This is a genomic window from Halanaerobium sehlinense (genome assembly GCF_055379485.1).
In genome coordinates, this window is the sequence record NZ_AP042442.1 from 2133843 (window position 1) to 2364528 (window position 230686).

234 protein-coding genes, 4 pseudogenes, 4 riboswitches and 1 other annotated feature (2 of these 243 only partly in view) are annotated in these 230686 nt (G+C 33.6%); of the genes and pseudogenes, 14 read left to right on the plus strand and 224 right to left on the minus strand.

Going from position 1 to position 230686, the window contains the following annotated elements; translation table 11 throughout:
- The 50 genes and pseudogenes from ACZ446_RS10400 to ACZ446_RS10645 form a co-directional block, all read right to left on the minus strand.
- Positions 1-885: the 5' portion of an ABC transporter permease gene (locus tag ACZ446_RS10400; RefSeq protein ID WP_464392491.1), read on the minus strand. Its footprint begins 39 nt before the window's first position; only the first 885 of its 924 coding nucleotides appear in the window; it begins with the start codon at positions 883-885; the stop codon falls past the left edge of the window.
- Between the two features lie 9 nt (positions 886-894).
- Complete coding sequence (locus tag ACZ446_RS10405) at positions 895-1854, minus strand: ABC transporter permease (protein WP_464392492.1); 960 nt, start codon at positions 1852-1854, stop codon at positions 895-897.
- Between the two features lie 135 nt (positions 1855-1989).
- Positions 1990-3621: an ABC transporter substrate-binding protein gene (locus tag ACZ446_RS10410; RefSeq protein ID WP_464392493.1), complete on the minus strand. Its 1632-nt coding sequence runs from the start codon at positions 3619-3621 to the stop codon at positions 1990-1992.
- Between the two features lie 110 nt (positions 3622-3731).
- Positions 3732-4439, minus strand: a complete 708-nt coding sequence (locus tag ACZ446_RS10415) for a FadR/GntR family transcriptional regulator (protein ID WP_464392494.1) — start codon at positions 4437-4439, stop codon at positions 3732-3734.
- Positions 4440-4627: 188 nt separating this feature from the next.
- Positions 4628-7729 carry an efflux RND transporter permease subunit gene (locus tag ACZ446_RS10420; RefSeq protein ID WP_464392495.1) on the minus strand — a complete coding sequence of 1034 codons (3102 nt, stop codon included), beginning with the start codon at positions 7727-7729 and terminating at the stop codon, positions 4628-4630.
- A gap of 2 nt (positions 7730-7731) precedes the next feature.
- Positions 7732-9015: an efflux RND transporter periplasmic adaptor subunit gene (locus tag ACZ446_RS10425; RefSeq protein WP_464392496.1), complete on the minus strand. Its 1284-nt coding sequence runs from the start codon at positions 9013-9015 to the stop codon at positions 7732-7734.
- Positions 9008-10399, minus strand: coding sequence for a TolC family protein (locus tag ACZ446_RS10430; protein WP_464392497.1), 1392 nt, complete (start codon positions 10397-10399; stop codon positions 9008-9010). The genes ACZ446_RS10425 and ACZ446_RS10430 overlap by 8 nt, the downstream gene beginning before the upstream one ends.
- Positions 10386-11462: a TolC family protein gene (locus ACZ446_RS10435; RefSeq protein WP_464392498.1), complete on the minus strand. Its 1077-nt coding sequence runs from the start codon at positions 11460-11462 to the stop codon at positions 10386-10388. Before ACZ446_RS10435 ends, ACZ446_RS10430 begins: the two co-directional genes overlap by 14 nt.
- 110 nt (positions 11463-11572) lie before the next feature.
- Entirely contained in the window at positions 11573-11890 is a 318-nt protein-coding gene (locus ACZ446_RS10440) for a cupin domain-containing protein (RefSeq protein ID WP_464392499.1), read from the minus strand.
- A gap of 132 nt (positions 11891-12022) precedes the next feature.
- On the minus strand, positions 12023-12601 hold the full coding sequence (locus ACZ446_RS10445; protein ID WP_464394395.1) for a TetR/AcrR family transcriptional regulator: 579 nt from the start codon (positions 12599-12601) through the stop codon (positions 12023-12025).
- Between the two features lie 170 nt (positions 12602-12771).
- On the minus strand, positions 12772-14421 hold the full coding sequence (gene hcp, locus ACZ446_RS10450; RefSeq protein ID WP_464394396.1) for a hydroxylamine reductase: 1650 nt from the start codon (positions 14419-14421) through the stop codon (positions 12772-12774).
- Positions 14422-14568: 147 nt separating this feature from the next.
- Positions 14569-15855: pseudogene (locus tag ACZ446_RS10455) on the minus strand (FAD-dependent oxidoreductase); the annotation flags it as partial.
- Positions 15856-16011: 156 nt separating this feature from the next.
- Positions 16012-16293 carry a putative Se/S carrier protein gene (locus ACZ446_RS10460; RefSeq protein ID WP_464392500.1) on the minus strand — a complete coding sequence of 94 codons (282 nt, stop codon included), beginning with the start codon at positions 16291-16293 and terminating at the stop codon, positions 16012-16014.
- Positions 16284-17324, minus strand: a complete 1041-nt coding sequence (gene selD / locus ACZ446_RS10465) for a selenide, water dikinase SelD (protein WP_464392501.1) — start codon at positions 17322-17324, stop codon at positions 16284-16286. Before selD ends, ACZ446_RS10460 begins: the two co-directional genes overlap by 10 nt.
- Positions 17325-17414: 90 nt before the next feature.
- The gene (locus ACZ446_RS10470) at positions 17415-17567 is read right to left on the minus strand and encodes a DsrE family protein (protein ID WP_464392502.1); all 153 of its coding nucleotides are present in this window, start codon (positions 17565-17567) and stop codon (positions 17415-17417) included.
- A gap of 20 nt (positions 17568-17587) precedes the next feature.
- Positions 17588-18010, minus strand: a complete 423-nt coding sequence (yedF, locus tag ACZ446_RS10475; protein ID WP_464392503.1) for a sulfurtransferase-like selenium metabolism protein YedF — start codon at positions 18008-18010, stop codon at positions 17588-17590.
- Positions 18011-18041: 31 nt separating this feature from the next.
- The gene (locus tag ACZ446_RS10480) at positions 18042-19193 is read right to left on the minus strand and encodes an aminotransferase class V-fold PLP-dependent enzyme (protein WP_464392504.1); all 1152 of its coding nucleotides are present in this window, start codon (positions 19191-19193) and stop codon (positions 18042-18044) included.
- A 184-nt stretch (positions 19194-19377) separates the two neighbouring features.
- Entirely contained in the window at positions 19378-20550 is a 1173-nt protein-coding gene (locus ACZ446_RS10485; protein ID WP_464392505.1) for an FprA family A-type flavoprotein, read from the minus strand.
- Positions 20551-20776: 226 nt separating this feature from the next.
- Entirely contained in the window at positions 20777-21604 is an 828-nt protein-coding gene (locus ACZ446_RS10490) for a DUF6544 family protein (RefSeq protein ID WP_464392506.1), read from the minus strand.
- A 22-nt stretch (positions 21605-21626) separates the two neighbouring features.
- Entirely contained in the window at positions 21627-22247 is a 621-nt protein-coding gene (locus tag ACZ446_RS10495) for a hypothetical protein (RefSeq protein WP_464392507.1), read from the minus strand.
- A 30-nt stretch (positions 22248-22277) separates the two neighbouring features.
- A complete protein-coding gene (locus ACZ446_RS10500; protein WP_464392508.1) occupies positions 22278-23564 on the minus strand; it encodes an HD-GYP domain-containing protein in 1287 nt (428 codons plus the stop codon).
- Positions 23565-23971: 407 nt separating this feature from the next.
- Positions 23972-25366, minus strand: coding sequence for a class II fumarate hydratase (gene fumC / locus ACZ446_RS10505; RefSeq protein ID WP_464392509.1), 1395 nt, complete (start codon positions 25364-25366; stop codon positions 23972-23974).
- A 284-nt stretch (positions 25367-25650) separates the two neighbouring features.
- Positions 25651-26616 (minus strand): annotated as a pseudogene (locus ACZ446_RS10510) (acyl-CoA dehydratase activase); the annotation flags it as partial.
- Positions 26617-27699 carry an acyl-CoA dehydratase activase-related protein gene (locus ACZ446_RS10515; RefSeq protein ID WP_464392510.1) on the minus strand — a complete coding sequence of 361 codons (1083 nt, stop codon included), beginning with the start codon at positions 27697-27699 and terminating at the stop codon, positions 26617-26619.
- A 1-nt stretch (position 27700) separates the two neighbouring features.
- Positions 27701-28747, minus strand: a complete 1047-nt coding sequence (locus ACZ446_RS10520) for an acyl-CoA dehydratase activase-related protein (RefSeq protein ID WP_464392511.1) — start codon at positions 28745-28747, stop codon at positions 27701-27703.
- A gap of 80 nt (positions 28748-28827) precedes the next feature.
- On the minus strand, positions 28828-29604 hold the full coding sequence (locus tag ACZ446_RS10525; RefSeq protein ID WP_464392512.1) for an IclR family transcriptional regulator: 777 nt from the start codon (positions 29602-29604) through the stop codon (positions 28828-28830).
- Between the two features lie 28 nt (positions 29605-29632).
- Entirely contained in the window at positions 29633-30271 is a 639-nt protein-coding gene (locus tag ACZ446_RS10530; protein WP_464392513.1) for a DUF2238 domain-containing protein, read from the minus strand.
- An 83-nt stretch (positions 30272-30354) separates the two neighbouring features.
- Positions 30355-31332 (minus strand): type I phosphomannose isomerase catalytic subunit, encoded by a 978-nt coding sequence (locus tag ACZ446_RS10535; RefSeq protein WP_464392514.1) that lies wholly within the window; start codon positions 31330-31332, stop codon positions 30355-30357.
- A gap of 24 nt (positions 31333-31356) precedes the next feature.
- Positions 31357-33543 carry a cell division protein FtsA gene (locus ACZ446_RS10540; protein WP_464392515.1) on the minus strand — a complete coding sequence of 729 codons (2187 nt, stop codon included), beginning with the start codon at positions 33541-33543 and terminating at the stop codon, positions 31357-31359.
- A gap of 234 nt (positions 33544-33777) precedes the next feature.
- Positions 33778-34833 carry an HD-GYP domain-containing protein gene (locus tag ACZ446_RS10545; RefSeq protein ID WP_464392516.1) on the minus strand — a complete coding sequence of 352 codons (1056 nt, stop codon included), beginning with the start codon at positions 34831-34833 and terminating at the stop codon, positions 33778-33780.
- A gap of 36 nt (positions 34834-34869) precedes the next feature.
- The gene (locus tag ACZ446_RS10550) at positions 34870-35712 is read right to left on the minus strand and encodes a PfkB family carbohydrate kinase (RefSeq protein WP_464392517.1); all 843 of its coding nucleotides are present in this window, start codon (positions 35710-35712) and stop codon (positions 34870-34872) included.
- A 66-nt stretch (positions 35713-35778) separates the two neighbouring features.
- Positions 35779-36324: an ECF transporter S component gene (locus ACZ446_RS10555; protein ID WP_464392518.1), complete on the minus strand. Its 546-nt coding sequence runs from the start codon at positions 36322-36324 to the stop codon at positions 35779-35781.
- Positions 36325-36355: 31 nt separating this feature from the next.
- Entirely contained in the window at positions 36356-37624 is a 1269-nt protein-coding gene (locus ACZ446_RS10560; protein WP_464392519.1) for a M48 family metallopeptidase, read from the minus strand.
- A gap of 149 nt (positions 37625-37773) precedes the next feature.
- Entirely contained in the window at positions 37774-39180 is a 1407-nt protein-coding gene (argH, locus tag ACZ446_RS10565) for an argininosuccinate lyase (protein ID WP_464392520.1), read from the minus strand.
- Between the two features lie 3 nt (positions 39181-39183).
- Positions 39184-40395, minus strand: a complete 1212-nt coding sequence (locus ACZ446_RS10570) for an argininosuccinate synthase (protein ID WP_464392521.1) — start codon at positions 40393-40395, stop codon at positions 39184-39186.
- 121 nt (positions 40396-40516) lie between these two features.
- Positions 40517-40727, minus strand: a binding site (T-box leader).
- A gap of 71 nt (positions 40728-40798) precedes the next feature.
- Positions 40799-42154: an HD domain-containing phosphohydrolase gene (locus ACZ446_RS10575; RefSeq protein WP_464392522.1), complete on the minus strand. Its 1356-nt coding sequence runs from the start codon at positions 42152-42154 to the stop codon at positions 40799-40801.
- A 17-nt stretch (positions 42155-42171) separates the two neighbouring features.
- On the minus strand, positions 42172-43113 hold the full coding sequence (locus ACZ446_RS10580) for a carbohydrate kinase family protein (RefSeq protein ID WP_464392523.1): 942 nt from the start codon (positions 43111-43113) through the stop codon (positions 42172-42174).
- 92 nt (positions 43114-43205) lie between these two features.
- Positions 43206-44684 (minus strand): glycoside hydrolase family 32 protein, encoded by a 1479-nt coding sequence (locus ACZ446_RS10585; RefSeq protein ID WP_464392524.1) that lies wholly within the window; start codon positions 44682-44684, stop codon positions 43206-43208.
- Positions 44685-44727: 43 nt separating this feature from the next.
- Positions 44728-45561: a carbohydrate ABC transporter permease gene (locus ACZ446_RS10590; protein WP_464392525.1), complete on the minus strand. Its 834-nt coding sequence runs from the start codon at positions 45559-45561 to the stop codon at positions 44728-44730.
- A gap of 5 nt (positions 45562-45566) precedes the next feature.
- Complete coding sequence (locus ACZ446_RS10595; protein ID WP_464392526.1) at positions 45567-46451, minus strand: carbohydrate ABC transporter permease; 885 nt, start codon at positions 46449-46451, stop codon at positions 45567-45569.
- Positions 46452-46552: 101 nt separating this feature from the next.
- The gene (locus ACZ446_RS10600) at positions 46553-47803 is read right to left on the minus strand and encodes an ABC transporter substrate-binding protein (RefSeq protein ID WP_464392527.1); all 1251 of its coding nucleotides are present in this window, start codon (positions 47801-47803) and stop codon (positions 46553-46555) included.
- Between the two features lie 199 nt (positions 47804-48002).
- Complete coding sequence (locus tag ACZ446_RS10605) at positions 48003-49013, minus strand: LacI family DNA-binding transcriptional regulator (protein WP_464392528.1); 1011 nt, start codon at positions 49011-49013, stop codon at positions 48003-48005.
- A gap of 223 nt (positions 49014-49236) precedes the next feature.
- Positions 49237-49989: an MBL fold metallo-hydrolase gene (locus tag ACZ446_RS10610; protein WP_464392529.1), complete on the minus strand. Its 753-nt coding sequence runs from the start codon at positions 49987-49989 to the stop codon at positions 49237-49239.
- Between the two features lie 120 nt (positions 49990-50109).
- A complete protein-coding gene (locus tag ACZ446_RS10615) occupies positions 50110-50781 on the minus strand; it encodes a HesA/MoeB/ThiF family protein (RefSeq protein WP_464392530.1) in 672 nt (223 codons plus the stop codon).
- 2 nt (positions 50782-50783) lie between these two features.
- Complete coding sequence (locus ACZ446_RS10620) at positions 50784-51068, minus strand: MoaD family protein (RefSeq protein ID WP_464392531.1); 285 nt, start codon at positions 51066-51068, stop codon at positions 50784-50786.
- A 107-nt stretch (positions 51069-51175) separates the two neighbouring features.
- Entirely contained in the window at positions 51176-52981 is a 1806-nt protein-coding gene (locus ACZ446_RS10625) for an aldehyde ferredoxin oxidoreductase family protein (RefSeq protein ID WP_464392532.1), read from the minus strand.
- A gap of 12 nt (positions 52982-52993) precedes the next feature.
- Positions 52994-53112: riboswitch (molybdenum cofactor riboswitch) on the minus strand.
- Between the two features lie 73 nt (positions 53113-53185).
- Positions 53186-54487 carry a radical SAM protein gene (locus ACZ446_RS10630; protein WP_464392533.1) on the minus strand — a complete coding sequence of 434 codons (1302 nt, stop codon included), beginning with the start codon at positions 54485-54487 and terminating at the stop codon, positions 53186-53188.
- A gap of 248 nt (positions 54488-54735) precedes the next feature.
- Entirely contained in the window at positions 54736-55239 is a 504-nt protein-coding gene (locus ACZ446_RS10635) for a nitroreductase family protein (protein WP_464392534.1), read from the minus strand.
- Between the two features lie 49 nt (positions 55240-55288).
- Positions 55289-56191 carry an aldo/keto reductase gene (locus tag ACZ446_RS10640; RefSeq protein WP_464392535.1) on the minus strand — a complete coding sequence of 301 codons (903 nt, stop codon included), beginning with the start codon at positions 56189-56191 and terminating at the stop codon, positions 55289-55291.
- Between the two features lie 46 nt (positions 56192-56237).
- A complete protein-coding gene (locus ACZ446_RS10645) occupies positions 56238-57335 on the minus strand; it encodes an NADH:flavin oxidoreductase (RefSeq protein ID WP_464392536.1) in 1098 nt (365 codons plus the stop codon).
- Between the two features lie 209 nt (positions 57336-57544).
- Here ACZ446_RS10645 and ACZ446_RS10650 point away from each other — a divergent pair, with 209 nt between their 5' ends.
- Entirely contained in the window at positions 57545-57832 is a 288-nt protein-coding gene (locus ACZ446_RS10650) for a putative quinol monooxygenase (RefSeq protein WP_464392537.1), read from the plus strand.
- Positions 57833-57887: 55 nt separating this feature from the next.
- Here ACZ446_RS10650 and ACZ446_RS10655 read toward each other — a convergent pair whose 3' ends face one another.
- The 9 genes from ACZ446_RS10655 to ACZ446_RS10695 form a co-directional block, all read right to left on the minus strand.
- Positions 57888-58520, minus strand: a complete 633-nt coding sequence (locus ACZ446_RS10655) for a flavodoxin family protein (RefSeq protein ID WP_464392538.1) — start codon at positions 58518-58520, stop codon at positions 57888-57890.
- Between the two features lie 97 nt (positions 58521-58617).
- Entirely contained in the window at positions 58618-59370 is a 753-nt protein-coding gene (locus tag ACZ446_RS10660; protein ID WP_464392539.1) for an IclR family transcriptional regulator, read from the minus strand.
- Positions 59371-59507: 137 nt separating this feature from the next.
- A complete protein-coding gene (thiM, locus tag ACZ446_RS10665; protein WP_464392540.1) occupies positions 59508-60314 on the minus strand; it encodes a hydroxyethylthiazole kinase in 807 nt (268 codons plus the stop codon).
- Positions 60298-60963 (minus strand): thiamine phosphate synthase, encoded by a 666-nt coding sequence (gene thiE, locus ACZ446_RS10670; protein WP_464392541.1) that lies wholly within the window; start codon positions 60961-60963, stop codon positions 60298-60300. Before thiE ends, thiM begins: the two co-directional genes overlap by 17 nt.
- Positions 60964-60989: 26 nt before the next feature.
- Complete coding sequence (gene thiD, locus ACZ446_RS10675; protein WP_464392542.1) at positions 60990-61832, minus strand: bifunctional hydroxymethylpyrimidine kinase/phosphomethylpyrimidine kinase; 843 nt, start codon at positions 61830-61832, stop codon at positions 60990-60992.
- Between the two features lie 108 nt (positions 61833-61940).
- A complete protein-coding gene (thiW, locus tag ACZ446_RS10680; protein ID WP_464392543.1) occupies positions 61941-62438 on the minus strand; it encodes an energy coupling factor transporter S component ThiW in 498 nt (165 codons plus the stop codon).
- Between the two features lie 79 nt (positions 62439-62517).
- Entirely contained in the window at positions 62518-63804 is a 1287-nt protein-coding gene (thiC, locus tag ACZ446_RS10685) for a phosphomethylpyrimidine synthase ThiC (RefSeq protein WP_464392544.1), read from the minus strand.
- A 120-nt stretch (positions 63805-63924) separates the two neighbouring features.
- A riboswitch (TPP riboswitch) is annotated at positions 63925-64026 on the minus strand.
- Between the two features lie 78 nt (positions 64027-64104).
- Positions 64105-64635, minus strand: a complete 531-nt coding sequence (gene thiT / locus ACZ446_RS10690; RefSeq protein ID WP_464392545.1) for an energy-coupled thiamine transporter ThiT — start codon at positions 64633-64635, stop codon at positions 64105-64107.
- Positions 64636-64858: 223 nt separating this feature from the next.
- Entirely contained in the window at positions 64859-66799 is a 1941-nt protein-coding gene (locus ACZ446_RS10695; RefSeq protein WP_464392546.1) for an SLC13 family permease, read from the minus strand.
- 245 nt (positions 66800-67044) lie between these two features.
- Between ACZ446_RS10695 and ACZ446_RS10700 the strand changes: the two genes are divergently transcribed.
- Positions 67045-68742: a SulP family inorganic anion transporter gene (locus tag ACZ446_RS10700; protein ID WP_464392547.1), complete on the plus strand. Its 1698-nt coding sequence runs from the start codon at positions 67045-67047 to the stop codon at positions 68740-68742.
- A gap of 76 nt (positions 68743-68818) precedes the next feature.
- Here ACZ446_RS10700 and hydE read toward each other — a convergent pair whose 3' ends face one another.
- The 4 genes from hydE to ACZ446_RS10720 form a co-directional block, all read right to left on the minus strand.
- Complete coding sequence (gene hydE / locus ACZ446_RS10705; protein ID WP_464392548.1) at positions 68819-69859, minus strand: [FeFe] hydrogenase H-cluster radical SAM maturase HydE; 1041 nt, start codon at positions 69857-69859, stop codon at positions 68819-68821.
- Positions 69860-71131 (minus strand): [FeFe] hydrogenase H-cluster maturation GTPase HydF, encoded by a 1272-nt coding sequence (gene hydF / locus ACZ446_RS10710; protein ID WP_464392549.1) that lies wholly within the window; start codon positions 71129-71131, stop codon positions 69860-69862.
- Positions 71132-71188: 57 nt separating this feature from the next.
- Entirely contained in the window at positions 71189-72637 is a 1449-nt protein-coding gene (gene hydG, locus ACZ446_RS10715; protein WP_464392550.1) for a [FeFe] hydrogenase H-cluster radical SAM maturase HydG, read from the minus strand.
- A 98-nt stretch (positions 72638-72735) separates the two neighbouring features.
- Complete coding sequence (locus tag ACZ446_RS10720; RefSeq protein WP_464392551.1) at positions 72736-72993, minus strand: TM1266 family iron-only hydrogenase system putative regulator; 258 nt, start codon at positions 72991-72993, stop codon at positions 72736-72738.
- 445 nt (positions 72994-73438) lie between these two features.
- On the opposite strand from ACZ446_RS10720, the gene ACZ446_RS10725 reads away from it, so the two are divergent.
- From ACZ446_RS10725 to ACZ446_RS10735, 3 genes are all read left to right on the plus strand, one after another.
- A complete protein-coding gene (locus ACZ446_RS10725) occupies positions 73439-74398 on the plus strand; it encodes a TAXI family TRAP transporter solute-binding subunit (RefSeq protein ID WP_464392552.1) in 960 nt (319 codons plus the stop codon).
- Positions 74399-74587: 189 nt separating this feature from the next.
- The gene (locus ACZ446_RS10730) at positions 74588-75091 is read left to right on the plus strand and encodes a DUF1850 domain-containing protein (RefSeq protein WP_464392553.1); all 504 of its coding nucleotides are present in this window, start codon (positions 74588-74590) and stop codon (positions 75089-75091) included.
- 1 nt (position 75092) lies between these two features.
- Positions 75093-77027: a TRAP transporter permease gene (locus ACZ446_RS10735; RefSeq protein WP_464392554.1), complete on the plus strand. Its 1935-nt coding sequence runs from the start codon at positions 75093-75095 to the stop codon at positions 77025-77027.
- Positions 77028-77095: 68 nt separating this feature from the next.
- Here ACZ446_RS10735 and ACZ446_RS10740 read toward each other — a convergent pair whose 3' ends face one another.
- The 24 genes from ACZ446_RS10740 to ACZ446_RS10855 form a co-directional block, all read right to left on the minus strand.
- Positions 77096-77563 carry a hypothetical protein gene (locus ACZ446_RS10740; RefSeq protein ID WP_464392555.1) on the minus strand — a complete coding sequence of 156 codons (468 nt, stop codon included), beginning with the start codon at positions 77561-77563 and terminating at the stop codon, positions 77096-77098.
- A 74-nt stretch (positions 77564-77637) separates the two neighbouring features.
- Complete coding sequence (locus ACZ446_RS10745; protein ID WP_464392556.1) at positions 77638-78411, minus strand: thermonuclease family protein; 774 nt, start codon at positions 78409-78411, stop codon at positions 77638-77640.
- A gap of 49 nt (positions 78412-78460) precedes the next feature.
- Positions 78461-79675 (minus strand): pyridoxal phosphate-dependent aminotransferase, encoded by a 1215-nt coding sequence (locus ACZ446_RS10750; RefSeq protein WP_464392557.1) that lies wholly within the window; start codon positions 79673-79675, stop codon positions 78461-78463.
- Between the two features lie 85 nt (positions 79676-79760).
- Positions 79761-80957 (minus strand): M20 metallopeptidase family protein, encoded by a 1197-nt coding sequence (locus ACZ446_RS10755; RefSeq protein WP_464392558.1) that lies wholly within the window; start codon positions 80955-80957, stop codon positions 79761-79763.
- Positions 80958-81069: 112 nt separating this feature from the next.
- Positions 81070-81966, minus strand: a complete 897-nt coding sequence (locus ACZ446_RS10760; RefSeq protein ID WP_464392559.1) for a diguanylate cyclase — start codon at positions 81964-81966, stop codon at positions 81070-81072.
- Positions 81967-82054: 88 nt separating this feature from the next.
- On the minus strand, positions 82055-83737 hold the full coding sequence (locus ACZ446_RS10765; RefSeq protein ID WP_464392560.1) for a methyl-accepting chemotaxis protein: 1683 nt from the start codon (positions 83735-83737) through the stop codon (positions 82055-82057).
- A 42-nt stretch (positions 83738-83779) separates the two neighbouring features.
- A complete protein-coding gene (locus ACZ446_RS10770; protein WP_464392561.1) occupies positions 83780-84214 on the minus strand; it encodes an ATP-binding protein in 435 nt (144 codons plus the stop codon).
- A 33-nt stretch (positions 84215-84247) separates the two neighbouring features.
- Positions 84248-84595, minus strand: a complete 348-nt coding sequence (locus tag ACZ446_RS10775; RefSeq protein ID WP_464392562.1) for an STAS domain-containing protein — start codon at positions 84593-84595, stop codon at positions 84248-84250.
- Positions 84596-84642: 47 nt separating this feature from the next.
- Positions 84643-85992: a PP2C family protein-serine/threonine phosphatase gene (locus ACZ446_RS10780; RefSeq protein ID WP_464392563.1), complete on the minus strand. Its 1350-nt coding sequence runs from the start codon at positions 85990-85992 to the stop codon at positions 84643-84645.
- A 46-nt stretch (positions 85993-86038) separates the two neighbouring features.
- Complete coding sequence (locus ACZ446_RS10785) at positions 86039-86356, minus strand: STAS domain-containing protein (protein WP_464392564.1); 318 nt, start codon at positions 86354-86356, stop codon at positions 86039-86041.
- A gap of 24 nt (positions 86357-86380) precedes the next feature.
- Positions 86381-87613: an HD-GYP domain-containing protein gene (locus ACZ446_RS10790; protein WP_464392565.1), complete on the minus strand. Its 1233-nt coding sequence runs from the start codon at positions 87611-87613 to the stop codon at positions 86381-86383.
- Between the two features lie 127 nt (positions 87614-87740).
- Positions 87741-87941 carry a ferritin family protein gene (locus tag ACZ446_RS10795; RefSeq protein WP_464392566.1) on the minus strand — a complete coding sequence of 67 codons (201 nt, stop codon included), beginning with the start codon at positions 87939-87941 and terminating at the stop codon, positions 87741-87743.
- 20 nt (positions 87942-87961) lie between these two features.
- A complete protein-coding gene (locus tag ACZ446_RS10800; RefSeq protein ID WP_464392567.1) occupies positions 87962-89503 on the minus strand; it encodes a complex I subunit 5 family protein in 1542 nt (513 codons plus the stop codon).
- 3 nt (positions 89504-89506) lie between these two features.
- Positions 89507-91039, minus strand: a complete 1533-nt coding sequence (locus tag ACZ446_RS10805; protein ID WP_464392568.1) for a complex I subunit 5 family protein — start codon at positions 91037-91039, stop codon at positions 89507-89509.
- Between the two features lie 3 nt (positions 91040-91042).
- Positions 91043-92569: a complex I subunit 5 family protein gene (locus tag ACZ446_RS10810; RefSeq protein WP_464392569.1), complete on the minus strand. Its 1527-nt coding sequence runs from the start codon at positions 92567-92569 to the stop codon at positions 91043-91045.
- An 8-nt stretch (positions 92570-92577) separates the two neighbouring features.
- Positions 92578-92913, minus strand: a complete 336-nt coding sequence (locus ACZ446_RS10815; RefSeq protein ID WP_464392570.1) for a sodium:proton antiporter — start codon at positions 92911-92913, stop codon at positions 92578-92580.
- Positions 92913-93632 (minus strand): hydrogen gas-evolving membrane-bound hydrogenase subunit E, encoded by a 720-nt coding sequence (gene mbhE, locus ACZ446_RS10820; protein WP_464392571.1) that lies wholly within the window; start codon positions 93630-93632, stop codon positions 92913-92915. Before mbhE ends, ACZ446_RS10815 begins: the two co-directional genes overlap by 1 nt.
- Positions 93633-93655: 23 nt before the next feature.
- On the minus strand, positions 93656-93898 hold the full coding sequence (locus ACZ446_RS10825; RefSeq protein WP_464392572.1) for a Na(+)/H(+) antiporter subunit B: 243 nt from the start codon (positions 93896-93898) through the stop codon (positions 93656-93658).
- Positions 93885-94238 (minus strand): monovalent cation/H(+) antiporter subunit G, encoded by a 354-nt coding sequence (gene mnhG / locus ACZ446_RS10830; RefSeq protein ID WP_464392573.1) that lies wholly within the window; start codon positions 94236-94238, stop codon positions 93885-93887. Before mnhG ends, ACZ446_RS10825 begins: the two co-directional genes overlap by 14 nt.
- Positions 94238-94495 carry an MrpF/PhaF family protein gene (locus ACZ446_RS10835; protein WP_464392574.1) on the minus strand — a complete coding sequence of 86 codons (258 nt, stop codon included), beginning with the start codon at positions 94493-94495 and terminating at the stop codon, positions 94238-94240. The genes mnhG and ACZ446_RS10835 overlap by 1 nt, the downstream gene beginning before the upstream one ends.
- Entirely contained in the window at positions 94492-94998 is a 507-nt protein-coding gene (locus ACZ446_RS10840; protein WP_464392575.1) for a Na+/H+ antiporter subunit E, read from the minus strand. The genes ACZ446_RS10835 and ACZ446_RS10840 overlap by 4 nt, the downstream gene beginning before the upstream one ends.
- Positions 94999-95014: 16 nt before the next feature.
- Positions 95015-96181: an iron-containing alcohol dehydrogenase gene (locus ACZ446_RS10845; RefSeq protein WP_464392576.1), complete on the minus strand. Its 1167-nt coding sequence runs from the start codon at positions 96179-96181 to the stop codon at positions 95015-95017.
- A gap of 157 nt (positions 96182-96338) precedes the next feature.
- Entirely contained in the window at positions 96339-97397 is a 1059-nt protein-coding gene (locus tag ACZ446_RS10850) for a glycerophosphodiester phosphodiesterase family protein (protein ID WP_464392577.1), read from the minus strand.
- Positions 97394-99295, minus strand: coding sequence for an LTA synthase family protein (locus ACZ446_RS10855; RefSeq protein ID WP_464392578.1), 1902 nt, complete (start codon positions 99293-99295; stop codon positions 97394-97396). Before ACZ446_RS10855 ends, ACZ446_RS10850 begins: the two co-directional genes overlap by 4 nt.
- Positions 99296-99492: 197 nt before the next feature.
- Here ACZ446_RS10855 and ACZ446_RS10860 point away from each other — a divergent pair, with 197 nt between their 5' ends.
- Entirely contained in the window at positions 99493-100602 is a 1110-nt protein-coding gene (locus ACZ446_RS10860; RefSeq protein WP_464392579.1) for an MBL fold metallo-hydrolase, read from the plus strand.
- A gap of 88 nt (positions 100603-100690) precedes the next feature.
- Positions 100691-100909 carry a DUF3006 domain-containing protein gene (locus tag ACZ446_RS10865; RefSeq protein ID WP_464392580.1) on the plus strand — a complete coding sequence of 73 codons (219 nt, stop codon included), beginning with the start codon at positions 100691-100693 and terminating at the stop codon, positions 100907-100909.
- Positions 100910-100935: 26 nt separating this feature from the next.
- On the opposite strand, the gene ACZ446_RS10870 is transcribed toward ACZ446_RS10865, so the two are convergent.
- From ACZ446_RS10870 to ACZ446_RS11325, 92 genes and pseudogenes are all read right to left on the minus strand, one after another.
- Positions 100936-101454, minus strand: coding sequence for a hypothetical protein (locus ACZ446_RS10870; RefSeq protein ID WP_464392581.1), 519 nt, complete (start codon positions 101452-101454; stop codon positions 100936-100938).
- Positions 101455-101465: 11 nt separating this feature from the next.
- Positions 101466-101541, minus strand: a riboswitch (cyclic di-GMP riboswitch).
- Between the two features lie 140 nt (positions 101542-101681).
- Positions 101682-102062, minus strand: coding sequence for a hypothetical protein (locus ACZ446_RS10875; protein WP_464392582.1), 381 nt, complete (start codon positions 102060-102062; stop codon positions 101682-101684).
- A 231-nt stretch (positions 102063-102293) separates the two neighbouring features.
- Entirely contained in the window at positions 102294-103652 is a 1359-nt protein-coding gene (locus ACZ446_RS10880) for an alkaline phosphatase (RefSeq protein ID WP_464392583.1), read from the minus strand.
- Between the two features lie 176 nt (positions 103653-103828).
- On the minus strand, positions 103829-104665 hold the full coding sequence (locus tag ACZ446_RS10885; protein ID WP_464392584.1) for an aldo/keto reductase: 837 nt from the start codon (positions 104663-104665) through the stop codon (positions 103829-103831).
- 137 nt (positions 104666-104802) lie between these two features.
- The gene (locus ACZ446_RS10890; RefSeq protein WP_464392585.1) at positions 104803-105036 is read right to left on the minus strand and encodes a DUF2905 domain-containing protein; all 234 of its coding nucleotides are present in this window, start codon (positions 105034-105036) and stop codon (positions 104803-104805) included.
- Between the two features lie 83 nt (positions 105037-105119).
- Positions 105120-106034: a ribonucleoside hydrolase RihC gene (gene rihC / locus ACZ446_RS10895; RefSeq protein ID WP_464392586.1), complete on the minus strand. Its 915-nt coding sequence runs from the start codon at positions 106032-106034 to the stop codon at positions 105120-105122.
- 13 nt (positions 106035-106047) lie between these two features.
- Entirely contained in the window at positions 106048-106818 is a 771-nt protein-coding gene (locus ACZ446_RS10900; protein WP_464392587.1) for a nitroreductase family protein, read from the minus strand.
- Positions 106819-106875: 57 nt separating this feature from the next.
- Positions 106876-110115, minus strand: coding sequence for an SNF2-related protein (locus tag ACZ446_RS10905; RefSeq protein WP_464392588.1), 3240 nt, complete (start codon positions 110113-110115; stop codon positions 106876-106878).
- 218 nt (positions 110116-110333) lie between these two features.
- A complete protein-coding gene (locus ACZ446_RS10910) occupies positions 110334-110720 on the minus strand; it encodes a rod-binding protein (protein ID WP_464392589.1) in 387 nt (128 codons plus the stop codon).
- Between the two features lie 26 nt (positions 110721-110746).
- Positions 110747-111859: a flagellar basal body P-ring protein FlgI gene (locus ACZ446_RS10915; RefSeq protein ID WP_464392590.1), complete on the minus strand. Its 1113-nt coding sequence runs from the start codon at positions 111857-111859 to the stop codon at positions 110747-110749.
- A 92-nt stretch (positions 111860-111951) separates the two neighbouring features.
- Positions 111952-112530, minus strand: coding sequence for a flagellar basal body L-ring protein FlgH (locus tag ACZ446_RS10920; protein WP_464392591.1), 579 nt, complete (start codon positions 112528-112530; stop codon positions 111952-111954).
- 36 nt (positions 112531-112566) lie between these two features.
- The gene (gene flgA, locus ACZ446_RS10925) at positions 112567-113526 is read right to left on the minus strand and encodes a flagellar basal body P-ring formation chaperone FlgA (RefSeq protein ID WP_464392592.1); all 960 of its coding nucleotides are present in this window, start codon (positions 113524-113526) and stop codon (positions 112567-112569) included.
- 50 nt (positions 113527-113576) lie between these two features.
- Positions 113577-114365, minus strand: a complete 789-nt coding sequence (flgG, locus tag ACZ446_RS10930) for a flagellar basal-body rod protein FlgG (RefSeq protein WP_464392593.1) — start codon at positions 114363-114365, stop codon at positions 113577-113579.
- 148 nt (positions 114366-114513) lie between these two features.
- A complete protein-coding gene (gene flgF / locus ACZ446_RS10935; RefSeq protein WP_464392594.1) occupies positions 114514-115269 on the minus strand; it encodes a flagellar basal-body rod protein FlgF in 756 nt (251 codons plus the stop codon).
- Between the two features lie 12 nt (positions 115270-115281).
- Complete coding sequence (locus ACZ446_RS10940) at positions 115282-116691, minus strand: DUF342 domain-containing protein (protein ID WP_464392595.1); 1410 nt, start codon at positions 116689-116691, stop codon at positions 115282-115284.
- A gap of 69 nt (positions 116692-116760) precedes the next feature.
- On the minus strand, positions 116761-117504 hold the full coding sequence (locus ACZ446_RS10945; RefSeq protein WP_464392596.1) for a sigma-70 family RNA polymerase sigma factor: 744 nt from the start codon (positions 117502-117504) through the stop codon (positions 116761-116763).
- A gap of 39 nt (positions 117505-117543) precedes the next feature.
- The gene (locus ACZ446_RS10950) at positions 117544-117903 is read right to left on the minus strand and encodes a hypothetical protein (protein WP_464392597.1); all 360 of its coding nucleotides are present in this window, start codon (positions 117901-117903) and stop codon (positions 117544-117546) included.
- A complete protein-coding gene (locus tag ACZ446_RS10955) occupies positions 117900-118538 on the minus strand; it encodes a flagellar brake protein (RefSeq protein WP_464392598.1) in 639 nt (212 codons plus the stop codon). Before ACZ446_RS10955 ends, ACZ446_RS10950 begins: the two co-directional genes overlap by 4 nt.
- Before the next feature lie 21 nt (positions 118539-118559).
- Positions 118560-119462: a MinD/ParA family protein gene (locus ACZ446_RS10960; protein WP_464394397.1), complete on the minus strand. Its 903-nt coding sequence runs from the start codon at positions 119460-119462 to the stop codon at positions 118560-118562.
- Positions 119455-120684 (minus strand): flagellar biosynthesis protein FlhF, encoded by a 1230-nt coding sequence (gene flhF, locus ACZ446_RS10965; protein ID WP_464392599.1) that lies wholly within the window; start codon positions 120682-120684, stop codon positions 119455-119457. Before flhF ends, ACZ446_RS10960 begins: the two co-directional genes overlap by 8 nt.
- Positions 120685-122757, minus strand: coding sequence for a flagellar biosynthesis protein FlhA (gene flhA, locus ACZ446_RS10970; RefSeq protein ID WP_464392600.1), 2073 nt, complete (start codon positions 122755-122757; stop codon positions 120685-120687).
- Positions 122758-122835: 78 nt separating this feature from the next.
- The gene (gene flhB / locus ACZ446_RS10975; RefSeq protein WP_464392601.1) at positions 122836-123900 is read right to left on the minus strand and encodes a flagellar biosynthesis protein FlhB; all 1065 of its coding nucleotides are present in this window, start codon (positions 123898-123900) and stop codon (positions 122836-122838) included.
- Positions 123901-123918: 18 nt separating this feature from the next.
- Positions 123919-124704: a flagellar biosynthetic protein FliR gene (gene fliR, locus ACZ446_RS10980; protein WP_089720248.1), complete on the minus strand. Its 786-nt coding sequence runs from the start codon at positions 124702-124704 to the stop codon at positions 123919-123921.
- A gap of 6 nt (positions 124705-124710) precedes the next feature.
- Positions 124711-124983, minus strand: coding sequence for a flagellar biosynthesis protein FliQ (gene fliQ / locus ACZ446_RS10985; protein WP_089720250.1), 273 nt, complete (start codon positions 124981-124983; stop codon positions 124711-124713).
- A gap of 24 nt (positions 124984-125007) precedes the next feature.
- Positions 125008-125781, minus strand: coding sequence for a flagellar type III secretion system pore protein FliP (fliP, locus tag ACZ446_RS10990; protein WP_089720252.1), 774 nt, complete (start codon positions 125779-125781; stop codon positions 125008-125010).
- On the minus strand, positions 125774-126166 hold the full coding sequence (locus ACZ446_RS10995; RefSeq protein ID WP_089720255.1) for a FliO/MopB family protein: 393 nt from the start codon (positions 126164-126166) through the stop codon (positions 125774-125776). The genes fliP and ACZ446_RS10995 overlap by 8 nt, the downstream gene beginning before the upstream one ends.
- Before the next feature lie 15 nt (positions 126167-126181).
- Complete coding sequence (gene fliY, locus ACZ446_RS11000) at positions 126182-127399, minus strand: flagellar motor switch phosphatase FliY (RefSeq protein WP_464392602.1); 1218 nt, start codon at positions 127397-127399, stop codon at positions 126182-126184.
- Positions 127389-128396, minus strand: a complete 1008-nt coding sequence (fliM, locus tag ACZ446_RS11005) for a flagellar motor switch protein FliM (RefSeq protein ID WP_089720259.1) — start codon at positions 128394-128396, stop codon at positions 127389-127391. The genes fliY and fliM overlap by 11 nt, the downstream gene beginning before the upstream one ends.
- Before the next feature lie 12 nt (positions 128397-128408).
- Positions 128409-128822: a flagellar basal body-associated FliL family protein gene (locus ACZ446_RS11010; RefSeq protein ID WP_464392603.1), complete on the minus strand. Its 414-nt coding sequence runs from the start codon at positions 128820-128822 to the stop codon at positions 128409-128411.
- A 31-nt stretch (positions 128823-128853) separates the two neighbouring features.
- Positions 128854-129687 carry an OmpA/MotB family protein gene (locus tag ACZ446_RS11015; RefSeq protein ID WP_464392604.1) on the minus strand — a complete coding sequence of 278 codons (834 nt, stop codon included), beginning with the start codon at positions 129685-129687 and terminating at the stop codon, positions 128854-128856.
- Positions 129677-130486: a motility protein A gene (locus tag ACZ446_RS11020; RefSeq protein ID WP_089720266.1), complete on the minus strand. Its 810-nt coding sequence runs from the start codon at positions 130484-130486 to the stop codon at positions 129677-129679. The genes ACZ446_RS11015 and ACZ446_RS11020 overlap by 11 nt, the downstream gene beginning before the upstream one ends.
- Positions 130487-130696, minus strand: coding sequence for a flagellar FlbD family protein (locus ACZ446_RS11025; protein WP_089720269.1), 210 nt, complete (start codon positions 130694-130696; stop codon positions 130487-130489).
- 72 nt (positions 130697-130768) lie between these two features.
- Positions 130769-132424 carry a flagellar hook protein FlgE gene (locus ACZ446_RS11030; RefSeq protein WP_464392605.1) on the minus strand — a complete coding sequence of 552 codons (1656 nt, stop codon included), beginning with the start codon at positions 132422-132424 and terminating at the stop codon, positions 130769-130771.
- Between the two features lie 129 nt (positions 132425-132553).
- A complete protein-coding gene (locus ACZ446_RS11035; protein WP_464392606.1) occupies positions 132554-132949 on the minus strand; it encodes a TIGR02530 family flagellar biosynthesis protein in 396 nt (131 codons plus the stop codon).
- A gap of 15 nt (positions 132950-132964) precedes the next feature.
- The gene (locus ACZ446_RS11040; protein WP_464392607.1) at positions 132965-133405 is read right to left on the minus strand and encodes a flagellar hook capping FlgD N-terminal domain-containing protein; all 441 of its coding nucleotides are present in this window, start codon (positions 133403-133405) and stop codon (positions 132965-132967) included.
- Positions 133406-133418: 13 nt separating this feature from the next.
- Positions 133419-134996 (minus strand): flagellar hook-length control protein FliK, encoded by a 1578-nt coding sequence (locus tag ACZ446_RS11045; protein WP_464392608.1) that lies wholly within the window; start codon positions 134994-134996, stop codon positions 133419-133421.
- Positions 134997-135104: 108 nt separating this feature from the next.
- Positions 135105-135638, minus strand: coding sequence for a MotE family protein (locus ACZ446_RS11050; protein WP_464392609.1), 534 nt, complete (start codon positions 135636-135638; stop codon positions 135105-135107).
- 5 nt (positions 135639-135643) lie between these two features.
- Positions 135644-136078, minus strand: coding sequence for a flagellar export protein FliJ (fliJ, locus tag ACZ446_RS11055; RefSeq protein ID WP_464392610.1), 435 nt, complete (start codon positions 136076-136078; stop codon positions 135644-135646).
- A gap of 10 nt (positions 136079-136088) precedes the next feature.
- Complete coding sequence (gene fliI, locus ACZ446_RS11060; protein ID WP_464392611.1) at positions 136089-137396, minus strand: flagellar protein export ATPase FliI; 1308 nt, start codon at positions 137394-137396, stop codon at positions 136089-136091.
- Positions 137389-138171 carry a FliH/SctL family protein gene (locus ACZ446_RS11065; RefSeq protein ID WP_464392612.1) on the minus strand — a complete coding sequence of 261 codons (783 nt, stop codon included), beginning with the start codon at positions 138169-138171 and terminating at the stop codon, positions 137389-137391. Before ACZ446_RS11065 ends, fliI begins: the two co-directional genes overlap by 8 nt.
- Positions 138164-139168 (minus strand): flagellar motor switch protein FliG, encoded by a 1005-nt coding sequence (gene fliG / locus ACZ446_RS11070; RefSeq protein ID WP_464392613.1) that lies wholly within the window; start codon positions 139166-139168, stop codon positions 138164-138166. The genes ACZ446_RS11065 and fliG overlap by 8 nt, the downstream gene beginning before the upstream one ends.
- A gap of 29 nt (positions 139169-139197) precedes the next feature.
- Positions 139198-140742, minus strand: coding sequence for a flagellar basal-body MS-ring/collar protein FliF (gene fliF / locus ACZ446_RS11075; RefSeq protein WP_464392614.1), 1545 nt, complete (start codon positions 140740-140742; stop codon positions 139198-139200).
- Between the two features lie 72 nt (positions 140743-140814).
- On the minus strand, positions 140815-141114 hold the full coding sequence (fliE, locus tag ACZ446_RS11080) for a flagellar hook-basal body complex protein FliE (RefSeq protein WP_464392615.1): 300 nt from the start codon (positions 141112-141114) through the stop codon (positions 140815-140817).
- Between the two features lie 21 nt (positions 141115-141135).
- The gene (gene flgC, locus ACZ446_RS11085) at positions 141136-141576 is read right to left on the minus strand and encodes a flagellar basal body rod protein FlgC (protein ID WP_464394398.1); all 441 of its coding nucleotides are present in this window, start codon (positions 141574-141576) and stop codon (positions 141136-141138) included.
- Complete coding sequence (gene flgB, locus ACZ446_RS11090) at positions 141573-141980, minus strand: flagellar basal body rod protein FlgB (protein ID WP_464392616.1); 408 nt, start codon at positions 141978-141980, stop codon at positions 141573-141575. The genes flgC and flgB overlap by 4 nt, the downstream gene beginning before the upstream one ends.
- A 135-nt stretch (positions 141981-142115) precedes the next feature.
- A riboswitch (cyclic di-GMP riboswitch) is annotated at positions 142116-142205 on the minus strand.
- A gap of 13 nt (positions 142206-142218) precedes the next feature.
- Complete coding sequence (locus tag ACZ446_RS11095; protein ID WP_464392617.1) at positions 142219-142572, minus strand: response regulator; 354 nt, start codon at positions 142570-142572, stop codon at positions 142219-142221.
- A gap of 92 nt (positions 142573-142664) precedes the next feature.
- Positions 142665-143165, minus strand: coding sequence for a chemotaxis protein CheD (locus tag ACZ446_RS11100; protein ID WP_464392618.1), 501 nt, complete (start codon positions 143163-143165; stop codon positions 142665-142667).
- Positions 143158-143760: a chemotaxis protein CheC gene (locus ACZ446_RS11105; protein ID WP_464392619.1), complete on the minus strand. Its 603-nt coding sequence runs from the start codon at positions 143758-143760 to the stop codon at positions 143158-143160. The genes ACZ446_RS11100 and ACZ446_RS11105 overlap by 8 nt, the downstream gene beginning before the upstream one ends.
- 11 nt (positions 143761-143771) lie before the next feature.
- Positions 143772-144281, minus strand: a complete 510-nt coding sequence (locus ACZ446_RS11110) for a chemotaxis protein CheW (RefSeq protein WP_464392620.1) — start codon at positions 144279-144281, stop codon at positions 143772-143774.
- Between the two features lie 31 nt (positions 144282-144312).
- Positions 144313-144804, minus strand: coding sequence for a chemotaxis protein CheW (locus tag ACZ446_RS11115; protein ID WP_464392621.1), 492 nt, complete (start codon positions 144802-144804; stop codon positions 144313-144315).
- Between the two features lie 12 nt (positions 144805-144816).
- On the minus strand, positions 144817-146808 hold the full coding sequence (locus ACZ446_RS11120; RefSeq protein ID WP_464392622.1) for a methyl-accepting chemotaxis protein: 1992 nt from the start codon (positions 146806-146808) through the stop codon (positions 144817-144819).
- Positions 146809-146833: 25 nt separating this feature from the next.
- Positions 146834-148813, minus strand: coding sequence for a chemotaxis protein CheW (locus ACZ446_RS11125; RefSeq protein ID WP_464392623.1), 1980 nt, complete (start codon positions 148811-148813; stop codon positions 146834-146836).
- 63 nt (positions 148814-148876) lie between these two features.
- Positions 148877-149251, minus strand: coding sequence for a hypothetical protein (locus ACZ446_RS11130; protein WP_464392624.1), 375 nt, complete (start codon positions 149249-149251; stop codon positions 148877-148879).
- A 1-nt stretch (position 149252) separates the two neighbouring features.
- The gene (gene fliS / locus ACZ446_RS11135) at positions 149253-149663 is read right to left on the minus strand and encodes a flagellar export chaperone FliS (protein WP_464392625.1); all 411 of its coding nucleotides are present in this window, start codon (positions 149661-149663) and stop codon (positions 149253-149255) included.
- A gap of 14 nt (positions 149664-149677) precedes the next feature.
- Entirely contained in the window at positions 149678-149917 is a 240-nt protein-coding gene (gene csrA / locus ACZ446_RS11140) for a carbon storage regulator CsrA (RefSeq protein WP_464392626.1), read from the minus strand.
- Positions 149917-150369 (minus strand): flagellar assembly protein FliW, encoded by a 453-nt coding sequence (fliW, locus tag ACZ446_RS11145; RefSeq protein WP_464394399.1) that lies wholly within the window; start codon positions 150367-150369, stop codon positions 149917-149919. Before fliW ends, csrA begins: the two co-directional genes overlap by 1 nt.
- 29 nt (positions 150370-150398) lie before the next feature.
- A complete protein-coding gene (locus tag ACZ446_RS11150) occupies positions 150399-150668 on the minus strand; it encodes a DUF6470 family protein (RefSeq protein WP_464392627.1) in 270 nt (89 codons plus the stop codon).
- Positions 150669-150680: 12 nt separating this feature from the next.
- On the minus strand, positions 150681-151997 hold the full coding sequence (locus ACZ446_RS11155; RefSeq protein ID WP_464392628.1) for a tetratricopeptide repeat protein: 1317 nt from the start codon (positions 151995-151997) through the stop codon (positions 150681-150683).
- A gap of 73 nt (positions 151998-152070) precedes the next feature.
- Positions 152071-152265, minus strand: coding sequence for a hypothetical protein (locus ACZ446_RS11160; protein WP_464392629.1), 195 nt, complete (start codon positions 152263-152265; stop codon positions 152071-152073).
- A gap of 331 nt (positions 152266-152596) precedes the next feature.
- Positions 152597-153328: a nucleoside phosphorylase gene (locus tag ACZ446_RS11165; protein ID WP_464392630.1), complete on the minus strand. Its 732-nt coding sequence runs from the start codon at positions 153326-153328 to the stop codon at positions 152597-152599.
- Between the two features lie 21 nt (positions 153329-153349).
- Positions 153350-154780 (minus strand): FAD-dependent oxidoreductase, encoded by a 1431-nt coding sequence (locus tag ACZ446_RS11170; RefSeq protein WP_464392631.1) that lies wholly within the window; start codon positions 154778-154780, stop codon positions 153350-153352.
- A 67-nt stretch (positions 154781-154847) separates the two neighbouring features.
- Complete coding sequence (locus tag ACZ446_RS11175) at positions 154848-155783, minus strand: ABC transporter permease (protein ID WP_464392632.1); 936 nt, start codon at positions 155781-155783, stop codon at positions 154848-154850.
- Positions 155784-156839: an ABC transporter permease gene (locus ACZ446_RS11180; RefSeq protein WP_464392633.1), complete on the minus strand. Its 1056-nt coding sequence runs from the start codon at positions 156837-156839 to the stop codon at positions 155784-155786.
- Positions 156836-158368: an ABC transporter ATP-binding protein gene (locus tag ACZ446_RS11185; protein WP_464392634.1), complete on the minus strand. Its 1533-nt coding sequence runs from the start codon at positions 158366-158368 to the stop codon at positions 156836-156838. Before ACZ446_RS11185 ends, ACZ446_RS11180 begins: the two co-directional genes overlap by 4 nt.
- Before the next feature lie 124 nt (positions 158369-158492).
- Positions 158493-159506: a BMP family lipoprotein gene (locus ACZ446_RS11190; RefSeq protein ID WP_464392635.1), complete on the minus strand. Its 1014-nt coding sequence runs from the start codon at positions 159504-159506 to the stop codon at positions 158493-158495.
- A 45-nt stretch (positions 159507-159551) separates the two neighbouring features.
- Entirely contained in the window at positions 159552-160238 is a 687-nt protein-coding gene (locus ACZ446_RS11195) for a Crp/Fnr family transcriptional regulator (RefSeq protein WP_464392636.1), read from the minus strand.
- A 130-nt stretch (positions 160239-160368) separates the two neighbouring features.
- On the minus strand, positions 160369-160926 hold the full coding sequence (locus ACZ446_RS11200; protein WP_464394400.1) for a methyl-accepting chemotaxis protein: 558 nt from the start codon (positions 160924-160926) through the stop codon (positions 160369-160371).
- Positions 160905-161909: a methyl-accepting chemotaxis protein gene (locus ACZ446_RS11205; RefSeq protein ID WP_464394401.1), complete on the minus strand. Its 1005-nt coding sequence runs from the start codon at positions 161907-161909 to the stop codon at positions 160905-160907. Before ACZ446_RS11205 ends, ACZ446_RS11200 begins: the two co-directional genes overlap by 22 nt.
- A complete protein-coding gene (locus ACZ446_RS11210) occupies positions 161900-162352 on the minus strand; it encodes a PDC sensor domain-containing protein (protein WP_464392637.1) in 453 nt (150 codons plus the stop codon). The genes ACZ446_RS11205 and ACZ446_RS11210 overlap by 10 nt, the downstream gene beginning before the upstream one ends.
- 211 nt (positions 162353-162563) lie before the next feature.
- Entirely contained in the window at positions 162564-162800 is a 237-nt protein-coding gene (locus tag ACZ446_RS11215) for a hypothetical protein (protein ID WP_464392638.1), read from the minus strand.
- 120 nt (positions 162801-162920) lie between these two features.
- Positions 162921-164936 carry a methyl-accepting chemotaxis protein gene (locus ACZ446_RS11220; RefSeq protein WP_464392639.1) on the minus strand — a complete coding sequence of 672 codons (2016 nt, stop codon included), beginning with the start codon at positions 164934-164936 and terminating at the stop codon, positions 162921-162923.
- 287 nt (positions 164937-165223) lie between these two features.
- The gene (locus ACZ446_RS11225) at positions 165224-166240 is read right to left on the minus strand and encodes an Rpn family recombination-promoting nuclease/putative transposase (RefSeq protein ID WP_464392640.1); all 1017 of its coding nucleotides are present in this window, start codon (positions 166238-166240) and stop codon (positions 165224-165226) included.
- A 175-nt stretch (positions 166241-166415) separates the two neighbouring features.
- A pseudogene (locus tag ACZ446_RS11230) lies at positions 166416-167241 on the minus strand (flagellin N-terminal helical domain-containing protein).
- Positions 167242-167529: 288 nt separating this feature from the next.
- Positions 167530-167922 carry a hypothetical protein gene (locus ACZ446_RS11235; RefSeq protein WP_464392641.1) on the minus strand — a complete coding sequence of 131 codons (393 nt, stop codon included), beginning with the start codon at positions 167920-167922 and terminating at the stop codon, positions 167530-167532.
- A 114-nt stretch (positions 167923-168036) separates the two neighbouring features.
- Positions 168037-168462: a hypothetical protein gene (locus ACZ446_RS11240; RefSeq protein ID WP_464392642.1), complete on the minus strand. Its 426-nt coding sequence runs from the start codon at positions 168460-168462 to the stop codon at positions 168037-168039.
- 15 nt (positions 168463-168477) lie between these two features.
- Positions 168478-169056 carry a hypothetical protein gene (locus ACZ446_RS11245; RefSeq protein ID WP_464392643.1) on the minus strand — a complete coding sequence of 193 codons (579 nt, stop codon included), beginning with the start codon at positions 169054-169056 and terminating at the stop codon, positions 168478-168480.
- A gap of 12 nt (positions 169057-169068) precedes the next feature.
- Positions 169069-169332: a hypothetical protein gene (locus ACZ446_RS11250; RefSeq protein WP_464392644.1), complete on the minus strand. Its 264-nt coding sequence runs from the start codon at positions 169330-169332 to the stop codon at positions 169069-169071.
- An 86-nt stretch (positions 169333-169418) separates the two neighbouring features.
- Positions 169419-170816, minus strand: coding sequence for a flagellar filament capping protein FliD (gene fliD / locus ACZ446_RS11255; RefSeq protein ID WP_464392645.1), 1398 nt, complete (start codon positions 170814-170816; stop codon positions 169419-169421).
- Between the two features lie 16 nt (positions 170817-170832).
- A complete protein-coding gene (locus ACZ446_RS11260; protein ID WP_464392646.1) occupies positions 170833-171204 on the minus strand; it encodes a flagellar protein FlaG in 372 nt (123 codons plus the stop codon).
- Between the two features lie 91 nt (positions 171205-171295).
- Complete coding sequence (locus tag ACZ446_RS11265) at positions 171296-172960, minus strand: flagellin N-terminal helical domain-containing protein (RefSeq protein ID WP_464392647.1); 1665 nt, start codon at positions 172958-172960, stop codon at positions 171296-171298.
- A 3-nt stretch (positions 172961-172963) separates the two neighbouring features.
- Positions 172964-173131: a hypothetical protein gene (locus ACZ446_RS11270; protein WP_464392648.1), complete on the minus strand. Its 168-nt coding sequence runs from the start codon at positions 173129-173131 to the stop codon at positions 172964-172966.
- Positions 173132-173429: 298 nt separating this feature from the next.
- Positions 173430-174440 carry an Rpn family recombination-promoting nuclease/putative transposase gene (locus ACZ446_RS11275; protein WP_464392649.1) on the minus strand — a complete coding sequence of 337 codons (1011 nt, stop codon included), beginning with the start codon at positions 174438-174440 and terminating at the stop codon, positions 173430-173432.
- 128 nt (positions 174441-174568) lie between these two features.
- Entirely contained in the window at positions 174569-175375 is an 807-nt protein-coding gene (locus ACZ446_RS11280; protein ID WP_464392650.1) for a hypothetical protein, read from the minus strand.
- A 59-nt stretch (positions 175376-175434) separates the two neighbouring features.
- Positions 175435-176295: a tyrosine-type recombinase/integrase gene (locus tag ACZ446_RS11285; protein WP_464392651.1), complete on the minus strand. Its 861-nt coding sequence runs from the start codon at positions 176293-176295 to the stop codon at positions 175435-175437.
- 283 nt (positions 176296-176578) lie between these two features.
- Positions 176579-177289: a hypothetical protein gene (locus tag ACZ446_RS11290; protein ID WP_464392652.1), complete on the minus strand. Its 711-nt coding sequence runs from the start codon at positions 177287-177289 to the stop codon at positions 176579-176581.
- A 108-nt stretch (positions 177290-177397) separates the two neighbouring features.
- A complete protein-coding gene (locus ACZ446_RS11295; RefSeq protein ID WP_464392653.1) occupies positions 177398-177811 on the minus strand; it encodes a hypothetical protein in 414 nt (137 codons plus the stop codon).
- Positions 177780-178163, minus strand: a complete 384-nt coding sequence (locus tag ACZ446_RS11300) for a hypothetical protein (protein WP_464392654.1) — start codon at positions 178161-178163, stop codon at positions 177780-177782. The genes ACZ446_RS11295 and ACZ446_RS11300 overlap by 32 nt, the downstream gene beginning before the upstream one ends.
- A 17-nt stretch (positions 178164-178180) precedes the next feature.
- Complete coding sequence (locus ACZ446_RS11305; RefSeq protein ID WP_464392655.1) at positions 178181-179944, minus strand: DNA polymerase; 1764 nt, start codon at positions 179942-179944, stop codon at positions 178181-178183.
- Positions 179945-180050: 106 nt separating this feature from the next.
- The gene (locus ACZ446_RS11310; protein WP_464392656.1) at positions 180051-182726 is read right to left on the minus strand and encodes a toprim domain-containing protein; all 2676 of its coding nucleotides are present in this window, start codon (positions 182724-182726) and stop codon (positions 180051-180053) included.
- Between the two features lie 155 nt (positions 182727-182881).
- On the minus strand, positions 182882-183385 hold the full coding sequence (locus ACZ446_RS11315; protein WP_464392657.1) for a hypothetical protein: 504 nt from the start codon (positions 183383-183385) through the stop codon (positions 182882-182884).
- Between the two features lie 467 nt (positions 183386-183852).
- On the minus strand, positions 183853-184548 hold the full coding sequence (locus tag ACZ446_RS11320; protein WP_464392658.1) for a hypothetical protein: 696 nt from the start codon (positions 184546-184548) through the stop codon (positions 183853-183855).
- A gap of 142 nt (positions 184549-184690) precedes the next feature.
- The gene (locus tag ACZ446_RS11325) at positions 184691-185053 is read right to left on the minus strand and encodes a hypothetical protein (protein ID WP_464392659.1); all 363 of its coding nucleotides are present in this window, start codon (positions 185051-185053) and stop codon (positions 184691-184693) included.
- 308 nt (positions 185054-185361) lie between these two features.
- Between ACZ446_RS11325 and ACZ446_RS11330 the strand changes: the two genes are divergently transcribed.
- A complete protein-coding gene (locus ACZ446_RS11330; RefSeq protein ID WP_464392660.1) occupies positions 185362-185784 on the plus strand; it encodes a hypothetical protein in 423 nt (140 codons plus the stop codon).
- Positions 185785-185978: 194 nt separating this feature from the next.
- Here ACZ446_RS11330 and ACZ446_RS11335 read toward each other — a convergent pair whose 3' ends face one another.
- From ACZ446_RS11335 to ACZ446_RS11375, 9 genes are all read right to left on the minus strand, one after another.
- The gene (locus tag ACZ446_RS11335; protein WP_464392661.1) at positions 185979-186290 is read right to left on the minus strand and encodes a hypothetical protein; all 312 of its coding nucleotides are present in this window, start codon (positions 186288-186290) and stop codon (positions 185979-185981) included.
- An 8-nt stretch (positions 186291-186298) separates the two neighbouring features.
- Complete coding sequence (locus ACZ446_RS11340; RefSeq protein WP_464392662.1) at positions 186299-186604, minus strand: DUF2958 domain-containing protein; 306 nt, start codon at positions 186602-186604, stop codon at positions 186299-186301.
- A gap of 26 nt (positions 186605-186630) precedes the next feature.
- Positions 186631-187086, minus strand: a complete 456-nt coding sequence (locus tag ACZ446_RS11345; protein WP_464392663.1) for a JAB domain-containing protein — start codon at positions 187084-187086, stop codon at positions 186631-186633.
- Positions 187064-187351: a hypothetical protein gene (locus ACZ446_RS11350; RefSeq protein WP_464392664.1), complete on the minus strand. Its 288-nt coding sequence runs from the start codon at positions 187349-187351 to the stop codon at positions 187064-187066. The genes ACZ446_RS11345 and ACZ446_RS11350 overlap by 23 nt, the downstream gene beginning before the upstream one ends.
- Before the next feature lies 1 nt (position 187352).
- Entirely contained in the window at positions 187353-187631 is a 279-nt protein-coding gene (locus tag ACZ446_RS11355) for a hypothetical protein (protein ID WP_464392665.1), read from the minus strand.
- 96 nt (positions 187632-187727) lie between these two features.
- Positions 187728-188195 carry a hypothetical protein gene (locus ACZ446_RS11360; RefSeq protein WP_464392666.1) on the minus strand — a complete coding sequence of 156 codons (468 nt, stop codon included), beginning with the start codon at positions 188193-188195 and terminating at the stop codon, positions 187728-187730.
- Positions 188196-188210: 15 nt separating this feature from the next.
- A complete protein-coding gene (locus tag ACZ446_RS11365) occupies positions 188211-188633 on the minus strand; it encodes a JAB domain-containing protein (protein WP_464392667.1) in 423 nt (140 codons plus the stop codon).
- 126 nt (positions 188634-188759) lie between these two features.
- Positions 188760-189206 carry a hypothetical protein gene (locus ACZ446_RS11370; RefSeq protein WP_464392668.1) on the minus strand — a complete coding sequence of 149 codons (447 nt, stop codon included), beginning with the start codon at positions 189204-189206 and terminating at the stop codon, positions 188760-188762.
- Positions 189207-189282: 76 nt separating this feature from the next.
- On the minus strand, positions 189283-190158 hold the full coding sequence (locus tag ACZ446_RS11375; RefSeq protein ID WP_464392669.1) for a tyrosine-type recombinase/integrase: 876 nt from the start codon (positions 190156-190158) through the stop codon (positions 189283-189285).
- 570 nt (positions 190159-190728) lie between these two features.
- Here ACZ446_RS11375 and ACZ446_RS11380 point away from each other — a divergent pair.
- Genes ACZ446_RS11380 through ACZ446_RS11390 form a run of 3 tightly spaced genes read left to right on the plus strand, consistent with a single transcriptional unit; the run spans position 190729 to position 193528 of the window.
- Positions 190729-191385: a hypothetical protein gene (locus tag ACZ446_RS11380; RefSeq protein ID WP_464392670.1), complete on the plus strand. Its 657-nt coding sequence runs from the start codon at positions 190729-190731 to the stop codon at positions 191383-191385.
- A 9-nt stretch (positions 191386-191394) separates the two neighbouring features.
- A complete protein-coding gene (locus ACZ446_RS11385) occupies positions 191395-192582 on the plus strand; it encodes a hypothetical protein (RefSeq protein ID WP_464392671.1) in 1188 nt (395 codons plus the stop codon).
- Between the two features lie 4 nt (positions 192583-192586).
- Positions 192587-193528 (plus strand): hypothetical protein, encoded by a 942-nt coding sequence (locus tag ACZ446_RS11390; RefSeq protein WP_464392672.1) that lies wholly within the window; start codon positions 192587-192589, stop codon positions 193526-193528.
- Here ACZ446_RS11390 and ACZ446_RS11395 read toward each other — a convergent pair.
- From ACZ446_RS11395 to ACZ446_RS11520, 26 genes are all read right to left on the minus strand, one after another.
- Entirely contained in the window at positions 193497-194294 is a 798-nt protein-coding gene (locus tag ACZ446_RS11395) for a DNA-methyltransferase (protein ID WP_464392673.1), read from the minus strand. The genes ACZ446_RS11390 and ACZ446_RS11395 overlap by 32 nt on opposite strands.
- Positions 194295-194308: 14 nt before the next feature.
- A complete protein-coding gene (locus ACZ446_RS11400; RefSeq protein WP_464392674.1) occupies positions 194309-195424 on the minus strand; it encodes a DNA methyltransferase in 1116 nt (371 codons plus the stop codon).
- Positions 195425-195759: 335 nt separating this feature from the next.
- A complete protein-coding gene (locus ACZ446_RS11405; protein WP_464392675.1) occupies positions 195760-195960 on the minus strand; it encodes a hypothetical protein in 201 nt (66 codons plus the stop codon).
- 111 nt (positions 195961-196071) lie between these two features.
- Positions 196072-197838, minus strand: coding sequence for a GmrSD restriction endonuclease domain-containing protein (locus tag ACZ446_RS11410; protein ID WP_464392676.1), 1767 nt, complete (start codon positions 197836-197838; stop codon positions 196072-196074).
- Positions 197838-198149: a hypothetical protein gene (locus ACZ446_RS11415; RefSeq protein ID WP_464392677.1), complete on the minus strand. Its 312-nt coding sequence runs from the start codon at positions 198147-198149 to the stop codon at positions 197838-197840. The genes ACZ446_RS11410 and ACZ446_RS11415 overlap by 1 nt, the downstream gene beginning before the upstream one ends.
- A 449-nt stretch (positions 198150-198598) precedes the next feature.
- Positions 198599-198859, minus strand: a complete 261-nt coding sequence (locus ACZ446_RS11420) for a hypothetical protein (protein ID WP_464392678.1) — start codon at positions 198857-198859, stop codon at positions 198599-198601.
- A 30-nt stretch (positions 198860-198889) separates the two neighbouring features.
- Positions 198890-199675 (minus strand): ParA family protein, encoded by a 786-nt coding sequence (locus ACZ446_RS11425; protein ID WP_464392679.1) that lies wholly within the window; start codon positions 199673-199675, stop codon positions 198890-198892.
- Between the two features lie 345 nt (positions 199676-200020).
- Positions 200021-200296, minus strand: coding sequence for a hypothetical protein (locus ACZ446_RS11430; RefSeq protein ID WP_464392680.1), 276 nt, complete (start codon positions 200294-200296; stop codon positions 200021-200023).
- 98 nt (positions 200297-200394) lie between these two features.
- On the minus strand, positions 200395-200634 hold the full coding sequence (locus ACZ446_RS11435) for a hypothetical protein (protein ID WP_464392681.1): 240 nt from the start codon (positions 200632-200634) through the stop codon (positions 200395-200397).
- 78 nt (positions 200635-200712) lie between these two features.
- Positions 200713-201138 (minus strand): hypothetical protein, encoded by a 426-nt coding sequence (locus tag ACZ446_RS11440; RefSeq protein ID WP_464392682.1) that lies wholly within the window; start codon positions 201136-201138, stop codon positions 200713-200715.
- 42 nt (positions 201139-201180) lie between these two features.
- Positions 201181-202191: a UDP-2,4-diacetamido-2,4,6-trideoxy-beta-L-altropyranose hydrolase gene (gene pseG / locus ACZ446_RS11445; RefSeq protein WP_464392683.1), complete on the minus strand. Its 1011-nt coding sequence runs from the start codon at positions 202189-202191 to the stop codon at positions 201181-201183.
- On the minus strand, positions 202188-202706 hold the full coding sequence (gene pseH / locus ACZ446_RS11450; protein ID WP_464392684.1) for a UDP-4-amino-4,6-dideoxy-N-acetyl-beta-L-altrosamine N-acetyltransferase: 519 nt from the start codon (positions 202704-202706) through the stop codon (positions 202188-202190). Before pseH ends, pseG begins: the two co-directional genes overlap by 4 nt.
- A gap of 14 nt (positions 202707-202720) precedes the next feature.
- Positions 202721-203770, minus strand: a complete 1050-nt coding sequence (pseI, locus tag ACZ446_RS11455) for a pseudaminic acid synthase (protein WP_464392685.1) — start codon at positions 203768-203770, stop codon at positions 202721-202723.
- A gap of 14 nt (positions 203771-203784) precedes the next feature.
- Complete coding sequence (locus tag ACZ446_RS11460; RefSeq protein ID WP_464392686.1) at positions 203785-204528, minus strand: cytidylyltransferase domain-containing protein; 744 nt, start codon at positions 204526-204528, stop codon at positions 203785-203787.
- A 12-nt stretch (positions 204529-204540) separates the two neighbouring features.
- On the minus strand, positions 204541-205701 hold the full coding sequence (gene pseC, locus ACZ446_RS11465) for a UDP-4-amino-4,6-dideoxy-N-acetyl-beta-L-altrosamine transaminase (protein WP_464392687.1): 1161 nt from the start codon (positions 205699-205701) through the stop codon (positions 204541-204543).
- Positions 205701-206678, minus strand: coding sequence for a UDP-N-acetylglucosamine 4,6-dehydratase (inverting) (pseB, locus tag ACZ446_RS11470; protein WP_464392688.1), 978 nt, complete (start codon positions 206676-206678; stop codon positions 205701-205703). Before pseB ends, pseC begins: the two co-directional genes overlap by 1 nt.
- Positions 206679-206704: 26 nt before the next feature.
- Entirely contained in the window at positions 206705-207133 is a 429-nt protein-coding gene (locus tag ACZ446_RS11475) for a DUF8042 domain-containing protein (RefSeq protein ID WP_464392689.1), read from the minus strand.
- A complete protein-coding gene (locus ACZ446_RS11480) occupies positions 207117-209027 on the minus strand; it encodes a motility associated factor glycosyltransferase family protein (RefSeq protein WP_464392690.1) in 1911 nt (636 codons plus the stop codon). Before ACZ446_RS11480 ends, ACZ446_RS11475 begins: the two co-directional genes overlap by 17 nt.
- 107 nt (positions 209028-209134) lie before the next feature.
- Entirely contained in the window at positions 209135-210571 is a 1437-nt protein-coding gene (gene fliD / locus ACZ446_RS11485; protein WP_464392691.1) for a flagellar filament capping protein FliD, read from the minus strand.
- Between the two features lie 16 nt (positions 210572-210587).
- Complete coding sequence (locus ACZ446_RS11490) at positions 210588-210959, minus strand: flagellar protein FlaG (protein ID WP_464392692.1); 372 nt, start codon at positions 210957-210959, stop codon at positions 210588-210590.
- A 91-nt stretch (positions 210960-211050) separates the two neighbouring features.
- Positions 211051-212145, minus strand: coding sequence for a flagellin N-terminal helical domain-containing protein (locus ACZ446_RS11495; RefSeq protein ID WP_464392693.1), 1095 nt, complete (start codon positions 212143-212145; stop codon positions 211051-211053).
- A 183-nt stretch (positions 212146-212328) separates the two neighbouring features.
- Positions 212329-213240, minus strand: coding sequence for a flagellar hook-associated protein FlgL (gene flgL, locus ACZ446_RS11500; RefSeq protein ID WP_464392694.1), 912 nt, complete (start codon positions 213238-213240; stop codon positions 212329-212331).
- A gap of 19 nt (positions 213241-213259) precedes the next feature.
- Complete coding sequence (gene flgK / locus ACZ446_RS11505; protein ID WP_464392695.1) at positions 213260-214981, minus strand: flagellar hook-associated protein FlgK; 1722 nt, start codon at positions 214979-214981, stop codon at positions 213260-213262.
- Between the two features lie 15 nt (positions 214982-214996).
- Entirely contained in the window at positions 214997-215497 is a 501-nt protein-coding gene (locus ACZ446_RS11510; protein WP_464392696.1) for a flagellar protein FlgN, read from the minus strand.
- Positions 215498-215506: 9 nt separating this feature from the next.
- Entirely contained in the window at positions 215507-215776 is a 270-nt protein-coding gene (gene flgM, locus ACZ446_RS11515) for a flagellar biosynthesis anti-sigma factor FlgM (protein ID WP_464392697.1), read from the minus strand.
- Positions 215777-215988: 212 nt separating this feature from the next.
- Positions 215989-216393: a flagellar protein gene (locus ACZ446_RS11520; RefSeq protein WP_464392698.1), complete on the minus strand. Its 405-nt coding sequence runs from the start codon at positions 216391-216393 to the stop codon at positions 215989-215991.
- Between the two features lie 239 nt (positions 216394-216632).
- On the opposite strand from ACZ446_RS11520, the gene ACZ446_RS11525 reads away from it, so the two are divergent.
- Together ACZ446_RS11525 and ACZ446_RS11530 are read left to right on the plus strand one after the other, a co-directional pair.
- Complete coding sequence (locus tag ACZ446_RS11525) at positions 216633-217637, plus strand: protein-glutamate methylesterase/protein-glutamine glutaminase (RefSeq protein ID WP_464392699.1); 1005 nt, start codon at positions 216633-216635, stop codon at positions 217635-217637.
- Positions 217638-217642: 5 nt separating this feature from the next.
- Positions 217643-218434 (plus strand): CheR family methyltransferase, encoded by a 792-nt coding sequence (locus tag ACZ446_RS11530; RefSeq protein ID WP_464392700.1) that lies wholly within the window; start codon positions 217643-217645, stop codon positions 218432-218434.
- Between the two features lie 92 nt (positions 218435-218526).
- On the opposite strand, the gene ACZ446_RS11535 is transcribed toward ACZ446_RS11530, so the two are convergent.
- From ACZ446_RS11535 to arsM, 8 genes and pseudogenes are all read right to left on the minus strand, one after another.
- The gene (locus tag ACZ446_RS11535; RefSeq protein ID WP_464392701.1) at positions 218527-219186 is read right to left on the minus strand and encodes a tetratricopeptide repeat protein; all 660 of its coding nucleotides are present in this window, start codon (positions 219184-219186) and stop codon (positions 218527-218529) included.
- 215 nt (positions 219187-219401) lie between these two features.
- The gene (locus tag ACZ446_RS11540) at positions 219402-220502 is read right to left on the minus strand and encodes an ABC transporter ATP-binding protein (protein WP_464392702.1); all 1101 of its coding nucleotides are present in this window, start codon (positions 220500-220502) and stop codon (positions 219402-219404) included.
- Between the two features lie 2 nt (positions 220503-220504).
- The gene (locus ACZ446_RS11545) at positions 220505-222301 is read right to left on the minus strand and encodes an ABC transporter permease (RefSeq protein ID WP_464392703.1); all 1797 of its coding nucleotides are present in this window, start codon (positions 222299-222301) and stop codon (positions 220505-220507) included.
- 99 nt (positions 222302-222400) lie between these two features.
- On the minus strand, positions 222401-223516 hold the full coding sequence (locus ACZ446_RS11550) for an ABC transporter substrate-binding protein (protein ID WP_464392704.1): 1116 nt from the start codon (positions 223514-223516) through the stop codon (positions 222401-222403).
- 306 nt (positions 223517-223822) lie between these two features.
- Positions 223823-225238 (minus strand): annotated as a pseudogene (ltrA, locus tag ACZ446_RS11555) (group II intron reverse transcriptase/maturase).
- Positions 225239-225707: 469 nt separating this feature from the next.
- Positions 225708-225902: a YwbE family protein gene (locus tag ACZ446_RS11560; RefSeq protein ID WP_464392705.1), complete on the minus strand. Its 195-nt coding sequence runs from the start codon at positions 225900-225902 to the stop codon at positions 225708-225710.
- A gap of 63 nt (positions 225903-225965) precedes the next feature.
- Complete coding sequence (locus ACZ446_RS11565) at positions 225966-226286, minus strand: ArsR/SmtB family transcription factor (protein WP_464392706.1); 321 nt, start codon at positions 226284-226286, stop codon at positions 225966-225968.
- Between the two features lie 102 nt (positions 226287-226388).
- Positions 226389-227186: an arsenite methyltransferase gene (gene arsM / locus ACZ446_RS11570; RefSeq protein WP_464392707.1), complete on the minus strand. Its 798-nt coding sequence runs from the start codon at positions 227184-227186 to the stop codon at positions 226389-226391.
- A 142-nt stretch (positions 227187-227328) separates the two neighbouring features.
- Between arsM and ACZ446_RS11575 the strand changes: the two genes are divergently transcribed.
- Positions 227329-227583, plus strand: coding sequence for a CPF_0552 family protein (locus ACZ446_RS11575; RefSeq protein WP_464392708.1), 255 nt, complete (start codon positions 227329-227331; stop codon positions 227581-227583).
- Positions 227584-227658: 75 nt separating this feature from the next.
- Here ACZ446_RS11575 and ACZ446_RS11580 read toward each other — a convergent pair whose 3' ends face one another.
- Complete coding sequence (locus ACZ446_RS11580) at positions 227659-230388, minus strand: cation-translocating P-type ATPase (protein WP_464392709.1); 2730 nt, start codon at positions 230386-230388, stop codon at positions 227659-227661.
- A protein-coding gene (locus tag ACZ446_RS11585; protein WP_464392710.1) for a dicarboxylate/amino acid:cation symporter crosses the window boundary here: on the minus strand, positions 230357-230686 show its 3' portion. The gene runs 942 nt beyond the window's last position; only the last 330 of its 1272 coding nucleotides appear in the window; the start codon falls outside the window, past its right edge; the stop codon is at positions 230357-230359. Before ACZ446_RS11585 ends, ACZ446_RS11580 begins: the two co-directional genes overlap by 32 nt.

Genomic DNA, 230686 nt, shown 5'->3' on the forward strand with positions numbered 1-230686 from the left:
ATCTCCAATAAAGTTTATACTCAATACAAAAATAGAAATCACTAAACCAACCGGCAGCCAGATCCACCAGTTTTCTTTTAAGATGCTTAAATCCTGGGCCACATTTAATATATTACCCCAGGTTGCAATATTTAGTGGTACACCTAAACCAAGGAAACTTAAAGATGTTTCCTGTAAAATAAACATAGCTGTACTTAAAGTAATATTAACTAAAATAGGAGCAATGGCATTCGGCAGCATATGTTTATATGAAATTATAAAATCATTAAGACCAAAAGCTCTCAAAGCCTGGACATACTCTTCTTCTCGAATAGAAAGCATCTGTGATCTAACCATTCTGTAAACAGATCCCCAGCCTGTAAGAATAAAGATCACAATCAAATTCCACAAACTCTGGCCTAATATTGAGACCAGCATCAGGACTAAAATCATTCGAGGGAAAGCCATAAAAATTTCTGAGATTCTCATAAATATCTTATCAATCCAGCCACCTTTATAACCGGCATAACAACCAACCAGAACTCCAATAAACGCTGCACCCAGAGCACTTCCTAAACCAACTAAAATTGAGATTCGGCCACCATATAAAATTCTGGTGAAAACATCCCTTCCCAGCTGATCTGTACCAAAAATATGTGATAAAGTAGGTGCTTCTAATCTATTTAAAACATCAATACTTCCCGGCTGATAGGGAGAAATAATTGGAGCAAAAATACTTGCCAGCATAATTATCGTAAATAAAACTGCACCTAAAACAGCAAGTTTGTTATTTGTAAATTTATTTAGAGCACGATTTTTATCCTTATTTTTTAATAAACCTGCTTCTTCTTTTCTTTTTATCTCATCCATTTTTCTATCTAATTTGCTTTTTCTAATACTTGCCATATTATCACCTTAATCCAATTTTATTCTTGGGTCTAGAAGAGCAGTAAAAATATCGACTAAAAAACTTGCGATAAGTACTGCTAAAACAGTAAAGAGCGCAATCATCATAATTAACGGCAGGTTTTGACCTTTAACGGCAGACACAAATTCTTTACCCACACCAGGCCACTGAAATACCTGTTCGATAACAACTGAACCACCAATTAACATCGGTAATCTAAAGCCTATTAACACTATAACCGGAGTCAAGGCAACACGAAATCCATGCAGCAAATTAACCCGCCATTCTGGTATCCCTTTACTTCTGGCAGTTTTAATATATTCTTTATTTAAAGCATCAAGCATACTTGAACGCGCATACCTCATAACTCCTGCAGTCATTGTACTTCCTAAAACAATTGCTGGTAAAATCAAATGCGGCAGTCTATCCCAAAAAGAATCATAACCTGGGAATATTCTTCCACCAGCAGGCAGCCAATCAAGAGTAAGAGAAAATATTAAGATAGAGACAAGTGCAAAAAAGAACCTTGGTATAGAAACTCCAACCATTCCAATTACTGTTACAATATGATCAAAAATCGAGCCTCGTTTTAAAGCACTTAAAGCTCCTAAAATACTGCCAAAAAATGTGGAAAATAACAAAGCAGCTATTGATAATTCCAGAGTGGCTCCCAGGCGGTCAAAAACTATTTTAGAAATTGGAACCCCACTGGTCAAACTATAGCCAAAATCACCAGTAAAAACACCTTTTAGCCAATTAAAATAACGGACAATAAAAGGATCATTTAAACCAAGCGACTCCCTCAACTCGTTTAATCTCTCAGCAGAAATATTTGCTAAAACATCAGGGCTGACCATATATGATACTGCGTCACCAGGAGTTAGTTCCAAGCCTCCATAAATTAAAAAAGTAATCACTAAAAGCATTGGAATTAAAATCAACATTCTTCTAATAATAAAAGAAAACAAAATATCACATCCTTAATAAAACTAATATGAGTTCAGATATCAGACAAGTCCTAAAAAAATAAAAAAATTTGAAAAATAGAGCCTGCTTTTTTAGACAAACTACAGGCTCTATTACATTTTAATTTTTAATGTTAATTAATTTTCAGCATGTGGAAACTTGTTAACATAGAATAAACGAGTATATCTAATATCAACAGGATGTACTTCCATAAAGTCCATCTTTTCTACTGACTTAGCATCTGTAACACTTTTACTATATGCATAATCTACGCGACCTGATTCAGCATTTAAAACTATACTTGGATCACTTTCTCCACTTGGATAAAGCTGAATCTTTTCAATATTACCAGTTCCTTCATCCCAATAATCTGCAAAAGGAACAAATGTTGCATAGTCATTCATACTAACTTCTTCAATTCTAAATGGACCAGAACCAACAGGTGCCTGCCAGTATTCAGCTCTCTGAGCTTGAATTGGATCACTATCTTCTAATAAATGTTTAGGTAATGGAGGCCACTGAGAGAAAGTTAATAATGCATTTGGGTCCAACTCTGCAAATTCGAAGTTAATTGTATTTCCATCAATTTTGATTCCAGAAATATGGTCTGCTTCTCCATCAATATATTCCTGATATCCTTTTAATGAACTGTATGTTTTAGAAGCTACAGCATTTAACTGAGGTACCTTTGCAGAATATTCTACAGTAAATCTTACATCTTCTGCAGTAATTGGTTCTCCATCATGCCACTTAATTCCATCTCTTAAAACAAATTCAATTTCCATTCCATCTTCACTTACAGTATATTCAGAAGCTAGCTGACCCTTTTTAGGTGTTAAGTTTTTATCTGCTACAATTAAACGGTCAAATAAGAATTTCTGAGGCATATAAGCACCGGGGTTAACAAAAGTAGTTTCAAAGAATTCAACCGGACCTGAATTAGAATAGAGAACTCTTTCACCTTCATCATTTGCTTCAACATCCCAGTCAATAATTCTCCAATCATAAGTAAACTGCTCATTACCATAAGGAATACCTTTGCGGTCTACACGATCACTCTCATAAACAAATACCTGCTGGTAATAGAGTGGAATAGCAAATAAGTTTTCATTAAAGTACTCCTGCAGATCATAAAAGGCTTCTTTTTGAAGGTCAATATCTGCAGTTGCATTTGTATCAGCAATTAATTCTGCTAATTTTTCATCTGTTGGAGTATGTGAGTTACTGGAAGCACCAGGTGCAAATCGGTTGTAGTACTCGTGCATTGTTAAAGCTGCTATACCAGCATAAGCCATATCCCATTCAACTTCAGATGGACCCATCTTTGGATCTTCTGGAGTCACCCATAACTGAGCAGACAAATCTCCTTCTAATTTTCTGAAATTCATTTTAATTCCAACCTGGCTTAAATAGGCCTGTACTGCTGTCATTAAGTCAACTGTTAATTGATCTCCATAATAATAAACAACATCTAACTCATAATCAGAATCCCAACCAGCTTCAGCAAGTAATTCTTTAGCTTTTTCCGGGTTATAGTCATAGTTGTTTAAGCCATCAACTTTCCAGTCACCATTAGGTGTTAAACTGTTTGCCTTAACTGCCTTTCCTTCCAATAAACCTTCAACTAATGTTTCCATATCTACTGCATAAGCAATAGCCTGTCTAACTCTTTTATCCTGTAGAGGATTTTCATGTTCAGCCGCTGCTGTACTTCCTATAATTGTAAACATTAAAACAGTTAGTAATAAAAAAACAAATAATTTTTTCATTATTTACTCCCTCTCTTTTTTTGATTTTAATGAAATAATCTTAAGTCAAAATTAATTATTCCCTCTAAAATCACCACCTCTTTAATTTAATATTTATTTGATTTTGTTAATTAAACACCTACTTTTAATTGATTAGCAGCTATATTCTTTTTTGAAACTTCATAATGCTTCTCCAGAAGCTTATATAGTTTATCATGATCTTTTTCAGCCAGTGCTTGATAAATTGCCTTATGTTTTTTATAGCCCGCCTGTAAATTTGGATCAGCTAGTTTGGAGAAATCTTTAGCATTTTCTAATAATGTCCAGAAAATACCCAGCAGCTTTTTAAGTAGTTCATTATTAACCGGCTGAAAAAGTAGTTTATGAAATCTTTCATCTGCCTCCACAAAAGCAACAATATCATTGCTTTCCCTGGATTTTTTCATTTTTTCCACTACTAATTCAATTTTTTTCAAATGCTCAGCATCTATATTATCAATTACTTTTTTTAAATTTGATAATTCTAAAGTTATTCTAATTTCTAAAACCTCTGAAAGGTCATCTCTATCAAACATCATACTGTAAGGCAAATTTTCTAAAATAGGTAAAAAATTAAAAGATCTAACAAACATCCCTTCTCCTGCTTTTGTTTCAATAACCCCCAAAACCTCTAAGCTTTTTACCGCTTCTCTAACTGAAGATCTACCAACCTGTAATTTTTCTGCTAATTCGTTTTCCGTTGGTAATCTGTCTCCAGCTTCAAGATTATTATCAATAATATAATTTTGTATTGCCCGAATCACTAACTTATAGCGCTTACTTGTCTTTATTGCTTTCATAAAACCACTCCCAATTTGTCTTTTATCTGCTTGTCTGATGAGTTGATTACTATACATCATATAATAATATAAATAATTCTAATTGTCAAACAATTTTTATTATTTTTTTATTAATTTTTATTTTTTGACATTAAAAACTCCAGCTCTGACTTAAATATCAGAGTTGGAGTTAGTTTAATCTTTATTATTTAATTGATTTTCCTTTTCAAATCTTCAAATAAACTATAGACTACAGGAACAAAGATTAAAAGCAGCATTGTGGAAGAAAACAAACCTCCCATTACTACTTTAGCTAGTGGTGAGTACTGCTCTGTTCCAACTGCCAGCTCTAAAGCCAGTGGTGTCATACCGGCAAGGGTAGAGAATGTTGTCATTAAAATAGGCCTAAATCTCAATCTGGCTCCTTCTAAAATTGCTGCTTTGCTTTCTTTTCCTTCTTTTTCGGCCTCAATAACAAAGTCAATTAAATGAATAGCATCATTAACAGCAATCCCGGAAAGTAAAATTAGTCCCATCATTGCTGGCATTGAAAGATAGGTATTTGTCAATAGAAGTGCTGCAACTACACCCACAAGTTCCAGCGGTAGTGAAATCATAATTGTAATAGGATGAATTAAAGACTTAAACTGAGAAACTAAAAGTAAATAGATAAATGCTACTGCAAAAACTAAAGCTGCTGCCAACCTAGTTAGAGCATCATTCATATCATCCTGCTGTCCTGTAATCTGAGCATTATAACCATCAGGTAATGGAAAGTCTTCTATAACTTTCTTAATATCCTGATTAATTTTGCTTAAAGGTCTGTCTTTACTAAATCCTAAGATATCTAATGTATACTGCATATTTTCTCTGCTGATTAAATTTGGCCCTTCACTGACTTTAATCTCGGCCAGCTCTCTTAAAGGCAAACTATCTCCTTTAGGGCTAACAATTATCAAATTCTCTAAATCATTTTTATGAAACATCTGCTCATCTTTATATTTAACTAAGATATTCAGATCATCCTGACTGGCAAGATTAAAATCCTCTTTTGCGTCCAGACCACCAACTGAAGCCGATATCTGCTGAGATATTTCTTTAGTGCTCAAACCCAGCTCAGCAGCTCTTTGGCGATTAATTTTAAGATGGTACTCAGGACTGTCAAGTGACCAACGCAAGTTAATATTTACAGCTCCTGGTACCTTTTTAATTTGCTCTGCCAGACCTTCTGCAAAGTCATATAGGATTTTCGGATCTTTTCCGCTTAACCTGATTACTAAGGGAGCCTGAGTTGTAGACACAGATGTTGCTCCTGCCTCTTCTACTACATAGGCTTTAATACCTGGAACTTTAGCTATTTCATTTCGCAGCTCAGCCTGTATTTCCCAAATTGATCGCTTTCTGCTGTTTCGATCCTCGTAAGTTAGAGACATAAATGCCTGCTGAACCCCATTAGCACCTGTTGTTGCCTGTGTACTTGCTCCCGGCTCAAAACCAAGCTGAGTTGAATAGATTAATAATTCTGGTATTTTTTCCACTATTTTTTCAACCTTTTTAGCTACTTCTTCCGTTTTAGCAAGTGATGACCCGGCCTCTGTTTCTATGGAAATATAACTCTGACCACTATCCATAACCGGTGTCATCTCAGATCCAATTAAAGGAATCAAACTTAAGGTCACTATTAAAATCACCACAGCAGTTGTAATTACAATTGCTCTGTTATTTAAAGATCTTTCCAGCAGCTTAAGATAATATTCTCTAGAACTATTTAATAATTTAGTAAATAGAGCCGCTATCTTTTTAAAAACAGCAAATATTTTAAGAGATCTTTTTTCCTCTTCCGCCTTTAAAACAAGGGATAAAACAAGCGGTACAATTGTAAATGAACTAATGACCGAACCAGTCCAGGCAAACAATAGGGTCATCGAAAGTGGTCTAAACATCTGCTGCACAAAACCCCCAATAAACATAACCGGAACCAAAACTATCATGGAAGTTGTTGTTCCAGCTATTACAGCTAGTATCATCTCATTTGTTCCCTCAACTGCTGCCTTAAAAGCTGGTTTGCCAAGCTCTTCAAAGTGACGGGTTACATTTTCGATAACAACTATTGAATTATCCACCAGCATTCCAATTGAAAGAATCAGGCCAGTCATTGTAACAGTATTTAAGCTTAAACCAAAGGCTTTCATTAAAGCCAGAGTTAAGACAAATGTTGTTGGAATAGAAATTGAAACTGCCAGTGTACTACGCCAGTTTTCTAGGAATAAAAAGATTACTATAATTGTTAAGATAATTCCAATAAAGAGTGTGCTCGCCATATTATTAATAGCCAGCTTAACAAATTCTGACTGATCTTCTGTAATTTGAAAATTTAAATCCTGATACTCAGCTTCCAGTTCAGCTATAGTTTCTTTGGCATTATCAACAACCTGAACAGTATTTGCGTCCTGCTGTTTTAAAATGTTTAAGGCTACAGTTTCCTGGCCTTCAACTCTAAATTTACTTCTTATTTCAGCAAAACTGTCTCTAACTTCTGCCAAATTTTTTAAATAAATTTTACCCTGAGGAGTTGAACTTATAATCAAATTTTTAATTTCTTCTAAATTCTCATATTCTCCAACTGTCCGCAGCAGATATTCCTGTTCATTTGTTGTTAATCTACCACCGGGAAAGTTAATATTCTCCTCATCTAATCTTTTAGTCAGCAGCGAAATTGGTATATTATAGGCTGCCAGCGCATCGCGATCAACATTTATCTGAATTTCTCTTTGCTTACCACCATAGACATCTACACCTGCTGCTCCACTAACCAGCTGCAGTCTATTTTTAAGCTGATTATCTGCTACAGTTCTCAGTTCAGTATCACTACGGGGTCCGGTTACTGCCAGAGTCAAGATAGGGCGGTCAGATTTTGAAAATTTCTGCACCTGGGGTTCTTCTATATCCTGCGGCAGTTCGTTTCTGATTTTACTAACTACATTCTGGACATCTACTGCTGCAGTATTAATATCTTTATCATAGTCAAACTCGACACTAACTAAAGATACTCCCTCCATTGCATCAGAACTGATACTTTCGACCCCCTCTATACTTCCCAGTTCTTCTTCTAAGGGTTCATTTATCTGTTCAGCAATATCAGAAGCACTTACTCCGCTATACTGGGTCTGAATACTGACTACAACCGGCTCTGTATCAGGATTCAGCTGAACATTTAGAGTTAAAAGTGCTGCTAAACCCAGGAGGACAACTGCCATAACTGCAGCAATTGTTGTATATTTTTTTTCAACTGCAAAATCTACTAGTGTCATAATTAATCATCTCCATTTTTCTGCTCAGATAAATAGACCTTGGTCTTATCCTGCAGATCATTAAGATTAGTCACTGCTATCTGATCTCCTTCAGAGAGGGAAGAGGTGACAACAGTCCAATAACCATTAGTAGCTCCTGTTTTAATTTTTTGTCTCACTGCCCTGCCGTCTTTTATTAAATAAACATGGGGAGCTGCTTGATAGTTAAATATTGCTTTTTCCGGAACAATTAAGGCTTCATTTATTTTTTCAGCTATTAGAGAAACAGAAACAAAGGCCCCATCTTTCAGATTAGTCCCATCTTTTAGTTGTAAAGTTACTTCGGTAGTTCTGCTTTTAGAGTCTGCTGTCGAGCCGATCTCAGAAATCACTGATTTTATTTCTTTCTGTTCAAGAGCAGGAGAAGAAATTAAAGCCTCAGTCCCAACTTTTAATTTTCTGAGATCATTCATTCCAACCTGTACTTTTATTTCAACCCTGTCACTTTCTGCTATTTCAAAAAGAGGCTGACCCGCTGCTTTAAATTCTCCTATTTCTGCAAATTCATTGATAATTTCAGCACTAATTGGAGATCTAATTTCTGTATCCTTAAGTTTTAATTGAGCATTTTCGAGCTCTTTTTTTGCTTTTTTAAGCTTTTCTGCTGTAGTTTCAACATCTAAACCAGCAATTTCTACTGACTTTTCCGCGCTGGCTAGAGCAGCCTTTACCCTTTCCAGCTGAGCTGCAGCTTTTTGAAACTGAGTTTTAGTCTGCTCAAATTTAGCTTCTGCAATGGCATTTTTTTGATAAAGTTTTTTATCCCGCTCATAATCACTCTGCCACTGAGAATAATTGCTCTCTGCTTCTTTTAAAGCTGCTTTAGTCTCGGCTAAATTGTTTTTTGATATTTCTTTAGCTAGTTTAGCTTTCTTTAAAGCAATTTCTGCTTCACTAACAGCAGTCTCTGCCGAAGCAAAATTATTTTTTAGCTCCTGATCATCAATTTTAGCCAGAAGATCTCCTTTTTCTACTTTTTGACCTTCTCCAACAAAAATATTAGTTATCTCGCCCCCAATTGAGGCAGAAATTTTCCTTTTACCTGCATATTCTGCAGTACCACTGTAGTTATATATTATTTCAAAATCTTCTTTCTGAACTTTGGCTGTTTCTACTGCTGTTCCCAGATCATGCTCTTCAGCTACCTGAGGCTCTCTATTTTTGAGCTGTCTGATAAAAATTAAAGCCCCGACACCAATAACTATAATCAGTAGAATAGTTAATCCCATTTTAATTTCTTTATTCATTACTCTCTCCTCCCAGCATTCCGGCTTGAAAGCTTCTATATATATTCTCTACTGCAGCCAGAATTTCTGTTTTCTGCAGCTGAACCTCGTATTTTGCGGTAGTTAAATCTCTTTCAGCATCACTTAAGAGTTTCTGAGTTGAAATCAGCTCACTTTCAATTACTGCCCCTTTTTGATATCTACTTTTGGTGCTCTGATATTCTAACTCAGCTCGTTTAAAATTTTTAGCAGCTGTTTCAAGACTATTTTTAGTTAATTCTAACTCTCTTAATAGGCTTGAAATCTCAATAGCTATTTCAGACTCAAGCTTATCTAAGTTAATTTCACTCTCTCTGATTTCGGCTTCTGCAGCCTTAATTTCTGTTTTAGTTTGGCCACCGTCGGAAAATTCATAGCTTAAAGCAGCAGTAACTTTCCATTCGCTTTCATCCAGCAGCTGCAGCTCTTTTAAAGAAATATATTTCTCATTCTTGTCTCTTGTATCAGCACTGCCGCTTAAATTAAATTGGTATTTACTGTTAAGAGAAGTTGTTATTTTGCCGTCCTCAAAAACATATTCTCCCCCCAGTGAAAAAACAGGTTCAGCTTCAGCTTTAAGATACTGAATATCTTTCTTTATTAGATCTGAATTTAGCTGCTGAATCTGATAGTCAGTTCTATTTTGATAGGCCAGTTTTAAAAGTTCATCTTTTTTAAACTGAAGATTAGCCTGAGCCTTAATTAAATTTTTATCTTTTAAAATCTGCTGAGCTAAATCGATACCTGTTAGTAAGGCAAATTGATCTCTAGCCTTCATTCTATCATTTTCTATAATCTGCATTTTTTCTTTGTTTTTAGCTAAATTTATTTCCATTCTTAAAAGTTTTGCTTTGGTTATTAAATTATCAGCAAATCTTTTTTCAGAATCCTGATAAAGAGCCTCTGCTTCTTTTACTGCCTGCTTCTGGTTACTTACTAAAGATTCTATTTTCAAAAGATTATAATATTGTTTAATCACATTTTCTAAAACTTCTTCTCGTTTTTTATTGAATTCTAATTCTGCAATATAATATTTAAGCTCTGCCTTATCTAATTGAGCTTCTGTACCCGAAGATTGAGCTAGAAATTTACTGTACTCAATTGTTGTGAAAATATCTCCGTCATCTGTCAACTCTTCCTCCTGCCAGGCAAGCTCCCCCTTCAATTTTGAATTCATAATTGTCTCAGCAGATTCTTTCTGCATTTCAGCTGCTTTTAATTTTTCTCTAGCCGCCTGGAGGGTATTATTATTTTTTAGAGCAGATTCTAAAGCTGTGTTTAAATCGACTTCTGCTGCCGAAACAGTTAAAGATAGAAGGAGGCTGGCTGTTAATAATAAGCTAATAATAACTTTATTTGTTTTCATAATTTAGCCCCTCCTTAAAATCACCTGTGCTCAAATATAATTCAGCCAGACTGAGATAATAATCTATCTGAGCCTGAGCATAATTTATTTCGCTCTGGTAAAGATCAACCTGAGTTTCCAAAAGCTCTGTCCCAGTGATGTAGTCTTCTTCAAAGTATAACTTTTTAACTCTTAGAGCTTCTTCAAAACTTTCTATTAATTTCTGATAACGCTCAAGCTCTGCAATGCTGTCTTGATAATCAAGATACTTGTCATTAACATCAAGTTTTATTTTATCCTTAACTAACTCCAGCTTATTTTCAGCATTTTCAAGTTCATTTTTTGCTTCTTTTTCATCTAAGTCAGATCTGTAATCTTTAGCAGCAAGACTGTAATTTATTTTTTGAAGTTCTTTATTTGCCGCTGCCTCTTTAATCTCAATTCTCTTACTTAAAGCAGTTTTAAAAAGTTCTTTTAAATCTTTTTCTAAATGCCAATTTTTTAATTCATCTTCTTTAAAATTAAGCTGCAGCTGATCTTCAAACTCCATCTTTAAGTTCTGTTTTACTTTAAATTCAGCTCTCTTTTTATTATTAACAGCTGCTTTTAGGTTGCTTGCTGCAGTTTTTAATTCAACTTCGGCCTGCATTAGATCACTTTTAATTAAAATACCCTGTTCATATTTTTCCTTAATATTTTCTAATTCCTCTTCTAAAATATTTTGATATTTCTGATGAATAACTAGAGAGTTTTTTGCTTTATAATAGTTAAAATAATCGTCAATTAAATTTGCAGTTACCTGATCTTTAGTAATTTCTAAGTTTCTTGCAGCTATTTCAAGTTCTATTTCAGCTTTTTCTAAAAGAAGTGGTGAAGGACGTACTTCCTGTTCTGCTTTTTCTTTTGCTAAAGCAATTTCTTTAGCTTCTAAATTCATCTCAGCTTCTTTAACTTCTTCATTTTTAGTTAGAGACTGTGCTAAGTATCCCTGTAAATTCAAAGCTGACTCAGCAGCTGAAACAGTTAGAGTAATTAATAGAGCCCCGGTTAATATCAAAAATATGAATAAAATCTTCTTGAGCATTTTAATCTCTCCTTTAATGAATGAATATTCATTCATATAATGTGAATAAGATACCAGCTGCTCTCACAGCCGGCTTTATTTGCTATTTTGATTCTAATTAAAAAATCTTATTACAGTGATGGTGTTTTAACATTTAATACTTCAAATTTTTCTCCCTGATCAGCTTTTAATTCCATTTCAGTATTTGGCGGACAGCTTACAATTGTTCCTGCTTCAACAATATTTGATTCATCTCCGATTCTTAAAGTACCTTTTCCTTCTTTAATATAAAAGAATACATCAACTGGAACCTGATGAGCTGGTACATGATCTCCTTCAGACAAAATAAGGTTCATAACCTGAGCATTATCATGTTTGAGTACTGCCTTAGCAATAACACCTCTTTTGTTTTTCTTTCCTTTTAACTCACTTAATTTAATAATTTCCACAAAAATCATCCCTTTCAAATTAATAATTCTTTGTTATATTCAATATTTGCGATATGAATGATTGCTCATTCACTAATAATATTATAATACTTTATTTGAATTAATACTGTGATGAAGCTCACACAACTTAATTTAAATAAAGATATCATCAATTCTTTCAACAATAAACTCTGGCCCCTGTTTCAGCATCTCTATTTCAGGTTCAGTTAAAGAATATTCTATAATCCCCTGCATCGAGCCAAAAAAATAGACAGCCATCAGATGAGTATCAATTTCTTTGATTTCTCCTCTTTTTATGCCAGTTTCAAATAATCTTTCCAACATCTTGATCATAGAATTCATATGCTTTTTGATTTCACCACTTTTTTCACCTTTAGAAAAATCTTTTTCCCTGACAAGAACACGACCCAGATGTGGATTTTTGATCAAAACTGAAAAATGCTGCTTTAAAAATTTGCTTAAAAACTCTTTAATTGATAAATCCTGCTCTTTTAATTCTGACATAAATTCCATTCTTTTTTTCATCTCTGACTCAAATATATATGACAAAACTTCATCTTTGCTGGAAAAATAATTATATATTGTACCAACAGCAAGACCTGCTTCATCAGCTATATCCTGCATTCTTGTATTAAAAAAACCGCTTTTTGATATTACTTCTACTGCAGCTGAGCAAATTCTATCTTTAGTTTCCTGTGCCACTATAACCATCTCCTTGAATGAATATTCATTCATATTATAGCAGTCTTAACATAGATTGTCAAATTTAATGAATTAATTCCTACCTTATCTTTTCTGATAATTTGTATTCTATTATTTAAAAACATTCTCCAAAACAAGAAAAACACTCCCTGATTTTAAAACAGGGAGTGCCTTTAATCTTAAGCTAAAAATTCTGCCAGATCTTTTTCTACATCACCAATTGTTGTTAAATCAAACTTATTAATTATAGTTTCTGCAATATTTTCAGAAAGAAATGCTGGTAAGCTTGGTCCTAATTTAATATTTTTTATTCCCAGATTGAGCAGTGATAGGAATATAATAACTGCTTTCTGCTCATACCAGGCAATATTGTATGAGATTGGGAGTTGATTGATATCTTCAGCCTCAAATATTTCCTTCAATTTTTTAGCAATCATGACTAGTGAGTAGGAGTCATTACACTGACCTGCATCCAGTACTCTTGGAATTCCATCAATATCTCCCAAATCAAGTTTATTATAGCGATACTTAGCACAGCCTGCTGTTAAGATAACCGTGTCTTCTGGCAGTTTTTTTGCAAATTCGGTATAATATCTTCTTTCTTTAAAACGACCATCACAACCTGCCATTACAAAAAACTGCTTAATTTTACCATTTTTAACTGCATCTACAATTTTATTAGCCAGCTCGATTACCTGATTATGAGCAAATCCTCCAGTGATATGTCCACTTTCAATTTCTGCTGGGGGAATAGATTTTTGAGCTGCTTCAATTACTGGACTAAAATCTTTATTTCCATTCTCATCTGCTTCAATATGCAGTGAGCCTGGATAACCGGTAGAATTTGTAGTAAATATCTTATCCTGATAACTCGCGGCTGGCCAGGGTGGTACTATACAATTTGTAGTAAATAATATTGGTCCGTGAAATGCCTCAAAATCTTCTCGCTGCTCCCACCAGGAACTACCGTAATTACCGATAAAGTGATCGTACTTTTTGAAAGCAGGATAATAATTAGCCGGCAGCATCTCACTGTGTGTATAAACATCAACTCCAGTGCCTTCGGTCTGTTTTAATAAGGTTTCCATATCTTTCAAATCATGACCGCTTATCAAAATACCAGGACGTTCTGAAACGCCAATATTTACTTCCGTTATTTCTGGGTTCCCATAACTTTCTGTATTTGCTTGGTCAAGCAGAGCCATTGCTTTTAGGCCATATTCTCCAGTTTCCATTGTTAAATCAAAGAGCTCATCTATACCTAAACTGTCATCAGTAAGTTTGGCCAGTGTTTCAGTGATGAATTTAAAAATATCTGGATTTTGATAGCCCAAATTATGAGCATGTTCAGTGTAAGCAGCCATTCCTTTTAAACCATAAGTGATCATTTCTCTTAGAGATCTAATATCTTTATTCTTGGTGGCAAGCACTCCCACTTTCTTAGCTTTTTGTTTTAACTCTTCTTCATCAGCGGGCTTCCAGATAGCAGCATCATCAATATCACTGCTGAAAACTGCACCTGCTCTTTCTGCTTTTTTACGAATATCTTTTCTAATCGACAGTGCTTTTTCGATTTTGTTTTTAAATGATTGATTATCAAAATTAGCATTACTAATAGTTGAGAATAAAGAATCAATTATAAAATAATCTGCTTCCTCTGTGGCAGCTCCTCTTTCTTTTGCCTGTTTTAAGTAAATAGCTATTCCTTTGAGCAGGTAAATTAGTAAATCCTGCAGGTTAGCAGTGCTTTCTTCTTTTCCACAAACACCTTTGGCAACACAGCCTGTTCCACCGCCTGCTTCCTGACACTGGAAACAGAACATCGGCATCTGTCTGATCTCATTTACGTCCAATCTCTGTGGTACATGGTCTTCATCCCGATTTTTTACTTTTTCAAGCGGAATATTTAATTCTCTGCTTAAAATTTCTTTAATTCTACTTTCACAGAAATTTGCCTGACATTCACCGGTCTTAGCTCTGGTTCTTCTTTTGACTGCATCCGTAGTTTTAATTGGAATAGAACGGCTTAAAGCATCTAAAATTTCAGCTTCAGTCACATTTTCACAGCGGCAGATAATATTTTTTTGAGGATTTTGATGGTCAATTTCTCCACTGAAATCTTTACCCTTTTCTTGGGCAATCGCAGGTCGATATGGGTTAAAATCTGCTTTAGCTTTTAATTCTAAACCGGTCTTTGACAGAATATTTACAACTTTTTTGGCAATTGCTGGTGATGATGTAAGTCCCGGAGAGTCAATACCTGCTGCCTGAATAAATCTTTCGACTTTACTCTCTTCAACAATGAAATCGCCTCTGGTGCTTTTTGGTCGTAAGCCGGCAAAAGTCTTTATCATTTTTTCTGTATCAAAATTTGGAATTGATTTTCTGGACTGCTCTATAATATAATGAAATTCTTTTAGAGTTGTTCCGACATCCTCTTTTTTATCTATTTCTTCTGCATTAGGGCCAATCATAAAATTACCATGAGTTGTGGTGGTAGCTACTACTCCTTTAGTTTTTGGTTTTGGGGCCTGAAAAATTACTGTATTAACTAAATGGCCCTGTTCTTTGCTAAAGACTACATATTCTCCCCGCATTGGATAAATTTCAAAGTCTGCAGCATCTACCATAGCAGCTATTTTATCGGCATAAATACCAGCGGCATTGATAACATATTTACTCTTAAATTTTTCTTTTACAGTTTCAATTTCAAAATAATCACTCTGCTGTTCAATATTTATTACCTCTGATTCTAGCTTTAATTCTACTCCATTATCAACTGCGTTTTCAGCTAGTGCGATTGTCATTTCAAATGGTGAAGTTACACCAATACTCTTACAATAAAAAGCCGCCTGGGCTTCATCACTTACATGTGGTTCAATTTCTTTAATCTGCTCCCCATAAATTATTTCAATATCTGTCTCTTTTTGACCTACTTTTAAAGCATTCTCATATATTTTTTCTAAGGCTTTTTCATCTTCATCATCAAAAGCGAGCACCACACCGCCAGTTTTTTTATAACCGAAATGTAATTTTTCGTTTAAATCCTGATAGAGTTCATTTCCCTTTATACATAGTTCTCCCTTTAAGGTTCCTGCTTTACCAACATAACCACCATGAACAATACCTGTATTTGCCTTTGACGCACCTGTGGAGACATCTGACTCTTTTTCAACCAAGGTCACCTTAAGATCATACTTTGAAAGCTCTCTAGCAATTGCTGAACCAACAACCCCAGCTCCGATTATACTTACATCATACATCAAATTAACCTCCCTCTTTAAATCTTGAGTAGTTTAATTATATTAAAAATTCTGACATTTAACCGTGATAAACATCACACTTATCCTATAATACCGCTGCAAATAAAAATAACTCCTGCTTTTAAACAGAAGTTATTTGAAATATCCATCCATATTTTATTTTGGACTATAGATCTTTGTATATTCTTTTTGTCCGCTTTTACTGCTGCTACTATAAATAGCTTCAACTAAAATATTATTCTCATCAAATAATGATTTTAAAGCCTTTAGTTCCATTTTAGCAGCAATTGCTGAACCACAATCACTTGAAATCACTGGTGGAACAGCCTGCATTCTAAATTCAATTCCATGTTTAGAAAGTATATTTTTTGCTTTAATTGAATGATGTGTAGACTGAAATAAAATTAATTTATTTTTTTCCTGATTTTTTAGTTCCATTCTATTTTTACTCCTTTTTCACCCTTAACAGCTTTAGCAATGACAGCAACATCCAGAGCTTCAGCGTAGAGATCAATTAATAAATCTGCTGCATCTTTTTCGGAAACTGAAATTAAAAGTCCTCCTGAAGTTTGAGGATCATACATTAAATCATAAAGTGTCTGATCTCTTTTTCCAGTTTCACTAACAAATTCCTGATAATTATCCCTATTTTTATAAGCCCCTGCAGGTAAAAGACCTGATTCTGCAAAGTCCCTAACGCCTTCAAAAACAGGAATCTCAGAAGCATCAATTTCAAGCTGCAGACTGCTGTTCTCAGACATCTCAAGCAGATGTCCAATCAAACCAAAACCGGTTACATCTGTACAGGCATTGATTTGATACTGATCAAAATATGTTAAAGCAGTATTATTTAAAGTCAGCATCGATTTTACAGCTTGATTTTTTTCATCACTTTTGGTAAATCCTCCCTTAATTGCTGAAACCATAACTCCTGTTCCCAGGGGCTTGGTTAGAAGAATAAGGTCACCCTCTTTGATCCCAGAGTTGCTGAGTAATTTATCAGGGTGAACAGTTCCTGTTACAGATAAACCATATTTAGGCTCTTCATCTACTACTGTATGTCCTCCACATAAGCTGGCACCGGCTTCTTTTACTTTATCAGCACCTCCCTGCAGAATCTGAGCCAAAATTTCTGCTTCCAAACAGGAGGGAAAGCCAACTATATTCATCGCTAAAATAGGCTGTCCACCCATTGCATAGACATCACTTAAAGCATTGGCAGCAGCAATTTGACCAAACAAATAAGGATCATCTACTACAGGTGTGAAAAAATCCAAAGTCTGAATTAGAGCTATATCATCTGTTAAACTGTATACAGCAGCATCATCTGCCTTATCAAGACCAATCAACAATTTTTCTGGATCAGCAGGAAAATTAACGCGACGCAGAACCTGCGCCAGAGCCTTAGGGCCCATCTTAGCTGCTCAACCAGAAGTTTTGCTGTAATCAGTTAATCTAATTTGAGACATAATATCACCAACTTTCTTATTAATTAACTATAAATTTTTTATATCATCTGTCCTTGTCTATAAAGATATAATCTAAAAATCAAAATCACATTATATCCTTATATAGTCACTACTATTTATACTGTCTACAATTTCATACATATTGCTAACTTCTCCAACCTCAACCTGATCACTTAATTCATAATAATCAAGACAGGTACCACAGAGTAAGATCTTAACTCCTGCTGCTTCTAAGTCTTCCAAAACTTTTTTTAGATCTGCTTCTAAAACAGCCAGCTTAACTCAGAGTTCAGAAAAATAACTTTTTTGGGTAGAGGTTTAATATCAAGCAGAGTTGAGAGAAAACCTTTGATCAAGATTTCTCCTAACTCCGGTTCTCCTTCACCTAATTTGTCAGAAGCTATTAAATAAACCTTGCCATTTGCAGAACTTTTAGCAGCCGAAGATTTATTGGTACTATTCTCTATTTCATTTTGCCCATTGTTCTTTATTAAAATTTTAAAATAATCTGCAGCTTCCTCTACTACACTAACTTCTGCCTTTAATTTTCTAGCTAGTTTTGCAACATTTTCAGAAGCAGTTTTATTATCAACAATTGTTAAAATTTCATCATGTTCAGCCATCGCTTTTTTGGTCAGCACTACCGGTTTTGGGCAGGCCAACCCTCTTGCATCAATTTCTTTCAATATTATTTCCTCCAATTGTAACTATTATATTTTATTTGACTTTATGAATAATTGACTCCATTATATTTAAAAATCTATCTACTTCAGCTTCAGTGTTAAAATAACCAAGACTGAGGCGCAGCATTCCCTGCTTATCTGTTCCTAAAAATTTATGTAATAAAGGTGCACAATGCAGTCCACCCCGCAGGTGAATATTATACTCCTCCTGCAGTTTAAAAGAGAGCTGATTAGAACTTAAAGCACCTAAATTAAATGCTGTAACAGAAGTTCTATTTACAAGATCTTTTTTTCCGTAAATTTTTATCTCAGGCAAAACTGTCAAACCATCAATAATCTTTTTTAACAATTTCATTTCCTGCTGGTGAATTGATTTTAAGCCCTCAGTTTGAATAAATTTCACTCCTGCTCCCAATCCAACAATACCGATAGTATTAAGTGTGCCTGCCTCCAGATAATCAGGCATTATTCGAGGCTGCAGAACACTTAAAGAATTGTTACCTGTCCCTCCTTCTTTTAAAGGTTTGAGCAGCTCATAATTTCTAACATATAAAGCGCCAATACCAGGAGGGCCAAAAAGAGATTTATGTCCGGGAACTGCTAAAAAATCTATATTCATTTTATCTACATCGATTGGAATAATGCCTGCTGTTTGAGCTGCATCAACCAAAAATAGTATATCTTCTGCTGCCGCAATTTTTCCTATCTTTTCCAGATTATTAACTGTCCCTAATACATTAGAAGCATGAGAAACTATAATCATTTTCGTATTATTTTTAACAGCATTCTTTAAACTCTGATATTCGATTTCTGCAGTTTCTGGGTTAAATTCAATATAATCAACTGCTATCTCTCTCTCGTTTCTTAAACGCTCAAGCGGCCTAAGCACCGAATTATGTTCCAGTTTAGAAGTTATTACATGATCTCCTTTTTTTAAAACACCTTTAATTACCGTATTTAACGATTCTGTAGCACCAGAATTAAAGACCAGTTGAGCAGAATTTTTGATAGAAAAAAAATCAGCAATCTTTTCCCTAGTATCAAAAATTATCTGGGCAGCATCATAGTCTGCAGCAGAACCAGTGCGTCCAGGGTTAATACTTGAAGCGCGGAAAAAATCATCTGCCGCCTTGTAAACAATTTCTGGTTTGGGCCAGCTAGTAGCAGCATTATTAAAATATATCATTAATTAAACCTCCATCTGAATAAATCTCTACTTATATAATTAATTCTTTTTCACAGGCTAAAAACCTTTATTTTTCACTAAAAATGTTCATTTATGTTCACGTACCCGGAACGTGAACATAAATGAAAAACTCCTGCTTTTACACAGGAGTTCATAAAGGAGATCATTCTATTAAATTTTATTTTTAAAGATTTTCTAAATCTGTTTTAATTTCAGCTACAAGCCTGTCAATTTCTTGATAATCTTCATCAGCACCATGACCTTTAGCAACAACAGGATCATAAAGTTCCACCTTCAGATTTGGCATCAAGTCAAGCAGCTTATCAGTCATTCGACCCGCCCAACCATATGAACCAATAATTGAAGCATATCTTGTCTTAGGCTTTAATACATTGGCTAAATAGGCTGCATATACTGCTGCTGGATGTGGACCTGTTAAAACAGTTGGTGAACCAAAGACTACAGTTGAAGCATCAACTAAGGAAATCGCTAAGTCACCAAGATCTACATCGGCCAAATTAAATGGTTTAACCTTTATGCCTTCATCAATTAGTGAATCAATAAAGTAATTTACTAAATCATCAGTACTGCCGTGCATTGAAACATAGGGAACTATAACTTCTGGTTTAACATCATCACTCACCCAATCATGATAGGCATCCAAAATAATTTCAGGATTATCATAAATTGGACCATGACTTGGGGCAATCATATCTATCTCATAATCCTCTAATTTAGCTAAATTATTTTTAATGATCTTTCTAAAAGGCATCATAATCTCCGCATAATATCTCTTAGCAGCTTTAAATACTTCCTCTTCATCTTCTACATATAAATCACTTGTTGCTAAGTGAGAACCGAAGAAATCACAGGGGAATAAGATATTCTCTTCCTGCAGATAGGTTGACATAGTTTCTGGCCAGTGAACCCATGGAGTATCAATAAATTCAAGTGTTTTACCACCTAAGTCTAATGTTTCTCCATCTTCGACTACTCTAATTTGATCTTCTTTAAGCTCTAATAAGTCTAAAAGCATTGATTTTGCCTTAGCAGAACATAAAACTTCTGCCTCTGGATATTTTTCTAATAAAACAGGAATTGTTCCGGAATGGTCCTGTTCAGCATGATTAGAAATAATATAATCTACTTTTTCTACCCCAGCCTGTTCCAAGTTATTTAAAAAATCATTGTCAAAATCAGGCTCAACAGTATCAATTATCGCATTTTTTTCCTGACCACGAATAAAATAAGAGTTATAACTTGTACCATCAGGGAGAGGAATTAGCTCATCAAACAATTTGCGGTGCCAATCAATAACACCAACACTATAGATATCATCTTTAATCTTTCTAAACATTTAAAACTCCTCCTTTGGGAATTTATAAGATTTAATAAATTTAGATTTATATTTTCTAACAAAATTATTTTAAAATGTTTCTACCATTAATCATTATATTAATCCTGATTACTTTTGTCAAGTTTATTATATGTCTTATTTTTTCTTTTTTCCGTGACATAGCTCACACAAAAAAATGCCCTCTGCTAAATTTCATCAGAGGACATTAAAATTTATTTATTGATTTTTACTGGTAATTTATATTGTCAAGCTGAGCTTCATATAAAGTGTATTCATCAAAGTTGTTTTCTATTTTAACAACAATAGAGTTAGGAATCATAAAACCATTAAAATTAATGTAGTTGTCATAAATACCAGTCAAGGCAACTCTGTCACTGCCAAATAAAAATTGAGAACTGCTGATAGAATACAAAGAATTATCTTCATTAAATTCAAAAATAAAGTCAATATTGCCAGAGCTGCTAAGAAATTCAACTAAAGTCCTATTACCGGAAGCTGCATCAAGTCTTATCTTGCTGCTTCCCAGATAATAATAGGGAAAATAAACAGCGTCAATCATCATTTTAGTCTGTAAAAATAATTTAGCTTTTTCTCCTTCGACAATTTTTTCAGTTCTAACTCCTAATTTTTTATACTGGTAAATAATTTTATCATCGACCAGCACCTCTTTTATTTTATTAAAAATAACTCGATTTTCTTGAATTGTCGATTCACTTACTAACTCTCCAGTTTTTAAGTTATAGACTGATTTAACATTAAAATCATACATTTTCCCATATTTATCTGGACGATATTTACCAGAATATTTAACTCTAACATAAGTTGATAAATCCCTATTTGATGGAGTACTGTACTGAATATATCTTCTTAAAGGTGCGGGAATAGAAATACTATTGGGATTGGTAATTGAAAAATTATCATTTAAAGAATAATCACTTTGTAGGGAATTGACATCTTGCTCATATTGATAATCTGAATATACATTAACAAAAACTGCATAAATTGAAAAAGATACCACAGCAAAAATAAATAAATAAATTATTTTTTTAAGCAAGATAACCACTCACCTCTCTATTTTAAATAAAATAACCAACCCTTCTGTTAACAGCCTTCAAGCAGGCCTTTGCAATTGCTAAAGCAATATTATTATTTACATAGACAGCCCCTACTAATTTTTCCTGCATTAAATTATTATCTAAATTATACATCGATATTTGAGCTATTACAAGTTCTTCCTTACCTTTAATTGTGAAAATATCATCAATTACAAGTTTAGCCTCAAAATCTAGATACTTGTTTAAAATACTAATTACTGATCTTGCAATTAGTTTTTCAATACTTTCTCCTATTTGGGATTCATAACTTTCTCCAACAAGCTCCTCATTTATTTTCATTTCTACTTTACAGCAGGATCTATTATTTTCGGTATAGACTGAAATTAACTCAATTCTATTTTCAGAGGCTTCATTTATACTTTCTTTAAAAGAATTAGCCACCTGAGCAATACTTATTTTTTTGTGATCTATCTTATGATCATTATGAACCAAACATACCGTTTCTACATCCCTGACAATCCTTTTGGGATCTCTTTTTTTATCTGCAATAATATGTATTTCTTCTATCCGATCTGAGCCAATTAAATTACAGGAAAAAACGCCATCCAGTTCTTGAATAATTTTTTTTATTTCTTTATTCATCAATCTCTCCCCTTCTAATTTATTCTGATGTTAATTATATGATAATTGGATTTCTCTTATTTTTTCCTTGCTTTTGAAACCATCATCAAAAAAACCTTTTTTAATTAATTTAATTATTTTTTTTGTAAGTTCTGGATCAAACTGCTTTCCAGAACATTCTTTAAATTCTTCAATAATTTCCTCTTTGGTCATTGGTGGTTTATAACTTCTGCCGGTAATCATAACATCTAAAGAATCACAAATAGCCAAAACTCTGGCTCCCACCGGTATATCATCACCTTCTATACCCTCAGGATAACCCATACCATCCCATCTTTCATGATGATAAAGTATAATATCTAAATCATTATTTAAAATATCAATATCCTTCAGCAGTTCATATCCATACCTAGTATGTTCTTTAATATCCGAATATTCCTGATTTGTTAGCTTTTTTGAACTTCTTAAAATATCATCATCAACGTAAATTTTACCAATGTCATGAATTTTAGCAATGCTGATAATTCTTTCCGATTTGGCTCGAGATAAATTCATTTCGTTACAGAGATGATAAGTATAGTTAGCTACCCTCTCACAGTGACCTTCAGTATAATGATCTTTGGAGTCAATTACCTTTAGAAAACTTTCAATGATTTGAGTATAAGAATTCATCTGCTGTAAGCGGGAATAAAAGAAATCTTTAAAAATAAAAAGTAGTACTATAATTAAGAGAAAGAAAACCTCGCCAAAATTAATATATGAAGAAAGTAAAATAAGTCCAATAAAATAAGAAGTAATTAAGTTTTTTGAAAGTTCCCTAAAATAATTTAGTAAAGAAAATTTATTAACATCTTCTTTAGAAATATTAATTACTATATAAACTAATGTATTGTTTATTAAAAAATAAACTAATATTGCAGCTAAAATTGATAAAATTGGAAAACCTTGTCCATCAAAAATAGGACGCGTTAATTTAAAGATTAAGCCTGCGCTGGAAGCTGCAAGGAAAAACACTGAACGATTAAATAAAAATTTATACCAAATAAAACAATTTTTTCTTAAATTTATTTCTGTAGTTCCCAAAGCAGCTATTACCCCTACCCAAAAAGGATTCAAAACTATAAAAGAAGTAATTAAAACAGGTAAATTCATAGAAGTAGTAATTTCAGTCATTGAATTAAAAAACAAACTAAAATTACTAACAAAAAGCAGGGTTGAAAAAAGAAAAAAAACATTAAATAAGTTAAATTCAAAGGCATAATTATATCCCAAAATAGTAAACCAAATTAAAAAAATACTATATATTATTGCTAAATAACTTTTAAGTTTCCTGCTCAAACTCCTCACTCCTTTATATTAAAAGCAATCTGACAGCAGACTCTAAAATAAAAAATTTACCATCTACTTGAGTCTGCTAATACAGAAATAGCAGTACCGAAAGTTATTAAAGCTGTTGTAATAGCTATATAGAACTTTTTCATTAAAATTCAGCTCCCTTCGCACTTTGTCTTTCTAAGCTCGTTTACGAAGGTAAGCTAGGCTCATTTTTTTTAAGCTAATCTCTCTACTGCTGTCAGATTACTCTTTTTATTTAATTCAATATAATTAGCAAATCTCCTTTTTTTTAACCAAAAAAAGCTTTATTATCCTTTTATTCGTAGGTTTTCCGAATAATTTATAGAATAATTTGACAAATTAGGCAAAGAAAAAAAGCCCTAAGAAAAATTTCTTAGGACATCAGATATTTAATCAATATTTGCTTTAGTCATTTTCTGGGGATCTACATGTTTTTCAAATTCTGATTCAGTTAAATAACCAAGAGCAAGAGCTGCTTTTTTTAAACTGATCTTTTCTTTAAAAGCTTTTTGAGCAATCTCAGCTGATTTATCATAACCAATTACAGGATTTAAAGCTGTAACCAGCATTAATGAATTCTCTAAATAATAAGCAATCTGTTCCTGATCAGCCTCAATAGCTCTTAAACATCTCTCATTATAAGAAGCAGAAGAATCAGCAAGGAGTCTAATTGACTGCAGTATATTATAAATAATCAGTGGCTTAGCAACATTCAATTGAAAATTACCGCTACCTCCACCAATATTAACCGCTGTATCATTAGCCATAACCTGTGCTGCTGCCTGGAACAATGCCTCAGCTTGAGTTGGATTCACTTTCCCCGGCATAATTGAGCTGCCAGGCTCATTTTTGGGGATTCTAATTTCTCCAATTCCACACCTTGGTCCAGAGGCAAGCCAGCGTGTGTCATTAGCTAATTTCATTAAAAATGAAGCTGCTGTCTTTAAAACTCCACTTAAATTAACAAAACTATCATGTGCTGCTATACCAGCAGATTTATCTGCAGCTGCTCTAAAATCTTTATCAGTTTCTAAATTTATGTATTTAATTGCCTTTTCTGAAAAACCGGCTTTAGTATTCAATCCCGTACCAACAGCTGTTCCTCCCAGTGGCAGTTTTTTTAAATATTTTAAGCTGTCTCTAAGCATTTCAATAATATCAGTTAGCTGTGCTGCAAAAGCTGAAAATTCCTGGCCCAAAGTTATTGGTGTAGCATCCATCAGGTGAGTTCTTCCCACTTTAACAAGATCCTGATATTTTTCTGATTTTTTATCCAACTCCTTTTTTAAATCATCAAATACCGGCAGTAAAAAATCCTCAACTTTAATAACAGCCGCCAGGGCCATCACTGTCGGAAAAGTGTCATTAGAAGACTGAGACATATTAACATCATCATTTGGATGAACAGGTTTTTTGCTGCCTAATTCCTTACCAGCCATTTGAGAAATCCTATTTGCCAGAACCTCATTAACATTCATATTTGTTTGGGTTCCAGAGCCTGTCTGCCAAAGAGAAATAGGAAAATGCGCGTCAAGTTCTCCTGAAATTAATTCTCCAGCAGCTTTGGCAATATAATCCTTTTTTTCAGAACTGATTAAGTCCTGCTCAAAGTTTGCCAGCACAGCTGCTTTTTTGACAATGCCATAAGCCCTAATTATTTCCACAGGCATCTTTTCAGTTCCAATAGGAAAATTTTCAACCGCTCTAGCTGTCTGAGCTCCATAAAGCTTATCAGATGGAACCTTAACCTCACCTAAGCTATCATTTTCAATACGATAATTCATCTAAAACCTCTTTTCTGCTGTTAGTTTATTTGATATTTCTAATTATATTTTTAAACATAAATGTTATCTTCTTTTTCACCTTTATCTGATTCATCCAGCTTTTCTTCATTCTTTTTTTTCTGTTCTTCTAATTCTTTTAATTCTTTCATTACCTTTTTTTCTTTTTCGGGAGCAACTTTATAAAGTTCAACTTCTACATCTTTAGACTCATTAAGAAGATTCTCAGTTAAATCGGAATTCTTTACATTTCTGCTGCTGGAATTTAATTTTGAAGAACTATCACTAATTAAAGAAGCCGCCCATTTACCGCATCGGTCACCAGTCACTGCAATTACTGTTCCATCAGCAATCACTTTAATAACCTCACAATTATTAGCACAATCTCCACATTCAAAACTTGTGGTCTCAAACTCTTCTTTAGTTAAATCAAAGCCTCTAAAATTGCTCTCCTGATTTTTTCTTTTTATATCCCGCTTAGCCAGCATCGCAATTCCGATAGCACCCATCACATCATGATGTTTGGGTACAATTACTGTAGAATCAATTTCTTCCTCAAAAGCAGCCTTTATGCCAATATTGGCAGCTACTCCCCCCTGAAAAATATATTCACCCTCTAAAACCCGATTGCGAACAAGGTTATTCATATAGTTTCTAACCAGAGCTTCTGATAATCCCTTAATAATTTCAGCTTTAGTAAATCCATACTGCTGTTTAGATATCATATCAGATTCAGCAAAAACAGTACAGCGTCCGGCAATCCTAACATCTCTATTTGCTTCCAGGGCTAATCCACCAAAATCTTCAATTGGAATTCCCAATCTTTCTGCCTGATGGTCAAGAAAAGAACCTGTACCAGCTGCACAAACAGTATTCATTGCAAAATCAACCGCAATTCCATCTTCTACAATAATTAACTTAGAATCCTGGCCCCCAATTTCAAAAATAGTGCCTGCCTCAGGATGATAATAGGTTGAAGCTCTTGCATGAGCAGTAATTTCATTTTTGACAGTATCTGCACCAAGAACATAGGCAATCAGCTGTCTGCCGCTACCTGTCACTCCAACTCCCGTGATTTTATATTCTTTTTGATTCATTTCATTTTTAAATTTGGTCAATCCCTTCTTAACTAATTCAATGGGATTACCTGAGTTACGAGTATAGAGTTTAAACTGCAGATCATTTTCTTCATCAATTGCTACAATATTGATGCTGACTGATCCAATATCCACACCCAGATATAGATTTTTCATCTACATTACCTCCCTTAAATCCTTCTCTTTTATCATGTCTAAAAATGCTTCAACTCTGGTTAATACATTTGCATCAGCTGTTTGTTCATCTATAGAAATAGTTAAAACAGGGATTTCATATTTTTCAGATAAATCATCTATAACACTCTGAGATACCAATTCTGGTAAACAGCCAAATGGTTTAAGGTGAATAATTCCATCAAAACCTCTTTCTTTAAAATCAATTGCATGTCCAATATTTCCCTGAGCATGACCACCTATTTCAATTTCTATAAATTCTTCTCCCTTAGCTTTAATTTCTTCTAACTCTTTACCTGCAAAAGGAAAAGCATTTTCTCGAATCCAGTCTGTCAAATACTGTGAACGCTCAACTTCAAAGCCGAAATAATTTACCTTTTCTTCAATCTGATTGTTAATCGACTGCTCTAAAACAACATAAATCTCTCCAATAATTCCTATTTTATAGCGCTGTTCTGCCTCCGGTATTGTCTCTTTAAACTGAGCCAGTTTATTTAAATATTTATCTTTAATCTTTTTTATATCTTCTATTGTCTTGATCTGATAAAATTCTTGCTGAGCTTCTATCCAGATCTTGTTAATAGTTCCATTATCATTATATGCTCTTAAAATCTCGATCCTTTTTTCTACCTGATCCATAGCTTTGGTTAGTTCATAGATAGTCTTAATAACTCTAAAAACTTTAAACCAGGAGCTATTACCTTTTAGTTTTTTAATAACATCATAAAAATATTTATAATCATCGTGAGGTGAATCTATAACTATTATTTCCACATCATAACCTAAATCTTTAAGGATTTTTTTATGTACTTCACCATAATAACCAGCTCTACAGGGGCCGTGACCACCACTAGTGACCAAAGTCTCAACATTTTTTTTCATCAAATTTAGATAAATACCTGTAATCACTTTAAAAGGGAAACAGGCAAATTCAGGACTATATTTGACCCCTAAATCAATAATTTCTTTATTAGGCCTGGGCGGCATAACAACATCATGCCCCAATAATTCAAAAAGTTTTTTATACACTATTGTTGGTCCCATATAAGGAAATGATAATCTCATCTTATTTTTTCTCCTCTTTTAATCTAAGCAAATCTATAAAGGCTTCAATTCTTGTAATAATATGGCTTTCACCAGTCTGTTCATCAATTCTTAAAGTCATAAATGGCTTCTTATAGTCTTTGGCATCAAGCTCTAAAATCTGGCCCAGCATTGAATCAGGACCACATCCAAAAGCAGTTAAATGAATTACTCCATCAATTTTATCATTTTTAAAATAATTTTCAGCAGCTCCATATAATTTATTTGTAAACTCCCAAAACATAGGCTTTCTAAGCTTTGACAGCTCTTTTTCTATTATTTCTTCAGCCACCATTGAAAAAGTATGGACTCTAACTCCCATTTCTTTAAGTGTATTTATGATATCCATATTTATGTACTGATCAAAAACATTATAGACATAACCAATTAAAGCAATATCTAAAACTGGTTCATTTCGGAGATTTTTCAGCTCTTTATTTCTGCTCTGAGGCAGCTTAGAGCTATCTTCAAATTTAGAAATTAAACTTTCTAGTATTTCAATTTTTCCTGTTTTAGCAAAATCATCAATTAAATATCCCTCCAAAAGCAGATTTCGGTATCGCTGCCATAAAACAGATGCTTTATTTAAAGCTTGCTTCATCTCTTTTTTGGAAATATTTAATTTTTTTGCTAATTTTTTATGATTAGAATAATGGGCAATATTATCACTGGTGTCATCTATTTGGTCAATAATCAATTCTGTTTTAAGGGATGGTAAAGAATGACTGACCATATCCGGCAGCCCTAAAAATTTAGGACATAAAACAACATCTTTCCTCAGTGAACGAAACCGGGGAAGAAAAATATAGTCAACATCTTTTTGGTCTAAATTTAAGATATGACCAATAATAACTTTAATTGGAACACAGATCTCGGATAATGATTTTTTTACTCCCTGATCTAGCAGTTCACGGGAAGTATTATCAGAAATTACTGTTTCCAGATTAAGTTCAGAGAAAAGCTTCAGCCAGAAAGGAAAGTAATAATAATACAGCAGGGCCTTTGGGATACCTATTCTCTTTTTTCTCATATATCAGTGCCTCCACAACTTTTATATTTATTACTAATTTATAAATATTTTATAGTATAATTAACAAAATTGCAAAGAAATTAGATACTGTAACCAAGTGAACGGGACATTTTTTCAGAATATTGAACTACCAGCTCAGCTAAATCTTCCATTCTTTTTTTGTTCATCCTGCTGATTGGAGCAGAAATACTAAAGGAAGCTACAACCTCACCTCGGTGATTAAAAATAGGACCAGCTATACAGCGAATATCTTTTTCCTGTTCTTCATCATCAATAGCATAACCCTGCTTTTTAACCTCTTTTAAATGTTCTAAAAATTTATCAGGATCAGTAATCGTATTTTTGGTTTTAGCTACCATTCCTTTTTCTTCTAATATTTTACGGACCTCAGCTTCTGGAAGCTGAGCTACAATTGTTTTACCAAGACTGGTAGAATGAACAGGAGCTCGTTTACCAACCTGAGAATACATCCGAATAGTAGCTGTACTTTCAACTTTATCAAGATAAATTATTTCCCCATCGTCTAAAATACCTAAATGTACAGTCTCTTTTGTTTTTTCCATTAACTCCTCTAAATATGGACGCACTCGAATTCGGCTGTCAATATCATTTAATACTTTTGAGCTGAGTTCAAATAATTTAATCCCTGCAAGATATTTATGGTTATCTTCATTTTTTTCCAAATAACCTCTATATTTTAAGGTGTCAAGCAGACGGTAAACAGTGCTTTTGTGAACATCAAGTTCTCTACTAATCTCTGTAACACCCATTCCATTTTCGCTATCAACAATTACTTCAAGTATATTTAAAGCTCTATCTAAAGATTTTATTAACTGATTTGGTTTCTTAGCTGCCATTATAAATTCCTTCCTCATAATATCAATTTTATTTTTTAAAAAACTTACTATTTTTTTCTAATACCTCATTTAAGTGTCTTTGAAAGCGTGAAGGTCTTTTATTCTTTATATAAAAATAGCCAATTACTGAGGTGATAAAAGCCCCAACACAGTCTTCCATTAGATCAAACATTGTATCTACTAAGCCTGATTTCTGCATATTAAGCCCAAAAATATTATCCATCCAGAACTCAAATATTTCCCAGAAAACTCCAATAGTTACTGCAAAAGAAAATGCAAAAACTGCAACAAATATGGGACTTAAAACTACATCAATATTTTCATTCTTATTAAGTACATAGACCATTACAAAACCAATAAAACCCATACCCATGCCATAAATCATATGCAGCATGCTGTCCCACCACCAAAAACGATAGTAAAACTCTCTCTGCTCCCCCAAATACATAGAGGCAAAGATAAAAACTATAATAAAAAACTGCAGTCCATTGGGAATGTGAAGATAATTCTTATCAGTCAAATAAGCGGGCAAATAGATTAAAATTATGGCCAGTATCGATGTAAATAAGTTGAGCCAATTTTGAGCTATAAAATTTCCTATCACTGCAGCAAACAATAAAAATAGAAAAAATCTCGTTATGTAAAGCTGTATTTTTTCTTGATCCATAAAAAACCCTTTCGTATTCCATTAATTATTTTCTTTTAACTCAACTTAAATATTTTAGCCAATATGAATTATCCAATATAATTTTATTCAACAATTGATAAAATTTCTTTTCTGCTTTTTTCTAAATCAGGAACATAACTTTTCATTAATTTTAAATCACCTTCGATTTTAAAACTCTCACAATAGGCTGGAATTAAAATACTTTCTGTTTCCTTTAATTCTAGTTCTTCCTTATCCCAGGTTATTTTACCCTGGCCTTCAACAGCAGTTAAGATATAGAAGCGATCTTCTTCTCCCACAGCTTCGAATTTTTTCTTGATTTTTATAATATCAACTGCAAATTTATCATTCAAACAATAGTAGCTGTAATCATAATCTTCACCACAAACCTTAAGGCCCTTTCTTTTCCCGGACTGCAGCTGAAAATCAATAACATCTAATGCCTTCGATAAATGAAGCTCCCTGTTTCGTCCATAATCATATACCCGGTAAGTTGTATCACTGCTCTGCTGTACTTCTGCCAATAAAATCCCGGCCCCAATAGCATGAAGAAGTCCAGCCTTAATAAAAAAGATATCTCCTTTTTCTACCTTAACTTTATGAATATATTGATTAATTTCATCATTTTGTACGGCTTTTTTAAATTCACTTTCTGTACAATCTTCAGTTCCAATAATCAAATGAGAATCTTCATCTGCATCTATTACATACCAGGCCTCAGTTTTGCCTGCTTCACCTGGATATTTTTTCGCATAATTATCATCTGGGTGGACCTGGATTGAAAGCTGTGTTTGAGCATCGATAATTTTAAGTAATAATGGGAATTCATCAGCTTCAACTGCTTCCCCAAGAATTTGTTGAGGATACATTTCAGTTAATTCTTTTAGACTCTTGCCTGCTAACTTACCATTTACAGCAATACTCGTTTCAGCATCTTGTGCTGATATATCCCAGCTTTCACCAATATTTCCCTGGGGAACTTCTTCTCTATAATTTTCTAATTTGCGTCCTCCCCAAATTTTTTCAATATATTTATGATCAAATTTTAATGGATAAAACATTATTTTCCTCCTAAGATCTTATTATTAAACTAACTTTACTTTTAAGTTATCGTCATTTTTTATTTCTGCTGATAAGTCGACCTGATTTCCATTTAAAATTAATTTCATTCTCTTTTCCATTTTTTCAGTAATTTCATAATTAATATGTTTAAATAAATGCTTTATAGTTAAAGGATGAGAGGCAGCCTTTATTTGATCTTCAGCTTGAATTTTATAATTAGCTTCCACACTCTCTCCATTCACTTCAATTTCCCAATACTGAGATGGAACAGTTAATTCACTGTTATTGAAATAAATATTTATGTCTTTACTTCCTTTTTTCTGAAGCAGCTCTTTAATTGTAAAAGAAATATTTTCTCTTTCTTCAATATTTAGACTCATTCCGTCCTCTAATCTGCTCTCTAAATTCACTTCCTTTTGTTCTGAACTTATAAAATAATTTGATTTGACAAGCCTTTCTTGCTGGCCATTAAAAGTAAATGATATACTTTCATTTTTGATTTTTTCAGGGGGCATCTCCAGAATTTGAGCTAAACCATCTCTAACTGTTCTAGGAACTGTATATTCTATTTCAGCACCATCAACTAAATCCTGATCATAATTTACAAGTTTTCCATTTTGAAAAACCTTTGTACTAACTTTAGTTTTTGTCCCATTTAAGTAAATATCATACTCACAAATATCTGCTTCCGGGATTAAATCTATGATTTTAGCTTCTGCGTCTGTTCCAGCTTTCCCTGGGGTGAATTTAATCTTATCACCGTTATTTAACTTAGTTTCTAGTCCTGCTTCTTCCTCGTTAAGCAAAATTTTTGCAGAACTCCCCATTTCTCCTTTAACAATTTTTAACTCATCATTGACCACAGCCGTAATGCCTCTTCCAGGGTGCGGTCTGAAGCTTTCTATTTCAATATCAGCAGCGAGTAAAGCATCTGCACAGGTTGGCTTAGACAATGTAAGCAGATTTATAGAGCTACCATTAACTTCAACTTCTATAAATACAGCCTTACTTTTAGTCTCTCTTGTTGTAACTGCTATTCCAATCGGGGTTAAGGTCTGAGTAGTATTTATCCCACTAATTTCTCCAACAACATTATCTAAATCTTCTCTTTTTCTAATTCCAATTCTGCTTGCTATTATATCTATTTTTTCTGAAAATTTCTCTTTTAAACCAGGAATTAAACTTCCTCCTCCAATAAATATAACTGCCTGAGGAGGTGTAGAGTTAATTTCTAAGATCTTTTCAGCAATATTAGAACACAAATTTTCAATTTCTTTTTCAGCTGCTTTTAATACTTCATCACTTTTTAGTGTTAATTCCTCACCTAAAATTGTTTTTACTGCCAAGCTTTCATTTTCTTTTATATCACATTTTAACTTCTCGGCACAATTATAATCAACTAAAAACTTTTCAGATATAATTTCAGTTATTTCATCACCAGCAATTGGAACCATAGCATAACCGGAAATCGATCCATTTTTTGTAATAGCAATATCAGAAGTTCCTGCCCCAATATCTACTAGGGCTAAATTAAAGCTGCTCATAGCTTCAGGAATTACAACATGAGAAGCAGCAATCGGCTCTAATGTTAAATGCTCTACCTCAAGTCCAACTCTATTGATTACAGAAAATAGTGAGTCTATAACAATTCGAGGCAGAAAAGTAGCCACCAGCTCAACTTCCATATTTTTGCCTCTTTGACCAAGCAAATGTCCAATTTCCATACCATCTAATTTGTATTTCCGTACTGTATAACCCACAAAATGATAATCTACTATATTTTTTTCAGAAAAATTATCTTCATAAGCCTGCTGCTTTATATTTTGTTTACCTTTTACACTTTTTAGCTGTTTTTGAGCCTGCTGTATTGCCTCTAATTCTAGAGTTTTTAAATCATCTTCTTCAATATATCTATTTTTATCTAATTCTATCTCATAACTTTGATTTACCGTTTTTAATGCTCTACCTGCAGCTGCAATCGCTGTAGTTTTTAGAGTTAAGCCTGATTTTTCTTCTAACTCTTCTTTTACTTCTGCTACAGCTTCTGCAACTCTTGCAACATTATGTATTTGACCATCAAGCATTGCTCTGGTTTGATGTTCACGCACTGCGGAATGAATTACCTTATAATTATCCTTGTTTTTCTGTACTAATATCCCAACTATTGTTCTTGTACCAATATCCAGAGCAAAAGTAACCTCATCGGTCATAATTGATGCCTCCTATAAATGTCTATAAACACAAATTTTTGTTTTTTCTTATTTTCTTTCCTGCTAATAATATTCTATATTGAAAGCAATATCCCTTTAAAATTCTTAATTATACTGCTATTAAAAAAGCTATCCTTCACTTTTAAAAAAGAAGAATAGCTTAATAATTAAATATTATTTTTTGATTTTACCATATTTTTTAATTTTACCATTTTAAAATATTGGATATTTAATTTAAGCTATTACCTTAATTATTGTTATATTTAGGTGTTTTAAAAGATCCAGTGTTTTATCAATCTCTTCTCCGTCATCATCTTCAATGAGTTTAATTACAGGTCGGGTAGGAAATCCAATATTTTGTTGTTTTATAATACCTCGGTAGCCAATACTTAAAATAACTTCTGTCCCATTAGGATAAAATGAAACCCTGGGCAGAATTTTTTTAACTAAATGATAATCAAATAATGTTTCTGAACTATTTGTAATATACTCTGCAGCTTTATATGTCGGCCATTTATCTCTATAAACTCTGTCACTGGTCAACGCATCGAAAACATCTGCAATAGCTGCTACTCTAGCAAATTCATGAATTTCGTTACCTTTAAGACCACGTGGATATCCTGAACCGTCCACTCGCTCATGGTGAGAATAAACAACAATTCTAGAGAGTGGACTAATAGAATTAATTTCCTGCAAATAATTAAATCCCAATTGGGGATGATTTTTAACTACTTCATATTCATATTCGGTTAAACTGCCCGGTTTATTGATAATTTCTTCAGGAATTAGAGTTTTACCTATATCATGCAGCATTGCGCCCATCCCTAGCTTAAACAACTCATCTTTGTTATAACCAAGCATCTTTCCTAAGGCAATACAAATCACACTAACATTAACAGAATGTTCGTAAGTGTAACTACTTGTGCTTTTTAAACTGACTAAATTTAACAATACATCTTCATTAAAAACTAAATCATCTGTTATATCCTGAATAACATCCTTTAAATCTTTAGTATCAAGATCAAAAAAACCTTTTTTTATTTTAGCAAAAGTTTTTTTAATAATCTTTTTACCTTTGCGCCTTGTACTAGCTTTTATTGTCTCATTAACTTCAATATCATATGAATATTTATCTTTTACATACAGATGCTTTATTCCTAATTCAAGCAATTTATCTTTATATTTATAAAGATCTTTTACACCCTTATTTAATAATATATTTTCATTTTCATAGATTGCTCTAGCTAATTCCATATCTTCACTAATGTTTTTTGTTAAAATTAAGCGCATATTTTTCTGAACCCTTCCCTCGACTAATTTAAAAAGTTAACTGTGTACATTATTATATATTTTAGGGGCGTTATCCCTTTTTTCAAAAATACCAAGTCCTCCTTTAACTTTACAGTATTTTGCAGAAGATTTCAAACCCTCATCTAAAGCTAAATTATAATTTTCATCATTTTTAATTAAACTATACAAAAATGCTGCGATAAAAGCATCACCAGCACCCAAAGTATCAATGAGATCTGTAGGATGGGCTTCTTTTTTTATTATTTGGTCTCCAACTGTCATTAAAACTCCATCTGCTCCCAGAGTCAAAACAGCGATCTCAACCCCTAATTTAGAAACCCAGTTTAAAAACTCTTGTGGATCCTCTGTTTTTTTACTTTTAGAAAAGAAAGCTATATCTACCTTAGGAATAATATCTTTGATATATTCTTTATTTCTTAAATATGAAAAATCAAAAGACAATCGTGTTTTATAATGAAGTTTGGGTAAATAATCTTCAAAGTAGGCATAAATATTGCTGTGCACAATTTTAGAGTTCCTGATTATTTCAAGCACATTTTTGTTGATACTTAGATTCTTATATACACCCTTATCTACTGCCTCTACAATAGCTTTCGCCCCATCTTTCATAATTATAGAAACAGCATTTCTGCCTTTTCGAATGTCATTAACAGGATAAGCAACACCTTCTTTTTTTAAGGTATCATATAAAAATTTGGCATTTTCATCAGTCCCAAAAACACCATAATAGGCTGATTTGGCCCCCAATCTTTTAGCGATTACAGCTGTGTTATAAGCACCACCACCGGCGTAAATTTTCTTTTCTGATGGGTAATAATCAGCTATATTATCTCCTACAACAAATATATCATAATTCATAATTATCCCTCCTTAAAACTTATTTTGTATTTGAAATTTTACAACTTAAGCTAACCAGCATAAAGTTTAATCTAACTTTCTATTAAAATCAGAAAACTTTTTAACTGGTTTAATTTTCTTTATGATCGGTGGAATTATCAATAATTGAATTACCATCCCCGGAATTCCAGTAACAAATGCTCCCTGCATAAATGGAATAAATGGAGGATTAAAGTTAAAGATAGGCCCAACTGTAATTAAAGCTATACCATAGATAAAACGACCCACAATCATTGCTGCAATCAAACTTAAATATATGTTTTTGGCCTTATTTGAATATAAATAGCCAACTGTTAGGCCAAAAGCAGCAAGTTCAAAGGCCATTAAAATAGTAATCGGCGGCATCAAAGGTGGTAGAGCAAAAATTAAGGTGCTGAGTAAAGGAGTAACAACCCCTACTAATCCACCATAAAATGGACCAAGAATCAGACCAGTTAAAAAGACGGGAATATGCATTGGTGAAATTAAATTACCTAAAGTAGGACTACCAGCAAAATTAACTATTCTTGGCAAAATTATGCCCAAAATCAACAAAAAGCTTGCCCACACTAATTTTCTAGTTTCATTTTTCAAAATACTCACTCCAATTATATAATTATATTTTTTATTCTTCTAAAAATTTAATTGTTTTGAGAAGCTGATTAATTAAACTCCTTGACTCAGCCTGATCCTTATTATCTAGTTTAAAATTAAAATGCAGCAGCTTTTGTTCATCTTTCTGACTGATAAAATATTCAAGCCTGAACTGACCATTTTTAATAACTTCTAATTTGTAAATATCAAGTTTATTGTCTTCAATTGTATTTTCTTTAACTTCTGCTCCTGCTTCTTCTGCTGAAATTGATGCATATATAAATTGTTTCCTCGCTGTCTCCATGAAAGTTTTTTTGCTTAAATCTTCCAGAGAAAATCCTCCTTTAAGCTCTGCAGACTGAATCTGATAGTTTAGCTTAATGTCTTTACTAGCTGCTGCAGCTTTCTGGAGTGTCCAGCTTTCAGGATAAGAAAAACTAACTATTTCCCCCTGGAAATTTTGTTTTAAAGCAGCATCTCCTCCAACTTTAACATCTTCAGCAGGCGTATTTTGACTCAGTTCACTTTTTTGATTGGTTTCTGTATCTGCAGTATTTTGAGCAGCTTCTTGATTTTTCTTTTTCGCTATATAATCCTGCAGATATTCAATCCTGCTCTCAGGTATTGGATGAGTTTGAGTAAATTCTAATAGTTTAAGATTGTGACTATTCTCTTTGAAAATTTTCATTAACTCGATTAATCCCTCTGGATTATAACCACTTCTCATCATTAAATCTACAGCGTAAATATCCGATTCCTGTTCCTGTTCTCTGGAATAGCCATTTGCAATTAAATTTTGGGCAATATTAGACATTAGCTGATAATCATTTTCTGTAAAGTGATTAAATAATAGGTTTATAATCGAAAGGCTCATATTTCTCTGCAGATCTTCAGTTAGATGTTCTCTAACTGCATGCCCCATTTCATGAGCAATTAAAGCAGCTAATTGATCTTCCGTTTTCAATTCCTGCAGCAGACCTTCAAATATCATAATATTGCCATTACCAATATAATAAGCATTAATTAGCTTATCATCAATATGATGAAGTTTGAATTTTACATTTTTGAAATTTTTATTTACAATATTAGCTTCCAGTCTTTTTAGTGTTTGATATTCTAATGTTTCGGGCTTAAACTCTGTAATTTCATATTTCTGATCTAAATCATTATATAATTGTTCTGCAACATCTTTTTCATAATCGGAAAAAGCTAAAACTGATGTAGAGCTTATAGCTAGAAGCATAATTAAGATAATAGTTACTCTAAATATATTCTTTGAAATAATGTTTATTTTTTTCAAATCTATTCCTCCAATCTTAAGTATTTTGCTATATATTTATTGTATTACTTTTTTGATAAAAATAAAACCCCTAATTTAGAATTATTGTAAACTAAAAAAGGGGTTGCTAATTGTTTTAATATTTTTCATTGATATTTTCGAACTTCAAATTATTGTTCTGCTAAAAAATTTTTTTCTTTTTCTACAACTTTTTTGCTTTCAGAAAATGCAGGACCACCTTTGGTTGAATGAGAGTTAACAGCTGCTTCAACCGAAAGTTTTGCTTTCAATTCTTCAGCCTCAACATCTAGATATTCACCTAAAATTTGATCCCAGTCTGACTGCTGCAGCTGATCAAGTTCTTTCTCTTTTTTGGCAGCAAATAAAACTGCCTCTCCTACAATTTGGTGGGCCTGACGGAAAGGTATATTATTAGCTGCTAGATAATCTGCTAATTCAGTTGCATTAAGAAAACCTGTAGAAGCAGCCTGCCTCATCTTATCTTTTTTAACAGTCATAGTTTTCAACATTTCCGGGTATAATTCTAAAATCACTTTGACAGTGCTAACACTATCAAAAAGGCCTTCTTTGTCCTCCTGCAGGTCTTTATTATATGCAAGCGGCAGACCTTTAATTGTGATCATTAACTGATTTAAACTACCGATAACTCTACCGGTTTTCCCACGAACCAACTCTGCTAAATCAGGATTTTTCTTCTGCGGCATAATTGAACTACCAGTTGTATACTGATCTGCTAATTCAATAAATGAATATTCTTTGGAGTTCCATAGAATTATTTCCTCACTTAAACGACTTAAATGCAGCATTAAGTTTGAAGCCACAGCAAGGAATTCTAGAACAAAATCTCGGTCGCTGACACCATCCATAGAATTTTCACAGGCTCTAGCAAAACCCAGTTCTTCAGCAGTAAAGTCCCGATCCAAAGCAAAAGAACTACCGGCAAGAGCCCCTGAACCTAAGGGAGAAACGTTGATCCTTTTTAAAGAATCTGCAAAACGCTCATAATCACGTTTAAATTTAAAATAATAAGCCAGAAGATGATGGCCAAATGTTAAGGCCTGAGCCCGCTGGAGATGAGTATAACCAGGCATTATCGTTTCTATATGTTCTTCAGCCAGATCCAAAACAACCTGCATAAAGCTCAGAATCAGATCCATAATCTGCTCTGTTTGGTCTCTAAGATATAATCTTAAATCAAGAGCAACCTGATCATTACGGCTTCGCCCTGTATGCAGTTTACCACCAACTTCTCCAATTTTAGCAGTTAATCTAGCTTCAACCAGGCTGTGAATATCTTCAGCTTCATTAAAATCAAAACTTCCTGCCTCTAATTCAGTTTCTAATTCTTTTTTAACAGATTTTAAACCTTCAGTAATCTTTTCAACTTCAGATTTGCTCAAAATTTCCTGTCTACCAAGCATCTTAACATGGGCCAAACTGCCTTTAATATCATACTGCATTAGATTAATATCAAAAGGAAGGGAAGCATTAAACTGGTCCATTAATTCAGAAGTGCTGGCTTCAAATCTTCCTCCCCATAGTTTGCTTTTTGCCATAATTTACTCTTCTCTCTTTTTCTGATTTGCTACCTGTACTGGTAAGGCCCAGAGATTAATAAAACCAGGTGCTGCTTTATGATCAAAATTATCACTTTCATCATAAGTAGCAAGCCCATGATCATATAATGAGTACTCAGATTTTCTACCTGCTAAAGTACACTTTGCTTTATACAATTTAATTTTTACAGTTCCCGTTACAGTTTGCTGTGATTTATCAACAAAAGCATCCAGGGCATCTCTTAAAGGTGAGAACCAGAGACCATTATATGTTAATTCTGCATATTTAGCTGACATTGCTGCCTTATAGTTTTTAGTATCTCGGTCAAGTGTTAAATCTTCTAAAGCCTTATGAGCAGTTATTAAAATTTCACCAGCTGGCGCTTCGTATATTTCTCTGGATTTGATTCCAACAAGTCTATCTTCTAACATGTCAATTCTACCAACTCCATATTCAGATCCTATCTCATTTAATTTTTCAACCATTGTAATTGGATCCATTTTTTCACCATCAATAGCTGTTGGAATACCTTCTTCAAAATCTATTGTTAAATATTTAGGCTTATCTGGAGTATCATCTACATCTTTTGTCCACTGGTAAGCATCTGCAGGTGGCTCAGCCCAGGGATCTTCTAAAATTCCACATTCAATACTAATCCCCCAGAGATTTTGATCAATACTATAAGGGCTGTCCTTTGTCGCTTTAACCGGAATGTCATTTGCTTCTGCATACTCGATTTCTGCATCTCTAGAAACAAATTCCCAATCTCTTAAAGGTGCAATTATTTCCATTTCAGGAGCCAGAGCTTTAAATGACACCTCAAAACGAACCTGATCATTTCCCTTACCTGTACAGCCGTGAGCTAAAGCATCTACTCCTTCTTTTTTTGCAATCTCAACCATTCTTTTAGAAATTAACGGTCTTGCCAGTGCTGTTGCTAAAGGATATTTTTCCTGATACATAGCGTTAACTTTTAAAGCAGGGTATACATATTCTGTAATAAATTCTTCTCTAATATCATCAATATAGGCTTTACTTGCTCCTGTTGCCAGAGCCTTTTCTTCTACAGCATCCCAATCCTGAGGCTGACCTAAATGAGCTGTATAAGTAATAATTTCTGCATCATACTTATCCTGCAGCCATTTAATAGCTACCGAAGTATCTAAACCACCTGAATACGCCAACAAAATCTTCTTAATTTCTTTTTCTGCCATTTTAAAATTTCCTCCTTAGATTTCTACTCTCTGATTGACAATAATAACTTAATCCTAATAGTTTAAAAGCATTTAGTTTAGCAAAAAAGCTGCTAAAAATAACAAAAACCCACCTCTATATTATAGAGACAGGTTAATATCCGTGGTACCACTCTGATTGATAAAAATTTTATCCACTTTCAGTTAATTTAACGCAATTCTACGTTTTTTCCTAATTAATTTCAGAAAAAAACCTCCCAGATGCGCTTCAGAAATATAGCTTGCTCGAGCTTCCACCATCCTCGATTCGCTAACTCCACTATAATTCTTACTCTTCTGTTCACAGGTTAATATATTTGTTTATTTTTTAGTATTATATAGTATTATAAAGATTTTTGCAAGTGTTTTGAAATATATTTTATAATTATGCTGTGATAGTATCATTTTTAATTTTTTTGATAAATTGAGCTACATTAAAATTTACTGCAAAAAAATGATCAGAAATTTCTCTAACTGTTTTTCCATCTGCAAAATCTTTTAAAAAGCTTCTGAAATCATAAATATAATCTAAATTATCAAGCAATATATCTAAAATTTCTCCCTGAAAATGTTTATTTCTTTCGCTGCTGACTATTTTCACACATTTTTCTCTAGAAAAGGTTTCTTTATAAACCCTTTTAGAAGATAGAGCATCAAAAACATCAGCAATAGCTACAATCCTAGCTTCAACTGGTATTTCTTTTCCTTTTAAACCCTGAGGGTAGCCACTGCCATCCCATTTTTCGTGATGAGAATAGGCGATCTTATAAGCCATATTTAGAACTTCGGAGCGTGAATCAGACAGAATTTTAGCGCCAATTCGGGAATGATTCTGCATTGTTTCATATTCTTTATCAGTTAACTTTCCTGGTTTTTGTAATATTGAATCAGGTATACCAATTTTACCAATATCATGTAGAAGTGAAGCATAAAAAATATTTTCCATAACTTTTTTTCCTGCCCCCATCTCTCTAAAAATCAGGGCAGAAGTAAAAGCTATTCTTAAAATATGAAATAGACTGTCTTCATCCTTAAACTCTGCTGCTTCACACAATTTTTGCATTGTTTCCCGACTCAATTCTTTATTATCATTAAGCAGCTTTTTCAGCTTCATCTCTTTTTCCTCTAGAGTTCGGAGTTTATTTTCTAATTCAAAGAGAGAATCATTTACAAAAAGTGAAATAATTTTTTCTAATTTTGGCTTTTGATTCTTTAAATCTGAAGACTTCCATTCCTCTTTAGAATAAAAAACATTTTTTTTATCTAATAAATTATGATAATATTCAGCTGAATGTTGGGCAGTCTGATTGTCTAAACTCAAAAAACCATTGAAAACTCTATAGTCTTCTTTATTGATTCTCTGAAGTCCAGGTTCTTCCTTTGTAGACAAAACTGCTGAATAATCAGGATGAATTACAGTCACCGCCCACTCATCCAGTAAAGAAGATTTTTCATCAAGTTCTATAAACGTAGTATTAACGAAATCATTATCAGCATTTTCAGGAATGTTATGAGCAAAAACAAAGATCTGACGACAAATTTGATCAAATTCTAAATATCTTTTTCTTTCATATAAAAAATACTTATAATCCTGAAATAAAACATAAATATCTGCAAATAATTGATATTCTTTAATAATTTTTTCAACAGCATGAGACATTGCCACCATTGAAGCTTTTGTATAAATATTTGTCTCTAAAGAAGAACTTTCCCCCTCTAAAAATTTATATAAACCCTGCAAAATAACCACATCCTATTTTACTTTTCTAATTCCTGAACTTCTGCTAATGTTGGTAAAGCAGCCATTGCACCACTTACAGATGCGGCCAGCGACCCAGAATAGTTAGCAAATTTAAGTGTTTTTTCTAAAAAGTCATTGTCAATTTCGGTCAGTGTTAGATCAGTCTGATTAAAATTATATAAGACTCCAGACATAAAAGCATCTCCAGCTCCTGTAGTGTCAACTGCCTCAACTTTAAATGCTTCTACAAAGCCTAAATCTTCTAAATAATAATATGAACCCTGACTCCCACAGGTAATAAATAAAATAGGAATATTATATTCTGTTTTTAAAATTTTAGCACCCTTTTTGATATCCTTTTCTCCAGTTAGAAATTCCAGTTCTTTCTCAGAAACTTTTACTATATCAACTTGATCCATTACCGAAAGAATCATTTCTTTCGCTTCTTCTAGAGAGTCCCAGAGCATTTCTCTCAAATTAGGATCATAAGAAATTAGCATTTTATTTTTTTGAGCCAATTCTATACCTTTTCGAGTAGCAGATCTAGCAGGCTCATCAATTAAAGAAATAGACCCAAAATGATATATTTTATTCTTTTCAAAAATATCTGTATCTATTTCATCTTCTCGCAAGAATCTATCAGCACTTGGATCAATGTAAAAATCAAAGCTTCTTTCTCCATCTTCATCTAATGTTACAAAGGTAATTGCTGTTTTTGCCTCATCTGTTAAAACAAGATTATCTATATTAACTTTTTCTGACTTCAGTTTTTTGGCTAAAAAATTACCTAAAACATCATCTCCAACCTTTCCGATAAAACTTACATCTACTCCCAGTCTGCTTAGAGCAACAGCAACATTGGCAGGTGCTCCACCCGGATTTTTACGAAAATCCATATTCTGATCGTCAAGTGGGGTAAAATCAATTAAAGCTTCTCCTAAAGTTATTATTCCCTGCATTAAAATCCTCCTTATTAAGTTGAAAATACTTATTCCATTTTATTATAACATATAAAATCTACATAGAAAATTAGATAAATATACATCTTTTATCAACTTTGGTTCCAGATAGAATTAAGTTTAAAAACTTCTAAATAATTTATATTGCTCTTACCCCCGGCAACTCTGATTTCTATCTCTTTGGAGTTCAGTTCAGGAAAAAGAAGATTAGTTATAGAAATTTCTCCACCATCTAAAAAGACTTCCATCGAAGAGCAATCAACAAAAATATCAACTTCCAACTTTTCTTTAAAATCATATTCAATTTCTTTTTCAAGAAGAAAAGTTTCATCAAAATCAGTATTACCTGAATTATTTAGATCAATTATAATTTTACCCTGCTTTTTATTGAACTTAATTAAGGACTCCTGCTTCTCATTTTTATGGAGGGCAAAAATAATCTCTTCAGCTTGATTAAAATCAAGCTCTGCTCTAATCTCATAACTGTTTTCCTTAAACTCAATCTTTTTAAAACCATCAAGCTCAATATTTTTTTCTGAATAAAATTCTTCCCTCAAATTTTTTAATTCTCTAATTGGCTTTTGAATTAGCTTAATGTTTTCCCCATCATCTTTTAGATAAAGCTCTCTTGGGATAGACATCATTCCCCGCCAGCCTGTAGTTGGTATTTTTGACATGTAGCCGATATTATTCATCCAGCCCAGCCAGATATTTCTCTCATCCGGCAGGTTAGACCAGCTCTGTAGTGCATAAATATCCTGACCGTGGTCTACAAAAAAGCTCCTGTCATAGTCACTTTTAAATTCTCTGCCGTCAAATTCGCCGATAAAATACTGAACAGCGACTCCAGACTGTCCACCCTGAATATCACCAACTTCTAAAAGCCATTTTTCTTTCCTGGCTGCTCCAGAAGCATTTAGATCTGAATTTTCTACCGGCAGTTTTATTAAATCAGGACACTCCCAGGTATCAGCGTGAATACCTATATCATGACCAAATTCACTTAAATACTTCCAGTCTTTTAAATTGGGAGAATTATAAAATCTAACCCTGTCATCACAGGCAACAATCATCACCCATTTTTCTGTCTCCTGGTGCCAGAAAACTTTAGGATCTCTGAAATCTGCTACTCCATAGTTTTTAATTACTGGATTACCTTCATATTTAGTCCAGCTGCGGCCATTATCCTTACTGTAAGCTATTGCCTGCTGCTGCAGTGGACCTTCTTCTTTCCGATCAAGGTGGGTTGTATAAATAGCTACCATCCCTTCTCCCCCAGCAAAAAATCCAGTGGTATCATTTTTATCTAAAACTGCCGAGCCAGAAAAAATCATTCCCAGGTCATCATCTGGCTCCAGAGCTATCGGCAGGTGTTCCCAGTGGATTAAATCCTCGCTGACAGCATGGCCCCAGTGCATTGGTCCCCAGACAACATCATTAGGGTTATATTGATAAAAAAGATGATATTCTCCCTGATAATAAACGAGACCATTTGGATCATTTGACCAGTTTTTAGCCGGTGAAAAATGATACTGTGGTCTATATTTTTCCTTATATAAATTATTAGTCATATTACCCTTCCTTTATTATTTTTGACTTTTTAAATTAATTCTTTTATTTAATTCCACTTCTGGCTACAGTATTAACATAGGTATCCTGTAGATAGAGGAATAATAATAAGACTGGAATTGTAATCATTGCTGCAAAGGCCATTATATCTCCCCAGTTACGAGGATACTGACCAAAGAATACTTCCATCGCAACAGTAAGTGGTCTGTATTCAGGTCCTCTTGTCACCATTAAAGGCCAGAGAAATGATCCCCACTGCATTAGAAAGTGCAAAATTGCTACACTGGATAAAATAGGTTTTGATAATGGTAGAGCAATTCTCCAGTAAATTCCAAACCAGTTTGCTCCATCAATAATTGCCGCTTCTTCTAATTCAGATGGAAAATTCTTAAAAAACTGAAACAAGAGGAAAATATAAAGTGGGTTAGCTATAAATGGTATAATCTGAACATGGTAGCTGTCCAGCCAGCCAAGTCTATTAGTAATCAGCAGTAATGGTACCGCAATTGCTTCAAAGGGGATGATCATTAAAGCTACAACACCAGAAACTATTAAAGCTCTACCCTTCCAGCGCAGACGTGCCAGAGCAAAAGCCATCATACTATTTGTCAGCAGTCCAATTAGAATAGTAGTACTGACTATAAAAGTTGAGTTAAATAAAAATCTGGCAAAGGGCATTCTATCAAAAACATCAAAAAAGTTCTGCAGACTTATTTCCCCTGGTACAAAAGCTCTAACTGAAGCCATATTTCTTAAGATTGAAGTTTCATCAGGATTTAAAGATACTGAAATCATATAAAACAATGGAAAAATAAAGAAAACACTTAAAATAATCATTGCCAAATAAGCGAAAATTTTTCGATTCTGTTTATATTTCATTATTATTACACCTCCTCTTCTGTATCATTAAGAGCAATTCTTTGAAAGATTGAAATAACTAAAATTATTAAAAAGAAAACAACAGTTAAAGCCGATGAATAACCAATGTTTAACCGCTTAAAGGCCATATTATAGATATGAAGCATTGCAGTATAAGTAGAATTTTGTGGTCCTCCACTTGTCATTACATAAACCTGAGTAAATAATCTAAAAGCCAAAATTGTTGTTGAAATAATAACAAAAGTTGTAGTGTTTTTTAGTTGTGGTAAGGTGATATACAAAAACTGCTGCCAGGTATTGGCACCATCAATATCAGCTGCCTCATAAAATGAATCAGGGATTTCCTGGAGAGCTGCTAAAAAAATCAGCATCTGAAAACCTACCCCCTGCCACATCGACATCAGCATAATTGAAGGAAAAGCTGTAGTTGTATTATTTAGAAAATCAATTCCATCCCAAAGACCAAAAGTTATAAAAGTTAAAAACCCATTGATTAATCCATCTGGGTGGTATAAAAAACTCCAAATTACAGAAACTACTACCATAGTGGTTACGGTTGGAATAAAAAATATTGCTCTAAAAAATTTATTTCCCTTGACTTTGATATTAACTAAAATTGCTAAAGCCAGTGCTAGAGCTGTCTGTAGAGGTACAACCACCAGTACAAAAATAGCGTTATTGGTGAGTCCTTTTTGAAATAAATTATCTCCCAGCAATCTGATATAATTTGCCATACCAACAAATTGAGTTCCCCTGGGACTCTGAATTAGACGCTGGTTGGTAAAAGAAAGACCAAAGGCCATTAAAAATGGCAAAACCATAAAAACTAATAATAAAATTGAAGCCGGCAGCATAAAAGTAGCAATAGATTTTTTATCATTCCTAAGCATAAAATCCTCCTTTCATTTTTAGTCCATTTTTCAATAAGTCGTCTTTATCTAAAATTGAGCCGGGAGAATAATTCTCCCGGCAGTTAATGAGAATATTTATTCTAGTTAATTCCTAGATACTGGAATTCCTGATCGATTTCTGCTGCTGCATTATCTAATTCTTCTTCTACATCTCCACCACTAACAAAGTTGTCAACAGCAGTAGTAAATGCATCAGTAATTACTGGATAAGCAGGAGTAACAGGTCTGGGAACTGCAATAGTTTCCAGCTGCTCAACAAATAGATTCAGGTCTCCACCTTCTTTATATGGTTCAGATAAGGCAACTGCAGAAGACCTAGAGGGTACTGCACCATTAGCATCTGTCATCTGCACAATGTTTTCTGGCTGCAGTACAAATTCTAAGAACTTCCAGGCTGCTTCTGGATTTTCAGAGTTATTTGTAATACTCCAGGCCCAGGAGCCCATACCTGTTGCCTGTCTTTCAAACTTAGGTGCAGGTAATAATACTAAATCCTCACCTAAAGCCTCTGTATAAGGATTATAGTTCCAGTGTCCGGTCCAGGATAAAGCTGCTACTTCATTGATGAATTCAGTATCTCCTGGAGGATTTGGATTTGCATAACCATCTTCGAATAGTGATTTGAACCATTCACCGGCTTCAATTGCTGCTTCACCATTTAAAGTTCCTTCAGCCTGATTGGCCTCACGATCAATTAGATCAGCACCAAAGGCCTGGAAAAATGGAGAAAAACCATAGGTATACCATTCACCTACATCAAACATTTTAAAATCAAGTGCATATTCTACTTCTTCTAGCGCCTGTAAATCTTCTACAATCTGCATGAACTCATCATAGGTCCAGGCATCTTCTACAGATGTTGGAATTCTTGCTCCAACTGCTTCTAGATACTTTCTATTTCCCCAAAAAGAAAGACCAGAGTCAAAAGCACCAAGTGCATAAACATGATCATTATAAGTTCCCTGAGACATAATTGAAGGTAAGAAATCCTCTTTCATCTCTTCACTCATATAACCTTCTAGCGGATGTAAATATCCTGACCAGGCATAGTTGGCAACATAAGGTCCATCAAGGTCTAACACATCTGGCAGATCATTAGCAACTGCTGCTGCCTGAACCTGCTCATTGTAACTACCTTCTGGAAGCTCAACTAAATTGACATAAACTTCATCCTGCATTTCATTAAATCTTTCAACCTGATCCTGAGTCACTGCTCTTTCAGCACCTCTACCCGAATGGTACCAGACTTCAATTTCTGTCTGAGCCATTACACCTGCAGATACCATTAAAACTAAAACAAGTGTTAAAACTAAAACTAATTTTCTTCTCATTATTGTGGGCTATTTAGCCCATCCCCCCTTTAATTTTATAAATACTAATACCACACCAGAAACAAACTCCTGCCTTTTAAAATTCACCTCCCCTAAATAACCTGCTAATACTTAACGAACATGTTTATATTTTAAATATTGGCAATATTAAATCTTTATATAAGCTTATATTTTAATATAAGCTTAAGCACTTCTCAGATTAAAACAATTTTTTTACTGTTTCTCTTTCCACTATTTCAAAATCTGCTTCATAAAATGATTCATTTTCTTTTTCATTTCTGATTTTATTGAGCAGTAATTCTACGGATTTTTCTCCAAGTTTGCTGTGGTCAATCCTCACTGTAGATAATTTTGGTCTGACAACAGTTGCAAGTTCGATGTCATCAAAACCGATAATTGAAATATCTTCAGGGACTTTAAGCCCCTTATCCAGACAGCAGTCTAGAACACCAATTGCCATCCTATCTGAAGCTGCAAAAACTGCTGTTGGAAGTTCCTCATTCTCAGCTATTAGTTTTTCCATCGCCTGATATCCACTTTTTATTGTAAAATTACCCTCTGCAACAAATTTAGAATTAGATGTGATACCTGAATCCTTTAAAGCTTCAAAATAACCATTATATCTATCCTGACCAGCTGATTTATCATATAAAGGACCGTGTACTAATGCAATTTGACTATGATTATTGTCGATTAAATATCTTACTGCCTGATAGGCAGCCTGAAAATTATCTATATCAACATAGGGCAAACCTGAGCCCGGAAATTTCTGAGAAACAATGACTGTCGGCACCTTATACCTATCAAAATATTCTTTATGCTTTTTTGTGAATTTAACTCCGGAAAATAAAATTCCATCCAGCTGCTGTTCTTTAAATATATGTAGTTCTTTTAACTCTCTCTCGATCTCACCTTTTGAATTTGAAACAATTAAGTTCATAGAATTTTTTTCAATAACACTTTCTATCCCTTTAACCAGCTCAGCAAAAGTACCATTTTCCATATCAGGAGTAATCAAACCAATCAGGCCTGATTCATTTTTCTTTAAACCTCGGGCCATCGCATTCGGCTTGTATCCTGTTTCCTCTATAACTTTAAGTATTTTTTCTTTTGTTTCTGGAGCAACCGGCTTGCTGTCATTAATCACTCTGGATACAGAAGCAATTGAAACTCCAGCTTTTTTTGCAACATCTTTAATTGTAACTCCCATAATCAGCACCTCCATATCTTTGAAATGTAAACGGGTAAACGTTTACATTCATCTTAAAAAAATTGCTTTTCCCACCACAAGTAAGTTAATAAGTGACCTTTTTTGTAGAATCAAAAGCAAGGGTAAACCTTTACATTTTTCTTTATCTAAACTTAGTATAATATTTTGAAAATTCTTTGTCAAGTAAATTTCTGAAATTTTGGTCAATTAAATTAAACCTGGATTATTTTTTGGTGTAAAGTATTTTTTCTCCAGGCCCTGTAACTTCAGCAACTCTTGTCTGATTGGAATTAAATCTATCTCTAAAAAATTTAGTCATATCATAATTATCAGCAAAATGAATAGGCACAAAAAGAGCCGGCTTTATTTCATCAATAAAGTATTTTCCAGCCAGATAAAAATGTTCTTCCAATCTTGGGTCAACCGGGACAAAGGCAATATCAATCTGTTTTCCTTTGAGCTTGTCGACTTCTCTTTTATATTCTCTCTCTTCTCTTTTTTGAACTTTCTCACTAAATTTCTTCCACTTCCACCAGTTTAAATCTCCAGCATGAAAAATTACCAGATCATCAAGCTCAACTAAAAAAGAAACCCCTTTATCTGTACTGCCATAACTTGAAATATTTATTTGATCAAGCTTAAGTTCTTTATCTTTTTCCATTAAGTAAAGATTATCCTTGTTTTCCAGTTCTGATTCCTCTTCTACCTCAGCTGCCAGTATATAATTAATCTGATCACAATACTGCTCCCATTCAAAAATAACCTGATTAAAGTGATCATGATGACTGTGAGAAACAAAAATATAAGCCTCATTTATATTTTTAAAACTATCTTTTCTGATAATTCCTTTTTCTAAAGAACTGGCCAGTGCTTTTTCCTGCTGCGGCTGATCCTTATAGTAATCAAAGACAAACAATTTATCTTCTACCCTAACTGCTGTTCCGCTGTGAAATAAATGGTATACTTCTGTCTGCATATTATCAACTCCTGAAACTAAGGCTAACAGAGAAATCAATTTTTTTCAAGTATTGAAATTACAATCAGCTTTTTCTCTCCTACTTTTAGCACTTCCAGCTGTTGAAAATTAATTGAACAGTTATTTCAAGTCAATAATTTCCATCTGTTTGCTCAGCAGGTCAATGTGCAGCAGCTCATCTTTTAGATATTCATCAAATCGAAGCAGGTATTTTAAAGCCTCCACCACTTGAATCGAAGCCGTTACAGTGACAGCAGGAGAAAATACTGCCGGAGTTTCATTTTTAGCAGAACCGGCAAAGACATCTTTTAAGCGCAGTTTGCTCTCTGGAAGCACCAGCATAATCTGAGCAAAAAATTCTTCAATACCTGCATGAATAAAAGGCAGCTCATTTTCTAAAGCCAGCTGATCTAAAATAAAGCGGGACTCAAAATTGTCCATCCCATCAAAAATAATATCAATTTCAGCTGGGATTTCAGTTGCCATAGTTATTTTTTCATTCCTTGCAATAATTTCAGTTTCTAAATTGAAATTTTCTAAAAAATCAGATGCTGCCTCCACCTTAAGCCGACCAAGATCATCTTTTCCGTAACAGAGCTGGCGATTCAAGTTAGAAATCTCCACCCTATCATAGTCATAAAGATAGATTTTATCGATTCCAATCCGCTGCAGCTGCAGAGCCTGATTGGTGCCTAGACCGCCAGTTCCAGCAATCATCACCTTTAATTTTTCCAGCTTCTGCTGCTGTTTTTCAGAAAATAACTTCTGCTGTCTTTTTAAATATTCTCTCATAATCAACCTCCTGCAGATGGCGGGAATAGAGTTACCGTGTCCTGATTAGTAACCGGAGTATCTAGCTTATCTAAGTGAAGAACGTTTTTACCGTTGACCAGAATAATTGCACCAGGGGAAATACTACGGTCCTCATCCAGCAGTTTTTTAGTAAAATAGCCATCAAAATCCTGATCTAATTTTTTAATCAGTTCAGCTATTGTGATTTCCTTTTCCAGCTCATATTCAGTTCCTGGACTTTTCAAATTAATTCTAAATAAAGAATAAAACTTAACTTTTAATGCCAAGCTAACCACCCCTTATATTAAAATTCCATCCAGCTCCCGGCAGAGAACTGGATGGATTTACAAGGCTAAATTTATCATTTAGACCCTAATTTATCTTTAAAAGTTTATTATTTAATCTTCATGTCTTTTAGTTTCTGGTCACTGATCCAGCCATCTTCCTGCCAGCCTCTAATCTCATAATACTCAGGTAAGATTTCTCTATACTTAGTACTGATACCTTTTTGAGGTCCGTCAGGTAGAGGCTCGTCAAAACGAGCTGGCAGCTTATCTTCTTCAGGTAAAATACCCGCTTCTAAGTTAAACTGACGCTCCAAGTTATAAATCCGTTCACCGGTTTCAAGAAGAGACTCGGATGTATAATCAAACTGAGTCCCAGCATTAACTATTTCTCTGTAGTCATCAAGACCTAAAGCAAAGGAAGTAAAGAGACACATTCCTATAGAATCAATAACTGCTGTTAAGTCCTGGAAAATCATAACCCATTTTGGCTTACCTTCTAATTCCTGGGGATCAAGTTTTTCGGGAACTCCTAAAACCTCAGGTGAAATCATATAACCTCTAACATGACAGCCACCACGGTTGGAAGTAACATAGTTAAGACCATGTCCCTGCACCCCGCGTGGATCGTAAGCAGGAAGTTCCTGTTTTTTAACACTCATTGAAAGTTCTGGATGTCCCTTAGAATCCGCCAGGCGGTATGAACCTTCAGCCAGCTGATCGCCAAAACCTTCCCGGTAGGCCATCTTCTGAGTATAATAAATTATTGATTCAGAAGAACCAAATTTTAATTCCGGACCATTTTCAAGTTCATCTTTATCTATATAGCCTTTTTCATATAATTCCATGGCACAGGCAATAGTTGCACCAGCAGTAATTGTGTCTAGACCAAGCTCATTACAGATAAAATTGGCTTCTGAGATAGCATTTAAGTCATTAACTCCACAGTCTGCACCATAAGCCCAGCCAGTTTCATATTCCGGACCCTCTCCAATGCGGCCATTAGGAAGTTTTGTTTTTCTGGCACAGCGAATCGGACAGCCATAACAGCCGGTATTTGACTCAAGATAACCCTTTTCTACCAGTGCTTCTCCAGAAACCTCATCTACATCATCAAAAGTTGCAAACTGGAAGTTTTTGGTTGGATAAGAACCATGGGAGTTGATTATATTATCCAGCACTTTAGTACCTAGGGCAGGTAAACCTTCCCCTGTTACTCCATCTTCTTTCAGCATCTTTGTCTGCTTTCTAACTACCTTAAGCATCTCATCCTTATAATATTCAACCTGTTTTTCATCTGCCTTAACCACAATCGCTTTTAAATTTTTAGAACCCATTACTGCTCCGACTCCAGTTCTACCTGCAGCCCTGTCCTTATCATTCATAATAGAAGCAAATTTAACTAAATTTTCTCCTGCAGGCCCAATACAGCTTACTCTGGCATCTTTGGCACCAACAGCATCTACCAGATAATCTGTGGTCTCATAAACAGTTTTGCCCCAGATATCAGAAGCATCTTTGAGTTCAACTTCTTCACCCTTAATTGAAAGATATAGTGGACGCTCTGCCTTACCTTCAAAAATAATAATATCATTTCCACTAAATCTCAGCTCAGCGCCAAAAAAGCCACCTGAATTACTGCTGGCAATAGTCCCTGTAAGAGGCCCTTTGGTAACAACCATGTAGCGGCCGCCGGTAGAAGCTGCTGTTCCAGTTAAAAGTCCAGTCGCATAAATCAGCTTGTTCTCAGGACTCAATGGATCAACTTTTGGATCAATTTCATCATAAAGAATCTTTGATGCCAGGCCTCTACCACCAAGATAGTCCTTAACCATTTCACCAGCAATTTTCTCTCGCTTGATTTCTTCATTTGTTAAATCTACTCTTAAAACTTGATACTCATAAATTTTTCCCATAATCAATTATACCTCCTTTAAAATTACTCTTCTTTCCAAGCACGGGAGGCTGAGTCATTTCTTCCTCAACCCAGCGGTCTGATCCCCTTAGACATTTCCTTAGGCAAAAAGACTCGAAGGTATATTATCAATATTAAATATAAATAGCCAAATTCCTGCTTAATTTTTAGAAAATTATTTATTTTTTGATTAAAGTTTCATCACTTAGGGACACTGGATAACTCCTCTGGCCCAGAGACAGTCTCCACAAACAGGGAATTCATTGCCATGACAGTCTTCTTCATTTTCTTTTGACATTTCACAGCCAGAACACTGAGTACATTCTGAAAAAGGAAATTCTTTAACTTTTTTGCGAAAATCCTTAAACTCTTTCCGATTCCAAATTTGAGTTAGTGATTCTTCTTCAATATTTCCAAGTGAATATTGTTTGATATGTTTTTTACGATCTCTAATAAATAGATCATAACTGTGCATTAGAGCAATACAGGGGCTGATTTCCCCCTCCCAATTAACCGCAATTGAACCATCTTCTACGAATTTACAGTAGCCGCGATGGGGATTAAATGGAATCTGGGTTGTGCTGATCGAACTTGATTTTCCTCCCACTGCAGCCAGATCGCGAATAATGTCTTCCCTGAGGTCAGTTGGCGGCAGGTAAATTTCTGGTCTGTGTTCGGTCCGAATTTCGGGCTGAGAGCGGCTGATAGAAAATGAATAAAGAATTTCAGCTGACATATCCTCTGTGTAAGGCAGCAGATTGGTCAGGAAAATAAATGAAGCTCCCACTTTAAAGGCCAGCCGGCGCAAATCCTTAAGCTCATCAACATTAGACTTCATTATTACATATTCAATACCGATTTCACATTCTTTTTTCTTTTTATCCCTGAGCCTGCGAAAATTCTGCACATTGTCGATTACAGTCTGCAAATCAGCTCCAGAGCGAATATCAGCCATGGTTTCAGGTGAAGTCCCATCCACTGAAACTACCAGGCTGTCCAGGCCAGCTTCCAGCAGAGCATCAGCTTTTTGCTGATCTAAGAGCAGTCCATTTGTAATAATTTGAGTTTTCACTCCCAGTTTAGAAGCAAGATTTAGCATCTCAGCAATTTGAGGATGAAAAAGCGGTTCTCCAATTCCCCAGAATGAAACTCTCTCCAAACCTTTAAATTTTTTTAGCTCATTGACCAGTTTTTTATAATCCTGCATCTCCATAAATCCCATTTCCTCTTCCCAGGAGTGGCGTACACAGGTTTTGCAGTTTAAATTACAGTCACTGGTAGGCTCAATATAAACCTTTGTCAATCGGGGATCAGCTCTTTCAATATAAATTCCCTGCTGATTAAATTTGATTTTAACTTCTGTATCTGACTTAAGTCCCAGCCTCGTTTTGACTTCTGCTGGCAGCTCAAGCTTTCCATCATTTAATTTCAGTTCCAGTTCCTCCGGCAGGTCTTCGTTAATCCCATCACTGCGCCAGAACTGGGGGTTGTTGATTAAAAACTGCATAACTGTTATTCTCCTTCCCACTAATATTAACTTTACACTAAAACTAAAATATAATTAACTCCTATTTAAGCAATTTCTTCTTTTAAAAAATTATTTGATTATTTTTAATTATTAGTTAATTACATTTTATCTTTTTTGTCAATCTTTTTCAACAAACTATTTTTATAGATATAAAAAATCCCCTTTCTAGATAGAACAAATTTTTATTTGCTCTGTCTACCAGAAGGGGATCATATCAAATCACAATATTATTTAAATTTATTATAATGAACTTTATTCTCATCGTATCTATCAATAATTTCTTTTTCCTCAGCAGGATAACCAAAGGGAATTATAGAAAAAGGAATCAAATTTTCAGGCAGTTTCAGTAATTTTTTCAATCCATTAACTCTTTCCTGAACTGGATAGACTCCCAGCCAGACTGCACCAAGATTATTTGCAGTAGCTTCAAGCAAAATGTTTTGAGTAGCAGCTGAACAATCTTGAACCCAAAAATCTTCATATTTCTCAAGCTCTTTATTACCACAAACTAAGATAACTTTAGATGCATCTTTTACCATCTTTGAATATGGGTGAATCTCAGGTATTTTTTCAATAATTTCTTCTTCATCAATCAGAATAAATTCCCAGGTCTGTGCATTACCAGCAGATGGAGCTGCCATACCAGCCTTAAGCACTTTCTTTATAATACTATCGGATACTTCTTTGTCAGTATACTTTCTGATACTTCTTCTTTCAAATATAGTTTTCATAAAAAACACTCCCTTTAATTTTTTAAATTTAAAAGATATTTAATTTCTTTTATTTTACTTTTCTCCCCCTTGAACTCTGGAGAATCTCAAACCACTGCTCTCTTGATATTTCAACAGCTAATGAACTCACACCTTCTTCAATTCTATTAATTTTTCCACTTCCAACTATTGGAATTATATTAGCAGGATGCTTTAAAATCCAGGCATACATCAGCTGGGCAATTGATTCTGCATTGGTCTCTTCTTTTATTTTAACTAAAGTTTTTCTAACACGAGCTTCTCTTTCCTGATTAGAACTAAATACTCTTCCACCAGCAAGTGGGGACCAGGCCATTGGCGATATATCTTTTTCTAAACATTTATCCAGACTGCCGTTTTCAAAATTTTCTAAAGCCATCACAGAAACTTCAATTTGATTTGTAACTAAGGGGAAATCAAGGCTTGAACTCAACATTTCAAACTGTGCTGGCTCAAAATTGGAGACTCCAAAATTTAAAACCTTTCCCTGTTTTTTTAATGACTTAAAGGCTTCAGCTACCTGATCTGGATCCATCAGAGGATCTGGTCGGTGAATTAATAGTAAATCTAAATAGTCAGTCTTGAGATTTTCTAAAGAATTTTCTACAGAAGAAATTATGTGTTCTTTACTTGTATCATAATATTTTATTTTATGTTCGGGCCTATTTTTTGATATTAATTTGATTCCGCATTTTGTTATCAGCTGAATATCTTTTCTTGTTTCAGGTTTTAGGGCTAGTGCCTCTCCAAAAAGCTTTTCACAGCTGTAATCTCCATAAATATCAGCATGATCAAATGTTGTAATACCTAAGTCAATGATATTTTCAATAAAATTTAATCTCTCTTTTTTAGAAAACCCCCACTCAGATAACCTCATCTGACCGTGAACAATTCTTGAAAGCTCTAAATCATCAGTTAATTTAATTTTTTGCATTTTAAGCTCCTCCATTTTCAAATATTTTTTGCTAATTTAATTAATATTATCTTCTATTAAAAATGCAGGAATTTGGTGAAGTCTCCCAGCATTTATTGCATGATACACATTTTGGCCTATATTTTCTATCTTCTAACCACCTATTTATTAAATCAGGCTCAGCTAAAAGAGGTCTTCCTAAAGAAAAATATTTTATTTTTGTATGATTTAAAATCTCTTCCATTAGTTCTGGAGTTCTGTTTCCACCCATTAAAATCACTGGAGCTTTAACTATCTCTGCTATTTCAGCCGTTGGGTCTCTAAAATATGACTCTTTATCTTTTGAATTTAATTTAGTTTTAGCTGGTGCAAGACCTTTACCAGAACTTTCATTAACAGCACTAACTTCAAAGGCATCTACACCAAGTTGATCTAATCTTTTAAACACAGTCTTTGCTTCTTTAAAACTCAGACCTTCTCCTTGATCCATAAAATCATCAAAGTTTAATTTAATTAAAACAGGAAAATCTTTACCCACCTGAACTCTTATTTCTTGATAAACTTCATATATAATTCTGGCTCGATTTTCGATACTTCCTCCATACTCATCTTTTCGTCTATTATAATATGGGGTCAAAAATTGGCTTAAAAGATATCCATGAGCCCCATGAATTTCTACAGCATCAAAACCTGATTTTTTTGCTCTTAAAGCTGCTGCAGCAAAGGCCTTTGACAAATTGCTAATATCAGTTTTTGTCATTTTTTTAGGAGTTATCCCGGTCACTCTATTTTCCACTGCAGAAGGACCCCAAATTTCTTTGCTTTCAACTTCTTCAGCATAAGTTTGTGAACCTCCATAAGCTATCTGCAGGGCAATCTTAGAATTATTTTCATGAACAATATCAGTGAGCTTTTTATATTCATTGATAAAGCTATCGTCATAAATCCCCAGCATTCCTGGGTTAGCTTTTCCAGATTCCATGATATATGCATAACCTGTAAAAATCATTCCGACTCCACCCTCTGCAAGAGCCTGATAAGTTTTATAAATATCATCTGTTATATGCCCATCCTGATCTGCCATCTCCATCCAGACTGATGCTCTAATTAAACGATTCTTAAGTTTAATATCATTTAAATTACTTTGATCAAATAATTTATTCATTTATAATCTTCCCTTCAAACAATTTTATTTGTTATTGTAAAATAATTTTTATAATAACAAATTTATTTTACAAGTAATTATTCAGATTGTCAAACTTTTATTAGAATAAAATATAATTTTATTTTAAAAAATTATTGCCCGCGAATCATAAATAAGTTATACTTATCCCGTTAAAAAATATTCTAAAAACTACTAAAAGGGTGATAAATTTGATAAAAGTAATTGCAAAATGTGAGATTAAGAAAGGTGCTTTAGAGGATTTTAAAGAAACAGCAGCTGAGTTAGTCAAAGAGACCAGGAAAGAAAGTGGTAATATTTCTTACTCCCTCTATCAGGATATAAATAAATCGAATGTTATTAGTTTTATTGAAGAGTGGGAGAGCGAAAAAGATTTAGAACTACATATGGAAACTGAACACTTTAAAAGAATCGTACCCAAATTAGACAAATTGCAGACCTCAGAATCAAAGGTAAATGTTTATAAACAAATATTATAATTATTAAAAGCTGTGTAAGTATTAAAAAAATACCTACACAGCTTTAATCTATTCTTTATCTAATAAAATTCATTAATTTCTTTCTCTCCACCTCAGGTGCTTCAACTTCACCTTCGGCATTTTTCATAACTTCCAGCAGGTAAGCCATATTCTTACCTAAGATCCTCATAATCTGTTTTCCTTCTTCATCCTTTTCTGCCTCACCTGGGGTCATACCGTGAATTACACTCCAGTAATTAGAAGTTGGCAGCATCATTTCTGAGTAATTGAGATAATTGCTCAGCTGATTAAAAGTTGGCATCCCACCTGATCTTCTAACTGCAACAACAGGGGCACCTACCTTATGTCTGAGCATCATGCCGTTAACACTTGTTACATAAAATGCTCTATCTAAAAAAGACTTCATTGTTCCTGCAATTGCTGAATAATGAACAGGTGAGCCAATAATAATTCCATCTGCCTCTTTCATCTTCTGAATCCAGCCATTTACCTCATCGTCAATAATGCATTTTTCATCCTGATTTTTAACACACTTATTACAGCCGAGACAGCCTCTAATTTCTTTATTTCCAACCTGGATAATTTCTGTTTCAATATCCTTATTTTCAAGTTCTTTGGCCACCATTTTAATTGCATGATATGTATTCCCCTCACTGTGGGGGCTACCGTTAAAAGCTACTACTTTCATATTATCCAACCTTTCTCAAATTAATTTGTTATTATAAAATAGATTTGTCAATGTAAAAATATTGTATCTAAATAAGCTGTTTATGTCAAATTAATTTTTAGGATAGTAGATCTGATAAATCAGAAGCTTCTTTTATCAGGCTATCTTTAATTTCCATTAACTTTTTTTCTGAAACTCTACTTGTCGGAGTACTAATACCGATTGCTGCTATTACTTTTCCGGAGCTGTCTTTAAGTGGTGCAGCTACACAATTCAGTCCAATTTCTGACTCTTCTTTATCTAAAGCAAATCCCTGCTTTTCAATTTTTTTAAGTTCTTTTTTTAACTTTTCAGGCTCGGTTATAGTATTTTCAGTATATTCTTCTAATTTATTATCTAATAATTGATCTGCTTCCTTTTCTTCCAAATAAGCCAGTAATAATTTACCGGTAGCACTAGAATGAAGTTCATCTTTACTTCCCATCTGACAGGTCATCCTCAAATTGTGTTTAGATTCTACCTTATCGATATACAGCACCTTGTCAGCCGATAGGACCCCCAGCTGAACAGTCTCGTCAAATTCTTTAGCTAACTTTTCCAAAAAAGGTCTGGCAAGATCTGTAAAAGACATCTTTCCCTCATACTTTTTTCCAAGTTCAAACAGTTTTTCCCCCAAAGAATATTTATGATTATTTATATTTTGACTTATATAACCTGCTTTTTCTAAAGTTGCAATAATACTGTGTAAGGTACTCATATTTATTTCGAGATCATTACTAATCTCTGTTAATCTTACTTCATTTTCATTATCGCCAATATAATCTAAAATTTTAGTTGCTCTCAAAACCGATTTAATTACTCTTTTACCCATAACAATAATCTCCTTTCCAAATTATCTTTCTAAAATATATTATATTAGTTTGAACAGGAAATTTCAATAATTTATTTGATATTATAAAATTAGTTTGCGAAAATAAAGAAATATTATTTTTGAGAAAGCAATTAAAATTAAAGCTCTAATTGATAAATCGAATCCATAAATTCTCTTTTAAATTTAGCAGGAGTTTCTTCTAATTCTGCTGCCTTTTCTCCGGCCAGAGAATAATAGTAAACTGCTGTTTTAGCTGCTTCGAATAAAGATAGATTAACATCTCTGGCTGCTGCAGCAAATACTCCTAAAGTTGATCCCAGCATACAGCCTGTACCCACAACTTTGCTCATTAGAGAATGACCTCTTTTAATTTCTGCAAGCCTAGCACCATCAGTAATTAAATCAACTTTGGAGCTGACAACCACAACTGCTCCCAATTTAGAAGCCAATTTTTTAGCATTTTTACTAATTTCATCATATTCTCCTATAGACTCTACCCCTTTTAACACAGCTTTCTGATCGGCTAAAAATGAAATTTCTCCTTGATTACCTTTTATTATAGACAGGTCAATATCAGAAATTATTTTTTTAGCAGCCTCAGTTCTAAATTCTGTCGCTCCAACTCCAACAGGATCTAAAATTACAGGTATACCAAGCTGATTGGCCTTTTTTCCTGCTCGTAGCATTGAATCCAGTTGAGCAGTCGAAATAGTTCCCAGATTTAAAACCAGAACTGAAGCTGATTCTACCATCTGGGCTGACTCCTCTGGGGCAGGGGCCATCACCGGCAGAGCGCCCCAGTTAAGCGTTATATTGGCACAGTCATTAACAGTTACATTATTAGTTATGTGGTGAATCAGTGGTTTGTGAGTTTTAATTACCTTTTTTAATTCTTTGAATTCAGAAGTGAATCTTTTTTGATTTTCATCAATTTCTACTGACATTTTTTGACCTCCTTTTGCTTTTAGCAGCTCGAATAATTTTCTTGAATTCGGCTGTTTCAGCAGCTATTTTTTTTGCTTTTGTAATCGCAGTAATCACTGAAATTGTGTCTGCTCCCTTTTCAATTACCTGAGCAGAATTATTTTGATTCAGACCCCCGATAGCAATTATAGGCAGATCTGTCTGACTTCTAATTTCTTCAAGCTTTCTTATACCAATTCCATTCTTTTTAGAATTCAGTTTTTTGGAAGCTGTTTTAAAAATTGCTCCTACTCCAAGATAGTCAGCACCATCTCTTTTGGCCTGAGCAATCTCCTCATCCTGCCAGGCAGTAAGGCCAATAATCTTATCAGGACCTAAAATCTTCCGGGCAGATCGCAGAGGCAGGTCGCTCTGCCCCAAATGAACCCCATCTGCATTAAGGGCCAGCGCCAGATCTACCCGATCATTGATGATAAAATCAATTTTATATTTTTGACAGATTTTTTTAATTCTTTTTCCAAGCTGGAATTTTTCTCTTAAAGACAACTTTTTTTCCCGCAGCTGTATTACATCAACACCTGCTCTGGCAGCCTCAGTTACAACTTCTAAAGTTTTTCTGCCACCTGAAAGGCTTTCTTCAGTGATTAAGTATAAGTCCCAGTTTAGCATTTTTTACCTCCAAATATCTTTTTCGACTAGATAAACTTAAGAGAACTGCTGATTTTACTATCCTGCTGCTTTTTTTGTAGCTGCCAGAGATGATTAACCGGACTATTACCCTTCCCTACAAAAAAATGGTTTTTGATGGCCCCTGTGATAAATTTTTTCGCTTTTTCGACCGCTTTTTCCAGCCTCATTCCTTGAGCTAAATTAGATGCAATTGCTGCTGAAAGAGTGCACCCTGTTCCATGAGTATTATTTGTAGGAATATGTTCTGCTTCAAATTCTGTGAACTGATTACCGTCATAAAGCAGATCAACTGCTTTTTCTTCTGACAGATTTTTATCAGTATGCCCTCCTTTGATCAAGACCCAGCTGCTGCCATAAGTTATTAGTTTTTCTGCCAGAATTCGTGAATCAATACTTTTCTCGACTTCTACACCTGCCAATATTTTGGCTTCATATAAGTTAGGTGTTATGATTTCTGCCAGCGGAAAAAGTTTTTCTTTGTATGTTTCAACTGCCTCTTCAGTTAGTAACAGATCACCACTTGTAGCTACCATTACAGGATCAACAACCAAATTTAGCATAGAATATTCTTCAATTTTTGCAGCTACTTCAGTAATAATTTGACTATTAGCCAGCATACCTGTTTTTAAAGCAGAAAATTCTATGTCTCTTAAAACTGAATCCAGCTGAGATCTTACTGCCTGAACAGTAAGAGTTTTTACTCCCTGTACTCCCATCGTATTTTGTGCTGTTACTGCTGTTATTACTGACGCTCCATAAACCTGATGAACAGTCATTGTTTTTAAATCAGCCTGGATACCTGCTCCACCACCGGAGTCAGAACCAGCTATTGTTAAGACCTTCTTCAATATAATCAGCTCCTTAAATATTTTTATCTAAAACACTCCGATAACCCCAAAGGCTTTCTGCTGGACTGCTATAAATTAATTATTTATAATTAAATTGATATTTGTAAATTAATTCAACTGATCAATAAAGTTAACCACTTCCGTATTTTCTACTGCCTTTAAAAAAAGAGCAGCAATTACAGCTCCAGCTGCTGAGCTTAAAACAAAGGGAATAACAAAGAAAAATATGGCTGTTGCACTTCCCATTAAAAAACGCGCAATAGGATAAGCAGCTATTGCTCCTAATAATCCAGTTCCAATTATCTCTCCAGCCAGAGCCCAGTTTTTAGATTTGAATTTATGATAAAGTATTCCAGCCATTAAGGCTCCAATCATACTGCCGGGAAAAGCAAGTAATGATCCGGTACCCAGCATATTTCTAAAAAGAGAAATGACAAAGGCATTCCAAACAGCATAGACTGGCCCGAGTAGGACAGCTGATAAAATATTTATTAAGTGTTGCACCGGAAAAGCTTTTGCCACTCCAACTGGAATATAAATTAAATGTCCTGTTATAGTTCCAAGAGCAATTAACAGTGCTGAAAAAGTAATTTTTTTATTATCCATTTTCATCATCCCCTCAATTTTATTTCTAATATCTCTATTTTTAACTAATCATTACCTTAAACATCTTTAATTATTTTTATTAATTTAGCTTTTCCTCCACAACCTTCATTGCACAAAACGAGCCACACATTGTACAGGCATTTTCTTCTTTTAAATTTTCATTATGAGCTGCTCTTGATTCTCTTAATTTTTCTGGCACCAGTGATAATTCAATCTGCTTTTCCCAATCTAATTTTTTTCTGGCAGCAGCCATTTTATTATCTCTCTCTTTTGCCCCTTTAACTCCTTTTGCAATATCTGCAGCATGAGCAGCAATTTTACTTGCTATTACCCCTTCTTTTACATCTTCTATATCAGGCAAACCAATATGTTCAGCTGGAGTTACATAACAGAGGAAATCTGCTCCTGCTGCAGCAGCAGCAGTTCCACCAATGGCTGCTGTAATATGGTCATAACCAGCAGCAATATCTGTAACTAGAGGTCCCAACACATAAAACGGAGCTTCTTTACAGAGTTCTTTCTGCAGTTTTATATTTGTCTCAATCTGATCATATGGAACATGTCCAGGACCTTCTACCATTACCTGGACTTCAGTCTCTCTCGCTCTATCTACAAGCTCTCCTAAAACCAACAGCTCATGGATTTGCGCTCTATCTGTAGCATCAGCTAGTGAACCAGGTCTTAAAGCATCACCAAGGCTAAGAGTTACATCATTTTTATAACAAATTTTCAGCAGACGATCATAATATTCATAAAGCGGATTTTCCTGCTGATTATGCAGCATCCAGGCTGCCATAAATGAACCTCCACGGCTTACAATATCGGTTATTCTGCCTTCAGTTTCTAAATGGCTTAAAGTTTCTAAAGTTAAACCACAGTGGACTGTAATGAAATCTACTCCCTCCTCAACCTGATTTTTAATTACTCCAAATAACTTGTCAACTTCCATTTCAATTATTCCCCGTCCTGACTTAACTGTTTCTACAGCTGCCTGGTAAATAGGGACTGTTCCTACTGGTACTTCAGCCTTTTTTAGTATTGCTGTTCTAGTTTCTTTTATCTTATCTCCTGTAGAAAGATCCATAACCGCATCTGCACCAGCTTCAACTGCCACCTTTAATTTTCTTAATTCATTTTCAATAGAATCATAATCCTCTGAAGTACCAAAGTTAGCATTTACCTTAGTTTTTAAACCTCTACCAAATGCTTTTGCTTTCAAATTTTTATGATTAATATTTGTCGGTATGACTATAGTTCCCTCAGCAATTCCCTTTCGAATAAATTCTGCAGCTACTCCCTCCTCAGCTGCTGCTGTTTTCATTTCTTCACTTATTTCACCATTAATTGCCTTTGTCATTTGGGTCATTTTACTCAGCTCCTTTTAATTTTAGATTATTTAATAGAAATCAGTTTTAAAACCATAAAACAAAAAAACACAGCTCCTAAATAAGGAAACTGTGTTTAAAAAATAAAGTAATCATATTACTCATTACTCCACACAACTCCCTTCGCTGGTATTATCCAGATCAGGTTCTAAGGGTTAAAACATCTGCTTTATCTCAGCCCAAAGGCTCCCCTGTTATATTTATTAAATTGCACTGAGCCTTCTTTTATTAACGCATAGTTGGCTCAGCATTAGGACATCGAGTCCGTCATACTAGCTTTTTTAACTTTTTTCCAGTGCTTTCATTATAATTAACAGCACTATATAAGTAATTATAGTAGTTGGAATCAAAAAACTTGCATTATAAATAGTAGAATAGGCCCAAACATTTTGACCTTCCGGAGCATAACTACCAAAGAAAATTACCCCTGACAAAATATGAACTATCAATCTTAAAAGAGAAGCAATCAAAACTGCCCAAAACATTCTTAGCGGCTGAATTATCTCATTTTTCCTAATTTTAAACACACCTGCTGCACCTAGAACCATATAAGGCAGTGGATAATCCATGATTAACTGAACTGGATGTATTATATAAGCTCCAAACATCAGCTGAAGTAATCCATATGCCAGACCACTAAACATTCCTGCTCCCATTCCCCAGCGAAAAGCAATTACTAAAATTGGCAGCATTTCTAGACTAATTGAACCACCCTGCGGCATCCGCCAGAGCTTAAGAAAATTTAAAACAACTGCCAGAGCAACAGCCACTCCAATTTCAGCCAGCATTCTTGTTGAAAATTTATTTTGCATAATAAAAACCCTCCTGATTTGTGAGGAACAAACCGGAGGGTTTAAAGTCTTTTTATTTTACCTACGCCTGCATTACCAGGATCAGGTCAGTGGGTCGATGATTTCTCATCCTCTCAGCCTCCAGTTTGGCTCCCCGTTCTTTAATTTTTAAATATAGTCATTTAGAGATCTCTATCTAGATGTATTATACAATAGAAATTTAAATTAATCAAATAAATCAAGTCTAAAATCCCCAAAACAGCCTAACAAGCATTGGCACAACTGCCGCCAGCAAAAGCTGCAGCGGTGCTCCAACAACTATAAAATCTTTGAATTTAAAACCACCTGAACTGTAAACCATCAGGTTAGTCTGATAACCAACCGGACTTGCAAAAGCGGCACTGGCAGCGAAAGTAGTAATTAAAACAAAAGCAAAAGGATTAACAGTAAGCTGCTGGGCAGTGCCAATCGCAACCGGCAGCATCAAAAGGGCACTGGCATTGTTGCCGACTATATTTGCCATTATTGAAGTTACAAGATAAATAATCATCGCAATTGCAATTGGTGGCAAAATTTCTGAGAGGTTCATAATTTTGGCAGCCAAATAAGAAGCCGTACCAGATTTTTCGATTGCCATTCCCATTGGAATTAAGCCAGAAAGCAAAAAGTAGACTTCCCAGTCAATAGAGCTGAAAAAATCACTCTTATTGATAACTCCACTCAAAACCATTAAAAAAGCTCCACTTAAAGCGGCAATTGCCACCGGCAAAATATTTAAGGCAACTGATAAAATAAAAAAGGCAAGAATCCCTGCCGAAATATACATTTTCTTGCGGTCAAATAAGTTTGGATCATATTCATGATCAATAATAAAGTTATTATTTTTACTTAACCGATCTAAAGTTTTTTCAGTTGCTAAAAGCAAAATTAAATCCCCAGGTTGAAAACGATAGTCTCTCATTTTTTGGTGTGTTATTTCTTCACCACGGCGCAGAGCCAGCACATTACAGTCATAGCGCTCCAGAAAATTAATTTCATCTAATGTTTTATTAACCAGAAATGAATGAGCAGGAACAACAACTTCAATTAAACTCTCCCCCTGCAGCGGCTGTTCAATTGAATTGTCATCAATAACCATTTCGGGCAGAGTTTTCATTCCCTTGCTTTTAACCAGCTCAAGCAGGGTTTCTTCTCTGGCTCTAATTATCAGGTGGTCACCAACTCGAACTGTTTTAGCATTTAACGGCTCCATAAACTGCTTGCCATTACGGATAATCCTGATAATATCATAATCGAGCTCTTTCCCTTCAGCAATTTCATTAAAACTCTTACCGACAAAACTACATTCTTCTCCAACTAAAACTTCGCTTAAATAATTTTTCATCTCATATTCATCAGTCAAATCTTCTTCTACCTCAAGTCGGGCAGGAATAAGCTTATAACCAATTGTCAGCAAGTAAAAAATACCAATAAATAATACAATAAGTCCCAGACCTGTAAACTCAAACATTGAAAATGGGTGACCTAAAATTCTATCCGAAACCTGACTTGCCAGTAGGTTGGTCGAAGTACCGATTAAAGTAACAGTACCTCCTAACATTGCCGTATAGGAAAGTGGTATCAGGAGTTTAGAAGGTGAAACCTGAGTTTTCCTTCCCAATTCCCTAACCATTGGAATCAGAGCTGCAACTACAGGGGTATTATTGATAATTCCAGAAGTAGAGCCTGTTAGAGCTGAAATCAAAGCTATCTGTCGGCGTGGATTTTTACCAGTTAGATGCGATATTTTGTCACCTAAAAGCTGTACAGCTCCACTGCGCTGGATTCCTGCACTGAAAACAAACATCGCCATAACAGTAATTGTAGCTGAGTTCCCAAAACCTGATAGAGCTTCTTCAGCTGTCATTTTAGAAAGATCTCCAAAAACAGCAAGAGCAATTGGGACTAGAACTGCCAGCAGACTAATCGGCATTGGTTCCCAAATAAATAAGATCAGCAGCATTACTATCAATGAAATTATGAATACTATACTGCTGTTAAGCTGATTTTGGTCATTTAAATTTGTAATCTCTTTACTCGTAGCTATCTCTTGAGCTTTTACGTTTGCTGTTAAGTTTAAAGAAAAAAACAGCAGAAATACTAATATAATAATCATCACTTTAAGTTTATTATTTTTTAGAGACATCTAATCACCTCTTCTAATAAAAATTGACTCTATTTTTTAAACCTTTATATTTAATTTTAACAAATTTTAATTGATATTTCTAGTATTTAGAAATTGCTGCAGCAATTTAATTTTAAAATTGTCCCTTTTAAATTAGAGCGAATAAATAAAAGTTAATTTTTTCTGCTTTTCATTGAAAGTTTGCTGCTGGCCTGTTAAACTATAAGCAAAGTAAAAACCAACAACAGAAATAGAGGTGTATCAGTTTGCAGAACCTTCAAAAACTATTCAAAAAATATAAAAGCGATATGCTGAGCGGTTTAACCACTGCTACTATTGCTCTTCCACAAAATATGGCCTATGCTTTAATTTTAGGCATTAACCCGATTTACGGTATTTATGCCTCTATTTTTTCAATGCTTACAGCTTCAATTTTTAATCTTTCTTCTTATATTATAGTTGGTCCCACAAATATGATGGCTGTAGCGCTTTACAGTAGTTTAAATAATTACCAGGGTGAAAGTTATCTTCAGGTTATTTTCTTGACAACTTTTTTAATTGGTTTATTTCAATTTTTGCTTGTTAGTTTTAATTTGAGTGAGCTTATTAAATATGTATCACATCCAGTTATTGTTGCACTTTCACATGGAGCAGCAGTTTTAATACTTTTTTCTCAAATCGAAAACTTTACCGGAGTCAGTGTAGGTGGTTCAAATGTAATTACAAAAAGCTGGCAGTTTATTTTAAATTTTTCTGAAATCAACTATACAAATTTGGCTGTTGGTTTAGTTACCCTGCTTTTGCTCTACACAATTCCTTATTTTAAAAAAGAGCTGCCTGAGTATCTTTTAACTGTTGTTCTGATGACAGTTTTAACAGCTGTTACTGGAATTAGTAATTCTATTCCTTTAGTTGGAGAAATCCCTCAAAAAATTATTGACTTTAATCTGATAAATTTTGACTGGCATTTAATTGGTCAGCTTTACACCAAGGCCTTTTCAATTGCTCTACTGGGTTTGATCCAAACCATGGCTGTCCTACAGGCAATATCTTTAAAAACTGATGAAGAACCTGATTTTAATAGAGAATTTAGAAGCCAGGGAATCAGTAATATGGTAATATCTTTTTTCAGTGCCTTTGCTATTTCAGCTTCTTTTTCAAATACTTTTGCCAATTTAAGTGCTGGAGCTAAACACAGAATTTCTCAATTCTTCTGTGCACTTTCGATTATCATTTTCATCCTCTTTTTTAGACCTCTTTTAGCCTATATTCCGGTTTCTGTTTTAGCAGGTTTAGTTATAGCAGCTGCTTTAGGAATTGCAGATTTCAAAGAAGTAATTAAAAATATGAAAACAACCAAGGGAGATGCCTTGATTTTTTGGTCTACCTTTACTGCTACAATAGTTCTGCCTAATCTTGATCAAGCAATCTATTTTGGAGTCCTAGTTTCTTTAGTTATTGTTTTACAAATTTCAAAAAAGGCAGATATAGAGATGTTGTATTATGATAAAAAAGATGATGATCAGGGTTACCACCTGCATCATGTTCACCATAAAAAAGCTGATGAACCTGATCTCTCACCCCAGCAGGCCAGAGTAGTTGATCTCAAAGGTGCTGTTCATTTCAGTGCTGCAGATGATTTAAAGGAGCAGCTGGAAGATTTTTTTGAACCAAATACAGATTTTATAATCAGGCTGAGAAATGTCAGAAGAATTGACATTACAATTATTGGTGTTTTAGAGGAATTTATTGATAAGGTTCAGGAAAGCGGTGGAGAAATAATGCTGACCGGTGTTAACGAGCGCTTACTCAAAATTTTCCGCAAAATTGGATTAACTGATAAGGTAGGGGAGGATAATATCTATCTGCCTGAAACCGAATATTTCGCAGCCACAAATAAAGCCCTTGATTTCAGTGAACATGAACACGAAAAAAAGGAAAAAGAATCTGATGAAAATAACTAAACTCCCAACTCAAACTTCAGTAATTTTAAAACTGAATTTAAAGTGGGAGTTTTTACTTAAAATTTAACTTTTCTTACTATCTTAAACTGTGACCCTGATCCTGGCTTACATACCGGCCAAGTGAAGATATAATACTGCCTATACACTGGCGGCAGTCTCCTGCTTCTTCATTCACACATATTTTATCAGGATAAATCTGATACTGTTCTCGATAACTGCTATCTGTTACATTAGGCATAACCACATTGGCTCCTGCCTGCAGAGCTTTTTGCCTTCCTTCAGCATCAATAGTTCCCAGAGCAGTAGTTGCCGGAATATGTGCTAAAGGCAGTAAAAGCCGGCTGAGAGCAGTAAATTTTAAAGTCATCTCAACTGTTCCTTTTTTACTGCCTTTTAATGGTGTCTGCTGATGCGGAATAAAGGGGCCTGAACCAATCATATCAAGCTCTAAATCCTGACAGAGCAGCAGATCTTCTGCCAGAATCTCTGGAGTCTGATCCGGCAGACCAATTATTACACCACTCCCAATTTGATAACCCAATATTTTTAAATATCTCAAACTTTCAAGTCTATTTTCAAAACTCATTTCTGGGTGATATTTTTGATAAAGTTTTTTATCCGCTATTTCATGTTTTAAAAGATAGCGATCTGCCCCGGCTTCCAGCCAAAGCTTGTAGGCATCAAAATCTCTTTCTCCCAAACTCAAAGTAACTGCCATAGCTGTAGTCTTTTTTATTTCTTTTATAATTTCAGCTATTTCGGGTGCAGAATAATCATCTTCGCCTGACTGCAGAACCACTGTCTGATAACCTAAATCCGCCGCCATTTGAGCAGTTTCAATAATTTCTTCTGCCTCTAACTGATAGCGCTTGAGCTGCTGGTTGTCTTTTCTCAATCCACAATAATAACAGTTTTGTTTGCAGTAACTGGAAAATTCTATAATAGCTCTTAAATGTACTTCATCACCACAAATTTCATCTCTTTTTCGATCAGCCTGCTGCAGCAAATAATCTAAATCATTTATATCTGCTGCTAAAATCTCTGTAATCTCATCTTTATTTAATTTAGCTTCTTTATATGCCTTATCAACAATTTTTTTTATTTTAAATTGATTCAACTAAACCACTCCTACAATTTCTTCTTGATCATGCTGCCAGAGTTCTAAAGCTTCTGGAAAAGGCTCTAACGCTCGGTCTAAAATCCCGTGCAGCCATGCAATACCTATTCCATAGTTAATCACTGGAACCCCTGCAGCTTCTGCTTCTTTTAATCTTGATAAAACTTCTTTGCGATTTAACATACAGCTGCCGCAGTGTAAAATTACTGTATAATCCTGAATATTAACTGGAAATTCTCTACCTGAAACATGATCAAACTCAATTTCAGGACTTATTTTGTTGTGCACCCAATTAGGGATTTTTACTGTTCCAATGTCATCCTGCTGCCGTTTGTGAGTACAAGCTTCAGCAACCAGCACCTTATCTCCAGCTTTTAATTTCTCCATTGCTTTTGCTCCCCTGACAAAAGTTTTTAAATCACCTTTGTAACGAGCAAATAAAACAGAAAAACCGGTCAACAGTATATCATCTGAAACTTCCTGCGAAACTGTTTCAAAAGCCTGAGAATCAGTAACGACAATTTTGGGCTTCTTTTTTAATTTATCTATTTCGGACCGCACTTTTGTTTTCTTAGTTACAAGAGCTGATGCTTCGTGGTCTAAAATATCTCTAATTGTCTGCACCTGAGGCAGTATTAACCTCCCCTTAGGAGCAGCACTATCAATTGGAGTCACCAAAACAACTGTATCATTTGGCTCAATTAAATCTCCCATAATGGTCTGGCGGCTGCAGTCGTCAGGCATCTTTTCTGCAATCATTTCTCTTATTAAATCTATATTAATTTCTTGATCTGCACTGGCCTTAATAAATTTCAGTTCAAATCTTTTTGAAAATTGATCAAGATCTTTTAAAACATTTTTCTGCTCAGATTCCTCTGCTTCCAAAAGCTCAATTTTATTCAGAACAACAATAAAGGGAATTTCTTTTTCTTTAAATTCTCTAATTAATTCAACTTCAAATTCACCTGCACCCTGAGCAGCAGAAATCACCAGCAGGGCCAGGTCAGTTTTTCGCATAATTTCTTTTGTTTTTTGAATCCGCATTTCTCCCAACTCACCCTGATCATCAATCCCTGCTGTATCGATCATCATTACAGGACCAATCGGCAAAAGCTCCATTGCTTTATACACTGGATCAGTAGTTGTTCCCGGCTGACTTGAAACAAGAGCTAACTTCTGATTTGTAAGCCTGTTTATTAAAGAAGATTTACCAACATTTCGCCTGCCAAAAACTGCAATATGCGGACGATCTCCCTTGGCTGTAGAATTCATCTTTTCACTTCCTTATTTATAATAGTTTCTTAACTTGAAATTAGTTACACTAAAAATCTAAAGGTACAAATCGTGCTCTCCCTCTGCAATTGCATCTAACTTATCAGCAATATTTGCTGCCAATTTAGGGTTATCTGCTTCCAATCTATCCATTAGATCTGACAGGCATTTTTTACCATGTTTGCGGCTTGTTTCAGTTCCATAATCCTGCAAATACTCTTTAAAAGTAAGCATTGCATTTGGCCTACAGAATTCCTGAATTTTACCTGGCTTAGCTAAATCCATAAAATCTTTTCCCGTCCTGCCCAGACGATAACAGGCAGTGCAAAAGCTTGGAATATAGCCGTCTTCAGCAATTCCACTAATAATTTCATCTATAGGTCGCAGATCATGCAGTGAAAATTGAGCCAGCTCTTCTTTATTTTTTTCTTTCTTCTCATAGCCACCTGGAGTTGTTCTGGAGCCAGCAGAAATTTGAGAGACTCCGTGTTCAAATAATTCATTTCTCATTTCTGTGCTTTCTCTGGTTGATAATATCATACCTGTATAAGGAACTGCTAGCCTTAAAACAGCAACTAATTTTCTAAAATCAGCATCTGAAACAGGATAGGGTACTTCATCTAAAGGAGTTCCTAAAGCAGGATTAAGTCTTGGTACCGAAACAGTATGTGGTCCCACACCCCATTTTTTATCTAAATACTCCGCATGAAGCAGCATTCCAATTACATCAAATTTGTAATCATAAAGTCCAAACAATGCTCCAATCCCTACATCATCAATTCCAGCTTCTTGAGCCCTGTCCATTACTGATAATCTCCATTCAAAATTACTTTTAGGACCTGAAGGATGTAATTTAGCATATTGTTTACGATTATATGTTTCCTGAAAACAGGTATAGGTTCCAATCTCAGATTCTTTAAGTTTTTTGAAATCTTCAGTGCTTAAAGGCGCAATTTCTGCATTAATTCTTCTAATTTCCCCTCCATTTTCTGTTTTTACATCATAAGCAGTTTTAATGCTTTCAACTACATAATCCAGATCAGTATTTGGTGCTTCACCTGTTAAAACAAGCAGCCTTTTATGACCCTCTTTTTCTAAAGCTTCAACCTCATTCCTAATTTCCTGCTGGGACAACTTTTTACGGTTAACCTGATGGTTATCTTTACGAAATCCACAGTAAAGACAATCATTGACACACTGATTGGCAAAATATAGAGGGGCAAAAATAACAAGCCTTTTGCCATAAATTTCTTCTTTTATCTTCCTTGCCGCTTTTAAAAATTTGTTAATCAGATCTTCGTCCTCAACCTGGAGTAGAGTTGCTGCTTCTACAGGAGTAATTCCATTAAGCTCCAGTGCCTTATCGATAATTCTCTGCACCTCTTCTTGATCTGTTGCTTCAGCCTCCGCTAAAATATCCTCTATTTTCTCATCAGTTATATAATCACAAACTTCAGTTCTGTAATTTTCTCCAAATTCCTCTTTGAAATAATTAATCTCGCTCATTTTTTTCCTCCTATTTTAGTGCACCTTCCGTTTACGGGACCATTTTTTCTATTTTTTTACTTATATTATACTAAGAGCATTATAAACAGCGATAATTTTTACTCAACTTCAACCGAAGTTAAAGCAGATTTTAAATTAACTCCAGGTAAACTTCCAAGCTGCCCGGTCATTGCTCCAATTTCATCCGGAGTTCCTTCAACTATTAATGAAATCATTGATAATCCATGTTCAGCAGAAGGAATTCCCATCCGACCAATAATACAGTCTGCATGTTTACTTAAAATTTTATTAATCTGATTACTTACTTTTTCTCTCTGTTCTACAACAACCGCAACTGAGCCAATTCTTTTTTTCATTTTTCCGCCTCCATAAATTTATTTTTAACCAGGGACAAAATGCCCATTTTTTCTCTGAGAATTAAATTTAGACATAAAAAGACCCCTCCCCTGATCCTCAGAAATATCCTTAAATTCAGGAAGTAATAAAATATCGTATCCTTTCAGACAGTTAACCCGGCTGATTAGATATTAACTTTTAATCTATTATAACTCATTTAGAGAGCTTGTTCAAGTTTTCACGTTAAAATTATTTTCTAAATTATTATAATATTAAGTATTGTACTTCATAATGCTTTTAATCTCACTACATAAGGTCTAACAAAGTCTGCTTCTAAAATTCTATTCTTGCTTTTTGACATCAAATGTTGTAAAATTGAATAGGAACACTTTATTCTAAAAATATTCGTAGTAAAGTGTTAAAGAATTAAATTAATTTATTACAAGAAGGGAGAAGATATAATTTATGTTAAAAAGTAAAAACACTCTATTCATTTTAAGTGCTGTTCTTGTTTTGAGTCTTTTAGTCAGTGGAATGGTTTCTGCACAGGGAACTACCTTCCTTTCAATTGCAACCGGAGGTACCTCAGGTACTTACTATCCAATAGGAGGAGCGATTGCTAAGGTTTTAAATGAAAATATAGATGGTATGAATGCTTCTGCTCAATCAACAGGTGCATCTGTTACTAACACCCGTCTGATTTATAATCAGGAAGTAGAACTTGCAATCCTGCAGAACGACATTGCTAGTTATGCTGTTAATGGTGAAAGACAGTTTGAAGGAAATCAAGTAAATAACATGTTAGGTATTGCTGCATTATACCCAGAAATAATCCAAATTGTTGTCCGAAGTGATGCAGGTATTGAAAGTATTCAGGATCTAAAAGGTAAAAGTGTAGCTGTTGGTGCTCCTGGAAGTGGTGTAGAGGCAAATGCAAGTCAGATTCTAAATTTCTTTGGCTTAACTTATGATGATATTGAAGAAGATTATTTATCATTTGGTGAAGCTGCCAGCAGACTTAAAGATAGACAAATAGACGCAGCTTTCCTTACAGCTGGTATTCCTACTGCTGCAGTTATGGATGTTGCTGCAACTCAGGATATTACCTTATTAAACTTCACTGATGAGGATATTGCTTCTTTAAATGAATCTTATCCTTATCTAACAGGAACTACTGTTCCAGCTGGAACCTACAATGGCCTAGACAATGATATTCAAACTGTAGCTTTACAGGCTATTTTAGTTGCTGATTCAGATTTAAGTGAAGATGTTGTTTATAATATTACTAAAGCAATTTTTGAAAATAGAGAAACTCTAATTGCTGCTCATGATAGAGCTAGAGATATTACTTTAGATGGTGCTGAATCAGGTATGACAGTTAAATTACATCCTGGTGCTCAAAAGTATTTCGATGAAGTTAAGTAAATTATTAAGACTATAGAAGTAACGTAACGTAAGATTATTAAGAATTAGAAATTAGATTTTAGATTAAGCTTAAAGTTTCATAAATCATTTGTAACTGATTTAATAAACTTTAAAAAATAATATCAAGCCTCTAAAATCTATTTGAAGGAGGATAACCGGGTATTGAAAAATACCCGGCTCTCATTTATTATGATAAAAAACAAAAACTTTAAATTTTTTTTGCTTATCTTATTTTTTTTAATTCTAACTTTTTTACTCTCTATTTTTAAAATTAATACTCTCCAGATTATTGATTACCGAGCAGGAAAAATCATCTGGGAAAAAAAACTGACAAATGGAGATAACTTTAGTATTAAATATTTACATTCTGTTGCTCAAACACCGGTTATTGAATTTTTTCAAATTAAAGACGGTGAAATATTTTTGACAGGAACAGAATATGAGTCTTACGGAGCAGGGCTTCCCACTTCAGCTGAGCAGGGAAATTATATAACAGAAGATGGCAAATTTATAATAGAAAATATAAATCAACAGCTGCCTGAAATAATGCTCAGAGTTAGTGATTATGCCCAACATGAATTTATTTTTGACAATAAAACAATTAAATTATATGAAAAAGTCAAAACTGAAACTCTGCTGCAGATTAAGACTACAAATTTTAGCTATTTAAGTTTTATCTTAAGGAGGTATTAAAATGGCTGAAAAAGAACACTTACAGGAAGATGAATTACTCAAAAAATATGATCCAACTACAGATTATCGGCATTATACAGGCTTAGCAGCAATCTTTGTTTCTGCAATTGCTGTAACTTTATCTTTGTTTCATCTTTATACTGCCGGTTTCGGAGTGCTTCTTGCGCTAAAACAAAGAGCAGTTCATCTTGGTTTTATTTTTACACTAATTTTTCTTTTATATCCAACTTTAAAACATAAAAAAGAAAATAAATTATTATTGACTTTTGATATGATTCTGGCTTTAGGCAGTATTGCTATTTCATCTTATATAATTTTTAACTATGAAGCATTAGTCCATCGAGCAGGAATGTATAACCAGCTTGATCAATTTATGGCTATTTTAGCAATCATTATAGTACTTGAAGGTACCCGCCGGGCTTTAGGACCAGAACTCCCTGTAATTTCAATTCTATTTTTGCTTTATGCTCATTATGGGCAGCAGATGCCTGGAATGTTAGCCCACCGCGGTTATTCCTGGTCTCGAATTGCAAGCCATATGTATTTTACAACTGAAGGTATTTTTGGAATTCCACTTGGAGTATCAGCAACTTACATTTTCTTATTTCTACTTCTGGGGGCTTTTGCTAAACGAACGGGACTTGGAGATTTATTTATCGACCTTGCTTTATCTCTAACTGGTAGAACAACTGGTGGACCAGCAAAAGCAGCTGTTGTTTCCAGTGGTTTAATGGGTTCAATTTCGGGAAGTTCAGTTGCCAATACTGTAACAACTGGATCTTTTACAATTCCACTTATGAAAAAAGTTGGTTACAATTCTCAATTTGCAGCTGCAGTTGAGGCTTCAGCTTCTACGGGGGGACAGATAATGCCTCCAATTATGGGAGCAGCAGCTTTTATCATGGCAGAATTTATTGGAGTTCCTTATGTGACAATCGCCAAAGCAGCTATCTTACCAGCAATTCTCTATTATATTACTGTAGGCTTAATGGTTCATTTTGAAGCTAAAAAGCAGGGTCTAGAAGGAATGAGTGATGATTTAATTCCTAAGTTCTTGACTGTCTTAAAAAGAAGAGGACACATGATAGCTCCTTTAATTATAATTTTCTACTACTTATTTAGAGGTTATACACCTTTAAGAGCAGCATTTTTAGGAATTATTGTTTCTTTTGCCTTAAGTTTTCTTAAGAAAGACACTCGAATGGGAATCCAGGATCTGCTTGATACTTTAAGAGAAGGTGCAATTTCTGCACTGGGAGTTGCTGCAGCTTGTGCTGCTGTAGGTTTTATAGTTGGAGTTACAACTTTAACCGGTCTGGGCCTTAAATTTACCAGTCTAACTGTAGCACTGTCTCAGGGGAACCTCTTTTTAGCTTTATTCTTTACTATGGTTGCCTGTACAATTTTAGGAACTGGACTACCTACAACCGCTACTTATATAGTTTTGGCTACAATGGCAGCTCCAGCTCTTACAGAACTTGGAGTTCCAATTTTAGCAGCTCATTTGTTTGTACTTTACTTTGGAGTGGTTGCGGACTTAACTCCACCAGCAGCTTTAGCAGCTTATGCAGGAGCCGGAATTGCGGGCTCAAATCCACTTAAAACAGGTTTAACAGCTGTCAAATTAGCTATTGCAGGTTTTGTGGTGCCTTTTGTTTTCGCCTATTCTCCCTCTCTGCTGTTAATTAATACTACAGCTGTTCAGGTAATATTAATTACAGGAAGTTCTATTATTGGAGTTTTCTCATTAGCTGCTGCTGTTTTAGGCTATTTAAACAGAAAAACAACTATTATCGAAAGAATCTTACTGCTGGGAAGTTCTTACGGTCTCTTAATTCCAGGCTGGCAGTCAGATATAGTTGGTGTTATACTGCTCGGAATTGCACTATATATGCAGTTTAAAAATAAAGATCTGCCAAAGAATGCTGTCGTTTAAAAGAATGTCAAAACCCTCTAGGCCTAAGGCTTAGAGGGTTTCTAATTTTATCATAATTTAATTAAAATTTAACGATTATTATCTACAATTATTTTTTTGCGAATAGAGTTTACAAAGCTTTCAAATTCCTGATAATATTTAGCAGTATTAAAGTCTACCGCTATTTCTGGATGCTCAGAAGAAGAAGTTATGATTTGGAAATAGCCTTTAAGTAGTGACATATCAAGCTCCATAGCACTTATTTTATCATAATAAATATGCTTCATCTTATAACCTAAATACCTATCACTGATCTCATTGAAGCCCTCTTCTGCATAAACTAAACTGTGAGTTGTTGCAGCCAAAAGCTTAGCCGAGGAAAAAATAGGTGAGGAATCAACCCGTTCATTTAAATGTTCCCTTTCCATAAAAATCAAATCGATTATCTCTTCATCTTCAGTAAAAATAGACTGTTTTTTCACAATTTCTTTAAAAATGTGATGTACATCAAAATCAGCTTCAGTGATATTTTTGATTTTTTCCGTTAGAGTTTTCATTTTTAGCTCCTCTCCTTTAAACTAAAAACTAAACTTTCCTACCTCTAACTTAATTCTATCATAAAAAGATAAGTTTATTCAATAATCAAAATATCATTTGGATTATTGATAATAATTTGAGGGCTTCCCTGGTAGAGTTCTATTTCACCTAAAACTTTAATTTTTTTATTTAAAATATAATCAGCAGGGTGATAGTCAAATTGATTTAAATTATGATTGAAAATAACTAAAGAAAGAGTATCCTGATAATCATCAGAAAAATTTAGGTAATTAATAGATTCTGTAGCTGCTGTATTGAAAATTTTTCCTTCAACAATTACCCTTTGACCTATAAATGAGCCTGCTTCTTGATAAGAAATCACCCGCAGATCTCGCTCAAGCTCCAGCACCTGTGACCAGATTCCTAACCTGGAAGTTCTAGCTTTTTTTACAGCCTGCTTGAATTCAGCCTCATAATAATCATTTGGCTCTACTATCATTAAAGAAGCATAACCATTTTCCAGAAGTTTTTGGTTAAAATTTTCTCCATCATGGATTAAATAAGCTAAAATTCGGCCATAATGATCCTCTTTTTCCCGATCATATTCTAAAAATACATTTTCACCAAGGAGATTTTCTGTTGTGAATTCTCTTGCTGCTTCAGCATAAAATTCAGATTCATTATTTTCCCAATCAATCTCTGGAGTATCTACACCCAGCAGGCGGATTGAATCTCCCGCTGCAGTTTTAACAGTATCACCATCTATAACCCGCTCGATATATACTGTTTCAGCCTGCTGTTGATTGCAGCCAGTGACTGTTAAAATAAATAAAACTGCAATTATTAATAAAATTAATGGCTTCTTCAAGGTTAAATCAATCCTTAATTTATATTTTATCTGCTAAAATTATCTTTAGTTACTGCTGGTAATTGCTTAAAAATTTCTCCAAACGACCGAGTGCAATCCTTAAATCTTCTTCTGAAGGTAAAAATACCATTCTAAAATGGTCAGGCTCTGGCCAGTTAAAACCACTACCCTGTACCAGAAGCACCTTTTCCTGGATCAGAAAATCCAAAATGAAACGCTCATCATTTGTAATATTAAATCTCTCAGTATCAACTTTTGGGAATAAATAGAGTCCAGCTTCTGGTTTGACACAGCTAATTCCGGGAATATCTGTTAAAAGCTTATAGGCCAAATCTCGCTGCTCCTTAAGTCTTCCACCTGGCAGTACCAGATCATCAATACTCTGATAACCGCCTAACGATGTCTGAATTGCATATTGTGAAGGAACATTACTGCAGAGACGCATTGAAGATAAAATTTTCAATCCCTCAATATAGCTTTCAGCATGATATTTTTGACCGCTGAGCATCATCCAGCCAGCTCTAAAACCAGGAACTCGGTGAGACTTAGATAATCCACTAAATGTAACAACTAAAACATCATCAGTTAAAGTTGCAATTGAAGTGTGCTCAGCTCCATTATATGTTATTTTCTCGTAAATCTCATCACTGTAAATAATTAGTTCGTTTTCCTTAGCAATCTCTATAATGCCTTCTAAAATTTCATTGGGATAATTAGCACCAGTTGGATTGTTAGGATTAATAATTACAATTGCCTTGGTCTTTTCGTTAACCTTAGCTCTAATATCATCCAGATCTGGATACCATTTAGACTGCTCGTCACAAATGTAGTGAACAGCTTTACCTCCAGCTAAATTTACCGAAGCTGTCCAAAGAGGATAATCAGGCATTGGTATTAAAACTTCATCTCCATTATTTAAAAGCCCCTGCATTGCCAGAGTAATTAACTCACTTACCCCATTTCCAATATAAATATCATCAATTTCTACGTCCATAATTCCTTTTTTCTGATAGTACTGCATTACTGCTTTTCGGGCCGGGAAAATCCCCTGGGAGTCACAATAGCCCTGAGAATTTTTTAAATTATACATTACATCATGAATAATTTCATCAGGTGCATTTAAACCAAAAGGGGCTGTATTTCCAAGATTCAACTTATAAATAGTATAGCCCTCTTCTTCCAACCTGGTAGCTTCTGCAAGTACAGGTCCTCGAATATCATAACAAACATTATCTAGTTTAGTTGATTTTTTTATGTAATCCATCTTTTTTTCCTCCAATTCTACTCAGTACTCAATGCTTATTAATAATATATTATACCAGAATTTAAGTAAAAGAACAAAATCCTCATCAACTATTAAAAAAATCAACTGCAGTTTGAGCCATCACAGCTATTCCATCTTTTAAGACCGAATCATTGAACTTAAAATCTGCCTGGTGATGATTTATGATCTCTCCTTCAGGAGCAATACCTAAAAAACAAAAAACTGCTGGTACCTCTTCTCCAAAATAGGAAAAATCTTCGCCCCCCATTTCAGCCTTTTCTCTTTCATGAACTCGATCTTCACCTAATACTTTGACTGCTGATTTAGCCAAAAGTTCTGTCATCTCAGAATCATTAATTACCGGTGGATAACCAAAAACATAATCAAGTTCATAATCTGCACCATAAATCTCACAGATATTTTTAACAACTTTTTCAATATCTGCAGCCAGCTGTTCTCTAATTTCTGGTTTTAAAGAGCGAACAGTTGCTTTTAATAAAGCAGTATCTGGAATAACATTATGAGTACTGCCTGATTCAAAATTGCAGACAGAAATCACGGCTGATTCGAGAGGGTCAACTCGACGGCTGATAATTTTTTGGAGGTTAGAAATAATTTCAGCTCCAATTGGAATTGGATCAATAGTATTATGAGGTCTTGCTGCATGGCCTCCACGGCCGATTATTTTTAGATCAAAATGGTCAGGTGAAGCCATAAAAGAACCACTCTTATATTCCACTACTCCTTCGGCAGTACTACCCCAGAGATGAAGTCCCAAAGCTGCATCGACCTTAGGATTTTCGAGTACTCCCTCTTTAATCATACCTGCAGCTCCACCTGATGTCTCTTCTCCAGGCTGAAAAAGAAATTTAAGGTTGCCTTTAAACTCCTGAGACAGCTCTTTTAAAACTAGAGCCGTACCAATCAAAATTGCAGTATGCCCGTCATGCCCACAGGCATGCATTACCCCTTCATTTTTAGAAATATAGTCAAGTTCATTCTTTTCAGACACAGGTAGAGCATCCATATCTGCTCTAATCAACAGAGTTTTACTATCTTCAGATTCAGAATTTTTAAAATCAGCAGTCACTCCTGTTCCAAAAATATTTTCTCTAACCTCAAATCCTAATTTTCGCATTTCAGCTGCCGCCAGAGCTGCTGTTTTCGTCTCCTGAAAGGAAAGTTCTGGATTCTGATGAATCTGATGTCTGATTTCAATAATTCTCGGCTCAATTTCTGCTGCTTTATTTAGTATTTTCTGACTTATATTTATATCATTCATTTATTAATTCTCCTCCAATCAGGTCCCGATTAAAGTATTCTTTAAGCAAGAATATCATTATCAAATTAAAACTGTCAAGTTTAAAAATTTCAAACAGCATCTAATATTTGATTTAATTGTTTTTATCATCATACATCATTTGATCAGCTCTTTTGAATAGTGTAGTAATATCTTCTTCAACTTCTGTTTTAACTGCATAACCAATAGATATTTCTAAATTTGCTGCTAGATTATTTTTCTTATTATAATTTTCTATATTTTTTTTGATTCTACTTTTAATTGCTTTTGCTGCTTCACACCCACTACCAGATAAAATAACTGCAAACTCATCTCCGCCGATTCTAGCAGCAATATCTTCAGCTCTAATCGAATTTTCCAAAATAGATGCTGCAGCCTTAATATAAGTGTCACCCAAGTCATGTCCATAGTTATCATTAATCTTTTTAAGATTGTCCAAATCAGAAATTAAAATTGTTATTGGCAGTTCTCTTGAACCTGCCAGCCTGCTCATCTCATTTTCAAAATATCTTCTATTATATAAGCCGGTCATCTCATCATGAAAAGAAAGATACTTCACTTCTTTTAACAAGTTTTTTAACTCATCATTTGTCTTTTTAAGTTTGTTTTGTGTTTCATTCAATTTCAAATGAGTATTTACCCTTGCTAAAACTACTTCTTTTTGAAATGGCTTTACAATATAATCAACCGCACCAACCTGAAAACCTTTTACAATATCACTACTTTTATCTAATCCACTGATAAAAATAATAGGAATAGAAGCAGTTTGCTCATTCTGTTTAAGTCTTCGACAAACTTTAAAACCATCTATTTCCGGCATCATAATATCAAGCAAAATTAAATCAGGTTTATTTACTTCAACGATCTCAAGCGCTTCTTCTCCACTTTCAGCTATAACAATATTATATAACTTATCCTTCAAAATATCACTCAACATTTTAATATTAAATCGGCTGTCATCAACTATTAAAATTGTCTTTTTGTTATTCATTTTAATCTACTCCCTGTAATACTATAAAAAATAACCGCCTGCTATTGTCAACAGACGGATTTATAATTTAAACTAATACTGCTAATTTTTATACCTTAAATTCTTCAATCAATGATTGCAAATGTTTTGCCATATTTTCCAATTCGTCTGCAGATGCAGAAATTTCTTCCACAGTTGCACTCTGTTCTTCTGCTAAAGCAGAAACCTCTTCAGCACTAGCTGCATTATTTTCAATAGCACTACCAACTGAATCTACCGAATGGTTGATTGTGTCAATTATCTGATCAAGATGATCTGCAAATTGATCTATTTCTTTGACTTTTTTATTTGTCTTTTCAGATGCATCAACCATTTTATCTAGAGACTTTCCTGCCTGATTAATTATCTGAATCTGTTTATTTACTTCTTCAATATTAGTGTCCATTGAATTGATTGTAGCAGTTGTTTCTGACTGAATATCTTCGATTAAAGAATTAATCTTTGTAGTAACATCAGATGATTCTTCAGCAAGTTCCCTAACCTCTTCAGCAACAACTGAAAAACCGCGTCCTTTTTCTCCGGCTCGAGCAGCTTCAATTGCAGCATTTAAAGCCAAAAGATTTGTCTGGGAAGAAATCCCTTCAATCATAACAACCATTTCACCGATTTCCTTAGATCTTTTACCTAGCTTTTCAATTGCTTCGGTTGCAAAATTCACAGTTTCACTAACTACGTCTAACTGACTTATTGCCTGCTGAATAGCTTTCTGACCTTTTTCTGCAGAATCCGCTGATTCATCAGCTAGTTTAAGACTTTCACTTGTATTGTTTTTAAGGGTGTCTCCCTCATTATCAAGTTGAGAGGCAACATTTTTCACTTTCGAAATTTCTACTCCAATATTTTCACTGCCCTCTGCAACCTCTGTTATACTGCGGGCAATATCTTCAGAACCCTGACCTGTATGTTCAGATACTGCATTTAGATCTTTAACAGATGTTACAACAGCACCTGAATTATCTTCAATACTTTTAACAACGTTTCTTAGAGTTTCTATCATATTATTAAAAGCACTGACCAAAGTTCCTATCTCATCTGTTTTCTTTGTTTCAACAGTATTTCTTAAGTCACCATCAGCTGCCTTATCTGCAAGATCAACCAGTTTATTAATTGGTCCCACAGTTGTTTTAGTCAGCAGCCAGGCAATAAAAGCAGATAACAGCAGGGTAATAATGGCAGCGGAATAGAATACTGTATCTGAAAAAGCCATCATTTCATCTTTTTCAATTATCATCTCTTCAATTTCTGCTTCAGTTAAGGCTATCATCTCTCCTAAATTTTCTCTAACCAGATTTAGATCAGGCTTAATATCCTGGTTAAAAACTCTTTCGGCAGCTTCTTCCTCTCCTGAAGTAAATAATGATACTACTTCTTGACCATGTCTATGTAAATGAGTATGAGGCTCCTCCATTTCCTCATAAGGCTCCCTAAAATAATCTTCTGGAGTTATATTATAATACCACTGACCTAAATTACACTCTGTATGGTCTCCAAGTGCTGGTGCTTCTCCACCAATCATCATATCATAAAGACTGATCATCCATAAGTGGTGATCGATCTCTAGATTAGCCAGCTGAAGCTGAAAATCCTGCATTTCCATTATCTCTTCTTCCATTTCAATTACTCGGTGTGTATAGTAATATTCCACATAACTTGCTGCAGCAAATAGTATTATTATCAACAAAAAAGACAGAACGAATTTGGCAAACATTGACCCCTTAATTTTTTTTAACACTATATTCCCCCCAAAATTTAAATATCTTAGTTTATAATTCAATTAAAGTTCAAAAACAGCAGTAATTTTATTACCGGAACTATTGAAAATTATTTGATCTGAAACAGCTTTAATCATCGTTAAACCTCTACCTTTTTCTTCCATCAAAGGGATTTTACTTAGGTTACGCTCTTTCCAATTAAAGCCGGTGCCAGGATCTTTGACTGTAAAAAAAATCTTTTTAGCTTTAACTTTTAAACTAATTAATATCCGGAGCTTATCTGTATCGTCAGATCCAGAAGATATTGAAGCAGCACCGTGTTCTACTGCATTTGCAAGCATCTCTCTCGCTGCTAGCTCTAAATTCAGTTTTAATTCAAAATTAAAATCTAAAAACTCACATTCTTTATTAATTTTTTTGATCACAGCTGATACTTCTTCAGCAGTGCAGCCAATTTGATAATGACTTTCGAATTTCAAATTGTCTAAGTCATCCATAACTCAAACACCTCAATTTATTGTAGTAAATACTTACAATTTTTCTACTGCCGCTTCTAAAGTCTCATAAACAGGTATGATTTCTCCCATTTTTGTTACTTCAAAAACTCTTTTTATCTTTTCGTTTGGCTCTGCTACCGCTAATGAACCTTCTCTTTCCCTCATGAATTTAAATAATGATAATAATACACCAACTCCCGAGCTGTCGAGATAATCCACTCGTGAAAGATCAAGAATTAAACTGTCAACTTCAGTTTTCTGAGCAAGTCTATTTTTTGATTCCTCTTTTAGTACATTTGAGTTCTCAAAAATTATCTCCCCATCGAATTTTAAAATAGCCTGATTATTTTCTACAATCAAATCTAATGATTTTTCTAGCAATTAAAACCCCCCCTTTTTTTAAATTAAAATGATTCATTACAGATATTCTATTTTTTATCATAATTTTTATAAAGCATTAAATAAAGATAATTTTTTGAATGATTTAAACTATAATAAATTTTTTCTGAATAAAGTTTGTAGTTTTGACGGCTAAAATGATCAAAGGCAATATTATCTTCTTTGACTGAAACAAATTTAGAATTATTTTTTAAAATCTGCTCCAAATCTTTATAATCCATTTCTTTTTTCAAACTAAAGATAATTGAGTTTTCTTGGTCGGATATTTTTAAGTCAAACTTTGAATTATTAGCCTCAATAAAACTATTTATTATAGATTTTATTTCATTAAGCAAACTATTATTTAGATTTCTTCTTTGCTTTAAATACTCATCAAGCTTTGTTTTGTTTTGAGAAAAGTTGTTCTTTTCAAAATCAAAGTCAAAAACCTCAGTCTCAGCTCTTTCGATAAATAGAAAGGTGATATCATCCTCAGCTTTTCTATTACCAGTAAAGTTATAGAAATCTCTACAGATTAGATCCTTTAAAAATGGAGAAGGCAGTTGTTTGTTTTTTACCAGCAACTTTTTTAACTGTTCAAAATAAGGCTTTTCTCCATCAGATTGCTCAAACAGGCCATCTGTAGATAAAAACAAAGTTGAATTTTTGTTAAAGTCCATAATTTTTTCTGGACGCGATTCTGGTAATGCACCGAGAGCTGAAGATATTGGTAAACCTCCAATATTTATTTCTTCAAAATTATTTTTTCTGTCAAATTTAAAAATTGGAAATTGGAATCCACCACTGCTGTAACTTAATGTTTCTTTTTTAACATCTAATACAGCCATAAATAAACAAACGAGATAATCATCAGGAAAACTTTCCTTCTGGTAGTTCTGATCTATATAACTGACCAATTCTGCTGTCGACAATTTTTCCCCTGGATTATGACGAAGCTTAAAATAATTTTCTATACTCTCATTTATAAAAATTGATAGAAGTGTACTGTCAATACCATGACCTGAAACATCGAAAAAATAAATTAAATACTGTTCAAAAAAAGGATCGAGTGACTCATGATCAATTTTAAAAATATTATAATAGTCTCCACCAATATATTCAGCTGGTTGATAATAATCACTTATAAGATATTGATTTGGTTCAGCTAATTTGTCAGGTAACATTCTTTGATGAATTTTCCGTGCATTTTTTAGCTTTCCTTTAATACTTGCTTTTAACTCTTCAATTATCTTTTTCTGTTCTTTTAACTTTTGATTTTTAAGCTCTTCTTTAATTTTAAACTCTTTCAATAATTTTTTATAGTATGAATGTTTATAAACAAAAAAAGCTGTGATTAACAAAAAAAGAAAAGCAAATGAAAATATAATTTCTTCAGTCATAAAGTCCATCCTTTAAAAATATTATATAAATCAAAACCTAATAAAATTAAATTTCTTCTTTAATTTCTATTAGTTTATGAAAATGTATCATTTCAAACATATCTTTAATATAATCATTTTCAATGTTTGTAATAATTAGTCCCCCATCTCTTTCTCTTAATCGTTTGTGAAAGAGCAATAGCTTACCTAAAGCAGAGCTATCAATTTCGGTTATTTCAGAAAAATCAACAACAACTTTCTTATAACTTTTTTCAAAAAGATTTTCTAATATCTCTTTTAATTTTTTTGAATTAGAAAAATCAATATTTCCAACAGGTCTTAATATTACTTCTCTCTCATTAATTTCTGTTATTTTTTTCTCCATCTTATCCTCCACTAAATAAATAATTTAAATAGATTTTTTTAAAATCTTTATTACCTCTGAATCTAATTTAAATTCATTTTCCATGTCTTCAATAATCTCTATAGATTTAGAAATAGAAAAAGCAGGTCTATAAGGCCTATCTTCTGTTAAGGCTTGAAAAATATCACTAACTGCCATAATTCTACTTCCTAAATTTAGATTTTCTGCTTTAATTCGAAAAGGATAACCAGTGCCATCTAACCTCTCATGATGATAAGCAGCCCATTCAGGAATACTTCCTAAACCTTTTATTTTACTCAATAATCTGTAAGTATAGAAACTGTGCTGTTTAATTATTTTAAATTCTAAATCATTAAGCTTTGATTTTTTTTCAATTATCTCATTTGGAATAACAAGTTTGCCCAAATCATGAAAAAGCCCGGCAATCCTTATAGCACTTTGCTCTTCGCTTCCATACCCCATCTCATTAGTTATCATTGCTGCAATTGTAGCTACTCCGGTGCTGTGTCTTGAAGTAAAAGGACTAACTCTATCAATCAAATGAGCTGCGGTGCTGGCTATAGCCCCTAAATCTGATAAATTAATATTTGAATTTGTTTTTTTGCCCCAGCTACCTAAAATACTCTTATATTCTTTTGTCTTTAAATTCAACCAAAATGATTCACTTTTTGCAAGATCGCTAAAAATATTTACTAATTTAGGTTCAAACCAGACAGCTGACTTATTATAAATATTATCTAAAATATTATCGACTTGATTTAAAATAAAAGTATTTGGATCAATTGAAGCTTCTATTCTATCAGAAAGATGAATGATGCGACTGGCAAGAGGTATTTTAACTCCTTTTACATTATCAAAATTATCTCCTGCCCACTTATGATGATGATAGTATATTATATCTGCTAACTCAGGAAAAAAACTCAGCTTGCTGCTGAGTTCAGCTCCTCTTTTACAGTGATACTGTATTAAATCAAGCTCTACATCAAAAAAGTTTTGAGCTTTTTCTTTAATTTTTTGATCATTAATCCCTAAATCATGAATTAAAGCTGCCAGTACTATTTTATTAATTTCCGATTCTTCTAAGCCAACTGCTTCAGCAATTTCAAGCGAAATATAAGCGACTTTACGCGAGTGATCTAAGATATCTAAATGGCCCATATCCAAAGCACTTGAAAGAGTAATAAATAGATCACTTAACCTCAGTTTAGAATCAGGTAATTTACCCAAGCTTTTTTTATTTAAATTGTTTTCTAGCAAAATATCAGTCCCCAATATAATTACAAATAGTAATAATTATTACTATTTGTAATTATAGCTAATTTTTATGTTTTTTTCAAATAATAAAAACTAATAAACTTAATTTAGAATATACAGCAATTAAAACTTATTGATCATTTAAATGATCTTTTAACGCTTCATAGCGAGATCGCAAAAGTTTTTCATGTCCTTTTTCATCTTTAATTAGTTGTTCAAATAAAGCTTTAGCTTTTTTGTCATCAGTCTGTTCTTTTAAAAATTCATACTTTTTTTGAGCAGCAATTTCATCATCAATTGCCTCTAATAATCCATTTAATACTATGTCCATAATATCAACTCCTATAAATTTTAGAAATATGCATAAATCTGCTGCCAGAGTAAAAGCACAGTCATAAAAATTGGAATCCAGAGCAGCTGCATGGTAAAGTCCTGATAAACAAAATCATGTAATTTTTTCGAAGCATTAAATATTGCGTTATAAAAAAATGTTTCAAAAATCTTTTCTGTATCAAATTTAACACTTTTACGGCTTAAACCATAAACAAAATTTAAAAAAACCTGTAGATAATTTTCTAAAGATAAATTACCTCTTGCCTCAATCTTAAAGCCGTTATTATTAACAAATAGATAAGCAGCCAGGGCCAGATAAATCGCACTATCTCTCAAACCACTGAGCAGATGAAAATCTTTATCTGCCAGGCCGGCTAAAACATTAGCCGGCATTTCAGGCCAGAATCCGACAGCTAGAATTCCAATCATTCCAGTAATTAATGCCAGAATATCTGCAGTGTAAATCTGATAGTGATTAAATCCATGTTTTAAATCACTGAAAAAATTACTATAATCCTGATCCTTGATAAAAATCCAATAAAGGACTCGAGCAGCATATAAAAAGCTTAAAAGACCCAGCAAAAAGAAAACTACAGCAGCTAAAATACCAGGGGTTTGGGCAGATTTTATTAAATATTTACTATTATACCCAGCTGTAAAAACTAAAGCACCCAGTGAAGCATAACTAATAATTGTAGCCAGGGCTGTAATCGGTCTTCTAACCAGAGCGTCTTTAAAATCATAAATAATTCTAGTCCCAAACTCTTTCTGCCAGATACCACTGCTGATAAATAAAGTTGTTTTTGCAAATCCATGCGCAATAATATGTAAGACTGCTCCATAAAAAGCATATTTGCCACCAGTACCAATAGCCAGTGCTATAAAGCCTAGCTGACTGACTGTTGAATAAGCAAGCATAATTTTCAGATCAGCAGATCGCAGTGCCTGCCAGCCGGCATAAACTATCATTGCCAGCCCAACTAAAAATAGAAAAGTATTTCCAGTTTCCATTGGTATTATTTTTAGCAAAAATATGTAGCCAAGTTTAACAACCCAGCCGGATAAAATAGCGCTTACCGGAGCTGGAGCCTCTGAATGAATTGGGGGCAGCCAGAAATGAAATAAAAATAGACCACTTTTCATTCCAATACCCAAAATTAGAATAAACTGCAGCGGAACAGAATCAATTACACCAATTTGAGAATAACCAAAAGCATTAGCAGCCAGCGCTCCAAAGAGCAAAAGACTGCTGCCGCTAAACTGAATCACAAAATATTGACGAACAAGTTTCCAGTCACTCCAGGCAAGCATAAAGGTTGTTGTTAAGGTTACCAGTTCCCAGGCAAAGAGAAAGAAAAACCAGTCTGTAGTTAAAATTGCAATTAAAGCACTAAATAGATAAAGTACTGTCAAACTGTAATACCAAAACTTATTTTCTTTAATATAATTCCAGGCCGCTAAAGCTGTCATCAGAGTCAAAATAACTCCTACTTCAGCCAGCAGGGGAAAATAACTATCAAATTGAAAACTTGCAAGAAACTGCTGCCAGATAACAGCCATAGTTTAGCCTCCTAATACAAATTCTATATATCGTTCAACATTCATAATACTATTAATTGACATTTTTAAGGGTAAATCAAAAAATCTAAAACCCAGCCCAAAACCAATAATTATAGCTGTGTAGGCATAAGTAATAAAACTGACAATTTTTTCTCTGTATAAAACCGAAAGTAAGGGACGGCTAAATACTTCTTCTTTTAAATCATCTTCTGTTAACTTTACCTCTTCAAAACCTTTAGCTATATATCGTAAATAATAAATAACAGCCGTTAGACTACCAAAGATCACTATAAAAGCACCAAAATAACTGCGCGCTTCCAGAAAAGCCATTAAAACATACCATTTGCTTGCAAAACCCAAAAGTGGAGGCATACCAATCATACTTAATAATAAAGCAATAAAGGCAATAAAAACTGACTTATTCCTAAGGCCTACCCCTTTAAAATCTCGATAGGCATGTGACCTTGTATACTGGAGCAGATAACCACAGGCTACAAATAAACCTGCTTTCATAAACATGTGGCTTATAATGTGAAGAATTCCACCATAAAATCCGGCTTCGGTGTTTAATAAAATAACCGCCGTAATCATTCCAATATGGCCAATACTTGAATAACCCAAAAGACGTTTAATGTTATTTGACTGCAGGGCAAACACATGGCCTAAAAAAGATGAAAATAAAGCTAAATCAATTAAAAGTATATTTAAATTTAGAGAAACAATTGTATCAAAGCCAATAACTGTCCAGAAAAGCCTGATAAAAATATATAAATAAACTTTAGAGAGAATACCTGATAAAACAGCTGTAACTGGTGATGGTGCGGTGTCATAACTTTTAGGCAGCCAAAATAAAAATGGAAAAATGCCCATTTTAATCAAAATAGAAGTTAAAAAGATAGCAGAAATAAAGAGCTGGATTCCACTTTCTAAGTCAGCAAAATTGGCTGCTACAGCGGCCATATTTAAAGTTCCTAAATTGAAGTAAACCATTAATACTCCCAGGAAAAATAATAAACCAGCTAAAACATTGTAAATTAAATATTTAATTGCAGCAGCACTGGCTTCTTCACTTCTTTTAAAACCAATTAAGGCACCTGAGGTAATGGTCAGCATTTCAATAAAGACATAAATATTAAATAAATCAGCAGTTAATAATGCTCCCATCGAAGCAGCTGCAATAAGAAAGTAAAGTACATAGTATTTACCTTCGTGGTGGCCAATATAACCTATAGAATAAACAACTACCAGGAAAAGGCTAACAGCAGTTATCACAACAAACAATAAACTTAAGCCATCCATAGCCAGTGAAATTCCCAAAGGTGGTCTCCATCCCCCAAGAAAATACTGCAGGAAGAAATCTCCTCTGCTAAAGCTATCTAAATTACTAATTATGATATTTATAATTAAATATGATTCCAGTAAAATTCCAAGCAGTACGAAAAAACGCCTTAATTTTGCATTAATTAAATCTATTAATGGTATTAAAAAGGCCGTACCCAGAGGAACTAAAATCAAAAATAAAATTTTAATATCCATCAATCAACCTCCCAGAACAAGCTCAATATATTTCTCGGGATTTAAAAGTTCAAAAATAGCTGTATTAATCGGCATCTCTAAAATTTTAAAACCCAGACCAAAAACAACAATTAAAATTGTAAAAATGTAAATTATACTTTTCATTTTATTAGTAGAGCTGAAAAACCCTTTTAAAGAGAGAAACTCTTCCCGGATTGATTTACCATCTTCCTTTACTGTCTCATAAGCATGAGAAATATAGCGGAGATAATAAATTAAAGCAATTAGACTGCCGGCAGCAACAACAAAAGCGCCAAAAAAATGTCTGGCCTCTAAAAAGGCTAAAAGTACATACCATTTGCTGACAAAACCAATTAACGGCGGCATTCCAATAGTTCCAAGACAAATAATAATAAAAGCGACAAAAACAAGACGATTTTTATGGCCGATACCTCTTAGATCCTTGATGTGGTGTGACAGGGTTGTCTGCAGCAGATAACCACTGCTTAAAAAGAGGCCTGATTTCATCATTAAATGAGCTGCAATATGCAGCAGCCCACCATAAAAAGCTGCTTCTGTATTTAATAGCAATACAGCCAGAATCATTCCAATATGACCAATACTCGAATAAGCAAGCATTTTCTTCAAATCATCAGCCTGTAGGGCAAAAACGTGACCAATTAGACTGGAAACCAGAGCTAAATCAAGAACAAAAGCACTTAAGTGCAGCTCAACTAAAAAATCAAAAGCTATCATTGTCCAAAATAATCTCATGAAGATATAAAGGTAAACTTTCAACAAGACCCCTGATAAGAGAGCACTGATTGGTGCAGGACAGGCACTGTGAGCCCGAGGCAGCCAAAAATGAATTGGAAAAATACCAAGCTTAATTATTAAAGCAAGTAAAAAGAAAATAATAATTGTCAGCTGCATTGGGGTTGAGATTAAAGCAAATGACTCTGCAACTTCAGCCATTTTTAAAGTTCCCAGATTGAAATAGATTAGAATTAGACTAATAAAGAAAAATACTCCACCTGTGATTCCATAAAACAAATACTGCATAGCAGCTCTTGTTGTGGCTTTGGTTTTTTCAAAAGAAATCAATGGAGTAGTAAAAATTGTGATTGCCTCAATAAACAAATATAAAGTAAAAAGATCAGCAGTTAAAATACTCCCTTGAATTGAAGCAAGAACTAAAAAAAATAGAGCAAAATATGTATTTTCCTTATCAGTTATGTACTGGGTTGAAAAAATTACTATCAAAAAAACTGCTGCAGTCACGATTAAAGAAAATAGTAAACTTAAATTATCCATCGCTAAGTTGATTACAAAAGGAGTATCCGTATAACCTAAGGTGTACTGCAGAAAAAAATTAGAGTTTTTAACAGCCTCAAAATTTAAGCTGAATAGTGAAATAACTAAAGCCAGCTCCATTCCAGCTCCGCTAACTGCTATGAAATTCCTGGAATGACGATTAAAATTAGTACTGAAGTACATAAAAACTGCTATTATGGCAGGTAGAGCGGTCAAAAGAATTAATTCGATATTCATTAAACTCATCAGTCATTCAACCCCTCTATTTGATCACGATCAATAGTTCCACTAAATTTATTTAATTCAATAATCAGAGTTAAAAGTAAAGCAGCAGTACTGGCCCCAATTACAATTCCTGTCAAAGTTAAAGCCTGTGGTACTGGATCATTAAATTTACCCATAGTTTCACCAAATTTATGAATAGAAACTTCACCGCCGATATCTGAAAAAGAAATAACCCAGAAAAAAACGGCTGCTTCCATTAAGTTAAGTCCGATCACATTTTTGATCAAATTTGTTTTCATTATCAAAGCATAAAAGCCCAGAATAAAGAGGATAATAAAGATTAAATTTGTTAGCATTAAAAATCCTCCTCAAAAGTTTTTTGAATCATACTATAAAAAATAATAGCCAATCCAGCTCCAACTTTAAACCCAACTCCAATATTGATATAAGGAATACTTCCAGCAGAAATTAAAGTCCCTCGTTCTGCAGTTAAAAAACCCAGATTTTTGAGGAATGCACCTTCCATGATAATCCCGGCTAGTCCAAGCGCTAAAAATGTTAGGGCACCTCCTGTTTCTAAAACAGTTTTAGTTTGAGGACTATAACGCCTATAATCAAAAGCACTACCATAAACAATACTAAAAATTATTGAAATAGCTGCTAAAATTACACCACCTTGAAATCCTCCTCCAGGACTTAAGTGACCGTGAGTAATTACATAAAACCCAAATAAAGCAATAAAAGGAGTCATAATCCCCAGGGTTCGTTTAACAATAAAAGAAAGACCTTTTGAAGATACAGGCAGCATCTTGCGGGATAAAATCAAAACAATTCCACTTACAGCTCCAAAAATAACTGTACTCTCTCCCAGGGAATCAAAAGCTCGATAATCATATAGAACTGCTGTGATCAAATTAAGTGAGCCAGTATCATGCAGACCATAGGTAATAATATAATCTGAAATCCCTTCTTCTAAACCTTGGTATTCAGGCAGCAGAGAAAAGTTGTGATAAAGAGCAAAGGTAACAGCAATTAAAACTGCTGAGATTAAAGTTTTTTTCATTAATTTGTTCATTATTTACACCTCCGGCTGAACTTTCAGTCGGAATCACCATGTCTGATCTGACTGATAGCACTCATAAAAATTGCTGTATTTAAACCAGCACCAATTACTGCTTCTGCTAAAGCAACATCTGCTGCTTTATGCAGTAAGTATAATGCAGTTAAAATTAAAGAAAATATAGATAAAAAAATAATTGATATCAGTTCTTCATCAAAACGAACTGCCATTACAGCTGAAAAAACTAAAAAAATCAATAAAATAATCTCAAGAAGGGCCATCGGCATCTCTCCCCAGGTATTCAGAGTAGGCATCGATTTCGTATTCTTTTGGCAGAGCTATTTTCCGCTTATATGATGCACGGGCGATAGCATGAGTTGCCATCGGATTTGAAAATAGGAAAAAGAGTCCAATCATCATAATTTTGACACTTAAGAAAAACTCCCAAACATAAATTGCAGTTCCAATAGACATTAAAACAGCAGACATTGTTAAAACCACTGCTGCTGCATGCATTCTGGTATAAACATCCGGAAAGCGCAAAAGTCCCAGGACAGTTACCACAGCAAAAGCTGCACTAGATGCCATAAAAAAATAGGCTGCTATTAATCTGATTGTCATTATCTATACAGCTCCCCGTGTTCAAAATATTTAGCATAAATTAACATGTCAATAAAGAGCAGTACTGCATATGCCAGTACAATATCTACCAATAAAAATATGTCATACTCCAGTGCAATCATCAGCATCACCATTGACATGAAAATTCCTATTGTATCAGCACCAATTAATCTATCTGTGATTGTTGGACCGACTACAACTCGGTAAGATACAATAAAAGACAAAACAGCAAAAAATACAGCAAGGCCCATTATCATCTAAAAATCACCCCAACCCAGCGCTCAAAACGAGCAATTATTTTCTTTTTCAGCTCAGCCTCTTCCACTGTTTCTACGTCAATCCAGTGGATATAGTAAGACTTTTCGTTTCTATCATAATCGAGAGTTAATGTACCTGGAGTTAGTGTAATTAGATTGGCCAAAAGACTTAAACCAGTGATGTCTGTAAGTTCAGTCTTAACTTTGACAATTCCAGGATTAAAGGAAGGATTCTTTTCAAAAACATGTTTGGAAACTTTTAAAGCAGCCGATATTGCTTCATAAAAAAATACAGGAACAAATAATAATAAAAGACCCAGCTTTCTTAAATAATGATACCAGGGAAGCCTTCGGTGAACTTCCCTGAATAACATATCACTAAAAAAGAATGTAACTAAAAGCGAAGCTGCACTGCCTATTATTAAAATATCTACCGTTATTTTTCCTGCAAAGATAAACCAAACAATTAATAAAAAACTAAAGGCAGATAATTTCTGCAGCATTTAAGCACCTCCGACATTATTTTAATGAACTCTTATAAATTTTTAGTACATCTTCCGTATCTAATTCAACAAAACTACCTATTGGACCATTTTCTGTAGCTTTTTCAGCCATTTCTTCCAGGCGATCTGCTGGAATATCAAGTTCTGATAAAGTTACAGGCATCCCAATATCACTAAAGAATTCCTTTGTCTTTTTAATTCCCTGTTCAGCAGTCCACTCCAGGTCTTTAAGATCAGGATCAACATCCCAAACTCGATGGGCAAATTGAGCAAAACGTTCTAAATCATGCTGATAAACATAGTTCATCCAGGCTGGAAAAACAACCGCTAAACCAGCACCATGAGCAACATCATAAATTCCGCTGAGTTCATGTTCCATTCCATGTGATGACCAGTCTTCTTCTCTTCCGGTTCCTAAAAGACCATTGTGAGCATTGCTTCCAACCCACATAATCTCAGCTCGAGCTGCATAATCTTCATTATTTTCTAGAACCTTAGGCGTATTGTTAATGATTGTTTTTAAAGAAGCTTCAGACAAACGATCTGTATATTCTACATTATCTGTATTGGTGAAATATCTTTCCATAATATGAGCCATAATATCAACTGCTCCACAGGCTGTTTGGTAATCCGGAAGTGTAAATGTAATTTCAGGATTCATAATGGCAAATTCAGGTCTGATTAACTCAGTCCCGATACTTCTTTTATACATTCCATCCATCTTAGTTATTACTGAACTGGTACTTGACTCACTTCCTGCAGCTGGAATTGTTAATACTACCCCAACTGGTAATGCTTCTGTTATTTCAACATTGTTATAATAAAAATCCCAAACATCACCATCATAAAAATAACCGACAGCAATCGCCTTTGCAGAGTCAATAACACTTCCACCACCAACAGCTAAAATGAAATCAACACTTTCTTCTTTAGCCAGTTCAATACCTTCATGAACAAGTGATAATTTAGGATTGGGCTCAACCCCTCCTAATTCAACATATTCGACACCAGCTTCTTCCAGAGATTTTATAACTTTATCATAGGTTCCATATTTTTTGATACTGCCCCCACCATAATGGAGCAGCACCTTAGAACCATGTTTGGCTGTATATTCTCCTACCTCTTCTTCTGTTCCTTTACCGAAAACTATCTTTGTTGTATTCTGATAAGTAAAATTCTGCATTTAAAAAAACCCTCCTATTAGATTAAAGTTTCTAATTGTAAAGCTCTGCTAAATTTAAATTTTAAAAATTAATAATTTGAAAATGTTTTCACTTAATAAATGACTAACATCTAAATTATATCATAAACTTTTTACATAATTCCATTAAATATTAAAATTAATTATTATTTTTTTTATCAGGATTAGCTTCAGATTCAGCTTCCTTTTGCTTTTCAGTTGAATTTTCGGCTTCCTCTTCCAAAATATTATCTCCAAACTCTTCCACACTTTCTCCAAATTCTCGAACTCTGTTGAAGAAATTAGCCAGCATTTCAGCTCGATCAGTAATATAACCATCTGCACTAAACCAGGAAAATATTTTAAGCTGCCAGGAACGATTAATCACATAAGGAAAAACAAATAAGCCTCTTTTATGAGCTGCACCAATATACCAGGGGAAACTCACATGACCTTTAGGACCAATCCCATCTGCAACTTCTTCTGTTAGGTCAAGCCAGCCCTGCCAGCGCCTGGGTGAAACAAAATTTCTTTTCGTTAATAAAATCCTTGGTGAATCAGGCCTTAAATCCGCTAACCTTTTAAGACTTGCTGGTGAAAAAGAGAGAAATAAAATGTGGGGAGCTTCAGCCTCTGCTTCAAAAATTTCTTTTTCTGCTAAAAGTTCTACAATCTCTTTCTCAATTCCTTCATATAAATAAGGACTTTTTAGTTCTAAGGCAAGACCTATCCCTGATTCAACCGGGTTAACAAAGTCTAACACCTGCTCTAAAGTCATAATTGTCAGATGGCTGTATCCATCACTTGCTCTTTCTGGATATTTAACATTAAACCAGGCCCCATAATTTAAAAGTCTTAATTCTTCTAAAGTAAAGTTCTGCAGATCGTAATTATCACGATCTGGAAACATAGATTTTACATTAGTTAAACGTAATAAATTTGTATCATGAAAAATGACCAGTTTACCATCCCTGGTCCTCTGGATATCAAGCTCTATATAGTCAACACCACTTTCAACTGCTTTTTTAACAGCCGGTACAGTTGACTCCGGTGCATTATATGATGCACCTCGGTGGGCAACCAGAACTGGATAATCAAAGTGGTATTTCTCTATTATTTTTTTCCCTAATCTAGAAGGACGAATTAAATAATATAATTCGAAATAAACGAAGGCAAAAATTAAAATTATAACTGTGACAATTATAAATACTTTAATCACTCCACCTCCTTAAAAATTTCCCCCTGATTAATCATAAATATACTGCGCATATAGTTTATTATTTCAGTTAGTTCTTTAACTTTTGCTTGAGGAATTTCAATCTCTCTTTTTTGATTTTTTAAATGACCAACTTTAAGCAGTTCTTCAATTTCTTTAATATATAGCTGACCATCTTTTAATAAGTGGGGGGTTTCATGCAGAAATAGAATTGGATCTTCCTGCTCTAAAAATAAGGATCGCCCTACAAACTGATCAGGTAGTTCCTTAAAACCCAATAAATCAAGTACAGTTGGCGCGATATCAGTTGTAGTTCCCTCCCGCTTAGAAATTTCAGGCTGCAGCTGTGGATGTTTAATAAATAATGGAATATGATAAGGAGTTTTAACATTACGCCAGAGAGTAAAATCTCGACCGGATTCATATTCCAATGTTTTGATCTCTGATTCATGATCAGAATAAATAACCAGAAGTGTGTTTTCCATTATCCCTGCTTCTTCTAACTTATAAACAAAATTCTGAAGTGCTTTATCTAAAAAACTAATAGATTTAAAATAGTTATGGACTAAATTATTATTAACTTCTGCAAAATCTTCCACTGCATTTTCTGGATAAAAATTAAAAGGTGTATGACTGGTTAAAGAAATCAAATAAGCAAAAAAAGGTTTATCCTCTGCTGCAGCCTCTTTAATTAATTCTGTTGAAGCATCAAAAAAATCGTAATCATTTATCCCAAGCCCTCTCTCTTTAGGGACAGGAAAATTTACTTCTCGAAAGGTTCTCTGACTGTAAAAATAATCAAATGCCAAATCTGGATATGCTTCCGCCCGGTTGAAAAAATCACGGTCATTGTTGTGAAAAGCCAGTGTTTTATATCCTCTTTCTTTAAGCAGCTGTGGTAAAGAATGAAAACGACTTAAATCAATATCTCTAAAAACATAGCTTCTATTGACCGGATAAAGCGAAGTTAAAGTTGACAAATCAGCATCAAAGCTGCCGTTAACCTTTTGCGCATAAAAATTTTCAAAATAAAGACTTTCTCCTTTTAAACCATTTAAAAAAGGTGTAACCTGCTTACCCTGCTGTTCATAATCAATTATTTTAGCATCAAGTGATTCAACCTGAATTAAAATAACATTTGTATCCTGCGGCAGAGTTTTAAAAGTGCTTAACTGTTTTTGTTTTTGATAATATGGTACATCTTCTAATTCAGGTCTTGGTTTTTCTTCACTGCGGGTAAAATAACTATAAGCTTCCATTGTATATAAAGGAAGAATTCCATAAACGGTAGCCAGATAAGAGCTGCCAGATTGATAAAGTGCAGCTGGACTTAGATCCCCCATAATCAGACTGCCTGCAAAAACCTGAATCAATAAAAGCATAACAACTACAGCAAAAATTGTTAAATTTTTATTAGATAAACTATTAAAAGAACGATCCCATAATCCCATTTCAGTAATTGATTTTAAGTCAGGTAGTGAATTAAAACCAAACAAACCCAAAAGAGCAAGGTCCAGAATTATAATCAAATCTCTAAATTTAAAAATATGAGTAAACAAAACCTGGTACATCGAGAAAGTTCCAGTTCCCTCTCCTGCCGAAAGGTCGCTAATACTCAAAAAGTTACCGAAATAGCGATTATACCAGTAATTAACGACAAAGAAAAATGAAAAAAGAAAGAGCATGAAAAACAACCTCTGTCTTATCTTTTTTGAAATAAGCAGAGGCTCTATAAATTTCAGGTAAAAAGTTACAAAAAATAAATTTCTAATTGTTAGTGCTGTCAGTGAAGGAGCATAAAAAATCTGCAGCATCAAATAATTGTATTTTATTATAAATGCCAGAAAAAGTATTAGAGATAAATACTGCAGTCTTTTTTCTAATTTATAATTATCAAACACTTATACTCCTCCCAGGTTTTTGGCATAATATCTTTTCGCTATAATCATATCAGATAATTAATTCAATGAAAAGTAATTTTTTAACACATAAAATAAAAGGATTTTAAGTTAAAATCTAGAAGTTGTATAATATATAGAAATGAATTCTTTCAGTTAAAAACACTCTAATTTAATAACAGATACAGAAAGGAAAAATTATGGACAAAAAAAAGATTATATTTTTAGCCTTATCAGCAGTAATTTTACTGCTTTTTTCTCTAAGCTTCAATACAACAGCTCAAAACCTAAAAGTTCATTTTATAGATGTTGGCCAGGGTGATTCGATTTTGATTGAAGAACCAGGGGGGCATAATATTTTAGTTGATGGTGGTGATCGAGCAGATATAGTGGCCGCTCAAATAATTAATTATCTAAAAAATCGAAACATCAAAAAGCTGGATTATATAATTAGCACTCATCCTCATGCTGATCATATCGGAGGACTGGTAGATATTATAGACAGTTTTGAGGTCACTGCTGTCCTTGACAGTGGTAAAGTCCACAGCTCTAAAACTTATGAAGATTATTTAATCAAAATAGATCAGGAAAATATTAATTTTGATACCCCTCGTCAGGGAGATAAATTAAATATTGGAGATATTAAAATTCACTTTCTACACCCAGACCAAAATCTTGATCAGTACGATTTAAATAATTCTTCGCTGGTTTTTCTCTTGAAATATGGTCAGCAAAGCTTCTTATTTACAGGAGATATTGAAAAGGAAGTAGAAAAAGAATTGTTAAGAAAAAATCCAAATCTAAAAGCTGATATAATCAAGGTTCCTCATCACGGTAGTGATACTTCTAGCTCAGCAGCCTGGGTAAAAAGTTTAAAGCCAAAAACTGCAGTAATTCAAGTTGGCTCTGATAACAATTATGATCACCCAAAAGCAAAAATAATTAAACTGTACCAAAGCACAGGAGCCAATCTATTTAGAAATGATTTAAATGGAAACATTGTAATTACAGCTGATGGTAGAAACCATACCGTAAAAACAGAAAGAATTTCAGATAATATAATAGCTGGAGCAGAATTTGATTCAAAAAGTAATAATGCCCCAAAAACAGAAACAGCATTGATCAATATTAATACAGCTGAGGCGGCTGTTTTAGATAAGCTCTGGGGAATTGGACCAGCAACAGCTAAGAAAATTATAAAATATCGAAGTGAACATGGTCCTTTTGAAAAACTTGAAGAAATCAAAAAAATTAATGGTATTGATGATTATAAATTTGATCGCTGGCAGGATAAAATAACTATCAATTAACTTATTTGGATGGTGGGGATAACTAATGTTAAATAATTAGAGAAATTAATCTAGATATCAATAACTACTAAATAGGAGGAATGATCAAATGAAAGTAACAGTTGATAAAATTGAAAATGGAAAAGCAAGACTTTTAATTCGACCTCAGGAAAAAGAAGATTTTTTTCTACCAGTATCAGAACTTCCAGCAGCTGCAGAAGAAGGAAGCATCTTAGAAATCAGTTTCAAATTAAAAGAAGATGAAAAAAAAGCTGCCGAAAAAAGAGTGGGCAGCCTTTTAGATAAGTTAAAAAAGAAACAGAGCTGATATCAGCTCTGTTTTTCTCAGTTATTTTAATATAAAATTGGTTCTATACTAAATCTTAAATCAAAACCTAAATTATTCCTTCCAATTTTCACTTTAGGTCTATGATCTAAAATATATTTCAGATCAAAACTTATTTTTTGAATACCTTGTCTTCCTAGAAATTTAGCAGTAGTTGAATTTAGTTTTTGCCATTCTAGATTACTTTGATCACTCTTTTTGATCATTAATTCGGAATAGATATTTCTATTATTCAATCGTAAATTCCAGTCTGCATTACTAAAAACTTCAATCACCAAAGCATCTTCAACAATTATTTCTCCAGCCTCTTTATAATTATCTATTAAAAATTTATCATTAAAATTCTTAAGCTCAACAATATTAACTTTTTGAAAAGGCGGTATTGCTGCACTTACAGAAGCATTTTTTTCAATTTGTAAATCTTCACCACTAATAGATTCTGCAAAAACGACTATAGAAAAAAGACTTAAAGCCAAAATTAATAAAACAATAATCTTTAAAATGCTTGCTTCTAAATTAAATTTCATTATTTCCTCCTTTTAGCAGCCGGCTATCTCATATTGAGATCCTCAGCTTTGTGTCCTTACCTCACGATAAGTTTACCTTTTATAAAAGAAGCTATTAAATTCTTTTATTAGCTTATATTATATATAATAAAATTCTTATTAGCAATCTTTATTTTGCTAAAATATCACTTAATTCTCTAGCAAATCAAATGAACAAAAATAGGCTGATTAAGGCCTACTAAATTAGATTATTTTTGAATAATAACAGCTTTATTATTACTGCCTCTTTGTTTAATCACAGCATTATCACGATCAGAAAACTGCTTGATCACTGCTCTATTGCTTTCTCCAATTTGAGTTATAGAAGCACTATTCAAATTACCATTCTGTACAATTAAAGCACTATTTCCGCTGCCAATTTGCTTAACAGAAGCTTTATTATCCGCTTCACTATTTATTTCAGTCTGATTTTCCATTTCTGAATCCCAAGAATTTTGAATTGAGTAGCCTAATCCACTAAATTCTTTTTGAAAACTCTTTTCCCAGCTGCTTTTAGGTTGAGCTGCTGCCGCTGTACTAATTCCTAAAAACAATAACAGTGAAATCATTAAAACAAAATATTTTTTCATTATAAACCCCTTAATTAAATTATTCAAATTCTCTTTTCAAGTCAATTTTTAGATAACGAACTAGTTTAATTATAACAGAACGAGTCAGATTAGTGAAGATAAAATTAAAAATTATTGTTTTGAGCAGTTAAATTAATAGTCTCATAAAAAAATGATGGTAAGTTTTTTATAACCTACCACCATTTATTAAATCTATTTAATTATTACTATTTAATTTTTGTTTTTAGCTGTTTATGGGCGCATTGATTCAAATAGCAGTTTAGAGAATTCAGTATTCTGCATCATACCATTAAATGCTTCTGCACCTTCACCATAAGCAAATACTGGGACTGAGTTAAGAGTATGCCCCCCAGTAGAAGAATTAGCTCTAATATAAGTGTTAACTACTCCTGCCTGATACTCATTAGCTATGATTGAACCAATTTCATATCCTACAAGATATGAATACTTAATATTTCCTTCATCATCAAGAATTAGTTCATTGAATCTAGCAACTTCTGCATCAGTTAAAGAGATATCAGCATATTCTTCAAAAACAGACTTAACACTTGCTGCAGTATAACCCTTACCATTTTCTTTTCTAGTCATTTGAGAAGCCATATATTCTGGAGAAACATCGATATTCATTAAAGCTTCTTTATTAATTGGCTCAGTTACAGAAAACCCTAAAGTTTCATGGTCTGCAGTTACAATTACTAAAGTATCTCCATTCTCTTTAGCAAAATCAACTGCTGCTTTTACACCTTTGTCAAAATCAAGAGTTTCTGCTACAACACCAGGAACATCTGCTGCGTGTGCTGCATGATCAATACGAGCTCCCTCTGCCATTAAGAAAAATCCATCTTCATCTTCAGATAGGACTTCAATTGCTTTTCTTGTCATGGCTTCAAATGAAGGTTCTTGTGACCCAAGATCATCACGGTCATTAATATAGTTCATATAAGATTCATTAAAGAGCCCCAGCAGCTTTCCATCCATTGCAATAACTTTTTCTAACTGAGTTTTATCAGAAACATACTGATAACCCTCTTTCTTTGCCTTAGCAATCAAGTCTTCTCCTGCTTCTTCTTCCATGAAATCTTCACGGCCACCACCGAGCATTACATCTACACCATTTGCAATAGCCTGTTTAGCAATTGCTCCACCCATGCCTCTATCTTCAACTGAGGCGATAAAAGCAGCTGGTGTTGCGTCAGTTACCATATTTGTACTGATAACTCCTGTAGCTTTGTTTCTAACCTGAGCAAAGTCTAAGACCGAATCCAGTTCTGCACCATTTTTGTTCATGGCAATTGCACCATTATAAACCTTGCGGCCTGTTGCCATTGCAGTACCAGCTGCAGCTGAATCTGTTACACCTTCTGTAGAGCTGGTCATCATTATACCTGTTTCAGGCAGTTTCATTAATTCCAGTTCATGATCCTTGCCACCGGCGAAATAACGGGCCATATCAATCTGACCAATACCCATACCATCACCAATTAAGAGAATGACGTTTTTTACTTCAGCCTGTGCTGCTCCAGTAAAAGCCAGAGCTAAAACTAAAAACAAAGTCATACCCAGCATTAATTTTCTTGATTTTTTAAACATAAATCTAAATTCCTCCTTTAAATTTTTGTTTGTCAGACGACTGATGTCTGTCTATTTAATACTATTCAATACAAGTTATTGAAGTCCTTCTTTTTTTCTGATTTTTTTGTGAATTGCAAAAAAATAGGTACCCTGCATTTTCACAGGATACCCAGGTTAAACTTAGATTTTCAAATTTAAGAACTAATTCCATAAGTGTCATCATCTAGATTTATCATATATATTCGCTTGTGCTGATCAATATTATCAATTTTTGCTATATCATCTGCTGCAAGTTCCCAGTCAAATAGATCTAAATTCTCTTTGATATGACCTTCACTTTTTGACTTAGGCAGTGGAACAATACCTTTTTGAAGTTCCCACTTTAAAACAACTTGAGCTGGCGATTTATCATATTTATCAGCTAATTCTACAATTGTTTCATCTTTTAAAACTTCTGTTCTGGCCAGTGGAGCTGAGGCCTCTACAACTATATCATTCTGCTGACAGAGTTCCAGTAGTTCTTTTTGCTCTTTTTGATATAACCAGGGATGTATTTCGATTTGGTTTACAGTAATTGGTACCGGAGTGATTTTTAAAGCAAAATTCAACTGATAAGCTGAAAAGTTGCTGACTCCTATGTTTTTTACCAGACCCTGATCACGAAGATATTTCATCGCCTGTAAAGTTTCTCTTAGTGAAATAGCTGGATTAGGCCAGTGAATTAAATATAAATCAAGATAGTCTGTTCCTAATTTTTTTAAAGAACGCTTACAGGCCTTGATAACGCTTTCATAATTTAAGTTAGAAGGCAGCACTTTCGAAGTTATAAATAACTCTTCCCGATCATAATTCTTTAAAAATTCACCAATTCCAGCTTCATTATGGTAGCCTTCAGCTGTGTCAATGTGGTTATAACCTGATTTTACTGCAATTTCTACCTTTTCTCCCACATTCTCTTCAGCAATGTCCCATGTACCATAAGCGATAACTGGAATTTCATCACCTGTTTTTAATTTTCTAGTTGGAATCATATTTTTATTCCTCCTTTGAATTTTATCTCAAATAAAATTGTTAGACTATCCACTTTAATATAATTAAAGATTTAAGAACAAAATCCTTTTTTTAATTTTTTTGCCTGCACTATTCAACTCTTTTTGGTCAACAAAGCTCAACTAAAAAAATATAAAATAATCTTGATTATTATACTTAAAATAAGACTCAGGACAAGCATTGTAGCCATTGGAAAATAAAAAGTAAAATTTTTGTGCTCTACTTTTAGATCACCAGGTAAATTACCAAACCAGGAAAGTGAAGCTCCACCAAAGTAGATTACTGCTCCAATTAAAGCTATTACAACAGCTGCTATTATCAATAATAGACCAATAGTTTTATATTCTTCCATCTACCAGAACTCCCTCCTTTTAACTTTTAAAATGAGATAAAAATATCATATTTTCTCATAAAATTTCCTGTTTTAACATACATTTATTTAAGCTTCTTGATTTCAGCCATTACCCAGTCTCTAAACTCTTTTTGATCAATTTCAACAGCCAGTTTCACATTTTTTTCATCTGTATACCTTGCTGCTAAATCAGCTACCGTAGCACCAGCGGCAGGACCATCTAGAGCAACTTCTAAATGAGTTTCCTGAAATTCAAAAATATCAGGCCGTAATAGATAACAAATAGTGCAGATATCATGCATCATTAAACCAGTCTTTTTTAGATCACCACCCCGATAATGGGTAAATAATGAATAGAGCATTTCACCCGCCTCGCCCAGCTCTTTTATTGCTTCAATATCTTTTTTATTTAAAAGCGCCCTGGAGGTTACTCTAAGTCCAAAAATAGTAACTTTAAGTCCAGAATTAACTACCATTTGAGCAGCATGTGGATCAACCTTTATATTAAATTCAGCTGCAGAATTAGTATTGCCCCCAACTGTTGAGCCACCCATAATTACAACTTCTTCAATTTTTGCTTTGACTTCTGGGTACATTGTTAAAAGTAAAGCTGCATTTGTGAGAGGACCAATAGTAACTAAAGTAATCTTATTTTCAGCAGCTAAAATTCTATTTTTTATCTCTAGAACAGCATGTTCAGGCAGCAGCTTACGGCTGCTTTCTGGAAAATCATAACCACTCATTCCTGTTTCCCCATGAAACTGACTTGCATCCTCATAGTCTCTTAAAAGAGGTATTGAATTCCCAGCTGCCAGCGGAATATCCTTCGCAAAAAAATCAAGGATTTTTTTTGCATTTTCTGTTGTATAATCTAAATTAACATTACCGGCAACTGTGCTCATCATTTCAACTTTCAGATCCGGATTATTCAAAGCAATTGTTAAAGCTGCTGCATCATCTATTCCTGGATCAGTATCTATTATTATGTTTCTTTTCATCTAATCATCTCCCTTACAATTTTACCGTACATAAATAATTATATCCTTCAACTTCAGCCGGACTTTCAGCTAACTTTTCAATTTTAAAATTTTTATTATGATGATCTGCTACGAGCCAGAGGTGAGCCAGAGCTATACCCATATCAAGCTTATTCATTCTTTGGTAGAAAAATTTCTTAATGAAATTGGGATCTTTTTGATAAAGATGAATTTGCGCTTCTTCTGAAATTAAAAACCAGGGTTGACCATTTGTTGCAGAAGGTGCAAGTCTTACTGCTTCCAAAAGATCATAATGATTTTTACCTCTTTTTATTTCAGAGAGTGATTTACGTTCAAAATCTTCAACTGAATCTCGATGATTTTCTTCATCAGGCTTTCCAAAAACTAAAGTAATTACATATTCCAACTCCGATTCTGCTATCTGATCTTTCTTAGGCTTAGCCATACCAAACCAGCAGCTGCCTAAATTATTTGCAGCCAAATATAAATCAAGCTGCTGTAGAATAAAACCTGCATTTAAAAGATAATCTCCCTTAGTTTCTGAAAAAAACTGCAGATAATGAGGTGATTTAATAGGCATCAGACTTTTAACAGCATCTGAGTCTACAATTTTGGTTTCATATTTAATTTCTGAATCTAAAACTGAAACCTGCTTTAAAAATCTATTGATATCTAGAAGCTGCTGGTCACTCAATTTTTCTTTTTTATATTTTCTAATTGATTTTCGTTTGTAAATTGATTGATAAAGGTCTTTTTTTAATTCATCTGTCAAATTTTCTACCATCTTAAATCTCATCTCCCTCTAATTAATCAACATATTTTATTAAATCAAATTTCAAAATTAATATGAAAGTAGTTCCTGGATATCTTCCCAGCTGATAGCTTTAATTGGATTAACATTATTTTCAATAATATTGTTGAATAAGTTTTGTTTTCGCTGCTGCAGTTTTAACATTTTTTCTTCAACTGTACCTCTGGTGATTAGCTTATAGACCATAACTCTATTTTCCTGACCCAGGCGGTGGGCACGATCTGTAGCCTGTCTTTCGACCATCGGATTCCACCAGGGGTCAACATGAACTACCATATCAGCAGCTGTTAAGTTTAGTCCAACTCCTCCGGCCTTTAAACTAATTAGAAAAACTTCAACTTCTGGATTGCTGTTAAATTCCCTTACCTTTTCCATCCGCTTTCTGGTTGAACCATCAAGGTAAAGATAGTTTATTCCCTGCTGCTCAAGTTCAACCCGGATCAGCTTCAGCATTTTAACAAACTGGCTGAAGACTATAATTTTATGTCCCCCACTTAAAGCATCTCCCAGAAGTTCCTTTAAAGCATCAAGCTTACCCGAATTTTGTGCCTTAGCCTCATCTCCTAAAACTAAAGCCGGATGATTACAGATTTGACGAAGTTTTGTTAGAGCAGCAAGAACATTAATCCTTGAACTGTTAAAACCCTGATCTGCAACAGTTTTATAGAGTTCACCCCTAACTTTTTCTAAAACAGTTTGATAGCTGTCTTCCTGAAGTTGAGTCATGCTAACTGGATGGACATTAACTATTTTTTCCGGCAGATCTTTTAAAACCTCTCCTTTACGGCGCCTTAAAATAAAGGGGGCAACTCTTTCTTTAAGCTCCCTCATTTTTTCCTGCTCATTATTTTTGCTAATTGGATTCAAAAACTCCTTCTTAAAATAGCTGTAGTTGCCTAAATAGCCAGGCATCAGAAAATCAAAAATGGACCAAAGCTCTTCCACTGAATTCTCAAGAGGAGTCCCAGTTAAAGCAAGCCGTGATTCAGCCTGAATATTTTTGACTGACTTTGCCCTTTTAGTTCTATGATTTTTGATATGCTGAGCTTCATCCAAAATTGCAAAAGAAAATATTGTATTTTCGTCATTCAATTCTTCTACATCACGAGCAATAGTTGAATAAGAAGAAATTATCAGGTCATAATTATTAAAATTCTGACGCATCTCTTCCCGTTCAGCTGGTGTTCCATAATAAACTAGAGTTTTCAAATCATCGAAAAACTTATCTGCTTCCTCCTGCCAGTTATAAATTAGAGTTCTTGGACATAAAACTAAAGCTGTCTTTTCAGGCTTTAGACTTTTCAGCAGAGTCAGCATCTGAAGTGTTTTTCCAAGTCCCATATCATCAGCTAGAATACCTCCAAATCGATATTTATGCAGAAAGCGCAGCCAGTTATATCCGTTTTTTTGATAATCCCGCAGTTTTCCTTTAACCTCTACCGGAATTTCTCTTTCCTTAACTACATTCAGGCCGCTTATCTCAGCTTCCAGTTCATTAAACACTTTGTTCCCTTTAAAGTTAATTCCACTTTTTTCTACTAAATTTTTATAATATAAAAGATTATGATAGGGTGCTCGATAACCTTCAGCCTGTGTTTCAGCATCCTTTAACATCTGCTCTACTTTTTCTTCTTGAGGACCACTCTCTAAAATATAGTAGTGGTTATCAAGCTTAACATAGGCTTCTCCTTTTTTATTATAGGAGATCAACTGCTGCAGCTCCTGACGGCTGTAAGTTTTCCCACCAAGATTATAGCTGATGCTGAAGTCAAACCAGCTGATTCCCTCACTGTCATCAATTTCGACAATTGGTTCCAGTTTAACTTCTTTAATTTCTATCTGATCAAACTGCTCGCTGCGCTCAACATTCCAGTCTTCAGGAATATGCGTCATCCCATCTGTAATAAATTCCTGAATATCATTATTATCCTTAATGATAAAATGCTCTGGCTTTACTTTAAAATTATAGTCTTCCAGAAAACTGATGACCTCTGCCAGAGCCTTATTATCCCTTCCATACCAGAGTTTTTTATTTTCCGCATCTTTTTTATAAATATTTTGCTCTGTATCCAGTCCCAGCAGCTCAGTATTGCTGTATTTTTCTCCGGCAAATTCCACCTCCAACTGACAGCTTATTTTCTGCTGACTGTAATCAAGTTTCAAATCAATCTTAGGACTTTCCTTAATTAGCTCATAGCCGCTCAACTCTTCCGAACGCTCCAAATTTAAATTTTTCTCCAGAGTTGGCAGAACCTCAAACAAAAAATCACCCTGATGCTTTTCTGGTATCATAAAGGAAGTAGGCAGTTTATCAAAATTATAAAAATCAACTTTATGGACTGTATTTTCAATCACAGTCCAACGGCAGTCTTTTCTATCACCCTGGTAAATAGGATATTCATTTTCTTTTAAATCAATTTCAATTTTTGTTAAATCACCTTTTAGTTTCAACTCTGGCTGCAGAATTTTTCCTTTTTTCATAAAGGCTCCATTTTCTTCAAGCTGCAGTTTAAAAGTCTGACTTAAGTTTAAAAGAAAGTCTAAATTATCTTCATTTTTACTTAAAAGCAGAGAACTACCGCGGCCTTTACTTTTTAGTAAATCTGATAAAGCCTCTAGAAGTTTTAACTCCTGACCATAAAAATACTTATGCAGCATACTTTCCTTATAATAAGTATAACTTTCATCATCATTTATAGAATTAACAATTTCCTCCAGTTCCCTCTGGCTAAGATAGTCCGAATCAAAAATCAACTTAAAATTAACCAGGTTTTGCTTTAAAATACCCTTAACACTGTATTTAAGTTTTGGTATTTCACTTCCATCATAATTTTTAGCAATTTCCTTTAAATTATTAAAACTTCGGTCAGCAAGCCTCTGTTTTACGATATCGGGCACAGCTTTCTTTTTTGAAAGATCTGGCTCTGAAATTCCCAGCTCCTTTTCCGCCTCTGGCTCATATTTAACCTTTGGTGAACGAAAATCCTCTTCCATAAATTTATGGATTACAGCTACCTCGTGTTTGCAGAATTCCTCCCAATCATAAGGGCAGCTACAGCTACTTTCAAGTTCAATACCCTCTCTTTTTAAATTTATTTCTGTATTTACCTGATACTTTTTGCTTCCTGAAACTAGAGCCGAAATCTGGTAATGGTTGGCTTCCTTTTTATTAATTCTATACTGAAGGACACGTCCAATATTGTAATAGTTAATTCCGCGCTGATATATTTTATTTGAAACTAAACTTTTAACAAAATTTTTACTTTCCATCCTTTTAGCTCCTGCACTTTAAATATTTTTAACAATCTTATGATAATTTTCGATAAAAGTTTTTGCTTCTATTTGTAAGCATGCAATTTAATGACTGTATTTAATTATATTATATTTTCAGTGTTAGAACAATGTTAAACGAGAAAAAGAAATAATAAAATCTCCCAGCAAATAATTCTACTGAGAGATTTGGGTAGCTAATTTAATTTTATCTAATTTCATTTTAAACTTCCTAATTGTGCAACCAGTTTTCTGTTTAATTCTGCTAAAAGCCCCTGTTTGCCAGCCATTTGACTGTACTCCTTAGTCAGCATATCAGAGAATATGTCTTCTGCATAACCACCATCAAGCAGCTTATCCTCCGACAGAGTTTTTTTCATTTCAGAAAACATTTTTTCTACAAAAATAGAGGTGAATTTTTCTGCCTCTTTTTCTAGCTTTTCAATTTCTTCACTATTGTTTGATGCTTTATCTATTTTTTTTGCTTCGTTTTTTATCTTATTCTTCATTTTAAGAAGATTAATTTGGCTTTGTTTTTCTTTTTGTAAATCCACCTGATAATTAAATTGATTTGGGTTTAAAGTGTTAAAATTAAATTTAATCACCTCCTGCTTGTCAAAGAAAACTACAACTATCTCAATTCAAGCTCAGCATGTAAAGCACCTGCAGCTTTAATTTTTTGAATTATAGATATAATATCACGAGGAGTGGCTCCAATAGCATTTAAGGCAGTAACAAGGTCCTCAATAGCATTTTCCTGGCGAACAACAACTAAGTTGCTCTCGTCTCCTTCATCTACTTCAATCTGAGTTTGTTCTGTTTCAACAGTTTCTCCACCGCTAAATGGTGGGGGCTGAGAAACTTCCGTACTAGTAGTTATTTTTACTGAAAGATTACCATGAGCAACAGCAACAGTAGAAATTTTTACATTATGAGTAAAAACTACAGTACCTGTCTTTTCATCAATAACAACCCTAGCTTCGATACCAGGTCTTACCCTCAATTTATTAACATCTGCAATAAATTCTACCACTCGATTTGAGTAACTATCAGGTACCGAAATATTAACAGTTGCTGAATCAACTGCTCTTGCAGCTGCAGTAGAATTCAAACTGCTGTTAATACGAGCTGCAATCTGACTTGCAGTTTCAAAATTTGGATTCTGGAGTACGAAGGTTATTTCTTCTTGATTAATCTTCCCCCCCGGCTCCCTTTCAACCAGGGCACCACCAGGAACCCAACCTGCAGTAGGATGATTCTGACGCTGTGTATTTCCACCACCACTAACATTATAGCCACCAATTGAAACTGCTCCCTGAGCTGAAGCATAGATATCACCATTTGGCGCCCGCAGAGGTGTTAATAGAAGAGTTCCCCCCTGCAAACTGTCAGCATCTCCAAGTGAACTTACGGAAACATCAATCTGATCACCATTATGCACAAAAGGTGGCAGAGAGGCTGTAACCATAACTGCAGCAATATTTCCACTGCTCACCTGATTTGCATCTACATTAACCCCAAAATTCTCCAGCATATTTGCAACACTTTGCACTGTTGCCTGACTTCTGGTAGAATCTCCACTGCCATTAAGACCAACAACAATTCCATACCCAATTAACTGGTTTTCTCTTACTCCCTTAAGGCGAGTAATATTTCCGATTTCAACCTCAGTATTCTGTGCAGATACAGCTGCTGAAATTATGAAGACAAATATTAAAGAAAAAAATATAATTTTTTTTAGCAAAACATTCTTTGAATTAAACAAGTTACCCCTTCTTTCAATAACGACTAAAATAAAACATAAACAATTCTTTTTAAAATCAACTCAGTTTATAATTAAAAAACAAAGTTAAAAAATTTAGTTAAAAGCCCACTTTCCTGTTTGTCTCCAACAGGTCCTTCTCCTTCATATTCTACATTTGCAGAAGCAACTCTTTTTGATGAAATTTCATTATCAAAATTAACATCTTCTGCTCTAATAACTCCACTCAACAAAATTGTCTGAGTTTCTCCATTAATCTTAACCTGCTTTCTACCTTCAATTTCTAAATTTCCGTTGTCATCAATTTTTACAACTTTAGTTGTTATATCTGCCTCAAGAGTTCCACTTCTTTGTGTGGAGCCGTCAGCAGATTCGGAGTCAGAATAACTAAAATCAAAAAACGGCAAAAAATCTAAAATATTAGTCCCACCACTGGAGCTGTAATCACTGTCCTGACTGGTACCGGTATTAGCACTCTGAATAGCACTTGCATCTTCTTCTATCACCACTGTAATTATATCTCCTATTTCATATTCTGGATAATCCTGATAAAAATTAGCAGATTCATCACTCCAGAGAGAGTTGGCACTGACAGCTGAAGAAGCTATAATTAAAATTATTAAAAAAATAATTAATATTTTTTTTGAAATCATTTTTATACACCTCAATCTAAATCCAAGATAATCTGATTAGGGAGACAAATACCTCACTTCATTTTCGGAAATAACTTCCGCCTGAAAGCGGTAACCTGAATTTTCATTTTCAACAGTTATTTCATCTCCCAATTTACCGCGCTCGCGAGCAGTAACATAACTGCTCAAAACAACATTGTTTTTAATTATTGTCACTTTCAAACGATCTCCCCACTGAACAAGATAAGGATTCTTAATCTGTTGGTATCTAAGATAATCTCCCTTTTTAAGAGTAGTTTTAAGCTCTTTTGTTCGCATATTTTCCCAGCTGCTAACTATCTGATCAGGATTTTGATAAATTATCTTTTCTGTAACTTCAAAATCACTTTTATTTAATGTCGAATTGTAAGTCAAATCTTTTAAAGCCTTATAAACTTTTTTCTTAATTCCCAGTTTGAATCTATAATATAATCGATTTTGAACCACACTATCTTTCACTACTTCAACTACAAGATTATTACTACCAAACCTAAAGCGCGAATGAGATGCAAGCTGCAGCTCATACTTACCAGCGGCTGTTTGATAGCTATCTGGATTATTTAATTCTTCAATAAATAGTTTTTCTAAATCAATCTGAAAAAAATCAGCTAATTTTTTTTCTACAAAAGCTCTAACTATAGAAAGTTCAATAGAGGCAGCTTTTCTTTCAATAGTTATTTTTTTGGGCATTATCAACCTAAAATCAGCATTATCATAGCCCAAATTTTTAATAGATAGTTCTACTAAAACCCTATTTATATATTTCTGATAACCAGGCTGAGGTGATTTAGATAACTTCAAGTTTTTTAGATTATTTAACTGTTCAGAACTCAGCTCAGCTGCAGTAATTTCTGCAATTTCACCGAGATAAATATCAGCAGACTCTACAATCTCTTTTTGCTGTACAGTCACCTCAAAAGCAGCTGCAGAATTTGTAAGCACTAAAAGTAATAATATAATTAAACAAAGCTTTTTCAAATCTTTTTCACCTCAATCAAGTCAAACAGAGATACCTATTTTAAAGTTAATTACCGTTTAAGCTGATTAGCTGTCTGCAGCATTTCATCAGAAGCCTGAATTGCTTTTGAGTTAGTTTCATATGCTCTCTGTGCAGCTATCATATTAACCATTTCTTCTACTACTTTTACATTAGACATTTCAAGAAAGCCCTGGGTAATTGTTCCAGTTCCATTAGTTCCTGGCGCTGATTGATTGGGCATTCCAGATGCAGTAGTCATTGAATAAAGATTACGACCCTCACTTGCCAAACCTGCAGGGTTAGAAAAATTATAAAGCTGGATCTGACCGGCTTCCTGCATCTGATCTGAGTCTCCAGGCTTATAACTTACTGTACCATCTGAAGTAATAGAAATACTTGTCGCTCCACGTGGAATATTAATTCTCGGATCAAGATAATAGCCATCAGCTGTCACAATATCACCATTACTGTCCATCTTAAAGGATCCATCTCTTGTATAAGCAAAATTACCATTAGGAAGCTGAATTCTAAAAAATCCATCTCCCTCGATAATCATATCTAAAGGGCTATCAGTATTTTGAATGTTACCCTGGGTAAAAATTTTCTGGGTACTATTTACCTTTGAACCATGACCAATCTCTATTCCAGTTGGAACTTCAGCCCCTTGAGCGTTAGGTGTTCCAGCATCTCTCATATTTGTATAAATTAAATCAGCAAAATTAATTTTAGATTTTTTAAATCCACTTGTGTTAACATTTGCCAGGTTATTAGAAATAACATCAATATTTGTCTGCTGAGAATTCATTCCTGTAGCAGATGTCCATAGTGCACTAATCATTTTAATCACTCCATAAAATATTTTTTTCTATAAATATTGATTTAGCTGCCGTATCTGTCAGTCAACAACAGCTTCTCAGCTTCCTTTACAGGTCCGGCTGATTTTTAAATCAAAATCTACAGCTTAATCTAAACCTAAAACTTAAACTTTAAGCTTTCCCAACTTCATTAATTACCTTTGATAAACTCTCATCCATAGTTGTTATTACCTTCTGATTTGATTCATAATGTCTACTTGTTTTTATCATCTGTACCATCTCTTCTACAATTTTAACATTAGATGTTTCAAGATAACCCTGAGCTAAAATTGCTTCTGATTCAACTGGACCATTACTTGTTTCGGCTTCCAGATAAAGATTGTCTCCCTGTTGAATTAGCTCTGCAGGATTTTCAAAGTTAACCAGAGCAATCTGGCTTCCCTGCAGGCCATTATTAAAACGAAGAACACCATTTTGATCAACACTAAAATCTTCACCAGCTATTAACTGGATCCTTTCTCCATTAACATCAAGAACAGGGTTTCCTGACTGAGTTACCAGTTCCGAGTTATTATTAATAGTAAAGTTTCCGTCACGACTGTAGCGAACACCAGCCTCAGTTTCAATTGTAAAAAATCCTTCTCCCTGAATTGCAAAATTCAGCTTATTATTGGTTCGCTGCAGATCACCCTGGCGCATATCTTTAAAACTTCTTTCCAGAAAAGCTCCGGCAGAAATTTCACCAATTTCCTCACTGTTTTTACCGGCTTCAATCCTATCTAATATCATCTCTGGAAAAGAACTTGTTACAGTTCCACTTTTTTTGAAGCCAGTAGTATTCGAATTTGCCAGGTTATTGGCGCGAATATTAGACTTTTTTTCTAAAACTCCCATGCTGGACGCTGCTGTATAAAGCCCCTTAATCATAATCTCACCCCCTTAGTCTGAAATCTGTCTAATTTCTTTATTAACTTCTTTAAATTTGCAGCCTGTTAATCTATTTTGAATTGTTTTTTTATCATGAACAGTTAAAATTTGAACTCCAGAAAAAATACATTTTTTTACCTGAACTAATGCCTTTGTTGAAACATTGATTTCCTCGTTTAATTTAACAAGAGTTTCTTCATTTTCTCTTTTTTCAGCGGTCAACTGATTACCTGCAGTCTCAAGTTTTTCTAAAAGTTGTCTTTTATCAGCTGGAAGTTTAATTCCGCGTTCTTTAATACTTTCCAAAAGTTCAACGCTTTTTTGAATTTTATTTAAATCAGATATTAGCTTCTCATTCTGGGCCTTTGTTTCCTTTAATTTTTCCTTTAATTCTGGCATCATTCCAATTTCAACTAAAGTTTTAGTTGCAAGACTTGATCCAAGTAATTTAGCGGTTATTTGATTACGTGCAGTAATTTTACCTCCTACAATTAATCCCTTACCTTCTGTAATTTCTATACTGTCTCTGGCTTTAATTCTACTGTGCATAACTGCCTCATATACTCGCACATTTTCTGCTTCTACTGAAGCATTTTCAACAAATTTTGCAAAAAAATCACCCTCAGCCCTGGCGCTGCCTTTGTTGCGGCCGATAAACCCCTTTTTTATTAGAATATTACCTCCGCTAATCAGTTCACAGGCTCCAGCTTTACCTGCAATTTCAATATCACCTTCAGCTTTAATTTTAAATCCTTCTTTTACATCACCATTAACTTTAACACTACCGACAAAATCAATGTTTCCTGTCTCTAAATCCACATCTCCATTAACAGTATAAACATCTTTTATCACAATTTTTTGGTATTCTCTCACTATTTGTCCATCTACAGCTGAGTATAGGCTTTTATCTTTTTTGACTGTGTTTTTTGATCTTGGTAATTTAGGATCTGCAAGCGGAGGTGGGCTTATCTCTTTCCCGCTGACAGTGATCCCATTCAATCCTGGTTCTGGATCAATTTTTGTAACTATCTGCTCCCCTACTCGTACATTATTTATTAAATCAAGAGAATGGAAATCCATTGTTCCATCATCCCGCATAGTTCCAGCTTGTTTCTTTTTTTCCTCAAAGTGATAGATTAAGTATCCATCTTCACCGGGAATAGGAGGTTTCCCTTCAGCTATTAATATTTTTTCAGAAAGAATATTATTCTCAACTATTTTATCTACTTTTTCCCAATCTATTCCGTATGTAATTCCTTCACTGCTGAGAATTTTTTCTATATCTTCTCGGGTTATTTTTGATTCATCATTATTTCGATTATCTTCAGTATCAATTTTTTCAGAAACTTCATCTTCTACTACTTCGATTATTAGAAATGCTTTTAATTTATCATCAGAAATTTCGATTCTCAAATTCTCCAAACTACTTACCTCCTAATATAAACTATTTAAAGACATTGTTTCTATTTTATCATGTTTTAAGAAAAATCTCTAAAAATATTCTTTGGAACGGCTTAACATCCCTCTTAACCTGCTTACTGCCTTTCTATGCAGCTGTGAAACCCTAGCTGCTGAAAGTCCCATAACCTCTGCAATCTCAGCCTGAGTCAATTCTTCATAGTAATAAAGAGAGACTATGAGCTTTTCCTTTTCTTTCAATCTATCTATTTTTTCAGCAAGTAATTCTACAGCCTCTTCTTTTTCAATTTTAGCAGCAGCTTCTTCAAGATCAGCTGCAATAATTTCTATCAACTCTACCCCATCAAAATCAGCAGAAAGAGAGATGTTCTCAGAAATATTCTGGTAGTATTCTAAAGTTCTTATCCGGTCAGGATTTAAATCAGTCAGCTGAACTAAATCTTCTTCATTTATATCTTTTCCTTTTTCTGCTCTTAAATCACTCTTCGCCTGAACCAGCTTTTTTAACTGGCTGCGCATCCCACTTGGAAGCCAATCTTTACGGCGCAGATAGTCTATAATCTCACCTTTAATCCTCGGCAGAGCAAAGGTAGAAAAATTATAACCGCGCTGATAGTCAAAATTTTCAACTGCCTCAATTAAACCTATGATTCCATAGCTTTCTAAATCATCTCGCTCAATATTATCAGGCAGCATAACCATAATCCTACCAGCAGCATATCTCACCAGATCAATGTGTGCTAAAATAATTTTTTCTCTGGCCTGCTCATCATCTTCATTTTTGTATTTTGCCCACAAAGATTCATCTAAAAGCATTGTAATCTTCCTTTAGTAAATTTATTATAGATTCAATTACTATTTATTTTGTTCTTCATACTCAATTTCTGGAGGATTAAAGGGAGAAAAATCTTCGCTAAATTCATCTGAATTAAATTCAGTTTCTGATTTGCTATCTGCATCAACTTCAGATTCTTCAGCTTCATTTTTTTGCTGATTTTCAATAACCTCTCCAGCATCTGCTTCCCCTGCATCATGATTTGAGTCAGAACTAAAATGATAAAAAATCATCTGAAAAACTAAAATAAGAAGGGTTACAGTGAATAAAAATTTAATTCCATTTATAAAAACAATCTTCAAACTGCTGCCCTGAAGCAAATTATAAATAACTGCTAATACATAAGCAGCAAAACCGGCTAAAAAAGATTTTAAAATCATTTCCCTAACCCTTTCTTTCTCAGCTGACGCTGCAGACTAAAGATCCACTGAATGATCTTTTCTCTTTCTCCTTGTTTAATATCTATAAATTTTATTCCATACCTATAAGTTTTAAAATCATCTTTGGATTTTCTAACAATCTCACCTTTAATTAATTCGTTCAAATTTATTAAATTTCTAAAAGAAAGTTTTATGATATCTCCCTCAGCAAATTCTTTTCTGGTTTTAATCTGCACACCACCCCCACTGACATCAACAAGCTGAGCTTCTTTTTTCATTACAGAGCCATCTTGTTTCTCTTTATGTAATTTGATAACCCCATCTAAATCAAGTCTAAAATAGTCGCGGCGCTGTATTCTTTTTAATTCTTCAGGTTCTTCTATCAGTATAAAATAGATCGGTTTTTTTATTCTCTGCAAAACAGTACTTTCAAATTCATAAGCAGCTCGCTCAGTTGTAAAATAAACATTAATCTTATCACCTTTTTTTACTGCTATAGGTGTGCCGTGCTGATAAAGACCAGTAATAACTATCCCAGCATCAACAAAGTCTGCCACTTTCGAAAGATAGATATCCGGATATTTATCTGATTTAAATTCTACTTCAATTTTTTGATTTATTTTTAATTTATCCATCATCTCAACTCCAGTAGCTTTTTAAGAATCTCCTTTGAAAAAGCCTATCATCTTATAGAAATAACTTTTTACTCCTTTTGCTGGCTTCTTTTCTCCACTAATTTTTCTGGCAATCTTTTCAAAATCTAAGGCAGCCCTGCGTTCAGGAAAAAGTTCTGAAAAAGGTTTCTGCTGTCTAATTGCATAACCAATTTTTTTATCTGAATTTACTGTTCCTAAAAGTGTTGACTCAATACCTAAATACTTCTCAATTGTTGACATCATTCTTTTGGCAGTTTTTTGAGCATCTTTTTGACTGTCAACCTGATTAACTACCATTTTCAAAGGTCTTTTGTAATTATGTTTAGAAAGAATTTTGATTAAACTATAGCTGTCCATCACTGATGTTGGCTCAGTTGTTAAAACGATAATTAGTTCATCGACAGAACGAATTGTGTTGATTATACTCTTAGATGCACCTGCCCCTAAATCAATCAGAAGATAGTCAAAGTCTTTTTCTAAGCGCGAACCAATATTAATTAATTTATTTATTGAATCTTTATCATAATCAATAAAGCTGTCATCCCCTGTGATTCCACTTAAAAGCTTGATTCCAGCCGGTCCTTCACAGATTGCTTCATCTAAACTGCACTCATCCCGCAGCAGATGACCCAGATCATATTTAGGCTGGACTCCAAGCATAATATCAAGGTTAGCCATCCCAATATCACTATCAATGATCAGCACTTTTTTCCCCAGTTTAGCAAGCTGGTAAGCAAAATTGCTGCTAAAAGTAGATTTTCCTACTCCACCCTTACCACTTGCTACAGCTATTGTTCTAGTAGAGCTAGCATTTTCCTCTGCCCCATTATTTTCAAAACTATTTTTCATTTCTTCTTTCTTTTCTTTCATCATTTCTTTTAGCTTAGCAGCCTGACTACGCATAGTAATCACCAAATAAATATTTTCTAATATTATCAGCCTCAGCAGCTTCAATATCTTCTGGAACATCCTGGCCAAAACTTAAATATGAAAATGGCAGACCATAGTTTTCTTTAAGATTAATTAAATCACCATAGCTTTCAGTTTCATCAAGTTTTGTTAGCAGAAAATGATCGGGATTAAGGACACCAAATTTATTAATTATTCTCTTTAAATCACTACTTTTGGTATTCATACTGATTACCAGATGGGTTTCGTCGATAAAATCAGCTTCAGTGTAAAGTTTAAGCCTCGCAAGCTGCAGCTCATCTTTCCAGCTGCTTCCTGGAGTGTCAATTAGTATTAAGTCACAGTCACTAAAGCGATTAGCAATTAAATCTGCCAGCTTTTCTCCACTGTAGGAGACTGCAAAGGGAAGATCAATAATATCACTGTAGGTCTGCAGCTGTTCAACAGCAGCTATTCTGTATGTATCAGCTGTAATTAAACCTACTTTTTTATTTTCCTCCATCGAAAAGTGGGCTGCGACCTTGGCCATAGTTGTCGTCTTACCAACTCCTGTTGGACCAATAAAGGATACAACTTTCTGCTTTTCAGCAGCTTCTATTCCAGCCTTAAAATTAAAATACTGCTGGCAGAACTCTGTAAGCTTATCTTTAAGTTCCTCGTCCGGTCTTAACTCTGCTTCCAGCTCTTTGATAAATTTTGTGACAAATCTTGATTCAACTCCCTGCCCCAAAAGATAGTTATATAAATTATTGTCAGCAGCAGAAATTGAATTATTAGACTTCTGGACACTTTTAATTTTTTCAGCCAGAACAGCTTTAGCAGATTTTCTATTCTCTACTGAAGATTCATTTTCCTGATTGCGGCTGTCATTTTTAGGCAGCTCTAAATCATTATTTTTTAGATCTGAAGTCTTGATTTCAAAACTTTCATCCTGATTGCGGATATCTAAATTTTTCCCTTTTGTTTTATTTGTTTCATCATTATTTTTTACTTCATTTATAAATTCTTTAATTGGATTTATATTATCAGGATTAGCTGCAGCTGTTTTAGACTCAACTGTAGCTAAAATCTCAACTTTTTTCTTCGCAAAAAAGCCAAAGAAACCTCCTTCTTTGTACTCTCTGCGGTCTATAATAACTGCTTCAGGACCAAGATCTGCTTTAACCTTAAAAATAGCATCCTGTATAGTTTCTCCAGTATATCGTTTAACCTGCATTTAATTTACTACCCCCTGTACCTGTAAGTCAACATCTGATTCTAACTCATTAAAGGATAGAACTATTAAGTCAGAAAAAGTTCGATGAATCATTTCTTTCAACGGGCGCCTAATCATCGGTGAGGTCAACAAAATTGGATCTCTTCCTTGTTCAAGCAGGCCCTTAACCTGTGTAACAACAGCATTAATAATATTCTGTGCCTGAGCTGGTTCTAAGGATAAATATCTTCCCTGGTCAGACTGCTCTACAGAATTTATCAACTGCTCTTCTTTTTGTGGGTCAATTGTTATTGCATAAATAGTATTATCTTCTGCAGTAAACTGGTTGCTTATCTGCCTGGATAATCCCTGCCGCACATATTCTGTTAAAACACTTTGATCTTTGGTTCTTGGTGCATGGTCAGCCAGAGTTTCGAGAATAATAAGCAGATTATTAATCGGGATTTTCTCCCAGAGTAAGTTCTGCAGTATTTTCTGAATCTCACCTAATTTTAATAAATCAGGCATCAGCTCATCAATAACAGCTTCATTATCTTCTTTAAAGTTATCAATTAGCTTTTTCACTTCTTTTCGACCTAAAAGCTCATGAGAATGTTCGCGTATTACCTCTGTTAAATGGGTTGCCATTACAGAACCGGGATCTACTACTGTGTAGTTTGCAAGCTCTGCATTCTCTTTCTGGGATTCTTCAATCCAAAGTGCTTCGGTTCCGAAAGCTGGTTCCTCAGTTTCAATCCCTGGAATATCTTCAAAAGTGTTTCCAGGATCCATAGCTAAAAATTTGTCTGGATACAGCTGATACTTGGTTAATTCCACCCCGTGCAGCTTTATTTTGTATAAATCTGGCTGCAGCTGCAGGTTATCAACAATCCGAATTGGAGGTAGAATAATTCCTAACTCAACTGCAATCTGTTTTCTGATATTACTTACCCTGTCTAAAAAGTCTCCACCCTGTTCGGGAAGTACCAGGGAAATCAAATTATAGCCTACTTCAATCTCCAATTTATCAACTTTAATCAGCTGTTTCAATTCTTCCTGCCGCATTTCCTGTTTTTGTTCTTCGCTCATCTCTTTTCGCTGCGGCTGTTTCTTCTGCTCAAGCTTATCTGTTTCAGCAGTTCTGACTATTAGATAAGCCAGCACAGCAATAAAAGATGCTAAAAAGAGAAAAGGAATGGTCGGCAGTCCAGGTACAAAACCAATAACTAAAAGTACACCTGAGGCGATAAATAAAGCTTTTGGCTGTTTTAAAAGCTGTTCTGTCATCTCATTACCCATATTATTATCAGAAGCGGCTCTGGTAACTACCATACCGGTTGCAGTCGAAATTAAAAGTGCCGGTATCTGAGAAACAAGTCCATCACCAACAGTCAGAAGTATATAGGTCTGGGCAGCCTCGCCGATCCCCATACCCTGCTGTAAGACACCAATTACTAAGCCACCAACAATATTAATAAAGGTAATTATAATCCCAGCAATTGCATCACCTTTAACAAATTTACTGGCACCATCCATGGCTCCATAGAAGTCGGCTTCCTGCCTTATTTTTTCTCTTTCGCGTTTTGCTTCTACTTCATCTATAACACCTGCATTTAAATCTGCATCAATACTCATCTGTTTACCAGGCATCGCATCAAGGGTAAATCTAGCTGCTACCTCAGCAACCCTTTCTGCACCCTTAGTAATTACAACAAACTGGATAATTACGATGATTAAAAAGATTATTAAACCCACCACATAATTACCGCCGACAACAAAATCACCAAAACTCATTATAATTTCTCCAGCATAACCCTGCCCCAGAATTAAACGGGTAGTAGAAATATTCAAACCCAACCTAAACAATGTTGCAAAAAGCAGCAGGGATGGAAAAACTGAGAGATCAAGTGGTTCTGTTGTATAAATACTGACCAGAATAATCACCATGGCAAAGGTAATATTAGCAGCCAGCAGCATATCAAGCAGCATAGTTGGCAGAGGTATAATAAACATTACAATTATACTTACTACCATTAAAGCAAATACTATATCTGTATTTTTAGTTATTTTAGAAAAAACTAAACTGTTATCCACTAATTATTTACCTCCAAAACTTCCTTCAAACTTACAAATAAATTTATAATAAAATTGATATTAATATTTAAAATAAAATTAGTACTTTTCATTTTCCCTAAATATCCTGGCTAAAATTTCAGCAACAGCCTGATAGAGCTCTACTGGAACCTGATCTCCTATCTCGGTCATTGAATTTAAGGAGCGAGCCAGTGGTTTGTTTTCTACAACTTCAATTTCAGCCTCTCTGGCCTTTTTCTTTATCTTCTGAGCAACAAAGCCTTCACCCTTAGCTATAATTTCTGGTGCATCCATCTCGTCTAAATCATATTTTAAGGCTACAGCAATATGAGTCGGGTTGGTGATTACAACATCTGCATCTTTAACAGAAGACATCATTCTGTTCATGCTCATCTCCCGCTGGCGCTGTTTACGCTGCTGGTTAACCATTGGGTCACCTTCCATCTCTTTTCTTTCCTGTTTAACCTCATATTTAGACATCTTTAGATCTTTATTATGCTGCCAGCGCTGATAAAGGAGGTCAATTATTCCTAAAATCACCAGAGCAGCAATAATCGAAAAAGCCATCTTACTGATCAGTGAACTTAAAACAACAATCGACTGAGTTAAATCCTGATGCAGACTTTCTTCGAAGATATCAATATTTTTAGACAAAATATTATAAGCAACAGCTGTGATTACAAACAACTTAAAAAGCGATTTAAACAATTCCATTAATGACCTTAGAGAAAAAATATTTTTGGCACCTTTAATCGGGTCAATTTTCTTAAGATCAGGCACCAATGATTTGGTAGTAAATAAGGGACCAATCTGCAGAAAATTAACTAAGACACCTGCTGCAGCTGAAACAATCATTATCGGTGCAATAGTTCTAATAGTTTTGATAAAAGCTGTCATTAAAATATTATAGGCATTGTTAATACTGAAAGGAGATATAATTAGCTCACTAAAATAAAATCTAATTTCCCCAATAACAGTAAAGATCATCTGCTGCATTAGGAAGTAAAGCAGGATAAAACTTGCGAGTAAGGTAAAGGCCTGGCTTATCTCTTTACCCTTTGCTACATTACCTTCTTCACGGGCTTCTTTTTTCCGCCGGGGAGTAGCTTCTTCCGTTTTTTCTCCAGTTCCACCATCAGGCATGATCTCTCCCCTTTCCCTTTAGGGACTTAACAATCTAAACAAACGAGGTATTTCATTAATAATATCAAAAATAATTTCAGAATAAAAGTTGTTTAAAACTGGTATTAAAACAAATAATAAGAGCAGTCCTGCCAAAATTTTCATCGGTAATCCAACCACAAAAAGGTTCATCTGCGGAACCGATCGGGCTAAAAAGGCAAGTATTACATCAAGCAAAAATATCGCTCCAGCTATAGGCATTGCAACCTGCAGTGCTAAAAGAAACATATCTGCACTTCTGCGAAAAAAGTAAAGCCAAATCTGGGAGCTGAAATTAACCTCACCTGGAGGAATAATTTTAAAAGAATTACTTAAATGTTTGATTAAATAAAGGTGGCCGTCAACTGCCAAAAAAATCAAAGTTAAAAAAATGTTTTTATACTGACCAATAACTGGAGAATTAATACCGCTAAAAGGGTCAACTACGTTCGCAATCCGAAAACCCATCCGCATATCAATTATCTGGCCCCCCAGCTGAACTGCAGAAAAAACCAAAAATACTGCAAGCCCCATAAATAGTCCTACACTTAATTCGCTCATAATCTTAACTAAAACGAGGATGTTATTGGCAGGATAAATTGGCTGAAAAGAATTGATTACTACCGGCATTGTAACCGCAGTTAAACTTAAAGCAACTAAAACTTTAGCCTGAAAGAAAATCACCTGACTGCTGAAAATTGGAGTTAAAAAGAAAATGCCTAAGTAACGGCTAAAAATAAGGGCAAATAAAAATATAACTTCATTAATTAAAATATCTTCTGGCAAAATTTATCACCCACCTAAATAAAGGGGGATATTCCGCAGCAGTTCCTGCACAAACTCAACAACTGTGGTCATTATCCAGGGACCAAAAAAACCGATAGCTGCTAAAACTGCAAATATCTTAGGCACAAAGGCTAAAGTCTGTTCCTGAATCTGAGTTGTGGCCTGGAAAATAGCCACTAAAAGACCAGTAATCAAACCAGCTCCTAGAACAGGCATAATAACTAAGATTACCGTGTATAAAGCTTCTCTGCCTATATCTAAAACTACCGCTTCTCCCATTTTTTCCACTCCCGTAAATTAAAATTAATTAAAAGTTTCAACTAAAGATCCAATCAAAAGATGCCAGCCATCTGCGAGTACAAATAGTAAAATTTTAAAAGGAAGTGAAATAATAACAGGCGGCAGCATCATCATTCCCATTGACATCAAAATACTGGCCACAATCATATCGATCATTAAAAATGGTATATAAAGCAAAAACCCTATTTGAAAAGCAATCTTGATTTCATTAATTAAAAATGCAGGAATCAAAACATATGTAGGCAGATCCTGCCGGTTTTCAGGCCGCTCGATTTCTGAAAGCTCAGCAAAAAGACTCAAAGAACGTTCATCAACCTGGTTAAACATAAACTCTCTTACAGGATTAATTGTATTTTCATAGGCAGTTTCCAGACTAATTTCCTCTTCCAAATATGGCTGAAGGGCATCCTGATTAACCACCTGCAGCACAGGAGCCATTATAAAAATTGTTAAAAAAATTGCTATCCCAATCAAAACCTGATTTGGAGGCATATTATTTAAGGATAAAGCCCTTTTCAAAATAGAAAAGACTATAATAATCCTGGTAAAAGAAGTAAATAAAACTATAATTGCGGGAGCAAGTGAGAGTACTGTTAATAAGAGCAGTATTCTCAGAGATAAAACTAAATCCTCTCCCTCATTGGCTTGATCATCGTTATTTGAAATTTCAAAGGAAATATCAGGTATATTAAAATCCTGAGCAGATACTACTGAAGTAAAAATTGGACTAAAAAGTAATAGTGCTATAACAGCAATTAAAATTAAACGCTTATTCATCCTGATCACTGCCGGAATTCTGATTTCGCTTATTTTTTGAAATATTTTTATTCTGGTCTATAATATTTTTCAACTTTTCTTTGAAATCAACTTTTGCTGTCTCATTTTCTTCCAGCTCTTTTAAATCAAAATCAATTTCTGAGATCGGCCAGCTTTTTAAAAAATTTAATTCTTCCTTACTCCCACCCAGCATTACAATATCATTATAGACTTTAACTAAATAAACTGTTTCACCATTAAAAAGACGCAGGCTGTCGATCAGCTTTAATTCTTTAGTTGTAGTGAAGTTAAAGCGCTTTTTTATAAAATAATAGATGGCAAGGATAAAACCGATCACCAGGATTAAATAAAAGGCCATCTTAAATGTTTCCCACATATAATTCATCTTTACACCACCAGGTTAAAGAGTATTTAAACGTTCAGCTGGACTAACAATATCTTTAACTCTAAAGCCAAAGTTTTCATCAATTACTACTACCTCACCTTTAGCAACTAATTTACCATTAACTAAAAGATCTACCGGTTCACCGGCAAGTTTATCCAGCTCAATAATTGAGCCGTCTCCTAATTCTAAAATATCTCTAATTTTCATTACAGTTTTACCAAGCCTTACAGTTACTTCTAACGGAACATCCTTTATCAATTCCATATTATTTGGTAGAGGTTGGGTTTCATGTTCACTGAATTCAGGGAATTGAGCTGAATGAACATCAACTGTTTCTTCTGAAGAAATATTTCGCGAACTACTGCGCCTCTGCTGACTGCCGCTGTTAGCTGCTGCCGGGGCTTTTGCTGCAGTACTTTTTGAAGCAGCCTCATCTTTAGAAGTTGTTTTTGCTTGAGTCTGCTCTGGCTCTGCTTTTGGAGCAGCTTTCTGAGCAGTTGATTGCTCTTCACTGTCATCAGTGCTGTTGTCCATTAAACCTGTTTGACCTGTAAGTAACGACTCAGCCAAATTTTTAACAAAGTTATAAGACGAGAGCTGTTTGAATGTACTATCAATTAAATCACCAATCTTTAAATTAAATGAAGTTACAACTATTTCTTCTTTAGGGTCAAACCAATCTCTTCCCTCTTCCATTACATCATCTAAATTAATAAATTCTGCTTCAGGAGGAGAAATATTGACCAAACGATCTAAAATATTGGACATCGAGGTAGAAGCTGCCCCCATCATCTGGTTCATTGCTTCTCCAACAGCACTAATTGAAATCTCATTTAACATTTCACTTTCTAGACCCTCCAGGCCGTCTCCCCCCATCATTAAGTCTGCAATTACAGCTGCATCTTCAGTATTTAAAACAAGAATACTTAAACCTTCTATCCCTTCAACATACTCAACCTTTACTAAAACACAGGGACGATCATAATCCTCAATTAATTTCTGGAAAGACATTAATTCAACCTCAGGTGTTGTTATATCTACCTTTTGGTCCAGCAGTTTGGAGAGCGCTGTAGCAGAGGAACCCATTGCAATATTGTTTACTTCTCCTATTACATCAATCTCATCAGGAGTTAATTCGACCGACTTAGCTTCAGTTTCATTATCTTCATCATCCTGATTATTCATTAGTGCATCTATTTCTTCCTGTGATAAAAAATTACCCTCATTCGTCATTGACTTCACTCTCCTCAAATAAATTTTCTGCTACTCCAACAATTTGTATCGCTTTATGACGGTTTTTACTGCCAACAACCGCCTGGTATTTATGATTATTACCAATTTTTAGTTCAGCATTTTCTTCTACTTTTTTATCAAGTCTAATTACATCACCGGGATGGAGATATAAGAAATCTTCTACAGTAAGCTGAGTACTGCCAAGTACTGCATCAACTTCAACCATTGCATCATTTAAGCGCTCTTTAAGTTGGGCAATATGTTCGGCTGTCTGCTTTTCTCTAGTACTGGAAAACCAGTACTGAGCATTTAGGTTTTTTACTATTGGTTCTAAAACAATATATGGTAAGCAAATATTTATTAATCCTTCTGTGTCTCCGATCCTGGCTGCTAAAGTAATAATAATTGTCATATCACTATCTGGTACAACCTGAATGAAATTTGGATTGGACTCCAACTCCAGTAACTCCGGCTCAAGTTCTTCAATGTTGCTCCAGGCCTCTTTAAAATCAACTAAAAGCCAGTTCATAACTCGCCTCAGTACAACTCGCTCAATGTCAGTAAAAGAACGGACATCTGAAATTGGTTTACCAAAACCACCAAATAATCTATCTATAATTCCAAATCCTATTTCCGGGTTGATCTCAAAAATAAACTGGCCGCTTAAAGGTTCAAGCTTATTAATACTAATAATTGTTGGTTCAGGTAGTGAGTTAATAAATTCCGAATAAGCAAGCTGTTCAATTGAAACTACCTCAAAGTTAACCATACTTCTTAATTTTGTAGAAAGAGTTGTAGTAAAGATTCGAGAAAGGTTATCATGAATCATCTCCAAAGTCCTCATCTGCTCTTTTGAGAGCTTATCAGGCCTTTTAAAATCATATTCTTTTATCTCTTTTTCATTTGATTGTTCCTTAGCCTCTTCGACATCAATACTACCACTGCTTATTGCAGAAAGAAGTGAATCAATTTCATTTTGATTTAATACATCAGCCATCTTAATTCCTCCTTACTGCACAACCAGTTCTGTAAACCAAACGTTTGTAACTTCTCCTGATCTCAGAATTTCATTTACCTCAGATTTAATTATTTTCTTTATTGTTTGTGCATTAGCTTCTTTTAAAATACTTTCATTTTGAGAACGTAAAGTTGTAATGATTGCATCTCTAACCTGGGGCTTTCTTTTCTCTAATTCTTCAATTAGCTCGTCCTCTTCTATTTCAAATACCAGGCTTGCTCTAATAAAATTAATCTGGCTGTTATTAGCAATATTGACCACAAAATCCCCTACGGTATAAGTAGAACGGATATCTTCAATATCAAAATCTTCCTGCTCATCATCAGCTACAGAAAAATAGGTAAAAAAAGTGAAGCTTGCTACTCCAGTTATTATAACAACAAGTACGATTATTAATGTAAGCATTTTATAATTTATATTTCGGGTATCTGCCATATCAGCTGCCTCCTTCATCGGAATTTGTTCTGGTTTGGTTATTTGCTGCTGTTTCTGCTTCATTTAAAGTATTATTTATATTATTAGTCATTGTATTATTAGCTCCATTATTTTCGTTGTACTGTGAATTTAAAACTACTACTTCGACCCTTCTATTTTTGGCCCTTCCCTCTACAGTATTATTAGAAGCAACAGGTCGATACTCAGAATAGCCTGCTGCAGAAAGTCTTGCCGGGTCAAAGTCTCTTTCTTCGATTAAAAATTTAATTACATTGACTGCTCTTGCAGTTGATAGTTCCCAATTCGAGGGGAACTCATCTGTTCTAATTGGCAGATCATCGGTATGACCCTCAATCATAATATCATTTGGGATTTCAATTAAAATATCAGAAATCATTGCTAAAACTTCTCTACCCTGTTCTCTAATATCTGCTCTTCCTAACTCATAAAGTATTTCGCCGGTTAAACTAATGACAAGTCCTTTTCTTTTGTTTTCAACATTTACTCGATCACCTAAATTATTACTTTCAATATAATTATCTAATTCCTGCATAATCTGCTGTATATTTTCTGGTGCCTGGGCAAAATCTTCGCCAATATTACCAGCCTCAATATTTGCATCAGGGGTAATAGTCTGACCTCCATCTAAAACTCCAAGCTGATTCTGCAGAGCAGAAATAAAGCCCTGGAACTTTTCTACATCCATCGATGAAAAAGAATATAAAAGGACAAAAAATACTAAAAGCAGAGTCATCATATCACCAAAAGTGGTCATCCAGGCTGGAGATCCACCTCCATCATCACCATTCTTGTTATTTCGATTTTTACGAGGCATTTTCCCTTACACCCACCTCTCCACTTTCATTTATTCTGGCTTCAACCTCTTCTTTCTCCCCTTCAGAGAGGAAAGCATGAAGTTTTTCTTTAACAATTCTTGGGTTTTCACCAGCCTGTATAGAAAGAATTCCTTCAATCATAACTTCTTTAACGTGGATTTCGTGGTTGCTTTGTGTTTCTAAATTTTTAGAAAGGGGTATAAATATCCAGTTTGCTAACAAAGCACCGTATAAAGTTGTAATTAGAGCTACTGCCATTCCGGATCCTAACTGAGTCGGGTCATCAAGCTGACTTAACATCTGAACCAAACCAATTAAAGTACCAATCATACCAAAGGCAGGTGCCAGCTGACCCATTGTAGCAAAGATACCTCTTCCTTTTGTGTGGCGTTCCTGTAAAAAAGTTAATTTTGTTTCTAAGATACTTCTAACCAATTCAGGATCAGTACCATCAACGATTAACTGAATTCCCTTCTGCAGAAACTCATCTTCCATTTCTGCTGCATCATCTTCTAAAGCTAAAAGTCCCTCTCGTCTTGCTTTTTCAGCAAAATTAACAAGGCTTTCAATTATATGTTCTGATTCCATTTTATCATCTTCAAATGATACTCTTAATAAATTTGGAATGTTTTTTAAATCATTGAAAGTATAACTGATCATTACACCGGCCAGGGTACCACCTAGAACTACCAGGGCAGACTGAAGGCTGACAAAGATTATTACATTACCACCCAGTACTGCTACTGCACTAAATATTATTGCTCCTGCTGCTAAACCAATTATTGTTGCTAAATCCATTTAAGATCTCTCCCCTGTTCTAGTAATTCCGGCCATAATTTTTTGTCTATAACTTATTACCTTTTCGACTATATCTGCTGCTGAATCCTTAACAAGCAGTTTTTTTCCATTACTTAAGGTAATTACTGTATCCGGAGTTTCCTGAACTTCTAAAATAAGTTCAGCATTTAATATGAAATTTTGCCCGCTTGTCCTGGTCAATTTAATCATCATACACTTCCTTAATTATAATTATCTCTCAGGCTGAAAAATTTTCATTTCAGCCTGAGAGTTTAATTCCATTTATCTTTTAAGATTAACTAATTCCTGTAACATTTCGTCTGAGGTTGTTATTAATTTTGAACTTGCCTGGAAACCTCTCTGAGCTGTGATCATGTTGGTGAATTCCTGAGAAAGGTTGGCATTTGACATTTCTAAAGTTGAAGGTGCTAAAGAACCAAATCCACCCTGAGCTGCTGCACCTAATTCTGCGTCTCCAGAGTTACTGGAGGTCTGGAAAACTCCTTCTCTTCTTGTTAAACCAGCAGGGTTAGAGAATAAAGCCATTCCTAATTTAGCCTGAATCTGAGTTAAACCATTACTGTAAGAGCCAATAACATCACCTGTTTCAGTAAAGGAAAATGACTCTAAAGAACCTGCTTCATAACCATTGATGTTGGAAAAGTTAGCTGTCATTCCATCACTATTTGTTTCCTGTGAACTACCAACTGCAAACTGAGTCAATTTAGAGAAATCAAGCTCAACTGTTTGTTCTTTCCCTGGACCAGCTGGAGTGAAATTTAGTTCAGCAGTTTCTCCACTTTCAATTTCACCTTCTTCATTAAACTTGATTATATGGTCTGTTCCTCCAAAAATAGATTCTAGATTGTCATCCACCTTAACTTTACTGTCTATTATTGCCCATTCTCTATTTCCAATTTTTTCAATAGGAAGTAAAACAGAATGTTTACCACCAAGGCTGTCAAAAACATTTATAGAAATATCTCTTTTAGCTGTTTGCTTAAAAGAAAAATCGATAGATTCATCATTATTATAGTTAGACTTTATAAAACTTACACCATCTTGATTTAAAGTAGTACCTAAAGTAAAGTCTAGCTGATCAGAATTTGCTGCAACACCATCAATTTCAACAGTTATTGGAGAAGTTACATTTGATCCACTAGCATCAGTAATATTTGTAATTTCACCTTTATTATTTAAAAATATATTACCAGTATATTCATTATCAGAATCAAGTGGAATGTCAAAAGTTGTGTCTTTATCTTCAGCTTCTAAAGTATATTTCCAAACATTATGCTGACCATCAACTGGCTCTATTGAAAAATTAATATTGTCAGATACTGTTCCATCACTAACTTCCATACTACTTTCTACAACCTGCAGGTCATTAATAATATTAGCTTTTAAATTCTTCCCAAAGCTAACCTGATCAGTTGCCTGAGCACTTATTTCCTGCTGTAGTTGAATATCTCCAATATTATCACTAGTGAAACCATCTACATATTCTCCATTTGAATTTGCTGTCCAACCTTGAACTAACATCCCAGTACTAGCAGAATACAGTCTACCTCTCTCATCAAAATTAAAATTACCAGCTCTAGAATAAACCTCTGTATTGCCATCTCTTAAAACAAAAAACCCATCTCCCTGAATTGCAACATCTGAAGTTTTTCCAGTTGACTGCAGGTTACCAGAAGACATATCAGCATCTATACTACCAACTCCTACACCAAGTCCAACCTGCTGTGGGTTAGTACCAGCACGGTTATCCTGTGGTGCAGAAGCCCCTTGAATTGTTTGATTTAACATTTCCTTGAAAGTAACACGGCTGCTTTTAAATCCAATTGTATTTACATTTGAAATATTATTACCTGTTACATCCATCATCTGTTGGTGGGTATTCAAACCTGATACACCAGCATACATCGATCTTAACATATAATTTTTCCTCCTTCATTACTTATCGGAGTCCTACTGTTATCGACAGCAAAACAGAGCTCCCTGAAAAAGGTCCAGCTCATATCCGATTTAAGCTAATTATTTGATTTTTAGCTTAAAATCTTTCTTTTATTTCATAAAAACTGCACTATCTATATTAGTAAAAACATTATCATCCATACTTGCCTCATCTACAGCTGTGACTACAGTATTATTTTCTACACTAACTATATAGGCTACATCATTAACCATTACCAGTGAATCTCTGGCTCCTTTATTTCTAGCCTTTTCCACTCCTGTACTCAACTTAGCAAGTTCAGTTCTGGAAACTGGTATAGCACGAGAATTAATTCTTTTTTGAGCATGTTTGGAAAATGAGAGTTTATTTTCCCCATCCATCTTCTCCCCTAAAATTTCTTTAAAAGAAGGAGAATCTGAGTTTTTATTCTTTTGGACAGCTCTATTCTGATGCTCTCTTCGTTTGAGAGGCTGTATAGGTTGATTTATTTTTAATCTGTTATCCATTTAAAACACCTCTTTTTATGCTTCTTCTGCTCCAAGGTTCTTAACCTGGGTAATATAAGTAATATCAACTTCTGAACCGTTATCAAGTACTGCAAATACCTGCTCTCCTTGTGATTTAACAGCATCAACAACACCTGTTAGCTGGACATCTTCTACATTAGCAGTAATCTCTTTACCAATTAAGTTACTGTTATCAATTACCTGGTTAGAACTTAATTTATCTTCCAGCAGTGAGTAAAGTTTTTCAGTTTTTTCAAGAGAACTAAACTCTGCCATCTGGGCAATAAAATCTCGGTCTTCCATTGGATTTAGAGGATCTTGATTCTGAAGCTGGGTTATTAAAATCTTAAAAAAAGCATCCTGGCCCAGTCCATCATTTGCCTCAAGTGACTCTCTTTGAGTTTCCTGCTGATATTGTGTGCTCTGAGTAGAACTCACACCATACACATCTGACATTTAACTACCTCCTTTAGACAATCAAATTAAGCTTTCCTTTCGAAAAGGCAGCTCTATTGATTATTTCCTGCTGTCTCATGACTAGATTTTCACCATCCAAATTGTCTAAGCCACTCTTGTTTAAAGATCTTTGTACATAATACTGACCCTGGAAAAACTGTCTCTGTTCATATTCCTGATTTTGACCGGTTTCTCCATCACTAAAAGCTGATTTTTGGTCATTTAAGTTAAACTCATTCTGCTGTTCAACCTGTCGGGGTCCTACTTTAGCAGTTTCTATTTTAAACTGCTCAATATTAATCCCTTGTTTAATCAGATCAGATTTTATTTCCTGCATGCTGCTTTCTAATTGAGTCTGAACCAGCTTATTTTCCACCAGCATTTTGGCATCAATTTTACCATCATTTAGATTAAGTTTAACTTCAATTTTGCCGAGTGACTCTGGTTTTAGCTCGATGTTCATTTCGTTTTTAGCAGCTGAAAATTCTCCTTTAAACTGCTGTACAAATTGATCTTTTACAGGCATTTCTCCTTTTAGTTGAGTTTGATCAAGGACAAAGTTATTAGACTTTTCACCAACATTCAGTTTTGTATTTAATGAAGAATCAGTACCTAAAAAGTTAAAATCAACTACTTTTTTGTCAGCAGTATTATCAGCTTTTGCAGTTTCGAAGATCAGTTTAGAATCAAACTCTATGTTCTGCTTTTGATTAGGTGAACTAAACAGTTTAGATAACTGTTCATTTTTAGAATGATTATTTTCAGTATTTTGCGCTGTCTTTTCCTGACCTAGCTTATTTTGGGCAAGAGTTTTCTGCTCAAAATCAACCTTCTGACTTAACTTATTTTGATCAGAATTAATAAAAGCTAAGCTTTGTTTCTCAGCTCCAGCTGTTTGAACCTGCTCATTGCTTTCTATAGAAGATGTTTTATCAGCTTTAGACTCTGCTTGAACTTGAAAATCAAAGTAATCAGCAAACTTTTCTCTGAAAGCCTGGTTTTCAATTGAAATATTTTTTTCTGAATCAACTTCTTTTAACAGATTTAGCAGTGAAGCAAGCTGATCGTTTTCAGCTAAATCAATTTCAGAATTTGATATTAAATTTTCCAAATTAGAAATTAATGCTTTTAAATCAGCAGTGTTTAACTTTGAAAACTCTAATTCAGTTCCAGCAGCTTTAGAAATCAAATCATCTCCACTAGCTTCTAAAAGTCCAGCATCTCTAAGTAGTGAATTTAATTTATTTTCTTCAATACTGCTTAAATCAAGCTGAGCTAACTGAACAGCTGCTTCCTCTGCAGTTTCCTCCAGCATTTTTTTAGTGTCTTTTTCTGAAGGAAGTTGACTTGATTTTGAATTCTCCTTTTTGGAACTATCAACTGCTTTAACTGACTCTTGTTTAGAGGTCTTTGATTTTTCGATTTCTTTAAACTTTTCTTGAGCATCAGATTTATTGTCTTTACTCTGAGCAGCCCTCATTTTTTCAGCAAAAGAACTTTCTGAACTACCTTTATTCCTGTTTCTACTGCTTTTTTTTATTTCTTGCTGAGGCTGAAAGTTGTATTGGTTTAGTGCAATTGCTTCTCTCAATTTCTCACCTCCTTTCAGTGCTTTTTATCTAATTTTTGTTTATCGTTATTTAATTTAAAACTTCTGTTTTGTTTAAATTTAGAATAGTATAAGTTAAGATAGAAATTATTACTGACTCAACATGCTCATAATCTCAGCAGCTCTATCCTGAGATAAAGACTCAATTACTGCTGCTGCCTGATCTTCTTTTAGCCTAGAAATGATTTCTACAGCTAGGCCCTGCTCCATCTGCATAATCACAGCTGCAGCTGCTTCAGGCTCCATCCGGCGGTAAATTTCAGCAACTTTCTCATATTTAGCTTCTTTATCTTCTCTATTAGCCAGAAGTTCATTATAATCGCTTTGAATTTCAGCAATTACTTGATCCCGTTCATCAATTTCTGCTTTCAAATCTTCAACCTGAGCTTCTAACTCAGCAATCTCTGCATCTTTTGTGGTGATTGCCTGCTGGAGTTCCTGGTTTTTATTTTCCAATTGAGTCATTTCAGCTTGACTGATTAAATAGTTATTTAAAAAGGGTATTTTAGAAGCTATATTATAGGCTGCAGTCTTGACGTCAATTACTCCCAATGCATCAAGTGACCAGCTGAGCATTGCGAAAAGAACTAAAAATAATATTAAAAAATAAATGAATTTTTTCATCTTTTTTATCTACCACCTGTACCATAGTGTCTGCCGAGTTCATCCAGTTCCTTTTGTTCGGCTGCTAAAAATTCTTTGAAGAATCTTTTGCTCTCTTTTTCTTTTAGTTTCTCAAGGGTTTTTCTTTCTTTCTTTTTTTCCATCATGTATTCAAACTGTTTTTTTACTGCTTCAGCTTTTTCAGCCTGTTTTTCTTCAATCTTTATTTTAACAGCTCTTAATCTTTTTAAATAATCCCTCATTTCAATATGAGAGTCAATATCATGGTCATCTGTCCTTAGATTATCAAAAACTTCCTCTTTTTCCAGCTCTAATTCTTTAATCTGTTGATTTATTTCTCTTAATTCTTTTTTTAAATGTAAATACTTGTTTTCAGCCTGTTCTTCTTCTTTATTTCGTAAAGATAAAATTTTTTCAAATTTAAATTTATATCCACTCATTTATCTCATCCTAGTTTGAGGCAATTTGCTTTAAGCGTTCAACAGTATCATGATAATTTGCTTTTTCTTCTATACCCTGTCTTAAAAAAGAATTAATTTGTCCAATTTTTTCAATCGCTTTATCCACTTCCGGGTTTGACCCTCGTTCATAAGCTCCAATATTAATTAAATCTTCAGACTGGTTATAAGCAGCAAGCCACTGCTGTACCTTTTCAGCAGCTTTGAGATGATCCTTATCTACTAGATCATTCATTATTCTGCTGACACTGCTTAGAACATCAACTGCTGGGTAATGGCCGGACTCAGCCAGTTCTCTAGACAAAGAAATATGACCATCTAAAATACCGCGGACAGTATCAGATACAGGTTCATTAAAGTCATCACCTTCAACTAAAACTGTATAAAGTGCTGTTATAGAACCTAAGGCATTAGTTCCTGTTCTCTCCAGAAGTTTTGGTAATTCTGCAAAAACAGAAGGTGGATAACCTCTGGTAGCAGGGGGCTCACCTATAGCTAAGCCAACCTCTCTTAAGGCCATGGCAACTCGAGTTACTGAGTCCATCATCAAAAGTACATCTTCACTCTGGTCACGAAAATATTCTGCAATAGCAGTTGCTATACTGGCGGCCTTAACTCTTAAAAGAGCTGGCTGATCAGAAGTCGCAACAACAACAATAGAACGTTTTAATCCTTCTTCACCAAGATCTTTTTCGATAAAGTCCCTGACCTCACGACCTCTCTCTCCAACAAGTGCAATGACATTAATATCAGCATTTGTATTTCGCGCAGCCATTCCAAGCAGGGTTGATTTTCCAACACCACTACCGGCAAATATACCAAGGCGCTGACCCTTACCACATGTTAGAAATCCATCGATACATCTCACACCTAAAGAAAGTGGCTGTTTAATTCTTCGTCTTTTGAGTGGATCTGGTGGTCGGCGGTTAACCTCAACAGCTGTACCCATATTTTTATAGTCGCCATTAAGAATATTTCCGCTTCCATCGATGATTTTCCCAAGCAGATGTTCCCCAACATTTATTTTGAGTTTTTCGCCTGTAGCAACAACTCTTGCTCCGGGTTTTATACCCTCCATCTCACCAATAGGCATCATCAGAATTTTATTATCATCAAAGCCAACAACCTCTGCCTTAACATCACCCTGGTCGCTTTTGATTAAACAAAGCTCTCCAATTGAAGCTTGGGGACCTATAGATTCAATTACCAGTCCAATAACTCTGTTTATATGGCCAAAATTTCTGGTTGTATCAATCTGATTAAGTTTTTCTTCGAGTTTATCCATATCTAAATCAAACACTGGCCTCAACCTCTTTTAAAAGTTCTTCCCTGATTAGCTCAATTTTATGTGAAATACTTCCTTCTTTTCCACCAAGACTGCTTTCTACAATACAATCACCTTTTTCAAGTTCATAATCGCCCTTAAAGTTTAGATTTTTTTCTTGAAGGCGAGCATAAAGATTGTTTTGTTCCAGGTAAGGTAATAAATCTGGATGGATTCTGACCGTTATATTATTGTGGCTCTCATCAATTTTGGAGAGCATATCAGAAACAATATTATTAATAATTTCAGGTTCATCCTCCAGCTTAACATCAATAATTATTTCTGCAATTTTTACTGAAAAATTTATTATATTTTTTTGTGCTTCGACTCTTTTCTTTTTCATTTCATCTTCAAAAGAACTGGCAGTTGAAAGTAATTCGTTTACAACCCTATCAATTTTATCTTGAGCTGATTTTAGTGATTCAGCTTCAGCTTCTTTTTTTATTTTGGAAAAAATTTCCTCTTTTTGTAATTCGATTTCTTTTTTTTCTTTTTGAGCAGCTTCAATTATTCCTGCAGCCTTTGATTTTGCTTCAGCTATAATTTTCTCTGCCTCAACTTCAGCTTCTTTTCTTTTCTGTTTAGATAAATCTTTTTTTGCATTCGTCTGTTGTTCAATATTTTCTTTATTATTTTTCTCATTATTTTTATTAGAATTTTCTTCTGCTTTTGGGTCAAAAGAAAGAGATTTTTTGTGGTTTTTAATTTTATATTTACCTATGATTTGAGAAGCCTTAATAATCTTAGACAACTACTTCACTCTCCCCACCTCTTGCAATCACAATTTCTCCACTTTCTTCTAGTTCTCTAATCACATTAACAATTCTCTGCTGGGCATCTTCTACCTCTCTAATGCGCACAGGTCCCATGAATTCTATATCTTCTTCCAGCATTTCTGCTGCTCGCTGAGACATATTACTCTTAATAATATTTTCAACCTCATCACTGGCTGTTTTCAGAGCCAAAGCAAGGTCATGGGTTTCAACCTGACGCAGCACAAGCTGAACAGCTCTATCAGTAAGCAGTACAATGTCTTCAAAGACAAACATTCTCTTCTTAATTTCTTCTACTAATTCAGGATCGTCTTCTTCTAATTTATCAAGAATATTTTTTTCTGTTCCTCGATCAACCTGATTTAAAACATCAACAATTGACTGAATACCTCCAGCACGAGCATATTCATTACTGGCAACAGCAGAAAGTTTCTTCTCTAAGACATTTTCAACTTCTTTAATAATTTCCGGAGAAGTTCTGTCCATCACAGCAATTCTTTTTGCTACCTCACTCTGCACATCAGTAGACAGCATCGAAATAACCTGAGAAGCCTGAGTTGGATCAATATAGGCTAAAATCAAAGCAATTGTCTGTGGATGTTCACCCTGAATAAAGTTTAATAACTGAGCAGGATCAGATTTGCGAATAGAATCAAATGGTCTTACCTGTAGAGTTGCAGTCAAACGATTAATAATTCTTCTGGTTTTATCAGGACCAAAAGATTTTTCTAGAATTTTTTTGGCATAATTTATACCACCGGAATTAATATAGTTATTCGCCTGCTGCAAATTAATAAATTCCTGCTGGATTTCCTTCTTCAAACCGGGATCAATTTTATTTTGATTAGCAATTTCTAAAGTCAATTTTTCTACTTCTTCATCGTCTAAGTGTTTAAAGATATCAGAAGAAATTTCTGGTCCCAGTGATATTAAAAGTATTGCTGCTTTCTCTTTACCTGTAAGTTCATCTCTCATAATAATTCCCTTTCAATTTTTAACATTTATTATTCGTCTAAAAGCCAGCTACGAATTAGTTTGGCTGCATTTTCTGGGTCTGAATGAATCATTTGTTCTAACTCTCGTTTCATATGAGCATCTTTTTTCTGTTCACGGTCTGGTTTAAATAATGATTCTAATTCATCTTCATCATCTTCAACTGACATGTCTAAATTAGCTCCTGGTTGAGTCTGCATACCATTTCTTCTGACCAGATAAATAATTAGACCTGCACTTATTAATAAGACAAGTGCGATCAAAGCACCATAGATATACATTCTTCGCCTTTCTGCTGCTGCCTGATTTGCTCTTGCGGCTTCTGCTTCTTGCTGTAGTGAGTTATCAAAGTTAACTGCAGCAATATTTAAAACATCTCCCCGGTCCTGGTCATAACCAATAGCAGCAGCTACCGCTGATCTTATTTGATCGAGCCTTTCCTCATCTACTGTTTGGTCAACCATTACTGAGACTGACAGCTTTTTAACATCTCCTGGTGCATAAACATGCTGTTCAATTCTTTCATTTATTTCATAATTTGTTATTCGGTCTTCACTCTCATAACTTGCAGCTCCAGCATCATCCCCTGCCTGATACTGAGGGATGTTTGCATCAGTTCCCGGCACTCCTTGAGCACCCTGAGCTCCCTGCTGACTACTAGTTGAAACTTCTTCACTTCTAACAATTCCATTTTCATCCACTACTGGCGTATATGTTTTACTTTCAGCCTGCCTCTGGTCGAAATTTAAATCAGCATAAACCTCCACCGCAAAATTGTTTGGACCTAAAACTCTGGTCAAAAGTGAGTTTAGGTCATTTTTTAAAGAAGCTTCAAATTCTTTCCTAAGTACAAAATTCTGAGGATCAACACCCTCTCTACCTAAATAATCATTATTTGAAAGCAAATTCCCATTAGTATCAACTATCGTAACCTCTTCTAAAGGTAAGTCCTGCACCCCACTGGCAACTAAATTGCGAACTGCTTCGATTTGCTTCTGGGTCATTCTAAAACCAGGTTCTAGTTCTACTAAAACAGAAGCAGTAGCAGATTTTTCCTCATCTAAAAAAAGACTTTCCTGAGGTGGGGTTATCTGAACTCTGGAATAACTAATACCCGAAATTGACTGAACAGAACGTCCCAGTTCTCCCCCAAGAGCACGGTAGTAATTTACTTTCCTTTCAAACTCGGTTGTCCCAAATTCACTTTGATCAAAGATTTCAAATCCTACTACTCCCTGATCAGGTAAACCGGCAGAAGCTAAATCCAGTCGAAGTCGATAAATATCTTCTTCAGGAACTAAGATTGTATTACCCTGACCCCCTAATTTATAGTCGATGCTGTTTTCATCCAGCCTTTCCACAATTGCTGCCGAATCGGTGGTGCTTAAATCAGCATAAAGTGGCTGGTAATTAACAGCACTACCTCTAAAAATTAAGTAAGCAAAAGCTAAGGACATTAAAACCGTCAGCACTATAATTAAAATTTGAATGCTCTTATTTAATTTTTTCCATAAGGTGCTGAGTTCTTCCTTATATTTTGCAAACATCTCTTCCATCATAAAACCTCTTTCTGAATTATTAATAACTATAAAAAATCATTTAAAAAAACATTATTACAAAGTCAAAAATTAAACCTGGAGACGCATGATTTCTTTATATGCATCAACAGCTTTAGATTGAACTGTAGTAGTTAAATTAACTGCTATTTTTGCTTTTTCAGCTGCGATCATTACCTGATGAATATTATCAGTTTTACCAGCAGCAAAATCAGCTGTTATCCTTTGTGAATCTTTTTGCAAATAATTAACTTCTGTTAGCTTTTCTTGAAAAAAATCGGAAAAATTTTTGTTTTCTGGTGCCTGAGCCTCTTTACTTTGCTCGAGTTTAAAATTATTTGCAATCTGAATTGGATTAATAATATTGTTCACTGTTTTCACCTCTTCTTAACCTTAAGTGCTAATATTTAAGGCACTATTTGCCATGCTTTTATAATTTGAAATCGCCTGAACATTAGCTTCATAACTCCGACTGGCATCAATCATATTTACCATTTCAGTCATCACACTGACATTCGGCAGCTCTAAATATCCATTTTCATCAGCATCAGGATGATCAGGTCTATACTCTACCCTAAAAGGGGAAGGATCTTCCTCGATCGAACTTATTTCAACACCTGCTTGAGAACCGCTGTTGCTGCCCTCAGCAGAATTTAGTCTGCTGAATTCACTATTGATTTTTTCTCTAAATACTGCAACTTTTCTTCTATAAGTATTGCCATCTCCATCACGAGTGGTTTCTGCATTAGCGATATTACTGGAAATAAGATCCATTCTCAATCTCTGAGCTGTTAATCCAGAAGCACTAATATCAATTCCTTTAAACACTTTTATTTACCTCCCTGATTTATTACCTGATTTAAAGTCGAAAAATGACCTGCCGCACGCCGGGTCATTACATTATAATATATACTGTTTTTAGCCATTTCTGCCATTTCGTGGTCAATATCTACATTGTTTTGATCATTTCGGAAACTGCGGTTATTTTTGGAAGTCGTGATCTGGGAAGTGTAATCTCTTCGAAAAGGAATATGTTTTTCATTAGTAGTTTCAATTGAAAGTTTTTTTGAATTTTCACTGTCTATTTTTTCAGCCAACATCGACTTAAAGTTTATATCCTGCCGTTTATAATTAGGTGTGCCGATATTAGCAATATTATTAGAAATCAATTCTCCACGTTTAACGGATCCATCGAGAGCACCTGTAATGATTGATAAATAGTTATTAATTTTCCCCACCCCCTAAATCAAAATATACATAAAATCGGCCTTTAGTTTTTTCTAAAGGCCACAGATAATTTAATTAAAACAAACTTTAAAGTCATAGTAATAAGATAACTATAACTATGATAAAGTAATTTTTCATTCTAATTATTATGCAGCCTGGCAGTCATAACAATAATTATTGTTTTTAGACCCAGAACTTTGCGTCACTGCCTTTCGACAGTTTTGCCAATATTTATTTGAAAGATTTTAATTAAAGTAATTTTTCTAAAGATTCCATTACTCTATCTTTTTTAAATGGTTTTACAATAAAATCTTTGGCTCCCATTTCAATTGCCTGAATAACAATTTTCTGCTGGCCCATTGCACTGCAAACAACTATCTTTGCTGATGGATCAATATCCTGAATTGCTTTTATTGCCTCTAAACCATCCATAACCGGCATTGTAATATCCATAGTTACAATATCAGGCTTTAATTCCTGATAAAGCTCGACAGCTTCTTTGCCATTTTCTGCTTCACCAGCAATTTCAAAATCGTCCTTAAGAATATTTTTTAGATTTAAACGCATAAAAGCAGCATCATCTACTATTAAAACTGAATTCATATAAGGTTTACCTCCTACTAGTTCTTTATACTGCTATTGTTAATAATAACAGATATATTTTTTATTTACAAGAAAAAATTATTAATTAAGTGTTAAATTATGATATTTTCTTTATTAAAGGCGGTTACTCTAACTTTGCCATCATTGAGATGAAAATACATTGAACGTCCATAATCCTTTGCCAGGTCTGAACCAATAATTCTTATATTTTCATTTTTAAGCACTTCTTTTACCGCTTTAATATTTTTCTGGCCTATCTGCATCACAGACTGGCCCCCTTCTGTCTTAAACATCCCTGCTCCCCCAACAATTTTTGCTTTTAACCTTCTTCTTTTAGCCCCTTTTTTAATCATTTTTTCTAATAAAAATGGAACAGCAGTATCAGCATATTTGGCTTCCGTTTTGTTGCTCCCCTTACTTTTTGGCAGCATAACATGAGCAAGCCCACCTATTTTAGTGTAGTCATCATAAAGAGCTACTCCTATGCAGGAACCAAGACCTAAAATAACAAGCTGGGCATCTTCCTGATCTACTGCCCAGTCAGCCATTTTGACTATTGTTTTTTTTTCAACTTTTTGCTCAGTACTAATCAAGGCTATCACCCATCAAATGCTGGAAAAGAATATCAATTGACTCTTCTTCTGGTATGAAAAAATAATATAATTCCAATTTTTCTTCCGAAATAATAAATTCAGTTTCCAGCAAGATTATCTCATCATCACTCTGGTTGTAATCTATGACTGAACTACTAAGCACAGCTCCCGCCATATCATAGGCTACAGCTGGTAAGCCCTGGCTCAAATTTAAGTCACTAAAAATATTTATTGCCTTTAAGTAAGCTCCACTTAAAATATTTCCCAGTTCTCTTAAAGCAGAACTCTGTATTTCAGCTGATGGTAATTCTCCCTCGCCAAACATAAGGTGAAGGATCTTTTCCACAATCTGCATCTCAAGCACCAAAAGTATTTTCCCAGAAATTTCTCCATCAAAATTGATCAGTGTACAGGAAATATAATCCTCCTGATCTCCTGTGATTTCTGGAAGATCTGTTATCGGCATTAGTTCAATTCTCGGAACTGTTATATCGATTTTTTTGTCAACCATTGTCGAAAAAGCCGTTGCTGCATTACCAGCACCTATATTTGCTATTTCTTTTAAGATATCTTTTTTTGCTTTATCTAAATTCATAACCTGCCCCTTTATGAGTTAACAACATTATCTTCTAATTTCTGAATTTGGTCCATTTCTTCTTTAGTTAAGACACTTTCCAAATCAAGAATCATCAGCAATTCTTCACCTTCAGTTCTACCAACACCTGCTATGTATTTACGATCAATCTTTTGCGCAAGTGAAGGCAAATTTGCAATTTCTTCCCCATTCAGCTCTTTGATCTGTTTTACTTCTTCAACCATCATTCCTGCTGTTAGATTTTCTAATTCTACAATGATGATTATCCGATTGGTATCACTTTGAGAACTTTCCTCTTTTTTTATATTTAATCTAAGCTCTAAATCTATAACAGGAACCACCATACCACGCAAATCTATAAGTCCAGCAATATATTCAGGGCTTTCTGGAACTAAAGTTAGCTCTTTACTTGATAAAATTTCTCTGGTTTGTTTGATATTAACCCCAAATTGCTTGCCAGCAAGAGTAAATATGATATATTTTTCCTGTTCTTCTTTTTTGGTATTATTGTTCAACTGCAATATAATTCACCTCCAAATTTTTTATGATCTTTTAAGCAAAAAGTGTTTTTTCTAAATCAAGAAGAATTAATAAAGGCTTGTTATCACGAGCCCAAACACCTCTTAAATAATCTTCTCTAATCCCCTTTTCAAGTTCTGGTGGTGGAGCTATTTTTTCTTCTTCAACCCAGGCGATACCTTCTATATGATCAACCTGAATACCCAGAAGCTGTTCTTCGCTTTCTACAGTTATTATCCTCTGCTCAGAGTCTGCAAAAAGATGCTTATCAATATGGTCTTCAATCCCAAATCTCCGGCTGAGTTCGATTACCGGCACAATTATACCTCTTAAATTAATAACTCCAACAACATAATCAGCTGTATTTGGTACTTCTGTTATCTTAGTCTCTTTAATAATTTCTCTTGTCTTATCTATCTTTATTCCATACTGTTCTGCATCAATATTAAATACTACATACTGATTTAAATCAGACTTGCTGTCCTGAGCAGCCATTGAAATAGATTTTTCTTTATTTAAGGACATTTTTTCACCTCTTTAAGAAATTTTAAATTCATTAACCAACTCTTTTAACTCTACTGTCATTTCGGTCAGACTTCCAACTGCGTGATTGAGATTGTCAACTGCTTCTGATTGTTTCTGTACTGATTCTGAAATCTGATCACTATTTACAGCCTGCTCTTCAGTCACTCTTGAAATATCTTTACTGCCACGGTTGAGTTCATCAACAGCTTCAGCAGTATCTTTAACCTGAGTTACCACATCTTTTATTTTGTCTGTAATATGGTTAAATGACTTTCCAGTACTTGCTACAGAATCTGCTCCAGCCTTAATTTGAGAGTTCGTATTGTTAATTACTTTAACAGCATCTCCAATTTCCTGCTGAAGGTTATTTACAAGACTTTTTATGTCATCAGTTGAACCTTTTGTTTCTTCGGCTAGATCTCGAATCTCGTCAGCAACAACAGCAAAACCTCTGCCTGCATCTCCAGCTCTTGCTGCCTCTATTGCAGCATTTAAAGCAAGCAAATTAGTCTGTTCAGCTATAGCAGAAATCATATTGACAATTCCATTTATTTTACCAGCAGAAGTATTTAGATTATTGATTTTATCAATTGATTCCGCTGAAACATCAAGAACTTTTTCCATTTCTTCTTCTGTCTTCTGCATCTCCAAAAGACCATTTTTGGCGAGTTCATTTACCTCATCAGTGTGTTCAGTTATCCCCTGAACATTATCATTAATACTCGAGCTTGTCGAGGAAAATTCCTGAGCTGAGGCAGCTACTTCTTCGATGGAAGCAGAAAATTCTTCGATGGAAGCTGCTACGTTATCAACTGCAGAACTAGTTTCAGCTGCAGTCGCTTTTAAATCAGTCCCTGTTTTCTCAGTTTTAACTGCAGAACTGCTGATATTGTCAATCAGCTTTTTAATATTATCTACCATTCTATTAAAGTCAGCTGCAAGTTCTCCAATTTCATCATTGTTTTCAACTTCAGCTTTTTCAGTTAGGTCTCCATCAGCAATTACATTGACGGTGTTTCGAAGCTCTATAATTGGTTTAGAAATATATCCTGCAAGGTAATAAGCAACTGCTGTACCAATTAAAACTGCAATTATTCCAATAATTAAACTAATATAGCGAAGCCTGATTAACGGGCTCAAAACATTTTTGTTATTGGCTTTAATCCCAATTGACCAGTCAGCATTATTTAAAGGAGCGTAAGCTACCCCACTGTCAATTCCCATCAAATTATAAAATTCTATCTGACTTAAGTCGTTCTGCATATTATTAAAAAGCTGTTCCATCTCTGCTCCACCATCAGCTAAGAGCTGCTGGTTACCTATGTATTTTTCATCTTCATATGCGAGAAGGTAATTATCCTGATTAATAATAAAACCATTACCGCTGCCATTAATATTTAACGTTGAAGCAAATTCATTCAATTTATTAAGAGTGATGGTTCCTCCAAAAAATGTTATAAGTTTTCCTTCTACAAAATATGGTTCAATTATCATAATAACCTCTTCAGTTCCACCAGGCTGAGTTAAAGGATTACTGATAAAAATTTCTTCACTATTTAAAGCCTGCTGAAAAATCGGATTATCGGAAAAGTCTAAGTCTTCTTCGGTACTGGTTATACTCATCGTTCCTTCACTATCCAAAATAAACATTGAGTTGAGATATTCATTGCTTTCAACTATATTTTTAAAACGCGCATTATTACCCATCTTGTAATAAAGATCTCTTGCTAAAGCTGTCGGTAAATTAACCCTCGTATCAAACCACGCATGGTCAACATTTTCTATTGCGTTTACTCCCTGGTCAATTACCATATCTAATTGGGCAGCACTGCTCTGTATTTTATCTAGGGCAGAATCATAGATGCTTTCTTCTAAAATATTTTTTGTTTGAAAATAAGTAATAATTGTAGAAAGGGTGATTAATATTAAAACCAGGAGACTTATTATTATAATAAGTTTTGTTTTAATACTCTGCCAGTCTATTTCTTTGATATTCATTTTCATTTAAGACGTCCTCCAATATTTATATTTATTTACTAACAACATCCCTAACATCAATAATTAAAGCAACATCCCCATCTCCAATTATAGTAGCACCACTAATATATCTGGTATCCTGCAGGTATTTTCCAAGAGATTTTATTACAATTTCCTGCTGATTTAGAAGCTGGCCTACAACTAATCCTACTTTTCTTTCACCACTTTTTAAAATAACTACAGAAAGATCTTTTTCGGAGTTCCTAAAAGTCTCCTGTTTTTCATTTCCAAAAATGGAGGCTGCTGAAACAATTGGGATTGTTGTTTCTCTTAATACTATTACATCTTTACCTCTAATTTTTTTGATATTTTGAGGCTCAATTGTCAGGGTTTCACTAACAGAATTTAGCGGAATTGCAAAAGTATCTCCAAGAATCTTAACCATTAATGCCTGTGAGATAGCAAGAGTTAGAGGTAGAGTTATCTTAAAAGTGCTTCCTTCTCCTGGTTCTGAATTAATACTTACCTGCCCATCAAGTTTTTTGACAGTACTGCGGACAATATCCATTCCCACACCTCTACCGGAAACATCTGTTATTTCCTGAGCTGTACTGAAGCCGGGATGGAAAACAAAATCCAGGATATCTCTTTTTTCCATCTGCTGGATTTCTTCTTCTTCAACAATCCCTTTGGCAACTGCTTTTTTGGCAATTGCTGCTGCTTCTATACCTGCACCATCGTCTTTAACTTCAATAATGATTTCGCTTCCTTTTTGGTAAGCAGTTAGCTCAATTCGGCCTTCCTCGTCTTTACCATTTGCTTTTCTTTCTGCTGGCTTTTCGATGCCGTGGTCAATAGCGTTTCTAAGTAAATGGGTTAGAGGATCAGCCAGTTCATCAATAATCGAGCGGTCAAGTTCGGTTTCCTGACCTGTCATTACAAAGTCAATTTTTTTATCCATCTTATTGCTCAAATCCCTCATCATTCTGGGAAAGCGGCTGAACATTACCCCGACCGGAACCATTCTAATCTGCATCACTATGTGGTGTAAATCCATGGTTACTCGGTCAAGCTGAGGCATTATTTCTGTAAATTTTGTTTTTCTAATATTAAGTGATTCCAGGCGGCTTTTATTAATTAATAGCTCTCCAACCATATTCATTAAAGTATCGAGCTTAGAAATATCAACTCTAACGGTAGAACTGCTGTTAAAACTGCTTACACCTGTTTTTTTAGAGTCAATTTTTTTGCTTGTACTTTCTTTATTAGTTTCCAGCTGTGAATTTTGGAGTTCCTCTAAGTTAATTAAGTTAACACTTTGCTGGGATTCTAATTCTGTTTTAAACTCCTCTGAGTCAAGCCAGCTTAAAGCAATAATATCTAAATCTTCAATATCTAATTCAGAGTTTTCGATTTCGTCTCTGCTTGGATTAGATTTAAAAAGCTGACCAATTTCGTCTAACTTCTTTAAAAGCATAAAAGCTCTTACAGACTTAAATTCTTCTTCAACAATTTCAGCTTTAAGCTGATAAACTCTTTCTTTGTCTTTTTTTCTATCTAAGAGTTCCTCTTTTTCTGAATCTGTTAAAAAATCCTCTAAACCGTCTGAGCTTTTTTGAATTTTGCTTTTACCTTCTACTACACTATTTTCTGTATAGGCAATAAGTTCAGCTACTAAAGCATCAATGTCAAAATCTTCGGGCTCTTCCCCACCATTATCTTCTACAGCTTTAACTAAATATTGTATATTATCTAAAGCCTGAAATAAAAGATCAATAAATTCAGTTTTGACACTAACTTTCCCTTCTCTAATCTTATCTAAGCTGTTTTCTAGTTTGTGAGTTAATTCTGTCAACTTTTCAAAACCCATTGCTGCTGCCATTCCCTTTAAAGAGTGAGCAGCTCTAAATATAGCATCAATTGTTTCCTTATCTTCTGGATCGTTTTCCAATGTTAAAATTCCATTATTTAGGACTTCTATATATTCCTTTGCTTCGGCAAAAAACATATTTAAATATTCATTGTCCTTCAAAAAAATCCCTCCCCTGACTTTATTAATCATGTGTTAAATAAAAAAATACTCTAAATTTACTTTTTAGCTTTTTTGATCAAAAAATTTAGCTTCCTGATGGCCTCTGTTATGATATCCTTTAATACTCTTTTTCCGACCATACAGTTCTAAAAGCTTTGCCTTAGTTTCTCCCTTTTTTTGATTGAGAATCTCCATGTTTTCCTGCTGAACTTTTACAGCCTCATTTAAAATTTCTTTTAACTTATTGACATCAGATTTTTCAATTTTTTTTGCTTCAGCTGATTTGATTGCCTCTTCTTTTTCCTCAATCTCTTTGATTAGATCATTTTTAGCAGCTATTACTTCTTTTAGTTCTTCATAAGCAGCTTTTTTTATATATTCTTTTTCTTCTGCCAGCTTCTGATTTAGTTCTTGATATAAGTTGAGTAATGAAGCCATTTTAACCTCCAATATTAACCCTCTGCTGAGGCTCAGACTTTGATTGATTTAATATTATCTCTTTATAAGCAGAATAAAGTTCCTCTAAAAGAGGAATGACATTTTCTAAATGTTTGCTATCTTTTTTTAAATTTGCCTGTAGTAGTTCCTGGTAGATAAAATCATATAAGCTCTCTAATTGTACTGCCAGCTGGCCCCCTCTTTCGGTATCTAAAGTTCTCTGAAGTTCTAGGATAATATTCTGGACCTTAACAATATTTTTATGACTTTCTTCGATATTATTAGCTTCTATATTCTGGACTGCCAGTTTAGCAAATTTTAATGAACCCTGATAGAGCATCAATAATAATTTCCCGGGATTGGCTGTATTAATCTGAGTTTTCTTGTACTGTTCTGCGCGATTTTTATTCACAATAATCGCCTCCTTTAATCCTTTGACTCTGAATTGAATTTTAACTGCTGCAGCTTTTCTAAAAGGTTTTTATTTGAAGCTGCTGCTCTGTTTTCCTTTTTCACATCTTCTAACAATTCTTTTCTTAAAATTTCTATTTCTCTGGGAGCAGTTATCCCCAGCTGAACACTGCCGTTGTCAACTCCAACTACAGTTATTTCTATATCGTCTCCAATTAAAATCTTTTCGTTTTCTTTTCTAGTTAAAACCAGCATTATTCTGACACCTCTTCTATTTGATCAGCCTGCTCAACTTTCGCAAAAATTGGATAGCGAACACTGAATTTTTGGTTATCTAGAATAATCTGGCTGCCTAATTTTTCTTTGAGGTTGATAATTATTGGAGCTGATAGATTGGCAGTTATATTCTCTATTTTATCCTTTAAAGTAATTATATTCAACACTAAAATTTCTTCGATTGAGTTTATTTCTAATTCTTTTTCCTTTTTATCACTTATTTCAAATTCATAATCAGAAATTAAGTTTCCGGGCTCAACTGTAATAAATGCCAGTTCCGGATTCACTATCGACTGCATAATTATAAAGGGTGAATCATCAGCAAAGGGTAGTAAAATAAATTCTCTGTATTCTTCAAATCCGGGCAGCCCGTTTTCGAAATTTATTATTTGATCTCTCTCAATTTCTATTTTTCCAAAGTCTCTTGTCATTAACTCCAATTTATCTGCCCCCTTTTATTTTAGGCCTTAAAATCTATATTTGGTCCGGGCTTATAGACAATTCTTAGTTCTCTTTCTTCAGTATACATAATCTCAGAACCCAAATCTGAGATCTTATAGTTTTCAAAATCAGCCAGTTTATCACCTGTCGAAGCATAAAAGACAGCTGCTTCAGAAGCAGTTTCTTTTCCTTTTTGAGCTATGTCTCCTACCCTATCAGCAAGATTATAAAAGCCCATTGCCTTCCGGGAAGGATAACTATCTATTTTTAAATTTAAATTTTCAAGCATAACGTTTAACTCCTAGTTTTCTTTATTTAAAATATCATAGACTTTTGAGTTATTATAAGAGCTGTAGGGCGCATCTTCCCTTAACCGCTGCAGAATCTCCTGTGCCTCTTGAAGCTGGCCCTGTTCATCTAAAAGCAGTCCCAAATTATATAAGGCCTCTTCGTAATAGTTCGTCTCAGGATAATTATTAATATAAAGCTGATAGTAATTCTCTGCAGCCCGATAATTCTCGGCAAGCTGGCTGCTCCTAGCTAAAAGATAAAGGCTTTCTCTTTTTAAATATTCAGCATCAGAAAACTTATATACCTGCTCAAAAATAGCTGCTGCATCCTGATAACGCTGGTTTCTAAGTGCCTGCAGGCCCAGATTAAACAATTCCTGTTCCCGGTCTTCACTAAAATATTCTTCGTAAACCTCTGCCGGAGTTTTTGTAGCTTCATTTTTTTGGATAGTTCTTATCAAATCAAGAGAAATTAGGTTCTCAACAGCTTTAAACTCCATTAAATCAAGTTTGAGATCTAAATTATTCAAAGAATTGGATCCTTCATTTTGGCTTTCCTGTTGACTATCCTGATCTGGATTCTGATTTTTATTATTTTCTGCTGTAGTTGATTGATTCTGAACTTCTTCCTGCTGAACATTGCTGTCTAATTGAATAGGTTGTTCTTCACTATTTATATAAAAAATTAAAGAGACTGCTAGAAGTGCTGTTAAAATCAGAGCAGTTTCCTTTTTATAATTAAAAAACTTAAATTTGTCTAAATTGAAGCGGCTGAAATCAAAGTTATTCAAACCAAAAAATTTATAATCATTTTCTCTATTTTCACATTCCATGATATAATCTTTGATATTTTTGTTGCCGCTATCCAATTCATAAGCCTGATATAAATATTCAAGTGCTTCCTGATATTTTTGGTCTTCTTTGTATAATAAGCCTAAAATTAAGTAAGGCTCAATTAATTCATCATGCTTATTGATTATGTTTTTTAAAAATTCTATCTTTTCACTTTTGGCAGCAGTATCATTAAATAATATTTCTTTATACTCCTGACGCATTTCTAAAAAATCTTTTTTGGTGATCAGTTCCAAATAATCAAGCGCCTGATTATTTTTTCTTTTCACTGCTAAACTCTGCCTCCAGTAATTTTCAGCTTTATCAAAGCGACATTTGAGATAGTAGCCCAAAGCTAATAAATTAAGTGCTAAAACATCTTTAGGGTTAAACTTCAGGCAGAGTTTTAATTCTTTTACTGCTTCAGTTACATTATTTTTTTTGAATAATTCTAAGGCTTTTTGATAGTGAAAATTAGTTCTATTATTTTTATTCATTAAGGTACCCCACAAGTTTTAATAAATTCATATTTAAAGTTCAATTCACAATCAATATGACCATTTAAAAAAATTAAGCTTTCACATTCAAATGGTGACCGCGATTAATCCCGGCTGCCTGCTGGACTGCTTCAGTAGTTTCCTGCATTCCTTCCAAAAGTTTACCAACACTAGCTGCGTCCTGGCCCATTGATTTCTGCATTGATATCATACCTAAGGCCTGCTGTACACTTGCAATTTGACTCTGCATGGCAGAATTTATATTCATTTGCTTCAACTCCTTTTTTTGCTCGCAATTATAATTTATTATAGCATATTATTTGTGAGGATAAAAGAAAATCACTGATTTAAAAGCCTTTCTGGACAATATGAGCTCTTATTATTAGTATCGTTTAGAATGACTCAATTATTAAATGTTATGAGTGTTGATTTAAGTTAATTAAGTCGTTTAAAGACCATTTAAATCCTATTTTCAGGCTTATATAACCTGATTTAAACTCATATTTTATTTTTCTATGCTTTTTATCAAGAATATGCTCTTCTTTCTTATCTCCAGCATATAAAAAGACAGCTTTCTTAGTGAAAACTGTCCTTAAAAATTAACTATTATATTCTGCTAAAGCCTCTAATGCAATCTTAATTTCTCTTCTCTCACCCTCCATCACTACCTCTTCCTGATTGACATAACTATTAATTCCAGCCGAAGAATCCTGAGCATCATTTACCACAACATTTAAAACCGATGCTGCTCTAACTCCTCGCAAATTAGCAAGAGTAAAAAGTGAGGCTGTCTCCATATCAGAGGCCAGAACGTTTTTACTGCTCCAGTAATCGATCACTTCCTGATTATGGTCAATGTAAAACGATTCATGACTGCGGCATATACCGAGCTTATAGGCAAAATCAAACTCTTCAGATTTAACTTTCAGCAGAGAGGTTATTTCAAAATCACTGACTGCTGGGTAAACCTGATCAACATAAGTTTTGCTTAAACCGTCTTCTCTAACTGCAGCTGAAGCAATTACTAAATCACCAAGTTGTAAATCTGGCTGTAAAGCTCCACAACTTCCAATTCGAATAAAATTCCCCCCCCCACAATTGATAAGTTCTTCCAGTGCTATCCCCATTGAACAGCCGCCAATCCCAGTCGAAGTAACGGTAATTGGAACTCCTTTGTAGCTTCCAGTTACTGTTCTAAACTCCCTGTTAAAAGCAACCTCTTTTACATCATCTAAATATTTAGCAACTCTCAAAACTCGCTCATGATCACCAGGAAGCAGTACATTACTGGCAATATCTTCTTTACTACAAAGTAGATGTGCTTCTTTCATATAATCAACTCCTTATTATCACTAAAAATTATTAAATTTCAAAGCAGCTTCTGCTAGAATTTCAGTTCTGCTTGGATGTACATAGATATTCCCGACAAGATCCTCCCAGCTTAAATTGCTGCTATTAATTGATAAGCTCGAAATAATTTCAGATAAATCATCTCCAACCAGATAGATCCCAAGAACAGTATTTTCATTTTTTGATAAAATAACTTTTACAAAACCTTCATTTTCACAATTTAGGCTTCTCCAGCAGTCCTTAAAATAATATTTTTCAACCCGATATTCTATCTTTTTTGTTTTAAGGTCTGTCTCACTCATTCCAAGACCCGCAATTTCAGGCATTGTAAAAATATTTAAAGGAATTAACTGTTCCGAGGCAGCCTTAAGTTTTTTAGAAGCCAGATCTGGTTGAGAATTAACTGACTTAATCTCTTTATTTTTTATATGCTGAATAATCTGCAGAGCATCATTAATTGCGGTACTGGAAATACCATATCTGCCGTTCACATCACCGGCTGCATAAATTCCTTTAATATTTGTTTGCAGATTATAATCAACAGCAATTGCATTTTTCTCTATTTTGATTCCTGTCTTCTCTATCCCAGCTGGATAATTAACCTTTCTTCCCGCTGTAAGCAGAATCTGATCAACATCTGAAATTAAATTTTCAATTTTAGTTAAAGCAGCTGGCTTAAAATTTCCACTCAGATTAATTTTAAGATCTTTAGCAGCTGAGTTTTTAATAACTTGAGCTGATTTAAGTTTTGTTGAGGTTAAGATCTCAACCCCATTTGACTTTAATTTTTCTTTAAGCTGATTACTTAAATCATTATCAATCCCAGGCAAAAAATCAGCCTCCATTTCAACTAAAATAACCTTAACCCCTAAAAAACTATAGATCGAAGCAAATTCTGCTCCTTCAATATTGCTGCCGACAATCATCATTTTTTGCGGCAATTTTTTCTGTGTAACCGCCTGCTGATGAGAGATTATATATTCGCCATCAATTTTTAATTTACTGCTTCCTTTTGCCTGACTTCCGGTAGCAATAATAATATTTTCAGCTTTTATTATTTTATCTTTTAACTGATATTTTTTAGCTGAAATAAATTCCCCATCAGCAAAATAAATGTCAACACCTGCTTCTATAAGATCTTTTTTAATTTTATTTTCTATGTCTTCAAAATCTCTTTCCTGAAGAAGAAAATCTTCTGGCCAGCCTTCAAATCTAATTCCCCTGATATTTTTCACTGCTTTTTGATAGGTTTTAATTCTATCAGAAATCCTCTTGACAGCTAAACTACCCCAGTAAAAGGCTGTTCCCCCGAGTTTTGATTTTTCCACAACAGCAGTTTTTAAACCGCACCTTCCAGCCTGGCGGGCAGCATAAAAGCCAGCTGCCCCGCATCCAATTACTAATAGATCATAACTTGATTCTTTTCTCTTCACTTTAACTCCCCTCCAGCTTTTCTAAAAGCGATCAAATAAATTAATAAAGAAAGCTCCGATAAGTAATTTAGCTGACTGTTTCCATCGAATTATTCTTCTTTTTATTAAGGTGTCTTCTTGCAATAATAAAGAGAGCAATGACTGTAAATAGATAGGGAATAGCTTTACTAAACTGAGATGGCACTCCCACTCCCTGCAGTCTCATTCCGACAGCATCAAAAAATCCGAATAAAAGAGCGGCTCCAAAGGTTTTAACAGGATGAGAGCGGCCAAAAATTATTGCTGCAAGTGCTATAAAACCACGATCAGCACTCATACCTTCAGAAAATAGGGTTAGGTAGCCTAATGAAAGATGGGCCCCTGCCAGTCCACAAAAAACTCCACACATAACTGAACTAAAATGTTTCATCAGCTGAGAACTAACCCCGACTGTATCCAAAGCTTCCGGATATTCTCCTGAAGCTCTAAGCCACATTCCGTAGGGTGTTTTATAAAGAAATATTGTCACTAAAACAACCAAAATCCAGCTTAGATAAACTGTAACCGAGTGGTTATTAAAAATAATATTTAGAAATTCTATATTTTCTAAAAATGGCATCTGGATTCTTGGAATAGCAATAATCTGATCAGAAGAAAAAGCACCTTTAACACCAAAAATACTTCTTAAAAGAAAAACTGTTAAACCTCCGGCAAAAATATTAATTGCAATCCCAACTATAAATTCATCTGCCTTTAACTTAACCACCATAAAGCTAAAGAAAATACCAATTATTATACCTGAAAGAACTGCAAAAACTACTCCCATAAAAGAGCTGGCAAAAAGATAACTACCCAGAACTCCAAAAAAAGCTCCAATTAAAATCATTCCATCCATTCCGATATTTAAGATATCTGCCTGCATGGTTAAAAGTCCACCTAAAGCTGCTAAAATAAGAGGAGTTGAGGTTCGAATAGTATTTTGAATCACAGATAGGTTAAAAATCCTTGCTAAAATTTCTTCCATTTAAGCTTCCTCTCCTCTCTTAAATAATGGTTTGATAATTTTTTTCATACCGGCTTCTCCGGCAATAAAGAAGATAATTACTGACTGAATAATTAAAACAAGTTCAGACGGAATTTCAGTTGCCATCTCCATAGACATTGAACCGGTTTTTAACACTGCAAAAAAGAAGGACATAAAAATAATTCCAAGTGGATTATTCTTAACAATCAGTGCTATCAACATTCCATCAAAATAATAACCGGGAGAAATGGCCTGTAAAAAGCGGAAGTGAGTTCCAAGAACTTCAAAAGCCCCCGCAATTCCAGCAAGTCCTCCAGATATCAGCATTGCTGTAATCATTCTTTTTTTAGAGTTTACTCCACCATAATCAGCAAAGTCCTTGTTCTGACCCACCATTTTAAAGTCATAACCCAGAGTTGTTTTTTCCATCAAATAATAAATCATAATTCCAATAACTGCCACCATAAAAATACTGCTATTTAAATTAGAAAGTCTAACCAGACGGCTTAATTGATATCCCTCAGCTATTACATCTGTACCACCCATTTTCCCCTGGCTGGTTGCAAAAGGATAGTTAACAAGATAACCGGTAAAAAATATAGCAACACTGTTTAGCATAATGGTAGTAATTACCTCATCAATATCATAATATACCTTTAGCAGTGCAGGAATATAAGCGTAAGCCGCTCCAACTGCTGCTGCCAGTAAAACGGCAATTAAAATTCCTAAATAACCTGGTAGAGAGGTAAATGTTATCCCAACATAGGCAGCTGCAAATGCTCCGAGGTAAAGCTGGCCTTCTCCACCAATATTATAAATTCCTGCCCTAAAAGAAACAGCTGTAGCCAGTCCTGTCAAAACAAGGGGTACCATTTTAGAAAGTGTAGTTGCAAAACGATACTGTGAATTAAAAGCTCCCTCAAACATTGCCTTATACCCTAAAATAGGATTCTTCCCATAAAACCACATAATTATTCCACCGAGCAGAAGGGCAGCTGCAATAGATATAAATAATGAGATTAAATATTCAACTTTATATTTATCTTTTTTAATCAATGCCTTTCACCTCTTTTTTCAGTCATGTAGAGACCAATTTCCTGTTTTGATAAGCTGCTGTCATTTTTAAATTCACCTGTGATCTCACCCTCATAAATAGTTAAAATTCTATCTGAAAGGCGTAAAACCTCATCAAGTTCGGCTGAAACCAGTAAAATTGCACAGCCCTCATTTCTTTTCTTCATTATCTCTTCATGTATAAATTCTATTGCACCAATGTCAACCCCTCTGGTTGGCTGTGAGATTAGAAGTATTGGGCTTTCAAAGGAAAACTCTCTGGCAATAACCATTTTCTGCATATTACCACCTGACAGGCTGCCCGCATTTACCTCAGACGAAGGTGTTCTGACATCAAAGTCCTCAATTAATTTCTCTGCTTCTTTTTTTACGCTCTTCTGGTCTAAATGAATTTTGTGATGAGAAAACTGCTGCTGATACTGTTTGCCCATTAATAAGTTTTCTGCAATACTAGCTTCTTTACTCATTCCATTTTTTAATCTATCTTCAGGAATATGAACAACTCCATTTTTTCTTATTTCAGCACTGTCTGCATTTGATAAATCCTGATCGTTAATAAAAATCTTACCTGATTCTAATTTGCGCAGACCTGCAATCACTTCTATTAACTCTGACTGACCATTACCTTCTACTCCGGCAATTCCTAAAATTTCTCCCTGGCGCACTCTAAAGGAAACATTTTTTACAGCTTGTAGATTCCTGCTATCTCTGGCCTCAATATTTTTGACCTCAAGCTGAACAGAACCGTTTTTATCATCACGATCAAGGTCGGATAAAAGAACTTCTCGTCCAACCATAAGCTCAGCTATTTTCTCCTTGGTGGCATCTTTGGTCTGCATGGTTTTTAATTTCTTACCCCGTCTCATTACTGTTACTCGATCAGAAATACTCATAACCTCATTTAATTTATGAGTGATAAAAATTACTGTCTTATTTTTTTCCTTAACTAAGGTTTTAATTACCTCAAAAAGGTCCTCGGTTTCCTGTGGAGTTAAAACAGCTGTCGGCTCATCTAAAATTAAAATATCAGCTCCGTGATAAAGAACTTTTAAAATCTCAATTCGCTGCTGGATTCCAACTGAAACGTCTTCAACCTTTTGTGCGGGATCAACTTCAAGCCCGTATTCTGCTCTCAAATCTTCTGTTATTTTTTCGGCCTTTTTAAAGTCGGTGAATATATTCTTTTTGCGAGGTTCATAACCTAAAACTATGTTTTCAGCAATACTGAAAGAAGGAATTAGCATAAAGTGCTGGTGAACCATTCCGATTCCCATTTCAATCGCTTTAGAGGGATTATCTATTTTAACTTTCTGGCCTTTAATATAGATATTCCCTGAACTTGGTTTATGCATTCCATAAAGTATTTTTAAAAGTGTTGTTTTCCCAGCTCCATTTTCACCAACAATTGCATGTATTTCACCTTTATTAATCCCTAAATTAATATCATCATTGGCAATAACTCCGGGAAAGACTTTCCTTATATTTTCAAAGCGAATTAATTCTTCTGCCATTACTTTCACCTCTATAAAATTAATAAATTTAAAGGAGGAGCAACTTTCGCCCCTCCTAAATGACTGAATCTAATATTCATCTTGATTTTTGGCTCTTTTTAAGACTTAAGCTAAAGAGCTTAAATTAATACGCGTCTGAAACTTCAATTTCACCATTAATAATTTTTTCTTTAATTAACTGAACTTTTTCTTTAACTTCAGCAGGGACAATCTGCTCCATATCCTCTGTTCCATAGCCAATATAAACCCCTTCTTCTTCAAGACCATAGGTATAAAGCCCACCAGAATTAAGCTCATCATTAATAATTCTTTCAATTGATTCGTAAACTGAAACATTAACAGCTTTAACAACACTGGCAATTATTACATCTGGATTTATGTAACGCTGATCAGCATCAACTCCAATTACATAACGATCCTGCTCTTCAGCTGCCTGGAATACACCTTCTCCTGTTTTTCCAGCAGCTGCAAAAATAATATCAGCTCCCTGAGAGAAAAGTGTTAAAGCTGATTCTTTACCCTGAGCTGGATCTTCAAAATCTCCTGCAAAAACAGTTTCCACAGCTGTTTCAGAGTCAGCATAAGCTGCACCTTCCTGATAACCAACCTGGAAGTTTCTGATTACAGGAATATCCATTCCTCCAACCATGCCAATCATTTTTTCAGCTGTAATATTAGCAATATCGCTTCTTTGGGTCATCATTGAAGCTAATGCTCCTGCTAAAAATGAACCTTCATTTTCTTTATAAACAATTGAAGTTATATTAGAGTGTCCTTCAATGTTATTATCAACATAAATATATTCAACTTCCGGGAATTCTGGAGCTATGCTCTGAACTACATCAAAAAATTCAAATCCTACTACCACTACAACATCAGCATACATTGAACCCTGGATTAAACGATCTCTAAAGAGTGATGGATCATTTCTACATTCTAACACTCTTGATTCAACACCAAAGTCTTCTTCTGCCCATTCTACACCCTGAGCAGATGAGTCATAAAAAGATCTGTCTCCTAATCCACCAGCTACTACCAGAGCAACCTTTAAATCAGAGCCCTCCTCAGCAGCTGCTGTCCCAACAAAAATTGAAGTAACGACTAAAAGCAAAGCTAATACTAATAAAATCTTTTTCATTTAAATATCCCCTCTCTTAATAATGTGATTTAATTTAAAACCGCTTTATTTATAGCGGCTTAGTTCCTCTTCTTTGTTTAAAGCTTTAATATCTTTGATTATAATACTGCTATTTTTTAGTTCAATTATCTCTTTTTCGCTAAGATTTTTCAAAACTCGATTAATACTTCTTTTAGTAACAGCAAGCTGATCAGAAAGCTGTTTGCGATCAATCTGTAGCTCAATTCTCTTAGAGCTTGAGCCTTTTTCTTCTACCTTATAGCCAAGATAATTACAGATCCGATAGCGGAGAGAATAAAGCATATCTTCGCCGGCTTTATGTGAAAGTTTATAAAAGCTGTCACAAAGTGTCTTTGTTAAATAAAGTAAGTAATCATGGTCTTTTTTAATCCATTCCATAAAGTATTTTCTTTCCAGGCGGATAATTCTGGCTGCTGTTAAAGTTTCAACTGTACAAACATATGGCTGTTGATTAAAAATTTCTAATTCACCAAAATAGTCACCACTTTTATAAATTGACTGTACATATTTACTGCCATTTTCAGCCATTAAATAAATATTGAGGTATCCTTCTATCAGATAATAAAAATAATCAGAAAGCTCTCCTTGATAACAGATAACCTCTCCTTTATCATAATCTTTAACTTCCCACTTATCTATTATTTCTGCAGGTGAATTAGCAAAAATTTCGGCAAATTTTTCATCATTTTTTATAATTTTTTTTAAATTCATTCTTCTCACCCTAATTTTAAGATATCTAAATCAAAAAATGAAGGACATATGTCCTGCAAAAGAGATGGCTCTATAAGAACCATCTCCATTTTTAAATATGCTATTATCATAGAAACTTTTCTATTTTCTTTTAAATTTCAAATTGGTCTACAGCGGTTTTTAATTCTTCTGCATAGTCGGCCAGTTTCTCTGCTGAAGAAACAATTTCTTCTGTTGCTGCAATCTGTTCCTGACTGGCTGCAGCAACTTCTTCAGAATTGCTAGCTGAAGTTTCACTTACTGCTGCAATGTCATTAACTCCACTTTCTACATAATCACTATTTTCCTTCATCTTATTAGAATCATTGGCGACCTGGTTAATTAAAATCAATAAATCTTCGGCTGATCTTTCTATTTTACTAAAAACTTCGCCCGTTTCTTCTGCCATCTCAACATTTTCTTCTATATTTTTTTGTCCTTTTTCATTATTTGTTATAACATCTGCCACACTATTTTGGATAGCCTGAATCAGTTTATTTATTTTATCAGTTGCTCCTGCTGATTCTTCTGCAAGTTCTCTAATCTCATCTGCAACAACTGAAAATCCTCGCCCTGCTTCACCGGCTCTAGCTGCTTCTATAGCAGCATTTAAAGCAAGTAAATTGGTTTGATCTGCAATTTGATTAATTAAATTAACAATTTCTCCAATCTCTTTTGATTTTTTCCCAGTTCTTTCACATTAGCTGCTACAAGCTGATTTGAATTTTTAACCTGATTATTCTGTTTAATTGAACTATTGATATATTCATTACCCTGGTCAATCTCGTTTTTAACACTTTCAGCCTCTTTGATCATCTGATCAGATTTGGCAGCATTTGCAGCTATAACCTGATTTAGATTTGTAATGCTACTCGATATTTCCTCAATTTGAGCAGACTGTTCTTCAGCTCCTGAGGCTACGTTTTCAATTGAACGACCAACTTCCTCGGCATTTTTTTCTACCTGAGAACCATTGGCACTTAGCTCTTCACTAGAAGCAGCTAGCTCCTGAGCTGTTGCTTTCACCTGATTAATTATCTTCTGTAAATTAATTACCATTGAATTAATGGATTTAAGCAACTGGCCAAGTTCATCTTTTTCATTAACCCTAAATTTATCTAAATCAAGCCTCTGAGTTAAATCACCAGCAGCTACCTTATCGGCTACATTGGCCACACTCCTGATTGGATTAACAATTGAGCGAGCAATTAAATAACTGACTAAAATACCGATTAAAATTGCAATTACTGCTGCAAAAATACTGCTGTTGCTAATAGTGTTCAGGGGAGAAAACATCTCTCTTTCTTTGGCAGTTAAAGCAACCGACCAGTTAACACCCTCAACTGTTGCAAAGGCCAAATTCCACTTTTGATTGGCTTCTAAATAACTTTTATAACCACTATCACTTTCAATAACTGTAGCTGCTGTTTTTTCAAATTCTACTCCTTGCTCTTCCATTAGATCCTGATTACCCAGATATTCATCATTAGGATGTGCCAGCACATTCCCTGCTTGATCTAAAATTATTCCATATCCATTACCATTAATATTCATATCAGCTGTTAGGTTCTGCAAAATATCCAGTGCTACAACTGCACCGACAACTCCTACAAATTTCTCCTCCCTAAAAATAGGGCTGGCAATTATTGTGATTGGACGTCCGGTTTCAAAACTTTCTGTTGGCTCAGAAAAACCTGTTCTTTATCTGCCTTAACCTGCTTAAAATAATTTTGATAAGCCACACTTGTTTCAAACTGATTTGTATCTTTCATCATTCCTTCAGGATCAACAATAAATAATGATTCAATCTGTGGATCATCATCTGAAATAGGCTTTAAATCTTGATACTGCTTCTCCCAATCCATACTCTTTATACTCTCTAAATAACTTAAATTTTGAACTATTTTCCCTTTTTCCTCTGTCCAGAGGCGGATAGTTTCAACAGATTTTTGGGCATTATTTTCTGCCTCAGCCTGTAGAGTATTACTTAAAATGTTTTCCGACTGCTGAAAAGCATAGTAAGAACTGCCAGCAATTAATAAAAATAACATAAGACTGATTAAAATAATCATCTTCGTTTTAATACTTTTAAACATAGAATTTCCCCTTTCTGAAATAAAAATTGTGCAGAGTTTTTCCCTCTAAAATTTTATTTTAAAGAACTTAATCAAATTCTTTAAAGTCATAATTATAATTTTAAAATTAATCTACTTATTTTTGATTAAGTTCATTATTTGCTATAATCTCTAAATTTAGTTAAAATAACCATCTAAAATAAAAACCGCTACCCAAAAAGGTAACGGTATTCTACTCATCATATTCTATTACATTAGAAATTATAAATTTATCATCCCTAATATATTTACGGATCAATTTCTCATCTACACCAGTTTCTTTGTGGATTTTTTGAACTGTTGAATTAGGATGATCCCAAAGAAAATCTTTAATCTTCCGCAGTTTATACTGGTTTTTTTCCTGACATTCATCACAGAGACCAGAATTGTTTTTAGTAAGTGAGCCACAGATATAGCAGTTAGAAACCATGTTTTATCCTCCATATATTATAATAATTATTAGTATATCTATATTTTAACAAATAACTGCTTAAATATCCATGTTTTTTAGAATAAAACACTTAAATAATTAGAATAAGTAGCACTTATTTTAAAACTGAAACTTATTGACTGATTTTGCCAGGCTTTCTGCAATCTGAGCCATATTTTTGGCAGAAGAAATAATTTCTTCTGTAGCTGCCACCTGTTCTTCAGAGGAAGCTGCAACTTCTTCGGCATTTGAAGCGGCTTCTTCACTAACACTTGTAATTTCATTTAAATTATCTTTTACTGTTAGACTTCCTTCTTCAACCTTATCTGTACTGCTGTTAATTTCAGTTATACCTTCAACTAGAACCTTAGAACCACCTTTAATATTCTCAAATACCTCACCGGTATTTTCAATTGTTTTTACACTCTTTTCAACCTTAGTTTGATTTTGATCCATCTTTTCTACAGCAACTTGGACATTATTCTGGACTTTAGAAATCAAATTAGAAATATTATCAGTTGCAGTCTGTGATTCTTCTGCTAGCTGTCTAATCTCATCAGCAACTACTGAAAAACCTCGACCAGATTCTCCTACTCTTGCAGCCTCAATAGCTGCATTTAAGGCCAATAGATTTGTCTGATCAGCAATACCCCTAATTAGTTCTACTATCTCTCCTATTTCCTGTGAGAGCTCGCCTAGGCCATTGATTGTTTGAGCAGCCTCTTCTGTATCAGCTTTAACTTCATTAATTCCCTGTACAGATAGATTTACCTGTTCAGTTCCGGAGTCTATATTCTCCCTAACTTTTTCTGTTTCTTTGCCCATTGTTCTGGCCCGTTTAGAAATTTCTTTTAAATAACTTTCCAGACTTTCAAAAACTTTTTCCGTTTCATCAATTTGGGCTGATTGTTCTTCAGCACCTGAGGCTACATTCTGAATTGATCTTCCAACTTCTTCTGCACTATCTCCAACCTGTTCTCCAGCTGCAGATAATTCTTCACTTGAAGCTGCAACCTGATCAGCCTGCTGAGAAATATCAATTATAATATCTTTTAAACTTGCTTTCATTTTATTTAAAGCTTTCATTAGAAGCTTAAATTCGTCTTTAGAACCAGTTGTCTGAAGCTCTGCCTTTAAATTACCTGCTGCAATTTGATTTGCAAAATCTAAAATAGCATTGATTGGCTTTAAAATATATTTGCGGAAGGCAATTAAAATAATTAAGCTTAAAACAATTAAAATTACTACTGATAGAAAAATAATCCGCTGAATAATTGTATCAGAGGCTGCCTGAACTTCACTTTCTGGAATTTCAGCCAGAATATAACCTGGAATCTCAGCTAGTTTTTTAAAACTAAGCAGCTGAGTCTGACCATCTTTTTGATAACTAAAATACCTTTGATCATTATTTTTTAACTGACTAAAAGCAAATTGAGTTTCAACATTTTCTTTATTTAAAACCTTATCTATATCTGAATGGGCTATGTAATTTCCATTCTGATCAATAATATAGGCCTGACCGTTTTCGCCAACTTCAACATTTGCTATTAAATCACTTAAAAAATTAAGGTTAACATCTACACCTAAAACACCTTCAAAATTACCGTCAATTATTACTGGAGCTGCAATTGTAATTACAAGCTCACCACTTGCTGCATCTAAATAAATCTCAGTCCAAATTGTATCAGATTCTCTGCTTGCTGCCTGATACCAGCTGCGATCTCTTGGATCATAATCAGAGCTTAATGTAACTTCTGGATAGGGGTAATGTTCGCCCTCTGGTGAACTAAAGTATAAATATTTAAAATGAGGATTTTTAGCTGCGATTTTACTAAGTATAGTTTTCTTTTCTTCATAATCTCCATTAACTAAGTTAGAATTAGTGGCAAGGGTCTCAATTACCATTCTGGTCCCCCTGAGCTGATTATCTACTTCACTGTTGATATAATCGGTTGTCTTAAGGTTTCTATCTAATGCCAGTTTAGTCGTTTCTTCTTTCACTTTTGTGCTAATAAAATAAGCTAAAGCTGAAAAAGCTAAGATTAGAATAAGCACTACTGCCACAATTGCTTTGACAGAGAAGCGATTCCAAAATGATACTTTTTCTGCTTTAAAGTTTCCCTTGGATTTTTTCATGTTTTCCTCCTTGGGGTTTGAAATTTCTTATTAACTATGATTAATCCTATTTCTAGTATACAATATTTCTGCTTATTTTGCTAAATTATTAAAATTTATCTTTTTTTGTCGAATTTAAGATATTTTTTTAACAAAGAAGATTTTAAAAAAATTATATAGAAATATGTTAACTGTAACACACTACAGATATTATATAAAAAGAAAACCACCTACTGGTGGCTGAAAGTTTGGAGATTAAATTATATTTTTACTAAAGGTTGGTTTTGTTAATAATAGCTTCACAAGATTTAAACTTTGAAAGTTAATTTTTCTTTAAGCTCTTCTAAAGAATCAGATATTCTTATGGCATTTTTAATTTCCGTTAATTTTTCATAATCATTTATTTTTTTCATATCTTCTGCAAAAACTTTACTTGTTAAACCAAATTTCAATTCCAAAGAAAACCCAATCATTTCTTGCATTGCTTCTATTCTACCTTCTACTTTACCTTCTATTCTACCTTCTGCTTTACCCTCTATTTTACCTTCTGCTTTTCCATCGTGATAGATTTTTTCTGCAATTGTCATAATAACAGCACTCCCTTCAGCTGAAATTTTTTTAGTCTTTTGATCTAGCTCACTTAAGGAAATTTTATCTCCTACATTCAAAATATACTTAACTACAGTTTCTATATATTCAAGTCCAGTCGTTTTTTCCTTTAATTTAGTTAAAAGCGGTAAAATCTTTCGCAATCCCTCATCAAAATCATCATCAAAAATATGTGCTATTAAATTTAAGAACAACTTTAATTTGATTTGTCCCTTTATTTCTGCATCAGAATACCTCGAAAAATCATAAATTAAATATTTGTAATCAGTCATATAATCTGAAATGGCTGCTGGTACAGGTTGAACTAGGTCTGATAATCTGCTGCCATAATTCCATTTTCTCTCCCCATGATAGATGAGGATAGGAATAATAGGAGGAAGCTTTTTATTTTTAGTCTGCTTATGATAAAGTTTCCAAATATCTGTAATATAGCCCAGCATCTGTACAGGTGTCATCTTATCAGAATAGCTTTTGTGTTCGAATAACAAATAAATAAATCCGTCTCTGCCATCTATACTTACATTATACAAAATATCAGAAAAACTTTCATCCAATTTCTTATCAATAAAACTATCTTTAGCTACTTTAATATCTGTTAAATCAATTTTCTTTAAAATATCATCCGGTAAGTAATTTCTTAAAAAATCAACAGCAACTTCTCTATCTTCAAGAGTGCTTTTAAAAAGTGCATCATGCGGATTATTTATAATATCCAATTTATCCCCTCCACTCCATTTTAGATCTAATTATTATATCATTTTGTTTAAATATATTATATCATAATAAAGTGAGTAAATAAAAAAAACCACCTATTGGTGGTTGAATAATTTAAAATTAGAACTTATAATTTCTAAATATTAGTTCTGTTCCCGAAAAACTCACAATTAATTTTTAAGCTAAAAGCTGCAAGATAGTCTGAGGCATTTGATTTGACTGGGCTAAAATTGCAATTCCAACTTGAACCAAAATCTGATGTCTCATTAAATTCATTATTTCTTTGGCCATGTCTACATCTGAAATTCTAGATTCTGCTGCAGTTAAGTTTAATTCTGTAGTCCGTAAATTATTAATTGTATGACCTAAACGACTCTGCACAGCTCCTAATTTAGAGCGCTCTGAAGATACTTTTTTTTAATGCTTCATCTAAGAACTCAATTGACTCAGAGGCTTTCTCGTGGTCAGTGACTTTAATTGCTTTCCCATCATTATCTACAATATCCAGTGCCTCTGCTCTCATATCAGAAATCTGAAGTTGAAGTGTCTGGCCCTGATTAGCTCCAATCTGGAAAACACCATCAAAACTACCGTCTAGAAGTGTTTTAGTGTTAAACTGATTATATTCTGCAATAGAAGTTAATTCTTCAGCTAACTGATCAATTTCTAATTAAATATTGGCTCGGTCTTCACTGCTATTATTATCATTTGCTGCCTGGACTGTAAGCTCTCGCATCCGCTGCAGTATAGAGTGGCTTTCTTTAAGACCACCTTCTGCAGTCTGAATTAAAGAAACAGCATCCTGAGCATTACGCTCAGCCTGGGAGAGACCATTAATTTGAGCTTTCATTTTTTCACTAATAGCTAAACCAGCTGTATCATCTGCAGCACTATTAATTCTTTTACCTGATGAAAGGCGCCTAAAAGATTTAATTACTGAATTATGGTTTTTCATGAAATTATTATAAGCGTTAAGGGCTGCTATATTTGTATTGATAATCAATTCAACACCCTTCCCCTGAGTTACGTTGCATTAAATGTAGATAAATATTCTCTCATTGGTTATATGATTAAGTTTAATTATAATCTACTTAATCCAAAATCTAAAAATTTAATATCCTCTTTTTTTCGATAAGTAATATTATTATTATATTTTCATTTTCGAGTTGAATATTAATATCTTTAATAATTTTTCTAAATATATAATTAAGTTGGATTATCAACAACTCTTTATAAAACATTATATATCTATTGTTAGGCCAACTGAGCCAATTTTACTTATTTTCAAACATTAAAATTTATTATAATTATTTCTTTTACAATTTTTAGGTAAATAAATTAATAATTCTCTTGATTCCTCAATAAAATTTTTATTTTTAAAAACCCGTGTTGTTATTACAATAGATATTAAATTTTCAGAATTAAATTCTGGTTCAGTGTAAGGTTTTTTAACTCCGAACTTTATATTACCTAATATAGCTTTTCCCTCTTGTACAATAGATTTAAAAAATAAATCATTTATTTTATCTTTTTGTAAAGTTATTTTTTCTTTAAATCTTTCTGGATCACTTAAAAAAACAATATCATAATCATTATATGTAAGATTTTTTACTATACAACTAATTTCTTCATCCAATAATTTCGTTTTTTTCTTAATTTTTGACTTTATTCTCTCTTTGCCCATATTATTATTCCCCCTAAGCAAGTTGAATTGTTTCTGGTTCACAAAATTTATTGATTTATATTGAACAGTGAAGCTTGTCTCAAAATATTTGATATATAATATGTTTCCTTAAAATTATCCCTGCTCATCTAAAACATGCTCTTCCTTCTTATCTTCAGCGTAGATAAAGCGATCTGAACCAGAGGCAGTCATTTTAAGTTGAACCTTGCCTATTCCGAATTCTTCATTAGCTTTATGCTGAATGGCAGCCTGAATCTCTGTTAGATTATATTCTCCCGGATCTATTTTTAGAGCTTTATTGCGGTTGTTGTGGTTAATAAAAAATATATTATTGCTGTTGTTGATTTTGATTGGTCTTTTAATTGAATCAAAAGCTGCAAAGTCTTCTAAGTCATAGGTGACTTTTTCTGGCTGCTGTAATTTGATAAATTTGTCACCTTTTTCTGGTTGAGTTTTATTTTTTTTAGGCAGATTTAATTTCTGGACAAGGAGATTTTTGATTTGGGTTAGAACAGAATTAGATTTTTCCACAGCAGACATATTTGGTCACCTCTTTTAGTATTCTTCTAATAATTCTTGATTAAATTCACTTAATTTATCAATGTATTCGACCATTTCTACTTCCATTAGGTCTCCCAGATAATCGTAATCTTCATTCTGCAATGCAATCATAGCTCTGTTCAGTGCCTGGATAAAATCAGTTAATATCTTATTACCTTTATTTTTTAGCTCTTCCTTATCTATTAAGGACATTATACCATTGATAACTTCCAGATACCACTGGATACCTTCTAAAGTCTTATCCAGCAGATCAGAAGCATCTGCTTCCTTCCTATTTTTAAAAAGTTCTGCTGAGTTATTTAAAGAATTTTTTAACTTTGGCAGATAGTTTTCTGCTTCTTTAAGGGTTTCAGTTATTAGCTGCTCAACTTTTTTGCTTTCAAATTTTATCTTATCTATTCTTTCTAGATCAAGTTGACTTTCCTGAAAGAACTCTAAAGAAACCTCAACTTCATCCAAGTGGATTGTATCTATTATTTCATTGTCCAATTTTAATTCTACAAGCTCTAAAACATCATTTTTATCTATTAAAGATTCTACTTCTATTTGATTCTCGTTTATGTATATTTCCATAATTTTATCCTTTCATTCGTCCAATATTTTTTCAATTAAATCATTGATATCCTGTCCCTTTATTTCATTTATAATTGGTTTCTTTTCATGAAGATATGTAACAATCTGAGCTGAATTATTATCAACATCTAATATAATTTTTGCAGTCTCAAAATTTTTTTCAATACCCAATTTATGAATTAAATCTTTATTTTTCTCATTAACTTTCTTAAATAACTTATTATTAACTTTCTCAAAACCAATGTCTAATAACTTCTCTATAATATCATTATCCAAATTGATTACCTCCATAATATAATTAAAGGAGATCGGCCTCTATTAAACTCACCAATCTCCTCCAAAATTATTAATTACTATCATATTTACATCATACTACTAGCAGATGATCCTCCCATATTCTGAAGTTGACTCATCATCCAGCTCTGTTGGCTCTGCATTTCAGAAATAGCAGTCTCCATTGCAGAAAACTGATCCACATAACGTTGATGGGTCATCTCTACTTTTCTCTGTACATCTTCTATATCATCATTTAAACCTTCTATTCTATCATCAAAAAATTCTAGCCTTCTAGGAATAAGACCTGTATTTGATTGAAGAACCTGGTCAAGATAGCTATCCATGCGAACCGCCATTCCATCATAACTGTCACTATCTGATTTTGCGGTAAAGAGATCGATAACTTCTTCTGGATTATTCTCTAAAGCTTCAGTTAATTTTGAGCTATCCAAACTCATTACACCATCTCTATCTATTTCTATACCAATTGAACCTAAAGACTGATAAGTTCCTGTATCTTTAACTTTTGAAGTAACAAGTTCCCTTAACCTCATTTGAAGCCTCATAACAGTTCCATCACCCTGTAGAATACCAGCTTTTTCAGTTTCAGGATCGTAACCACTTTTGCTATCAATAAAACCCATCACACTATTATATTGATCTACAAAACCCTGAACTGCTTTTGTTGTTTTCCCAGTATCTTTAGCTACTGAAACCATGGCACTACTATTTACCGCTGCCTCAGGATTAATATTAAAAGTTACTCCTTCAACTGCCTCAGAAAAAGTATTAGTAGAACTTGTTATATTATCTATACCATTTATTTCTATTTTGGCATCATCAGCTTTTTGTGGTTCATTTATTATTTCACCACTTCCATTTAAAATACCTATTTCACCTAAAATTCCACTATTAGAAGAAATAGTTGGACCTCCAGTATCTGAAGCATCTTTTAGAGCATTATCAATTCCTGTTTCAGAAGTTTCAATAACTAATCTATTATCTACTATTGAAGCTCTAACACCAGCCTCAGCATCATTAATGTTATTACTAATCTCAGTTAAAGTATCCCCTGCAGTTACAGCAATATTTGTACCTTTGATTGTAATAGTATCATCAATAGATGCTGTGTAATCATCTGCCTTCTTAGCACCAAATATTCTTTGATTCTTAGCTGTGCTTTTAATAGTAACATTATAATTGGCTTCTGCAGTAGAATTAGTTGCAGTTGCTGTAACAATATCTTCATTACTTGAATTTGCTGATCTTGAATTATAGGTTGAAGACAGTTTTAGATCTGTTAATTTATTTTCTAAACTATCAAGTCTGCTGTTAACATCACGCCAGGCACCTTTAGTTTGTTCCAGTTCTGATATTTCTTCTTGATAGTTATATATTGGCTGTTGTTCTAACTGAACTAATTGATCAATTATAGAAGCAGTATCCATACCGGTAGCTAAACCACCAAGACTTAAATCACTCATTTATAACACCTTCTTTCTAAACCGTCTCATCTATTAAAATTCCTACCATCTCATGAATTCTAGCTTGCAAATCAAGCATTTCTTCCGGTGGCAGTTCTTTAATTACTTCATCTGTATTTAAATCAACTACCCTAACCATCATCTTTTCTGTATCTTCATGAATCTGAAAGGAAAGACCTTCTTTAACTTTATCTACTATTTCATTTATATCTTTAACTGATTCTCTGACTTCATCTTCAAGTTCTTGCTCGGAATATTGCTCTTTTTCTCTAAGAGATTCAGGCTTGCAATCACTATTATCATTTCTATTAACTCTAGTGTTTTGATTATTACTGTTATTATTATGAATCTGACGGTTGGAAAGAGATTCAACACTATCTACTTTCATAATAGCTTCCACCCTTTCTTTTAAAAAAAGCCAGCCGGAAAACCGGCCGGCTCTATTGTTGGTCTATATCTATATTATTCTCTTCAAGAAATTAACCGAGTAACTGTAGTACTCCCTGTGGTAACTGGTTAGCCTGTGCCATCATAGCTGTGCCAGCCTGACTTAAGATCTGAGACTTAGTAAAGTTCATCATTTCTTTAGCCATGTCTACATCAGAAATTCTAGATTCAGCAGCTGTTAAGTTTTCTTCAGAAGTGTTAAGATTATTGATTGTATGATCTAAACGATTCTGTACAGCACCAAGCTTAGAACGTTCTTTTGATACACTAGAAATTGCATCATCTAGAGCATTTAAAGCTAATTCAGCCCCCCCTTGTGTGGAAACATCAAGATTGTTAATTCCTAATGCTGAACTTCTCATATCATTAATTCCAATACTCATACTTTGTCCTCTATTAGCACCAATCTGGAAGCTCAAAGCGCCATTATCAGAAGCCTCAGTCTGAGCTTCACTCAAACCAAGATCACTTACAGTTGTATCTCCATCCTTTTCGTTAAAAGTAATAGCTCCAGAAGGACTTGAAATATTAAATCTTCCATCTTTCGCATCAACAGTTATATCTTCAATAAATCCTTCATCCCCACTACTTAAACCAGCATTAGTATTATAAGTTCCAATAGCAGAATTAATTTTAGTTTCTATATCTGAAGCTACTGTATCTCCACTAGTAGTTCCTGCAGTAGCAGCAGCCAAGTTTCCTGTTTTTAGAGTAACTTCACCTATATTAAAGCTAAGGGTATCAGTAGCAGCTAATGTAAAATCTGCAACATTATCTCCAGTTGCACTTATATTACCATTTGCTCCATCACCGAAATAAGTATCTAAAACAGAATCTGCAGCTCCAGGCGTAAAGGCAATCTCAGATTCCTCACCTTTAACACCACTTTCTATAGCTAATTCACCAGTTGATGTTTTATATAAATCAACATTAGCTACTTTTGCACCTGCAGCATTATCTGAATTATACTCATCAATTGCTGAATTAATTGCACTTTCTAAACTATTTACAATATCTGAAACTTCACTGTCAGAAGCAGAAGTATTATCACTATCTAATAAAGCTCTTTCTGAATCGGATAAGTGCTTTGTCCAATCTACTTCTATATCATGCCCATCAATTGTAATGTTTTCTTTTTGATGTCCTGCAGTACTTGCAAAGTCTAAAGATGAAGCATCCTGTTTGATAACATTAGTTGAACTTTGAGAAGCACTGGTTTGTTCCATGCTAACTGCACCAGTTGTAGTATTTTCACCAGATACACCAGCAGTTCCAGCTAAATTACCATTCAAAAGTTTTTGAGTGTTAAATTCTGTTGTGTTACCAATTCTATCAAGTTCATTTTTTAATTGTGAAATTTCATCTTGAATATTTTCTCTATCAGCATCGGTATTTGTACCGTTAGCTGACTGGTTAGCCAACTCTCTCATCCTTTGAAGGATAGAATGGGATTCTTTTAGAGCACCCTCAGCAGTCTGAATCATAGAGATACCATCTTGCGCATTTCTTTGAGCCATTGCTAAACCTCTTGTCTGAGCATTCATTTTCTCACTGATTGCCAGACCTGCAGCATCATCAGCAGCACCATTAATTCTTTTACCGGATGACAACCTTGATAAAGACTTACTCAAGTTACTCTGTGTGTTTTTTAGCTGGTTGTATGAATTCAACGCAGCTATGTTTGTGTTAATTCTCATTTGTTATTCCTCCTTGAAATTTTGTGTTGTTCCTGGCATCCTTGCCAGTTCATCTAATTTGTTTTGGTTATATGAGCACCTACCCAGCAGCACTTCGGCCGATAGTGCTGCCAGCAGCGGTGTTTTAGTAACCATTACTAAATTTATTCCATTTTTTGAAGAAATAACCATCTATATAATCCCATGCCACACAAGGGTTCTCGGGGTAGAAGAAATAAATACCATTTGTTGTTCTAAAGATAAAATAAAGATAAATGTTGCTACCATTTGGAAACCTAAGCATAAACTAATGATAGTAAAGCTCTAGTTTTGGAACAGATTTTGTTACTGAAAATAAAAAAGCAACCGCTCTCTCCTGTAAGAAGAGTAACGATTGCAAAAAAATAACTGCTATCTATAATAGAATAGATAACAGTTTCTGAAAACATATTTTTCTGTTGGTCTAAAAACTAAGATAAAAACTTAAAATTTAAATATCAATACTCTTAACTAATTCATCTAAAGAATCATAATTTTTAATAGCTAATTTAATTTCTTTTAATTTTTCATAATCATCTATTTCTTTAATATCTTTTGCGAGAGATTTACTGGTCATTCCAAACTTCAAATCTAAAGCAAACTCAATCATTTCATGCATATTTTCAACTTTTCCTTCTTCTTTACCAACTACTTTTCCTTTTTCTATTCCTTCTTCAATACCTTCTTCTTTTCCATCATGATAGATTTTTTCTGCTATAGTCATAATAACAGCACTCCCTTCAGCTGAAATGGTTTTTGCCTTTTGATCCAACTCATTTAAAGAAATTTCTTCTCCAATATTTAAAATATACTTTACAACAGTTTCAATATACTCCAGCCCGGTTGTTTTTTTGCTTAGTTCAATTAACAAAGGCAGAACTTCCCGCAGTCCTTTATCAAAATCATCATCAAAAATATGAGAGATCAACTTTAAAAATAGCCTCAGCTTAATCTGTCCCTTTATTTCTGCATCAGAATAATTAGAAAAATCATAAAGCAAATAATTATAACCAGGTATATAATCTGAAATAGCCTCTGAAGTAGCTTCAAGTAATTCTGATAAGCTGCTTCCATACTTCCATTTTCTATCTCCATGATAAATAAGAATAGGTATAATTGGTGGTAGTTTCTCGTTTTTATTCTGTTTATTATAAAGCCTCCAGATATCTACTATATAACCAAGCATCTGGACTGGTGTCATTTTATCAAAATAGCTCTTGTGTTCAAATAATAAGTAAACAAATCCCTCTTTACCATCTATACTTACATTATATAAAATATCAGAAAAACTTTCTTCCAACTCTTTATCTATAAAACTATCTTTGGCCACCTTAATATCGGTTAAATCAATTTCTTTTAAAATACTATTGGGCAGATAATTTTCTAAAAAATCTACTGCCACTTCTTTATCACCAAGAGTTCTCTTAAATAAAGAATCATGTGGATTTTTAATAATATCCAATTTAGTCCCTCCATCTCTTTTAACTTCCTGTATAATTATTATATCATACTAATCATCATAGAAAAACATTTCCGTAATAACTAATTCGTTAAAACTTAATTTTTTCCTACTATTAAATCTATTTTATATCACTTGAGAAGAGAATTAACTGCATCTTTGTAACCATACTTCCTTAAATACTCAATAACAGCAGCTTCGAAAATATCTCTCTGAGATACATTCCTAACCTTGCTGAATTCTGTAACTAATTCAGCTAATCTATCAGCCATATAGACACTTTTGGTTTTGGTTGTTCCTGGCACTGCGAAATGTGGAATTTCTCCATCACTTTCTTCTCCATCCTCTGTAGCTGCTAATAGTCCCCTTAAGGAATCCATGTTTTCTTCTAAAAATTCCATCACTGGAGTGAACTTAGCCAGTTTTTCTGCAACATTGACCTGACGTTCAACCTGTTTTCTAATCTCTGCAGCAAGTTCTTTCCCATTAGTTTCTGGAGCTAGTTCTTCACTCTCTACCTCATCTTCCACTTCCATTTCAGATTGATGAATATAATTACGCTCTTCTGATGACCAGATGTAGTTCTGACGTTTCATAAAATCCGCTAAATCTTTATGGTCATTAAACCCTACTTTTTTAGCTAAAGATTTTGGATTACTACCCTCATCAGCAAACAAACTAATAATTAAATCAGCTTTCGATGATATACCAGTTAACTTCCTATTTTCAAATCCAGGGTCATCTACTTTTGGCACATAAGTACCACGATCAGCATCCCAGAGGAAGTTTTTTCTTCTAATATACATATCCATGGACTTATAGCTGGAATAATTAAGATCATCAGCTATCTCCTCTCTGGATTTCCCATTCTTTAAAGCTGTCAAAATATAGTTGACCTTTTCATCATAGATAGGCTGTTCTTTTTCTGTATCAGCCATAAATGTATTACCTCCTTTCATTAGGGTTCCCCTGCCTATAATAGCAGGGGATTTTGGTATTAAAGCACATTAACCGCTTCACTTAAATCATCAATATTACTATGAGCGTACAGGCTAGTTACAGAGATATTGGAGTGGCCTAATAGTTTTTGGATTTTATATATATTAATGTCATTTTTTACTAGTGTAGAGGCAAAGGAGTGCCTTAGCACATGTGCTGTTACCATTTTATTCCAATTAAGCTCTTCAACTGCTTCTTTCAGTTTCCGATTAATATAAGCTCCTGATAACTCTCCAGACCGTTTTGTAGCAAAAATATAATCAGAAGAAATATTGGGCCGTATATTTTTAAGATAATTAGTTAGTATCTCAAGCAGCTCATCACAGATTGGAACATCTCTGTCCCGATTGCCTTTGCCCTGGCGAACGTGTAAAACCTGATTTTTAAGATCCAGATCATCAAAGGTTAAATTAGTACATTCTGAGACGCGCAATCCGGAATAGTACATAGTCTGAACTGCAGTTTTTACAATCTGATGGTCTATTTTATCTACTAATTCTGCTACTTCTTCGGCTGTTAGGTAAACCCTCTCTTTTTTTCTGGTCTTAATTGGCTTTAAATCTTTGGCTAAATGTTCCTCTGTAATATGCTCTTCCTGAGTGAAATTGTAAAAAGAACGAAAGACAAAAAGTACTCTGTTCCGTGAGGATGCTTTGTAGCCATTTTCTCTAATATAATTAAGATAGCCTTTAAGCTCATCTTTCGTAATGTCCTCAACATATACCGGACCATTATATTTTGTCTCCAGATATTTACTAAAATACTCCATCTCATTTAAATAGCCTGTGATTGTCCACTTGCTTTTTTCATTGAACTTCAGATGTTTTTCGAATTTTTCTAAGCATTCATTCATCAGCATAAGCTAACCCCCTCTTTAAATTTAAATATAATACTCTAATCATAAATATAATATATTATCAAACATTTGTTTGAAACAGATAATTAAGTTTTATAATAACAGGAGAGGCAGCAATGTAAAAAAACTAAACCCCACCCCTTTTTCATCATTTTTTTTATAAATCTATTAAATAACTAAGGGCACATCTATAAGTTTCAGATTACTAAAATATTTAACTGAGCTATTTGTATTAGTAGAATTGGGGTTCTAGTAATGTCAGCAATAGCACTAAAGGAATTAACAGTTAAATATTAATTTTAAGTTTTTCTTCCATCTTTTTCTTTTTTAAATATTTCCTACAACCTTTACCTACCGTTTTTTCAATTACTTCATCTGTTTCATCTCCTAAGGGCTTATACTCTGATAACTGTTTGTAGAAATTAATACTAAAATCATTCCCACTTATCTTTTCTTCAATCAATTTTTTAATCTTAGCTTCACTTAAAAAACTTCTTACAAAAAATAAGTTCTTAGCTGATTTATTAATAGCTTCTAATGCAGTTTCTTCTGTTGGGTCCATTAGAAAATCTTCCAATTTCTTTTTTTCTAAATCTGTGAAATTCTTAAACGGATAAATTTTATAAATCAAATTAAAGTAGGGTACTCTGGTTTCATTATCTCTGGGCAGAAAAAACTTGCCCTGACATTCTCTAATAACTAATTTTTTTAACTTTTTCAAATTAGATATTGGTGTAAAATCTTTTACTTTAGAACCATTTAGCTTTAAGTGGGTTAAATTACTTAAGTTTTCAATTACAGTTAAATCTTCTATTCTATCATAAGTCAAATTTAATTTTTTAAGATTTTTAGCATATTCTAACCCGGTTAAATCATTAATATAGTAAAAACTTTTAATCTCTTTCAATTTCAACATATCATCTAAATTAATTTCTTCAGTAATCCCCAAATTTTCTTTAATCTCTTCTTTTAATTTTTTATCTGGTATATTAATCATTATTTTCAGCTCCCTTTTTTGTCAAAAAGAGACCAACTTCTACAAAAAGTATACTATTTTTTAGTTATCTTGGTAGAAGTGGCCTCTAGATTGCTATCCCTTACTCTGCTAATTAAAGTGCATTCCATCATAAAAGTCTGGGTCATCCCCATTTTTAGGTATAGAATCAATTACACTAGCATACCACTCGGCATAATCTTCTAATCTCACCTTTATTTTACCTTTTTTTATTACTGGTGGTAATACCTTATCTTTAATTAGCTTTTTTATATCCTGAACAGTATAGCATTTAATATTATCTACCATCTGCTGGGTATCTAAATAATCCCCTAGGTCTTCTAAATCATCAATGATAATGTCCTTCATTACCTCTTTTTCATTATAATCGCTTTCACCATATTTTTTATTCATTATAATCTCCCTTTCAATTCTGATTTTTAGTAATTCCCTTAGAGCTGATATCTCTAAGGGGATTAAATTATAAGACTGTTTAACAGTTGCCTTCCAACATTTTTTCATCAACTTTTTTAACTTCCCTGACATTTTCCCAAACATTACCTTTACTATCTTCATTGTGCTCAATTTTAATCAGACATTCTTGATTCAATAATTCCTCAGTATTCAAACCAGCATCATAATCTGGTTTTTCATCAGTTAATGCTACTATGAGGCTATATAAATTACTTTTTGAATGAAACGAATAATTATAACGTTGTGTAATATAATTACCGTTAGATAGCTCAAAAGTAATATCCAAAACATCGGTCATCTTTTCAAAATAGATTACATCTTGCAGATAATCTATAGAAGATATACTTGCCTCATGCCAGCCCTCACTATTATTAGCTCTCTTTTTCGGTGGTGAAATAATCAACTAAACCATCTCCTTTTTTAAGATTTTTTCCAGTAATCAGCAATAATCCCATCAACTTTAATAGGTACATCTTTAACAATCCTCTCCATTCCAGCTACCATCCATTTCTTCAGTTTTCTTAAAGCTTTTTTAGCTTCAGACTCCGGAACTTCTAATAAGATCTCATCATGTATCAGAGCAACTAATCTCCAATTATCAGGAAGCTGCTTATTCATTACAATCATCGTTTCTTTTAGTCCTTCAGCTGCTGATCCCTGTACAGGATAATTAAATAACTCCTGGTTATTTAACCTTTTAGTAGACCAGCGTTTACCCCCAAGAGTCTTAATATAATTTTTCTGCAGTAACTTCTCCTGCCATCTTCTAAGCCCCTTATATGAGGATAAGAATTTAGTTCTCAGTCTCCTGGCTTCATGCAGTTTAATATCCATTCCTACCATCTGTTTTAATCTTCTTTTCAGACCATCTGCTCCCATCCCGTAAATAAGCCCAAAGTTACATGTTTTAGCAATTTGTCGCTCTTCATTGGATATATTTTCTTTACCATATATTAGCTGAGCAGTTGTAAGATGCAGATCCTTACCATCTTTAAAGGCATTAATCATTTGTCTGTCCTGAGCTAATGAGGCAACTACTCTTAGCTCAACCTGAGAATAATCACAGCCCACAAATTTATTTTCTGCCTCTGGTTTAATAAATTTTCTAAATTGATAACTCAACTGCTGCAGATTGGGCTTTGAACAGGACATCCTGCCTGTGACTGACCCAAAAAGCTTCCAGTTAGCTCTTACTCTCCCATCTGCATCAGCAAAACCAATAAGTTTTGTATTTGAAGAAGTTAATTTCTGCAGCTTCTTGTAATTTCTGATCTTTTCTATTACTGGAAAGTCTTCTTCATATTTAGCCAGTGTTTCATCTTTAGTATTTGCTACTTTTGCTCCTCTATTATTAAGTGCATACTTGAGCTGCTGATGTGAATTTAAGTTTATAGTTGAATTTAACTCTTCAAGAATACTATTTTCCACCTTATCTTTTTTAAGCTCATACTTTTTTAATTCTGCAGCCCACTGTTTAGCATCAACATAAAGTCCATCTTTTATCAGCCGTATCAGCTGTGGTAAAGCATTTTCGTTTCTTTTAAAGACTTCATAAAGATTTTTATCAGTGATCTTATTAAGCAGATGCACTGCTAATTTAAGAGTCACCTTAGCATCATTTTCAGCATACTGATAATGCTTTTCTGTCAGCTCATCCTGCCAATTTGAAGCCTTTTGCAGCTTTTTTGAGATTTCAAGATTCAACTCTCTTTGAAGCACCGCTTTTAAAGAATGTCGCTGGTACTTCTTTCCCATAATCTGTGACATGAGCATTGTATCTGTATAGTTATTCACTGGAAATCCTTTAGTCTCTAAAAAAGGAACATCAAAAGCAGCATTATGAAACACCTTCTGCAGAGAAGAATCAGCAAGCTTATCTTTAAGGACATCTACATTAGTTGAGGCTCCACTTTCACTAGAGTCTGCCCATGAAATTAATTTAATTGAATTCTCTCGTGGGTTAAGCCCAGTAGTTTCAATATCTACAGCAATTAAATTCATCTTAACCTCATTTTTTAGTTCTGTAATCACCTCCCCCTTATTTTCTTTCAGCAAAGTTAAAAACTTTTTAGTTTCATCAGGATCTGGTACCCCCTCTAAATACTTCCAGTGTATTTTTGTACCATCTGTTTTAATTCTGAACCCTGCCATTCTCAGCTCTCTAATCAATCTTGAAGCATTCATTTAATCATCACCTCAAATTTATTTTAATTGTCGTCGCAGCTGCCTTCTTGTAGCTACAATCACCTTTACGGCGGGTAAGTCAGCAACGACGGCTATATTTATAAATTTAAATCTTCCCACCTGTTTTAACTAATTTCAAGTCCTGATTTTCTGTTTTTTCTTCTTCTTTTTTTAAGACAATATATCTGGAAGCATTTTTACCACTCTCTTTGCCCTTCTTAAAAATTATATTCTGCTCATATAAATTGGACTTTATCTCATTTAATCTTCTTGACAGAACAGAGGGTGAACCAGGCCAGTCATTCTTCCTGGTATTTATATGCAGGTCAATAGCTACATCCTCTAATTCCTGCAATAATTCAGAAGCCTGACCTTTAAATTGCTCATTTTTCTCTAAATATTCTAAAACTGTTAGTGCCAGACTTTGGTTCTCAAGCATTTCTCGGTTGATATCTGCCATGTTTTGTTCATACGCATTTACAAAAGCTTCTTTACCAAACCCTAAAACTTCAGCTATTGCCGCTCCCCAGAGCATAAAATCCGCCATGCGGGGGAGATTGTCTATTTCAATATCATTGACAATTGGTTTAGCCTCAGACAATACTTTAACCATAGCTCCAAAAATTCTAGGTTTTAAAGACTCCATTTTTTCTTTAACTGCAGCTGCTGTCAATCTATGATTGCTTTTAATTCTTTCCATTTTCAAAAGCAACATTCGATCCTGAAAATCTGAGAAATCCATACCCAATCTGTTAATGGCATTGATTATGATCACTCTCTTAAATGAGAAAAATTGGGAACCTTGATCAGTATATAATTTTCTTCTTTCATCATATTCTCCAGTTACAGCTGTGCAGGCTAATCTAATAAACCAATCTTTAACTTGATTTACATTATCATACAGACAGCAGTAATGATGGGCCATCTGTTGGACTGTATTTTTCTCCTTCCTCGGTTCTTTAAGTGATTTCAAGATAGAAGGATCGATTAAACTACGGAGAAATCTAGTAAAATCTGTCTTACCAGCACCTTTCTCACCCTGAATGTATAAAATTGGTTTAGGTGATTCCGGGACTAAAGCAAAGGGAAGATAGCAGCTGAGTAGGATCTGTTGATTTTTATCAAACTGACTAAAGAGTTCAAACATTTCAGCTATTTCTCCTGCTGGATTAGGTTTCACCTGAGGTAGCTGATGATCTTCAGTTAAAAATATTGGCCTTGCTTTATTAATTATCTCCCACTTACCATCTTCAACTTTTATTACCTCCCCTTCATTATTAGCTAAATCATAGTAAAAATTTTCATCAGCTCCAGCAACTCTATTTTTTAAACTAACTTCAATTCCTGAGCTTTCAGCTTCTGAACTTAAATTATCGATGAATCTTTTTACAAAATCCTGAGAAGGCAGCTTCGAAGTTAATTCTCGTAATTTAATAAATGTAAAGCTTTTAAATTTCTCACTTCTTATATTTAAAAGCTGTTGCTTCTCATTATCTTCAAATTGAGCATAATTCCCATTGAGTTGATCATGAAATAATCTAAAATTATTTCTGTAGGCGTTATATATTTCTAGTAAATCACCTGGCTTGCCGTCGTCATTTTTACCAGATTTAAGGCTATCTAATGTTGATCGAATGGCACCAACACTCAAACCAGTTTCAGATTTAATACCACTTAAAATAGAGATGTAATATTCGAGTTCAGCTGGACCATGTTTATTTAGCATAGGTGCTATCTTATTTTTAAAATACCCTACTGACTTAAGTGACTTACCCTGGTGTTTTAACTTATTTATCCTGATATCAACTAGTTTTTGAGCATTTTCAAGCTTACTCTTTACCAGCTCTTTAAATTCATCTTTCGACATTTGTAAGAATAGATCATTTGGGTCAGTCCCAGGCTCATCTTCTAACTCAACTATTTTAGCTGCAGTAGGAAACTCTTCAGCTATCTTCTCTGCAGCTTTTTTGCCAGCCTGATCACTGTCCAGCATTAGATGAAAATTATCTAGTTGCGATAATTTATTCTTCTGGCTTCTTGTTAAGGAAGATCCTAAAATTGGGCTGCTGTCAAATCCTGGCTGGGCTAAGGTGAGGTAATCAAAAATTCCCTCTACTAAAACAACACCATTCTTAACTTCACCAGCCAATGGTTTCTTCCAGCCTTTTGGAAAGCAATATTTAATCTCACTCTTATCTTTATAATCCCAGGCCATAAAATATACTGGAGTGCCTCCCTCATAGAGTGGGATAATGACCTTATCTGCAAAGTTTGAATAAAGCTTTCCATTTTTATTTCTTTGGGCTGCCCCGAGCTCTATCATTTCATCTTCACTTAAGTCAATCTTGTTTGGCTCGTGATACCCCATTTTGAAATTATCTATCATATCATCAGTTAATCCACGATTTTTAAGAGCTTTCCTCTGTTCAGGTTGCAGCATCTTATTACATTGACCCAGATATTTATTTAGTAATTTTACTCTAAACTGCCTTTTTTCTTCTTCAGCAGTTAATGGCTTAACTTCTACATCATATTTTTTAATTAAAATCGACTTAGCTTGATCTTCAGGAATACCTTTTATTTTCGATAACAACTTCACCGGACCCATAATACCACATTTAGACCAGCATTTAACTATATTTTGACCATAGTTAATGCTGGCACTAGGATTTTCATCTTTATGATCATGAGATGGGCAGTTAAACTTTCTATCTTTTTGAATATTTAAATCTGTAAAATCTGATAGTATTTTTTCAACTTCAATCTCATTAACTTTCCCCAATTCTATCACCCTCCAGTTTGAAATTTATGCTGCCGTACCGTCGTTGCTGTCGTTAATTATAACTCCCTGGAGCCACTTGTTTTACTACTTATATTATGGGTCCAGGAAGTGTTTTATTGTACCAGAAAATAAAGCATAATTTTAAACTACTACAATCACTCTTTTAAAAATAACTTCCTAAATGTTGCATCTTTTTTACTTTCAACAGCTGGTGAATCTCCAAACATCCCAAAGTCAATCTTAGCATCTGCAATTTCTATTTGGTCAATGAAATTTTTAAAGTTAACCAAAATTTTAAGATATTCTTCTACTGTATCCAACTCCAATAAGAAATCAGGACAAAAATCTGCAGTTATAATCGGCCCATCTTCATGCTCAAACTGGAACACTTTATATGGAGTTAGCGGCAATGTCTGCAAATGCTGTTCTATTGAATCAGCAGCAGCTGTCACCCCTATTTTAGTTAGATGCTTTAATGGAGTTTTCTGATAGTTGTTAAAAGAACAACAAAGCCTATAAATTGGGCCTCGGTTTATTAGACCTTCAATTTCTTCAAGATCTGAAATAGTTAAATTTAATTCATTATACTCTTCCACCAAATCCTCAAAATTGCTATTCTTTACTTCTGAACCAGATAATCTTCTTTTTTCTTCTCTCATAAATATTACCTCCTTGGGTTTATTTTTTGCTTCTAAAATAATAATAACAAAAATTTTTGAAATCGCTCTATGGTAAATTCCAAAATATTTTTTATCAAAAATTTTCCCTTATTACTACTAAAAACATTAAAAGCCCCATTGATCTCTTATTTAGATCAATGAGACTTAATTAATATTTATTAAAAAGCCCAATTACTCTTTTTGAAAATAACTATCTAAATGTAGCTTCTTTTACTACCAACAACTGGTGAAACTACAATTTTTTTAATGCAATATAATATGAGCTACTGCAATAATAGAGAATTTAATTTTACTTCTAACTACATAATAACAATCATTTTGGAATCTATCACGGGGAAAAATTATAATTGTTTTTTATCATAAATTTTCTCTTATTAGTACTAAAAACTTTAAAAATCCCATTGATCTTTTATTTAGATCAATGGGACTTAATCAATATTATCTAGTTATAAATATTCTTTAAATTTTTCTTCCAACATTTCTTTTTCAACTTTATAAACTGGATCTATTCCGATCTTATTCTCTAATTCAAAAATAATTTTTTCTTTAATGTACTTTAATCTGTTTTTAGATTTATGATATGCTTTAATTTTTAAATTATCAGGTAAAGATAAAAAAGCAATTGCTAATTCTGCTATTTCTCTATCAATTTCTTCAACTTTTTTAGATTTAGAATTGGGGTTTATTATTTTATATATATCACTCATCATATTTAGAGCAAATACTTCCCAGGTAACATTTGAAGTTTTATAAAAGTGACATTTATTACTCTTCCAAACATATCGATATTTTAATATTGAATTTTCTAAACATCTCATTAATAAATCTGCCTTTTCATAAGAACGACTTTTACCTTTGTATATATTATAAAAATATTTATGATCAAAAATCTCAAGTAATAAACACAAAAAAATATAGGTCGATAAATTAAATTGATAAGGTTCATATGGATTTTTAGGCTTGCTTTGGTCTAGATTCAAAAATTCAGATGCAAAATTACTTTCTTTAAGTATTGTAGAGGCATTTAAAAAATCAATCAGATTGTTTAATTTATTTTCAATTGTATCGTCTGTATATTTACTATCAAAAAAATTTTCTGTTTTTGCCATTTCAACTATATCTTTTTTAGAAAAATATATCATTTAAATTTCACCTCGAATATAAGTTATAATTATAAAGTTACTAAATTTTTGAGCTTGTCAGTTAATTAATTTATACTGACAAGCTCATTAAACACTGATTATATTATGCTAAAATAATAAATTTGTATGCAGATACTAAAAATCAGTTAACTATTTGCATAAGCCTATTTTTACCTATTTCTTTCGTAAGAATTTTTAAAATGTGATCTGCTGCTACTTCAAGCTGTTTTAGAACATAAATGTTATTAGACATAATATATCTTTTACCATTATTTAAATTTACGGCATTATAATTATTATTTAATTTATTTATTAATTCAGCTATTAAGATTTGATCATTTAAACTATCAAAATATTGATTTTTTACAACTTTTTTTACTGTTTTTGCATAATAATATAGATTACTTATTTCTACAGGATGATTAATCACCTCTACTAAAGATGAAACAGATTTTTTAATTAGTACAGTATTAATTGAGTTATAACTTTTTACTTGATTCAACATGCTATTTCCTCCTTTATGAAATTATTTTCATTATTATATTTGTATTAATTATATCAGTATATTCTGATATGTCAAGGATTATGCTGATTTTTATGAATCGAATACTTGAAATTTTTATTTCATTATTATATAATAAATTTCAGTTATATTTCAAATATAGTTATTGGATTCTTAGGGTGTTTATATGCACCAGTTTATTTGGTGGTAATTTCTTTGACAATTAACTGAACCAGTCTAATTGCTGTCACATTAGCAATCTAATAAAATATTGGCAAAAAATATTTCATTGAAAAAGGAGGATAAAAATTATGGAATCAATAAAAAAAGAAGAACGCAGAGAAATGGTACAAAAATTTGTGTCTGAGCAAGAATTTTATACAGAGCAAGAATTGACGGATGCAATTAATAATTATTTTAACACTCTAGACAAAAAAACAAGTAAACCAACAATTCACAGAGACCTCGATGCACTCAGTATTGAAAAAAACAAAAAAGGTATCTATAAACCAACTGAAACTACAAAAAAATTAAAATTTAAGAAACGATATGATAAAAGTAAAAATCATATTTTATCAAAAATAACTGAAGATGAATTTGATTTAGAAATTTTAAAAATAGAAGAAGGATATACTGAGGTTGTTGCCTTTGAATTAGTAAAGGCAAAAGAAGAAGTATTTGCTACTTTTGTTAGTGGTAATAATATATTAGTGGTTAAAACAAATAAAAAATAAACATTTTAATCCTGTTCAGTATAAGATCAACTGAACAGGATTTTTATTAATTAAAGATATTTATCTGGAACTAATTTTAATAATTCATCTACACTAACATTATTTTTAGATGCCACTATATTTGAAGCATCAGCTGCAGATAAATGTTTTTCTATTATAAGTTTAATGACTAAATAAAGTAACCAAGCTCAATTTTAGCCTCCTCTCCAGTGTTTAACTTTTCCATCTTTTAAGAAGTGGATATTTTCTTTTACTGCATATATCTCAACTTTTTCTTCCCCTACCTTTTTTTCAGCCCTGTTCAACAAATCTTTCAAACCATCTGCTGCTGAATATAGATAGTGGCCCATTGTCACTGAATCGAATTCAGTATTGTAAAAATAGGTGACAAACTCCTTTTTTCTGGCTAGATAAATTAGCAGGTAGTTATCACCTAACGAGTTTTCTGCTCCCATCAAAACTTTGTGTTCTAGTCCTAAATTGCTAACTTTTTTTATCTCTTTCAATTTATCATTTACCTCCTTTTTTCCATTATTTCCTGCCGTATTTCCGACATTGGTTTGGGCTCAAAATGTAGATCCCTTTCAATCCAGAGTTCAAAAACCCGAATACTTTTCATCTCAGAAAGACAAAAGATTCCAATTTCAAGAAAATCACCATCTACAAGTCCCCAGAAATGATCATCACTGTAGCCTGCTGCATACCATGTCCAACTTGACAACGGGTGGAAATATTTTACATATAATATAGGGTCTTCTTTCTGCTTTGCTTCTTCAATTGATGGCATCTTATTTTCTAATTCCTTTGGTAAAAGTTCCATAAAGCCCACCTCCTTTTAATCTCCTATTATTCAATATACCCTTCACTTTTTAAGCTAATATAATTATCATTTGCATTTCCCAAAATCAAATGGTCAAATACATCTATACCAATTATTTTTCCAGATTTCACCAATTTTTCAGTTATGCTGATGTCATCAGCACTAGGTTCAGGCTCCCCTGAAGGATGATTATGTGCGAAAATTACAGCTTTGCTGTTAGTCAGAAGAGCTCTTTTAAATACTTCCCTCGGAGTTACTAGTGCTCCTGAAATCGACCCAACTGAAACTTCAAATACACCTGTAATTTTAGACTTTACATCTAAAGTTATCATCGCAAAAACTTCTTCTGCCCTCTTATCTAGGTTCAAAACTTCTATGAAAACATCTCTTGCTGCAGCTGCACTTCTTATAGTTCTACTTAAATCATATCTACCACCAGATTCTTTTATCACCTGTAAGTTATACTTCTGAATGTTTATCATTTTTTACTGACCTTCCATTTTTAGTAATGTATCCCTCTTCTAAAATTACATCCTCTTTTTGATCCACATCTGTCATCGGACCGTACTGCAATAAAAAGAGGAGTATCTCCAATCTTGTAAGATCAGGATACTCCTCTCGAATTTTAGCTATTATTCTTTCTTCTATTTCTGGCCTAACAATAACTTTATTATTATCGATTTGACTACCTTCAGGAACTTCTTTGAAATTAATACCACAATTGCCATATATTATATCCATTATCATTTTAATTCAGCCCCTTTACTAATAATTCTTTAATAGTATCCAACATTGATATTTTTATTCCTGATATTATCCAATCCACATCTTTGATTTCATTGTAATATTCAAAGATAGATTCGAACACAATTAAGGCCCAGGCAGGATAATTCTCAGCAATCATCTCGTAAGCAATAATCTTTCCATCATTGCTCAAAAATGCTCTGTGTATTTTACTTCCCTGGTCAATTTCAATATCAACTAATGCCGTCTTCCCGTCGTTATATTCATCTATATCTATGAACATCTATTTTCCTCCTAACTTTTGATTAAGCAATTAATTTTTTCACTTTATTTCTAATTGAAGTTTCGCAAATATATTTTACCGGCATAATCACAGCTTTTATTTTTCATTATTTAATACAAATAATGGGGACTCAGTATTTTTGATTCTATATTCATTGCCTAAGCTCAATAAATATTCATATTCCCTGTCGAAGATGGCCAATTTCTTGCTCTCCAGTTTCATTAACTTAACTTCTTCTTTTTTACCTCTGTTTAAATAAAATGGGGTACTTTCCACCTCTAAATTGGCCTCATCTAATTTATCAGTTATAATTCTAGTGTCTAGACTATCCTCACTAAATTGATCACCATCTTTAGTTATTGAAATTACACCCTCAAATTCCAGCGGAATATCCGTTGTAGTAATATAACTGTTGTACTTATCGAAGAAATTCATGTATTCCTCTCCCTTAAGGTTTATCATTACGTAAGTGTTAGTTATGTTGTAACTTTCGTTATCTAGATTTTCAATTATAACCTTTTTGCTTTTTCTAAAAATGCTAGCCAGTTCTTCAGCTTTAGTCATTATAAATAACCTCCTTCAAAATTCAATGTATTTACTACCCTTAAAACTCAAATGATTATCATATTCTGCTATACTTAAATAGTTTAAAAATCGTATACCCATTAATTCAGCTGCTTCTTTTAAATTTTTGGCAAAACGGATTTCTGCAAGTGATGGTTCCGGTAAATCAAACTTGTTTTGAGCAAAGATCAACCTGCTGTTAGGATCTATATTGATTTTGCTGAATATTTCTCCCGGGGCAGCATTCTTAGCATCAAAACTTTGATCTATAATTTTTAATGCAGTTAGCTTTTTATCTGCACTTATAGCTGCAACTGCCAGCATTTTACTATCTCTTCTATCAAAGTGAATTACAGAGCAGAAAAGATGGACTGCTCTTTCTGTGCTGTTGATTTTTCTGTAAGTTCTCATAATCTTATTTTTGTAATTTTTGACCATAATGTTTGCCTCCTTTTTTTATTCCACAAAAGCCGGCTTTACTGGCAAGCCGGCTTATTAGCATCAATTATTATTGATTTAGCAATTTTATTATTATTCCAATTATAATTTCCAAGATTCCACCTCCTAAAAAGGGACCTCTTCATCTGGCATTTGATCATAGTCATCAATATTAATTGCCTCAGCAGCCAGATAGTCTTCAATTTCATCATCATGAATTCCTACTTCTGAGAAAATTGTTAGCATTGATTCATTATCAAAAAGTATACCTATCCTGTAAAATTCCATTCTATTTAGAGAATATTCTTCGACATATTCTAAGGGGAACCCAAATATTCCATCATCTTCATGATTTAAACCTAATATTGAAAGATCTCTTAAGTTATCTCCTGCTTCTAATACTGCTATAAATCCACCAGGCCAATCTAAGCGGAACTGATCCATAGTTTCATCTCGACCAAGAGCTTCATACAGTTGCACTAAATAATCATCAATCCAGTCTAAATACTCATCTGGCAGTGCATAGGTGTTTCGTAAAAGTTCAATATCTTCTTTAGTTTTAATTATTCTCATTTTTCTCTACCTCCTAAGTTTTTTGAAATCAAAAAAGAGATACCCCCAATTAAGGAAGTACCTCGGATTGAAATTATTACAACAGTGAGACTGCTGCAGCTTTTTCTTCTTTGCTCGTATTCAAATAATATTTATTAGTCGTTTCAATACTGTTATGGCCAGCCAGGGCTGAGATGGTTGATATATCAACTCCCTTGGCAAGCAAAAGAGTAAAAGTTGTGTGGCGAAATTTATGTGGATTCAACTTAAAATCAAGATCTTTTCCTATTTTTCTCAATACATAATTTACTGTATCTCGATGCATTTTTGGACTTCTTTCTGTCAATAGCAAATACTGACTATCTTCAGCATGCTTATTTTCTTTCCTCTCTTTATTAAGATAACTTTTTAATACTTTTTTTAGTTTTTGATTCAGAGGGATTTCTCGATATTTATTACCCTTACCAATAATTTTTAGCTCACCAGTTAGTAAATCAAAATCAGGAATCCTAATATTTACCAGTTCACTAACTCTAACCCCAGTATATAATAGTAAATACACAATCAGCTTATTGCGCAGAGTAACTTCTTCTTTATTAACTGCAGACAATATTTTCTCCAATTCTTCATTGCTGTATACGTCTACATTATTTTCGCTACCACCAGCAATTTTAATCCTATCTTTTCCTGGCTTAATTACTCTTTCAAGATTAATTTCTTTCTCAATCAAAAAATCATTAAAAGACCTTAAAGAATTGATTTTTTTATTTATAGTAACCACAGCAAGCCCAGAATTCATTATTTCTACTTTGTAATTTAAAATATGTTCTCTACTTATTTCACCTAGATTAATATTTCTTTCTGTGATCCAGCTTAGAAATTGACCTATATCCAGTGAGTAGTTTTCAATAGTCTTTTTGCTTTTACCATCCAATCTTAACCACTGCTTAAAATCTTCTAAAACTTTTTCCACATACATCATCTCCTTTTTTCAAAGTAAAATAGAAAAGCTCCCCGAAGGGAGCTGTAAGCTATAATGATAATCTATTATCATTTTTATAATATAGATTTATTTTCTTTTTTATCTCGGTTAGTAGGATTCACTGCATAATATAAATAATGCAGTGAATTAGAGATTACAAAAAACGCTGAATTTGTTGTTATTACAATTAGTTTATGTATACCGTATACATCTACATTTTAATGCAGTGAGTTTACTCGATTTAATGCAGTGAATATATTTATACTTCTAAATTATTTTTTGATCAACTCCGAAAACAACTTTAATATGCACATCTAAAATATTTTATTCTTAGATTACCGTCATTTTCAAACTCAGGATATTAAATATTTCGACTGCAATAGCTGCATTTACCAAGAATTTATCATATAATTATCTGAGCAAAAATTTTTTTTAAGTTGATCAATAACCTTAAAAAGTATCTACTTACATTTATTGATTTTTTTAAAAATTATACTTATAATAATTAAAAAGCAGGAAAATTACTATTTATATTCAAATATATATATAACACTTTATGAATTGGGAGGGGTTATTATAGCTTTTTCTTTAGATTATAACTTTTGTGAAAAATGCCATATCAAATCACCACCATGTTTAATAAATAAAATACCAATAAGCAAAAAAAATATTAAAAATATTTTTTTAGATTCACTTTCAAAAACAGGTGCTAGAAAAGTTTTTGTTTGTCCTACTAAAGCCCAAAAAATAGATCAAAATGAAAAAATGATAATAAACCAAAGTAAATGTTTAAATTGTAATTTATGTTATTATCTCTGTGTTAATAATAAAACCATCTCAAATAATATTATTAATATAACAAAATTAGAAAAATTTATGTTTAATTCATTAGACTATATGTCTTTTATATTAAATACCTATTCTAATAATGAAATTACTTTCTTTTCTGAAGTGAAAACTAAAGGTCATTCTAGAAATAAAAGAATAGATATTGTAGCATTTAACAATAATAAAATTTATTTAATAAAAGTTATTAATGATAAAAAGAATATACCTTATTATGAACGTTCTTACATTAAAATTAAGGGAAATTTGTCCATTAATAATGAAAATATTAATATCTATCTATTAACAAAGTTTAAAACTCTAAGTGAAATAAATCCAAAAAAATCTGAGCGTTTAATAAATTTAAAAGAATTAATAAAAAAAATAAAATGAGGTGAATTTATGGCTCTATTATTAAATAGAAAATATGGAAGTAGATTAGAATGTTTATATTATATTTTAAAATCTAGGTATAATAAATTTGGGAAAAGTAATTTTAGATTGCAAGATTTAAAATTTGATGAAAATGATGAAAATAATGTTCATCAATATTGCAACATGTTAAAAGAAAATTTAGGAATTAAATATTGTCCTTTTTTGAATAGTCCATTAGATGATTCAAAATGTTACGCTACACAATCTAAGAAAAGCGACAGTACTAAATCAAAAGCTGTGAGTGATACTGGAGGTTCTCTTGAAGCTTTAGGTTTTATAGAACGATTAAATAACGATAACTTTAAAATAACAAATATAGGAGAAGAATGGTGCAAAACTGAATTTGGAACGAAACAATGGGAAAAAATTGCTCTTGAAGGTGTTTTATCATATGGAGTTGTTTTAGGATTTTTACACAAGGCAAATCAATTACCAGGAGATACATTTAATTATTTAGATATTTCAATAGGTTATCCTGGAATTGAGGAAACAGCAAAATGGAAAGGAAAAACTGTTACTTTATCTACTGACAGTAAAAGAGATAGTGAAACTAGAGCAAGATCAAGAATTATTAGTTGGTTATTAAGTGTGGGTTTGTTGGATACTGAAAAAAAGGTAGATAATAATAATTTATACCATTTAAAATATAGAGATATTGTTAATGCTCCCAGGTTAAGCATTCGAAAATACAGAAAAAATGATTTATTCAAAAAAATTATGAATAAAAAGATATATGTAAAAAATCCATTAAGTTATCAGCGTTTAAATAAAAATGTTGGCTCTTTAAGAGAGCATGGAAGTAAAATGGTGAGAGAAGCGACATTAAAGTATAATGATAGAATTTTAAATAGAAGATATCTAATAGTTTTTTTATTAAATAAGGCTAGCAAAAAAGAAAAGAATTTGAATATATTAAATGTAATTGAAGAAATGAAAAAATACAGTGAAAAATTTTTTATTTATCCAAATTTAAACAACATTAATGAAATAATCTTATATGAAAGTGATATTGCATTTATAGTAGGATTACCCTATAAAGTAAAAGATAATTCAATACTTATACCACAAACAAAAATAAATGAAGATGTTTTATCTCAAGGAGCACCTATTGAAGTGAAAAATATAGCTAATAAAATATGGAGTAATTTGGAGTGATTTAATGATAAATACTTACATATACAAAAAATATAATGATATATTTAATTTTGTAGATAATGTTCCCAATTCAAAAAAAAATAAAATTTGTATTCCAATTAAATGTCATGGTTTACAAATGAAAAATGAATTAAAATTTAATGATTATTGTTTTGGTTGCTTATCATGTATCTTAAATAATCCAAAACTTAAAAATAAGTTTTTTGAAAAATGGGAATCTGATTTAAATTATTACAAAAAAAATAGTTTTTTTAATGGGGAATTAATAGATCCATTTGAAGGTCCTGTAATCTTAAATAGAAATAAGGGTTATAAAAACCTTAAAGAGTTTACCAAAACAAATGAAACAGAAAATATTCAACCCTGGGCAAGTAGTTTGTTAATCGGATCTGCTTTCAATAATGCCCGAATTAGTCTTGAAATTAATATACCTTATGGAAATGATGACAGAGATAAAAGACTAGATATTGGTGCAATTTCAAATAATTACTTTTTAGGATTAGAAGCAAAAACTAGTTTAGAATCTGCAATTAATGAAAATGAAAGATTTATTGAACAATATCTTAAATACTCTGAAAAAATAAAAAAAGCTTGTATCCAAAACAATATAGATCATAATTTATTAATATTATTTGGAGGTAAGGAAAGCGATCTACTACCTCCAAATAATATTAATTCAACTGGCAAAATTGGAAATTTATCTGAGAGATTTTATGACATAATTAAAAAACATAAGATCAAATTTATATCAGCCAATGCTTTGTGGGGATTAAGTTTATATAATTTAATATTAGGTCCAAATTTTTCCTGGGATATTTTTATTAAGAATATATTTAATAATAATACTTTTGGCCTAATATCAGCTGGTAAAATAATTAATACTGATAACAAATTTGAAGTAGCTTCAATAAATACTAAAGATCTTCAAATAAAGACTTGTTTTTGATTTTATTTTCTATTAAATCTCTATAATCTTCGTTGATTTCATAACCTATGAAATCTCTTCCTAATTCTAAAGCAGCTTGAGCAGTAGTCCCGCTTCCTAAGAAAGGATCTAATACTGTATCGCCCCAAAAACTAAATAATTTTATTAATCTATGTGGTAATTCTTTGGGAAATGGAGCCGGATGATTTTCTGATTTAGCACTTGCAGGTTGCATTTCCCATATCGAATCAATAGCCCAATTTTGCCATTCTTCTTTGGTTATTTTTGACTTTTCTTTTATTTCCTTAGGAACACCATGACGTTTACCTTTTTTTGAGAAAACTATAATCCACTCATATGGATATGTTGAAAATAAATTTGGTGGATATGGATAACTACCAAACGAACTAAACCTTGCAATTTTTCTTTTATCCCAAATAAATAAAGCATGAGTAAACATTTTTTCAGTATCAAACATATAATGTTCAATATCTGTTATAACAGTTCTAGTTACTCTTCTATTAAAATGAGTTTCTTCCCCTGATTGAAGTAAAGGCATAATATTTATACATAACTTACCATCAGGTGCTAAAACTCTTATACATTCATCCCATACTTTGTTTAATTCTTTTATATACCCCTCATATGATTCAGAATTAAACCCGATCTGGTCCTCTGTATCATAATCTTTTAAATTTCCATATGGAGGACTAGTAATAATTAAATTCACACTATTATCTTCAACTTCCTTCATATTTCTACTATCTTTATAAAAAATATCTGGCATATTAAAATCTCCCTTTATAATCCTTTTTTCTTATCCCAAACAACTATTTGCTCTTTTCTTTTTGTATTGTTTAATTCATCGAATACTTGGCTTGAAGAACCAGTATATCCTCTTTCGACTATATAAGATGGTTTTCTTTTGTGTAACTTTGAAAAGAATTCTCCTCCATTAATTTTTTTACTCCTGATTTTTTTATCTCCAACTACAAAAAATATCAATGCATTATCTTTTGTCACTCTTTCAATTTCTACCATAACTTTTTTCATTTGTTCCTCATAATCACTCAAATTTTGAATTAAATCTTCTTTAATATCTTTCCTATCAACCTCATGTATTTCATATATAATTTTTGCATAATATGCTGTGTAGTCCAATGAATTAAAATAAGGTGGGCTAGTAAATACAAAATCAATTGAGTTTTCCTCTATAAAATCAGAAAGATTTAAAGAATTTTTGTTATAAATAAAGGCATTCTTAGAAGATTGATTCATCATAAAATGCTTTTTACATTTATTTCTGAATTTATCATAAAAACAAATATACCTTTTAGGATTTATATCTTTCCCAACTGTGCTAGAAGTCCATTTATATCTATTACACCCTCTAGCAGTCAAAGCTATGGCTCCATAATATGCAGATTTCAAATAATCATTCATTTCATTAAAATGATTTTTAATACTCATTATTTCTTTAGCAGTATCTTCATGAAAGTGAGATAAAGGACTTACAGGCATTTCTTTAATATTACCATTTTCTAAATCACTCTGTGCTTTATTAATTAGTTCTTCACTTTTATTGATAACATATTCTTTATCAACATTTGTATTCACTTTAGCATTTGAAATAGTATATGCTAGTGGATTTAATTCAACACCATAAGTCTCCATACCATGCTTTTGTGCTTCATATAAAATTGTCCCAGAACCACAAAAAGGATCTAATATTTTTTTATTTTTAGGTAATTGAGTAATTATCTGTTCAGCATCAAAAGGCGACATTTTCCCTCTGTAAGGATAAATACCATGAATCGATTTAGGATTATTGACACTTTCTAGTTCTTTAAATCTTATTTTATAATCACTTCTATATATTGCTTCTTTTGATTCACTCAAATCTTTTGTTTTAACCATAAAAATCTCCTTTCATTTGAACTCTTTAATAAACAACGTAAATTATTATAACATAATAAAATAAAAACTCAAAATTAGTTGAGCTTTATAAATGTTAACTTCATCGCTTATTAACAATTCTTAGAAAAAAATATATTCATTTTATTTTTTCTTCTGGTAAATTGATTTCATATTACTTATATTCTTTACCTCTATTATTATATTCTACACAAACTTACGTTCTCCTGTTTAGTTTTATATATTTTTTTAAAAATAATTATTTTTCCACCAGGTAAATAATTTTTTTTAATACTACCTATTAGTAGCTTTATTTATCTGTACCAATAACATCTATTTCATTTATTATTCTTTAATTCATTAAGATCAATATTTTTTTTAGCACCCTTAATCTTTATTATAATTTCTTCAAGATCATTTTCGAAAAAATAATTATTACTCAGCCAATTATAAAAATTTTCATCTTCCAATCCTTCTTCATTAATTTCTAATAAAATTTTATATAATTCATTAATTAATTTCTTTTGATAATCAGTCATTAATATCACCTCTATAAATTATTGAAATTATTAAATAATTTCTTTTATTACTGACTCATAAATTATAATCGCTTTACTTAAACTCCATTTTTAAACCTATTAAATAACTATTTATCTATTAATAAATTCACTAAATTCTGCTCTTAATTTCTCTGCTATTAATTTTTCTCTTTCCTCAAAAAACTCTATAAAATTATCAAAAGATAAATCAACATCAGGAATATAGTGTCTTTTTTTATACATTCTAATTTCTTCTTCACCATCAAAGTTGTCATTTAACCAAACTTCAAATTCTTTATTATTCTTCTCTTGATTTTCTTTACCTTCAAGCAATTGTAAATTACCCAGTAAATTATACTTGTCTCTGTACTTTTCATATTTGCTCACATTATAGTTTCTATCTTTTAAATTACTCTTTTTGAATAATGAACTTGGAAAAATATGATCTTGATGAAATTTATTATTAAAATCCAGAGTAGGATATAATATTGATAAAATAGAAAATGTATAACTTCCATGATAAGGATTATCTAACAATCCATCAATTTCTTCTTCTTCAAATCTAAATACTCTACCTATTCTATTTAATTTTTTAATTATCTTATCAACTGGGAATTCATCTAAATCATCTTCTTGCAATGACTCACGTACATTACGCAATACATTATCTGATCCACTACTAAATGTTCTTTTTAATATTGCTATATTTAACCACTGCTTAATAGTCTTCCTATCTTCTTTATACCTACTGCTATCAATAAAACCTTTTGGAAAATCTTTTTTCAATAAATAATATGCAATAGGTATAATAGAGTTACTGGAAGTTAAGGTTTTTCCGTGAAAACCAAATCTTGAAATTAAATTTATTGTCATTCTGATCGCCCTACTAATATTATCCCATTCTTTTTCTATTTTAATCATATTTTCATGGTTAAAATTTTCCACCTTAAATCTAACATCTTCTATATCAGCTAAAACTAGTGCAGCTTTTAAAACAAATCTCTTCTTAAAGTCAAAGCCTCCACCTATTTTATTAATTTCTTCTACAAAAGAATAAATAACTTCTCTGGCATCTTTTTCTTCCCATTGAGAAGTAGCAATAGATAACAATAAATCAGGATAACTTAATTGTGTGCCACCCCGGTTCACCCTAATAAAAATATCAAGAACTTTTTCTATATCTTGTTCTTTTTCTAAAAAGAAATTAATATATTCTTTTTCATGAACAGTTCTGTAAAGATTGTGCAAAATTTTATATGCAAGATCACGAATTTCTTTATCATATTCCATTATTCCATTTTCACTTAAAAACTGATATGTTTGGTGACCATCTTCAAAGTTTAATATATTTTCAACTTTAAACCAAAATATATTGTCATTTTCTTTTTCACTTTCTAATTCTTTTTCCCTCATAAATTTAAAATCATACTCTAAATCATATTCATCTGATTTTGATAAAACATTTAAATATAATTCTTTTTCTGGGAAAGCATGATCACTTGTCCACTGATAATATTTTAGCTTGGTGGCATAACTTCCCTTTAAACCAATATATATTGAATTTAATCTTTGCTGTCCATCTAAAATAGCAGTAACATCTCCAGATTGACCGGTAAGATTAATCTTTTCATTATGTTTATTATCTCTTTCATGGTATGTTCTCAAAAAACTATAGAATTTAAACTCATCTTTATTTTCTTCTTCTATTTCCCAAAATAGAAATGAGCCTATAGGGTATCCTCTCATCAAAGAATCAAATAGTTTGATAATTTGATTCTCACTCCAAACAAATTCTCTTTGAATAGCTGGCAAGACATAATCATTTGTAGTAATATTACTAACTACTTCTTTAATAGTAATAGGTTTTTCAAAACTCATTAATATCCCTCCTCAAAAACTTCCACTACCACTGACTCAGGAACCCACATATACTCAATACCTTCATCATTAATTGGGAACTCAAAATAGTACCAGTTGCCCTCTAAATCAGTTTTGTATTGATCACTACCTTCTAGCCCCTCCAACCATTGTTCTTCTGCTATAACTAGCTCATCTTCATTATTAACAGGATCTTCCGGCAATCCTTCTCTTATAATTTTTAATTTATATTCTCCCTCAGGAAAGTTAAATCCACTATTCAGATAATTTTTTGCTGTATAATAATTACCAGCTCTATAATTTAAACTCATAATAACACCATCCTTAGAATTTTTATTTTTTATTGTACCAATAATATAATTCTTGAAATACCTACTAAACCCTTTTTATTACAAAGTTATATTGTGAATTATAAACACTAAAAAGCCAGCATAGTTTGTACTGTGGGTGCTGAACATAGTCTAATCAGTAGTTTTGATCATAAATTATTTATAACCAATAATATTTTAATCCTACATAAAGAAGATAACCCAACCAGAGAGTATCCTTTCACTTTAATGATATATATCTGATTTTTGAGTAGAAACCTTTTTGAGTCAGCTTTTTTCTTCTCAGAATCGCAGCACTTGCGAAATCCCAGCTGAACTCCAATTGTGTTTTAGCTTCTTTTTTGACTTAGCTAGCATTTTAGGGCTTCTTTTTCTGAACACAAAAAAACCCATGCCCTCATCAAAAAGGCATAGGTCATTAGTAGTTTTACTTAGTCCAGATGTTTTGCGATGTAGTGCTTGATTGCCAGATTCACAAGCTGAGTGTAGCTTTCGATCACATTTTTATCTTTCAGCAGCTCCATCTTCTCTCTGACTGGCTTTTCCAGGTAGGTTGTAACCCTGGTGTGAACCTCATCAAAGCTTTTCTTTTCTCTTCGCTTTTTTAGTTTCTCCTTCAAATCTAGCTCTTTTTCCTTGGCTTTCGACTTCTTTTTCAACTCTGGTTTATTTACCTTCACTTTTTTAGGCATCAAAAATCCCCCTTAGAATTTTAGTTTCACCTACTGCAGCCACTGGATCATCTCTTCAATCACTCTTTCAAATTGACTCAATGTTCTAGCTCTCCATGGTAGATCTCTCATTGTTTCTTGATTGAATTGTGCATTAGGAATTGCTGTATCTACTCCGATGTATTCTTCAAAGAAGAGATCCGGGTAGGTTCTTCTGTACTCTGCAAGCATTCTTTCAGTCAGATTTCTTCTCATATCCACTTTGTTAGCCACAATCCCCAGAACTTCTAGCTTAGTTTCTGTCTCCAGCTGCAGTTGTTTTATTTCTAGCAGGAAACTGATCAGGTTCTTTAGTGAAAGCTGCTGTGCTTCTGCAATGATTAGCAACTCATCACTGACAATGTAACCAGCTCTGGAAAGCTCAGTCAGACTCGGTGGATGGTCCAAGAGAACAAAATCATAGGTCTCCTTCAGCTTCTCTACTATTTCTGCCAGAATATTGCTGACACCTGTCTGTATTTCATCTACTCTAGCTGAACCAGGTATGATTTTCTTGTCTCCTTTGCCGGGCAGTTCAGTTACTACTTCTTCCAATGCTTTCTGGCCGGTGAGCAGATCGAAAAGATTACTATCTTCATTCTGGCTCAAGTTGATGTCAGTCAAATCAGTCTGTGAATCAAGGTCTAGCATTACTACTGAGTAACCTGCATTGGCTAGTTCCTCTGCCATGACTGTGGTCAGAGTAGTTTTTCCAACTCCACCTTTCCTGTTAGAAATACTTATTATTTTTGGACCGAAATCACTTTCAGCTTTAGTTGTTATTATTCTTTTAGGCACTACTATTCCTCCTCTCCCTACGTAGAAAGTTTACGTATACTGTTTACATCTACGTTTACTTTATTATGTTGTTAGCAGAGAGAATTAGGTTGGTGGAGCGGATTGGAAAGTTAGGTGTTTAGGCGAGGAATTGATTTTTGGATTAGAATCTTTAAGTGTTTAGGGGTGGATCGAAGAAAAAGATTCAGAATTAGATTCTCTAGGCAGTTGAGTGATATTTTTTGTTCCCCGAATGCCAACATTCAAAGCTTTCATGACATAGAAAAAAAACCATTCTCTCAGCAAGCACACTGAAAAAATGGGGTTATCTTTATCTATCAAATATTATAAAATTTTATAATTAGCTCAACTTAAAACTTCACATTTCTTTACCTCAGTTTTAAGATAGTTAAAATACTCCTGCAGTTCTTTTTTCTCTTCAGCTGTTAGTTCTTCATCTCTTATTTTAACTGCTGTAGCTCTCATATTTCTCAGTTTCCACTCTACTTCAGTGAGTTTGCTCTTCCTTCTTTTCACTTCTGATCTTTTATTTTCAGCAATTTTAAGTTTAGCCTTTACTTCTTCTTTTAATTTCTTTATTATCTTTAACAGCTCAACTGCTTTTAATTGCATTTTAACCATTCCTAACTATCATACTTTAACTTTTAATCTATCTACTAAAGAAATTTTCCTGAATAGAATAGAATTATCTTTATCTTTCAAAAAAATTCAAATTTATTTTAGTCCTCATCATACTCTATTACATTGGAAATTATAAATTTATCATCCCTAATGTATTTACGAATTATTTTTTCCTCAACACCAGTCTCTTTATGGATTTTCCTCACTGTGGAATTAGGATGATCCCAGAGAAAATCTTTTATTTTACGCAGTTGTTCCTGGTTTTCTTCCTGGCACTCATCACAGAGGCCAGAACTATTTTTAGTTAATGACCCACAGATATAGCAGTTTGTAACCATCTTTATGTCCTCCATCAATCAATCTATTTTTATTATCATCTATATTATTTCATCTACGTTGAAAAGAGTCTTTCAGAACTAAACCTGCTCATCCAAAACATGCTCTTCTTTTTTATCTTCAGCATAAATAAAACGATCTGAACCGGAGGCAGTCATTTTAACACTAACTTTACCAATTCCAAACTCTTCGTTAACCTGCTGCTGAATCGCAGCCTGAATCTCTGTTAAGTTATATTCTCCCGGATCTATTTTTACAGCTCTATTGCGGTTATTGTGGTTAATAAAAAAAATATTATTGCTGTTGTTGATTTTGATTGGTCTTTTAACCGCATCTTTAGCTGCAAAGTCTTCTAAGTCATAGGTGACTTTTTCTGGCTGCTGTGATTTAATAAATCTGTCACCTTTTTCTGATTGAGCTTCAGTTTCTTTTGGGTGGTTTAGTTTCTGGACAAGGAGATTTTTGATTTGAGTTAGGACAGAGTTTGTTTTTTCTACAGCAGACATTTTTGATCACCTCTTTATTTTATTTTTTGGAATTTAAAATAACTAGATATTAAAATTTATTTTCTTACGGTTTATGGAATTATTTATATAATCATTTTTGTTCATTATTAAATCAATAATGCTTTTTGAAATATTTGCGAGCTTTTCCTCATACCCTAAATTCATAACACTTTCGCCATCCAGTTTTTCAGCAACTCTAACCTGATTCTCTGCTTGCACCAATACTAAAGGCGGCGTCTTAGTTACTGCTAATTCATAAAGCGTACTTCCACCAGAAGAAATAGCAATATCACTTTTTATCATTAACTTACTCATCTTTTTAACATTAAAGTTTAAAGAAATATCTGAATTGCTTTTTTTAACTTCTGCCACTATCTGATCTAGATTATCAAATGAAGGACCAATCACTACATCAATATGCAGATTTTCTTTATCCATGTATTTATCATCTATTCCATCGAAGTTAATAGAATTTAAAGCTTTGATAATTTTTGGTGTTAAATTCCTTAAATCATAACCACCAACAGTAACTAAAATATTTTGTACTTTATTTCTAACTTCAATTTCAGGTAAATTTCTGAACTCTTCTCTTAAAAGTGAGTAATCCATTCCTAGGCGAAATTCAGTGTCTTCATAATAAGATTCATAATCTAAATCTTCAGCATAGGCATTTCCATTAATAACTAAATGAGAAGGAAAAGCAAAAGGTGCATAATCATGGATAGTAACAAGTTTATCAACAACTTTTCTCATTTCAATTAAATAATTCTGATCAATTTCATAAGAGTCAGTAATTAGTTTATTAACTTCTTCTTTGTTTATGATTTCTTTAACTTCCTCTATTTCTTCATCATAAGATAGATCTTTCTCTATAGTTATTACTTCAAAATTATTCTCTTTTAGCTTTCTGACTGCAGATTGATCATTTTTAGTGATATAGAAAATTTTTATTACTTCTTCCTCTTTCTTTAAATCATTAGCTAAAGCCATAGTCCGCATAATATGGCCCATACCGATATCTTTGCCACCATCTACTCTTAAGGCTACAATCATTCTAAATCATCTCTAAATAATGACATAATTAAAACATCTTTGAACTTACCATTTTTAAAAATATCTTCTTTTAGAGTACCTGCTTCTATAAACCCAAGTTTCTCATAAAGATTAATTGCCGCAGTATTTTCTTTTAAAACCTCCAGATATATTTTATTTAAATTGAATTGATTAAAAGAATAGTTTATAAATCTATCCGAGGACTCATAAGCATAACCATTATTCCAGAATGACTCTGCTATTATTATTCCAAATTCTGCTTTCTGGTTTTTATAATCTATATTAGCTAAATTAACTGTTCCTATGCTTTTATTATCATCTTTTTTACAAATCATTAAATCAATTCTATTGTCATTATTAAGATTATTTTTATACCAGTTTAAATGTTCTTGAACTGTTATCATCCTATAGCTAAATAATGAGTTTAATATTTTAGGGTTATTTCTCATCTCAACTATAAACTGAGCATCTTCTTCTAACATTGGTCTTAAGTACAATCTTTCTGTTTTTAGCATAATTTATTCACACCTTATTTTATCATACTCCAACTTAGTGGTGTTCCTTTTTCAATATCTCTAATAGCTTTAGTTTTTAAAGCATTATCCCAGTGTTTTGGTTTTAAACCGTAGCCCGGACGAATAATTTTTATATTCTCTTTAGTTAGTTCTTCTCCTGCTTTTATATCTTCAACTGCAAAAATAGATCTTCTAAAAATTCTGCTATTTTTTTCTTTTTCAGAAATAGAATAATCAATCTTACCGATTGCTCTTTCTGCAGCTCTTATATCATCAACCATTTTTTTGAATTCATCCGGCTCCATTGAAAATGAAGAATCAGGATTTTTTATTTCTCTGCTCATACAGAAATGTTTTTCTATTATCTTAGCTCCCATTGCTACAGAAGTTACAGCTGCAACAGAACCTAATGAATGATCAGATAATCCAACAGGTACAGAAAATGTTTCTTCCAGGTTTTTGATATTCTTCAAATTCATATCATCTGCTATCGAAGGGTAAGCACTGGAGCAGTTTAAAAGTGCTAATTGTTCATTACCGGCTTCTCTGATTGTTCTAATCGCCTCGTCTATTTCTGCTAAAGTAGCCATACCAGTTGACATGATTATAGGCTTACCTTTTTGAGCAAGATATTTTAAAAATGGAAGATTGGTTATACTAAAAGATGCAACCTTATAGAATTCAACTCCTAAATCTTCTAAAAAGTCAACAGCTGTATTCTCATAGGGTGTAGAAAAGAAGTCAATACCTATTCTTTCAGCTTCATTTTTTAGCTCTTCCTGCCATTCCCAGGGAGTATATGCCTTCTGGTAGAGACTGTATAGATTTTCACCTTCCCAGGTTCCCTTATCTATTTTAAACCATTTTTTGTCTGAGTCTAGAGTCATAGTTTCAGGTGTATAAGTCTGAACTTTTACACAATCAGCTCCAGCATCTTTGGCTGCTCTAATAATTTCTAATGCTCTTTCTTTGCTGCCTGCATGATTGGCTGACATTTCTGCTATTATATATGCTGGTTGTTCTTTACCCAACAATCTATCACCAAATTTAATAGTTTCTGACATACAACTACCTCACTTTATTTTAATTCTTTTTGTTTGATCTTCTGATTAATTTTTAGTAATTCTTTGTTTTTATTTAAAACCTCAATAATTTCATTTAAGTAAAAATCATGCTTACCATTATATAATTTATCATATAGAGCTTTAATCAATTCAAAGTCTTCCTTGGTATCTAAAGTTAAACGATAATTAGATAAATCTTCATTGTTTTTATAATAATAAATATCATCATAATTTTCATAAATATAGGGAGTCACATGTTCTCTTTGATATTTTTCTTCTGTTTTTTTATATGATTTTTCTAAAACTTCAAAAGAAAAAACTTCAGTATCTAAGCCACGAGGATAGGTTCTGTTGTTTAAGTCTGAGCCGGCATTAGTTACTAAAGTATAATCATTCCCATTATAATATTCAACTATCTCGTCAATAACATGAGGATCAATTAGAGGACAGTCCGATGTTATTCTAACAACTGTATCTATCTCATACTTATCAGCAGCTTCATAATATCGTGCTAAAACATCTTCCTCACTACCCTGATAGGCTTTAACTCCCCATTCTTTAGCCTTTTCAAAGATGATTTTATCTCTTTTAGCTGTTGTAGTAGCTATTATAATCTGGTCAATATTTTCAGCCTGTTTTACTCTTTCAATTACATGCCACAATACAGGCTTTCCTTTTAAGATTTTCATTACTTTGCCTGGTAAACGGGTTGAACCCATTCTGGCCTGGATAATAGCTGCTGTTTTTTTAGATTTCATATCTATAAACACCTATTTCTGATATTTATTAATTGTGCTTTTAATTCTCTCAATTACTTCATCAACCTGCTGGTCATTCATTTTAGGATATAAGGGGATAGTTATTATTCTCTCATATAACTCCTCTGCCTTAGGACAGATTCCTTTTTGATAGCCTAAGCTTTGATAGTAGGGATGGAAATAAACAGGTATGTAGTGCACATTAACTCCTAAGTTCTTTTCTCTTAAGGCATTAAAAATCTCTTTTCTATCTGCAGTTAGTTTTTCTAATTCCAGCTGTAAGACATAAATATGCCAGGCTGAATTAGTGTTTCTTAACTGTTCAGGGATTATTAGTCCGTCTATATCTTTAAATTCATTATTATATTTATTTACAATCTCTCTTCTTCTTGCTAAAAATTTATCTAGTTTTTTAAGTTGAGTAATACCCAAAGCAGCCTGAATATCTGTAATCCGATAATTATATCCCAGTTCCTGCTGTTCATGGTACCAGGGGCCATGAGAAGAATTTATATATTCTGATTCATCTTTTGTTATACCGTGAGTTCTAAATTTAAGTAATTTATCATATAGCTTTTTGAAATCAGTAGTTATCATTCCACCTTCGCCAGTAGTCATGTTTTTAACCGGATGAAAGCTAAAGGTGGTCATATCTCCAATACTACCAACCTTTTGTTCTTTATAGGTAGCTCCAACTGCATGAGCTCCATCTTCTATGATAATTAAATTATTTTCAGCAGCTATTTCTTTAATTTTATCCATTTCACAGGGCTGGCCTGTATAATGAACAGGTATAATAGCTTTAGTTTTCTCTGTGATTTTTTCTTTAATTGATTCAGGATCAATATTATATGTTTCAGGTTCAACATCTGCAAAAACAGGTGTTGCCTTTTGATAGAGAACAGAATTAGCTGTAGCAGCAAAGGTAAGTGGTGTAGTTATTACTTCATAACCCTTTTTAATGCCTGCCGCATAAGTTGCAGCATGTAGTGCTGCTGTTCCATTAGCAACAGCAACAGCATATTTAGCATCAACATAATCTGCAAATTCATCTTCAAACTCTTTTATCTTGGGGCCTGTAGTTAGATAATCACTCTTTATAGTTTCAGTAATGGCCTCTATATCCTGATTATCTATCCACTGACTTCCATATGGTATAAATTCCTTAGTCATTAGTCTAACTCCTCTATCAGTTTACGCATTTCTTCAACACTGAGCCACTGATCATTGTTGCCACTGTTGTATTCAAATTCTTTTTCTAATTTTTTGCCTCCAGGATGATTTTCCTTTTCCCACCAGTCATAATCGGGCTCAATTATATAGTGATCTTCGAATTCTATCGTATGTCTGGAAGCAGCTCTTGGTATCATAACCTCATGTAATTTTTCGCCGGGTCTGATACCTATTATTTCCTGTTTGCATTCAGGAGCAATAGCAGTAGCAAGATCAGTTACCTTCATACTTGGAATTTTGGGCACAAAAATTTCTCCACCCTGCATTTCTTCTAAAGCTTTTAAAACAAGCTTCACAGCATCTTCTAGAGTAATCCAGAAACGTGTCATTCGAGGATCTGTAATTGGTAATACTCCTGTTTCTTTCATTTTCTTGAAAAAAGGTATTACACTACCTCGGCTGCCCATTACATTACCATAACGAACAACACCAAATTTTGTGTTTTTACCACCTGCATAAGCATTTCCTGCTGTAAAGAGTTTATCTGAACAGAGTTTTGTAGCTCCATAAAGATTAATTGGGTTTGCTGCTTTATCCGTGCTTAAAGCAACAACTTTTTCAATACCTTTATCGATAGCAGCATCAATCACATTCTGAGCACCATTTACGTTAGTTTTAATGGCCTCAAAAGGGTTATATTCACATTCAGGTACTCTTTTTAAAGCTGCAGCATGAATTACTATATCAACACCATCAAAAGCACGATAGACTCTATCTTTATCCCGAACATTACCAATAAAGAATCTTAACTTAGGATGATTATCAAATTTAGCTTTCATTTCAGCCTGTTTTAGTTCTCCACGACTAAATATGATCAGTTTTTTTATATCATATTTATCTAAGATCATCTGAGTAAACTTTTTACCAAAAGAACCTGTTCCACCTGTAACTAAAATTGTTTTATTTTTTAATTGCATAAAATCAACTCACTATTTTAAATTTATCAATTAATGTTATCAATAAAATCCTTAATACAAATAAAAACATTTTTATAAGACTCTATATACTCCTCAAACTCAAATTCTATTAAATCAGCTATCTCAATAAAATCTTTATTTTCCATTCCATTAATAATTTTATCTAAAAATAAATTGAATTCAGTTATTCTCTTATTAATAGCTTTTCCGTTACAATTTTCTTTAAAATCTATTGAATATAATTTTTTAATACTCATCAATAATTGATTTAAAGTATCCAAGCCTTCAGTCATATCCTTAAAATTATTCCAAGCCTCATTATAGTCATCTTGATTTAGATGATTAGAAATGCTATTTTTTAACAAACTTATTTTATCTAAATAATCAATAGCACCATCTAAGGTATTGATTACTTGTGAATGTTTTATACTATCTATTTTAGAGTTGATTTTCATCACCTTCTTTTAACTTTCTCATTTCAGTCAAACCCTCATCTAAAATACTAATTAATTTCTCTGTTGTTTTTTCCATTTGAGTAAGTTTAGTTAAATTGTTATTAAAAAGTTTTTGATATTTCTCTATTAGCAATAATTCAGAATTAGCTATTTTTATTTTTTGTCTATGAAAATTTAATAAAATTGGTTGAATTATAAAAAAAGAAAACATTTCCTTAGTGTATAGATTATTTATTTCATTTTCGTTATTCCTATATAAAGATTCTACTTTCTTATCTACTTTTTTCTTTTTATTTATATATTCAAGAGCATTATTTACCTCTTTCTGTAAATTTATATTTTTTTCATTAATTAAAGAAATTTCCTCCATTAATTTTTCAAGAGATAATATAAGGTTATTTAAATCTTTTTCGAATAAACTATTAGATTCTTTCGATTTCATTTCTTTAAAAAAAGAATTTTTTCCATTGATAAAATATTCATTAGCAACTTCCTGAAATTTCATTATTTTAGTCCCTTCAATATATGCTCCACCTTCAGTAGCATCAATACATTCAATATTATTTTTTGATATTTCTAACTCAAACCATTTTTTGAAAATTTTCCACCATGGTTTTGATTTTAATTTCTCACCATTATATCCAGTTACTTCTACAATATCTTTTTTAGTATTATTTAAATGATCATCTCCAAAATTATCATATCCTGTTTCAATTGTGTGTGCTTTGCCATCTGGAGAATAAGCAAGGTCTTGTCCCATTAAAATGATTGGAGAAAACCCTAACTTACTAGCAATACTAAAATTTAAATTTGCTACAGAATTACCCAAATCCATAGCTGTTGTATTTTCTGTATTATTTGCAAACCATCTTTCTGTTGGAATAGTTTCTCGAAATACAACTAATTTTTCCCCAGGAAATTCATTGAATATCTTTGGATGAACTACACCATCTGCAATTAAAACTATATCTGAAGATATTTTTTTTTCTTTAATTAAATCTTTGAAAAAGTAATCATAAACTTTTTCTCCTCGTTCCAAAACTCCAACTATATCTGGTTCTATATTATTTTTTAATAATTTTTCTAAAACTGTATCACAAGCAATTATTACAGCATTTTCTTGATGCTTTTTTAATAAATCTATATTTTTATCTAAAGAAGGTCCGGCTGCCACACATATAACAGGCTTTTTACTGAAACTATTAATTTTTCCCAAATCAACACTTTTCAAAACATATTTATAGTTTTCTAAAATATTTTTTACCCCAATTAAAGAATCTTCAGAAGAATTCCCTAAAGTCGAAGATACAAATCTTATCGTTGAAAAATAAGTCTCTTTAAATTTATTATAACTCTCTTTTTCTAACTTTTTTAAAATAGGGGTTTTAAAAAAAAGTATGTTACTACTAGTTAATGAAAAAAAATCTACTCTTCGAAATATATCCTTAAGTTTATTATTATAATTTTTATCTGTTCCATCAAATATATATACTTGTCTTTTACCAAAAACATCCGTGAGATCTCTTTTTTTTAAAACCTCTTTCATAATATCTAATCTATTTTCAAAAAGAACTAATCTTGAATTCGCATTGATTTTATTTAATATTTCCTCAACATAATAGCCACAACCTATTCCAGCAACTCCGATTAAATTATAATTTTTGAAATTCAAAAAATTAATAGCTTGATTAGCTTGTTTTCTAGGCCGATACTTACTATGAACTAGTTTTTCAGTTCCATCATTTTTTATAACTTTCAAAGAAACAATATTATTTTTCTTAAAGACTCTAAAATTATCTTTATAATCTGATTCTTTTAAGTTGTTTATTGTATTAACTAAATTATTATTTTTTTTTCTCAATACTTCAATATTTTTTTGGTAAATTGTATTCATTCATATCCTCCAAACATAATACTATAATTTTAAAACCAGGCAAAATAGATTATTGGTAATATATCAAATTATATTCTATTCGCCTGATTTTAAGCTTTAATTACAAATTAATTCATGCTATTTAGTATATTAGTAGATCCTCCCATACCTTGAAGTTGACTCATCATCCAGCTCTGCTGACTCTGCATTTCTGAGATAGCTTCTTCCATAGCAGCAAACTGATTAACATATCGCTGACGAGTCATTTCTACTTTTCGCTGTACATCTTCTATATCATCATTCAATCCATCTATCCGGGTATCATAGAAGTCAAGTCTTCTTGGTATCAAACCAGTATTGGACTGCATCAATTGGTCAAGATAACTATCCATTCTTACAGCCATTCCATCATAACTATCAGTATCACTTTCAGCGTTAAACAGATTAACAACTTTTTCTGGAGAATCTTCAAGAGCTTCAGTAAACTTTGAACTATCAAAGCTCATTACTCCATCTCTGTCAATTTCTATACCAACAGAAGTTAAAGTATTATAGTCTCCACTATCTTTTACTTTAGAAGTTACAAGTTCTCTTAAACGCATCTGTAAGCGCATAGCAGTACTATCACCCTGTAAAACAGCACTTTTTTCTGTTTCTTCATCATAGTCTGTTTTACCATCCAGAAAGCTCATTGCACTGTTATACTGATCTACAAATGCTTGAACCGCTTTGGTAGCGTTACCAGTATCTTTAGCTACAGAAACACTGGAAAAAGCAGTATCTGTTCCATCATTATCAACAGCATCAGGATTAATATTAAAGGTAACACCTTCTACAGCTTCAGAAAAAGTATTAGTAGAACTAGTTATACCAGTAATACCATTAATATCTATTTCTGCATTAAAAGCTTCCTGAACTTCGATATCATTTGTTATTACTCCTCCATCTAATATTCCTAAAGATTCCAATACTCCATTGCTATCAACAAGAGTATCTCCAGCAACTAAAGCATTTTTGGTACCAGTATCATTAGTTTCTAATACCAAATGGTTATCAACTATAGAAGCTTTAACACCTGCATCAGCATCATTAATATTATTACTGATATCTCTCAGGGTATCATTTTCGCCAATTGTAATAACAGTTCCGTTAATCTCAATATTATTTTCAGCAGCAATCCCAGTAAAACCAGTGAGATCTTTAATAGCAGTCTCAGAATCATCTAATTTACTTCCTGCAAGACGTTGAGCTTTAGCAGTACTTTTAACTGTAACAGAGTAAGTAGCTTCATCAGAACTATTACTCGCAGTTGCTGTAACTACATCTTCATTGCTACTATTAGCAGTTCTTGAATTATATGTTGAAGAAAATTTTAACTCTGTTATCCTATCTTCTAATTTATCTAGCCTGCTATTTACATCTCTCCAGGCTCCTTTTGTTGTTTCCAGTTCCGATATTTCCTGCTGGTAATTGTATATTGGACGCTGTTCTAACTGAATTAATTGATCAATTATACCTTGTGTATCCATACCAGTGGCTAATCCACCAAGACTTAAATCACTCATTTATAACACCTTCTTTCTAAACCGTCTCGTCAATTAGGATTCCTACCATTTTATGAATTCTAGCCTGTAAATCAAGCATTTCTTCCGGTGGCAGTTCTTTAATTACTTCATCTGTATTTAAGTCAACTACCTTAACCATCATCTTTTCTGTATCTTCATGAATTTGAAAGGAAAGCCCTTCTTTTACTTTATCTACTATTTCATTTACATCTTTTACTGATTCTCTGACTTCATCTTCAAGGTCTTGCTCGGAGTATTCTTTTTTTTCTCGAAGAGATTCAGGCTTACTATCACTATTATCATTTCTATTAACTCTAGTGTTTTGATTATTGCTTTTATTGTTATGAATCTGACGGTTGGAAAGAGATTCAACACTATCTACTTTCATAATAGCTTCCACCCTTTCTTTTAAAAAAAGCCAGCCAGAAAACCGGCCGGCTTGATTGTTAGTATATATCTATATTATCCTCTTTTAGAAATTAACCGAGTAACTGTAGTACTCCCTGTGGTAACTGATTAGCCTGAGCCATCATAGCTGTACCAGCCTGGCTTAAGATCTGTGACTTAGTAAAGTTCATCATTTCTTTAGCCATGTCTACATCAGAGATTCTGGATTCAGCAGCTGTTAGATTCTCTTCAGAAACACTTAAATTATTAATTGTATGATCTAATCTATTTTGATAAGCACCTAATTTTGATCTTTCTGAAGAAACAACTTCAATTGCATCATTTAGAGTGGTGATAGCTGCATTTGCACCACTTTGAGTTGTAAGATCAATTCCATCTACAGCTAAATCTCCATCTGACTTCATATTACCAATGCTTAATTGAATATTCTGACCTTCATTAGCTCCAATATGGAAAGTAGCCGAACCAGAAGTAACCTGAATATCTGTGCCTGCAGCAGCATCTTTTACATACCCTGAATTAGTATCAATTGTAATTCCAAATTCACTAAAGTTAATTGTTTGTGCACCATCTTGAGTTGTAACTGTTTGTGTTACTGTTCCAGCAGAATTTGAAAGTGTTAAATCACCTGATGCTGAAGAAGTAAGTGAATAAGTACCAGAACTAGCTCCACTGGTTTCTACATCTGCTACACCAGCAGTTCCAAAAATAGTGCTGTTTCCAGTATCAGTATCAACTTTTCCACCCAAATTACCATTTAATAATTTCTGAGTGTTAAACTCTGTAGTTTTCGCAATCCTATCTAATTCTCCATTTAATTGTGTGATTTCTTCGGAAATCTCATTTCTATCAGCTTGAGTATTAGTATCGTTTGCTGATTGAACTGCTAGCTCTCTCATTCTCTGTAAAATTGAGTGCGATTCTTTAAGAGCACCCTCAGCAGTCTGAATCATTGAAATACCATCCTGAGCATTTCTTTGAGCTTGAGCAAGTCCTCTAGTCTGTGCTTTCATTTTTTCACTGATTGCAAGACCGGCAGCATCATCAGAAGCACCATTGATTCTTTTACCTGAAGACAATCTCGATAAAGACTTACTTAACCTATCCTGTGTTTTGTTTAATTGATTATAAGAGTTTAAAGCGGCGACATTCGTATTAATTCTCATTATTTATTCCTCCTTGAAATTTTGTGTTGTTACTGGCATCCTTGCCAGTTAAATCTAATTTGTTTTGGTTATATGAGCACCTCCACAGCAACACTTCGGCCGATAGTGTTGCCAGCAACGGTGTTTTAGTAACCATTACAACTATGGTGATTATAAAACCATAGTTATAAAAGCAACTAAAATTTATCTAATAAAATCTACTAAAGACTGCTGCATAATTCTGGAGCCAGAAGCTAAAGAAGCACGATAAACTGTTTCTTCCATCTTTAGTTCTGTAATTACCTCTGCTAAATCAGCATCTTCATTTTTAGATTTTAAATCTCTTAAATGAACTTCATTTGCTTCCAATCTATCAATAATATTTCCTGTCCGCTGAAGCTTACCACCAATTTCTGATCTTTTTTCAACAAAATCATTTATATGATTACCCAGTTCACCAAGATTATCACCAATATCTTCGCCTTTAAAATCTTCACCAGAAATATTATTTTCTAATTGTCTATAGATTTTATTGAGCTTATCAATTTTGTCCTTAAAAACTTCATCTCCATTCAAGCTAACATCCATCTCAACATTCTCATTTAATCTTCGTTTAACACCATTTTTATCACCCTGATAGTCAACGTAAATATCTGGATCAGTATCGTCACCATTAAGTGTAAATGGCTTTTCTCCAGTTTTCTGTCCAGAAAAAATATAGCTGTCACCAAGTTTAGCATTAGAGATATCGATTAACTCATCTCTTAACTGTTTCATCTCTTTAGCTACCATTTTTCTGTCATCAGTCGTCATCGAATCGTTGGCAGCATAAATTGTTAATTCCCTAGCTCTCTGCATTACTTCAGTTCCACTCTTAAGAGCACTTTCAGTTGTATTCAACCAATTTTCAGCCTGATTTAAGTTGCGCTGGAACTGTGAATTTCTATTTAACTGGGATTTGTAGTTCATGCTATCTGCCACTTTAATTGGCGCATCAGAAGGCATTTGAAATAACTTACCCGAACTCAACTGCTCATTTAAGTCATTTAAATCTCCCATATTCTTTTTCAAATGGTCTAACATGTTTCTAACCATCATCGAATTTGTAACCCGCATTGCTGTCAACTCCTATAATTTATACTATTGTCATCAATGAATCAAGTAATTCTTCTGTTTTATTAATATATTTAGCTGCTGCCGCATAAGACTGCTGATATTTAATTAAATTAGCCATTTCTTCGTCAAGGGACACTCCAGAAATACTTCTATCAAAAGTGTTAAGCTGTTTTAAAACAACTTCCTGGTTATTTACCATCTTTTGAGCTCTTGAAGATTCTGCTCCCACAGATGTAATAATTGTTCTGAAATATCCTTCAATTGAAGTATTTCCTATTATATTACCCTTGTTAAATAAGTCAGCCATTACATTTGCATTTTCGCCATTACCAATTGACTTATCAAGACTGATATCTCTCTTACCTATTTTATTAACTGTTAAAGTAAAATCAGTATCATCTATATCGTCAGAACCAGGAATACTATCATTAGTGATTAAACCATCAGAATCAACACTTAATTCAAGTTTCTGGCCTGCATCAATTCCTTCTTTTTTATAAACTTCTTCTCCATCAGAATTGGTAATTAATATATCGAGCTGATCACTGTTAGCATCATTTTCTGTGACTTGAATTTGATAATTACCTTCTAAATTATTACTAAATGTATCTAACTCAACAAATGTATCAATATTTTTATTCCCAGCTGCAATTTTTTTCAAACCATTTTCTAAATCTTTAATAGCTGGAGCTAAATCTAACTGTTCTATAGCACTGCGCTCTTCATCATCAATTGATTTAAAAAACTCCCCACCCTCATTACCTTCAGCATCGTATCCAGCTTTATGCTTTTCATTAAACTCTTTAACCATTGTTTCTGCTAATTTATTAAGCTTATCTGCATAAAAGTCAAGTTTTTTATCTCTAATATCCATCCAGGCAGCTATCTTCCCGCTGCTGGGATTTATTTCATTTCCAGTTTTTTCATGTATCAACCTATCTTGCATTTCTGGAATGCTTCTATTCTCAGCATGACCTTCAGTTTTTAGTTCATATGAATCTGAACCGTTAACTAACTGCAAGCCCTGAGTTGACACAACCAAATTACCTCTTGAATCTTTTCGCGACTGAACATTTATTATTTCACTAAGATCTTTGTAAAGTGCACCTCTCTCATCTAAAAGATCATTCGGACTCTGTCCACTACCTTTTACAGAAACAATTTGTTTGTTTAAATCCGCAATTTTTTTAGTTATATTATTTATATTATCAGCTGCATTGGATAAGTTATTATTAATACTCTCTTTATAATCTGTCAGTTGATTTTCCACACTCTGAAATGAATCAATCAAATTATAGGCATTTTCTCTTACCATATTTCTTGCTGCGTCGTCACCTGGGTTGTTGCTTAAATCCTGAAGTGAATTCCAGAACTGATTCATTGCTGTATCTATTCCGGAGTCAGAAGGTTCATTAAAAATATACTCTATCTTTTCTAATCCCCGCTGCATTTCAGTCCAGTAACCTGCACTTTGAGTTTCATTGAAAATTTGAGAATTGATAAACTGGTCTTTAACTCTCTCAACAGTTTCAATTTCAACTCCCGTTCCAAACTGGCCAGCTCCACCGTGGTTAGAAAGCCCAGGAGCTGTATATGGATAAGAGGCTTTATGTACTGCCCGCTGTTTATTATAGTTTTCATTATTTGCATTTGCTATATTGTGTCCGGTTACATCGAGTGATTTTCTCTGAGTTTCTAAGGCTCTTAAACCGAGATGTAAACCGCTGAATATGTTATTCATTATATATAACCACCTTTAGACCTTTTTATTTAACAATCGCGGCTGTTCTTTTTGGTCTTTATCTTTTTTACTGTATGTATTTTTATTTTCTTTGATGCTCTTTAAAATACTTTCTATAGAAAAAGTGTTAACTTCCAAGGCCTGGCTGAGCAGCTTCTGATTCTGATCGTTTAAACTGTAAAAATCATCTGTCAGCTCAATTATTTCTTCCCTAATCTTTTTTAAATCTTTTTCCCAGTCAGCTGGAAGTTCTTTGATAAAATCACTATATTTATCATGTTCAAGTTTTAAATCAAACTCTTCTTTTATTTTATTTATAATTTCTTTTCTTTCCTTTTCCTTTGCTTCTATCTTCTCTATTACTTCCCGGTCAGCTGCTAAAGTTTTACTCAAGGCTTCTGTATCATTTTCTAAAAGTGCCTCATTTTTTTCTTCAGCTACCGCAAAAAGTTTTTGGTAAAGTTCTTTTTCTTCTTTCAAAAGCTTGATTAAATTTTCTTTTAGCTCAGCTTGCATTTATTTCACCTACTTGATATTTTTTAACATTTTTGCAGCAATTTTTTTGCTGTCAATCTGATAGTTACCATTTTCTAGCTTCGCTTTTAATTCTTCAACTTTTTCAGTTCTAACCTGAGGTCTGTTTTTTAACTCAGCTTTTGCAGTCAAAATCCCCTTAGCCTGCGAAGAAATTTTTATCTGATCATTTTTTGATCCTTCAACAGTTTTTTTCTGATTCTGTTTTAACTGATTATAATACTGTTCAATTTTACCTGCTTTTATATTATTAATCTTCACAGCTTTCCCCTCCAATTTAGCTTAAGTTTTTTAGCTTCTATTACTATTATCGCAGTTAGCCTTGATTTATTAAGTCTGATTTAGACTCTTTGAACCCTTTCTGAATCAATTAAAGATGATTATCTTTCATTTGCTCTCAAATTAAGACTAAAGTTAATAAATATAAAAAAACCGCCATGTGAGCAGAAGACAATCTCGCAGGCGGCTGAAGCTTAGTCTCTTTTGAAACGATCACTAAGAAACATTTTTTCATTTTTCTTTTCTTTTTTTTCTTCTTTTTCACTGGAATCAGAATTAAAATCACTTACCAGCTTGTTTCGACAGCTGTCACAGTAAATACCTGATTCTATTTCTACACCACAGATTTTGCATTCTAAAGAATAATCAATATCTAGTCCTTCGCTCTGCAGCCTGTCCTCTTTGATAAATTTAATGATTGTCTTTTCTTCAACTCCAGTTGCTTCAGATACAGCCGGCACTGTGGAATTGGGATGATCCCACAAATAATCCTTGACCAGCTTAAATTTTTCTTCCTCACTCTGCCTGCAGTCAGGACAAACTTTTGAACCTGCAGAAGCAAAAACCTTACCACATTCCTGACAGTTAGTTAGATTCATTATTAACCTCCCTGTTATTTTTATTAATAATTTGATAGAATAATGTTTACACAAAATTAGATTTTTAGTTTAATTAATAATATTGTATCATCTTAAAAAGAATTTTGAAACTTTTTTAAAAGGTATTTTATTAGATTCAAAGAATATAGCAATAATAGTACTAAAATAAAATAACGAACTTAAATTTAATTTAGAAGAAATGTTCATTTTTAAAAAAAGAAAAGTAGGAGGCTTTCAAAATGCTAAAAGTAATGATCTGTGATGATTCAGCTTTTATGCGCAAAATATTTTCAGATACAGTTGAGTCAGATTCTGAACTTACAGTAATAGATACAGCCTATAACGGTCAAAACTTACTCGATAAATTAGACAAAAACAAAGCTGATATTTTAATGCTTGATATCGAAATGCCTGTTTTAAACGGCCTTGAAACCTTAAAAATTGTAAAAGAAAAATATTCAGATTTACCTGTGATTATGGTAAGTGCCCTTGACAACAGCAACACTGTTTTTAAGGCTTTAGATATGGGAGCCTTTGATTTTATTCCTAAACCTGGAGGTTCGATTTCTTTAAATATTGACTCAATTAAAGAAGAATTAATCAGCAAGCTTAAGGCTGCTCACCAGTCCAAAAAGGAAAAAGTAACTAAACCGGTTCAAATCAATAAACAGATTAAAGAATTTCCTATAATAGCGATTGGAACCTCTTCTGGTGGTCCCAGAGCACTGACAACACTTTTGAGCGGCATTCCTGATAATTTCCCGGCAGCCTTTGTTATTGTTCAGCATATGCCGGCTGGTTTTACCAAAACTCTGGCTGAACGCTTAAATACTGTATCCGGCCTGAGTATCAAAGAAGCTGAAAAAGGGGATAAACTGGAAAAAGGTAAAGGTCTTTTAGCACCTGGAGATTATCACTTAGAAATCAATCAGAAGGGAAAAGTTGAATTAAATCAAAATGATAAAGAACATGGGGTTAGACCTTCTGTAGATTATATGATGAAAAGTTTAGCCAGAAACTTTAATGCAGAAAGAATTACAGCCTGTATCTTAACAGGAATGGGACGCGATGGAGCAGCAGGTATGGAAGAGCTGACAACAGGTGGTGCCTACGGAATTATAGAAGCTAAAGAAAGTGCCCTTGTTTACGGAATGCCTTCTGCAGCTGCAGCCAAAGGTGCCTACGATGAAATTTTAAATATTAACGATATTGCAGCAAGATTAATAGAAATAGTGGAGGGATAAATTATATGAGTATAACTTTTTCTGAATTTAAAGACCAGGCAAAAGAAATTTTAAATATTGACCTAGACGGCTACAAGTTAGATCGGGTTGAAAGAAGAACTAAAAGTTTAATGCGCAGATATGATGTTGAGGATTTTAGAGAATGTATTAATTTAATTGAAAGTGACAGCAAATTTAAAGAAGCATACCTCAACCACTTTACAATTAACACTTCGGAGTTTTTCCGTAATCCGGAAAGTTTTGACTTTCTAAAAAAAAATGTTCTGCCGGAGTTAATCCAGAAAAAAAACAAGTTAAGAATCTGGAGTGCACCCTGTTCCAACGGCTGTGAGCCTTATACTCTAGCAATCATACTGAAAGAACTTGGGCTGAGTTCAAGCCGCTTTGAAATCTATGCCAGTGACCTGGATCCAGAAATTTTGAGTAAAGCAAAAAAAGGCCTTTACCGCGAAAATGCCCTTAAAAATGTTTCAGATTCTCTGATGAGAAAATATTTTACAGAAGACTCTGCCAAAGATAATTTTTATCAATTAAGTAATGATATTAAAAGGTTGGTCAATTTTGAGCAGAAGGATTTAATCAACGGCAGATTTGATAGAAACTGGGATTTAATTTTAAGCCGTAATTTCTTTATTTATCTCACTAAAGAAATGAAAGACCAGCTGATAAAGAAGTTTCTTTCAGTTTTAAACTCTGATTCCTATTTCTTTTTAGGAAATACAGAATATATCTTTTCAGCTGAGAAATATGATCTAGAAAAGGTATATCAGTCCATTTATAAGTATCATAAAAATTAAACTAAATTATTTGCTTTATTTTAATATCTATCAAGCGGCAGTCTTCCGCGCTGCCCTGATAGATATTTTTTTCTTTCAGCAAAGTTTAGAATTTACTTTAAAACATGCTTCAAGTTTTTCTGAAAAACCTTATTATCAGGTTCTTTTTCAATTGCTTTTTTGAAAAACTGTGCTGCCAGCTCTTTATTGCCCAGGTTATTATTATAAATTGCTCCGATCTGATTATAGACATAACCGGTGCGGTCATAGTGCTCGACTGCTTCTTTTAAAATTTCTACACTCTTTTCCCAATTTTCTTTTTTCTGTTCTTCAATTGCTTCTTTGAGCAGAGCAAAATGCTTTAGATAATCCTCTTTCAACTCATCACTGCCGCAGATAACTTCTTTTTTGATCTCATAAAATGACTTTTCTGGCTCCAGTTCAATTGCCTTATTGATGGCTTTTTCAGCTTCATCCCATTTTCTCTGCAGAACATTTACCTCAGCTAAAGTCGCCCAGATGTAATCCTGCTCAGCTTCGACCTCAATTGCTTTGTGTAGATATTTTTCTCCTTCTTTGAGTTTATCCTGACCAATTAAAGCTCCAGCTAGATTAAAAAAGAGCATTTCTTTTTCAACGTGAGAGCTGTCTTTAAGCTCAAATAATATTTTTTCAGCCTCTTTAAAATAACCCTCATCAATTTTTTTAGAAGCATCTCTAAAACTCTTATTATCCTTAAATTTTTGAATAAAGCTTTTAATTTTACCAAACATCTTAAAAAATCTCTCCTTTGATTTTCTTTAAATATTTAAATTATTTTAACACTTCACTATTAATAATATAATTAATTAGTGCTGATTACAACATTAACTTAGTGAAAAATCAAAAAATTGCCCATATTAATAAGCTGCAGGCAATAATTTGATCTATCTATTTTTTAATTTTTTTGCAGCTATCTTTCAAATAACTTGAATATACTTTAATTAATCTAGTTTACTAAAATCCCCTGTTCATTAAACAGCTTTATCGATTTTGATTCAATACTGATTGCTACCTGATCATCCTGGTCTAGATTCATACCGGAATGTTCGGAAACAGTAATTATTTTGTCTTTCCAGACTACTTTAAAATACCATTCAGAGCCAGCTGGTAAAACCGAATAAATTTCTCCAGTATATTTGGGGTTGGTAACTTCAGCAATTGGTCTGATATCAATATCCTCCGGCCGAATACCAATATTAATTTCTGCCCCTTCATTTAGCTCTGCAAATTTTTTATCAACCAGCTCCAGTTCTAGGTTTTCAGATACCTTTGCTTTTTTAGCATCTGCCTCAGTTTTAAGTTCTGCTTCAAATAAATTAATCGGCGGGTTACCAATAAACTTCGCAGTGAATAAATTAGCAGGTTGATCGTAGACAGCCATCGGGCCAGCATACTGCTGCAGCAGGCCGGAATTCATTACCGCTATATTGCTCGACATTGTCAGAGCCTCCAGCTGGTCATGGGTTACATAAATTATTGTAGAATCTAGTTCATTGTGCAACCGCTTTAATTCAGCCCGCATATCCATTCTTAACTGAGCATCTAAGTTAGATAAAGGTTCATCAAGCAGCAGAATATCATAATCCATTACTAAAACTCTGGCAATAGCTACCCGCTGCTGCTGGCCTCCAGAAAGTTCATTTGGATATCTTTCTAAAAGGTCTGCAATTGCAAGGATCTCGGCAACCTTTTTTGTTTTTTCTTTAATATCCGGCATATTATTTATCTGCAAACCAAAAGCAATATTATCAAAAACTGTTAAATGGGGCCAGAGGGCATAACTCTGGAATACCATCCCCAGTTTTCTTTTGCCAGGCGGAATATAAATATTTTTTTCTTTTGAATAAACACACTCACCTTTGATCCAGATTTCTCCGGCAGTTGGCCTTTCTAAACCGGCTATCATCCTCAGTGTAGTTGATTTACCACAGCCTGAAGGTCCTAAAAGAGTTGTAAATTCCTTAGCATCAATTGATAAATCAAGATCTTTAACTGCAGTTACATCTCCGAATTTTTTTGTTATATTTTTTAGTTCTATTTCTGCCATTATTAGCCTCCTAGTCCTTTAGATAAGTCGGTTCCCATCAGGAAGCGGCTTAAACTAACCAGCATTATTATAATTAAAATTAATAAAGTAGTTACTCCATTGGCAATCGGATACCAGCCGCGCTCGGTATACATTACAGTAATCGAAGTAATTACCTGATTTCCCGGTGATACAAGCAAAACAACAAGACTCAGTTCTCTCATAGCTGAAATAAAGGGGAGCAGCATACCTGAGAAAAATGAATGTTTCTGTAAGGGAAAAATAATTCTTTTCATCCTGGTAAACCAGTTAGCACCAAACAAAATCGCTGATTCCTCAAGTTCTGGCCCAATCTGCCTCATAGCCCCAATTCCGGCTCTGGTTGAATAGGGTAAATATTTAACCACACAGGCTACAACCAAAAGCCAAAAGCTTCCATAAAGGCTGGGAATCGGTCCTCTCCGTACAGCAAACAAAGCTAAAATAATTGAACCAAAAGCAATACTGGGAATCATATATGGTAGAAAAGAAAGCTGGTCTAGAAAATTAGCAAATTTACTTCCTCTTAATCTAACAACAGTATGTCCAACCAGAATACCGATAATTCCAGTTATAATTGCTGTTACAAATCCCAACTGCAGTGTGTTTAGCATCGCACTCTGGAATCTTGAATTGAGTAAAATCCCTTTTTCCCCTGTTGCCAGCCCAAATTCTCGAGTTGCTTCCCCAATCCAGTTGTGCAGCGAAAGATTTGAAAGTTCATAATGGCCAGGAATCAGCATAAATGAGTCAATAGCTAAAATACTGATCGGAATTACTGAACTAGCAATTACAAAAATTAAAGCCAGCACAGCTATCAGCTTCCTGTATTTACCCAGATCGATTTTATTGCTGTCTCCACCCTTTCCAGAAACTGTGACAAAACTTTTACGAGCTCCAATCACTTTTTGGTCCATATATAAAATTAAAATCCCCATCACAATCATGACAAAGGCAACTATATAAGCTGAACCAACTCTCTGACCAACTAAGCTGGATTCCAGTCTGGTTGAAAGCACATAAAAGTTAACCGGTCCGCCCAAAAAATGTGGAGCCCCAAAGGTTCCTAATCCTCTGGTGAAGGTTAAAAGAATTGTGGAAAAAATAACTGGTGTTAAAAGCGGGATAATAATTTTCTTGATAATTGTTGCCCTGCTTGCTCCCAAAAGTTCAGCTGACTCTTCCAGCCTGGTATCAATCCTGTTTAGAGCCCCACCTAAGAGCATAAAACCAAAGGGAAAATAATGCAGTGAAAGACAGATTATTATTGGTAAAATACCAAAAGAAAACCAGTTAGGTAATATGTAACCTGTTAGACTCTGAAAAATACCTGGTGTTCCTCCAACTCTGGGATTTTTAAATACTGTCATCCAGGCTAAAGCAAGTGTCCAGGATGGCATAATATAGGGAATAAGGGCTGCATTTGATATTAACTTTTTAAAAGGCATATTAGTTCTAACAACTAAAAATGCTAAAACACCCCCAATGATCAGGGCCAGCAGAGAAATAGCTGAAGCAATGATTAAAGAATTGAGAAATGGTTTATAAAAAGCAGTTGCTGCCATCTCACTAAAAAAGTTATAAATCCAGTGAAAAAAGGTAAAAGAACCTATTTCTTTTCCAACCCGAAAACGCTCCATTGGATGAACCAAAAATGTTTCATATAACATAATGTATAAGGGATATAAAACAGTATAAATCAAAAATCCGATAATAATCACACTAAAAAAGTTTGTCATATTTAAATTTAATTTAATTTTCCAGAGAAGATCTTTGAGCATCGATTTTAACTTCAAGTTAGCTTCACCTCACAGCAGAATGATTTAGAAAAAGCCCCACTCATTAAAAATGGGGCTATTTGATTAATAATTTAATTAATTTTACTGAATACTTCTCTGCCAGACATCAGTAATAATTGCCCGCTGCTGGGCAGCAAAGTCTGGATCATAGGTCCATAATCTTTCTTCCCAGTAGCCCCATGGTTTATCTAAAGGATGGAATTCTACATTTTTATTCATTGAGTAGACACCAATGTCATCAGCCCAGGGAGAAAATCCTTCTGGACCAACCAGGAAGTTAGCTAAAACCTTAGCTGCATTTGGATGCCGTGCTTCACTGGCAAGCTGGACATAAAGTCCGTAATAATAGCCAAGATTAGGTTCAATGTTGCGCATATAATCTAAAGCTAGATTCTTATTCTCTATATCTCTATGTTTTGAATAAACATAGGTAAAACCTATAGGAGGGTCTTCCTGACCTCTAGTACCTACTGCTTCAGAAATTCTAGTATCACTGTCCATTACCACAGGGTCATTTTCTGCCAGCCTCTTGATAAATTCTAAACCTGCATTATCTTCGGTCATTTCTAAAGGTTCACCATAAAACTCTTCATAACTAGCAGCCATTTCATCAGAGCGCCTTACTATTTCAGAAAAATAGTTTAAATGTTCACCGGTAATTTGCGGGTCACGAATCATAAAACGTCCTGCCCATTCTGGATCGGTAAACTGCCAAATGTTTCCAATTGGTTCTTCATAATAGACCTGGGTATTGTACCCATAAATTCTATTAATATAACCTAAAACTAAAGGCTCATGGTATTTTTCTGGAATATTTGCTTTGGCTTCTGGTGGAATATAATTAACCAGATGACCAGGGCGAATTAAAAGTTCACGCATTGTTGTCAAATCTTCAATAATTACAATATCAATATTTTGCTGGCCTGTCTGAGATTCAGCTCTAACTCTTTCGATTAATTCAACTTCACTTAAACGATGCGCATCTACTTCAATTCCATATTCAGCTTCAAAAAGTTCTGCTGCATCATAAACACGACTTGTAGTTGAATAAATTGTAACTTCCCCTTCTTCTTTAGCAGCAGCCACTATTTCTTCCCAATCTTCCTGTGCCTGAACCGAAAAAGCAATAGTCAAAAGCAAAAAAGCTAAGACAATTAGAGAAACTGAAGCTTTAATAAATTGATTTTTAAGTTTCAAAATAACCCCTCCTGTTTTTTGATAGATCTTAAGCTCAAAAGCTGTGTTTTTTAAATACCACCTCCGCAAATTTAATTAAGTCTCCTGCGCCATTTGTTATAATATTAAAAATATTTTAACATTATACTAGCTAATTCGACATCAGCCCTTAAATTCCTTTATATCAATTATGTTTTTCTTTATTTATATTTCCCTTTGAAAATTTAATCAGACTTATATATCTAAAATCGAGTAGGAGGGAAATAATTAGTTTATTCCCCGTCCTCTCACACCACCACAGCGTAACGTTCGGTACTGGGCGGTTCATTAAGAATTAATTACTTGTGCATATCTTTCCGTAAAACTAAAATATCCCACTTTCTTTAGGAATTGGTTGGTAAAGGTTCTTGCAAGTATAGGGCTATTGGATATTCTCCAGTAGCCTTTTCTTGTGTTAGCATATTCCCACGCTTTAGGCTCTTTAATACCTAATTTTCTGAGCATCCTAAAACGGGTTTTAATTTTCTTCCACCGTTTCCAGTAACACATTCTTATTCGTCGTCTTGCCCACTGGTCAAGCTCTCTCATCTTGCTTTTCATATCAGCTATTTTGTAATAGCTGACCCAGCCTGTGATTGTCTGTTTTAATTTCTTAAAACGATATTTCATCGTCCAAGGCTTGCTTCTTGATGTGAGTTCTTTTATCTTTGCTTTAATTTTCTTGATTGATTTCGGGTGGACTCTAACCCTTACTTCACCTTTCCTACTGTAGAATGAAAACCCCAAGAATTTTCTTCTCCAGGGTCTGTCAACTGCACTTTTCACTGCATTAACTTTAAGTTTTAATTTCTTTTCAATAAATACAGTTAAGCTGTTCATAACTCTTTTAGCCGCTTTTCTACTTTTAACATAGATCTGACTATCGTCAGCATAGCGACAGAATTTATGATTGCGTTTTTCCAGTTCTTTATCCAGTTCATCCAGCATAATGTTACTAAGCAGCGGACTTAAAGGACCGCCCTGCGGGCATCCTTCGTCTGTTTTCTTAATTAAACCATCAATCATTACTCCTGAGTTAAGATAAGCTCTTATTAATTTCAGCACCCTTTTATCCTGCACTTTTCTGGCTACTAAAGACATCAGTTTATCATGTTGAACAGTATCAAAATACTTTTCAAGGTCGATATCGACCACCCATGTGTAACCATCATTGATATATTCTTTAGCTTTATTTACTGCCTGATGTGCATTCCTTCCAGGTCTGAATCCATAGCTGTATTCTGAAAATCTTGGGTCAAATATTGGTGTCAGTTGTTGTGTGATTGCCTGCTGTATCATTCTATCTGTTACTGTTGGAATACCAAGTAGTCTTACTCAACCACCAGGCTTAGGTATTTCTACTCTTCTTACTGCCTGTGGTTTGTAGTTACCTTCCAGTACATCTTTCAGAAGCTGACTGCCATCTTTTTCAAGGTGAGGTAAAAGTTCATCTACACTCATCCCATCAATACCATGGCTACCTTTGTTCTTTACGACTCTTTTATGTGCCTTATTTAGATTAGGAGCCGCTAGAATTTCTTCCATCAGATTACTGGAGTCTGCATTTTCATCGTTTCCTAAATTCGGCAACGCCGCAGAAACACTCTGCACTCTCTCATTACTTCCAGCTTCCAGCCTTCTCTCCTGAGAGCAGCCTTCATATGAAGTTGTCTGCTTTCTATGTGTTTCCGTCGAGTTATTCAAATCTAAGAAACCTCCCAATGTTTCATCCTTCAATTGGTGTATATATCCACCAATCTACTATGACTTCTGCTGCATTCTGACGGTTCAGCTCTTACATTACTGCAGAGTTTATTGCTTAGAAATTCATCGCCACAATTTACTGTCAGACCTTCCCTGGTTAAGAATATTTACTTTCACTTCATCTATCTGCTGTATTTACACTTCCTGTCTTGAATAGTTTTGGGCTTTGTTTTGTTTGGCAAACTCACCCACAGAATTGTGCCTTTTTATACAGTTCGTATTCCTCAGACCGAAGCTTTGCCTCCAACTTCCTTCAGATTCCACCTCACGATGGACACCCTTGTCTTCAGCTAGTGGTTGGCACTATTAACCCCCACATCAGACTTTCACTGATTAGCAAATATTCATGCCAGGCAAACCAAAAAAATAACCAGACTCTAAAAAAGAGTCTGGTCACTGACAATTAATCTTATCCTATTATTTCTTTAACTCTGCCAACTTTTCCACTTTCCAGCATGACTTTAATTCCATGTGGATGAGTCACAGAATTAGTTAAAATTCTTTTAACTATTCCTTCTGTGAGTTCACCACTTTTTTGATCTTTCTTCTGAACTACCTTAACCTTTAAACCTTTTTTGATCTCAGATCTTTTATTACCTGCCATTATTTCACCCTTACTTTATAATATTTTTTAAGATTAACTATTTAATTTATATATTCACATTTCTTAAAGCTTAAATAACCCTTCAAGTTCACTTTTATATTTAGCAAAAACATCTTCTTTTATACAATAACAAACTCTCGGGCCATCAATTCTACCTTCAATCCATCCTGTTTCTTTTAATATTTTCAGATGCTGAGAAACAGTCGACTGTGCAATCGGAAGCTGGTCAACTATACTGCTGACCATACATTTATTTTCCTCAGACAATCCAGCCAAAATTTTTATAATTTTAAGACGATGAGGATGGCTCAAACCCCTGGCGAAATCAGCCAGTTTAGTTAATTTTTGTTCGCTGCTTTTTTTCTTTCGTCCTTCATTTATCATTATATTCACTCCCAATTTTTCAAACAACACACTTAATTGTATACTAAATTAGAAAATTAGTAAACCGACTCCTAGATAATTCAAATCAAAGTGGTTTTTAGATTATTTTTGGGCGCTAATATAGGCTGAATAAATATACTTATTAATATTTATTCCAGAAATCCAATCTTCTACTATTTCATCACTGTGTTCTTTTCTTTCAATATTAATATTTTTAAACTCTAAAGACTCTAAAATTGAATAAAGTTCTTGTCTGGTAATACTTCCGGTAACACAACTGCTGTAATTGTCTAAGTTAGCTTTAACTGCTGCTGGAAACTCTTCTTCCTTTATTATATCAGAAATTGCGAGTCGCCCACCATTTTTTAATACTCTTTTTGCCTCTGAGAAGACTTTTTGCTTAGCCGGTGAGAGGTTAATTACACAATTAGAAATTATCACATCAACACTATTATCTGCGAGTGGAAGCTCTTCGATTTCACCCAAAATAAATTCTACGTTGTCAACTTTATTCTTGCAGGCATTTTCTTTTGCCTTCTCTATCATAGCTTCTGTCATATCAACACCTATAACTTTTCCGTCTTCACCAACTTTTCTGGCAGCTAAAAAGACATCAAAGCCGGCTCCACAGCCTAAATCCAATACAGTTTCTCCTACCTTCAAATTGGCGATAGCTCCTGGATTTCCACAGCCAAGACCATAATTTGCATCTGCAAAAGCCGATCCCAATTCTTCACTGCTGTAGTCCATTTTTGCTGCCAGTTCTTTTGCCTTCACTTTTTCATTTTCTGAATCACCACAACAGGAAGAACCACAGCCACAGCTATTTTCTTCTTTAGTTACTACTTTAGTATAATTTTTCTTAACCTTATCTTTTATTTCTAGTTCCTTATCTGTCATAATTAATCCCTCCTGCTGTTATTATAGCAAAATTATCGTTAATCGTAAATAGACGATTAATATCTGCGAATATTTTTTAGAAGGATATTTTTTGTCTATAGAGAAATAAGATAATAACTAGAATAAATTGAGGAGTGATATTGTGAAACATTCTACAATTATGGCTGTGTTAATTGACAAAAGAACTGATGCTGCACCTGAAGTCCAAAAAGTATTAACTGATTACGGCTGTTTAATTTCTACCCGTTTGGGAATGCACGAAAGCAGCAGCTGTGAAGAAGAAGGAATGATTATCCTGGATCTGGTTGGTTCTCAGGAAGAAGTTGCAGAATTAGAAGCTGCTCTAACTGAGATTGGTGGAGTTAAGGTTAAAAGTATGGAATTGAATTTCAACTAATTGCTAAGAGGCCCCTCAAAATTGAGGGGCACTTTTATTTAATAATAACCATATCAATATATTTAACTAACCAGCTCATGCATCAGAGCTTTGCCAGTTATGGATTTGAATAATCAGCATTGGCACAACCACTGCAGCCGCTGCTGGAAGCCAGAGTGAAGCGTCAATTGAAACCGTGGAAAGTATATTCTGCAGTGGTGCAAAATAGACTGCCGCCAGCTGCAGAACAAAACCAACTGCAACTGCAAGCCAGAGATATTTGTTATTCCAGACAGTCTTATCAAAGGCTATTCCAGAACTGCGGCGGGCATTAAAAATATGAAACAGTTGGATAAAGGCCAGAACCGCGAAACTTAGGGTTCGGCTGACTTCAAGATCATAACCGCTATTTAAAGCCCAGATATAGAGCAGCATAGGGCCAGCTGCGAGAATCAGACTGTGTAAAGCAACCTTCTTTTTAAAAGACCTGTCCATTATGTTTCGCTCAGTTTTTGCTTCCCGTTCCATAATATTATCTTCTTTACCTTCCCAGGCCAGCGATAAAGCTGGAAAAACATCAATCACTACATTAATCCAGAGAATCTGCATCGCCACTAAAGGCAGAGGTAAATTGAAAATTATACCAAGAAAAATATAAATTATTTTACTTAAATTGTTGGAGAAAAGATAATAAATAAACTTTTGAATGTTGTCAAAAATGACTCTTCCCTCTCTTACAGCAGTAACTATTGTGGCAAAATCATCATCTAAAAGAACCATATCTGAAGCCTCTCTGGCAACTGAAGTACCTCTTTTGCCCATTGAAACACCAATATCAGCTTTCTTCAGAGCCGGAGCATCATTTACTCCATCTCCCGTCATTGCTGTAATTTCATTTTCTTCATTTAAGACATTAATGATTTGGAGTTTATTTTCAGGAGTTACCCGTGAAAAAACAGAGTTGTTTTTGATCAGATCTTTCAACTCAGAATTGGAGGCTCTTGAAATCTGCTGACCGCTGACCACATTATCACTATCAGCTATTCCTACCATTTTAGCAATAGCTGCCGCAGTATCCATCTGATCTCCAGTAATCATTTTAGTTTTAATTCCAGCTTTTTTGGTATCTGCAATTGCTTTTTTAACTGATTCTCGCGGTGGATCAATAATAGCTGTCAAAGCCAGAAAAGTTAGTGATTCTTTAATTTCATCCTCTAATTTATCTTCGGAATCAAAACTTTCTCCTTCCTTATAGGCAACTCCAAGAATACGGAGTCCTTCTTCTCCCATTTTTTTATTCTGATTTTGAATATCTTCTATTTTAGACTGAGTTAATTCCTCTTTTTGACCATTTATTAAGATAGAATCACACTTCTCAAGCACCACTTCAGGGGAGCCCTTTAAATAGAGGTGATTTTCCCCCTCAGGTATTGCATAACTGACAGCCATGTACATCTTATCTGAATTGAAGGGAATCTCAGCTAATTTCTGATACCCCTCTTCTTTTAAACTTTTCTTAGAAAACCCAGCTTTTCTGCCGGCTGTTAAAAGAGCTCCTTCTGTTGCTTCACCAAGAACTGTGTAAGTTTCATTTTCCTCTTTTAGTTCAGCTGATGTACAGAGCAGAGCGGCTTTAAGGGTCAGCTTTAAATCAGCTGCCTCATTTAACTCAACTTTACTACCAGCAAGAAAAAATTCCCCCTCGGGCTGATAACCGGTCCCACTAATCTCTATTTCCTGGTCATTAAGGTATATTTTTTTCAAGGTCATCTGGTTTTCAGTAATGGTACCTGTTTTATCAGTACAGATTGTAGTAACTGAACCCAGTGTTTCAACTGCTAAGAGCTCTCTGACCAGAGCCTGATGTTTAACCATCTTCTGCATTCCAATAGCAAGAGTAATCGTAGCAATAATCGGCAGCCCTTCAGGTACAGCCGCGATTGCAAGTGCAATTCCTGTTTTTACAGTTTCATAGGCTGGTCTGCCCATTACTATTCCAAGTCCGGTTAAAATTGCTATCACAACCAGAGTTATTTTGACTAGAGATTTACCTAAACGATCCAGTCTCTTTTCAAGCGGTGTTTTACCCTCTTTCGTTTGATCGAGCATAGCTCCGATTTTACCAATTTCAGTTGCAGCAGCAGTAGCAGTAACAACTGCTTTAGCCTTACCTCGCGCTGCTGTTGTTCCCATATAAACCATATTTTTTCTTTCTGCCAGAGTCTTTTCCTCATTAAATTCTGCTTCAGCATCTTTGCTGACACTCTCAGATTCTCCTGTTAAAGAAGCTTCATTAACAGTTAAATTATTGCTTTCAAAAAGCCTGGCATCAGCAGGAATCTGATCACCTTCTTCGATAAAGATGATATCACCTGGAACCAGCTCCTCAGCTATTATTTCTTCTTTTTGACCGGAGCGAAGGACTACTGCTTTTTTGCTCAAAACATTTTTTAAAGAGGCAACCGCTTTTTGAGCCTGGTATTCTGTGACAAAACCAATAATAGTATTAAAAACAATAACAGCCAAAATAGCAAAGCCTTCTAAATTATCGCCAATTAAGAAGGCCAATCCGCCTGCAATTATTAAAATGATAATTATTAGATCCTGGAGCTGGTTTAATAGAATCTGCCAGAAAGAAACTCCCTTAGCTTCTTTAAGCTTATTTGGACCATATTTTTCTTTCTTAGCAGCTGCAGCATTTTGACTAAGGCCCTGCTGTAAATTCGTTTCAAGATCTTTGACTACCTTGTCTATTTTCTCTCTGTAATATTTTTGAGTCAAGCTGCATCCCCCTCTACTTTTTCCAGCTTCCTCTGCTGAAATCAATAGCATCATTCCACTTTGCGACTAAAGCTGTAACAGCAAGGTCACCGGTAACATTATTGACGGTCCTAAATCTATCCAAGATCGGATCAATACCTGCAACAAAGCCAACAACAGAAAGCGGTAATCCCAATTGGGTTAAAACAAGAGTTAACATAATTAAACCACTACCTGGAACACCTGCAGTTCCAATACTTGCTAAAACTGCTGTAACAACAATTGTTGCCTGCTGGGCAATAGTCAGACTCTGCCCAATTAAATTCGCTGCAAAAACAGCTGCTACCCCCTGGTACATTGCCGT

Excerpts from the sequence above, each read along its gene's own strand:
- fliP (WP_089720252.1), bottom strand. The coding sequence starts at position 125,781 with ATGAATAAGCGTTTAATTTTAATTGCTGTTATAGCACTATTACTTTTT.
- pseH (WP_464392684.1), bottom strand. The coding sequence starts at position 202,706 with ATGCTAAAAACAGAAAGATTGTACTTAAGACCAATGTTAGAAGAAGAT.
- pseI (WP_464392685.1), bottom strand. The coding sequence starts at position 203,770 with ATGTCAGAAACTATTAAATTTGGTGATAGATTGTTGGGTAAAGAACAA.
- ACZ446_RS11190 (WP_464392635.1), bottom strand. The coding sequence starts at position 159,506 with ATGAAAAAGATTTTATTAGTATTAGCTTTGCTTTTAGTCGTTACTTCA.
- ACZ446_RS10860 (WP_464392579.1), top strand. The coding sequence starts at position 99,493 with ATGGACAAAAAAAAGATTATATTTTTAGCCTTATCAGCAGTAATTTTA.
- ACZ446_RS11440 (WP_464392682.1), bottom strand. The coding sequence starts at position 201,138 with ATGTCTGCTGTAGAAAAAACAAACTCTGTCCTAACTCAAATCAAAAAT.
- ACZ446_RS10655 (WP_464392538.1), bottom strand. The coding sequence starts at position 58,520 with ATGAAAGTAGTAGCTTTTAACGGTAGCCCCCACAGTGAGGGGAATACA.
- mnhG (WP_464392573.1), bottom strand. The coding sequence starts at position 94,238 with ATGACAATCAGATTAATAGCAGCCTATTTTTTTATGGCATCTAGTGCA.
- ACZ446_RS10545 (WP_464392516.1), bottom strand. The coding sequence starts at position 34,833 with ATGCGCTTAATTTTAACAAAAAACATTAGTGAAGATATGGAATTAGCT.
- ACZ446_RS11285 (WP_464392651.1), bottom strand. The coding sequence starts at position 176,295 with ATGCTGATGAATGAATGCTTAGAAAAATTCGAAAAACATCTGAAGTTC.
- ACZ446_RS10810 (WP_464392569.1), bottom strand. The coding sequence starts at position 92,569 with ATGAATATCGAATTAATTCTTTTGACCGCTCTACCTGCCATAATAGCA.
- fliD (WP_464392645.1), bottom strand. The coding sequence starts at position 170,816 with ATGAGTGATTTAAGTCTTGGTGGTTTAGCTACCGGTATGGATACTGCT.
- ACZ446_RS10945 (WP_464392596.1), bottom strand. The coding sequence starts at position 117,504 with ATGCTTTTAGATGAATCTTTGTGGGCAAAATACAAAAATGAAGATGAT.
- ACZ446_RS10615 (WP_464392530.1), bottom strand. The coding sequence starts at position 50,781 with ATGAGAGAATATTTAAAAAGACAGCAGAAGTTATTTTCTGAAAAACAG.
- ACZ446_RS11240 (WP_464392642.1), bottom strand. The coding sequence starts at position 168,462 with ATGTCTGCTGTGGAAAAATCTAATTCTGTTCTAACCCAAATCAAAAAT.
- flgL (WP_464392694.1), bottom strand. The coding sequence starts at position 213,240 with ATGCGGGTTACAAATTCGATGATGGTTAGAAACATGTTAGACCATTTG.
- ACZ446_RS10960 (WP_464394397.1), bottom strand. The coding sequence starts at position 119,462 with ATGCGTAGTCAGGCTGCTAAGCTAAAAGAAATGATGAAAGAAAAGAAA.
- ACZ446_RS10520 (WP_464392511.1), bottom strand. The coding sequence starts at position 28,747 with ATGAGAAAAAAGAGAATAGGTATCCCAAAGGCCCTGCTGTATTATTAT.
- ACZ446_RS10435 (WP_464392498.1), bottom strand. The coding sequence starts at position 11,462 with ATGCTCAAGAAGATTTTATTCATATTTTTGATATTAACCGGGGCTCTA.
- ACZ446_RS10495 (WP_464392507.1), bottom strand. The coding sequence starts at position 22,247 with ATGAATAAAGAAATAAAAAAAATTATTCAAGAACTGGATGGCGTTTTT.
- flhF (WP_464392599.1), bottom strand. The coding sequence starts at position 120,684 with ATGCAGGTTAAACGATATACTGGAGAAACTATACAGGATGCTATTTTT.
- ACZ446_RS11495 (WP_464392693.1), bottom strand. The coding sequence starts at position 212,145 with ATGAGAATTAATACGAATGTCGCCGCTTTAAACTCTTATAATCAATTA.
- fumC (WP_464392509.1), bottom strand. The coding sequence starts at position 25,366 with ATGAATTATCGTATTGAAAATGATAGCTTAGGTGAGGTTAAGGTTCCA.
- ACZ446_RS10920 (WP_464392591.1), bottom strand. The coding sequence starts at position 112,530 with ATGATTTCAAAAAAAATATTAATTATTTTTTTAATAATTTTAATTATA.
- ACZ446_RS11115 (WP_464392621.1), bottom strand. The coding sequence starts at position 144,804 with ATGTCCTTAAATAAAGAAAAATCTATTTCAATGGCTGCTCAGGACAGC.
- ACZ446_RS11370 (WP_464392668.1), bottom strand. The coding sequence starts at position 189,206 with ATGAGAATAATTAAAACTAAAGAAGATATTGAACTTTTACGAAACACC.
- argH (WP_464392520.1), bottom strand. The coding sequence starts at position 39,180 with ATGGCAAAAAGCAAACTATGGGGAGGAAGATTTGAAGCCAGCACTTCT.
- ACZ446_RS11325 (WP_464392659.1), bottom strand. The coding sequence starts at position 185,053 with ATGTTGAATCAAGTAAAAAGTTATAACTCAATTAATACTGTACTAATT.
- ACZ446_RS11545 (WP_464392703.1), bottom strand. The coding sequence starts at position 222,301 with ATGCTCAAAGATCTTCTCTGGAAAATTAAATTAAATTTAAATATGACA.
- ACZ446_RS10640 (WP_464392535.1), bottom strand. The coding sequence starts at position 56,191 with ATGCAAAAAATTAAATTAACTGATGATTTAGAGCTTTCAAGAATTGTT.
- pseG (WP_464392683.1), bottom strand. The coding sequence starts at position 202,191 with ATGATTGTAGCCTTAAGAGTAGATGGTGGCAAAGATATCGGTATGGGC.
- ACZ446_RS11235 (WP_464392641.1), bottom strand. The coding sequence starts at position 167,922 with ATGGGCAAAGAGAGAATAAAGTCAAAAATTAAGAAAAAAACGAAATTA.
- fliJ (WP_464392610.1), bottom strand. The coding sequence starts at position 136,078 with ATGAGTGGATATAAATTTAAATTTGAAAAAATTTTATCTTTACGAAAT.
- ACZ446_RS10610 (WP_464392529.1), bottom strand. The coding sequence starts at position 49,989 with ATGCAGACAGAAGTATACCATTTATTTCACAGCGGAACAGCAGTTAGG.
- ACZ446_RS11305 (WP_464392655.1), bottom strand. The coding sequence starts at position 179,944 with ATGAATGCTTCAAGATTGATTAGAGAGCTGAGAATGGCAGGGTTCAGA.
- ACZ446_RS11430 (WP_464392680.1), bottom strand. The coding sequence starts at position 200,296 with ATGGTTAAAATGCAATTAAAAGCAGTTGAGCTGTTAAAGATAATAAAG.
- ACZ446_RS11010 (WP_464392603.1), bottom strand. The coding sequence starts at position 128,822 with ATGCTTACATTAATAATCGTACTTGTTGTTATAATAACTGGAGTAGCA.
- ACZ446_RS10865 (WP_464392580.1), top strand. The coding sequence starts at position 100,691 with ATGAAAGTAACAGTTGATAAAATTGAAAATGGAAAAGCAAGACTTTTA.
- ACZ446_RS11015 (WP_464392604.1), bottom strand. The coding sequence starts at position 129,687 with ATGCCTCGTAAAAATCGAAATAACAAGAATGGTGATGATGGAGGTGGA.
- ACZ446_RS11540 (WP_464392702.1), bottom strand. The coding sequence starts at position 220,502 with ATGGCAGAAATAGAACTAAAAAATATAACAAAAAAATTCGGAGATGTA.
- fliY (WP_464392602.1), bottom strand. The coding sequence starts at position 127,399 with ATGACGAATGAGGGTAATTTTTTATCACAGGAAGAAATAGATGCACTA.
- ACZ446_RS10800 (WP_464392567.1), bottom strand. The coding sequence starts at position 89,503 with ATGGCTGTTATCTGGCAGCAGTTTCTTGCAAGTTTTCAATTTGATAGT.
- ACZ446_RS11095 (WP_464392617.1), bottom strand. The coding sequence starts at position 142,572 with ATGAATTCAGTTTTAATAGTAGATGATGCTGCTTTTATGCGTTTAAAT.
- ACZ446_RS11560 (WP_464392705.1), bottom strand. The coding sequence starts at position 225,902 with ATGGCAGGTAATAAAAGATCTGAGATCAAAAAAGGTTTAAAGGTTAAG.
- ACZ446_RS10605 (WP_464392528.1), bottom strand. The coding sequence starts at position 49,013 with ATGGGAGTTACAATTAAAGATGTTGCAAAAAAAGCTGGAGTTTCAATT.
- ACZ446_RS10840 (WP_464392575.1), bottom strand. The coding sequence starts at position 94,998 with ATGCTGCAGAAATTATCTGCCTTTAGTTTTTTATTAATTGTTTGGTTT.
- ACZ446_RS10720 (WP_464392551.1), bottom strand. The coding sequence starts at position 72,993 with ATGAAAAAAAGAATTGGCTCAGTTGCGGTTGTTGTAGAACAGAGAGAA.
- ACZ446_RS11350 (WP_464392664.1), bottom strand. The coding sequence starts at position 187,351 with ATGATAATGGATATAATATATGGCAATTGTGGTATTAATTTCAAAGAA.
- ACZ446_RS11565 (WP_464392706.1), bottom strand. The coding sequence starts at position 226,286 with ATGATAAATGAAGGACGAAAGAAAAAAAGCAGCGAACAAAAATTAACT.
- ACZ446_RS10725 (WP_464392552.1), top strand. The coding sequence starts at position 73,439 with ATGTTAAAAAGTAAAAACACTCTATTCATTTTAAGTGCTGTTCTTGTT.
- ACZ446_RS11215 (WP_464392638.1), bottom strand. The coding sequence starts at position 162,800 with ATGGTTTCTAACTGCTATATCTGTGGCTCACTTACTAAAAACAATTCT.
- ACZ446_RS11105 (WP_464392619.1), bottom strand. The coding sequence starts at position 143,760 with ATGAATTTAGATAAAGCAAAAAAAGATATCTTAAAAGAAATAGCAAAT.
- ACZ446_RS10795 (WP_464392566.1), bottom strand. The coding sequence starts at position 87,941 with ATGGACATAGTATTAAATGGATTATTAGAGGCAATTGATGATGAAATT.
- ACZ446_RS11490 (WP_464392692.1), bottom strand. The coding sequence starts at position 210,959 with ATGAAAGTAGATAGTGTTGAATCTCTTTCCAACCGTCAGATTCATAAC.
- ACZ446_RS11475 (WP_464392689.1), bottom strand. The coding sequence starts at position 207,133 with ATGAAAATCAACTCTAAAATAGATAGTATAAAACATTCACAAGTAATC.
- ACZ446_RS11040 (WP_464392607.1), bottom strand. The coding sequence starts at position 133,405 with ATGTCAGATGTGTATGGTGTGAGTTCTACTCAGAGCACACAATATCAG.
- ACZ446_RS10540 (WP_464392515.1), bottom strand. The coding sequence starts at position 33,543 with ATGACCGATGAGGTTACTTTTGCTCTGGATATTGGTACAAGAACAATA.
- ACZ446_RS10590 (WP_464392525.1), bottom strand. The coding sequence starts at position 45,561 with ATGAAATATAAACAGAATCGAAAAATTTTCGCTTATTTGGCAATGATT.
- ACZ446_RS10420 (WP_464392495.1), bottom strand. The coding sequence starts at position 7,729 with ATGACACTAGTAGATTTTGCAGTTGAAAAAAAATATACAACAATTGCT.
- ACZ446_RS11530 (WP_464392700.1), top strand. The coding sequence starts at position 217,643 with ATGAGTATAACTTTTTCTGAATTTAAAGACCAGGCAAAAGAAATTTTA.
- ACZ446_RS11535 (WP_464392701.1), bottom strand. The coding sequence starts at position 219,186 with ATGTTTGGTAAAATTAAAAGCTTTATTCAAAAATTTAAGGATAATAAG.
- ACZ446_RS11245 (WP_464392643.1), bottom strand. The coding sequence starts at position 169,056 with ATGGAAATATACATAAACGAGAATCAAATAGAAGTAGAATCTTTAATA.
- rihC (WP_464392586.1), bottom strand. The coding sequence starts at position 106,034 with ATGAAAAGAAACATAATAATAGATACTGATCCAGGAATAGATGATGCA.
- ACZ446_RS11155 (WP_464392628.1), bottom strand. The coding sequence starts at position 151,997 with ATGAATAAAAATAATAGAACTAATTTTCACTATCAAAAAGCCTTAGAA.
- ACZ446_RS11360 (WP_464392666.1), bottom strand. The coding sequence starts at position 188,195 with ATGACTAAAGCTGAAGAACTGGCTAGCATTTTTAGAAAAAGCAAAAAG.
- ACZ446_RS11025 (WP_089720269.1), bottom strand. The coding sequence starts at position 130,696 with ATGATTAAATTGACCAGGACAAGCGGGCAAAATTTCATATTAAATGCT.
- ACZ446_RS11165 (WP_464392630.1), bottom strand. The coding sequence starts at position 153,328 with ATGAAAGAAGCACATCTACTTTGTAGTAAAGAAGATATTGCCAGTAAT.
- csrA (WP_464392626.1), bottom strand. The coding sequence starts at position 149,917 with ATGCTGGTTTTAACTAGAAAAGAAAACGAAAAGATTTTAATTGGAGAC.
- ACZ446_RS11480 (WP_464392690.1), bottom strand. The coding sequence starts at position 209,027 with ATGAATACAATTTACCAAAAAAATATTGAAGTATTGAGAAAAAAAAAT.
- ACZ446_RS11290 (WP_464392652.1), bottom strand. The coding sequence starts at position 177,289 with ATGATTAATATACCAGATAAAAAATTAAAAGAAGAGATTAAAGAAAAT.
- ACZ446_RS11330 (WP_464392660.1), top strand. The coding sequence starts at position 185,362 with ATGGAATCAATAAAAAAAGAAGAACGCAGAGAAATGGTACAAAAATTT.
- thiC (WP_464392544.1), bottom strand. The coding sequence starts at position 63,804 with ATGACCCAAATGACAAAGGCAATTAATGGTGAAATAAGTGAAGAAATG.
- ACZ446_RS10995 (WP_089720255.1), bottom strand. The coding sequence starts at position 126,166 with ATGAATTATATGTGGGAAACATTTAAGATGGCCTTTTATTTAATCCTG.
- ACZ446_RS10695 (WP_464392546.1), bottom strand. The coding sequence starts at position 66,799 with ATGTCTCTAAAAAATAATAAACTTAAAGTGATGATTATTATATTAGTA.
- ACZ446_RS11510 (WP_464392696.1), bottom strand. The coding sequence starts at position 215,497 with ATGCAAGCTGAGCTAAAAGAAAATTTAATCAAGCTTTTGAAAGAAGAA.
- ACZ446_RS11050 (WP_464392609.1), bottom strand. The coding sequence starts at position 135,638 with ATGAAAAAATTCATTTATTTTTTAATATTATTTTTAGTTCTTTTCGCA.
- ACZ446_RS11525 (WP_464392699.1), top strand. The coding sequence starts at position 216,633 with ATGCTAAAAGTAATGATCTGTGATGATTCAGCTTTTATGCGCAAAATA.
- ACZ446_RS10525 (WP_464392512.1), bottom strand. The coding sequence starts at position 29,604 with ATGGCAGCTAAGAAACCAAATCAGTTAATAAAATCTTTAGATAGAGCT.
- fliG (WP_464392613.1), bottom strand. The coding sequence starts at position 139,168 with ATGAGAGATGAACTTACAGGTAAAGAGAAAGCAGCAATACTTTTAATA.
- ACZ446_RS11130 (WP_464392624.1), bottom strand. The coding sequence starts at position 149,251 with ATGGCTTCATTACTCAACTTATATCAAGAACTAAATCAGAAGCTGGCA.
- ACZ446_RS11420 (WP_464392678.1), bottom strand. The coding sequence starts at position 198,859 with ATGCCTAAAAAAGTGAAGGTAAATAAACCAGAGTTGAAAAAGAAGTCG.
- ACZ446_RS10880 (WP_464392583.1), bottom strand. The coding sequence starts at position 103,652 with ATGTTTAAAAAATCAAGAAAATTAATGCTGGGTATGACTTTGTTTTTA.
- mbhE (WP_464392571.1), bottom strand. The coding sequence starts at position 93,632 with ATGAACAAATTAATGAAAAAAACTTTAATCTCAGCAGTTTTAATTGCT.
- ACZ446_RS10845 (WP_464392576.1), bottom strand. The coding sequence starts at position 96,181 with ATGCAGAATTTTACTTATCAGAATACAACAAAGATAGTTTTCGGTAAA.
- ACZ446_RS10835 (WP_464392574.1), bottom strand. The coding sequence starts at position 94,495 with ATGATAATGGGCCTTGCTGTATTTTTTGCTGTTTTGTCTTTTATTGTA.
- ACZ446_RS10430 (WP_464392497.1), bottom strand. The coding sequence starts at position 10,399 with ATGAAAACAAATAAAGTTATTATTAGCTTATTATTAACAGCCAGCCTC.
- ACZ446_RS10735 (WP_464392554.1), top strand. The coding sequence starts at position 75,093 with ATGGCTGAAAAAGAACACTTACAGGAAGATGAATTACTCAAAAAATAT.
- ACZ446_RS11435 (WP_464392681.1), bottom strand. The coding sequence starts at position 200,634 with ATGGTTACAAACTGCTATATCTGTGGGTCATTAACTAAAAATAGTTCT.
- ACZ446_RS11385 (WP_464392671.1), top strand. The coding sequence starts at position 191,395 with ATGGCTCTATTATTAAATAGAAAATATGGAAGTAGATTAGAATGTTTA.
- ACZ446_RS11035 (WP_464392606.1), bottom strand. The coding sequence starts at position 132,949 with ATGGATAACAGATTAAAAATAAATCAACCTATACAGCCTCTCAAACGA.
- ACZ446_RS11175 (WP_464392632.1), bottom strand. The coding sequence starts at position 155,783 with ATGGAAGAAATTTTAGCAAGGATTTTTAACCTATCTGTGATTCAAAAT.
- fliD (WP_464392691.1), bottom strand. The coding sequence starts at position 210,571 with ATGAGTGATTTAAGTCTTGGTGGATTAGCCACTGGTATGGATACACAA.
- ACZ446_RS11365 (WP_464392667.1), bottom strand. The coding sequence starts at position 188,633 with ATGGTCAAAAATTACAAAAATAAGATTATGAGAACTTACAGAAAAATC.
- flhB (WP_464392601.1), bottom strand. The coding sequence starts at position 123,900 with ATGCCTGATGGTGGAACTGGAGAAAAAACGGAAGAAGCTACTCCCCGG.
- hydF (WP_464392549.1), bottom strand. The coding sequence starts at position 71,131 with ATGAATTCTACAGCCAAGGGAGATCGTCCGCATATTGCAGTTTTTGGC.
- ACZ446_RS11210 (WP_464392637.1), bottom strand. The coding sequence starts at position 162,352 with ATGTTTAAAAGTATTAAAACGAAGATGATTATTTTAATCAGTCTTATG.
- ACZ446_RS10770 (WP_464392561.1), bottom strand. The coding sequence starts at position 84,214 with ATGGATGACTTAGACAATTTGAAATTCGAAAGTCATTATCAAATTGGC.
- ACZ446_RS11410 (WP_464392676.1), bottom strand. The coding sequence starts at position 197,838 with ATGAGTTTTGAAAAACCTATTACTATTAAAGAAGTAGTTAGTAATATT.
- flgK (WP_464392695.1), bottom strand. The coding sequence starts at position 214,981 with ATGAATAACATATTCAGCGGTTTACATCTCGGTTTAAGAGCCTTAGAA.
- ACZ446_RS11320 (WP_464392658.1), bottom strand. The coding sequence starts at position 184,548 with ATGATATATTTTTCTAAAAAAGATATAGTTGAAATGGCAAAAACAGAA.
- ACZ446_RS11280 (WP_464392650.1), bottom strand. The coding sequence starts at position 175,375 with ATGGCTGATACAGAAAAAGAACAGCCTATCTATGATGAAAAGGTCAAC.
- ACZ446_RS11345 (WP_464392663.1), bottom strand. The coding sequence starts at position 187,086 with ATGATAAACATTCAGAAGTATAACTTACAGGTGATAAAAGAATCTGGT.
- ACZ446_RS10780 (WP_464392563.1), bottom strand. The coding sequence starts at position 85,992 with ATGACTGAAGAAATTATATTTTCATTTGCTTTTCTTTTTTTGTTAATC.
- ACZ446_RS10805 (WP_464392568.1), bottom strand. The coding sequence starts at position 91,039 with ATGGATATTAAAATTTTATTTTTGATTTTAGTTCCTCTGGGTACGGCC.
- ACZ446_RS11120 (WP_464392622.1), bottom strand. The coding sequence starts at position 146,808 with ATGAAAATGAATATCAAAGAAATAGACTGGCAGAGTATTAAAACAAAA.
- ACZ446_RS11520 (WP_464392698.1), bottom strand. The coding sequence starts at position 216,393 with ATGAATCTAACTAACTGTCAGGAATGTGGTAAGGTTTTTGCTTCTGCA.
- ACZ446_RS10600 (WP_464392527.1), bottom strand. The coding sequence starts at position 47,803 with ATGAGAAGAAAATTAGTTTTAGTTTTAACACTTGTTTTAGTTTTAATG.
- ACZ446_RS10530 (WP_464392513.1), bottom strand. The coding sequence starts at position 30,271 with ATGGATCAAGAAAAAATACAGCTTTACATAACGAGATTTTTTCTATTT.
- ACZ446_RS11355 (WP_464392665.1), bottom strand. The coding sequence starts at position 187,631 with ATGTTCATAGATATAGATGAATATAACGACGGGAAGACGGCATTAGTT.
- ACZ446_RS11020 (WP_089720266.1), bottom strand. The coding sequence starts at position 130,486 with ATGGATTTAGCAACAATAATTGGTTTAGCAGCAGGAGCAATAATATTT.
- thiT (WP_464392545.1), bottom strand. The coding sequence starts at position 64,635 with ATGCAAAATAAATTTTCAACAAGAATGCTGGCTGAAATTGGAGTGGCT.
- ACZ446_RS11460 (WP_464392686.1), bottom strand. The coding sequence starts at position 204,528 with ATGAAATCTAAAAAAACAGCAGCTATTATCCAGGCCAGAATGGGTTCA.
- fliQ (WP_089720250.1), bottom strand. The coding sequence starts at position 124,983 with ATGGGAGAAGCGGTAGTTTTAGATATAGGCAGAGAAGCTTTATACACG.
- ACZ446_RS10425 (WP_464392496.1), bottom strand. The coding sequence starts at position 9,015 with ATGAATAAAGAAATTAAAATGGGATTAACTATTCTACTGATTATAGTT.
- ACZ446_RS10460 (WP_464392500.1), bottom strand. The coding sequence starts at position 16,293 with ATGGAACTAAAAAATCAGGAAAAAAATAAATTAATTTTATTTCAGTCT.
- ACZ446_RS11315 (WP_464392657.1), bottom strand. The coding sequence starts at position 183,385 with ATGAGAGAAGAAAAAAGAAGATTATCTGGTTCAGAAGTAAAGAATAGC.
- hydG (WP_464392550.1), bottom strand. The coding sequence starts at position 72,637 with ATGAGCGAGATTAATTATTTCAAAGAGGAATTTGGAGAAAATTACAGA.
- ACZ446_RS11185 (WP_464392634.1), bottom strand. The coding sequence starts at position 158,368 with ATGGCAGAAGAATTAATTCGCTTTGAAAATATAAGGAAAGTCTTTCCC.
- ACZ446_RS11260 (WP_464392646.1), bottom strand. The coding sequence starts at position 171,204 with ATGAAAGTAGATAGTGTTGAATCTCTTTCCAACCGTCAGATTCATAAT.
- ACZ446_RS10955 (WP_464392598.1), bottom strand. The coding sequence starts at position 118,538 with ATGGATAAATTAAAAATAAATCAAAAAATTGAAGTAGAATTTAAATCA.
- ACZ446_RS11400 (WP_464392674.1), bottom strand. The coding sequence starts at position 195,424 with ATGGTTAAAACAAAAGATTTGAGTGAATCAAAAGAAGCAATATATAGA.
- ACZ446_RS11220 (WP_464392639.1), bottom strand. The coding sequence starts at position 164,936 with ATGAAAAAATCCAAGGGAAACTTTAAAGCAGAAAAAGTATCATTTTGG.
- ACZ446_RS10885 (WP_464392584.1), bottom strand. The coding sequence starts at position 104,665 with ATGATTCCAACTAGAAAATTAAAAACAGGTGATGAAATTCCAGTTATC.
- ACZ446_RS11150 (WP_464392627.1), bottom strand. The coding sequence starts at position 150,668 with ATGCTTGAAAATTTAAATTTAAAAATAGATAGTTATCCTTCCCGGAAG.
- fliM (WP_089720259.1), bottom strand. The coding sequence starts at position 128,396 with ATGGCTGATGTATTAAATCAAAATGAAATTGATTCACTTCTTTCTGCA.
- ACZ446_RS11415 (WP_464392677.1), bottom strand. The coding sequence starts at position 198,149 with ATGAGTTTAAATTATAGAGCTGGTAATTATTATACAGCAAAAAATTAT.
- ACZ446_RS10890 (WP_464392585.1), bottom strand. The coding sequence starts at position 105,036 with ATGGAAGAATATAAAACTATTGGTCTATTATTGATAATAGCAGCTGTT.
- pseB (WP_464392688.1), bottom strand. The coding sequence starts at position 206,678 with ATGCAATTAAAAAATAAAACAATTTTAGTTACAGGTGGAACAGGTTCT.
- ACZ446_RS10660 (WP_464392539.1), bottom strand. The coding sequence starts at position 59,370 with ATGGGTAAAAGAGTAATTAAATCGGTTTTGAGAGCAACTAAAATTTTA.
- ACZ446_RS11390 (WP_464392672.1), top strand. The coding sequence starts at position 192,587 with ATGATAAATACTTACATATACAAAAAATATAATGATATATTTAATTTT.
- ACZ446_RS10760 (WP_464392559.1), bottom strand. The coding sequence starts at position 81,966 with ATGAATAACAAAAAGACAATTTTAATAGTTGATGACAGCCGATTTAAT.
- ACZ446_RS11030 (WP_464392605.1), bottom strand. The coding sequence starts at position 132,424 with ATGTTAAGATCGATGTATGCTGGTGTATCAGGTTTGAATACCCACCAA.
- ACZ446_RS10580 (WP_464392523.1), bottom strand. The coding sequence starts at position 43,113 with ATGCAGGGAATAATAACTTTAGGAGAAGCTTTAATTGATTTTACCCCA.
- thiM (WP_464392540.1), bottom strand. The coding sequence starts at position 60,314 with ATGTCAGTAGAAATTGATGAAAATCAAAAAAGATTCACTTCTGAATTC.
- fliF (WP_464392614.1), bottom strand. The coding sequence starts at position 140,742 with ATGGAAGAGATGTTTGCAAAATATAAGGAAGAACTCAGCACCTTATGG.
- thiW (WP_464392543.1), bottom strand. The coding sequence starts at position 62,438 with ATGGATAATAAAAAAATTACTTTTTCAGCACTGTTAATTGCTCTTGGA.
- flgF (WP_464392594.1), bottom strand. The coding sequence starts at position 115,269 with ATGATTAAGGGGCTTTATACAGCAGCGTCCAGCATGGGAGTTTTAGAA.
- ACZ446_RS10875 (WP_464392582.1), bottom strand. The coding sequence starts at position 102,062 with ATGAAAAAATATTTTGTTTTAATGATTTCACTGTTATTGTTTTTAGGA.
- ACZ446_RS10870 (WP_464392581.1), bottom strand. The coding sequence starts at position 101,454 with ATGAAATTTAATTTAGAAGCAAGCATTTTAAAGATTATTGTTTTATTA.
- ACZ446_RS10550 (WP_464392517.1), bottom strand. The coding sequence starts at position 35,712 with ATGAATTATGATATATTTGTTGTAGGAGATAATATAGCTGATTATTAC.
- ACZ446_RS11340 (WP_464392662.1), bottom strand. The coding sequence starts at position 186,604 with ATGGAACTTTTACCAAAGGAATTAGAAAATAAGATGCCATCAATTGAA.
- ACZ446_RS10785 (WP_464392564.1), bottom strand. The coding sequence starts at position 86,356 with ATGGAGAAAAAAATAACAGAAATTAATGAGAGAGAAGTAATATTAAGA.
- ACZ446_RS10515 (WP_464392510.1), bottom strand. The coding sequence starts at position 27,699 with ATGAGATTATCATTTCCTTATATGGGACCAACAATAGTGTATAAAAAA.
- ACZ446_RS11405 (WP_464392675.1), bottom strand. The coding sequence starts at position 195,960 with ATGACTGATTATCAAAAGAAATTAATTAATGAATTATATAAAATTTTA.
- ACZ446_RS10730 (WP_464392553.1), top strand. The coding sequence starts at position 74,588 with ATGATAAAAAACAAAAACTTTAAATTTTTTTTGCTTATCTTATTTTTT.
- pseC (WP_464392687.1), bottom strand. The coding sequence starts at position 205,701 with ATGACTAAGGAATTTATACCATATGGAAGTCAGTGGATAGATAATCAG.
- ACZ446_RS11195 (WP_464392636.1), bottom strand. The coding sequence starts at position 160,238 with ATGAATTTAAAAAAAATTATAAAAAATGATGAAAAATTTGCCGAAATT.
- ACZ446_RS10535 (WP_464392514.1), bottom strand. The coding sequence starts at position 31,332 with ATGTTTTATCCATTAAAATTTGATCATAAATATATTGAAAAAATTTGG.
- arsM (WP_464392707.1), bottom strand. The coding sequence starts at position 227,186 with ATGACAGATAAGGAACTAGAAATAAAAGATAAGGTTAAGAAAAATTAT.
- ACZ446_RS10415 (WP_464392494.1), bottom strand. The coding sequence starts at position 4,439 with ATGAAAGCAATAAAGACAAGTAAGCGCTATAAGTTAGTGATTCGGGCA.
- ACZ446_RS10595 (WP_464392526.1), bottom strand. The coding sequence starts at position 46,451 with ATGCTTAGGAATGATAAAAAATCTATTGCTACTTTTATGCTGCCGGCT.
- ACZ446_RS10900 (WP_464392587.1), bottom strand. The coding sequence starts at position 106,818 with ATGGTAGAAAATTTGACAGATGAATTAAAAAAAGACCTTTATCAATCA.
- ACZ446_RS10585 (WP_464392524.1), bottom strand. The coding sequence starts at position 44,684 with ATGACTAATAATTTATATAAGGAAAAATATAGACCACAGTATCATTTT.
- ACZ446_RS10755 (WP_464392558.1), bottom strand. The coding sequence starts at position 80,957 with ATGAATGATATAAATATAAGTCAGAAAATACTAAATAAAGCAGCAGAA.
- ACZ446_RS10630 (WP_464392533.1), bottom strand. The coding sequence starts at position 54,487 with ATGCAGTTTTTAATCAACAACCCCCAGTTCTGGCGCAGTGATGGGATT.
- ACZ446_RS10740 (WP_464392555.1), bottom strand. The coding sequence starts at position 77,563 with ATGAAAACTCTAACGGAAAAAATCAAAAATATCACTGAAGCTGATTTT.
- ACZ446_RS10485 (WP_464392505.1), bottom strand. The coding sequence starts at position 20,550 with ATGTTTAGAAAGATTAAAGATGATATCTATAGTGTTGGTGTTATTGAT.
- ACZ446_RS10950 (WP_464392597.1), bottom strand. The coding sequence starts at position 117,903 with ATGATTTTAAAATCTTTTTTAGCCGGTTTTGCTGCTTATGTATTAGCA.
- hcp (WP_464394396.1), bottom strand. The coding sequence starts at position 14,421 with ATGCCGATGTTCTGTTTCCAGTGTCAGGAAGCAGGCGGTGGAACAGGC.
- ACZ446_RS11270 (WP_464392648.1), bottom strand. The coding sequence starts at position 173,131 with ATGGTTATTTCTTCAAAAAATGGAATAAATTTAGTAATGGTTACTAAA.
- ACZ446_RS10815 (WP_464392570.1), bottom strand. The coding sequence starts at position 92,913 with ATGCTAACAAATTTAATCTTTATTATCCTCTTTATTCTGGGCTTTTAT.
- ACZ446_RS11395 (WP_464392673.1), bottom strand. The coding sequence starts at position 194,294 with ATGCCAGATATTTTTTATAAAGATAGTAGAAATATGAAGGAAGTTGAA.
- ACZ446_RS10445 (WP_464394395.1), bottom strand. The coding sequence starts at position 12,601 with ATGGTTATAGTGGCACAGGAAACTAAAGATAGAATTTGCTCAGCTGCA.
- ACZ446_RS10905 (WP_464392588.1), bottom strand. The coding sequence starts at position 110,115 with ATGGAAAGTAAAAATTTTGTTAAAAGTTTAGTTTCAAATAAAATATAT.
- ACZ446_RS10645 (WP_464392536.1), bottom strand. The coding sequence starts at position 57,335 with ATGAATAAATTATTTGATCAAAGTAATTTAAATGATATTAAACTTAAG.
- ACZ446_RS10480 (WP_464392504.1), bottom strand. The coding sequence starts at position 19,193 with ATGATATATTTTAATAATGCTGCTACTAGCTGGCCCAAACCAGAAATT.
- ACZ446_RS10750 (WP_464392557.1), bottom strand. The coding sequence starts at position 79,675 with ATGGATTACATAAAAAAATCAACTAAACTAGATAATGTTTGTTATGAT.
- ACZ446_RS10635 (WP_464392534.1), bottom strand. The coding sequence starts at position 55,239 with ATGAAAACTATATTTGAAAGAAGAAGTATCAGAAAGTATACTGACAAA.
- flgG (WP_464392593.1), bottom strand. The coding sequence starts at position 114,365 with ATGATTAGTGCACTATGGACATCTGCTACAGGAATGAATTCTCAGCAG.
- ACZ446_RS11160 (WP_464392629.1), bottom strand. The coding sequence starts at position 152,265 with ATGAATATAAATTCTGCCATGCAGAGTCAAATTGCAAGTGTACAGCAG.
- ACZ446_RS10570 (WP_464392521.1), bottom strand. The coding sequence starts at position 40,395 with ATGGCAGAAAAAGAAATTAAGAAGATTTTGTTGGCGTATTCAGGTGGT.
- thiE (WP_464392541.1), bottom strand. The coding sequence starts at position 60,963 with ATGCTAAACTGGGACTTATACTTAATCACTGAAGAAAGCCTTTCAGGT.
- ACZ446_RS10625 (WP_464392532.1), bottom strand. The coding sequence starts at position 52,981 with ATGGGAAAAATTTATGAGTATCAAGTTTTAAGAGTAGATTTAACAAAT.
- ACZ446_RS11265 (WP_464392647.1), bottom strand. The coding sequence starts at position 172,960 with ATGAGAATTAACACAAACATAGCTGCGTTGAATTCATACAACCAGCTA.
- fliW (WP_464394399.1), bottom strand. The coding sequence starts at position 150,369 with ATGACAAGAGACTTTGGAAAAATAGAAATTGAGAGAGATCAAATAATA.
- ACZ446_RS10410 (WP_464392493.1), bottom strand. The coding sequence starts at position 3,621 with ATGAAAAAATTATTTGTTTTTTTATTACTAACTGTTTTAATGTTTACA.
- ACZ446_RS10825 (WP_464392572.1), bottom strand. The coding sequence starts at position 93,898 with ATGGCCCTTCTTGAGATTATTTTATTGATTTTTTTAGTTTTTTCAGCT.